Here is a 227,729-nt window from a genome sequence, read left to right as displayed (position 1 = left end):
TGACAGCAGGCCGCCGAGCAGGCCCATGGTCAGGATCACGAGCAGGCCCAGCAACTGGCCTTCCCAGACGCTGATGACGATGATCAGGCCCACGAAGGTGGCGATGATGGCCTCGTGGCTGACCCGGCGCGAGACGAACAGCGCCGCGCTGCGCGCGAAGTTCATGGCGAAGGGGTAGGACACGAGGGCCGCCAGCACCACGGCCAGCATGCCGTAGCCCAGGAACTCCCAGTGGCTGAGCAGGTTGTGCAGGTTGTTCACCTGGCCCGTGGCGGCATCGACGGTGAAGCGCGGCGGCGCGTTGAACAGCGGCGCGGCGGGGCCGGCGGCCACCGGGCTCAGCGGCAGGCCGAAGGCGATCAGCGGGATCAGCGCCTCGGCGATGTAGGTGGCCTCGGTCACGCCGTTGCGCGCGCTCAGCACCGTGGTCAGGCGGTGGTAGGCATGCTTGATGCGCGAGCCCACCAGCTCGCCCAGCACCACGGTCATGGCCACGGGGCTGAAGACGAAGGTGGCACTGGAGATGGTGGCCGTGGCCAGGGTCCAGCGCGTCTGCACGCGGTCCAGCACCTTGAGCGGGTTGGGGAAGTAGCCCGACCAGCCCTTCACGTCGGGCGCCAGGTTGAACTGGCGCACCTTGTCGCGCAGCATGCGCTGGCGGCCGGCCGGCGAGATCACGGTGAACAGGTCGGCGATCAGCGGCCCGATGGCAATGCCCAGGAAGTAGCTGATGCTGAGCTTGACCTCGTATTTGGCGGTGAGGCTTTGCAGCGCAATGATGACCACCACGAACGGAATCAGCAGCATGACCGAGGCCCAGCGCCCCGCCGAGAAGTAGGCGATGAGGAGGGCGGCGGCCAGGAAGATCCAGGGCGCCGTCTTGGTGATCATGCTGCCGAAGGGCGCCAGCATCACCGCGAACAGCACGGCCAGCGGCACGGCGACAAAGGCCGCGACGATGCCGCCCGAGACCATCTTGCGCAGCGCGATATGGGGCACGCCCAGCTTGCGCAGCATGTTGGCGTCCTGCAGCAGCGGCGTGGCCAGCGTGTCGCCGGGAATGCCCAGCAGCGCCGTGGGCACGGCATGCGTCATGTGCTTGGCCACGGCGCCGGCCAGGAAGAAGGTGAACACGCCGGCGGGCGGCACGCCCAGCAGCACCACCAGCAGGGTGAGCGGGGCCAGCGTGGTGGTCTCGTCCGTTCCGGAGACCAGGCCGATGGCGGCGAACACCACGGCGCCTATCAGGCCCATCGCGGCTGCGACGGCGATGTCATTGGTCAGCAGGGTTTCCATCTCATGCCCTCCCGGCCTTGTCGGCGAACAGTTCGTAGAGCTTGAGCTCCTTGAGTTCCTGCACCACGGCGGGCGGCAGGTCCTGCACCGTGCCCAGGCCGCCGGGCTGGCGCGCCAGTTCCTCCAGTACTTCGCGGCGCCATTCGGGGTCGTTCGAGGTGTCCAGCTCGGTCACTTCCCGCTTGGGCGGAAAGGCGCGTGCGCAGATCACGCCGGCGATCACGCAGCCGGCAAGGCCCGCGAGCATGGCGTAGGCGTGGGCCAACTGGCGCGACTCGACCACCGTGGCCAGCCAGCGGCTGGCCAGGTAGAACCCCAGCACGCTGATGCCGGTGCCGATGGCAATGGCCCAGGCCAGGTGGCGCAGGTCCACGGTGTCGCCCCAGACCTCGGCCAGCCGCCAGTCGGCGGGATCCTTGCTTGTCATGTGTGTCTCCTTGGTTTTTTGTTTGTGTGGCCGCGCTCTGGTCAGGCCCTGGCGCGCAGCGCGGCCAGCACTTCCAGCGCGCGGTCGGTGCGCACGTCGTGCTCGGCGGCCAGCTGGCGCGCCACGGTATCGACCTCGTCGCCCGTGGCGCCGGCCACCAGGGCGATGTTGCGTGCGTGCAGGGCCATGTGGCCGCGCTGAATGCCTTCGGTGGCCAGGGCGCGCAGGGCGCCCAGGTTCTGCGCCAGGCCCACGGCGGCGGCGATCTCGCCCAGCTGCTGGGCGGACTGCAGGTCCATGATCTTCAGCGCCAGGCGTGCCAGCGGATGGGTCTTGGTGGCGCCGCCGACCAGGCCGACCGGCATGGGCAGCTCGATGCTGCCGACCAGGGCGCCGCCGGTGTCCTTCTCCCAGCGCGTGAGCGAGGTGTAGCTGCCGCTACGGCTGGCATAGGCATGGGCGCCGGCCTCGACTGCGCGCCAGTCGTTGCCCGTGGCGACGATGACGGGGTCGATGCCGTTCATGATTCCCTTGTTGTGCGTGGCCGCGCGGTAGGGGTCGATGGCCGCGAAGGTATAGGCGTCCAGCACGCCTTCGATGATCTCCTCGCCGCTGCGCTCCTGCGTGGCCAGGGTCTGCGGCGTGAGCCGCACGCGGGCGCGGGCCAGCCGCAGGTCGGCCAGGTTGGACAGGATGCGCAGCCGCACGCTGCCGCCCGTGATCTGCTCGACCAGGGGCGCCACCGATTCGGCCATGGTGTTGACGGTGTTGGCGCCCATGGCGTCGCGCACGTCCACGATCAGGTGGACGACCAGCATGGGGCCGCGCGGCGTGTCGGGGAAGACGTGGACCTCGATGTCCTTGCAGCCGCCGCCCAGGCCGATCAGCACCTTGTCGCGGCTGTTGGCGCGCTCGATGATCTGCGCACGCGCCTGCAGCACGGCCAGGCGCGCGCCGTGCGGATCGGTCACGCCCAGCACCTGGACCTGGGCGCGCATCAGCGGCAGCGTGCTGGAGGTCTGAAAGCCCCCGTCCTCGCGCGCCAGCTTGGCCATGTACGAGGCGGCGGCCACCACCGAGGGCTCCTCCACCGCCATGGGCACCAGCACGTCGCGGCCGTTGACGCGGAAGTTGCCGGCCACGCCCAGCGGCAGCTCGAAGCTGCCGAACACGTTCTCGATCATGCCGTCGGCCAGCGCCAGGGGCAGGGCGCCGGGGGCGGCGAGCAGGGCGCGCTCGGCATCGGACAGGCCGCAGGCATCGGCCAGGAAATCCCGGCGCTGAGCCGGGGTGAGGGCACGGAAATTGGGCAGGCGCGAATCGGCAACCATGGAAGACATCTCCTCGAATCAAAACTCTGGTCGCCGGACTGTAGGAAAACTGTACCGCTTTCAAAAGGTACAGTTTCGGGGAACAGTACCATCGCACTGCAACATGAACGGAGGGCGCATGGCAGACACCAGAGGGCGCTCGGCCCCCATTGCCGAGAAGCTGGCCGACCTGATCGGCCAGCAGATCGCCGACGGCGTGTACCGTCCCGGCGACAAGCTGCCCTCGCTGCGCGAGCTGGCGCAGCTGCACCGCTATGCCAAGAACACCGTGGTCTCGGCCTTCGACCTGCTGGTCTCGCGCGGCATCGTCGAGCCGCGCCGGGGCTCGGGCTTTTACGTGCTGAGCACGGGGCGCGGTGCCCAGCGCACCGATGAGGACGCGGGCCAGCTGGGTCGGGCCATGGACATCGTCTGGCTGATGCGCGAGCAGCTCAAGACCCAGCCCGACTGCGTGGGCGTGGGCGACGGCTTTCCGCCCGTGGAATGGCTGGCCGACATGCGGCTGGACCGCTACCACCAGAAGGTGGTGCGCACGGGGCTGGGATCGCTGTTCCGCTACGGCAGCCGCTACGGCTATGCGCCGCTGCGCGACAGCCTGGTGCGCAAGCTGGGTGACTTCGGCCTGCAGGCCACGCCGGGCCAGCTGGTGCTGACCCATGGCGCCAATGAGGCCATGGACCTGGTCATCCGCTACTTCGTGCCGCCGGGCGCCACCGTGCTCGTGGACGAGCCCGGCTACTACCCGCTGTTCGGCAAGCTCAGGCTGGCCGGCGCCCATGTGGTCGGCGTGCCGCGCCTGGCCGACGGGCCCGACGTGGCCGCGCTCGAATCACTGCTGGCCCAGCACCGGCCGCGCCTGTTCTTCACGCAGTCGCTGGCCCACAATCCCACGGGCTCGGACATCTCGGCCGCCAAGGCCTACAAGGTGCTGCAGCTGGCCGAGCGCCACAACCTGCTCATCGTCGAGGACGATCCGCTGGCCGACTTCAAGCCCACCTCGGCCGTGCGCCTGTCCACGCTGGACCAGCTGGAGCGCACCATCTACATCGGCAGCTTCTCCAAGTCCTTCTCGGCCGCGCTGCGCGTGGGCTTCATCGCCTGCAACGACGCGCTGGCCAGCGACCTGGCCGACCTCAAGGCGCTGATCCACGTCAGCGGCTCCGAGTACTGCGAGCGCATGGTGGACGTGATGCTGCGCGAAGGCCACTACGAGCGCCACCTGGTGCGCCTGCGCCACAAGCTTGGCCAGGCCACGGCCCAGGCGCTGGGCTGGCTGGATGCCCACGACTGCGAGGTCTTTGCGCGCAGCCCGCAAAGCCTGTACCTGTGGGTGGCTTTCCCCGGTGTGCAGGACTCGCTGCGGCTGGCCGAGCAACTGGTGCCGCGCAAGCTCAGCATGGCGCCGGGCCGTGTCTTCCACGTCGATCCCTCGGCCGTCTCGCGCTGGTCGCGGTGCAACGTCAGCGCCATGCTGGATCCAAGGTTCCAGGCCGCGATGGGGCAGGTGCTGGCTCAACCCGCCTGAGCCAGCCCCCGGGCCTGCGCGCGCAGCAGCGCGATGAAGCGCTGCTGCTCCTGCGTGGGCGCGTCGTCGGTGCGGGTGAGGATGCCGAAGGGCGCCATGGGCACGTCGATGCAGACCGGCAGCGCCCTGACCAGGCCCATGCGCAGATAGTCCTTGAGCGCGGATTCGGACAGCAGCATCACGGCGTCGGTCAGTTGCACCAGTTGCTGCATGGAGTACACCGAGCTGCATTCGATGATGTCGGCCGGCGCAGGCAGTTCCAGGCGCTGCAGCAGCTGGTCGAGCGCGATGCGCGCGGGGCTGGTGGTCGGCTGCAGTATCCAGGGCCAGTCGCCGACAAGCTCTTGCCAGCCCAGCTTGCGCCGGCGTGTCAGCGGATGGCCGCTGCGCACGACGACCAGCAGCCGCTCGTTGCCCAGTTCCTCGAAGCTGTAGCTGCTGCTGTGGGCCGCAGGGCTGCGCCGCGCAATGGCCATGTCGATGCGGCGCTGGTCCAGCAGACGCAGCACCTGGTCGCTGGTGTCGCCCATGATGCGCAGGCGCAGCTGCGGGCTTTGCGCCTTCATGCGGGCCACGGCCGTCATCACCAGGTCGGGTGCTGCGCCCATGATGGTGCCGATGGACAGGTAGCCGTAGCCGCCCTGGCGGCGCGCGGCCAGGTCCTCGGCGCAGCGGTCCAGGCTGTTGAGCGAGGCCTCGGCAAAGCGCACCAGCTGCGCGCCCAGCGCCGTGGGCCGCATGCCGCGCGGCAGGCGCTCGAAGAGCTGGCAGCCGAACATGTCCTCAATCTCGCGCAGCATGCGCGTGGCCGCAGGCTGGGACATGGCCAGGCTCAGCGATGCGCGGTGCAGGTTCAGGCTCGATCCCAGCGCCACCAGCATGTGCAGGTGCTTGTAGCGCAGACGGTTGAGCAGGCTGCGGTGCAGCACGGGCGGGGCGGATTCGGGCGTGTTCGCAGGCATAAGCACAAGGTATCGGATGTGACCGAAATTCGATTTGTTGAGCATCGATCATGCGCCGTACATTGGCCCTGCGACAAGAAAAAAACAGACCCAATCCAGGAGACAAGACATGCACAGCCCATCGCCTGTTTCATGACGCGCTGATGCGACCGGCACCAAGCCGCAGCCGCCTCTCGCCTTCCGAAAAAGCACGCCTTCAGCGCCCCCATTTTTGCGGGCGTGACGGCTCTCCATCGCCTTCAGGACCGTCATGAAAAAACTCCCCGCTCCCCTGCTCGCCAGGATCTCCTGGCGCCTGCTGCCCTTTCTTCTGCTCATGTACATCATGGCCTTCCTGGACCGGGCCAACGTGGGCTTTGCCAAGGTGGCTTTCCAGGCCGACACCGGCATCAGCGATGCGGCCTTCGCCTTTGGCGCGGGCGTGTTCTTCGCAGGCTATGCGCTGCTGGAGGTGCCCAGCAACCTGATCATGCACCGCGTGGGCGCCCGCATGTGGATGTGCCGGATCATGGTCACCTGGGGCCTGGTGTCGGCGGCCATGATGTTCGCCCACGACCAGACCACGTTCTACGTGCTGCGCTTTTTGCTGGGCGTGGCCGAGGCGGGGTTCTTCCCCGGCGTCATCCTGTACCTGACCTACTGGTTCCCGGCAGCGCACCGCGCGCAGGCCATGGGCTTTTTCTACTTCGGCGCGCCGCTGGCCTTCATTTTCGGCAGCCCGCTGTCGGGCCTGCTGCTGGAGCTGGACGGCATGGGCGGCTGGCACGGCTGGCAGTGGCTGTTCGCGGTGGAGGGGCTGATGGCCGTGGCCGTGGGTATCTGGGCGTATTTCCACCTGGACAACCGCCCCGCCGACGCCACCTGGCTCAGCCGCGAGGACAAGGCGCTGCTGCAGGACATTCTCGACAGCGAAGAGCGGGCCAAGGGCAGCCACGGCCACAGCCTGCTGGCCGCGCTGTGCCAGCCGCGCGTGCTCTACCTGGCGCTGATCTACCTGCTGATCCAGGCCAGCGTCTATGGCGTGGTGTTCTACCTGCCCAGCCAGGTGGCGGGCCTGCTGGGCACCAAGGTGGGCCTGCTGGTGGGCGTGGTCTCGGCCATTCCCTGGCTGTGCGCGCTGCTGGCCGCCTGGTGGATTCCGGGCCATGCCGAGCGAACAGGCCAGCCGCGCGGCATCGCCAGCCTGACGCTGGTGATGGCTGCCGTGGGCATGGCTGCATCGGTGAGTTTCTCCAGCCCCCTGCTGGGTGTGGCCGCGCTGTGCCTGGCGGCGGCCGGTTTCATCGCCGTGCAGCCCGTGTTCTGGACCTTTCCCGCCAACACGCTGGCCGGCGCTGCGGCCGCTGGCGGCATCGCCTTCATCAACTCCCTCGGCGCCGTGGGCGGCTTCATCGCCCCCATCGTCAAGAACTGGGCCGAGGGCTTTTTCCACTCCCCGGCGGCCGGCCTGTACCTGCTGGCCGGCACCACGCTGCTGGCTGCGGCCCTGGTGCTGGGCGTGCGCGCACGCCTGGCGCCGGGCCTGGCCGCACCGTCGGCCGCCTGAACCCCTTGCACACGGAGCAGAACCATCCCATGACACAGATCCCCACCATCAAGCAGGTGCGCGCCTTCACGCTCAAGGGCGGCGGCGCCGACTACCACGACCAGTCCGACGGCCACTGGATCGACGACCACATCGCCACGCCCATGGCCAAGTACCCCGAGTACCGGCAAAGCCGCCGCAGCTTCGGCATCAACGTGCTGGGCACGCTGGTGGTGGAGATCGAGGACAGCGCCGGACGCGTGGGCTTTGCCGTGACCACGGGCGGCGAGCCTGCGGCCTACATCGTCGAAAAGCACCTGGCCCGCTTTCTCGAAGGCGCCCGGGTCACCGACATCGAGCGCATCTGGGACCAGATGTACCTGTCCACGCTGTACTACGGCCGCAAGGGCATCGTCATCAACACCATCTCGGGCGTGGACCTGGCGCTGTGGGACCTGCTCGGCAAGGTGCGCGGCGAGCCCGTGCACCAGCTGCTGGGCGGCGCCGTGCGCGATGAGCTGCAGTTCTACGCCACGGGGGCGCGGCCCGACCTGGCGCAGAAGATGGGCTTCATCGGCGGCAAGATGCCGCTGCACCACGGCCCGGCCGAAGGGGAGGAGGGCCTGCGCCGCAACCTGCAGGAGCTGGCCACCATGCGCGAGCGCGTGGGCCCGGACTTCTGGCTCATGCTGGACTGCTGGATGAGCCTGGACGTGAACTACGCCACGCGCCTGGCCCAGGGTGCGCAGGCCCATGGCCTCAAGTGGATCGAGGAGGCCCTGCCGCCCGACGACTACTGGGGCTACGCGGCCCTGCGCAAGAACGTGCCCACTGGCATGCTGGTGACCACGGGCGAGCACGAGGCCACGCGCTGGGGCTTTCGCCAGCTGCTGGAGATGGGCTGCTGCGACATCATCCAGCCCGACGTGGGCTGGTGCGGCGGCATCACCGAGCTGCTCAAGATCTCGGCCCTGGCCGATGCCCACCAGGCCCTGGTCATCCCGCATGGCTCCAGCGTCTACAGCTACCACTTCGTGGCCACGCGCCACAACAGCCCGTTTGCCGAGTTCCTGATGATGGCCCCCAAGGCCGACGAGGTCGTGCCCATGTTCCATCCGCAACTGCTGGGCGAGCCCGTGCCCGTCAACGGCCGCATGCGCCTGTCGGCGCTGGACAGGCCTGGCTTCGGCGTGGAGCTCAATCCCGAGTGCGCCTTGCACCGCCCGTACACGCACTGAAGGAGCCCGCCATGCAACTGCCTGCCAACCCCTTCAAGGCCGCGCTGCGGAGCGCCGAGCCGCTGTACGGCATCTGGGCCGGCCTTGCCACGCCCTACGCGGCCGAGATCATCGCCACCACGGGCTACGACTGGATGCTGGTCGATGGCGAGCATGCCCCCAACACCGTGCCCACGCTGCTGGGCCAGCTGCAGGCCGTGGCGCCCTACGCCACGCACCCGGTGGTGCGTGCCGTGCAGGGCGACACCGTGCTCATCAAGCAGCTGCTGGACGTGGGCGTGCAGACGCTGATGGTGCCCATGGTGGAGACGGCCGAACAGGCGCGCGAACTGGTGCGCGCCATGCGCTACCCACCCCACGGCGTGCGCGGCGTGGGCGGCGGCCTGACGCGGGCCACGCGCTGGGATGCCGTGCCCGACTACATCCGCACGGCGCATGAACAGCTGTGCCTGATCGTGCAGATCGAGTCGCCCCGGGGCGTGGCCCATGCGGCCGAGATTGCGGCCGTCGATGGCGTGGACGCCGTCTTCATCGGTCCCGCCGACCTGTCCACGGGCATGGGCCATGCGGGCGACGCCAGCCAGGGCGAGGTGCAGGACGCCATACGCCGCACCGTCCAGGCCACGCTGGCCGCCGGCAAGGCCTGCGGCATCCTCGCGCCGCGCGAGGAAGATGCGCGCCGCTATGCGGACTGGGGCTGCCGCTTCATCGCCGTGGGCATTGACATCAGCCTGCTGCGCCAGGCTGCGCTGGCCAATCTGGGGCGCTATCGCGCCACGCAAGCCACGGACCAGGCGGCCCCTGCATCCCGCACCTACTGAACCCAAGGAGAACTCCATGGCATCCCCTACCGTGCTGCGCAATTTCATCGCCGGCAGCTTCACCGACAGCGCCGAACTGCATGAGGTGACCAACCCCGCCACGGGCGCGGTGCTGGCGCGCTCGCCCCTGTCCAGCCAGGCCGATGTGGACCGCGCCATCGCCGCCGCGCGCGGCGCCCACAGGGCCTGGGCGCGCCGCCCGGCCGTGGAGCGCGCGCAGTACCTGCGCCGCGTGGCGGCCCGCATCCGCGACAACGCCGCGCGCATTGCGCGCACCATCACCGAGGAGCAGGGCAAGACCCTGGGCCTGGCCGAGGTCGAGGTGAACTTCACCGCCGACTACCTGGACTACATGGCCGAATGGGCGCGCCGCATCGAGGGCGAGGTCATCACCAGCGACCGGGCCAACGAGCAGATCTTTTTGCTGCGCAAGCCGCTGGGCGTGGTCGCGGGCATCCTGCCCTGGAACTTTCCCTTCTTCCTGATCGCCCGCAAGATGGCGCCGGCCCTGCTCACGGGCAACACCATCGTCATCAAGCCCAGCGAGGAAACGCCCATCAACTGCCATGCCTTCACCGAGCTGCTGGCCCAGTGCGAGCTGCCGGCCGGCGTGTTCAACGTGGTCTATGGCCAGGGCGGCACGGGCGCTGCGCTGGCCGGCCATGCAGGCGTGGACATGGTCAGCTTCACGGGCAGCGTGGCCACGGGCGAGCGCATCGCCGCAGCCTCCGCGCCCCACATCACCAAGCTCAACCTGGAGCTGGGCGGCAAGGCCCCGGCCATCGTGCTGGCCGATGCCGACCTGGACCTGGCCGTGCGCGCCATCCGCGACTCGCGCATCATCAACACCGGCCAGGTCTGCAACTGCGCCGAACGCGTCTACGTGCAGCGCCAGGTGGCCGACGAGTTCACGGCCCGCATCGCCCAGGCCATGGCCGCCACGCGCTATGGCGACCCGATTGCGCGGCCCGACGTGGAAATGGGCCCGCTGATCAACCAGAAGGGCCTGGACAGCGTGCAGGCCAAGGTGCGCCAGGCCATCGCCGACGGCGCGCAACTGGTCACGGGCGGGCAGGCCGCAGACCTGGGCGCGGGCTTTCACTTCCAGCCCACGGTGCTGGCCGGCTGCCATGCGGGCATGGAGATCATGCGCAAGGAAATCTTCGGCCCCGTGCTGCCCATCCAGGTGGTGGAGGACCTGGACGAGGCCATCGCCCTGGCCAACGACTGCGAATACGGCCTGACCTCGTCGCTTTACACGCGCGACCTGTCCAAGGCCATGCAGGCCATGCGCGAGATCGACTTCGGCGAGACCTACATCAACCGCGAGAACTTCGAGGCCATGCAGGGCTTCCACGCGGGCGTGCGCAAGTCCGGCGTGGGCGGGGCCGACGGCAAGCACGGCCTGTACGAGTACACGCACACGCATGTGGTGTACCTGCAGGGGTGAGCCAACGGTTCGCCTATCGCTTCACGGTGGCTGACGTTATGAACCTGGCAATGGTGCTGGAAACCCCGGGCACTAGCGGCAGCCCCTCCTTGTCATAGGTTGCAAGATTGGCAGCGCGATCGTTGGTCTCCACCTTCTTGAGCACATGGTTGGTGGCGGGCAACAGCACAAGCTTGGCGTTCGGTGCAGCCTTGGCCAGACGCTGAGCATCCTTTGGTTTGATCTGCAGGTCGCGCTCACCTTGAATGATGAGCACGGGTTTGGAATAGCCCGCTATCAGGCGAGCGGGGTCCAGCGCGAAGGTGTTGATGAGAAAGCCTTGTACGCTGGCATGGAACATGGTGTTGAGCGGCCTGTCCATCTGGCGGGTATCCACGCGCCTGCCTGCTTCCAGAGCATCGATGACCGGTAACGCCTGGTCCAGGATCGGTGCATTGGCGGGGTCTTCCTTGAGCTGTTCCCGAAGCGTCTGCCCCATTGGGCGACCAGGAGCTGCTACCAATATCAGTCCGCAGATATCGGAGCGGCCCTGGCCAGCCTCCAGGGCGACCAGTCCACCTTCACTGTGTCCCAGCACCCAGACGCATTGGGCACCGGTCTCGCTGCGGATGGCGTCCACCCAGTGATGCACATCTTCGGCATAGGCCTGGATGGTCACGGCATTGGGGTCCTCCACGGCCTTGTAGCTTTCGAACATGCCACGTTTGTCGATGCGTACGGTGGCAATGCCCTGGGTGGCCAGTTCCTGTGCGAGCAGTTGGTAGGTCGAGGCTTTGAGGCCGAACGGGCTGTTGCCGTTGCGGTCAGTGGGGCCTGAGCCGGGGACGATCAGTACGACCGGCGGCGCGCTTTGGCTCGGCGTCAGCAGAACTCCCCGCAGTGGGTCAAGTGGCCCCGTTGCCTGCAGCGGCTTTTCGCCAAGGACGGCCGTGGCCGGTGCGGCCATGGTGGTACTTGCGCAGATGGCGGCCGCCAGGCCGAGGAGTAGAGCTTTCATGGGAAAGGCCGCAGAGTTGATTTGCGTGCCATTGGAGCATGCTTGTCTGTCGGCCCTGTCAGGTCGAAGCCGTGCGCTTGCGGTTGCGCGGCGCCTTGGGCGGCGGGCTGCTGGCCTCCAGCTCCCGCGCCCGCGTGCGGATGCGGGCAAAGGCGCTGGCCATGGCCTGCAGCTCGGGCTCGGGCACGGCGTCCATGAGCTCGCGGTTGATGGCCTGCACCTGCGGGAACAGCTCGGCATGCAGGGCGCGGCCCGTGTCGCTCAGGCGCAGCAGCGCGCGGCGCGCATCGCCCAACTGGCTCTCTTTCCACAACAGCCCCTTGGCCAGCAGCGCCGTGACCGCGCGCGAGGTGCGCGTGCGGTCCAGCTGCGCCTGCTCGGCCAGCTGCGAGGGCTGCAGCTGCCCGGCCTCGGCCAGCAGGCAGACCATGCGCCACTCGCGCCGCGTGATGCCGTAGCGGCCCTCGCACAGGCGCACCACACGGCTGCCAGCGGCCGCCTGCAGCCGCGCCAAGTGGTAGAGGAACATGTCGTCGAGCACGGCGGGGTGGCGCCAGCGGTGGAGGTCGGTCATGGGCTCGCGGGCCGGTTTCGGGTTTACGCTAGGGATGATGGATTAGATGCATTGTCTGCGGCCTGCGTACATTGGCCGCAAGACAACGACAAGGAGACAAGTATGCCCAGCCCCCTCGCAGCCCTGGCGCGTGCCGCCGTGGCCCTGACCGCCGCCGTGCTGTGCGCGGCGCCCGCCCTGGCCCAGGAATGGCCCAAGGCCAGGCCCATCCGCATCGTCGTGCCCAATCCGCCGGCCGGCCCCTCCGACATCTCGCTGCGCCCCGTGGCCGCCGCCATGCAGGCGGCGCTGGGCCAGGCCGTGGTGGTGGACAACAAGCCCGGCGCCAACGGCAACATCGGCGCGGCCGAGGTCGCACGCTCCGCGCCCGATGGCTACACCTGGCTGTGGGCCATGGACCCCGTGCTCACCGTCAACCCCCATGTCTACAAGAACATGGGCTACAAGGCCGATGCGCTGGAAACCCTGGTCGTGGCTGCGCGCTTCTCGCAGACCCTGGTGTGCGGCCCGGGCACGGGCTTCAAGTCCGTCAAGGACATGGTGGCCGCCAGCAAGACGCGCGAGTTGACCTATGCCTCGGGCGGCGCGGGCTCGCCGGGCCACCTGGTCATGGAATCGCTGCTGGCCACCTCGGGCGCCAAGATGGTTCACGTACCCTACAAGGGACCGGCGCCGGCCATGCAGGACCTGCTGGGCGGCCAGGTGGACTGCGGCTTTCTGGCCGGCCCCACGGTCTTCCCCCAGGTCCAGAGCGGCAAGCTGATCGCCCTGGCCACCTCGGGCAAGACGCGCTCGGCGCTGGCGCCCGAGCTGCCCACCATTGCCGAGTCGGGCTTCCCCGAGTTCGACGGCACCTTCTGGATCCTGCTGGCCGCGCCCAAGGGCGTTCCGCCCGCCGTGCAAAAGCGCTTTGTCGATGCCATGAACGAGGCCATCCGCGCGCCCGAGCAAAAGGAGCGCGCCAAGGCCCTGGACATCGAGATGGTCGGCTCCACCGTGGCCGAGGCCCAGGCGCGCGCCAAGGGCCAGTCCGCGCAGTGGGCCGCCCTGGTCAAGCGCATCCACCTGACCAACGACTGAAGCCGCCACTAGGGCCTGTGGCCCTAAGGCACCGCCGTTTTGGCGATACTCCCTTTCCCAACGCATCCACTGTCTCCTGGCTCCCATGGCAACCCAGCGCCCCAATCTGATCTTCATCCTGGCCGATGACCTCGGCTATGCCGACCTCGGCTGCACGGGCGCGCGCGATGCGCACAGCCGCGCCACCGATGTCTCGCCCCGCCTGGACGCCATGGCCGCGCAGGGCATGCGCTTCACGCGCGGCTATTCCAACTCGGCCGTGTGCTCGCCCACGCGCTTTGCGCTGGCCACGGGCCGCTGGCAGTACCGCCTGCGCGGCGCGGCCGAGGAGCCGATCGCCAGCGTCCACGGCGACAAGGTGCTGGGCCTGCCGCCCGACCACCCCACCGTGGCCTCGCTGCTGCGCGACGCCGGCTACGCCACCGCCCTGGTCGGCAAATGGCACTTGGGCTACCCGCCGCATTTCGGCCCGCGCATGTCGGGCTACGAGGAGTTCTACGGCTTTCACGCAGGCGGCGCCGACTACTTCGCCCACTGCGACCCGCGCGGCCGCCCCGACTTCTGGATCAACGAGGAGCCGCACGAGGAAGAGGGCTACCTCACCGACCTGCTGAGCCGCCGCGCCGTGGACTTCGTCGAGCGCCAGACCGCCGACAAGCCCTTCTACCTGTCCCTGCACTACAGCGCCCCGCACTGGCCCTGGCTCACGCGCGACGACCTGGAGGAGTCGCGGCGCATCGGCGGCTTCGGCAAGCACACCGACGGCGGCACCATCGAGACCTACCAGCGCATGATCCACCACATGGACGAAGGCATTGGCTGGGTGCTGGACGCGCTCGAGAAAAAGGGCATGGCCGAGAACACGCTCATCGTCTTCACCAGCGACAACGGCGGCGAACGCTTCTCCAACAACTGGCCCTTCATCGGCCAGAAGATGGACCTGCTCGAAGGCGGCATCCGCGTGCCCCTGGTGGCGCGCTGGCCCGAGCGCATGCCGGCGGGCATCGTCAGCGATACGCCCAATCTCACCATGGACTGGTCAGCCACCTTCCTGGCCGCCGCCGGCGTGCACGGCCACGCCGACTACCCGCTGGACGGCATCAGCCTGCTGCCCCTGATGGACGATGGCGCCTGGAACCCCGAGCGCGACCTGTGCTGGCGCATGAAGCACCGCGCCCAGCGCGCCCTGGTGCGCGGCGACTGGAAATACCTGCAGATCGAAGGCGTGGAATACCTCTTCAACGTGGCCCAGGACCCGCGCGAACGCGCCAACCTGCGCGACCGCGAGCTCCAGCGCCTGGCTGAACTGCGCCAGGCCTGGCAGCAATGGGATGCTTCACTGCCGCCCATTCCGGAAGAAGCCAAGGTGTCGCTGGTGTTCAGTCGGCAGGATCTGCCTTCGGCGACGTTTTGAGGGTGTGTGTGCCCGCAGGCTGTGGGCGAGAAAACAAGGCAGGCCTTTGGGCCTGCCTTTTTTCCTGATTACTGGTACGTCCTGACCATGCCCGCCCGTGCGGCCTCCGAGTTGTCGCACATGTCCTTGGCCTGTTTGTAGAGGGCCTGGGCCTTGCTCTTGTCCTTCTCGACGACTTCGTAATGGCTGGCCTTGGCAAGCACCAGGTTGTATTGGAGATAGCCGGCGCTGGTCGATGGCAGCGACTTCACGGCCTGTGTCACCATTTGGTCCAGGCCCTCCAAGGACCCGCCCCAGCGCGGGCTCAGGTAATTGAGGGCATTGACGCGGGCCGCCAGGTTCTTGGGATCGGCCTGATCGGCCGCCTGCAGCCACTGCGCCGCAGTACGCCCTCCCACCTGGTTTTCCATCGCGGCCAATCCAATCAGCATCGTCTGCGGCAAGGCCGAGCGGGCATCCAGCGCCATGGCCTTTTGCAGATACGGCTGGGCCTTCGCGCTGAGCTGCTTGACACTGTTCCACTGGCTGCCCGTCACACTGGAAGCCGGCGCGTTGCCGCGGGCGCCAAATGCCTTGTTGCCGTAATAGAGGCCCGCATTGAGCTGGGCAAAGAACGACTTGGGCTGCTGATCCGCCCACATGCGCATCACGTTCTCTTCTTGCAGGCTCAGTTGCTGCAGTCCCAGCAGCTCCCGCATGGTCAACAAGTCCCCGCCCGAGGAAGAAAGATTCTTCTTGTGCTTGCGGGCCAGCTCCTTGTCCAGCGCCTCGAACTTGAACTCGCTGAGCAGTGCAGCTCTCTCGGACTCTTCCAGAGTGGCATTGCCATCGGGAATCAGCGGGCACTGCGCGGCGTAGGTGGCAGTGGCTGCGGAGAGAGACAGGGTGGCGAGCAGGATGCGGATCAGGGTTTGGGTGGTTTTTGCGGTCATGTGTCCCTCTTGGAAATGGAATGTGTTATTCAGAATTGCCAGAATAAATTGACAAATATATTTGATTATTTCCAGAAAACTCCTTTCAATAAAAGTTCATCATTAAATAGTAAATGTTGAAATCCATAAAAAATCTTTATAATAACGCTGCAATGAGATTATTTGGGAAATTTATTGAGCATTATTCTGATAATAAATTTTCTCAAAGCAACTGTATGACTGCGATTCATCCGGAGTTTGCATGGTCATCCTGCCATGCGTGGGCATGTTCGAAAAAAGAACATCTTTCCCCTGCTCGCTCCTGGAGTAAAGGGCTTTTTACTCAGTAGCAGATGAATCTGGATATTTTTCAAATCCTCGGAAATTTTTCTTCTAACTGACTTGTCTTTGCTGTTGATGTAAATAATGCCACTGCCTCTTATTTCATCCAACAAAGCCTGAAGTAAAATTGCTTGCCCCTTTTTTTTGTATATTCATTTCTATGTCCTAGGGGAAATGCAAATTTTTCCAGTAGGCATGCCCTATTTTTATAGGAAAACGTAATTTATTTTGTTCCATCTGCAATATCATTGATTACGAAGTTTATTTATATTCCACGGCTAAAATCTCCAAGTATCAATAATAATAATATACACAATGCTAGAGCTATATATATCATTACTCTAATAATCAATTTATTTTTCACCATTTATAATGCTTTTGTATTTATTTATGGTGGATTGATACATAATATCTGCATTATGGTCAATAATATCTTCGATGCTAGAAAATTTTGGCGAAATCCTGTTCAGTAGCTGACCCGTACTTAATCCAATTCTATCAAAAACACTCTCGTTTAAATGCTGCATTTCATGCGCCATTGTTTGAAGAAAATCATCTAATTTACTATCACACATGGAAACGCCGTCTTCGCCATAAATATCTGCGTTGTATTGAATATTCCCACTAAGATCTGTTCTGCCGGCAAGAACTTGCCCAAGCGTTCCAGATAAACCTACAACGCCAGTAACTGATTTCGGTGTTTTTAGTATTTCGGGGAATTGCCCCTTCAGCACGTTAACCGCTGTATCAACTTGCTCCTTTGTGGCGAGTCCGACTGGATCGAAATAATTCAAGGGAGAACCTTCTGAATATCCAGATAAGTTCCATCCACCCATCAAACCAATCGGGTCCTGATTGATATAACTCCCCAGCACCGGATCGTAATACCGATGCCGGTTGTAATACAGCCCCGTTTCCCTGTCATGGTGCTGCCCCGGCAGCCGGATCGCCTGGTGGATGCCCTGCGGGTTGTACTCCTGCAGCACATTGCCCCAGGGGTCCAGCTTGGCGGCCTAGGTCACCTGGCCGGTCTGGTCGGTCAGGGCCATGGGTGTGCCCAGGTGGTCGCAGCGGTAGTGATAGATGGCGATGCGCTATTGCTGTTCTCTTTTTTCTCTGCAGTTGCATCTACATATATTGCATGAATGTGCGTGGCACATTGGAACTGCTAGCCCCAGCAGGGCCAAGGTGTCTGCAGCTACGATTCTGGGTGTAGTGCAGGCATATTTTGCTACTACTTGAATAAAAATATCATTGCACGCTTATTGATATTTTGAATTATTCGCGGTTTTTAAGCATTATTAAATAATGCAAAATATAAACAAAATACACCAGAGAAAAAATACGGAATTAAATAGAATAAAAAGAAAATGAAATAACCTCTAGTATTTTTTCTTCTTAGTTCCCTTGAGCCTGCGCCAAATATATACAATCCACAAAAAATGTAAAACAAGAAACTAAATAATAAACTTACACTATTCTCGAATAAATTAATAACTAACATTAAATTCATCAGAATAGATACAAGTCCAGCGTATATATCTGAATATTTTTCAAAATGCACTAAAGATGATTTATGGTCTATTTTCATTGATTTCTATTTCTTGCAAATGGACGACCCGGAGTTCATCATGCTTTGCGCAGCAGTCGCTCCTTGCAATACATCCAGAGCAGTGTTTTGCCGGGGAGTGAACATACTGCTGACAGGCTGTTTCCATGGTGGGTCCACATCCATGCCCCATTTTATTGGTAGTTTTATTTTATTATTAACTGGAATCTTTCCAACAGCTAAATCCAAACTTAAATCCATCACATCTGCAACCCCTCTGCCTGCATCATTGCATCCAGCAGCACAAACGAGTGCACGAGGCAATGAAGATTGATCGCTCGGTATATCGTAGCTTGGGTCATCGCTCAAGGCTCTTGTAAATCCATACCAGCTTGCACCAAAACCATATACAGATTTTGAAAGCACGGCAGATCCAGCCACTTTTGTTACCAGGGTTGGTTCTGGTGCCGCCAGCAAGGCGCCGCCAACGATTGCACCGCCCGCGTTCCCTAAAATTCCTAACCCATTATTCACTGCATCAGCCCACCTCACTAATCCCAGTGGATCAATCCATTGCAATGGATCTGGCGCATACACTGATATGTTCGTTCCTCCATTCAACCCAATCGGATCCTGATTGATATAACTGCCCACCACCGGATCGTAATACCGATGCCGGTTGTAATACAGCCCCGTTTCCCTGTCATGGTGCTGCCCCGGCAGCCGGATCGCCTGGTGGATGCCTTGCGGGTTGTACTCCTGCAGCACATTGCCCCAGGGATCCAGCTTGGCGGCCCAGGCCACCTGGCCGGTCTGGTCCGTCAGGGCCATGGGCGTGCCCAGGTGGTCGCAGTGGTAGTGGTGGATGGCGATGCGGGCGTGCTGTTCTTTTTCCTGTTCCTGCAACTTGGCCTGCATGCCGCTGAGCAGGCTCGTGGTGCTGTCTGCCTGTTCGCCCAGCATGGCCTGGGCGCCGGGCGGCAGGCCGTGCTCCAGGGTGTGGCGCAGGTGGCGGGCGGCGTCTTGCTGCATGTCGCGCGGCATGGCGCTGAGCATGGTTTGCATCAGGGCCAGGGCCGGCGTGTGGTTGGGGTCGTCCTGGTCGGGCAGGCCTGCGGTGATGGCTTGCACCAGCAGGTGGGGCTCGTCTTGGGGGTCGCCGCTGGCCGTGGTGCTCAGGCGCACCAGGGGGGTGAAGCTGCCCGGTTCGTAGATGGTGTGTTCTATGTGGCGGGTGTCGTCGCCATGCTGCTGGCGTTCGGTGTGGATGAGGCGGTCGCCGTCCCAGCCGTAGTAGTGGGTGCGGGTGGATTCTGTGGAGTCCGCGCTTTCCACTTGCTGCTTGAGCCTGCGGCCCAGGGCGTCGTAGGTGTAGCGGCTGTGGTGGCGCAGTTGCTCTGCGTTGCCCTGGATCTGGCTGCTGCGCACGGCGATGAGCTGGTGCGCTCCGTCGTAGTGCAGTTGCTGCTGGCTGTGGTCCGCCTGCATTTGCGCGATGCGGTTGCCGCAGGGGTCGTAGCGCCAGACGCGGTCTTCAGTGAAGCCGATGCGGTTGTCTTCCCAGCGCTGCACGGGGCCTTGCCGCTGGCCTGCAAGGTGGCCCAGGCCCATGAGGTTGAAGTCGGTGTGCCGCCAGTGGGCGTGGACCTGGGCGGCCCAGTTGTCCTGGGTGTTCGTCTGGCCCGATGCACCGGCTGCACCGGGTGCTGGCAGGCGGTTGCCTGCGGGGTCGATCTGCCAGCGGGTGGTGGTCTGGGGGTCCTGGCTGTCGGTGGCCGCTCTCAGGCGCCCGGCGCTGTCGTAGCCGTAGCGCAGCAGTTGCGCGGCCTGGCCCGGGGCGCCGGCCTGTTCGATGGCAACGAGCTGGCCCAGGCTGTCGTAGTGGTAGCGACGGCCGAGGATCTGGCCTATGAGGGTGTGGACCTGGGCGCCGGTGTCTGTCAGGTCAGTGTGCTGCAGCGCTTGCAGGCCCGTGGTGCCCAGGGCCGTGAGGCGGCCCAGGCTGTCCCATTGGCGTTGCATCTGCAGGGGGTTGTGTGCATCTGCTGCAGGGGTGGGCGGGTGCAGGCTGCGGCGGACTTCGCGGTGCAGGCTGTCGCGCTCGAAGTCGATGAGGCTGGCTCCGTTGAGCTGCAGTCCGTGCACATGGCCTGAGCCGTAGGTGAGCCAGGCGATCTCTCCCAGGCCTTGCAGCTGGCTGTGCTGGCGTGTGCCCAGCGCGTCCAGGGTGTGGGCGATGCGGTGTTCGTATTCGATCTGCTCTGCGCCCCCGTTGCCGCCCCCGTCCTTGCCAAGCCGGTACAGCTGTTGCACTTCTGCGGTGATGCGGCCCAGGGCGTCGCGCTCCAGTGCTATGCGGCTTTGCAGTTGGGCGTTGAGGCCGTTGTCGTTGTCTGCGGTGCTGTGTTGCCAGACGCTGGCCGCCGTGAGGCGCCCGGCCGCATCCCATTCGTAGCGGTGGGTTTGTGCGGGCGCATGGGGCGTGGCGGGCAACTGCCGTTCGGCGAGGCGCCCGCCTTCGTCCCAGCGGTAGTGGCTGCTGGTTTGCTGTGCGGCGTTGCCGTCCGTGGCTTCCATGAGCTGGCCTGCTGCGTCCCAGCGGTAGCGCTGCAGCCGTTGGTCAAACCCTTCTTCCTGCACGAGCCGGTCCAGCGCGTCCCAGGCAAAGCGGCTTTGCGCTCCGTTTTCGTTGACGAGGCGCAGGAGGCGGCCTGCGCTGTCGTATTCGAAGGCCAGGGTGAGGCCGCCATGTGTTCGCTGGACCAGCCTGCCCCAGAGGTCGTAGCGCAGGTGGATGCTGGAGTCGGCGGTCTGGGTTTCGCTGGAGGTGCCGGCAGGCTGGGCCGGATCGATGCGCGTGAGGTGGCCTGCGCTGTCGTAGTGGTAGCGCTCGATCTGGCCGTTGGGCAGTTCGCTGGCCACGATGCGGCCCTGGCCGTCGCGCTGGTGGCGTTGGCGCTGGCCCAGGGCGTTGTCCACTTCGATGAGCGCCCCCCAGCGGTCGTAGTGGTAGTGCGTGCTGTGGCCCGAGCAGTCGGTGTAGCTGAGCAGTTGGCCCGCGTCGCTCCAGGCCAGCTGTTTGCTGCCGCCCTGGGCGTCTTCGATGCGCCGGGGGCTGTCGCAGGTGAGCGGCGCTTCCTGGGGGTCGGGGTAGTGGTAGCGCTCGGTGCTGCCATCGGCCTGGGTGATCTGGGTGAGACGGCCCCAGCTGTCGTATTGGTAGCCGGTGGTGGCCCCTGCGGTGTCAGTGCTTTGCAGCAGGCGGCCGGTGGCTTCGTCGTGTTCCTGCTGGGTGCTGCGCCCGTCGGGCAGTTGCACGCCAATGAGCCGGCCCTGGCCATCACGCCTGAGGTGGACGCTGCGACCCAGCGGGTCGGTGCGCGAGGCCAGGCGGCCGAAGCTGTCGTAGGCCTGCAGCCAGCGGCTGCCGTCGGCCTTGTGGTGGGCGATGAGGCGCGACAGGCCCGCTGCGCCTTCAAAGTAGTAGGTCTCGATGCGATCCAGGCTGTCGCTGACGCGGGTGGCGGCACGCGGCTGGCCGTCCGGGCCCGGGGGCTGGGACAGGTAGTCGAAGCGGTAGCTGAGCCCTTCCTGGTTGCTGTGCTCGATGACGCGGGCACCGGGCTGGGCGCTCTCGTAGCGGTAGCGGTGCCAGGGTCCGCTGGCATGGCGGTGGGCGCTGATGCGGTGGTGGTCCCATTCGAATTCGCGCACGAGCTGGCCTGCGCGGTCGTGGACGGTGATGAGGTCGCCTGCGCTGCTGTAGCCGTAGCGCACGAGGGCGATGGGGGTGGACACAGGGTGCAACGGGTCCTGTGTGAGGTCCACGCCTGTGACCCGCCAGCCGTCGTCGGCGCCCCACAAACCCAGCGCATCCCTGCCGCCATGGATGCGCTGGTGCAGCAGCCGGTAGCGCCGGCCTGTGCCGTCGCTCAGCGAGACCAGGCGGCCTGCGGGCACAGCCTCTTTGCCGGCACTGTGGCCGGCCTCGGGTGTGGTGCCGTCGCTGTAATGGTAGAGCTGGCGGCGCCCGAAGCGGTCGATCTGGGCCATGAGGCGCCAGGGACTCTGTGCGCAATCCCGGGCAGGTTCACCGGGCGCAGGGCCAAAGCCCCAGAGCGTGTCGCCATCGCCGCTGACCGCAAGGATGGCTTGCGGGTTGCGCACCAGTGCCTGTTCCACATGGCTCCAGCGCGGGTTCGCAGCCCAAGGCGCTGTGCCGCCGTCCGGCTCCGTGCTGCCGCCGCGCAGCAGCCAGATGTCTTCGCTGGCACTGTGCAGCTGGCCGCCCGGCACCAGAGGCTGGTCGAAGGTGATGACGCGGCCGCTGGCATCCAGCAGCAAGGTGGACTCTTCCTGCAGGCGGATGCTGAGCTCCTGCAGCAGGTGCCAGCCATGGCCCAGCAGGCCGCAGGCAGCGCCGTGCTCGGGGTTGACGTAGCTGCTGTACTGGCGCTGCCAGGCCACAGGCAGCGCAGCCGATGGCAGGGCGAAGTCCAGGTCTTGTGCGCCCCGCAGGACCTTGGCGCCGAGCTGGGGGTTCACAGGGGATCCGACGGTGATGCCGTCCGGGCAGACGGAGCAGGCCAGGCCCCCCTGGCTGCCGATGAGCACGGTGAGCGAGCCGGTGACGATCTTGCCCTTGACGACGCTGTCGGTGATGCGGGCTGCGGGTTTGCCACTCATGCGAGGCTGCTCCTGGAGAGATGGGGGAGAACGGGAATGCGGATACGGGGAACGCGGTACGGGCTGTCTGCCTTCAGCAGTTGAGCCGGTCCGTGGGCGAGAGAATCTGGATGTCGCCGGGCGTGATGCGGATGGTGCTTTCACCGCAGGTCAGCAGGATTTCCTGCTGGGCTTCGAGCCGGATCTTGGCGGCGTTGAGCTCAATGCTTTGCCCATCCATGGTGAGCTGGGAGGCCTTGCCGCCTCCGCCCCCACCGCTGCCGCCGCCACCGCCACCGCCACCGCCACCGGGCGCCGTGATGTTCATGGCCATGCCGCCACCGGCTCCGCCTCCCGCGCCACCACCACCGCCCACGGTCAGCGAGTACTGCGAGCCCACTTCCGTGCTTTGCTTGCTGCCGACCTTGACCTGGCGCTCCTGCCCCACGGTGAGGTTCTGGCTCATGCCGACCGTGGTCTGCATGGCCACGCCGATGTTCTCCATGTAGTTGACGCCGATGTTCATCATCTTCATCACACCCACGTTCTGCATGTAGGCCATGCCTATGGTCTGGGTCTTGAGCAGGCCCACCGTGACGTGCCAGTTCTGGCCTATCTTGTCGGTCTCGGTCTTGCCGATGGTCTTGCTGCGGTTCTTGCCGATGGAGATGGTCTCGTCGATGCCGACATCCTCATTGCGGTTGTCGCCGATGCTGATCTTCTCGTTGTGGTCCACGCGTTCCGTGCGGTTGTTGTGCACGGTGATGGTCTCGTCGCGGTCCACGGTTTCGGTGCGGTCGCGGTGAATGACGTTGGTCTCGTCACGGTCCACCGTCTTGCGCCGGTCGTTGCCGACCCATTTGTCCTCGTCGTTCTCGACCTCGGTGAGCTGGTCCTTTTGCGCGTGCAGCCACAGCTGCTCTTGCCCGGCCTTGTCCTCGAAGCGGATGGCGTTGGCGTCGCCCGGGCCGTTCTTCATGCCCGCGCCTGCGGCACCGCCCTTGCTCGATCTGGTCTTGATGCCCGATTGCGTGGCGTTGGCCGGCAGCGCCCAGGGCGGCATGTTGGCCGCGTTGTAGACGCAGCCCGTGACCAGCGGGTAGTCCGGGTCGCCATTGAGGAAGTCGACGACGACTTCATGCCCGATGCGCGGAATGGAGATGGCCCCGAACCCCGGGCCTGCCCAGTTCGTGGCCACGCGGATCCAGCAGCTGGAGTTCTCGTTCATGCCGCCCAGCCGGTCCCAGTGGAACTGCACCTTGATGCGGCCGTATTCGTCGGTCCAGATTTCTTCTCCGGCCGGGCCCACGACGACGGCGGTCTGCGGGCCCGTGGTGCGGGGCTTGGGCGTGGTACGCGCGGGCGTGTAGGCAAGACTCGTGGGCTGGGCCTGCAACTCGTAGCGCTGGAAGGAGCCGTCTTCCGCGGCGCTGCCCTTGGCGCCCGGGGCCACGGCACTGACGCGGGGATTCTCCTTCAAGTGGTAGCTCAGGCCCGTGATCAGGTACTGCTGGTTCTGGTCGCCGCGCGGGTAGTTGTAGAGGCTGAAGGTGTAGCCCGTGGCCAGCGCCCGGTGGCAGGACTGGCCCCGCACCCGGCTTTGGCCCGTGAGGCTTTCCTTCAGGCGCACGCGGATGTAGTCCTCGCCGTCGCTCAACTGGGTGTAGCCGCCCGGCCATTCGTAGATTTCGTGGCCGTCATGGGCGTGGCCCGGTGGGTCGCGCCGCAGGTGGGTGAGGTCGGCCCGGGGTTTCTTGAAGTCGTAGTCGTCGCTGTAATGGCGGCCCGGTTTGATTTCCTGCTCCAGATGCCAGGCGTGGATGTTTTCCTGATCGCCTGCGGCGGCCTTTTCCGGGGGATAAAAGGGAATGGAGGCGCCCCCGGGCAATATGCTGTGCGAGGCAATGATGTCGTCGCACAGCACCAGGGTGTGCTGGCCCGAGGCATGCTCGAAGAAGTAGTAAATGCCTTCGTGCTCCATCAATCGCGAGACAAAGTCGCAATCGCTTTCGTTGTATTGAACGCAGTAGTCCCAACTGCGATAGGCACGCGTGAGTTTCTTTTGCAGGGGATGGCCATAGACGCCCAATACCTGCTCGATGATGTCGGGCACGGTCTGGTTCTGGAAGATGCGAAAGTCGCTCTTGCGCGTGGCCAGCCACAGCCAGGGGCTCAGGCGCGCCTTGTAGGCGTAGTGGCGGTGGTCCTGGCCCTGCATGCCAAAGCGGGTGACGATGCCGTCGATGAAGCGCCTGCCGCCGCCCTGGGTTTCTATTTCTATGGTGGCGTTTTTGCCCAATAGGGCCTTGGGATCGATGCTTTCGCTTTCGCTGAGCATTTCCACATCGAGGCTGAAGAGCTGGCTGATGTTTTCCTGGCCGCGCAATTCACGGAAATGCAGCTGCTCGCCCAATGGCGTGTGTATGGTGACTCGGCGTGTCATAGTGCGCGCCGCCCTGGGGGCGGCCTCCCTGCTCTTGGTGAGCGGGGATCATAGACAAGCCGATGGCCATAGGGCAATCAAATGCAGGGCCAGATACATCCTGTAAATGTAAGCAATTGCCTTATCTGGGATGCAAGGTGGTGTTTATTTGGAAAATCATCGATATCGGAATACCCCGATACAGGCGTTTTGAGAGTTCCTGCTTACAGTGCGTTCTAGCAATACCGGGCCTCTCAGGGCAGTGCAAGCAGGATTGCAGTGTGATATGCACTATCTTGGTGCATTTTTGATGATGCGCCATGTGAGTGCCCGCTATCGCCGCATCGGTGCACATTTTTTGCACAAAGCCGGTGCATCGCTGTGTGTTGCAGCGCCGCATTGGGGAGCCGGAAAGGCGCACGCCCCGGCATCAAAAGACTGGCACGGTCCGTGCTTAACCCGGTTGTCACGAAATTTTTCAAACCGGAGGATCCCATGTCCCGTGCCAGCCTCAAGTCGCTCGCCATCGCCTGTGTCGCCATCGCTCCGCTCTGGGCCCACGCCCAGCTCACGGCCAATGTGTCCCTGACGACGAACTACAAGTTCCGCGGACAGGACCAGGACACGGGACGCAACAAGGCCGTCAAGCCTGCCCTGCAGGGCGGTTTCGACTACACCTTCGGCGACAGCGGCTGGTACATCGGCAACTGGAACTCCAGCGTGGACTGGCTCCCCCGCAATTCGCTGGAAACCGATTTCTACGGCGGCTACAAGTTCAAGGCCGGCGAGGTGGACCTGGACTTCGGCGCGCTGCAGTACCTGTACTCTGGCAATTCCAGTGGCAACACCACTGAGCTGTATGGCGCGGCCACCTATGGACCGTTCACGGCCAAGTACTCGCACACCGTGTCCAAGGACTACTTCGGCTGGGCTGGCGAGAAGGCCGGCTCGGGACTGTCGGGCCGCAACACCGGCTACCTGTGGCTGGGCTTCACGCAGGAAGTGATGCCCAAGGTGACGGTCAAGGCATCGCTGGGCTTCACCCGCTTTGCCAGCGACATCAAGGGCCTGGGCGTGCCCAACTATATGGACTACAGCGTGGGCGGTGCCTACGATTTCGGCGACGGCGTGTCGCTGGGCGCGGCCGTGACGGGTGCGAACAAGAAGTCGTACTTCGGTGACGTCAACAAGGCGCGCCTGATCGTGACGCTGACCAAGACCCTGTAACCGGACCTGAGGAGCAAAGCATCATGAAACTGGTGACCGCCATCATCAAGCCCTTCAAGCTCGACGAGGTGCGCGAGGCGCTCTCCGACATCGGCGTGCAGGGCATCACCGTGACCGAAGTCAAGGGCTTCGGCCGCCAAAAGGGCCATACCGAGCTGTATCGCGGCGCGGAATACGTGGTCGATTTCCTGCCCAAGCTGCGCCTGGAGGCCGCCGTGCCCGACGCGCTGGTGGACCAGGTGATCGATGCCATCGAGGCCGCTGCGCGCACCGGCAAGATCGGTGACGGCAAGATCTTCGTGCTGCCCATCGAGCAGGCCGTCCGCATCCGGACCGGCGAGACCGGCGACAGCGCACTGTGAGTTTCAACCCCTCGTTTCCCGAAAGACTGCCATGACCAAACGACTTCTTTCCATGGGCCTGGGGCTGGGCCTGCTGGCCGCAGGCGCCGCTGCCCTGGCACAGGAGCCCGCCGCCGCTGCAGCCGTTGCCGATGCAGCCGCTGCAGCAGCCCCCGCCGCTGCGGCCGCAGCCGAGGCGCCGGCCCCCGCACTCAGCGCCGGTGACACGGCCTGGATGCTGACCTCGACCATGCTGGTGATCCTGATGGTGATCCCGGGCCTGGCACTGTTCTACGGCGGCCTGGTGCGCACGAAGAACATGCTGTCCGTGCTCTGCCAAGTCTTCGTGATCTTCTCGCTGATCACGCTGCTGTGGGCCGTCTACGGCTACTCGCTGACCTTTGCCGGCGAAGGCAACTTCTTCGGCGGCTTCAGCAAGATCTTCCTCAAGGGCATTGCACCCGACACGCTGGCCGGCGCGCTGCCGACCATTCCCGAGTACGTGTTCGTGGCCTTCCAGTCCACGTTCGCCGCCATCACCGTGGCCCTGATCGTCGGCGCCTTCGCCGAGCGCATCAAGTTCTCGGCCGTGATCCTGTTCTCGGTGCTGTGGTTCACCTTCAGCTACATCCCCATGGCCCACATGGTCTGGGGTGGCGGCCTGCTGGGCAAGGACGGCGCGCTGGACTTCGCCGGCGGCACCGTGGTGCACATCAACGCCGGTATCGCCGGTCTGGTGGGCTCCTACATGCTGGGCAAGCGCATCGGCTTCGGCCGCGAGGCACTGCCTCCGCACAGCCTGACGCTGACCATGGTCGGTGCCTCGCTGCTGTGGGTGGGCTGGTTCGGCTTCAACGCCGGCTCGGCAGGTGCTGCCAACGGCATTGCCGGCCTGGCCTTCATCAACACCATCGTCGCCACGGGCGCCGCCACCATCTCCTGGCTGGCCGCCGAAGCCCTGCACAAGGGCAAGGCCTCGATGCTGGGCGCTGCCTCGGGCGCCGTGGGCGGCCTGGTGGTCATCACCCCGGCGGCCGGCCTGGTGGGCCCCATGGGCGCCATCGTCATGGGCCTGATCGCCGGTCCCGTCTGCCTGTGGGGTGTGTCGGGCCTCAAGAAGGTGCTCAAGGTCGATGACGTCTGCGACGTGTTCGGCGTGCACGGTGTGGGCGGCATCCTGGGTGCCATCCTGACCGGCGTGTTCTGCGCCTCCAGCCTGGGCGGCATCGAGCCCGCAGACTTCAACATGGGCCATCAAGTGTGGGTGCAGGTCAAGAGCGTGCTGCTGACCATCGTCTGGTCCGGCGTGGTGGCTGGCATCTCCTACAAGATCTGCGACCTGGTCGTCGGCCTGCGCGTCAGCGAAGAGTCCGAACGCCAGGGTCTGGACATCACCACGCACGGCGAGGTGGCGTACTACCGCTGATCGGTTTCCAGGGAGTTCATTGCGGATTGGCCTCGGTGCTTGCACCGGGGCCTTTTTTCATTGCCGCGCCGCAAACGCCCTTCAGCGGCTGAGGAAATCAGGAGGCCTGCTGCACGCCAACCGCCTTATGGTGAGCTCCGTTATAAGACGGATCTTTGGCTTATATGCCATTGACGGAATATATTCTGGAGGGAATAATGACCCAGCCCTGGGAGGTGGAGTACACCGACGAGCTTGGCGACTGGTGGGCTGATCTGACGCAGGCCGAGCAGGAGTCCATCGACGCATCGGTACGTCTGCTGGAGGCAAGAGGGCCGAATCTCGGATATCCCCATACGTCCGGCATCGGGAGTTCCAGGCATCCGCACATGCGTGAGCTTCGTGTGCAACATGAGGGACGGCCTTACCGGCTGCTTTACGCGTTCGATCCGCGCCGCTGCGCAATCTTGCTGATCGGCGGCGACAAAACGGGCGACGGCCGCTGGTATGAGGTGCACGTGCCCATTGCCGACCGGCTGTACGACACCCACCTCGAAACCCTGCAAAAGGAAGGACGAATCGATGGCCAGGAAATTCAGTGAACTGCGCGCCAGGATGTCGCCTGAGGCACAGTCCCGGGCCGCCGCGCGGGCCGAGGCCATGCTGGTGGAAATGCAGCTCCAGGAATTGCGCAAGGCCCGCAACGTGACACAGGTCGAAGTGGCCAGGGCCATGAACGTGGAGCAAGCATCCATCTCCAAGCTGGAGCGCCGCGAGGACATGTACGTGAGCACGCTGCGCGAGTACGTCCGTGCGCTGGGCGGCGAGCTGAGGCTGGTCGCCTCGTTTCCCGACGCCGACATCCAGGTCCATCCTTTCGAGCCTCTCCGATGAGGGGCGCAGGCGGCTGATCCGGCGTCTGCCTTTGCCTTTTGGGTGAGGGTGTTTTGCGCCGCCCGCAGAACTTCAAGCGCACCGTTCAAAAAATTCACGGGTCCGCACCGAGGCGCAAAAGGGCCCAGCCGCTACGATGCAGGCCATGGATTCAGCCCAAAGCCACCTCCTCCAGATCGCCCAGCGCGTGCGCGCTGCTGCGGCCGACGCCACGCCGCTGCGCATACGCGGCGGCGGCACCAAGGATTTTCACGGCCTGGCCCTGCAGGGCGAGCTGCTGGACACGCGGGCGCTGGCCGGCGTGGTCAGCTACGAGCCCAGCGAGCTGGTCGTGACCGTGCGCGCCGGCACGCCGCTGGCCGAGGTCGAGGCCCTGCTCGCGGCACAGGGCCAGTGCCTGGCCTTCGAGCCTCCGCATTTCGATGGCCAAGACGCGGGCCGCGCCACCGTGGGTGGCATGGTGGCGGCCGGCCTGTCCGGGCCTTCGCGTGCCAGCGTGGGCGCCGTGCGTGACTTCGTGCTGGGGCTGGAGATGATCAACGGCCAGGGCGAGCTGCTGCGCTACGGCGGGCAGGTCATGAAGAACGTGGCGGGCTACGACGTCTCGCGGCTGATGGCGGGCTCCTGGGGCGCGCTGGGCCTGATCACCGAGGTCAGCCTCAAGGTGCTGCCCGTGGCGCCGGCCGAGGCCACGCTGCGCTTCGCATGCAGCCAGCAGCAGGCGCTGGACTGGCTCAATGCCTGGGGCGGGCAGCCGCTGCCGCTCAATGCCAGTTGCTGGCTGCAGGAAGACGGCGCAGCCCAGGGCGTGCTGTACCTGCGCCTGCGCGGCGCGCGTGCCGCCGTGCAGGCGGCCTGCGAGCGCCTGGGTGGCGAGCGTGTGCAGCGCATGGACCCTGTGCATGCTGCTGCCGACTGGCAGGCCTGCCGCGAGCAGCAGCTGCCCTGGTTCACCGCACGTGCGCCGGGCCATGCGCTGTGGCGCCTGTCCGTGCCGCAGACGGCTCCGGCCCTGACGCTGCCGGACGGCTGCACGGGGCTGCTGATCGAATGGCACGGCGCACTGCGCTGGGTACAGGCGCCGCGTGCGCTGGGCCATGCGCTGCGCGCGCTGGCAAAAACAGCCGGCGGATCGGCCACCTTGTTCCGCTCCGATGCCGCAGACCAGCCCGGCGCCGAGCCCGATTTCGACGCCCAGGCGGCCGATGCCACGGCCGCGCTGCATGCGCGGCTCAAGCAGGCCTTCGATCCTGCGGGCATCTTCAACCGCGGCCGGCTGGCCGCCGCCTGGTAGGCCGGGCCAACGCCTGGCTCCGCCCATGCGCATGCGCCACCACCTGCACCTGCTCACGGACCGGCACCGCACGGTGGCCAGCAACCGCACGCTGGGCCTGCTGCTGGCCTTCAACGCGGGTGCGGTGAATGCGGGCGGCTTTTTGCTGGTGCACTCCTATACCTCGCACATGACGGGCTTTGTCTCGCTGCTGGCCGACAACCTCGTGCTGGGCAATACGGCGCTGGTGCTCAGTGCCTGCGGCGCGCTGCTGGCCTTTCTGTGCGGCGCGGCCGCGACGTCGCTGCTGGTCAACTGGGCGCGCCACCACCGGCTGCGCAGCAGCTATGCGCTGCCGCTGCTGCTGGAAGCCGCGCTGATGCTGCTCTTCGGCGTGCTGGGCGCGGCCATGCTGGCCTGGCCCACGCCGTTCGCCGTGCCGCTGGCCGTGCTGCTGCTGTCCTTCATCATGGGGTTGCAGAACGCCACGGTGACCAAGATGTCGTCCTCGCAGATCCGCACCACGCACATGACGGGCGTGATCACCGACTTGGGCATGGAGCTGGGCCGAGCCCTTTACTGGAATCGCCATGGCAGCCCGCCCGAGCACCGGGTCCACGCCAACCATGTGCGGCTGCGGCTGTTCGCAGGGCTGCTGTCCATGTTCCTGCTGGGCGGCATTGCGGGTGCGCTGGGTTTCCGGCACCTGGGCTTTGTCTTCGTCGTGCCGCTGGCCGTGGTGCTGTGCCTGCTGTCGCTGCCGCCGCTGTGGGCCGACCGTGCGCGGCTGCCCCTGCTGCTGGGCCGGCGGGCCGCGCCTCGCGCGTGACCGCCGCGTCCGGCTGCCGTGCCTGACCGTTCCCCGATACCCATACAACAAGAGCCCCACCATGCAGACCCAACTCGCACCCCAGTACCGCGCCACGCCCGAGGGCCAGGAGGCCGAAGCCATTCTGCGCAAGTGCGTGCACTGCGGCTTTTGCACGGCCACCTGCCCGACCTACCAATTGCTGGGCGACGAGCTGGACGGGCCGCGTGGCCGCATCTACCTGATCAAGCAGGTGCTGGAGGGCGAGACGCCCACGCGCGCCACCCAGCAGCATCTGGACCGCTGCCTGACCTGCCGCAACTGCGAAAGCACCTGCCCCAGCGGCGTGCAGTACGGCCATCTGGTGGATATAGGCCGCAAGATCGTCGAGGAACAGGTGCCGCGCCCCTTGGGCGAGCGCGCCAGGCGCTGGGCGCTCAAGGAGGGGCTGAACTCGCCGCTGTTCGCCCCGGCCCTGAAGCTGGGCCAGGCCGTGCGCGGCCTGCTGCCCGAAGTCCTGGCCGAGAAAGTGCCCCAGCCCCAGGATGCGGGCGCCTGGCCCGTGCGCGAGCATGCGCGCAAGGTGCTGCTGCTGGCCGGATGCGTGCAGCCGGCCATGATGCCGCGCATCAACTTCGCCACCGCGCGCGTGCTGGATGCGGCCGGCATACAGACCGTGATCGCCCCCAAGGCCGGTTGCTGCGGCGCCGTGAAATTCCACCTCAACGACCAGGAAGGCGGCAAGGCGCAGATGCGCGCCAATATCGACGCCTGGTGGCCGCAGGTGGACAGCGGCGCGGTGGAGGCCATTGTCATGAATGCCTCGGGCTGCGGCGTCACCGTCAAGGAATACGGCCATCTGCTCAAGGACGATGCGCAGTACGCGGACAAGGCAGCCCGCATCAGCGCCCTCACGCGCGACCTGAGTGAGCTGTTGCCCGAACTCCTGCCCGAGCTGGCCGAGCGCCTGCAGGGCAGGGTGCGCGCACCGGCCGCGCCCATGGCCTACCACCCGCCCTGCACGCTGCAGCACGGGCAAAAGCTGCGCGGCGGCGTGGAAACCCATCTGGCCAGGCTGGGCTTCGAGCTGCGCGTGGCGCGCACCGAATCGCACCTGTGCTGCGGCTCGGCGGGAACCTACTCGGTGCTGCAGCCCGAACTCTCGCACCAGTTGCGCGACCGCAAGATCGGTGCGCTGACCGAAGGCTTCGATGCCCGGCGGCCCGCCGCCATCCTCTCGGCCAACATGGGCTGCATCGTCCACCTGCAAAACGGCACGGACCTGCCCGTGCGCCACTGGATCGAGGTGCTGGACGAGGCCCTGCTGGCCTGAGACCAGCCGCGTACCGACTGCGCATCTGTGCCTCCAGCGCGACGCCGTGGGGCCTATGCCCGCGCAAGCCTTTGCAATGCTGGCATGATGCGGGGTTTCGTTTTCTCCAAGCCCACGTGCTCCGCCATGACTGAATCCGTGTCTGAACCGCAAGAACAGAGCGCCGCGCTGCCGGCGGACGCCGCTGCCGGCACCGAGCCGCAGGCTGCAGCCAGCGCCGATGGCCAGGGCCGCAAGCGCTCGCGCCGTGGCGGACGTGGCCGCAACAAGGGCAAGGCCACCGAGCCTGCCGCCGATGCCGCATCCGGCACGGCCGCCAGTGCCGAGGCCAACGCTTCCAGGCCCGTGCGCACCCAGCATCCGCTGCTGGCGCAACTGGCCCAATGGCATCCGAACCTGTTCGGCGAGCAGCCGCTGCCGCTCAAGCGCGGCATCTTCGAAGACCTGCTGGCCGCCCATCCTGAAGCCATTGACCGCGACCAGCTCAAGCTGGCCCTGTCCCAGCACACGCGCTCGAGCCGCTACCTCACCGTGGTGGCCAGCGGCCAGGCCCGGCATGACCTGCAGGGCCAGTCGGTCGAGGCCATGGCGCCCGAGCATGTGCACCATGCGCTGATCGAAGTCTTCCGCCGCCGCCAGCACCGCTCGCCCGAAGACCTGGCGCCCAAGCTGCGCAACCGCATCATCGCGGCCTACGAGGCATCGGGCCTGTCGCGCGACGACTACGCGGCGCGCGTGCAAGGCCGTGACGAGGCCACCAACACCCTGGTGGCCGAGGCACTCGCCGAGGCCGATGCGCGCACCGCCCGCGACGAGGCGCTGCTGCGCGCCTTCGAGGCCAGCGGCCAGACCTCCGAAGCCGGCTTTGCCGACATGTACGGCATGAACCCGCGCCAGGTGGCGCAGCAGCTGGAACGCGCCCGCCGCCGCCTGCAGACGCAGGCGGCCTAGGCACAAGGACCCGCACCAAAGACCGGCAGCACCGCCTGCCGGCACACTCCACCGCCGCGTGCCCGGCAAGGGCCGCGCCGGTGCACCTGCCCTGGATCACAGGCGGCATCTCTGCAGCGGACCCTTCCGCCAGCACGCAGATGCCCACCAGGGGCGGGCCCGGGGATGAACTGTTTCACGGACGCCGCTGCACCCGGCCACGGGGCGGCGGCGCCTTGCCGTGCGCGCTCGTTCCGGGAAATGAACACGGCGCGCAAGGCACTTCAAAGCAAAAAAGCAAAAGGAGACTTGCGATGTGGCTGGGTTTGTCGTTGTTCTACGTGGGCGCCGTGCTGTGCCTGAACGGCCTGTGGATGCTGGGGCGCATCGCCGACCGGGAGATCTGGGTCATCAACGTGTTCGCGGGCCTGGTCTCGCTGATCATCGGCCTGGCCTCGGCCTTCGGGCCCGAGCCTGATGCGGCCTCGGTCAAGACCGGCGCGCTGACCCTGCTGTTCGCCTTCACCTACCTGTGGGTGGCCATCAACCGCTTCACGGGCGCCGATGGCCGGGGCCTGGGCTGGTTCAGCCTGTTCGTGGCCATCACCGCCGTGCCCGTGGCCATCGACACCCTGCTGGGCGCGCGCACCGCCATCGACTGGTGGATGGCGGCCAACTGGGCGGCCTGGGCCGTGCTGTGGGCCATGTTCTTCGTGCTGCTGGCCCTGGGCCGCAACATCGGCCGCGTGACGGGCGCCCTGTGCATTGCGCAGGGCGTGCTCACGGGCTGGCTGCCGGGCTATCTGCTGCTGGCGGGGCAGCTCACGGGCTGATTGCGCAGCGTCAGTACGGGCCGGGCGTCAAGCCCCACGCCGCCGTGCATGCGCCAGTGCAGACAGCAGCGCGGCCGCGATAATGCAGGCGCCCCCCAGCAGCGTGCGCGGCGTCAGCACCTCGCCTGCAATCAACACCGAGGAGACGCTGGCAAACACCACCTCGGCCAGCATGACCACGGCGGTCACGCCGGCCGGCAGGCGCGCGGCGCCGAACTGCAGCGCCCAGTTGCCCAGCATCAGCAGCACGGCCAGGCCGGCGGCAATCAGCATCCAGCCGGCCTGCGGCGCAGGCATGGGCGGCACCAGCCCCACGCTGCTGCCCGCGAAGGCGCTGGCCAGCCCCATGGCCATGCAGCCGCTGAACATGGCCAGCATGCGCGCCTGCGCCGGCACGGCCTGCAGGCGGCGCAGCAGCACGTTGGTCAGCGCAAAGGTGAAGCCGCCGAACAGTGCCAGGCCGTCGGCCAGCGACAGACCGCGCAGCAGCCCGGGCGAGCCGCCGCTGAATGTGCCCTCGGGCACCAGCACCAGCGCCACCCCGCCAAAGGCCAGCAGCAGCCGTGTCAGCGCGGCCGGCGTGGGCCGCTCGCCCAGGATCTTCCAGGCCAGCAGCACAGACCATGCCGGCATCAGATAGAACAGCAGCACCACGCGCACCACATCGCCAATGGTCACGGCCCAGTTGAAGGCGATGTTGTTGCTGCCCGCGCAGGCACCCAGCAGGATCAGCGCCGGGTACTGCAGCGCCTGGCGCAGGCTGGCCGGGCGCAGCGCCACCAGCCCCGCCAGCACCAGGGCATACATCAGCGCCGTGGCCCACAGCGGATGCAGGCCAGCCTCGTGCATGGCGCGAAACGGCCACCAGGCCAGACCCCAGACCAGGGTGTTGAACAGCAGGGCGAGAACGGGCAGGGGGCTGTGCATAAAACCACGAAAAAGTGCCCGGTCAGGCAAAGCCCGCACCGAACACAATACGAGAAGACCATTTAGACCAGGCCTATCAATCGATAGCGCCCTATGGAACTGGCGAGGCCCAAAGCGAGAGACACCGAGCCAGGGCCGCCCCGCCGCGAGGGTGTCGTCCCCCCTGGGGGAAGGCGCGAAGCGCCTCAGGGGGTAGTCTCAATGACAATCCTTGCGGGCAATCACCAGCAGGCGCTCGACTTCCTCGGGATGGTTGCGCACGTTGCTGACGTGCCAGCGGCCGATCAGCCACATGATGCCGGCCACCACCAGGCCGAACACCGTGATGGCGCCGAAAGCCGACAGTCCGAACTTGGTGGACAGCGCATAGAAGGCGCCCAGCGCCAGGATGCAGGCCTGCTCGTTGAAGTTCTGCACGGCAATCGAGCGGCCCGCGCCCATGAGGTTGTGGCCGCGGTGCTGCAGCAGCGCATTCATGGGCACGACCAGGAAGCCGCCCAGGCCGCCCAGCAGGATCAGGAAGGGAATGGCCACCCACACGCTCTTGATGAAGATCATGGCGATCACCAGCAGGCCCATGGTGATGCCCAGCGGAATCACGCGCGTGGCGTTGTCCAGCCGCATGCGCATGGACGCGAGGATGGCGCCTGCGGCCGTGCCGATGGCCACCACGCCCACCAGGGCCGATGCCTGGGAGGTGCCGTAGCCCAGGGCCGCCGCGCCCCAGGCCAGCACGATGTAGCGCAGGTTGCCCGACACGCCCCAGAACAGCGTGGTCGTGGACAGCGAGATCTGGCCCAGCTTGTCCCCCCACAGCCGCTGGCTGCAGGTCCAGAAGTCGGGCAGCAGGGCCAGGGTGTTGGCCAGCAGGCTCTTGCTGGGGTCCTGGCGCAGCGGGCGCAGGATGGTATCGGTCAGCGGAATGCGCAGGTTGAACCAGGCGGCCAGCGCATAGACGCCGACCAGCACGGCAATCGCCGCTTCGGCGGCCGTGTCCACGCCCGTGTCCAGCAGCGGCAGGTCGAAGTCCAGCAGATGGGCCGAGATGCCCGGGCTCAGCAACTGCCCGCCCACGAGCACGCCCAGGATGATGGAGGTGATGGTCAGCCCCTCGATCCAGCCATTGGCCTTGACCAGCTGGGAGGCGGGCAGCAATTCGGTGAGGATGCCGTACTTGGCCGGCGAGTAGGCCGCTGCGCCCAGGCCCACCACGGCGTAGGCCAGCAGCGGGTGGTTGCCGAACAGCATCATCAGGCAGCCCACGATCTTGATCGCATTGCTGATGAACATCACCCGTCCCTTGGGCAGGGCGTCGGCAAAGGCGCCGACGAAGGGGGCCAGGATCACGTAGAACAGCGCGAACATGGGCACCAGTGCGGCGCGCTGCCACTCGGGGGCGCCATTGGTGCGCAGCAGTTCCACGGCGGTCACGAACAGGGCGTTGTCTGCCAGCGAGCTGAAGAACTGCGCTGACATGATGGTGTAGAAACCGCGCTTCATGGATAGGCAGATGGGGTCAGCTGCAGGGCTGCTGACCGGTTAAATAAGGACCCCGTGGCAAGTGACTGGCGGTTATATCACGCGGCCTTTGGCTGGCAGTGCCAGAATCCCAAGCTTCTGACTGAGTGAAAACCATGCCGCGTCCCATTCTTGCCACCATCCATTCCGCCGCGCTTCGCCACAACCTGGAGCGGGTGCGGCAGGCGGTCCCCGATGCCAAATTGTGGGCCGTGGTCAAAGCCAACGCCTATGGCCACGGTATCGAGAACGTGTTCGAGCCCCTGCGCGGCGCCGACGGCTTCGCCATGCTGGACCTGGCCGAGGCCGAACGCGTGCGCCAGCTGGGCTGGCGCGGCCCCATCCTGCTGCTGGAAGGCGTCTTCGAGCCGCGCGACCTGGAGCTGTGCTCGCGCCTGTCCATCTGGCATGCCGTGCACTGCGATGCCCAGATCGACTGGCTGGCCGCGCACAAGACGCAGAACGGCCACCGCGTCTTCCTCAAGATGAACTCCGGCATGAACCGCCTGGGCTTCACGCCCGAGCGATACCGCGCGGCCTGGGCCCGGCTGAACGCCTTGCCCCAGGTGGAGGAAATCTCGTTCATGACCCATTTCAGCGATGCCGACGCAGGGGCCGGACAGCCCGGCATCTCGGCACAGCTGCAGCGCTTTCATGACGCCACGCGCGACCTGCCCGGCGAGCGCAGCGTGGGCAACAGCGCAGCCACGCTGCGCCAGGGCGACGACGCGCTGGTGCGCTGCGACTGGGTGCGGCCGGGCATCGTGCTCTACGGCAGCGCCCCCGACTATCCGCAGCACACGGCGGCCCACTGGGGCCTGCAGCCCACGCAGACGCTGAGCTCGCGCATCATCGGCGTGCAGCAACTGACCGAGGGGCAGAGCGTGGGCTATGGATCGCGCTTCACGGCCGACGGCCCCCTGCGCCTGGGCACCGTGGCCTGCGGCTATGCCGACGGCTATCCACGCCACTGCGGCACGGGCACGCCCGTGCTGGTGAACGGCGTGCGCACCCGCACCCTGGGCCGCGTGAGCATGGACATGCTGGCCGTGGACCTGACGCCCGTGCCCGATGCCGGCATGGGCAGCGAAGTCACGCTGTGGGGCCGCGCCAGCAACGGCGCCGTGCTGCCCATCGACGAGGTGGCCGAGGCCGCAGGCACGCTGGGCTATGAACTCATGTGCGCCGTCGCGCCGCGCGTGAACAAGACCGTCGATTGATCAGGGCGCGGCTTCCACGCTGTCCCTGGCCCGCTCCAGCAGCGCCATCAACTGCTGTTGCGCGGCGGGCTCCCAATCCTTGAGCAGCCGGGCCGCCAGCGCCTGGCGCGACTGGCGCAGCCGGTCGAACAGGGCCTGCCCCTGGGGGCTGAGGCTCAGGCAGCGCACGCGGCGGTCGCGGGCGTCCGGTTCGCGGTCCAGCCATCCCTGCTCCTGCAGCTGCGCCAGCATGCGCGCAAGCTGGGCCTTGTCCATGTGGCTGTGATCGACCAGATCCCTTTGCGTGCGGCCCGGGTGCCGGCCCACGTACATCAGCACGCGCACCTCGTTGGGCGTCAGCCCGGGCTCCATGGACTCCATGTCCTCGCGCATGCGCGAGCGGAACAGGTGCAGCAGCTCGTGCATGGCCTCGAAGATATCGGCGGGCAGGGAGGCATTCATGGCAGGGTCTTGTGGAAATACGTTGACAAAGTCAACGGATGACAGAGAATTGGTGGACTAAATCAACATTCTAGGCCGTCGCAGGCCGTTTCGCCAATGAACTTGCCCAATCCAGCCACCTCTGCCCTGACACCGGCCCCCGTCGTCCAGCGTGTCCGCCATTCCTTCCGCGCCCGCCATGTGCAATTGCTCTCGCGCGAGCAGCCCAGCCCCGGCTTTGTCCGCCTGACCCTGGGCGGCCCCGATCTGGAGGACTTCGTGAGCGCCGGTTTTGACGACCACGTCAAGCTCATCCTGCCGCAGGCCGGGCGCGAACTGCCCGCGCTTCCCGTGCTGCTCGATGGCCGTCCGACCTTCGTGGAGGACGAGCGCCCCACCTTGCGCGACTACACGCCGCTGCGCTACGACGCCGCGCGCCAGAACCTCATCATGGATTTCGCGCTGCACGATGCCGGCCCCGCCACCGAATGGGCGCTGACCGCCCCGCTGGGCCAGTGGGTGGGCCTGGCCGGGCCGCGCGGCAGCCTGGTGATCTCGGCCAACCTGCCATGGCATTGGCTGTTCGGCGACGAGACCGCCATGCCCGCCATCGAGCGGCGCCTGGCCGAGCTGCCCGCCGGCAGCCGCGCCGTGGTGCGCGTGCAGCTGCGCAACCCGGCCGACCGCCGCCAGTGGAGCAGCACGGCCCGGCTGGACTGCGACTGGGTCGAATCGCTGGCCGACGCCGTGCAGGCGCTGGAGCTGCCCCAGGACGACGGCTATATCTGGGCGGCGGGCGAGCACAGCGCCATGGCCGAGCTGCGTCGCCTGCTGCTGGCCAAGGGCGCATCGCCCAAGCGCATGCGCGTGGCCTCCTACTGGAAGCAGGGCACGGCCGATCACCATGAAGACCTGAACGATCCCAGCTGACCTGCCTGGAGAAAAGAACGGAAGTACAGACGAAAAAAAGCCCACCGAAGTGGGCTTTTTTTCGTGGTGGTTGCGCGAGAAGGATTTGAACCTCCGACCTTTGGGTTATGAGCCCAACGAGCTACCAGACTGCTCCATCGCGCGGTAATCCGCAGTAATTTCGTTTTCACTGCATTTTCTGCAGCGAAGAAGTGAACTATAACCGATATCTTTCCGTCATGCAACTGCGATAGGCGCGAAACATGCGTGCCAGGGCGGCAGCCACCCCTCGGTATAGTGCTCACCCCATGGCCAAAGACAAAACCACGTTCATCTGCAATGCCTGCGGAGGCACCAGCCCGCGCTGGCTGGGCAAGTGCCCGGCCTGCGGGGCCTGGAACTCGCTGATCGAGGCCGTTGCCGAGCCTGCGAGCGCGGGCAAGAACCGGCTCAGCCAGCCCCAGGGCTATGCGGGCCTGGCCAATGTCCAGGCCGTGATGCCGCTGTCGGCCATCGAGGCCCAGGACGTGGCGCGCACGCCCAGCGGCATCGAGGAGCTGGACCGCGTGCTGGGCGGCGGCATTGTCGAAGGCGGCGTGGTGCTGATTGGTGGCGATCCCGGCATCGGCAAGTCCACCCTGCTGCTGCAGGCCATGGACGCGCTGCACCGCGTCGGCCTGCCCACGCTGTATGTCACGGGCGAGGAAAGCGGTGCCCAGGTCGCGCTGCGCTCGCGCCGCCTGGGGCTGGAGGCCAGCCAGGTCAACGTGCTGGCCGAGATCCAGCTGGAGAAGATCCTCGCCACCATGGAGGCCACCCAGCCGGCCGTGGTCGTCATCGACTCCATACAGACCGTGTATTCGGACCAGCTGTCCTCGGCGCCGGGCTCGGTGGCCCAGGTGCGCGAATGCGCGGCCCACCTCACGCGCGCGGCCAAGACCACGGGCATCACCGTGATCCTGGTCGGCCACGTGACCAAGGAAGGCGCACTGGCCGGCCCGCGCGTGCTGGAGCACATGGTGGACACGGTGCTGTACTTCGAGGGCGACACGCACAGCAACTTCCGCCTGGTGCGCGCCATCAAGAACCGCTTTGGCGCCGTCAACGAGATCGGCGTCTTCGCCATGACGGAGAAGGGCCTCAAGGGCGTGACCAACCCCAGCGCCATCTTCCTGTCCCAGCACAGCGAGCCCGTGCCCGGCTCCTGCGTGCTGGTCACGCTGGAGGGCACGCGCCCCATGCTGGTGGAGATACAGGCCCTGGTCGACCAGGGTGGCCCCGCGCCTCGGCGCCTGTCCGTGGGCCTGGACCGCGACCGGCTGGCCATGCTGCTGGCCGTGCTCAGCCGCCACGCGGGTGTGGCCTGCGCGGACCAGGATGTGTTCGTCAACGCCGTGGGCGGCGTGCGCATCAGCGAGCCTGCGGCCGACCTGGCCGTCATGCTGTCCATCACCTCCAGCCTGCGTGGCCGCGCCCTGCCCAAGGGATTCCTCGCCTTTGGCGAAGTGGGCCTGGCCGGCGAAGTGCGCCCCGCGCCGCGCGGCCAGGAGCGCCTGAAGGAAGCGGCCAAGCTGGGCTTCACCATGGCCGTGGTACCCAAGGCCAATGCGCCCAAGAAGGCCATCCCGGGTCTGACCGTGCATGCCGTGGAACGCGTGGACGAGGCCATGAATATCGTGAGAGGAATAGGCTGACACCCCCTGAGCGGCTTTGCCGCTTCCCCCTCTCTACTCGCTTCGCGAGGGAGGGGGACGACGCCCTTGCTGCGGGGCGGCCCTTGCTTGGCGTCCCTGGCGTACGGCCGCTCGCTGGTGCAACCGCTCCAGCCTTTGCCATCCTTCGATGGCTTGCCGAGCGCATTGCGGGGGCATACGCACTGTCCGCAGCGGCCCTGCGGCGCCTCCATAAGACAATCGGCGCCATGAATTTGCGCAATATCCTGATTCCTCTGGGCCTGCTCGTACTGCTGGTGGCTGCGCACCAGTCCTATGGCTGGATGGGTGTGGTCGCCGTGGGCGGCGGCATCATGATGTGGCTGTTGCTGCATTTCACGCGGCTGATGTCCATCATGAGGAAGGCCGCGGACCGGCCCATGGGCTATGTGGGCAGCGCCGTCATGCTCAACGTCAAGCTCAAGCCCAAGGTCTCGCTGATGCACGTGGTGGCCATGACGCGCTCCCTGGGCGAGCGCCTGTCCGAGGAGGGCCAGCAGCCCGAGATCTACCGCTGGACCGACGGTACGCAGTCGCATGTGACCTGCGAGTTCAAGAGTGGCCGTCTCATGAAGTGGACCCTGGTACGCCCCACGCCCGAGCCCGAGCCGGCGTCTGCGGCCCCCGAGGCAGCCCCTGCGCCCTAAAATACCGGGTTGGTGTTCTGTTCAATACCCCCAAGGATGTTCCTATGAGCCCCGTTGTTCCCTCGATGGCCGACCGTGACGGCAAGATCTGGATGGATGGCCAGCTGGTGGACTGGCGCGATGCCAAGATCCATGTGCTGACCCACACGCTGCACTACGGCTGCGGCGCATTCGAGGGCGTGCGGGCCTACAAGTCCGAACAGGGCACGGCCATCTTCCGACTGGAAGACCACACCAAGCGCCTGTTCAACAGCGCCAAGATCCTGCGCATGCAGATCCCGTTCACCCAGGAAGCGGTGAACCAGGCCCAGGTCGAGGTCGTGCGCGCCAACCAGCTGGAATCGTGCTACCTGCGCCCGCTGACCTGGATCGGCGACCGCAAGCTGGGCGTCTCCCCCAAGGGCAACACCATCCACCTGATGGTCGCGGCCTGGGCCTGGGGCGCCTACCTGGGCGAAGAAGGCATGCAGCGCGGCATCCGCGTGAAGATCTCCAGCTTCACGCGCCACCATGTGAACATCACCATGAGCCAGGCCAAGGCGGTGAGCAACTACACCAACTCCATCCTGGCCAACACCGAGGCGCTGGACGACGGCTATGACGAGGCCATCCTGCTGGACGCCTCGGGCTTCGTCTCCGAGGGCTCGGGCGAGAACATCTTCGTCATCAAGGACGGCGTGGTCTACACGCCCGACCTGTCGGCCGGCGCGCTCAACGGCATCACGCGCAACACCGTGATGCACATCTGCAAGGACCTGGGCCTGGAAGTGGTGCAAAAGCGCATCACGCGCGACGAGCTGTACATCGCCGATGAAGTCTTCTTCACCGGCACGGCCGCCGAAGTCACGCCCATCCGCGAGGTGGACCGCATCGAGATCGGCGCGGGCAGCCGCGGCCCCCTCACCGAAAAGATCCAGCAGGCCTTCTTTGACATCGTCAACGGCCGCAACCCCAAGTACGCCCATTGGCTGACTCGGGTCTGAACATCCCTGAGACCCACGAAAGAGATAAGCAAGCATGACAACGAATGCCACCGTCGAACTGGCGGCCAAGGACCTCAACGCCCAGGGCGGCGTGTTCTGCCCCAGCCCCAAGGCCGACATGAAGCTGTGGAACAGCCATCCCAAGGTCTACCTGGACGTGGCCCACACCGGCGAAGCCAAGTGCCCCTACTGCGGCACGCTGTACCGCCTGAAAGCCGGCGAAGTCTTCGCAGGCGGGCATTGAACAAAGCGGGCCTCGGCCCGCTTTGTGTGTCTCAGCGCGCCGACAGCGCGCGGCTCCAGATGCTGCCGGGCGCAGCACCTCCGTGCAAAGCCAGCATGTCCGTGAAATGGCGCCGCTCCCCGCCGCGCAGCTTGACGATGGGCGCCGCCACCTGCGGCGCCTTCGCCAGGCACAGCTGGGGGTAGAGCAGGTACCACTTCCAGCGCAGGGCAGAGTGATAGAAGAAGGCCGTGTCCTCGGCCTTGAACAGCGTGAGCCGGGCATCGGGCAGGCGCCGCATCACCTGCTGGGCCGCGACATGGATCAGAAGGTAATTTGGATCGGGAATGCCCTGCAGCACCTCGGCGGCGTCGGGCCGCGACTGCAGGCGCTGCAGATAGGCCTCGGGGCCGTCCTCGATCAGCGCCTGGTGAAACTCCTTTTGCCATTCCGATACAAAGCGCGAGCCGGCCGGAGCGCAGAATGACCAGCTTTCGATCACGGGGTAGCGCCTGTCCCTGGTGAAGCCCTCAAGGTAGAAGCCTGCCAGCTCGGCAGCGCCTGCGCCGGGGGAGGCGCTCATCCAGTCCAGTGGCGCGGTCAGCAGCGTGGTGGCGTCGAACCAGTAGCCGCCGTGGTGTGCCACCAGGTACAGGCGAAGCCAGTCCGATTGCTTGGTGGGATGGAGTTCGGCAAACGCCGCAGGAAGGTCGCCGAGGGCGACGTACTGGCCCAGGTTCTCAGGCGTCACGACAATGACCTGGTGATCCGGGCACTGCCGCCGCCAGCTGTCCACGCACTGCTGGACGAAGGGATCCAGGCCGGACTGGTTCCAGTACGTCCAGATCGTTTTCGGGATTTCCGCTGCAAGACCATCGGCTGCCGGGGGCGATGGGGGCAGCTGCAAGGGCGCAGGCATGGTGTAATCTGCGCCGATTTTGGAAGGCGCCGCCCAGCGATGGAGCAGCCTGAATAAGACCGCAGGAATTTTTTTCATGAGCGGATGGAAAGCGGAATGCCCGCATTTTGGGGCAGAAAGTTGCGGTCTTGATGAGATTTGACAAGTCGAAGCTGCCAGGGCTCCTCACGACCCTGGCCGCTATTTTGGTGCCCGGGCTGGCCTTGTGGCTGCGCTCGGGCTATTCCTATGGCGCCGGCCTCATGGTCCTGGGCGCCCTGTGTTTTCTGCCTCTCTGGGTCAGATACCGGCAGTCCAACGGCACCTGGCTGCTGGTCGCGCTGTTCCTGGGCATGGCGGTGATGTGGTACTTCCTGTCCGTGCTGGACGGGGGCACCGGGCAGTTCGACCGGCCCGTGAAATTCATCCTGGGCGCGGTCAGCCTGCTGTTCGCCATGTGCTATCCGCCCACGGCGCGGATCTTCCTGTGGGGCATTCCGCTGGGCAGCGCAGGCGCGGGCTTCATGGCCCTGTGGCAGGTCTGCGTGCTGGGCATGGAACGGGCCACGGGTTACACCAATGCCATCCAGTGGGGCAACATGGCCTTGCTGCTGGGCTGCTTCTCCTGCATCTATGCCGTGTCCTTCTGGCACCAGCGCTCCCTGCTTTGGCGCCTGCTGGTGCTGGCGGCTGCAGCGCTGGGGGCGCTGGCTTCGCTGCTGTCGGGCTCGCGCGGCGGGTGGCTGGCGCTGTTGCCGATGTTCTTCATGCTGATGGTGCTGGTGCGCATGTACCGCCCGCAGTACTTCGGGCGCCTGTTGCTGGGCTGCGCTGCAATTGTGGTGGCGCTGGCCACCGTGATGGCCTTCATCCCGCGCGTCAGCGAGCGCGTGGATGAGGTCTACCTGGATGTGAGCACCTACCTTCATGCCGGCAACTCCAACACCTCGCTGGGCACCCGGCTGGAGCAGTACCGGCTGGCCGTGCAGATGATCGGCGAGAAGCCTCTGCTGGGCTGGGGCATGCAGGGCTATGTGGACGAGATGCACCGGCGCGTGGACGCCGGCAGCTATGGCCAGTCCATCCGCGAATACAACTTCATCCACAACGACTTCCTGGACATCTGGGTCAAGCTCGGCGTGCCGGGCGTTCTGCTGCAGGCAGCGCTGTTCATCTCGCTGCTGTGGCTGTTCTGGCCCTCGCGGCGGCGCATGGCGCTGTGGCCTGCGGACAGCACCCCCTGGCGCGAGGCCCTGCTGCTGCGTATCCTGGGCAGCCTGATGCCAGCCATGTACCTGGCGTTCGGCATGTCACAGCAATTTTTCGTGCACAACAGCGGCATCGTCTTCTTCGTCTTCCTCGTGGTGGCCCTGTGGTCATCGCTGCATGGCCTGGAAAGGGCCAGCGGAGCCGTGCGGTGACGGAGCGCGCCACCACCGCCCGGCCCCGGGTGCTGCACTTCGTGACGGGCGGCTTCTCGGGTGCCACCCAGGTGGCGGTGGATCTGGTGTCGGCGCACCGCGCGTCGGGCCGCTTCGACGCCCGGCTGGTGCTTCGGCGCAAGCGCAATACCTCCGATGAACGCGTGCAGAAGCTGCGCGACGGCGGCATCAATGTCGACGTGGTCGCCGGCTGGTCCCATGCCGCCACCGTCTGGCAACTGCGCCGCATCTGCCTGGATTTTCGGCCAGACATCGTGGTCGCCCATGGGTTCAGCGACCACCTCTGGGGCCGCTTTGCCGCGCTGTGGGCCGGCGTGCCCTGCCTGGTGCATGTGGAACACAACTCGCGCGAGCGCTACACGCGCTGGCGGCTGGCGCAGGCCCTGTGGCTGACCGAGCGCACGGCCGCCATCGTCGGCTGCTCCGAAGGCGTGCGCCAGAGCCTGCAGGACCGCGGCTTTCCTGCCGCCAAGCTGATGGCCATCAGCAACGGCATCCGGCCCGAGCCCTATCTGCAGGAGCCGCCACCCTTGCTGCAGCGCCGCCCGGACATCGTCATGGCCGCGCGCTTTGCGCGGCAAAAGGACCATGCCACCTTGCTGCGCGCGCTGGCCGTGCTGCGCCAGCGCGGCCTCAAGCCCACGCTGACCCTGGCCGGCGGCGGCAAGGCGCGCGCCCAGCAGGCGGCGCAGCGGCTCAGCGCCGAGCTGGGTCTGCAGGACCAGGTGCAATTCATCGGCATGTGCAACGACGTGCCCGGCCTGCTGCGTGCGCACCGCGTCTGCGTGCTGTCCACGCACTACGAGGGCATGCCCCTGTCCCTGCTGGAAGGCATGGCGGCGGGCTGCGTGGTGGTGGGCAGCCGCGTGGTGGGCGTGCAGGAAGTGGTGCGGCCCGGCGACAACGGCCTGCTGGCCGGGCACGCCGACCCTGAATCGCTGGCCGACGCCCTGCAGCAGGCGCTGCAGGATGACGAGGCCGCCGTGCGCATGGCCGCCACCGCGCGGCAGGAAGCCCTGTCGCACTACAGCCTGCAGCGCATGACCGGCCAGTACGAAGACCTGTTCGCCCGCCTGCTGCAGGGGGAGCGTCCGTGACCTGGCTCAGCATCCTGGTGCCCGTCTACAACGTGCTGCCCTACCTGGAGGAATGCCTGCAGTCCGTCATGGACCAGGCCGATGCCGGCGTGCAGGTGCTGGTGCTGGACGACTGCTCCACCGATGGCTCCTGGGCCCTGATGCAGCAGCTGGACCAGCGCTGGCCCGGCCGCCTGCAGCTCATGCAGCACGAGCGCAACGCCGGCCTGAGCGCGGCGCGCAACACCATGATCGATGCGGCCACGGGCGACTACCTGTGGTTCCTGGACTCCGACGACAAGCTGCTGCCCGGCGCGATTGCCGGGCTGTCGGCCATCGTGAAACAACATGCGCCCGATGCCGTGCTCTGCGACTTCTCCGTCTGGCGCGAGGCCCCGCGCCTCAAGCACCGCCTGCGCGGCGAGGCGCACCGGCACAGCTTCCAGGGCCCCACGCTGCAGCGCTCGCAGGACCGGGGCGCCCTGCTGGCCGGCCTGCTGCGCACGGGCCAACTGCATGCCTGGTCCAAGATCTCGCGCCGCAGCCTGTGGGATGCGGGCCTGCGCTTTCCTGCAGGCCGCTACTTCGAAGACATGATGACCATGCCGCAGATGGCGCTGCGCTGCGCCAGCTTCTACTACCACCCCCAGCCCTGGGTGGCCTACCGGCAGCGTGCCAACTCCATCCTCGCGTCCATGACGCCTGCCAAGGCGGCAGACCAGTCCGCCGCCCTGTGGCCCCTGGCGCAGGCCGTGCAAGCCCTGCAGGATGATGCGCTGCGCAACGACGGGCGCCTGCACTTCGCCTGGGCGCACCAGGCTGCGCGCAACCTCATCGGCGCCCTGCGCTTTCTCGACCGGCAGCGGGACATGCCGCCCGCGCAGCGGCAGGCGCTGGCGCAGCAGTTCCTGGCGGACTTCGGCCGCATCTCCCCGCTGTCCCTGCCCGCCCTGCGCCAGGTCTATCTGCGGCGCGGCTGGTGGCTGCGCGCATGGAAGCTGCGCAGCTGGGAGCGCCGCGCGCAGCAGCTGGGAACACCGGGAGCCCCTGCATGAGCGGCCTGAAACTGAAAACCCGGGGCGAGCTGTGGCTGGCGGCCGGCATGCGCCGCTTCTATGCCACCTTCGCACGCCGCCTGGAGCAGGGCCCCGCGCCCGACTTCCGCAGCCATGACATCGGGCCTGCGGCGCCCGTGCCGGTCTCCACGCCCATTCCCCGCATCATCTGGGCCTACTGGAATGGCGACTCGGTGCCCCTCCTCATACAGCGCTGTTTCGACAACTGGGCTCGCCTGAACCCTGGCTACAGCCTGCGCATCCTCAACGACGCGCAACTGCCGCAATACGTGCCGCAACTGCCCGGCAACCTGCAGCAGCTGCCCGTGGCCAAGCGCTCGGACTGGCTGCGCCTGGAATTGCTGCACCGCTACGGCGGCATCTGGCTGGACGCCAGCACCATCCTCACCGAGCCGCTGGACTGGCTGCTGGAGCAGCAGCAGCGCAGCGGCGCCGACCTGGTCGCCTACTACCTGGAGCGCTACACCCGCGACCCGCAGGTGCCCGTGGTCGAGAACTGGCTCATGGCCGCGCCCCCGGGCAGCGCCTTCATCGCCGCACTACACAAGGAATACGTGGAGCAGGTCCTGCCGCAGACGGGCGAGGCCTATATCTCCCAGCTCCAGCAGGCCGGCGAATACGAGCAACTGCGCCAGGGCATAGACATGCCCGCCTACCTGAGCATGCACCTGGCCATGCAGCGCGTGCTGCGCGCCGGTGGCAGCTACCGCCTGCGGCTGGCCAAGGCCGAGGACGGCCCCTTCTTCCTGCACGTGCAGGGTAACTGGGGCCGCACCCCGCTCAAGATCCGCCTGATGTTCTCGCGCACCGAACAGGCGCCCGTGCCGCTGATCAAGCTGCGCGCGCCCGACCGCAAGAAGCTGGACTTCTACCTGGAGCGCGGCCTCTACGTGCCCGGCAGCATCGCCGACCGCTACCTGCGGGGCTGAATCCCGCTCATCGCCTTCCATGGCGAGCCAAAGCTGTCTGCGACGATGTGCCCGATCCGGTGCACCATCATCGTGGGATTGCGTTTGAATGGGGGAGATGCATATGCACCAGGACTACGCCATCCTGAAGCGCCAGGACAATATCGATGCGTATTTCAAAGATATAGAGAAGATATACGTCTCCAATGGCTGGGGCAGCAGCTATCCGGAAGGCCTGCTTCGGCAGATGTTCAGTGCTTCCTACTACCTGCTGGCGACCACCACCGGCGGTGCTGTCGGCTTCCTGCGCGGCTTCACCGACGGCGCCATGGTCACGCACCTCAGTGAAATCGTCGTGGACCCCGGGCTGCAGCGGCGGGGTATCGGCAGGCTCCTCATGCAGAAATTCCTGCAGGATATTGGCCACACCACCATTTATGCAGAGGCCCTCAATCCCCAGGCTGCCCTGCTTCTGGAGCGGCATGGGTTTGGCGAAAACCGGAATCTGAGGGTGTACTCGAAGACAAAAACGCTTGGCTGACCCGCCGCCGAGCACTGCACGCACCGCACGGCCAGCGATCAAACGGGTATGGCTGCCAGGGCTCGGCTGGCCGGCCCGCCCTGGCCCCGTTAAACTGCCCGCAAGCCGAAAGGCCCGGTGCGTAGAAACACCTTCCGTGGCGTTGAAGCCCCCACCGTCAATCGGGGTCCTATTCACGCGGGAATCAAGACTGTGATTTCGATATTTCTTGCCAGCCACAGCGCTGTGCTTGCCCCTTCCTATCCTCTTTTCTACGAGGAGGGCTGACCCCATGACATCCCCCAAAAACACTGCCGGCGCGGCAGTGCAGGCGCAGCCTTTGCCCAAGCGGTCGCAAGCCGCAAGGCCTTCCGACTGGCCCAGCGCGTGGCAGGCCATGCATGTCTGTCTGGTCGTCATCGAGGGGAGGCTGGTCACCCTGGCCGAGGTCTGCGGCAAAAAGCCCGACCGCAAGGCCCGCCAGTTCGACGTGGAATGCGCGGTGGAGCTGGCGCTGGCGCACATACGCCGCATGCGCGCCGACCCGCCGAACAGCCACCAGGCGTTCGAGCAGCAGTGGCACCTGGCATCCTGCGCCATCGAGCTGGCCGATGGCGCCTACCGCTTTCCCCGCTCGCGCTACGGCCGCCTGCTCAAGCGCACCCGCTGGCATTTCGACCTGCTCAGGGACCTGGTGGAACGTGTGGAGTGGCAGCACCGGCGCGGCTGAGCCGCAGGCGGCAGCTCAGGCCAGCGGCAGCCGCAGCACGAAGCAGGCGCCCGGCTGGCCGTCGGCGCGGCCTTCGCAGTGCACGCTGCCGCCGTGGCGCTGGGCGATGGAGCGCACCAGGGCCAGGCCCAGGCCCACGCCGCCCGAGCGCTCGCTGGCGCCGGGCAGGCGGAAGAACTTCTCGAAGATGCGCTCGCGGTGGGCCGGCGCCACGCCGGGGCCATGGTCGCAGATGCGGATCTCGGCCATGGCGTCCTGGCGCGCCAGCTCCAGCGTGATGGCGCCCTGGCTGTAGCGGCGCGCGTTCTCCAGCAGGTTGCGCACGGCACGGCGCAGCAGCTTGGAGATGCCGGGCACTTCCAGCGCGTCGGTGGACTGCAGGTCCAGGTCGGCATCCACGCGCGCGCATTCCTCGGCGGCCAGGCCGATCAGGTCCACGGGCTCGATCGTGCCCACGTCGCCCTCATAGGTCTCCAGCCGGCTGGCCAGCAGGATCTCGTCCACCAGCTGGTCCAGCTCGCTGATGTTGCGCTGGATCTCGGCGCGCGCGCGGGCGCTGGCCGGGTCGTCGCCCATGAATTCCAGGCCCATGCGGATGCGCGTCAGCGGCGAGCGCAGCTCATGCGAGGCATTGGCCAGCAGCGATTTGTGCGAGGTCACCAGGGTCTCGATGCGCGCGGCGGCGGCGTTGAACTGGTGGGCCAGGTCGGCCACCTCGTCGCTGCCGTGCTCGGGCACGCGCACCGACAGGTCGCCCTCGCCAAAGCGCTTGACGCCGCGCTGCAGGTTCTCCAGCCGCTTGAGCAGGCGGCGGATGATGGGGAACACGCCCACGGCCACGGCCACGCCCACCAGGCCCAGCAGCCACAGAAAGCCGAAGGGCGGGCGCAGCCAGAAGGCGGCTGCGCCGTCGTGCGGCGGGCGGTCGCCGCGCGGCGGGCGCGGCGCCATGTGCAGCATGTAGGTCTGGCCGTCCGTGCCTTCGATCTCGAAGCGCAGCCCCTCTTCGGGCGGGCCGGGCAGGCGCCGGGCGCGGCCCTGGGCGATGACCTTGCCGTCCGCATCGCGCATGGCCACGTCGCGCGAGGGCGGCGAGCTGGCGCTTTGCACGTTCTGCGCGTTCTGCTCGGCCGCGATCTGCCAGGCCCAGGCCACCGTCAGCGTGAGCACGGCCACGCCGCCGACCACGGCCAGCCAGATGCGCAGGTACAGGCGCTGGGAGAAGAGGGACAGCAGCTTCATTCGCTTGGCTAGTCTTGTTGCTTGGCGAAGACGTAGCCCACGCCGCGCACGGTCAGGATGCGCTTGGGCGCCTTGGGGTCGGCCTCGATGGCGGCGCGGATGCGGCCCATGTGCACGTCAATGGAGCGGTCGAAGGCCTCCAGCTCGCGGCCTCGCACGGCCTCCATGATCTGGTCGCGCGTGAGCACGCGGCCCGCGCGCTCGGCCAGCGTGACCAGCAGGTCGAACTGGTAGGAGGTCAGCTCGCAGGGCTGGCCCGCCACGGTGACGCTGCGCGCGTCGCGGTCGATCTCCAGGCTGCCGAAGCGCAGCGCCGTGGTCGGCTGGCCGGCGGCCGTGCCCTCGCCGCCGCCGCCGCGCCGGCGCAGGATGGCGCGGATGCGCGCCAGCAGCTCGCGCGGCTCGAAGGGCTTGGGCAGGTAGTCGTCGGCGCCGATCTCCAGGCCGATGATGCGGTCCATGGGGTCTCCCTTGGCCGTGAGCATCAGCACCGGCACCTGGGCTGCGGGGCCGGGCAGGGCGCGGATGCGCCGGCAGACCTCCAGGCCGTCCATGTCGGGCAGCATGAGGTCGAGGATGACGAGGTCGGGCAGGTCGGCGCCCGGCACGCCGTCGGCGGGCTGCAGCTGCTCCAGGCCGCTGCGGGCGTCGCCCATGTGGGTGACCTGCAGGCCGTTGTTGCCCAGGTAGTCACCCACCATCTGCGCGAGGCGGGTGTCGTCTTCGATCATCAGAAGATGGTGCGTACTCATGGAGGGCAGTGTATTCATGCTGGGGCCTGGCGTCGTATTGCGACGATGCTCGCAGCGCCCCGTCAGCCGTGCTTGTCGCTTGCGTAAAGTTCGGTAAAACAGCGCAGCCTGCGGCCAGCCGCTCAACTGCCGCGTTGCGCGGGCCGCACCGCATGCACGCGCGAGGCCAGCGCGATCAGCACCAGCACGGGCAGGCCCAGCAGGGCCGTGGCCTGGAAGAAGCTCACGTAGCCATGCGCATCGACAAAGGCGCCCGAGAAGCCGGCCAGCCACTTGGGCGCCAGCAGCATCATGGAGCTGAACAGCGCGTACTGCGTGGCCGAGTACTGCACATTGGTCAGCCCCGACAGGTAGGCGATGAAGGCCGCCGAGGCGATGCCGCCGGCCAGGTTGTCCGCGCTCACCACCCAGATCAGCGCATTCACGTCATGGCCGCGCGTGGCCAGCCAGGCGAACAGCAGGTTGGTGGCGGCCGACAGCGCGGCGCCCAGCATCAGCACGCGCATCACGCCCCAGCGCATGGCCAGCGCCCCGCCCAGGAAGGCGCCCGCCAGCGTCATGATCACGCCGTACACCTTGGTCACGGCGGCCACCTCGTCCTTGGTGAAGCCCATGTCCACGTAGAAGGGGTTGGCCATGATGCCCATGACCACGTCGCTGATGCGGTAGATGGCGATCAGGCCCAGCACCAGCAGCGCCTGCCAGCGGTAGCGGCCCAGGAAGTCGGCAAAGGGCTCGACCAGCGCGCTGTGCAGCCACTCGGCCGCGTTGCGGGCAGGCGCCAGCGGGCGCGGCACCGGTTCCGGCGAGAGCAGCACGGTCAGCATGCCCACGGCCATGGAGGCGGCCATGGCCAGGTAGGCCACCTGCCAGGCGCCGCTCTGGTAGCCCGCCGTGCCCGCCACCTCGGCGCGGGCGGCCAGCCACAGCACGCCGGCGCCGGCCCAGATCATGGCCAGCCGGTAGCCGGTCTGGTAGGTGGCGGCCAGCGCGGCCTGGCGCTCGGTGTCGGCCGATTCGATGCGGTAGGCATCCAGCGCAATGTCCTGCGTGGCCGAGCCGAAGGCCACGGCCAGCGCGCACCACACCAGCGGCGTGAGCGAGACGCGCGGATCGTTGAACGCCATGCCGCACAGCCCGGCGACGATGAGCATCTGCGCGAACAGCAGCCAGCCGCGCCGCCGCCCCAGCCAGCGCGTGAGCAGCGGCAGCGGCATGCGGTCCACCAGCGGCGACCAGACCCACTTGAAGGCATAGGCCAGGCCCACCCAGCTCAGGTAGCCGATGGTGGTGCGGTCCACGCCGGCCTCGCGCAGCCAGAACGACAGCGTGCCCAGCACCAGCAGCAGCGGCAGGCCTGCCGAAAAACCCAGGGCCAGCATGCGCAGGCTGGCCGGCTCGGCATAGACGCGCAGGGTCTGGCCCCAGCTGCGGCGGGGCGTTTCGGCGGCGGTGGAGGGGGCGGAGGGGGTGGTGGTGGACGGCTCGGTCATGTTGTGCTGCGGCAGGCTGCGGCCATTATCGGGCCCATGGTGGCGCGGACTGGCGCGCGCTACCATCGCGGGCACAGGATGCCGCCATGGCCTACACCCTCTCTTCCCTCCACAGCGATGCCGCCGCGCAAGACGGCGCGGCCGATGCCACCGATACCGCCTTCGCGCCGCACAGCTCGGTGCGCAGCTACAGCGGCGAGCACCAGGCCCATGCCCACGGCCATGCGCAGATCCTCTATGCGCTGCAGGGCCGCATGGAGCTGGAGGTGGGCGGGCGCAGCGCCTTTGTGGACGCCGTCAGCGGCATGCTCATCCCCGCCGGCGTGGACCACGGCTACCTTGCGGCGCCGCGCTCGCGCGTGTTCGTCATCGATGCGCCCAGCGGCCCGGGGCTGGACCGGATGCGGCGCTTTTCCGTGCCACCGGCCCTGCGCGGCCGGGAGTCGGAAGGCCCGGCCACCGAGCAGCTGGCCCAGGTGCTGCAGGCGCCCGGCCTGCTGGCGCGCCGGGGGCTGGACCTGCAAGGGCTGGCCGCGCAGGTGCAGGCCGCGCTGCACGAGGACTGGCCCACGGCCCGGCTGGCCGCCCTGTGCCACATGAGCGCCCAGCGCTTTCACGCGCGCTTCGTGGAGCTGGCGGGCCAGCCGCCCCAGGCCTGGCTGCGCGGCCTGCGCCTGGATGCGGCCGAGCGCGGGCTGGCGCGGGGCCTGCCCCTGGAGGCCACGGCGCTGCGCTGCGGCTATGCCTCGGCCAGCGCGCTGGCCTATGCGCTGCGGCGCGACCGGGGCGTGACGGCGCGGCAGCTGCGCGGCTAGCCCGTTCACAGTCTTCCGGACTACGAGCGTTTCTCGACAAATGCCCGGCCGCGCCAAGCGCAACATGGCGCCATGGTTCGCAATTCTTCCGCCTCTTCCTCCGCCGTCGGCATCGCCTTCGTTTCGGTGGCCGCCGTGCTCTGGGGCACGACGGGCACGGCGCAAAGCCTGGGCGCAGGCGGGCTGTCGCCGTTCTGGGTGGGCGCCGCGCAGCTGGCCGTCTCCAGCCTGTTTCTGGGGGCGCTGCTGGCGGTTTCCCATTGGAGGCTGCGCGGGCGGGCCGGGCAGGGCGTGGCGCCCGTCCAGCCGCTGCTGCCCAACCCGGTGCACCTGGGACTGCGTCCGGCCTGGTTCGTGCTGGCTTCCATGGGAATCGGCGGCTACAGCATCTTCTTCTACGAGGGCGTGACGCTCACGGGCGTGGCCGTGGGCACGGCCGTGGCCATTGGCAGCGGCCCCATCTGGGCCGGGCTGATGCAGGCGCTGGTGCTGCGCGCGCCCCTGTCGGCCCTGTGGTGGGCCGGCACGCTGGTGAGCGTGGCGGGAGGCGCGGCCATGGTGATGGCACGGGGCGGCGCCACGCTGTCCTGGAGCGGCCTGGCCCTGTGCCTGCTGGCGGGGCTGTCGTACGCGGGTTATGCGCTGATCAACAAGCGCCTGGTCACCCACATGTCGCCGCGCGTGGTGAATTTCTATGTCTTCACCGGGGCGGCCTGCATGGCGGTGCCGATTGCGCTGGTGCAAAGCGGCCTGCCGCAGTGGAGCCTGGCGGCCGTGCTGGTGGTGGTCTACCTGGGCGTGGTGGTGTCGGGCCTGGCGCACATGCTGTTTTCCATCGGGCTGCGCAGCATCTCGGGCCCCACGGGCGTGACGCTGAGCCTGATCGAGCCCGTGGCGGCCTTCGTGCTGGCGGTGTGGGTCGTGGGCGAGCGGCAGCCGCTGCAATCGTGGCTGGGGCTGCTGGCCGTGCTGGCCGGGCTGATGCTGGTGATCGGCGCCGAGATGCGGGCGCAGCGGGCCGTGATGGCCGCGCAGATGGCGTAACTCTTTGTAGGCCGGCGCCGCTCTTCACGATGCGCTGTTCTCCGCATGTTTCGGGCATGCATGGCCGCTAGACTTGGCGGCATGCAGCAGCCATCCCATCTCTCTTCCGAGCCCTGTGCCCCGTCCGCCTGGGGCTGTGCCTGCGCGCCCTGGCGCGCGCGTCGCGGTTTTCTGCTGGCCGGCAGCGCGGCGGCCATGGGCCTGGCCACGGCGCCGGTGGCGGCACAGGTGCAGGTGGGCGGTGCCTCGGGCCTGCGCAAGCTGGTGCCGGCCGAGACGCTGGAAGGCGCCGCCACCGACCAGTACCAGCAACTGCTGGCCAAGGCCCGCGCCCAGGGCGCGCTGGCTGGCGACAGCAACCCGCAGCTGCAGCGGCTGCGCGCCATTGCCCGGCGGCTGATTCCGTACACAGCCCAATGGAACCCGCGTGCCAATGCCTGGCGCTGGGAGGTGAATCTGATCGGCAGCAAGGAGATCAACGCCTTTTGCATGCCGGGCGGCAAGATCGCCTTCTACACGGGCATCATCGACCAGCTGCAGCTCACCGACGACGAGATCGCCATGATCATGGGCCACGAAATGGCCCATGCGCTGCGCGAGCACTCGCGCGAGCAGTTGGCCAAGAACCAGGCCACCAGCATCGGCATCTCGCTGGGCGCCCAATTGCTGGGCCTGGGCGACCTGGGCAATGCGGCGGCCCGCCTGGGCGGCCAGCTGCTGTCGCTGAAATTCAGCCGAGGCGACGAGAGCGAGGCCGACCTCGTGGGCCTGGAGCTGGCCGCGCGCGCCGGCTACAACCCCCAGGCCTCGGTCTCGCTGTGGCGCAAGATGGGCCAGGCCACGGGCGACCGTGGCGGCCTGGAATTCCTGTCCACCCACCCCGCAGGCCCCGAGCGCATCCGCGAGCTGGAGCGCAACATCCCGCGCGTGGAAGGCCTCTACGAGGCCGCACGGCGCGGGTAGGCAGCCGCCTTCAGGCGGCGGCTTTTTGCTTTGGTTGATAGCCCATCACGGCTTTCACTTCAAGGTACTCCTTGAAGCCGTGCTCGCCCCATTCCCGGCCCGTGCCCGACTGCTTGTAGCCGCCGAACGGCGCGCCGAAGTCCGGTCCTGCACCGTTGAGGTGGACCATGCCGGTGCGCAGGCGCGAGGCCACGCGGCGTGCGCGCTCCAGGCTGCCTGACTGCACATAGCCCGACAGGCCGTAGGGCGTGTCGTTGGCCTGGGCGATGGCCTCCTCCTCCGTGTCGTAGGGCAGGATGACCAGCACGGGGCCGAAGATTTCCTCGCGCGCAATGGTCATGTCGTTGCGCACGTCGGCGAACACCGTGGGCCGCACGAAGTAGCCGCGCGCAAGGCCCTCGGGGCGGCCCGTGCCGCCGGCCACCAGGGTGGCGCCTTCGGCGATGCCGGCCTCGATCAGGCCCTGGATCTTGCGGAACTGCGCCTCGCTGACCACGGGGCCCATGTGCATGGCGCCGGTGTCGGCCAGTGCATCGCCCACCTTCACGCCCTCGGCAGCGGCCTTGGCCGCGGCCACGGCGCGCGCATGCAGGGCGCGCGGCACGAACATGCGCGTGGGTGCGTTGCAGCTCTGGCCCGAATTGGTGAAGCAGGCGTTCACGCCCTGGGCCACGGCTTTTTCGATGTCGGCATCGTCCAGCACGATGTTGGCCGACTTGCCGCCCAGCTCCTGCGTCACGCGCTTGACGGTATCGGCCGAGGCCTTGGCCACGGCAATGCCCGCGCGCGTGGAGCCGGTGAAGGTCATCATGTCGATGCCGGGGTGCACGGACATGGCCTCGCCCACCGAGTGGCCGTCGCCGTTGACCAGGTTGAACACGCCGGCCGGTACGCCCGCTTCGTGCAGGATCTCGGCCACCAGGATGGCGTTCAGCGGCGCGATCTCCGAGGGCTTGAGCACCATGGTGCAGCCCGCCGCCAGGGCTGGTGCCACCTTGCACATGATCTGGTTGATGGGCCAGTTCCAGGGCGTGATCATGCCCACCACGCCCACGGGCTCATGCACGATGCCGGTGGTGCCGCGCACGCTCTCGAACTCGAATTCCCTGAGCACCTGCAGGGTCTGCTTCAGGTGCCCCGCGCCCACGGTGGCCTGGGCCGCGCGCGACAGCCACAGCGGCGCGCCCATCTCCAGCGAGATGGTCTGCGCCACCTCGTCGATGCGGCGCATGTAGACCGCCAGCACCTTGTCCAGCAGGGCCAGCCGCTCGTCCCGCGTGGTCTGCGAGAAGCCGTCGAACGCGCGGCGTGCGGCGGCCACGGCTGCATCGACATCGGCGGCCGAGCCCATGCTGATGCGGGCCGCCACCTCCTCGGTGGACGGATTGATCACATCCAGCGTGCGCGGCACGGCCGGGGGAACCCATTGGCCGTCGATATAGAACTGCAGGTGCTCTTGCGTGCTCATGAAGCTGTCTCCGTGTCTCGTTGTCATTGGGTGGAAGGGGTGTCGAAGGTGACGCGCTGGTTCACGCGGTAGTGGGGCCAGTAGTCGGCCACAGCATAGTGCTGCGTGCTGCGGTTGTCCCAGATGGCGATGCCGCCCGCGTCCCATTGATGATGCACCATGAACTCCGGCTTCTTCAGCCAGTCCAGCAGGAAGGCGAGCACGCCGCGCGCCTCGTGCCGGTCCACGCCCGTGATGTGGCGCGTGAAATCGGCATTGACGAAGATGCACTTGCGGCCTGAATCGGGGTTGGTGCGCACCACGGGATGCGTCACTGGCTTGAATTGGCGCAGCGCCTCGAACAGCGCCTCCTCGCCCTTGCGGCCCAGGTATTCCCGGAAGCCCGATTCCTCCCAGGTATGGACCGCCTGCAGGCCTTCCAGGTACTGCTGCATGCCGGGCGAGAGCCAGTCATAGGCCTTGCTGGTGCTGGTCCAGCAGGTGTTGCCGCCGGCCGGCGGCGTGGTCACGATCTGGATCACGGTGCCCAGCGGCGGCTGCTGCTTCCAGCTGATGTCGGTGTGCCAGTTGTCTATGGCGGGCGGGCGGTCCTTGTCGGAGATGATCATCTCCACGTCGGGCATGCCGCTCTTGCGCTCGAAGTACGAGCCCTTGGACAGCGGGCCGAACACCTGCGCCAGCGCCACATGCTGCTCGGCCGTGATGGCCTGGGGCCGGAAGAAGATGACCTCGAAGTCGTACAGGGCCTGTCGCAGTTCTGCCTGCACATCGGGGGACAGGGGCCGGGTCAGGTCCACGCCCTCGATCCAGGCCGCGAAGTTGGGCATGCGCGGCACGGGGCGGATGTGGTGGTAGCGGGCGTCGATGTCGATCAGCTGCATGGGGGCGGCATTGGCCATGGGGGTACTCCTTGGAGGAACGGATGGAAGGGGAGGAAGAGGGAGGAAGGTGGGGAGAGAGGGCTGGCGGGCTCACTGCCAGTGCAGCAGCCTCCTCTCGGCCCAGGACATGAAGCGCACCATGCCCACGCCCAGCAGGGCCAGCACCAGCAGCAGCGCCATGACGCCATTGATGTCGAAGGTGGAGCCCAGGTAGGCCAGGGTCTGGCCCAGACCTTTTTCGCTGGCGATGATCTCGGTGCCCACCACGCCCAGCAGGGCATAGATCAATCCCAGGCGCAGGCCCGAGAAGATCACCGGGACGGCGCCGGGCAGCGTGACCTCGAAGAAGGTGGTGGCGGCGCTGGCGCCCAGGGTGCGGCACAGCGTCACATGGTCCTGGCTGACGCCCCGCATGCCTGCCACCGTGGCCGACAGCACGATGAAGAAGGTCAGCGAGCAGCCCACGGCGATCTTGCTGCCCAGCCCCAGCCCGAACCACAGGATGAACAGCGGCGCCAGCGCGATGCGCGGCATCACGTTCAGCGCGTTGAAGTAGGGCTCGGCAAAGCGCTCGATGGCCGGCCAGCGCACGAAGACCAGCCCGGTGGCGAAGGCGGCCACGCTGCCCAGCACGAAGGAGCAGCCCACGGCGGCCAGCGTCCAGCCCAGGTCAGACCAGAACCGGGCCGTGCCCGCATGGTTCCAGAGATAGGCGGCCACGCCGCTGGGCTGGCCGAAGAAGGTGGGGTCCAGCCAGCGGCGCGCGGCGGCCCATTCGGCCAGTCCCAGCACGAGACAGATGAACAGCGCATGCAGCGCCAGCCATTGCAGACGGTCAGCCTTCATGGTGCACCCATCCCGATTCAAGCTGCGACCACAGGGCCGCATAGAGTTCATGGAAGCGCGGCGACTTCTGCAGGTCGCGGATGGAGCGCGGGCGCGGCAGGTCGATGGGCAGGTCGGCGATGATGCGGCCCGGTCGCGAGGACATCACCACCACGCGGTCGGAGACCGCCACGGCCTCGGCCAGGTCGTGGGTCACGAACAGCACGCTGTGGCGGTGCTGCTGGCACAGGCGCAGCAGCAGGTCCTGCAGCTGCAGCTTGGTCTGCGCGTCCAGGGCGCCGAAGGGCTCGTCCATCAGCAGCAGTTGCGCGTCCAGCGCAAAGGTGCGCGCCAGCGCCGTGCGCTGGCGCATGCCGTGGGACAAGGCCTTGGGCATGGCCTGCGCATGGTCGGCCAGGCCCACCTCCTGCAGCATGCGCAGTGCGCGCTCCGTGCTGTCGGCTGTGCCGACGCCGCGCACGCGCGCGCCGAAGGCGGCGTTCTCCAGCGCCGTGCACCAGGGCAGCAGGCTGTCGCGCGCCAGCATGTAGCCCACGCGGGAACTGCCCAGGCGCGGTGCTTCGCCCAGCACGCGCAGCGTGCCGGCACCGGTGTGGGCCACCAGGCCTGCGCAGAGGTTGAGCAGACTGGTCTTGCCGCAGCCGCTGGGCCCGACCAGCGAGACGAATTCGCCCTCGGCCACCTGCAGCGCAATGTTGTCCAGCACCTGCGTGCGGCCGTCGAAGCTCAGCTGCAAGCCGTCGGCGGCAATGGCCTGCGGGGGCGGCAGCTGCGATCCATTGGAAGTCATGGCGAGCTCCCCCTTCACTGCACCAGCAGGGGCGCGGTGTCGATCAGCTTGTCGATCTGTCCCGTGCGCTGCAGGTAGCGCGCGGCATGCTGCAGGGCCTTGGGGTCCACCGCAAACTGCATGGAAGGAATGGCGTTGCGCAGCGCCACTTCCAGGATCCGGTCGCCGCCTGGCGTGTTGATCCTGAAGCTGTCCTGCGCGACTTTGAGCAATGCATCGAAATGGGCCGGTTCGCGGGCATAGTCGGCCGCCTCGTTCATGGCGCGGCGCAAGCCCTCCACGGCCGGGGCGTTCTTGCGCAGGAAGTCGGCGCGCACCACCTGCAGCACGCCGGCGCCGTTGGTGTCCACCACCTCGGCGGGACCCTGGCCCCTGCGCGGATCGACCACGATGCGACAGGCCTGGCTGACCTCGCAAAAGCCGTCCATGGGCGAGAACAGCATCAGGCCATCGACCTGCTTTTGCGCAATCGCCGGAAAGGCGGTGTTGGGCGAGCCCACGGCGACGATGGTGACGTCGTCCGCCTTCATGCCCGCGCCCTGCAGCAGGCTCACGAGCTGGAACTCGGCCGCGCTGCCACGCGCCGTCACGCCGATGCGCCGGCCCCTGAAGTCCTGCATCACGGCGGGATAGCCCTGGCCGGCATGCGGGGTGGGCAGGGCCGACGAGGCCATGAGGAAGAACGTCGGCGCGCTCGCGCCGCTGCCGATCACCTTGAGGTCGGCGCCCTTGTTGACCGCCTGAAGCAGCACCTCGGGCGGTGTAAACGCCACTTCGAGGTCACCGGCCAGCAAGGTCTGCAGCGCCAGCGGCGCTTGCGGGATGGGGCGCAGTTCGCAGCGTATGCCGTGCTTCTCGCACAGTCCCCGCGCGTTGGCCACGCGCACCAGGAAATTGCCGATGCCGGGGTAGTCCTGGATACGCAGCGTGGGCGTCTGTGCCAGGGCTGCCTGGGTCGAGAGCAGGGCGAACACGAAGGCGGATACCAGGGCGAGCGTGGTGCGGATCATGGGGCGGGCTCCATACGTGTGGGTATGGGGCCGATTACAAGGATGGTGCTATGCGCCAATTGCCGCGAAAGGGACAATGGGCGGGTGAACACCAAGCTCGGTTCCCCCAACACCTCTTTGGCGCAGGCGCGCAGCGAGCGCTATCGCGTGGACCTGCTGGCCGAATTGCCGGCCGCATCGGCACGCGGGTTGCGGGCCATAGGCTCCAGGCGCCGCTACCGCGATGGACAGTTCGTGCAAAAGCGCGGCGATGCGGCCGACCATGCGCTGGTGCTGCTGTCAGGGCGCTTTCGTGTCGTGGCCTTCACCGTGGGCGGCACCGAGCGCATGACGCGCTGGCTGGAGGCCGGGGAGATCACCGGCATCAGCTCGGTGCTGGGCAATGCGCCCGTGCCCGTGGACCTGGTGGCCGATGGCGATGTCGAGGTGCTGGTTCTGCCGCGCCAGCCGCTGCTGGACTTCCTGGAGCGCGATGCGCCCGCATGCCTGGCTGTGGCGCGCCTGCTGAGCCTGCGCGTGAACGGGCTGCTGGACACCATCTTCATCAGTTCGGAGGACACGCTGCATGCCCGGGTCTGGGCCACCTTGCAGGTTCTGGCGGCAGAGAACGGCCTGCCCCTGCCCGGCGGCCGCACCCTGCTGCGCATATCGCAGGGTGATCTGTCGCATGTGGTGGGCGCCTCGCGCCAGCGCGTGAACGAGGAGCTGCGCAAGCTGCAGGCGGGCGGCAGCGTGCGCCTTGGCTATCGGTGGATCGAGGTGCTGGGCTGAGACAGCTGCAGGCTCAGGTCCCGCCCACGTAGGGGTTGCTCTTGCGCTCGCGGCCGAAGCTGCTTTCGGGGCCGTGGCCTGGGATGAACACGGTCTGGTCGCCCATGGGCCACAGGCGCTGGACGATGCTGTCGATCAGCTGCTGGTGGTTGCCCTGGGGAAAGTCAGTGCGGCCGATGCTGCCCGCGAACAGCACATCGCCCACGAAGGCGCGGTCGATCTGCGGCGCATGGAACACCACGTGGCCGGGCGTATGGCCGGGGCAGTGGCGCACCTGCAGCGTTTCCTGGCCGATGCTCACCGTGTCGCCATCGTGCAGCCAGCGCGTGGGCGTGAAGGGGTCCGAATGCGGGAAGCCGAACATGGCGCCCTGCTGGGGCAGCGCATCGATCCAGAACTGGTCGCCGGGATGAGGGCCGATGATGGGCAACTGCTGTGCATCGGCCAGCTCGCGCGTGCCGCCCGCGTGGTCTATGTGGGCGTGCGTGAGCCAGATGGCCTTGAGCGCCAGGCCCAGGCGCTCTATCTCCCAGCCGATCTGCTCCAGGTCGCCGCCCGGGTCGATGACGGCGGCTTCCATGGTCTGGTCGCACCAGACCAGCGAGCAGTTCTGCTGGAAGGCGGTGACGGGGATGGTGTGGTACTGGAGCATGGGCGGCGTGGTTGCTTCTGGCGAAAGCGCCCATTATTCCCGCTCCTTCCCCTGATGGCAGCGCAGGGCCGCCCCCGCTTGCACCGTCAGGTGGTCGGCTGGCCGCATTGCCCGCAGAACCGCGCGCCGGCCGGATGGCTGGCGTTGCAGTTCCTGCAGGCCTGCGGCAGCACCGCGCCGCCACACTGCGGGCAAAAGCGCGAGCTGGCGGCAATGGATGCACGGCAGCCGGGGCAGACCGCCGCCACGGCTGCGGCACGGTAAGCGCCGCCACCGTGGTGGCCTCCGCGCGAATGATTTCCGAACAGTCTTTGCAAGAGTCCCATGGTGCATTCCTTCGCACTGCGCGGATGCGCCGCTGCAGTCGTTCAAAGGTGCATTGGGACACGGCAGCGGTGCGCCGGGCCGTGGATGGCGATCATTTAATGTGGCTGTCATCTCGTGGCAATCCAGGTCCTGTGACGGACAGGAGACAGCCTCGCGGGCAGACCCCGTGGCTGCGGCAACGCCGCCGTGTTACAAGCTAGCCGTGCCGCCAAGCCAGCCTGCCCCCGATGCAGGCACGCAAGGATTTTTTCGAGGATGGGCCGGGCCGCCACCTGCGCAATGCAGGGCGGGTACCGGCATCACGCGAGGGAGAACCGGTATGTTGATTGGCGTGCCTGCCGAGACCATGGCAGGAGAAACCCGGGTGGCTGCGACCCCCGAGACCGTCAAGAAGCTGCGTGCGCAAGGCCATGTGCTGCGCGTGCAGGCGGGGGCGGGAGTGGCGGCCAGCGTGCCCGATGCCTTGTACGAGGCAGCGGGCGCGGAGATCGTCGATGTGGCAGGCGCCCTGGGCGCCGACCTGGTGCTCAAGGTCCGTATCCCTTCGGAGGACGAGTTGCCCGGCATCCGCAAGGGCGCAACGCTGGTCGGCATGCTGGACCCGTTCCAGCCCGCAGGCCTGCAGCGCCTGGCCGATGCGGGCATCACGGCCTATGCGCTGGAGGCGGCTCCGCGCACCACGCGTGCGCAGAGCATGGACGTGCTGTCCAGCCAGGCCAATATCGCTGGCTACAAGGCCGTGATGATTGCGGCCAACCAGTACCAGCGCTTCTTTCCCATGCTGATGACGGCGGCCGGCACGGTGAAGGCCGCGCGCGTCGTGGTGCTGGGCGTGGGCGTGGCGGGCCTGCAGGCCATTGCCACGGCCAAGCGCCTGGGCGCCGTGATCGAGGCCAGCGATGTGCGGCCCAGCGTGCGTGAGCAGGTCGAATCCCTGGGCGGCAAGTTCATCGACGTGCCCTACGAGACCGCCGAGGAAAAGGAGGCTGCCGAAGGCGTGGGCGGCTACGCGCGCCCCATGCCGCAAAGCTGGCTGGACCGCCAGAAGGCCGAGGTGGCCAAGCGCGTGGCCCAGGCCGACGTGGTCATCACCACGGCGCTGATCCCGGGCCGGCCCGCTCCCGTGCTGGTCACGGCCGAGATGGTGCAGGCCATGAAGCCCGGCGCCGTCATCGTGGACCTGGCGGCAGAGCGCGGCGGCAACTGCCCGCTGACCCAGGCCGGCATGACCGTGGTCACGCATGGCGTGACCATCGTGGGCCTGACCAACCTGCCCGCCATGGTGGCGGCCGATGCCTCGGCCCTGTATGCACGCAATGTGCTCGATTTTCTCAAGCTCATCATCAACAAGGATGGCGCCCTGCATGTGGACATGGAGGACGACATCGTGGCCGCGTGCCTGATGGCCCATGAAGGCCAGCTGCGGAGGAAATGACATGGAAGCCGTATCCCCCACCATCATCCATCTCATCATCTTCGTGCTGGCCATCTACGTGGGCTACCACGTGGTGTGGACCGTCACGCCCGCGCTGCACACGCCGCTGATGGCGGTGACCAATGCCATCTCGGCCATCGTCATCGTCGGCGCCATGCTGGCGGCGGCGCTCACGGAAACGGGCCTGGGCAAGACCATGGGCGTGCTGGCCGTGGCGCTGGCTGCGGTCAACGTGTTCGGCGGCTTCCTGGTCACGCGGCGCATGCTGGAGATGTTCCGCAAGAAAGAGCGCAAGAGCGCTCCGGCCAAGGACGGCAAGGACGCCAAGGCGGAGGGCCAGTCATGAGCATGAACCTCGTCACGTTGCTCTACCTGGTGGCCAGCGTCTGCTTCATCCAGGCGCTCAAGGGGTTGTCGCACCCCACCACCTCCATACGCGGCAACCTGTTCGGCATGGCCGGCATGGTGATCGCCGTGCTGACCACGGCGGCGCTCATCGTGCAGCTGGCCGGCGGCAATGCATTGGGCCTGGGCTGGGTGCTGCTGGGCCTGCTGGTCGGCGGCACGGCCGGTGCGGTCATGGCCCAGCGCGTGGAGATGACCAAGATGCCCGAGCTGGTGGCCTTCATGCACAGCATGATCGGCCTGGCGGCGGTGTTCATCGCCGTGGCCGCCGTGGCCGAGCCCTGGGCCTTTGCCATCACGGCCAAAGGCGGCGCCATCCCGGGCGGCAACCGCGTGGAGCTGGCGCTGGGCGCCTTCATCGGCGCCGTGACCTTCACGGGCTCGGTGATCGCCTTCGGCAAGCTCAGCGGCAAGTACAAGTTCCGCCTGTTCCAGGGCGCGCCCGTGCAGTTCAAGGGCCAGCATGCGCTCAACGCCGTGCTGGGGCTGGCAGCAGCCTTCTTCGTCTTCGGCTTCTGGCACAGCCAAAGCTGGATGGACATCGTGCTGGTCATCGCCCTGGGACTGCTGCTGGGCGTGCTGCTGATCATTCCGATTGGCGGCGCGGACATGCCGGTGGTCGTGTCCATGCTCAACAGCTACTCGGGCTGGGCGGCGGCGGGCATCGGCTTCTCGCTGAACAACAGCATGCTGATCATTGCGGGTTCGCTGGTGGGCAGCTCGGGCGCCATCCTGAGCTACATCATGTGCAAGGCCATGAACCGCTCGTTCTTCAGTGTGATCCTGGGCGGCTTCGGCGGCGAGGCCACCAGCGCGGCGGCAGGCTCCCAGCAGCAGCGCAACGTGAAAAGCGGCAGCGCCGACGATGCGGCCTTCGTCCTGGGCAATGCCGAGACCGTGGTCATCGTGCCCGGCTACGGCCTGGCCGTGGCGCGTGCCCAGCACGCGGTCAAGGAGCTGGCCGACAAACTCACCGAGCGCGGTGTGACGGTGAAGTACGCCATCCACCCGGTGGCCGGCCGCATGCCCGGCCACATGAACGTGCTGCTGGCCGAGGCCGAGGTGCCCTACGACCAGGTCTTCGAGATGGAGGACATCAACAGCGAGTTCGGCCAGGCCGACGTGGCCATCATCCTGGGCGCCAACGACGTGGTGAACCCCGCCGCACACGTCAAGGGCAGCCCCATCTACGGCATGCCCATCCTGGAGGCCTACAAGGCCAAGACGGTGATCGTCAACAAGCGCTCCATGGCGGCCGGCTATGCGGGCCTGGACAACGAGCTGTTCTACATGGACAAGACCATGATGGTCTTCGGCGACGCCAAGAAGGTGGTGGAGGACATGGGCAAGGCGCTGGAGTGAGGCGTGCGCCCGGGCTGAAGTCCGAGGAGGGCAGGGCCCAAGCCCTGGCCTCCTTGAAAACGATCTTGGGTCAGCCCCCGGACCGGGTCAGCAATTCGACCAGCGCATCGGCGATGGCTTGGCCTTCATGCTCCAGTGAGGCCACCACTTCACCCAATTGATCCAGGGCGACTGAAACCATGTCCAGGGCATGCAGGACGACCGGCACGCCTTCAATGACAAACACGGGATTCATCCTCGCACCCACGGTTGGAGTGCCGCGCGGCAGCAGATTCTGCCGAACCAGTGGAACCACGACGCGACGGCGGTAGCGGTCAAACAGCGAGGACTGGACCACGACGACGTAGGGAATCGAGTCGCGCAAGGCTCCCTTGTTGCGATGAACGTCGAATTGCGCCACTAGAGCGTCGAGTGCTCGTCTGCGAACGAACCCACCGCGATGTTGACCGCGTTCCAGTCGCTGGCGCAGGCGTCGGCAAGCCGTTGGCGCTCACGCTGTGCGCCCTCCTGCCTGGCAACGTATTCGGCCAGCAGGGATTCCATGGTGGCCGAGAGATTGTCGGTATAGGCCTTGGCCTGCGTCACCAGATCTGCATTGATCGTGAGATGGATTGGCCGCTTGGCGCTGGAGACAGCAATGGATTTCATCTCGGAACCCTCAGATAAAGATCATGCGCACAGTGTCTGTATGAGAGCGCGACGAGTCAAACCGCCGCGACCCAAGGCCCTGCTTGAACGTCTCACACCTTCATGTCATAGCCGATGGTCACCGGCGCATGGTCCGAGAACTTCACATCCTTGTAGATGTGCTCGGTGCGTGCCAGTGCGGCGGTGGCCGGGGTGGCCAGGTGGTAGTCCAGGCGCCATCCCACGTTGTTGGCATAGGCCTGGCCGCGGTTGCTCCACCATGTGTAGCAGGCGTCCGTGGTGTCCGGCTGGAGCAGGCGATAAACGTCCACAAGACCGCCCGTGGGATCAGTTTTGTGTAACAACTTTGTCATCCACTCGCGCTCTTCGGGCGTGAAACCGCTGTTTTTCTGGTTGCTGCGCCAGTTCTTGAGGTCGATCTGCTGGTGGGCGATGTTGATGTCCCCGCACAGGATGAACTCGCGCTCGCCCTTCATGCGCATCAGGTGATCGTGCATTTCGGCCAGGAAGCGGAACTTGGCCGTCTGGCGCAGTTCGCCCGAGCTGCCGCTGGGAAAGTAGGCGCTGATGATGGACAGCTTGCGCGCGGGCGTGTCGAAGCGCGCCTCCACGTAGCGGCCCTCGGCGTCGAATTCGTGCGAGCCGAAGCCGACCACGACATCGCTGGGCTCGTGGCGGCTGTAGACGCCCACGCCCGAGTAGCCCTTCTTCTCGGCGTAGTGGAAGTGGCCGCGCAGGCCGGCCAGCAGCTCGAAGCGTCCGGTCATGTCGGCGGCCTGGGCCTTGATTTCCTGCACGCAAATACAATCCGGCGCAGTGGCCTCGATCCAGGCTTCGACGCCCTTGGTCGAGGCCGAGCGGATGCCGTTGAGGTTGAGGCTGGTCAATTTGAACAAGGATGAATCCATGGTGGTGAGTAATCTGCAGGCCGATGACACAGGCCGTCTGGCGCAGGAATTTGTGCAATTCGCCGTTGACGCAGGGGTGCTGCGTTTCGGCGAGTTCAAGACCAAGGCCGGGCGCATGAGCCCGTACTTCTTCAATGCCGGCCTGTTCGATGACGGCGGCAAGATGGGCCGTCTCGCCGAATTCTATGCAAAAGCCATCGCGGCCAGCGGCATCGAGTTCGACATGATCTTCGGCCCCGCCTACAAGGGCATCCCGCTGGCCGCCACCGTGGCCGTGGAGCTGGCCCGCATGGGCCTGAACAAGCCCTTTGCGTACAACCGCAAGGAAGCCAAGGACCACGGCGAGGGCGGGACCCTGGTGGGCGCGCCCCTCAAGGGCCGCGTGCTGATCGTGGACGACGTGATGAGCGCCGGCACGGCAGCGCGTGAGTCCATCGCCATCATCCGCGCCGCAGGCGCCACGCCACATGCCGTGGCGATCGCGCTGGACCGCCAGGAAATGGCCACCGAGAATGGCCAGGACGTGCCCCACAGCGCCGTGCAGTACGTGCGCAATCAGCTGGGCATGCAGGTCTGCACTATTGCAAAACTGGCAGACTTATTGCTTTATCTTGAGATTCAAGGTGGCAGCGAAGGCAGCGGCCACCATGAGCGCGTGCTGGCCTACCGCCAGCGTTACGGAGTCAACGACAAGGAATAAGGGTTTGATGAACAAGGCGTTGCATGCACGGTTCCTGTGGTGCGCCCTGGCTGGTGCCGCGGCTGGCCCTGCCTGCGCCCTGGATGCCGGCGTGCCGGCCGGCATCTATGCATGCACCGACGCCAAGGGCCGGCGCCTGACGGCAGACCGCCCGATTGCCGAATGCGTGGACCGCGACCAGCGTGTGCTGGGCAGCTCCGGTGTGGAGCTGCGCCGCGTCGGCCCCACGCTGACCGACAACGAGCGCGCCGAGCTCGATGCCCAGCGCCGCCGCGAGCAGGCCGAACAGCGCCGTGTGCGCGAGGAACGCTCGCGCGAGCGCGCGCTGATTGCGCGCTATCCCAACCAAGCCGCGCACGACGCCGAACGCGCCGAGGCCCTGTCGCAGACCGACCAGGTCGCCAACCTGGCGCGCCAGCGCATACAGGAGCTGCAGGCGCAGCGCGTCAAGATCGATGGCGAGATGGAGTTCTACCGCAAGGACCCGTCCAAGGCCCCCGCCTCCCTGCGCCGCCAGCTCGATGAAAACCGCAGCAGCCAGGAGGAGCAGCAGCGCTTCATCCAGCAGCAGGAGCAGGAAAAAAGCCGCATCAACCAGCGCTTCGATGCCGAGCTCGTGTCGCTGCGTGCGCTGTGGAGCGCGGCCGCCGCCGCTGCGGCTCCCACGGGACGCTGAACGGCCCTTGCCCCCTGTCTTTCCCGTCTGGCGCGAACGGCCTGTCGCACGCCCGGTGCGCGTGAATCGGATTCGTCCTGCAAGCGCTGCCATTGCGGCGGTCTAGGCTGTCACTACATTCCCGGCCACGGATTTTCCCGGGCCCTCAGGGTCTGGCTGCTGGTGTGCGCTGCAGCCACAGGTGCCGGGCCGCCGCGAGAAGGGAGCATGCATGACGGCATGGCGATGGTTGACGGTGCTGTGGCTGTGGGCCGCCGGTGCCTGGCTGGCCTGGGGAGGCGCGCAGCTGCTGTGGGCCGGGGGCAGCGGCTACTACGTGGTGGCAGGTGTGCTGCTGTTGGCCGTGGGCCTGGGCGTGGCGCGCCGGTCGGCCATGGCGCTGTGGCTGTTTGCGCTGTGGCTGCTGGGCACCGCGCTGTGGGCGGTCTGGGAGATAGGGCTGGACTGGTGGCCGCTGGCGGGGCGCCTGGGGGTGCCCTGGTTGATGGGCCTGCTGCTGGTGCTGCCCTGGTCGGTGCGTGCGCTGCGCCATGAGCCCGACATGGGCCAGAACCGGGGCCTGGCACCAGCCCATGCGGCGCTGGCTCTGGTGGTGCTGGGCACGGCCATTCTTGCGGGCCTGTCATTCGGGCGCCAGCGCGATGCCCATGAAACCCAGGGCCAGTTTGCGGGCGCGGCCGCCGCCGCGTCGGACCTGCCGGCCGACGGCCAGGTCACGGCCGTGCAGAACATGTCCATGGTCGCCTCCGATGCCGGTGGCCTGCGCAGCCCGCCGGTGCTGCAGGGCGATGCCACCGATGCCGTGCCCGATGGCGAATGGCACGCCTACGGCCGCACCGGAGCGGGCCAGCGCTATTCGCCGCTACGCCAGATCGGCCCGCACAACGTGCGGCTGCTGCAATTGGCCTGGGAGTTCCGCACGGGCGATGTGCGCGGCAAACCCGGCGATCCCGAAGAAACCACGTTCGAGGTCACGCCGCTGAAGATCGGCGAGCGCCTGTTCCTGTGCACGCCCCACCAGTCGGTGATTGCGCTCGATGCCACCACGGGCAAGCAGCTGTGGCGGCGTGACCTGCCCATGCCCAAGGGGCTGGCGCTGCAGCATCTGACCTGCCGGGGCCTGTCCTACCAGTCGGCGCAGGCGGCCGCGCAGTTCGACGCGGCGGCAGGGCAGACGCATTCGGCGGTGGCGCCGGCTGCAAGGAAGTCCGGCGCGCAGGCCATGTCTGCACCCACCGCCGCATCCACGGCTTCGGCTTCTGCAGCCCCTGGCGATGACGGCCGCTGCACCGCCAAGCTGTTCATGGCCACGGCCGACGGCAAGGTGGTCGCACTCAATCCCGCAGATGGCCAGACCTGCAGCAATGTGGCGGGCGGCCAGGGCCAGATCGACCTCTGGCAGGGCATGCCCGAGCGCAAGCCGGGCTCGTACTACTCGACCTCGCCGGTGGTGGTGGCACGCGACCGCATCATCGTGGGCGGCACGGTGCTGGACAACCATTCCACGCGCGAGCCTTCGGGCGTGATCCGTGCGTTCGACATCCGCTCGGGCGCGCTGCTGTGGGCCTGGGACCCGGGGCGGCCAGGCAACAGCACGCCGCTGCCCCCGGGGCAGACCTATGTGCCCAGCTCGCCCAACAGCTGGTCCATCTCCAGCGTGGACGAGACGCTGGGCCTGGTCTTCGTGCCCATGGGCAATGCGCCGCCCGACCAATGGGGCGGGCGGCGCAGCGCCGAGGCCGAGCAGTATTCGTCCTCGGTGGTGGCGCTGGACATTGCCACGGGTGCCGTGCGCTGGGTGTTCCAGACCGTGCACCACGATCTCTGGGACTACGACGTGCCCTCGCAGCCCAGCCTGATCGACCTGGAGATCGGCGGCCACAGCGTGCCCGCCCTGGTGCAGCCCACCAAGCAGGGCGAGCTGTTCGTGCTGGACCGGCGCACGGGCCAGCCGCTGCTGCCCGTCACCGAGGTGGCTGCGCCGCAGGGCGCGGCACGCGGCGACCGCACGGCGCCCACGCAGCCGCATTCGCAACTGAGCTTCAACCCCCCGGCCCTGACCGAGCGCGACATGTGGGGCGCCAGCCCCTTCGAGCAACTGTGGTGCCGGCTGGCCTTTCGCCGCCTGCGCTACGAGGGGCGCTTCACGCCGCCCTCGGAGCAGGGCTCGCTGATCTATCCGGGCAATTTCGGCGTCTTCAACTGGGGCGGCGTGGCCGTGGACCCGCGCCGGCAGGTGGTGTTTGCCACGCCCACGCGGCTGGCTTTCGTCTCCACCCTGGTGCCGCGCGCGGACGATACCTCGCTGCTGGTGCAGGATGGCGGCCCGCCCAAGGACGGCCTGCCCGCGCTCAACGAAAACTTCGGCGCACCGTTTGCGGTGCGGCTCAAGCCCTTTGTCTCGCCGCTGGGCATTCCCTGCCAGGCGCCGCCCTGGGGCTTTGTGGCGGGTGCCGACCTGCGCACGGGCCAGATCGTCTGGCAGCGCCGCAACGGCACGCCGCGTGACCTGAGCCCGCTGCCGCTGGGCTTTCGCATGGGCGTGCCCGGCATTGGCGGCCCGGTGATGACCGCTGGCGGCGTGGCCTTCTACTCGGGGGCACTGGACAACTATGTGCGCGCCTATGACGTGGACAGCGGCCGCCAGCTCTGGCAGGACCGCCTGCCTGCTGGCGGCCAGGCCACGCCCATGACCTACCTGGGCACGGACCAGCGCCAGTACCTGGTGGTGGTGGCGGGTGGGCATGGTTCGACCGGCACCAAGGCCGGGGACAGCGTGCGCGCCTATGTGCTGCCCAAGGAGGTGGCGGCGCCCTGAGCGCTCAGCGCCGTGGGGGTCTGCGCCGGCTCATGCCGATCCGGCCCGGCCCAGCATGCGCAGCACGCGCGTGACCAGCAGCGCGGCCACCCAGGCCAGTCCGCCGATCAAAAACGGCAGGCGCAGCAGCGCGCCTTGCTGAGCGAACAGCATCAGCGCGTCCGCCTTCCAGAGCACGGCATAGCCCGTGTACAGGCCGTAGGCCAGCCAGGCCAGCGCCCCCAGGGCGAACAGGGCCGCCATGCGCCGGGCGCTGCGGCCATCGCGCGAATCCGCGGGCAGGGCGCGCGTGCCGTGCCAGACCCAGCCGATGGAGGCGAGCACCAGCAAGGCACTGGCTGCCACGGACAGCTGCAGCCAGGTATGGGGAGAGAGTGAGGACATCAAAAGGAAACTGCGCGCCGGCACCGTGCCGGCCGCAGCGAGTGTAGCGGCGCCGTGCTTTGCGCCGCCTGCGCGCTCAGGCCGGCTGCCAGACGGTGGCGCCGTGGCCCTGGCCGCCGCTTCCGGGCACGGCATGGATGCCCAGCACGGCCGCGTGGCGCTGCAGCAGGGCGTCGAATTGCTCGGTGCTTTCCGCCGTGGCCGGGGCGTCGTCGTATTCGCTGGCCACCTGGTCCGTGGTAAAGGAGCTTGCGCCGAACTTCTGGACGATGTTGCGCAGCTTGTCGAGATTGGGGCTGGTGGATGGGGTCATGGCAACTCCTTGGGGTCATGGACGCCTGCTGCGCCGCAGGCCTGTGGACCAGTGTAGCCCCGGGGCCTGGGCAGGCCATCCGGGGCATCCCCGCAAAGCGGCGTAGGACTTGGAACCCGCCGTCAGCCGCCCGTGGCCACGGGGCCGGCGCTCAGCACTTCGGCCAGCGGCTTGCGGGGCGAGGGCACCTCGCGCTCGCGCAGATCGTCGGGCAGGGTGGCCGCATCGCCACGCCAGCCCACGGCGATCACCACCTCGGGCTCCAGGTGCTCGGGCAGGCGCAGCACCTCGCGTGCGGCGTCGGCCGAGAAGCCGCCCATGGCGTGCGTGGCCAGGCCCATGGCGTGGGCTTGCAGCGCCAGGTAGCCCCAGGCGCAGCCCGCGTCGAAGCTGTGCTTGCCGGGCGAGGCCTGGCGGTCGGACATCAGCACGATCAGCGCGCCCGCCTCCAGGCACCAGCGGCGGTTGAACTCGTTGGGAATGGTGCTGAAGTCCTGCCAGTTCGCATCGCCGCGCAGCGCATAGGCAAAGTGCCAGGGCTGCTTGTTGCTGGCCGAAGGCGCCCAGCGCGCGGCGTCGGCCAGTTGCTCGATCTGGGCCTGGCTCAGTGCCTCCGGCTTGAAGGCGCGCGGCGACATGCGGCCCAGGAATTGCGGATGGATGGGAGTGGTGGTGTTGCGTGTCATGCGGATGGGCGGCAAGCAGAAAGGAAAGCGGCAACGATAGCGCAAGGCCTCAGGGCTGGCGCGGTGCCTGGCCATGCTGCTGGCTGATCACGCGCAGGTGGCGCTCCATGCGGATGAAGACCAGCACCATCACCACCAGCACGAGGAATGACATCAGCATGCTCCAGAAGGCCGTCTCCACGGCGCCGAAGCGCTCCTTCCAGGAGCTGCTGCCGTGGCTGTCCTCGCCGCGCAGCGCGCGCGCCGCATTGTCCAGGGACAGCGTGTAGTTCAGCAGCACCGTGGACAGGATCTGCTGGGCCGTCTGCGCCTGCAGCCGCGGCTCCAGGGCGGCATTGCCGAAGACCTGCTCCAGCGCGGCGGGCAGGCCCTGCACATAGGCCGCATAGGCGCCCTTGCCATGTTCCAGCTCGGCGGCCTGGGCACGCTCATGGATGGCGGCGGCGGTATCCACGGGCTCGACCATCCAGCCGTCTTCCTCGCCGGTGGAGGCGGCTGCGGCAGCCGCTGCATCGGCAGCCGCATCCACGGCCCCGGCATCGCCTTCGCGCTGCCCGCGTTCCTGGATGCGGCGCTGCACATCGGCCTCGGACGGCAGGGCGTCGCCTTGCAGCAGCGGGTGCAGCGGCGCCAGGCCCCGGGCCTGGTTGTCCCGCTCGGTGCGCTCGCGCCGCGCAGGATCCTTGTTCACGTAGGCGCGCACCAGGGCGTCGGCCTTCTGGAAGGCGGGGCGCAGCGCCGGATCGGCCAGGCGCTTTTCCATGGCGGGTTCGCCGCCGCCCGCGCCCAGGTCGCGGCTGGTTTCGTCCACGACGAACTGCAGGTCGGGCCTGGCGTCCTTCCAGTTCAATTCCTGGGCCACGGCCTGGGGCGCCTCGGCCTTGCCGGGCCTGAAGCTCTCCCAGGTCCACAGTGCCATGCCCACCAGCACGAGCAGGGAGAACACCAGCAGCACCACGCGCACCACCTGCACCAGCAGGTCCTCGATCCTGCGCAGCATGTTTGTAATCATCGGATTCCTCGGTTGGTTCGTAAAACAAGGGCGCGTCCGGCCCGCCTGCAGGCCTGTTCTGTTGCTATTGATTTGAAAGCGCCGGACACAGACGCGCGAATTCTAGGAAGGCTGCCGCGCACGGGCGCACCGGTTCTCAATGTTTTACATTTCGCGCCAATCTCGAAGTGTGCATGTGCTCCCGTGGCATGCACCGTCCTGCAATGAGCGTCTGCCGGATGGCCGGGTGTTCATGGCCGCAGGGCGCATGGTTCTCCCGCTTGCGGGCGCGCAGGCTTTGGGCCTACCGGCTGTAGCGGCTTCCCGAATCCGCTGTAATGCTCGCTCTGATTTCTGACTGACTAGAGAGGGCTCGCCCATGACCAAAACGTCGCTGGATAAATCGAAGATCAAGTTCCTGCTGCTCGAAGGCATCCATCCTTCCGCACTCGAAGTGCTGCGCAACGCGGGCTACACCAATGTGGAGACCGTGACGGGTGCGCTGGAAGGCGAGGAGCTCAAGCGCAAGATCGCCGACGTGCACTTCGTCGGCATCCGTTCGCGCACGCAGCTGACGGCCGACGTGTTCGCCGCCGCGCAAAAGCTCGTGGCCGTGGGCTGCTTCTGCATCGGCACCAACCAGGTGGACCTGGACGCGGCGCGCGAGCGCGGCGTGGTGGTCTTCAACGCGCCTTACTCCAACACGCGCTCGGTGGCCGAGCTGGTGCTGGCCGAAGCCATTCTGCTGCTGCGCGGCGTGCCTGCCAAGAACGCCTCCGCCCACCGCGGCGGCTGGCTCAAGAGCGCCGAGAATTCCTACGAAATCCGCGGCAAGACGCTGGGCATCGTGGGCTACGGCTCCATCGGCACCCAGCTGTCGGTGATGGCCGAGTCGGTGGGCATGCAGGTGCTCTTCCATGACGTGTCCACCAAGCTGCCGCTGGGCAATGCGCGCCAGGCCGCATCGCTGGCCGATCTGCTGGCCGGCAGCGACATCGTCACCCTGCACGTGCCCGAGCTGCCCTCCACCCAGTGGATGATCGGCGCCAAGGAAATCGCGGCCATGAAGCCCGGCGCCATCCTGATCAATGCCTCGCGCGGCACCGTGGTGGAAATCGAGCCGCTGGCCGAGGCCCTGAAGGCTGGCAAGCTGCTGGGCGCCGCCATCGACGTGTTCCCCACCGAGCCGCGCAGCAACAAGGATGAATTCGTCTCGCCCCTGCGCGGCCTGGACAACGTCATCCTGACCCCGCATGTGGGCGGCTCCACCATGGAAGCCCAGGCCAACATTGGCCTGGAAGTGGCCGAGAAGCTGGTCAAGTACAGCGACAACGGCACCACCACCTCGGCCGTGAACTTCCCCGAAGTGGCCCTGCCCGCCCACCCCGGCCAGAACCGCATCCTGCACGTGCACCACAACCAGCCCGGCGTGCTGTCGGCCATCAACCAGGTGTTTGCCGAGAACGGCATCAACATCGCCGGCCAGTACCTGCGCACCGACGAGAAGGTGGGCTATGTGGTGATCGACCTGGCGGCCCAGTCCTCGGGCCTGGCCGTGGAAAAGCTGACCCAGGTTCCGGGCACCATCCGCTGCCGCGTGCTGTTCTGATGGCCAGGTTTCAGGATGCTGCGCTTGGGCGCACTTCCTGAAACTGGCGCATTGCCGGGTCGCCCTATCTGCCCGGCTGCAGCAGCAGCCGCATCAGATCCGTGCGCGTGATCAGGCCGGTCAGCCGGCCTTCGCGCATCACGGGAATGCAGGGCACGCTGTGCCGGGCCAGGGCGTCCAGCAACTGGCCCACGGGCGTGTCTTCGTCCACGCTGAGTTCAGGCGCATGAACCAGCTGGGGCAACTCCGACAGGCGGGGCGCGGCCCGGGTCTTGCCGGGCAGGCGCTGGCCCAGCCAGTTCAACAAAGAAGGTTTTGCCGCAGATTCGGCCGGGCGCACGGGGCTCATCCACAGCCACTCGTACAGCTCGGCACGGGAGACCGTGCCGGCCAGGCCGCCATCGGCGTCCAGCACCGGCAGGCTCTTGGCCGGGTGCGCGCGAAAGCGTGCGGCCACGGCGTGCACGTCGTCGTCCAAGGAACAGCTCACGGGATCGCGCGTCATGAGCTGGGCGCAGCGCACGCCGCCCAGCCGGTGCTCGATGGCGGTTTCCTCGGCGGCGGCCAGCAGCTCGGCCAGGTCATCGGCTTCCAGGTTGTTTTCCTGGCCGAAGCGCAGCAGCAGCGCCTCCAGATCGGCATGGGACAGGCCCAGGCGCGAGGCATGGCGGTGGGCCGCATCGGCGGGCGCGGCCTTGGGCGCCGTGTCGGCATGGTGCGGATAGCGCCGGCCCGTGGCGCGGTGGAGCGCCGTGGCCGCCAGGACCAGCCCCAGTGTCAGCGCGCCCACGGGCAGGAAGGGCAGCATCCAGCCGGCGGCCAGCGAGGCCTTGGCGTTGAGCACCGTCAGCAGGGCCATGGCGCCACCTGGCGGGTGCAGCGAGCGCGTCAGCAGCATGCAGCCTATGGCGCCGCCCACGGCCAGTGCAGGGGCCAGCTGGGGCGGGCACCACTGCAGCACGAACAGGGCCCAGAGCGCCGACACCGTATTGCCCACCACGCAGCACCAGGGCTGGGCCAGCGGGCTGGTGGGCACGGCGAACAACAGGACGGCCGTGGCGCCCAGCGGCGCGAACAGGCGCAGGGGAAGATCCCAGGTGCCCGCATGCGCCAGCCAGACCAGGGCCGTGGCCAGCCCCATGCCCACGATGGAGCCCATGGCCACGCGCCACATGTCCGCAGGCGCGGGGCGTGGCACCACCGGCCCCCATGCTTTTCTGTTCCAGCCCATGGCCTTGTTGTCTTTTTGTCTTTGTCTGCGCGGCCCCGGGGGAGGGCTGCAAAAGCGCGTCATTTTAGGAAGGGACGCCGCTCTTGCTGGCAGCATGGGCTTTGCACCCTTTCGGTGCGGCGCGCCTGTCGGCTCAGTCCACCACGGACTGGTACACGCCCTCGCGCATCACCCAGCGGTAGGGAATGCGCTGGGCCATGGACTGCATCATGAGGATGGCGAACAAATCCTCCTTCGGATCGACCCAGAAGAAGGTGCCGTAGATGCCGCTCCATGAAAAATCGCCCACGCTGCCCGGCAGCGGGTTGAGGCCGGGCGCCGTGCGCACCGCAAAGCCCAGGCCGAAGCCCTGGCCCACCTCGGGCGAGGGCAGCTGGGCGCCGAAATACGCCATGTCCGGCCCCATGCGCACGCTGGCGGGCAGGTGGTTGGTGGTCATCAGCTCCACGGTCTTGCGAGAGACCAGGCGCACGCCGTCCAGCGTGCCGCCGTTGCACCAGAACAGGCACAGCCGCGCATAGTCGGCCATGGTCGAGACCATGCCGCCGCCGCCCGACTCGAACATCATGGCGCGCGTGACCGGGGGGATGGGTGGCATCTGTTTCTGCGGCCCTTCGGGCTGGGGCCTTGCGGCGCGTGCGATCTCGCTGTCGGGCGCATGGAAGCCCGTGTCGGCCATGCCCAGCGGCCCGGTGATGTGCTCGCGCACGAAGGCGGCCAGCGTCTGGCCGCTGACCACCTCGACCACGCGGCCCAGCACGTCGGTGGACATGCCGTATTCCCAGGTCTCGCCGGGCTGGGCCACCAGCGGCAGCTGCGCGAGCCTGGTGATGAACTGCGCATTGGTGAACTTGCCGCTGAACAGGCCCGCATCCAGGTACATCTTCTTGACGGGGTGCTCGGTGCCGGCGAATCCGTAGGGAATGCCGGAGGTGTGGCGCAGCAGGTCCTGTAGCGTGATGGGCCGCGCCAGCGGCGCGCGCTCCAGGCCCACGCGCAGCGCGGCCAGCTCGGGCAGGTACTGCTCCACGGGCTCGATGATGGACAGCCGCCCCTGCTCGGCCAGCATCATGATGGCCAGCGAGGTGATGGGCTTGCTCATGGAGGCGATGCGGAAGATGGCATCGGGCCGCATGGCCGTGCCGGCCTCGGGGTCCAGCAGGCCGAAGCTCTCCAGGTAGGCCAGCTTGCCGCGCCGCGCCACCAGGGCCACGGCGCCCGGGATCTCGCCGGTGTCCACGCCGCGCTGCAGCCGGGCCGACAGGCGCGTCAGGCGCGCGCTGCCCAGGCCCACGGTTTCAGGGGAGTCGGCCCAGGGCAGGCCGGGGATGTGCAGGCGGTCGGTGCTGGCGGTCATGGAGTCTCCTGTGGTGTGCGCCGATTGTTCCGGCAGATGGCCTGGTGCGCTGTTGGCTGCGGGACAGCGGCGTGCGGGTGCAGCGGGCATGCCGCCGCTAAACTGGCCCGCAGGAGACAACGACACCATGAAGCAGATCATTCTGGCCGCCGCAGCCTGCGCGGCCGCCGCCTTGGCCATGCCGGCCAGCGCCGCCTATCCCGACAAGCCCATCCGCCTGGTCGTGCCCTTCCCGCCCGGGCAGGCCACGGACATCTTTGCGCGCGCGCTGGCCGAAAAGCTCGCCCAGAAGCTGGGCCAGCCGCTGGTGGTGGAGAACAAGGCCGGGGCCGGCAGCAACATCGGCAGCGAGCAGGTGGTGCGCAGCCCGGCCGACGGCTACACGCTGCTCGTGGCCGGCAGTGCCATGGCCGTGAACCAGACGCTGTACAAGAAGGTGAATTTCGACCCGCGCACCGACCTGGTGGGCATCACGCTGATCGCCAAGGTGCCGCTGGTGTTCCTGGCGCACCCGGGTGCGGGCATCCAATCCATGAAAGATCTGGTGGACAAGGCGCGTGCCGAGCCGGGCCGCTGGAACTACGCCAGCGCCGGCATCGGCGGCACCCAGCACCTGAGCGCCGAGATGGTCAAGGCGCGCGCCAAGATACAGATAGAGCACATTCCCTACAAGGGCAGCGGCCCCGCGCAGGCGGACTTCGTGGGCGGCCAGGTGCCGCTGATGGTGGATTCGGTGACGGCCGCCCTGCCCAATATCCAGGCGGGCAAGGCGGTGCCACTGGGTGTGACCTCCAGCGCCCGCTCCAGCCAGCTGCCCGAGGTGCCGGCCATTGCCGAATCGGGCCTGCCCGAGTTCCGGGGCTTCGAGGCCGTGGGCTGGCTGGGCCTGATGGCGCCCAGGGGCACGCCGCAGGAAGTGATAGACCGGCTCAACCGCGAGGCCGTGGCCATCCTGCGCAGCCCCGAGATGCGCAAGTTCATCAGCGACCGGGGATCGGAGGCTGCGCCCACCACGCCCCGCGAGATGGATGCCTTCGTGGCCTCCGAGATCACGCAGTGGGGCCAGGCCGTGCGGCAGTCGGGCGCCTCGGTGGATTGAGGCAGGCGCCCCCCGGAGCGCGTGGGGGCGCCCGCTGCGGCCGGTCAGGCCAGCTTGGCCTTGAGCAGCTCGTTGACCTGCGCCGGGTTGGCCTTGCCCTTGGAAGCCTTCATGACCTGGCCGACCAGGGCGTTGAAGGCCTTGTCCTTGCCTGCGCGGTACTGCTCCACGTTGGCCGGGTTGGCGGCGATCACCTCGTCGATGATCTTCTCCATGGCGCCCGTGTCGTTCATCTGCTTGAGGCCCTTGGCCTCGATGATGGCATCGACATCGCTGCCTTCACCGCTCCACAGCGCCTCGAAGACCTGCTTGGCGGCGTTGTTGGAGATGGTGCCGTCGCCGATGCGCTGGATCAGCGCTGCCAGCTGGGAGCTGGAGACCTTGGCGGCCTCCATGCCGATTTCCTCGGTGTTCAGGCGGCGCGAGATCTCGCCCATGATCCAGTTGCTGGCCAGCTTGGGCGCATTGCAGGCCCGGGCCGTGTCCTCGAAGTAGGCGGCCATGGCCTGGCTTTGCGTCAGCGTGGTGGCGTCGTACTCGGGCAGGGCGTACTGCTCGACAAAGCGCGCGGCCATGGCGCGCGGCAGCTCGGGCATGTCGGCCCTGACCTGTTCCACCCACTCGGGCGCGACCACCAGCGGCGGCAGGTCCGGGTCGGGGAAGTAGCGGTAGTCGGCCGCGTCTTCCTTGGTGCGCATGGAGCGCGTCTCGCCCGTGTCGGGGTCGAACAGCACGGTGGCCTGCTGGATGCGGCGGCCGTCCTCGATTTCCTCGATCTGCCAGCGGATCTCGTAGTCGATGGCCAGCTGCATGTTCTTGAAGCTGTTGAGGTTCTTGATCTCGCGGCGCGTGCCCAGCGGCTGGCCGGGCTTGCGCACGGAGACGTTGGCGTCGCAGCGGAAGCTCCCTTCCTGCATGTTGCCGTCGCAGATACCGATCCAGGTCACGATCTGGTGCAGCGTCTTGGCGTAGGCCACGGCTTCTTCCGTGCTGCGGATGTCGGGCTCGGTCACGATCTCCAGCAGCGGCGTGCCGGCGCGGTTCAGATCGATGCCCGACTGGCCGATGAAGTCCTCGTGCAGCGACTTGCCGGCGTCTTCCTCCAGGTGGGCGCGCACCAGGCGGATGGTCTTCTTCTCGTCGCCGAGGAAGAAGGACACTTCGCCGCCCTGGACCACGGGAATCTCGAACTGCGAGATCTGGTAGCCCTTGGGCAGGTCGGGGTAGAAGTAGTTCTTGCGCGCGAAGATGCTGCGCGGCGCAATGTGCGAGCCCAGCGCCAGGCCGAGCCGGATGGCGCACTCGACGGCCTTTTTGTTCATCACCGGCAGCGTGCCGGGCAGCGCCATGTCCACGGCGCAGGCCTGGGTGTTGGGCTCGGCGCCGAAGGCGGTGCTGGCGCGGCTGAAGATCTTGGACTGGGTGGCCAGCTGGGCGTGGGTCTCGAAGCCGATGACGACTTCATAGCCCTGGATGAGTTTCGCGGTCATGGGGTCTCAGATGCCCTTCGGAGCTTGAAGGTGAAAGTCGGTGGCCTGCTGGAAGCGGTGGGCGGCGTTGAGCAGCTGGCCTTCCTTGAAGTAGTTGCCGATCAGCTGCAGGCCCACGGGCATGCCGGCCTCGCCAAAGCCTGCGGGCACGCTCATGCCGGGCAGGCCGGCCAGCGATGCGGGCAGCGTGAAGATGTCGGCCAGGTAGTTGGCCAGCGGGTCGCTCTTTCCGCCCAGCTGCCAGGCCACGGTGGGCGCGGCGGGGCCGGCGATCACGTCGCACTGCTGGAAGGCGGCCTGGAAGTCGTCGGCGATCATGCGGCGGATCTTCTGCGCCTGCAGGTAGTAGGCGTCGTAGTAGCCCTCGGACAGCACGTAGGCGCCGATCATGATGCGGCGCTTGACCTCGTCGCCAAAGCCCTGGGCGCGGGTCTTCTTGTACATGTCCACCAGGTCCGTGTAGTCCTTGGCGCGGTGGCCGAACTTCACGCCGTCGAAGCGCGACAGGTTGGACGATGCCTCGGCCGGGGCCAGGATGTAGTACACGGGAATCGACAGCTCGGTGCGGGGCAGCGAGATGGGCACCAGGCGGGCGCCCAGCTTCTCGTATTCCTTGAGCGCGCCATCCACGGCGGCGCGCACGTCGGCCGACAGGCCTTCGCCGAAGAACTCGGCGGGGATGCCGATGCGCAGGCCTTCGATGCCGTCGTTCAGGCGGGCCGTGAAGTCCTCGGCGGGCACGTCCAGGCTGGTGGAGTCGCGGTCCAGGTCGGGGCCGCACATCTCGGACAGCAGCAGGGCGCAGTCCTCGGCGCTCTTGCCCATGGGACCGGCCTGGTCCAGGCTGGAGGCGAAGGCGATCATGCCGTAGCGGCTGGCGCGGCCATAGGTGGGCTTGATGCCCGTGATGCCGCAAAACGATGCGGGCTGGCGGATGGAGCCGCCCGTGTCGGTGCCGGTGACGGCGGGCGCCAGGCCGGCGGCCACGGCCACGGCCGAGCCGCCCGAGGAGCCGCCGGGCACGCGGTCCGTGTTCCAGGGGTTGCGCACGGGCGCGGGGGCGTCGAAGCCCACGGGCGCGATGGCCGAGTTCTCGTTGGCCGAGCCCATGGCGAATTCATCGCAGTTGAGCTTGCCCAGCGTCACGGCGCCGGCCTCGGCCAGGCGCGTCACCACGGTGGCGTCGAAGGGCGAGCGGTAGCCGGCCAGCATCTTGCTGGAGGCCGTGGTCGGGAAGTCGCGCGTGACGAAGATGTCCTTGTGCGCAATGGGCACGCCAGCCAGGCGGCCGCCCTTGCCCTGGGCAATCAGGGCGTCGGCAGCGCGGGCCTGGGCCAGGGTGGCCTCTTCGTCGATGCTGACGAAGGCGCCCAGGTTCTGGTGCGCCTGGGCGCGGGCCAGGAAATGCTGGGCGGCTTCGACGGCGCCGAGCTTGCGCTCGCGCAGCAGGGCCGACAGGGCCGACACGCCGAGCGTGTGCAGATCAGTGGTTTGCTGGGTCATGTATGGGGTGCGGAAAACGGGGACGGATGCCAGTGACGAGGGCGCGCGGCGCTTACTCGATCACCTTGGGGACCAGGAACAGGCCGCGCTCGACGGCCGGTGCGCTGCGCTGATTGGCGTCGCGCTGGTCGGGCTCGCTGGCAATGTCCTCGCGAAGACGCAGGGCAATGTCCTGGATGGCGGCGACCGGATGTGACAGCGGGCTGACGCCTGAAGTATCCACAGCCTGCATCTTCTCCACGATGCCGAAAAAATCATTGAGCTGGCCTAGCATGCGCTCACTCTCGGTGGAGGAGAGCTCAAGTCGTGCCAGGTTCGCGATGCGTGCGATGTCTTGTGCGTTCAGTGCCATAGGATTTTTGAAGGGGGCAACGGGATGTAAACCCGTATTTCAAGCCCCGGCAGTAGAAGTTATTCACAGGGGATACGGTATTATCTCGGCTTTGCCGCAATACCCTCTCCGAGCCGGTCATTGTGCGAAAAGCCAACCCCATCCAGACTCCCTAACTTTCATCCCGGCGATGGCAGGCCGACGAGCATGCCGTGCCTGAGAGGACTCTCGTAATGTTCGGAGCTTTCCGTCGGTATTTCTCCACCGACCTTGCCATTGATCTTGGCACAGCCAACACCCTGATTTTCGCCCGCGACAAGGGCATTGTTCTGGACGAACCCTCCGTTGTCGCCATCCGCCACGAAGGCGGGCCGCACGGCAAGAAGGTGATCCAGGCGGTGGGCCGCGAGGCCAAGGCCATGCTGGGCAAGGTGCCCGGCAACATCGAGGCCATCCGCCCGATGAAGGACGGCGTGATTGCCGACTTCGTCATCACGGAGCAGATGATCAAGCAGTTCATCAAGATGGTGCATCCGCGCTCGGTGCTCACGCCCAGCCCGCGCATCATCATCTGCGTGCCCTGCGGCTCCACCCAGGTCGAGCGCCGCGCCATCAAGGACGCGGCCGAGGCGGCAGGCGCCACCTCCGTCTACCTGATCGAGGAACCCATGGCTGCCGGCATCGGCGCCGGCCTGCCGGTGTCCGAGGCTTCTGGCTCCATGGTGGTGGACATCGGTGGCGGCACCACCGAAGTCGGCGTCATCTCGCTGGGCGGCATGGTCTACAAGGGTTCCGTGCGCGTGGGCGGCGACAAGTTCGACGAAGCCATCATCAGCTACATCCGCCGCAACTACGGCATGCTGATCGGCGAGCCCACGGCCGAGTCCATCAAGAAGAACATCGGCTCGGCCTTCCCCGGCTCCGAAGTCAAGGAGATGGAAGTCAAGGGCCGCAACCTCTCCGAAGGCGTGCCGCGCAGCTTCACCATCTCGTCCAACGAGGTGCTGGAAGCCCTGACCGATCCGCTCAACCAGATCGTCAGCGCCGTCAAGAACGCGCTGGAGCAGACACCGCCCGAGCTGGGCGCCGACATTGCCGAGCGCGGCATGATGCTCACCGGCGGCGGCGCGCTGCTGCGTGACCTGGACCGCCTGCTGGCCGAAGAAACCGGCCTGCCCGTGCTGGTGGCCGAAGAGCCGCTGACCTGCGTGGTGCGCGGCTGCGGCATGGCGCTGGAGACCATGGACCGCCAGGGCAGCATCTTCACCAGCGACTGATGCGGCGCAGGCCGGGGTCCGTTGTCGCGGGCCCGGGGCCGCAGCCGTCTGACTGCAACGACTTTTCTCCCCCTTCCGTGGTGACCTGCATGCTTGCCCTGCCTTCCTTCGCACCGGGACCGGCCCGTGCTTTCCAGGCTGCAGCAAGTGCGGCAGGGCAGGCCCTGCCACGCGGGAGGGCCGCATGAATCCCAATACCCTGGACCACTCGGCGCCCTCGCTGTTCAAGCGGCGGCCTTCGCGGGTCTCGCAACTGGCCCTGTACAGCGCCCTGGCGCTGTTCCTGATGGTGGCCGACGCGCGTTTCAGGATCACCGATCCCGTGCGCGTGGCCGTGGCCACCGTGCTGTACCCCGTGCAATGGGTGATGCTCAAGCCGGTGCAGGCCGTGCACGACGCCAGCCGCTACCTGGGCTCGCTGGACGATGCTCAGGCCCGCGAACAGGCCGCGCGCAAGGAACTGGTGGCCATGGCCCAGCGTGCATCGCTGGCCGACGAGCTGATCCAGGAAAACGATCACCTGCGCGAGCTGCTGCAGCTGCGCGATCGCCTCACCACGCCCGGCACCGCTGCCGAGGTGGTCTACGACAGCCCCGACCTCTATACGCGCCGCGTGGTCATCGACCGTGGCCAGGTGGATGGCATAGACCAGGGCTCGCCCGTGCTCGATGAAAAGGGCGTGGTCGGCCAGGTCACGCGCGTGTATCCGCTGCGTGCCGAGGTCACACTGCTCATCGACCGCGACCAGGCCATTCCCGTCTTCAACCCGCGCACCGGCGCGCGCAGCGTGGCCTATGGCGATCCGTCGCCGCTGCGCACCGGCGGCATCGAGCTGCGCTTCATGCCCAGCAATGCCGATGTCCAGGAAGGCGACCTGCTGACCACCAGCGGCGTCGATGGCCTGTACCCGCCGGGCCTGCCCGTGGCCAAGGTGGTCTCGGTGGAGCGCCGCGCCGACTCGGCCTTCTCGCGCATCTACTGCGAGCCCGTGGGCCGCGTGCAGGGCGTGCGCCACGTGGTGGTGCTCAAGCCGCTGGACCGCGCCACCCACCCCGAGGCGGAAGGCGCCGCAGAACCCCTGCGCGCCGGCAAGGGCAAGGAAAAAGACAAGGGCAAGGAAAAAGACAAGGCCAAGGACGGCAAGGGCAAGGAAGCCTCCAAGGACGGCGGCAAGGCCGGCAAGACAGATGCGCCGGCCACGCCTGCCGCACCCGCTGCTCCCGCCGCACCCGCCTCCGCCAGGAAGGAGCCCGCATGATCATGCCGCGCGGCCAGCAGCTGCTGCTGCCGGTCAACCCCCTGTTCATCGTCGTCAGCCTGCTGGCGGCGCTGGCACTCAACATGCTGCCGCTGGGCCGCCAGGCCTGGCAGCCCGACCTGCTGATGGTGCTGCTGGCCTTCTGGGCGCTGAACCAACCCCAGCGCGTGGGCATGGGCGTGGCCTTTTTGCTGGGCCTGTGCATGGATGTGGACCGCTCCTCCCTGCTGGGCCAGCATGCGCTGGCCTATGCGCTGCTGGTGTTCGCGGCCGGCGCCATGGGCCGGCGCCTGTCCTGGTTCTCCACGCCCGTGCAGGCGCTGCACCTGCTGCCCCTGTTCGCCGTCGTGCACGGCCTGCAGGTGCTGCTGCGCATGGTGGCCGGCGGCATCGTGCCCGGCCCGCTGGTGGTGGTGGCTCCCTTGATCGAGGCCCTGCTGTGGCCCCTGGTCAGCGGCCTGCTGCTGGCGCCGCAGCGCCGTCCGCCGGACAGTGACGAGAACCGTCCCCTGTGAGGCTTGACGCGTGATGGAAATCCGCAATACAGAAGCCGAGCTGCAGCGATTCAGGCTGCGCGCATGGGTGATGAGCGTGGTGGTGCTGCTGGCCTTCGGGCTGGTGGTGGCGCGGCTGCTGGTGCTGCAGGTGCAGCGCCATGAGGAGCTGGCCGAGCGCGCCGAAAGCAATCGCACGGCCGTGGTGCCCATCGTGCCCAACCGGGGCCAGATCCTGGACCGCAACGGCGTGGTGCTGGCCACCAACTACTCGGCCTATACGCTGGAGATCATGCCCTCGCGCGCGGGCAATCTTGAAGAGACCATCGACGGCCTGGCCGAGATCGTCGAGATCACGCCGCGCGACCGCCGCAAGTTCAAGCGCCTGGTGGATGATTCCCGCAGCTTCGACTCCCTGCCCATCCGCACGCGCCTGACCGATGACGAGGTCGCGCGCTTCGCCGCGCAGCGCTACCGCTTCCCGGGCGTGGACATCAAGGCGCGGCTGTTCCGCACCTACCCCATGCAGGACACGGCCAGCCACGTCATCGGCTACATAGGCCGCATCAACCAGCGCGAGAAGGAAGCACTGGAAGACTCCGACGACGCCGCCAACTACCGGGGCACCGACGTCATCGGCAAGCTGGGCGTGGAGCAGAGCTACGAAACCGACCTGCACGGCCAGACCGGCTGGGAAGAGATGGAAACCTCGGCCGGCGGCCATGCCGTGCGCAAGCTCGGCAGCCGCCCCGCCACGCCCGGCGACAGCCTGGTGCTGTCGCTGGACATCAAGCTGCAGCGCATGGTGGAGGAGCTGTACGGCGACCGCCGTGGCGCCCTGGTGGCCATCGATCCGCGCAGCGGCGAACTGCTGGCCATGGTCAGCCGCCCGACCTTCGACCTGAATCTCTTCGTCGATGGCATCGACCAGGAAAGCTGGGCCGCGCTCAACGAATCCATCAACCGCCCGCTGCTCAACCGCGCGCTGCGGGGCACCTATCCGCCGGGCTCCACCTACAAGCCCTTCATGGCGATTGCCGCGCTGGAGTCGGGCAAGCGCCGCCCCGACACCACCATCATGGACAACGGCAGCTGGACCTTCGGCGGCCACACCTTCCGCTCGGGCCACCCCAACGGGCCGACCAACCTGCGCCGCTCCATCATCAAGTCGTCCAACGTGTACTACTACATGCTGGCCAACGACATGGGCGTGGACATGATCCACGACTACATGAAGCCGCTGGGCTTCGGCCAGATCACCGGCATCGACGTGCGCGGCGAGGCGCGCGGCGTGCTGCCCAGCACCGAGTGGAAGCGCAACACCTACAAGCGGCCCGAGCAGAAGAAGTGGTACGCGGGCGAGACCATCTCGCTGGGCATCGGCCAGGGCTACAACAACTTCACCATCCTGCAGCTGGCCAACGCCATGTCCACGCTGGCGGCCAAGGGCGTCAAGCACCGGCCCCACCTGGCCGTGGGACGTGTCGATGCCGTGACGCAGCAGTTCTCGGCCATCAACAAGGACCCCGGCACCAGCATGGGCTACAAGCCCGAGAACGTGGAAGCCGTGCGCGCCGCCGTGGCCGCCGTGACGGTGGAGGGCACCTCGCGCGGCATCTTCGGCAACGCGCCCTACACCTCCACCGGCAAGACCGGCACGGCCCAGGCCGTGGGCGTGCGCCAGAACGAGAAGTACAACGCCTCGCGCCTGTCCGAGTTCCAGCGCGACCACTCGCTGTACATCGCCTACGCGCCGGCCGACAACCCCACCATCGCCGTCGCCGTCATCGTGGAGAACGCCGGCTTTGGCGCCGCCGCCGCCGCGCCGCTGGCACGCCGCGTGTTCGACTACTGGCTGCTGGGCCGCTACCCCAGCCTGGAGGACATGGCCGCCATGCGCAAGGGCCAGGCCGGCGTGCCCATAGGCGCCCCGCGCCGCGTCTCCGAAATCACGCTGGACGCAGAAACCGTGAACCTGCCCGGCCTGCCGCGCTACGAGCCGCCCGAGGCATCGGTGCCCGTGGCATCCAACCGCGCTGCCGCACTGCCGCCGCCGTCTGCTGGCGAGCTGGAGGATTGAGAAAGCAAAAGAGCCGGCATTGCCGGCTCTTTGTTTTCTTGAGCAGCCTGCGTGCGCAGGCCCAGGCCTCAATGCCCCATGCGCCCGATGAACGCCGCGATCCGCTCGCTGGCCGGGTTGCCGAAGAACTCGGCCGGTGGGGCCTCGTGGGCAATGCAGCCCTGGTCGAAGAACATCACGCGGTCGGCGACCTCGCGGGCGAAGCCCATTTCGTGGGTGACCACGATCATGGTCATGCCGCCGCGTGCCAGCTCGCGCATCACGTCCAGCACCTCCTGCACCATCTCCGGATCCAGCGCGCTGGTGGGCTCGTCGAACAGCATCACCTGCGGCTCCATGGCCAGGGCGCGGGCAATGGCCACGCGCTGCTGTTGGCCGCCCGACAACTGCCACGGGTACTTGTGGGCATGGGCCTGCATGCCCACGCGCTCCAGCAGGGCCATGGCCTTGGCATTGGCCTGGGCGCGCGGCGTTTTGTGGATGCGGCGCGGCGCCAGGGTCACGTTGTCCAGCACCGTCATGTGGCCGAACAGGTTGAACTGCTGGAACACCATGCCCACTTCGCAGCGCTGCTTTTGCAGCGTGGCTTCGTTGTCGGTGACTTCGACGCCATCGATGGTGATGCGCCCGCCGTCGTGCGGCTCCAGCCGGTTGATGGCGCGCAGCAGCGTGGACTTGCCCGAGCCCGAGGCGCCGATGATCACCGTCACCTCGCCCGTGCAGAACTGCGTGGAAACGCCCTTGAGCACCTGGTGGCTGCCGAAGGACTTGGTGACCTTCTCGGCCACGATGTAGGGCATGCCCCGTGCCAGCTTGTCGGCGCTCATTTGTGGCGGCCCTCCACGTCGAAGCGGTACTCCACGGCAGCCGTGACCTGGGTCACCAGCGTGGTCAGCACCAGGTAGGTCACGCCCACGGTGACCAGGGTCTCCACGGGCTGGAAGGTGGCCGACTGGATGCGGTTGCCCACATTGGTCAGCTCCACCACGCCGATGGCGTACGCCAGCGACGAATCCTTGAGCAGGGCCACGAAGTTGCTCACCAGCGGCGGCAGCGAGATCTTGAAGGCCTGCGGGAACACCACGTCCATGAAGACGCAGATGCGCGGCAGGCCCAGGGCGCGTGCGGCCTCGGCCTGGCCGCGCGGCACGGCCTGCAGGCCGGCGCGCACGGCTTCGGCGTTGTAGGCGCCCACGTTCAGCGCCAGTGCAATGCAGGCGGCTGCGAAGTCGGGCAGGTTCAGGCCCGGGATCAGCACCGGCAGCGCGAAGTAGATGAACAGGATCTGCACCAGCAGCGGCGTACCGCGGATCGCCCAGACGTAGAAGCCCGCGGCCCAGCGCAGGGCGGCCGTGCGCGAGGTGCGCGCCAGCGCGGCGGCGATGCCCAGCACCAGGCCGGCGGCGCCGCTGACCAGCGTCAGATACAGCGTGGTGCGCGCGCCTTCGGCGAAGGTGTCGGCATTGGAGCCTATGGGCTCGGGCAGCAGGGACAGCAGTTGCCCCAGCAGCGAAACCACGAGCACCATCAGCAGCAGGGCCGTGACCAGGGTGGCGTTGCTGCGCTGCGAGCGGCTCCAGTGGGCGGGCCAGAGGACGGTAAGCATAGGTGGGCTAGAAACAAAAAGGCGCCCTGCAAGTGGGCGCCGGTCGGGCAGATCTGCCCGGGGCCTCAGTCAGGGCAGCGGATGTCTTCGTGGAAGTATTTCTGCGACAGCTTGGCGTAGCTGCCGTCGGCCAGGGCTTCCTTGAAGGCCTTGTTCCAGGCATCGGCCAGCGACTTGTTGTCCTTGGCCACGGCGGCGGCAATGCGCTCGACCAGCAGCAACTCGCCCTGCTTGAGCTGGGCATTGGGGTTCTTCTGCTGCAGTTCCTTGGCAATGAAGCGTTCGGTCACCCAGGCATCCACGCGCTTGGACAGCAGCGCATTGCGGGCGGCCTCGTTGGTGGGGAAGTTGACCAGGCGCTTGATGCCGGGCAGGTTCTTCTCCATGTACTGCATATAGGTGGTGCCGGTCTGCACCGACACCGTCTTGCCCGCCAGGTCCTTGGCCGAGCGGATGGCCGGGTCCAGCGACATCACGATGGCGCCAGAGCAGTAGTGGGGCTGGGTGAAGGTCACGGCCTTCTCGCGCTCGGGCGTGATGCCGTGCGAGGAAATCACCAGATCCCAGCGGTCCTGCTGCAGGCCGGTGAGCAGGGCGTCGAAGCTGATGGTCTTCCACTCGTACTTCACGCCCATCTTGGCGGCCATCATCTGGGCCAGCTCGACTTCGAAGCCGGTCAGCTGCTTGCCCTCGAAATGGGCGAAGGGCGCGTAGTAGCCCTCGGTGGCCAGGCGAAGCGTGCCTTCCTTCTGGATGGCGTCGAAGGGGCGGGCCTGAACGCCGGCGGCGGTCCACAGGGCCAGCGCGGCGGCGGCGATGACGGTAAAGCGTTTCATGGAACTCCTGGGCTGTCGCTCAAGACCTGACCCCGGCGCCGCAGCATGAAGAAAGCGCCAAGGCACGCATCAGTGCATGGGCCATGGACGGCGGGGCCGGTTTTTTGCGGCTGGTCGGCTGGTCGGGTACGGCCGCTGGCAGGGGTGCGACATGCACCAGCCGCCGCAGCTCAAGGCGAAAAGTCGGCAATTATAGAAGGTTGCCGTCGCCAACGCCGATGGCAGGTGTTGCGAACGCCGCTGGCCCGTGCTCAGGCGATGAAGGCGTCGTAGCCGGTCTTGAGGATCAGCAGGCTCACCACGCCGATGAAAATGCCGCGCACAAAGCCCGTTCCATGGCGCAGGGCCATGTGCGTGCCCAGCATGGCGCCCAGCACATTGGCCACCGCCATGGGCACGGCCAGGTGCCACCAGATATGGCCCTTGAGCGCGAACAGCGCCAGCGCAGCCAGGTTGGTGGCCATGTTCAGCAGCTTGGCCGAGGCCGACGCGTTCAGGAAGTCATAGCCCATCAGCCGCACGAACAGGAACACGAAGAAGCTGCCCGTGCCGGGGCCGAAGAAACCGTCGTAGAAACCAATCACCAGGCCGATGGCGCAGGCGATCAGCGTCTCGGCGCGGCCCGAATAGTGCGGCGTGTGGTGGCGGCCCATGTCCTTGCGCGCCAGCGTGTAGGCCAGCACGCCCAGCAGCACCAGCGGCAGCAGGCGGCGCAGGAAATCGGGGGAGATCTGCGTGACGGCCCAGGCGCCCGCAAAGGAGCCCGCCATGCCCACGCAGGCGGCCGGCATCATCGCGCGCCAGGGCAACTGCACCTTGCGGCCGTACTGCCAGGTGGACATGGCCGTGCCCCAGACCGAGGCGCTCTTGTTGGTGCCCAGCAGCGTGGCGGGCGGCGCGGTGGGGAAGGTGGCGAACAGCGCGGGCAGCAAGATGAGGCCCCCGCCGCCCACGATGGCGTCCACGAAGCCGGCCAGCATCGAGGCCAGCGAGACGATGATCCATTCCATAGGGCGGCGATTGTCGCACCGCCCAGGTGCCGCAGCAGGCTGGCCGCAGGCATAAAAAAAGCGCCGGACTTGCCGGCGCTCTGGGAAATGCATCTTGAGATGCTATTTATGAATGTTGATCTGGTTGTGTACGAGTTGTCTCCTCGGCCCCTCTTGTGCAGCACTGTGGTGCCGCGAGAGTGGGTGGACTTTAATGGTCGCACCTGGGTGGTGCATCGGGGATTTCCCGCAGTTACCGCAAAAGTGCGGGATTGCACCAGCAAAGGGCCGTGAACACCGGGCGCCGGGGCTTTGACGCCAGGGCGACCATTCGTTCCTCATCGATCCGTTTCTGCCGACAACAACCCTGATTCGCTCGGACTTGCTGCCCCTCAGGCCGCCATCGCCACCGCTGCGTCGGCTGGTGCCGCCGTCGCTGTCGTTAGCCCTGCCTGTCCCTGCCGGTCCGCAAGAATCCAGCCGGCGGCCTTCTCCGCCATCATCAGCGTCGGGCTGTTGGTATTGCCGCTGGTGATGCGCGGCATGGCGCCTGCATCGATCACGCGCAGGCCCTGTACGCCGCGCACGCGCAGGCGGCTGTCCAGCACGGCCATGGGGTCGTCGGCGCGGCCCATCTTCGTCGTGCCAACGGGGTGGAAGATGGTGGTGGCGATGTCGCCGGCCAGGCGCGCCAGATCCTCGTCGCTCTGGTACTGCACGCCGGGCTTCCATTCCTCGGGGGCGAAGCGCGCCAGCGCGCTCTGGCTGACGATGCGGCGCGTCACGCGCAGGCTGTCGGCGGCCACCTGCCGGTCCTCGGGTGTGGACAGGTAGTGCGGCGCAATGGCCGGCGCCTGGCGGAAGTCCCCGCTGTGGATGCGCACCGTGCCCCGGCTCGTGGGATTGAGGTTGCAGACGCTGGCCGTGAAGGCCGGAAAACCGTGCAGCGGCTCGCCGAAGGCGTCCAGCGACAGCGGCTGCACGTGGTACTGGATATTGGGGTGCTCCTGCTGCGGGCTGCTGCGCGTGAAGGCCCCCAGTTGGGAGGGCGCCATGCTCATCGGCCCGCTGCGGCGCAGCAGGTATTCCAGGCCGATGCCGGCCTTGCCCCACAGCGAATTGGCCATGGTGTTCAGCGTGCGCGCGCCCTTGATCTTGTAGACCGAGCGGATCTGCAGATGGTCCTGCAGGTTCTCGCCCACGCCGGGCAGGTCGTGGCGCACGGCAATGCCGTGGTTCTGCAGCAGCGCGCCCGGACCGATGCCCGACAGCTGCAGAATCTGCGGGGAGTTGACGGCGCCCGCGCACAGCAGCACCTCCCGGCTTGCCTGCACGTTGACCATTTCCGAGCCGGTCCAGACCTGGGCGCCGCTGCAGCGCAGGCCGCCGGCGGGCAGCTGTTCGAACAGCAGCTGGCTGACCTGGGCATGGGTCCACAGCTCGAAGTTGGGGCGGCCATAGCAGGTGGGCCGCAGGAAGGCCTTGGCGGTGTTCCAGCGCAGGCCGCCCTTTTGGTTGACCTCGAAGTAGCCCACCCCCTCGTTGCTGCCGCCGTTGAAGTCCTCGGTGGCCGGAATGCCGGCCTGCTGGGCGGCTTCGGCAAAGGCGTCCAGGATGTCCCAGCGCAGGCGCTGCCGCTCCACGCGCCATTCGGCGCTGCCGCCCGTGCCCGCGCCGCCGTGCAGGGCACGAAAGCCTGCATCGGCATTGCCGCCGGCATCGAGCCGCCAATGGCTTTCATGCTGGCGGAAGGCCGGCAGCACCTGGTCCCAGCGCCAGGCGCCGTCCCCGGTCAGCTCGGCCCAGCCGTCGTAGTCGCGGGCCTGGCCGCGCATGTAGATCATGCCGTTGATGCTGGAGCAGCCGCCCAGCGTCTTGCCGCGCGGATAGCGCAGGCTGCGGCCGTTGAGCCCTGCGTCGGGCTCGGTCTGGTAGAGCCAGTCGGTGCGCGGATTGCCGATGCAGTACAGGTAGCCCACGGGGATGTGGATCCAGTGGTAGTCGTCCTTGGCGCCTGCCTCGATCAGCAGCACGCGGCTGCGGCCATCGCGCGAAAGCCTGTTGGCCAGGAGGGCGCCCGCCGTGCCGGCGCCGATGACGATGTAGTCGAAGGTGGTGTTGCTCATGGAGATGGGCGGGCGTCCGCTGCGGGCCGGAGCGTCCTTGGTAGCCGGGGTTGGTGCTTCGGCCCATTGTGCGGACGGTATGCGCACTGTCGAGAGGGAAAGCGCGCTGGACTCCTTTTTTTGCAGCATCGCATGCAGCAGTCATGGCGGTCGCGCTGGTTTTTTGATAAAAATTGCACGCGTAGGGCAAAGCTGTCGTGCGCACGGCGCCGCCAGGCAATCTGCGGCCCGTGCCGCTCGGTTATCCTGCGGTCTTGGCTGCAATGCCGCCCGGCCCTGCCTGCGCGCCCCGCCTTCGCAACCCCCAAGGACTTTCCGCACTTGTCTGCCCTCAACAATCCCCCCCAATGCAGCCTGCGCCGCGACAACGACGGCCAGTGGGCGTTGCTGACCGGCTCCTGGGGCGCGGCCGAGCTGGGCCGGCGGGCGCAGTGGCGCAGGCTGCGTGCGCAGCTGGCCGATGCCAAGGGCGATGACCTGGGCTGGAACCTCGAAGGGCTGGACTGGCTGGACCACGTGGGCGCGCAGCTGCTGTGGAACCACTGGGGCCGTCGCCTGCCCGCGCGTCTTGCGGCCAGCGATGCGCAGCGCGCCATGCTCGAACGCGTGGGCCGTTTCTCCAAGGAACCTGCGCCGCCGCCCCCGCGCCCGAACCTGCTGGAGCGCATCGACAGCCTGGGCTGCCTGGTGATCAACGCCTGCGGCCATTTCGCGCAGATGACGCGGCTCATCGGCCAGTTGCTGATCGACCTGCTGCGCTTTGCGCGTGCTCCGCACCGGGGCCCCTGGCGCGACATCTCAGGCCATCTTTACTCCATGGGCGCCACGGCCCTGCCCATCACGGCCCTGGTGGGCTTTCTGATCGGCGTGGTGCTGGCCTACCTGATGGCGCTGCAGCTGCGCCAGTTCGGGGCTGAATCCTTCATCGTCAACATCCTGGGCATCTCGCTGATCCGCGAGCTGGGTCCGCTGCTGGCGGCCATTTTGGTGGCGGGCCGCACAGGCTCGGCCATCACCGCCCAGATCGGCGTCATGCGCGTGACCGAGGAATTGGATGCCATGCAGGTCATGGGCATACCGCACGGCTTTCGCCTGGTGCTGCCGCGCGCGCTGGCGCTGGCCATCGCCATGCCCCTGGTCTCGCTGTGGACCACGCTGGCCGCGCTGGCCGGCGGCATGCTCGCGGCCGACCTGACCATGGGCGTCACGGGCGCCTACTTTGCCGAGGCCCTGCCTGCCGCCGTGAAGATCGGCAACCTCTGGATCGCCATGGGCAAATCCGTGGTCTTCGGCGCCCTCATCGCCCTCATCGGCTGCCACTGGGGCCTGCGCGTGGAGCCCAATACGCAGAGCCTGGGCAAGGGCACGACGGCCTCGGTGGTGACGGCCATCACCATGGTGATCGTGGTGGATGCGATCTTCGCCATCTTGTTCAAGGACGTAGGCATCTGATGGCCATGGACACCGAAACCTCCCCCACGCCCGCAGCCGACGAGCCCATCGTGCGCATCGCCGGGCTGTGGAGCGTGTTCGGCGAAGGCGAGAACGCCTTTGCCGTGCACCAGGACCTGGACCTGGATGTGCAGCGCGGCGAGATGCTGTCCATCGTCGGCGGCTCGGGCACGGGCAAGACCGTGCTGCTGCGCCAGATGCTGGGGCTGCTGGAGCCCACCAAGGGCCGTGTCGAAGTGCTGGGCCGTCCGGCCAGCGAAATGGGCCGCGAGGGCGCCGCCAGCCGCGTGGGCATGCTGTTCCAGCATGGGGCGCTGTACTCGGCCTTCAGCGTGCTGGACAACGTGGCCTTCGCGCTGCGCGAGCAGGGCACGCTGCCCGACGATCTGGTGCGCGACGCGGCCCTGGTCAAGCTGCAGATGGTGGGCCTCAAGCCCGAGCATGCCTCGCGCATGCCGGCCGATCTCTCGGGCGGCATGATCAAGCGCGTGGCGCTGGCGCGGGCGCTGATCATGGACCCGCCCCTGCTGCTGCTGGACGAGCCCACGGCCGGCCTGGATCCCACCAGCTCCGACGAATTCTGCGAACTGCTGCGCGAGCTGCGTGCCGAGCTGGGCCTGACCGTCATCATGGTCACGCACGACCTGGACACGCTGTTCGCCCTGTCCTCGCGCGTGGCCGTGCTGGCCGAGAAGAAGGTGCTGGTCAGCGGCCCGCCGCGCGAAGTGGCCGAGTTCAAGCATCCGTTCATCGAGCATTTCTTCCAGGGGGAGCGCGGCAGGCGCGCGATGAGCACGGTATGAGAAGCCCCCCTGAGTCACTTCGCGCCTTCCCCCCTCTCGCTTTGCGGGGGGGGACGACACCCTCGCGGCGGGGCGGCCCTTGCTCGGTGTCCCTTGCCTTGGGGTGCGCCGGTTTTGAAGGCCGCGCTCTGAGTGCTGGCCCTTGGGGCTGTGGCCCCATGCCTTGTTTTGCTGGGCTCAACGTTATGGACCATTGATATGGAAAACAAATCACATGCCATGGCGGCCGGCATTTTCGTGCTGGTCGTGGCGGCCCTGCTGGCGGGGCTGGCGATCTGGCTGACGCGCGATACGCGGCAGTACAACGAGTACGAGCTGTCCACCAAGGACGGCATCAGCGGGCTGCAGGCCCAGGCTGCCGTGCGCTACAAGGGCGTGGCGGTGGGCAAGGTCACGCGGATCGGGTTCGATCCGCAGACCAATGGCAATGTGCTGATCCGCATCGCCATCGGTGTGAACACGCCCATCACGCCCACCACGTTCGCCGTGCTGGGCTACCAGGGCGTCACGGGCCTGGCCCATGTGCAGCTCGATGATGCGGACCAGCCGCAGCCCCAGCTGCCGCCCGGCCCCAGCGGCCTGCCGCGCCTGCCGCTGCGCTCGTCGCCGCTGAGCATGCTGGCCGACCAGGGGCAGGTGCTGCTGGAGCGCGCCGATGAGATCTCGCGCCGCCTCAGCGACATGCTGGACACCGACAACCAAAAGCGCGTGAGCCAGGCGCTGGAGAACATTGCAGCCGCTGCCGCAGGCGTGCAGCAGCTCACGCAGAACCTGGACCGCACGCTGTCCACCCAGGTGCCGCAGCTCGCCGCCGACGCCCACAACACCCTGCAGTCGCTGGAGAAGGCCAGCAACGGCGCCTCTGCCGTGGCCTCCGAACTGCAGCAGACCGTGCGCCGCGTGAACGCGCAGGACGGGCCGCTGGAGCAGATCGCCCAGAGCACGCGCGCACTGACCCGCATGGCCGACTCCCTGGGCCGCAGCACGGTGCCGCACGCCAACCGCGCGGCCGATGATGTCTCGCGCGCCGCGCGCCAGATGGGCACGGCGGCCAGCCGCTTCAGCGACAACCCGCAGGCCGTGATCTACGGGCCGGGCCAGGCCCGCCCTGGGCCGGGCGAGCCCGGCTTCGTCGCCCCGTCCGCAGCCACCCAGCCCTGATCCAAGGAACCCGCATGCCCCTATCTCGCAAGACCGCCGTGGCCAGCGCTGGACTGGCCGCCGCCCTGATCCTGCTGGCCGGCTGCTCGGCCCTGCCGCAGCCCCCCGCCCAGCCCGCGCGCTATGACTTCGGCCTGGCGCCGCTGTCCGCGCCCGCACAGGCCGCCACATCCGCCGCCCCGCAGGCACGCACGCCGCTGGCGCTGGCCGATGTGGAGGCTCCCGCCCTGTCCGACGGCAGCACCGCCATGTTCTACCGCCTGGCCTATGCCAACGGCCAGGAACTGCGCCCCTACCAGCTGGCGCGCTGGAGCCAGCCTCCTGCACTGCTGCTGCAGCAGCGCCTGCGCAGCCAGCTGGGCGTGCAGCGCTCCGTGCTTGCCAGCAGCGAAAGCGTGGCCCAGCCGCGCCTGCAGGGCGCCGTGCCCACGCTGCTGCGCGTGGACATCGAAGAGTTCAGCCAGGTCTTTGACGCGCCCGGCTCCAGTGCCGGCGTCGTGCGCCTGCGCGTCACCCTGGTCGAGCAAAGCGGTGCCGTGGACCGCCTGCTGGGTCAGAAGCTCTTCGAGGTGCGCAGTCCTGCAGCTTCGGGCGATGCCGCAGGCGGCGCCCAGGCCCTGGCCAAGGCCACTGATGCCGCCATTGCGCAGATTGATGAGTGGCTGGGGCAGCAGGGGCACTGAGCGGCGGCTGGATTTCCAGCCCATCCATTCTCTTGAGAACGGCTGGTGGGTGCATTGCATCCGCTGGCCGTTTTTTGTTCTTGGGCAATTGGCTCTGCAAGCAAGTGGGGCTTTTTCCGCCCCTGCCGGGTGGTTGCTTTTCGAGGCCGGGTTTCGGCCCGGCAGCCGACTGCCCTTTCTTGTTTCGCCAAGAAAGGTCAGATCAAAGAAGGCGACCCGGTACGACTCACACTCATAGGTGACACATCAGTACAAGGACATGGGTAACAGATCCAAGCTTGGCAGCTGGAGCCAACAGCAGCCAAGGAGCGATCACCATGCCCTGGAAGGAGTGCGCACCCATGGACGAGAAACTGCTCTTCATAGCCGACCACCTGCGCGGTGGTGTGCCGCTGAGCGAGCTGTGCAGGCGCTACGGCATCAGCCGCAAGACGGCCTACAAGTGGGTTGAGCGTTACCGCCAACTGGGCATGGATGGATTGCAAGAACGCAGTCGCAGGCCCCACGGGAACAATCAGGCGATCAGCTATGCACAGCGCCGGGCCATCATTGAGCTGCGCACGCAGCAAAGGTCACAGATGGGGCCCAAGAAGCTGCACGCCTTGCTCCTGCAGCGTTGGGGCCCACAGGAGACACCCAGCAAAACCACCATCTACAACGTGCTGAAGGCTGTGAGGGGCTTGTTTGCAGCAGGCGTGTACGCAGACGCTCGGTGCCTACGGCCCAGCCCTTGCGAACGAGCAAGCAGCCCAATGGGGTGTGGAGTGCAGACTACAAAGGCCAGTTCAAGACAGCCGATGGTCACTGGTGCTATCCATTGACCATCATGGACCACGCCAGCCGCTATTTGCTGGCCGTGCATGTCTACGACAGCCCCAACTACGAGGATGCCAAACGCAGCTTTGAACAAGTGTTTCGGCAATACGGACTGCCCGAGCGCATACGCAGTGACAACGGTCCGCCGTTCGCGACTACTGGCGTGGCGGGCCTGTCACGCCTGGCGATATGGTGGATAAGGCTGGGCATCAGGCCGGAGCGCATCGAGAGGGGCAAGCCACAGCAAAACGGTCGCCACGAGCGGATGCACCGCACGCTCAAGCATGCCCTAGGCAAAGAGCCTGCGGCGGACAAAGCGGCATTGCAGATGCAGCTCGATGCCTTTGTGGAGCACTACAACCAGCAGCGCCCGCATGAGGCCTTGCAGCAAAGCATGCCGGCCCAGCATTACAGCGACTCGACCAGGCCATACCCCTCAAAGCTACCCGAGCTGCAGTACCCGAAGCATTGGGAACGAGTTCGAGTCAGCCACAACGGCCTGATCTACTGGCGAGCGCTGCGGGTCTACATAGGCTACCTGCTGGCGGGGCAGTGGATCGGGATGCAGGAGGTGGCCGCTGGCCAGTGGGATGTGTATCTGGGGCCGGTGCGACTGGGCTGCTTCAACGAAGAGGATGTGCGAGGACCCCAGAAGGACTATGTGAGCTTGAAGTGTTACCCATGTCTGTGAGCTGAGTTGTTACCCATGTCCTTGACACGTACAACCCGGATGTCCGCGACCCCTTCGCTTCGCTGCGGGGCAACCTGCGTCGTGGCGGCTGCGGGGTTCGCCGTGAAACTCACTTCGCGCTGCGCGCTACGTTCAAACAATCACGGCGAGTCAGATGACGAAGCAGTCCTGTCCTTCGGCAGGACTGCAACCCCGCAACCGCCACGACGCAGGCGCGGACATACGAGGAAAAGGCCGGGTATTCAGGGCAGGGGCGGGCCGCGCCTGACCCAGCGCTTCCCGCGCGTCCGTCAGGGGCTGTAGTCCCGATCCCACCGTCTCGGCTGCCCCTGGGACGACCGTCAACACTAGGTCCAGACTACGACGCGCAGCCCCCAGGTTTTTTACAGTGGAACCGTCGCTGATGCAGATCGCGGCTTTGAAAAAACAAGGCCTGATTGCACGGCGCTACTTCAACATCACTGAAAGGACCAAGCCATGAATGAAGACCGCATCAAGGGCAACTGGAAGCAATTCACCGGCAAGATCCGTGAGCAATGGGGCAAGCTCACCGATGACGATCTGGATGTGATCGCCGGCAAGCGCGAGCAATTCCTGGGCAAGCTGCAGGAGCGCCAGGGCCTGGCCCGCGACGCTGCCGAAAAGCAGCTGACCGACTGGCAAAAGCGCAACCCCGACTTCCGCTTCGAAGACTGACGAGGGTGGACTGCGGATGGGCTGGACGCCCTGGCCGGCGCCGCCATCCGCTCCTCGACAGCCAGCGTGCCTGAGGGCACGCACCAATGGCCCGCCGCCGCAGGCACCAAGGGCCGGTTCAGTACAAATACAAGGAGTTCCATCATGCAAACACCGCAACGCTTTCGCCAAATGCTTTCCGCTGTCGCCCTGGGCCTGATGGCCTCCGGCGCCATGGCCATGACCAATGCGGAGCACACGGCCGCCAAGAACCAGATCGAGGCCGATTACAAGGCTGCCAAGGAACAGTGCAAGCCGCTCAAGGACAACGCCAAGGACGTCTGCGAGAAGCAGGCCAAGGGCCAGGAAAACGTGGCCAAGGCCGAACTGGAATCGCGCCGCAATCCTTCGCCCAAGAACAGCGAAAAGGCACTCAAGGCCAAGGCTGATGCGGACTACGACATCGCCAAGGAAAAGTGTGACGACCTCAAGGGCGACGCCAAGGACGTCTGCGTGAAGGATGCCAAGGCCGCCCACGTGCATGCCGTGGAAGCCGCCAAGGTGAACAAGGCCCAGGCCGAGCCCGCGTCCAACTCCGCAGCCAAGGCTGCCAACGTGGCAGAAACCCGCAAGGACGCTGCCGAGGAAACCCGCGAAGCCGACTACAAGGCTGCCAAGGCCCGTTGCGACACCATGAGCGGCGCTGCCAAGGACACCTGCGTGGCTGATGCCAAGCGGAAGTTTGGACAGTAAGCTGGTAGGCACCCCCTGAGGCGCTGCGCGCCTTCCCCCGTGGCACGGCGCCTCTCTACTTGCTTCGCAAGGGATGGGGACGGCACCTTCGCCGCGAGGCGGCTCTTGCTCGGTGCCCCTGGCCTTTTGGCCGCGCCAGTTTTATCCGCCTTGACCAAGCCCCGTTCGCGGGGCTTTGCTGTTTTCGGGTTGGCTGATGTGGGTCAAACGGGTTGGGCGGTGCTGTTCCTAAGCTGCAGGCTTTCACGATGAAGGCAGGAGAAGCATATGGCCGTGCTGGAATGGAGCGGAGCGCTGGCATTGGAGTTGCCGGCCATGGACGAGGTGCATCAGGAGTTCGTCCTGCTGCTGGCCGAGGTGGAGGCGGCCGATGATGCGCAGCTGTGCGCGCGCTGGGATGAGTTGATCGCGCATACGCAGGTGCATTTCGACCAGGAAGACCGCTGGATGCAGTCCACGCGGTTCACCAGCACCAACTGCCACAGCCTGCAGCACAAGGTGGTGCTGCAGGTGATGCGCGAGGGGGCGGCCAAGGCGGCGGCCGGTGATCTGGCTGTGATCCGCAGCATGGCGGGCGAGCTGGCGGCCTGGTTCGTGCACCATGCGCAGACCATGGATGCGGCGCTGGCCTTGCATCTGCGCAGTGCGGGCTTCGATCCCGCCACGGGCTCCCTGGCGCACCCTGAGGCCTTGCCCGAGCAGCCCATCACGGGCTGCGGCGGTGCCTGCGACGGCAGCGCCGACCGCGCGCGGGCCGTGCCGGCCTGATCTGACCTGATCCGGCAGAAAGGCCACCAGTCAGCCAGCCCGTTCAGGGCACGATCGCGGGCGATGCCAGGATGGGGAAGATCTTCACCAGCCCGCCCGCCATCACCTCCACGGCCAGGGCCGCGAGGATCAGGCCCATGAGCCGCGTCATCACGTTGATGCCGGTCTTGCCCAGCACGCGGGCGATCGGGTCGGCCAGCGAAAAACAGACCATCACCACCAGCGCCACCACCACGCCATAGCCCACCAGGGCCAGGTGCTGCCAGATGGTGCGTGCCTGGTCGGCGTAGATCACCACGGTGGACATGGAGGCCGGCCCCGTCAGCAGCGGAATCGTCAGCGGCACCACGGCAATGCTGTTGCCCATGGCAGCCTTTTCCGCGCCAGCGACCAGCGTGGGCGCGTTGGGCCGTTCCTCGGCCGGGCGGGCGTTGAGCATGTTCATGGCGCTGATCAGCAGCAGCAGGCCACCGCCCACCTGAAAGCTCTGCAGCGAGATGTTGAAGAAGTCCAGCACCTGCAGCCCGATGATGGCGCAGGCCGCGATCACGCAGAACGAGGCCAGCGCCGCCGTGCGAATGGTCTGCTGGCGCTGTTGGGCGCTGAATCCCTCGGTGTAGTGGATGAAGAAGGGGACGATGGCCAGGGGGTTGATGATGGCCACCAGCGTGATCAGCGGTTTGAGGTCCATCGCATTCCCTGTAGGTTGCCGCCGCCCACCTGTGCCCGGCGCTTGCCGGTACGCACGACTTTTCGTTCCATCGAATGTCTCCTGTGAAAGAATTGCCGCACGGGCCGGCCCGCCGCCATTACAGCATTGCGGGGCGCGTCCGCCCACCGGGAAATCACAACAGGTTCTCAGACAGAAAGGAACGCGGACATGGGCAGTTTTGTGCAGTTGACTTCATTGGATGGCACGGCGTCGCCGGCCTGGGTGGCCCGGCCCGACGTGCCCGCGCGCGGTGCCGTCGTGGTGCTGCAGGAGATCTTCGGCGTCAACGCCCATATCCGCGCCGTGGCCGACCGCCTGGCAGCCCGCGGCTATGTGGCCGTGGCGCCGTCACTGTTCACGCGTGTGGAGCCGGGTGTGGACCTGGGCTACGGCGACGCCGACCGTGCCAAGGGCATGGCGCTGAAATCCGCCGCCGAGGCGCTGCCCCAGCCCGGCGTGCTGCCCGAGATCGAGGCCGCCATCGCCCATGCCGCTACGCTGGTGCCCGGCGGCAAGGTGGGCATCGTGGGCTTTTGCTGGGGCGGCCTGTGGGCCTGGCGCGCTGCCTGCAACCTGCCCAGCCTGTCGGCTGCGGCCTGCTACTACGGCGGCGGCATGACCACGCCGCTGGAGATGGGCCGCGAGCCGCTGTGCCCCGTCATCGCCCACTTCGGCCGGCGCGATACGCACATTCCCGTGGACGCCGTGCAGGCCTTCGCCCAGGCGCAAAAGCATGTGCAGGTGCACCTGTACGACGCAGACCACGGCTTCAACTGCGACCAGCGCAGCGCCTACGACGAGGCCAGCGCCCTGCAGGCGCGCGACCGCACGCTGGCCTTCTTCGACCAGCACCTGGCCTGATCTGCCGTGCCGGGCGTGGCCCGGCATGGAAAATCCAGGCATCGGGATTTCCGGGAGTGCTGCTTGAAACCCGGTGCCTGATGCAATAGGCTTTCCAGAAGTCTCAACAGGAAAGGATGTTCATGCGACCGTCCGTGGTGCTCGACATGAATCGCAGCGCAGTGCGTGAAATGGCCAGCCGTTTCCGCACTGCGAACCCGCGCGTCTTCGGCTCCGTGCTGCATGGCACCGATAGGGACGGCAGCGACCTCGACCTGCTGGTCGATGCATTGCCGGGCGCGACGCTGTTCGACCTGGGCGGCCTGCAGGACGAGCTGGAATCGCTGCTCGGCCTTCGCGTTGATCTGCTGACGCCCGGAGACCTGCCTTTGAAGTTCCGGGCCCAGGTGCTTGCGGAGGCGCAGCCGATATGAACGGGCATCGCCTTCCCGATTATCTCGGCGACAAGCTGTGCTGATCGGTGCTGCGCGAGTGTCCGCAACTGGCCTGATCAACCCCCGGGGTCCGGATCACATGCCGGCCCCGGCGTCGCCTTGCGTGCCTGCACGGTCTGCAGCGTGCCCCGCAGCGCGCGCTGCTGCGCGGTCAGGAAGCTCATCAGCCCGCCCAGGTCGCTCAGTTGTTGGTCGGGGCCGGCCATGCAGCACAGGTCGATCACCAGGCCCATCTGGTGCATGCAGTCCTTGATGCGATAGACCTCGTATTCGGAAATGGGGTAGTACAGGCTGGTCTCTTCCCTCGGCACTTGCGGGGAAGAGAAGAAAGGCGGGGAGGCGTGTGCTCCGCTGGGTGCATCGAGGTCAGGCATGGCGGCTCCTTTGGCATTGGACTGGCACCCCCTTGCGGAGGTCCCGCACAGCCCCGCCAAAACGGAACTGTGCCCAGCGCAGCACACTGGGAAGATGGAAAAGCCGCTGTCTCGTTGTAAAGACAAACGGCTGCTGCTCCTTTGCTTTCGGGCCGCCAAGCCCGCATCCCCCGAGGGGATCGCGAAATGGTACTCCAAATGCGCGCCCTGCCGCGCTCTGAAGCCAGGTTCAGCCCTGCGGCTGCTGCGCGTGCAGCCCCATGTGGTACAGCCCCCAGGGCGCCTGCGCAAAGCGTTCCTTCAGGGGCTTGCCGGCCAGCTCCGCAATGCGGTCGGCGTCATACATGGCCCATTGCGGGCCCAGGCCGCCCAGGCCCAGGCGCCGGCCGTCCATGTGCGTGGCCAGCAGCATGCGCCATTGCAGGGCCTGGGCCAGCGGCAGCCGGGCGCGGTAGCCGTCGATGGCCTGCAGGGTGATCCACTGGCCCTTGGCCGCTGCGGCGGCGCTGTCCACGCCGGCCGCCTGCAGCACGGTGGCCAGCAGCGGGCCGCGCAGCCGGTGGGGCTGGCCGTCGTATTCGATATGGGGCGTGATCTCCACCGTGGGCAGGCGCTCCAGCGCATGGGCCCCTGTGGTCCAGGCCGAGTCGAAGGCCAGGCCATGGTTTTTCAGCAGCAGGTCGGCCACCGGGTCCAGCGGCCCCCGGTTGCCGCGCACGCCGGGGCCGCTGATGGTGAGCACGGCGGCTTCGGTGCTTTTCCCGGGGGCGGCGGGGGCGGCCAGGGCGCTTTCGCACAGGGCCAGGCCGGTGGCTGCGCTGGCGGCCAGCAGGCTGCGGCGTGAAAGCGGGCTCCGGCTTGCGGATGCGGTCATGGGGAACTCCTGGGGGTGCGTGGCGATGTGCCAGCGCCGATTTTCCGTGAAGTGCCCATCCTGCGCGACAACGCCGCGCCCGCTGCGGTCAGCAGGCCCAGCAGCGCAATCCCCCCGGCGCCCAGCGCTGGAATGGGTGCCGCAGATGGTGCGGGGGCCGCCGTGACGGTCACGGTGTTGCTGTCCGAGCCGGAGGTATTGCCATCACCGGGCACATAGCGCGCCTGCACCGTGGCCGTGCCCGGTGGCAGCCGGGGCACGCTGCAGCTGGCCTGCCCGCCGGTCACCGGAACGCTGGCGCACAGCACCTGGGTTCCGTTCAAGAAATCCACCGTGCCGCTGGCGCCGGCAGGCAGCGTGACCTGGGCGCTGAAAGTCACGCTCTGGCCATGGCCTGGCGCAGCGGGGGAGGCCGACAGGTGGGCGCTGGTGGCGGCCGGGCCGATCACCACGGTCACGGCTGCGGGTTCGGTGGTGGCGCCGTTGGCATCGGTGGCGGTCAGCGTGAAGCTGTAGCTGCCTGCCGCCTGCGTGGCTGGAGCCGAGAGCGTGCCGGCGGCCTGGCTGAAGCCTGCGGGCAAACCGCTCACGCTGTAGCTGAACGGCCCCACGCCGCCGCCGGGCACGGGCGCCAGCGGCTGGCTGTAGGCCGTGCCGTAGGTGCCGGAGGGCAGGCTTGCCGTGACGCTGAAGGCGGTGAAGCTGGCCTGCACGCTCCTGGCTGCATCGATGGTGACGCTGCAGGTGGACGTGCTGCCGCTGCAGGCATCACCCCAGGCGGCAAAGGCGTGGCCAGCGTCGGGCGTGGCGGCCAGGGTCACCAGGGTGGGCGCGCCTTCGAAGTAGCCATAGCCGGCCTGGCACAGGCCGCCTGGGCGGCCGCAGTCCTGTACGGCTCCCGTGGCCGCAGGCGGGGAGGGCTGCGCCGATACGCCGCCCGCGCCGCTGGCCAGAACGGTCAATGCCGCCTGGAAGACGTTCGCCTCCACGGCGCCGATGTCGCACCGCGCACCCTGGGGGCGGACCACGCCGCGCTGGTCCGTGCCGGGTGCGGCCGTGCAGGCCACCCCGTCCAGTGCCGGGCTGCCGGTGCCGTTCAACATGGTCTGGGTGGGGCCGCCGTGGCTGGCCAGGGGGCCGAGCTGCGGGTTGCCCGTGGTGAAGGCCAGGGCGCTGATGTCGGCATTGTTCAGGGCCTGCGCCAGGCCCAGCAGGTTGTCGCTGCCGCTGGCATCGCTGGTGCCGCCATTGCGCAGGTCCAGCACCACATCCCTGCCCGCGGGCTGTTTGGTGGCCGGTTCGAACACGCTGCCCTGGGCAATGCTGGCCTGCATCTCCAGCGAGGCACCGCTGCGGGTGCAGCTGATGTTGCCACCCGCACTGCAGGCGGCCTGAGAATCACCCAGGCTGTAGATGGCGCCGCCTTGCGCGGCCGGGTTGTCGTCGCCATTGGCCTGCACGGTATTGCCGGCCAGGGTGGAGAAACGGATGGTGAGCACGCCGTTGTAGTTGAAAACGGCGCCACCCAGGCCGGCGCCGCCGCCGCTGCTGTTGCCCAGCCCGCCGTGTGCACCGTTGCCAGCCAGGGTGACCTGGTTCAGCGTCAAGGTGCCTGCGTTGTTGAAAATGGCCCCTCCCATGCCGCCTGCGCCACCGCCAGCGTCGAAGGCGCCGCCCCCACCGTTGCCGGCGCCGAAGCCGCCACCGCTGCCACGACGGCCACCACCACCGCCAAATCCGCCACCGCCGGAGCCGCCGCCGCCACCACCGAAGCCGCCGTTCTTGCCGCTGGCGCTGCCACTGCCACCGCCCAGGCCGCCATCGTCCGGACCGCCAGCGTTCGGCCCTCCCCCCGGGGAAAAAGTCGCATCCTCGCCCACGCCGGCACCTGCAAAGGAGTTCAAGGAAAGCCGGCCTCCTTGCCCCCCTTGTGCGTGATTGCGCGTGAGCGTGCTGCGTTCGATGGTGAGCTGGCCCCGATTGAAGATGGCACCGCCCGCACCCAGCGCGCCGCCGCCAAAGCGGCTGGAGCCGCCTGTGGCCTGCCCCCGGCCAGGGTCAGGCCGCGCAGGACCAGTCCACCCTGCGCATCGATGTCGAACAGCCGGAAGCCTGCGGTCCCGAGGCGCTGCACGCTCACGCCCTGGGGCGTCAAGCCATTGGCGGTGGCATCGATGGTGATGCGCTTGCCGCTGATGAAGAAGGCGCTGGGGCCGAACTGCGAGACGTAGCCGGGCCAGCTGGCCAGCGGCAGGCAGGTGGCGCCGGCGGCCTGCCCGGTGTCCAGGCAGTTGGTAAAGCGGGTCAGCGAGATGGTCTGCCCATCCAGGGCCGCGCCGAAGACGATGGTGTCGCCATCGGCGGCATGGTTGATGGCGTCTCGCAGGGTGTTGCAGTTGCGGTCGCCTGCGGCAGGCGAGCATTGCGCACGAGACAGCGGCTCGGTGTCTGCAATCTCGCCGGCGGTCGTGACGGTGAGTGTGGCGGCCTGGGCCGCGGCGCCGGCAAGGGCCAGTGCCAACCCGCCCGCCAGGCCCGGCAATGTCCGGCCCCGGGGGCTCGGCGTGGGTATGGGTGGTACGTCGGCTGCAGCAGACGGATGGATGATGGACATGGCGGACCCCCTCGGTAGGCACAGCATCTCGGTGATGTGCTGAAGAGGGCAAATCTATGGGGTGTCCGGCTTTCTGTATGTCCCCCGTTCGGGCTACATGGCCGATGAGAGGGGGCAGGGCGCCATGCCGCCCATGTCGCCTATCCGGGCGACATGACAGCGGTCTTGTTCCATGTGAACATGCGGCCCTCGCCACGCACTCCACCCACATGGACACGCACACAGACCCTTACTCTGCCGCCGCGACGGGTGGCGCCACAGTCATCCGCGTGGCCGTGGTGGAGGACGACGCCGCCTGCCGCCATGCCCTGGTGGGCGTGATCAATGCCGCGAAGGACATGGTCCTGTGCTGGGCGGCAGCCAGCCGCGCGGAGGCCCTGCACCAGCTCGGCCGGGCCGATGGGGCCGGTGCCATGGACGTGATGCTGGTGGACCTGGGCCTGCCCGACGGCAGCGGCCTGGAGGTGATTGCTGCCGTGCGCACCCGCCACCCCGGGGCGGCGGTGATGGTCAGCACCATCTTTGGCGACGAGCAGCATGTGCTGGCCGCCATCGAGGCCGGCGCCATGGGCTATCTGCTCAAGGACCTGGCCGCCGACGCGGTGCTGGAGGAAGTGCGCAGCCTGCACGCGGGCGGCAGCCCCATCAATCCCATGGTGGCGCGCAAGCTGCTGCTGCGCCAGCAGCGGGCCGGGGCGGTGGCCGGGCTGCAGCCGCCTGCCGAGCCGCAGGCCGCCGCGCAGGCGCTGTCTGCGCGCGAGCTGGAGGTGCTGCGCCTGGTGGCGCGCGGCCATACGCTGGACGAGGTGGCGCGCCAGCTGGGCGTGTCGCGCCACACGGTGCGCACCTTCGTGCGGCGCATCTACGGCAAGCTGCAGGTGTCCAGCCGCACGCAGATGATGCATGTGGCCTTGCAGCGCGGCTGGCTGGCCGAGGGGCGGCAATGAGCGCCGCCAGGGTGGGCAGATGACGCAGCCGCTGCTGCGGGGGAGGGTCCTGCTGGTTTCGGCGGGACTGGTGGCGCTGGCGATGCTGCTGGCGGGGGCGTTCGGGCTGCGTGGTCCCGCCGCAGGCGAAGCGGTGCAACTGCGTCAGGCGCAGCTGTGGCGGTCGGACAGCCCGCATTGGGCGCCGCCTGCAGCGCTTGCGTCGGCCGACGACGCGGTGCTGGATGCATCGACGCCGTGGAGCGATGTGGGCCTGCCCTATGGGGGCGACAGGGCCGTGTCGGGCAGCGGCGACCTGGCAGCGGCGCCGCCCGAGGTGCGCTGGTTCCGCGCCGTGGTGCCGCCTGAAGCCCTGGTGCCTACGCCCCAGGGCGCGCGCCTGTATATCCCGCGTTGGCAGACGGTGGGCACGGTGGCGGTGTATGTGGACGGGGCGCTGGCCTGGCAGACGCGCGGCAGCCGGGTGTGGAACAGTTTCAACCGGCCGGTGTGGCTGGACCTGGGCGGGCTGGCGCAGCCGGGCAGGCCGCTGCAGGTGCATGTGCGCATGGCCAGCCAGCAGGGCGTGGGCGGGGCGCTGTCCAGCCTGTGGGCGGGGCCGGCCGAGTCGCTGCGCCTGTCCTGGCGGCTGCGCAGCCTGCTCCAGGCCGATCTGGTGGTCTATACGGCGGGCTCCTACCTGGTGCTGGGCCTGTTCGCGCTGGCGCTGTGGACGCTGCAGCGGCGGCGCGGGGATGTGGTGTTCCTGCTGTTCTTCCTGATGTCGCTGTGCCAGTTGCTGGGCTCGCTGCAGTTCATGGTGGACGGCGAGGGGCTGGCCCTGTCGGACGGCTGGTTCTCCTGGCTGACGCTGGCCGGCCTCATGGGCGCCACGGTGGCGGCCTTCCATTTCCTGTGCCTGATGCAGCGCAGGCGCCGGCCCTGGCTGGCCCGGGTGCTGCAGGGCTATGTGGGCACGGTGCTGCTGGTGGCGGTGCCGCTGTGGGGGCCGGCGCACGAGACCATCCTGCCGCTGCTGCGGCTGCTGATGGTGCCGCCGGAGATCCTGGTGCTGTGCATGGCCGTGGCGGGCGCCTGGCGCATGCGCGATGGCGGCAGCACCATGCTGGCGGTGTGGATGCTGCTGTCGTTTCCCATCGGCTTCCATGACCTGGCGCTGCAGAGCTACCTGATCAGCATAGAGAGCATCTACCTCACGCCCTATGTGTACCTGGGGCTGTTCACGCTGTTCCTGCTGGTGGCCTACCGGCGCTACAACGGCGCGCTGGCCGTGGCAGAGAACGCCAACCTGCATCTGGCGGAACGGCTCAAGGCCCAGGAGGCCGAGCTGGCCCAGGCCCATGAGCGCCTGCTGGCCGTGGAGCGCGAACAGACGCTGATGCAGGAGCGCCAGCGCCTGATGCGCGAGATGCACGACGGCGTGGGCTCCTCGCTGATGAGCGCGCTGCGCGTGGTGGAGTTCAACCAGGCCGGCACGGTGGACCTGGTGCAGCTGCTGCAGGAGTGCATCGATGACCTGAAGCTGTCCATCGATTCGCTGGAGCCGCTGGACTGCGACCTGCTGGCGCTGCTGGCCGGGCTGCGCTACCGGCTGGGGCCGCGCCTGGAGGGGGCGGGGCTGCGGCTGCACTGGGAGGTCAGCGACCTGCCCGCGCTGCCCTGGCTGGACGCGCAGGCCGCCCTGCATGTGCTGCGCATCCTGCAGGAGGTGCTGACCAACATCATCAAGCACAGCGGCGCGCGCGAGATCACGGTGCGCACGGCCCAGGCCCAGCTGCAAGGCCGGGCCGGCGTGCAGGTGCTGGTGGAGGACGACGGCCACCCCTTCGACCGCGCCCAGGCACCCACCGAGGGCCGCAAGGGACTGGTGAACATGCGCACGCGCGCGCTGGCGCTGCAGGCGCGGCTGGACTGGGCGCCGCTGGCCGGCGGCAATCGCTTCACGCTGTGGATGCCGCTGGAGCGGGCGGGGCCCTAGTCCTGCGCCGTGCGCGCCATGTAGCGCTTGCGCCAGAAGAACACGGTCAGGCCCACGGCAATCGTCGTCATCGAGCCCATGGCCCACCAGAAGCCGTCCTGCTTGTGCACCAGGGGGATGAATTCGAAATTCATGCCGAAGATGCCGGCAATCAGGTTCAGCGGCAGGAAGACGGCCGTCAGCGCGGTGAGCGTGCGCATGATGTCGTTGGTGCGGTTGCTCTGCACCGAAAAATGCATCTGCACCACGGTCTCGGTGCTTTGCTCCAGCCGCCGCACGTGGTGGACCACGCGCTCTATGTGTTCCAGCACGTCGCGGCTGCGCACCTTGAGCAGGTCCAGCTCGCGCAGCGCCGCCGCATCTTCAGGCGGCGCCCATGTCTCCAGCGCGTCCGTCCAGTCCTGCACGGCGGCGCGCTGGTCTTCGCAGACCTCGTCCAGCTCGTGCAGGGCCAGGCGTGCGTCCAGCAGGGCGCTCCAGTTGGCAAAGCGCGTGCGCGGGCGCAGCAGCTCGGTCTGCCAATGGTCTAGCTGGCGCGACAGTTCGCGGCGCAGGTCCAGGAAGCCGTCCACGATGAGGTTGACCACGCGCAGCATGAGGTCGGGCGGGCTGGCAGGCAGCCGCGTGCCGGAGGTGGGATTCAGCCGTCCCTCGCGGGGGTCATTGGGCACGGCGGCCAGCAGCCGCGCGGCATAGGCGTCGCGCACGGTGCAGTCGTCGGGGTGCACGGACAGCAGCACCTGATCGAACATGGCAAAGCCCACGGGACTGGTGTCGATGTTGCGCAGCACGGGCGGGCCTGTGCGGCGCACGGGAGGTGAGGGGGGCAGCGCCTGCGCCGCAGGCGAAGAGGCCGTGCCGGCCTGCGGGGCGGCACGTGCCTGCCCGCTGGCCAGGCGGCGAAAGACCAGCAGGTCGTACTGCGAGGTGTAGTCGTAGCGCGAGGGCAGCTGGGCGTTGAGCAGGTCCGAGACATGCAGGTCCACCAGCTGCTGGCCCGACAGCAGCTGCAGCGTGCGCTGCACCTCGGCCAGCCGCTCCTGCAAGGTGGCGCGGGTGCAGGAGATCCAGACGAATCCCTGCGCGGGCGCCTGGTCGGGCAGGGCGGCCAGTTCGGTGGCGCCGCCCGGCTGCAGGTGGAAGATGCGCATGTTCCTGGCGGCGGGAGCGGCTCCCGCGGGCGGCGTCACCGGCTGCATGCGCTCAGCCGCGCAGCTTGCGCGCGGCGTCGATGGCGAAGTAGGTCAGGATGCCGTCGGCACCCGCGCGCTTGAAGGCCAGCAGCGATTCCATCATCACCTGGTCATGGTCCAGCCAGCCGTTGGCGGCGGCGGCCTTGAGCATGGCGTACTCGCCGCTGACCTGGTAGGCGAAGGTGGGCACGCCGAACTCGTCCTTGACGCGGCGCACCACGTCCAGGTACGGCATGCCGGGCTTGACCATGACCATGTCGGCGCCTTCGGCCAGGTCCTGGGCGACTTCGCGCAGGGCCTCGTCGGTGTTGGCGGGGTCCATCTGGTAGACGTTCTTGTCGGCCTTGCCCAGCGCGCCGCGCGTGCCCACGGCATCGCGAAACGGTCCGTAGAAGGCGCTGGCGTACTTGGCGCTGTAGGCCATGATGCGGGTGTGGATGTGGCCGTGGGCCTCCAGCGCCTCGCGGATGGCGCCGATGCGGCCGTCCATCATGTCGCTGGGCGCCACCATGTCCACGCCGGCCTCGGCATGGTTCAGGGCCTGGCCCACCAGGACCTGCACGGTCTCGTCGTTGATGATGTAGCCGGACTCATCCAGGATGCCGTCCTGGCCGTGGCTGGTGTAGGGGTCCAGGGCCACGTCGGTCATCACGCCCAGTTGCGGGAATTCCTTCTTGAGCGCACGCACCACGCGCGGGATCAGGCCGTCGGGGTTGAGTGCCTCCTTGCCGTCGGGCGTCTTCAGCGAGGTCTCGATGGCGGGGAACAGCGCCAGGAACGGGATCTCCAGCTGCACGCACTGCTCGGCCACGGGCAGCAGCAGGTCCAGGCTCAGGCGGTCCACGCCGGGCATGGAGGGCACGGCCTCGCGCTGGTTCGTGCCTTCGTGCACGAACACGGGGTAGATGAAGTCATGGGCCGTGAGCACGTTCTCGCGCACCAGATTGCGCGTGAAGGCGTCGCGGCGCAGGCGGCGGGGGCGGTTGTGCGGGAAGGGGGTGGGGCTGGACAGATGCATGCCGAAAATTGTGCCCCATTCCCGCCGCAGGCCCCGCAACCCTTGCGACGACGCCGGCACGCGGGACTCGGCTTTTGCGCCTGCGCAGCCTGGCGCACCCCTGTACGCACGTACACTGCCCGCATGCTGTGGGTCAAAGCCTTTCATATCGTTTTCGTGGCAAGCTGGTTCGCGGGCCTGTTCTATCTGCCTCGCATCTTCGTCAACGTGGCCATGGTCACGCCCGGCTCGGTGGCCGAGCGCGAGCGCCTGCTGCTGATGGCACGCAAGCTGCTGCGCTTCACCACGCTGCTGGCCGTGCCCGCACTGGGCCTGGGCCTGTGGCTGTACCTGGGCTACGGCATCGGCAAGGGGCCGGGCAACGGCTGGATGCATGCCAAGCTGGCCGGCGTGCTGCTGGTCATCGGCTACCACCACGCCTGCGCGCGCCTGCTGCGCAAGCTGATCGACAACCGGGACCAGCACAGCCACCGCTGGTTCCGCTTCTTCAACGAGGTGCCGGTGCTGCTGCTGGTGGCCATCGTCATCCTGGTGGTCGTCAAACCTTTCTGAGAAACCGATCCAACGAAGAGGGAGGCAGGGCGTGGTGCAAAAGACTTCGGCCTGGCCGCTGGCACTGGTCTATGCGGTGCTCATCGTTTTCGCCAGCCTGTTTCCTTTCGATGGCTGGCGTGCCCAGGGCATTGACCCGCTGGTCTTCCTGACGGCAAAGATCCCGCCGCCGTACTGGACCTGGTTCGACATCAACATCAATATCGTCGGCTACGCGCCGCTGGGCTTTTTCCTGGCGCTGGCCCTGGTGCGCAGCGGCAGCCCGCGCGCGGCCGTGCCGCTGGCAGCGCTGGCAGGCACGCTGCTGTCGCTGGGCATGGAGTTCCTGCAGATCTACCTGCCGCGGCGCGTTCCCTCCAACCTGGACCTGGTGCTCAATGCGGGCGGCACCCTGCTGGGGGCGCTGGTGGCGCTGCTGCTGGAGCGGCTGGGCGCGCTGGCGCGCTGGAGCGCCTTTCGCACCCACTGGCTGGGCGAGGACGGCGGCGGCGCCATGGTTCTGCTGGCGCTGTGGCCCTGGGCGCTGCTCTTTCCCGCCGCCGTGCCCTTTGGCCTGGGCCAGGTGCTGGAGCGGCTGGAGCAGGGGCTGCTGGATCTGCTCGAAGGCACGCCCTTCCTCATGTGGCTGCCGCTGCGCGAGTCGGCCCTGACGCCGCTGTCGCCCGTGACCGAGATGCTGTGCGTGATGCTGGGCCTGTGGGTGCCCTGTCTGCTGGCCTACTGCGTGATGCGCCACATGGGCCGGCGCGCCATGCTGGCGGGCTCTGCGGTGGTGATCGGCATCGGTGTCTCGGCACTGTCGGCTGCGCTGAGCTGGGGGCCGGCCCATGCCTGGGAGTGGGTGGACCTGCCGGTGCGCATGGGCGTGTGGGGTGGCCTGGGCCTGGCCATGGTGGCCATGCCGCTGCCGCGCCGGGCCTGTGCGGCCCTCTTGCTGCTGGTGCTGGTGCTGCAATTGAGCATCCTGAACCAGGCGCCCACCAGCGCCTATTTCTCGGAAACGCTGCAGGCCTGGGAGCAGGGCCGCTTCATCCGCTTCTACGGGCTGGGCCAGTGGCTGGGCTGGCTGTGGCCCTATGCGACCCTGGTCTATGTGCTGCTCAGGCTGGCGCGCCGCGATGCGGCACCGCCCCCGGCGCCTGCAGTGCCGCAGGCCTAGAATCCGCTCCATGAGCGAACACCCACGTCCCGGGGCCGACAGCGGCCAGCAAGGCGCAGGCAACTACTATGCGCGCCACATCTTCTTTTGCCTCAACGAGAGGCCCAACGGCGAGGACTGCTGTGCGCTGCACGGCGCCAAGGCGGGCTTTGACCACTGCAAGAAGCAGGTCAAGCAGCTGGGCCTGGCCGGCAAGTGCCAGGTGCGCGTGAACAAGGCCGGCTGCCTGGACCGCTGCGCGGGCGGTCCCGTGGCCGTGGTCTACCCCGAAGGCACCTGGTACACCTTCGTGGACGAGTCCGACATCGACGAGATCGTCGAGTCCCACCTCAAGAACGGCCAGCCCGTGGAGCGCCTGCTGCTGCCGCCCGACGTGGGCCGCTGAGCACCGGCTGGAACTTTGGGCCTTTCCGGGCATCAGTGCTTTGTCAGCTTGGATTGGCTGCTACTACTAGGATAGCGATTGTGAATGCGCAGACCGAACGTTTGACCTTGACCGGCCTTGCCGGGGCCGTGGAGGCCCTGCGCGATGCGCCGGCCGCCGATGCACCGCCGCGCGGCGTGGCCATCATCGCCCACCCCCATCCGCTGTTCGGCGGCACCATGGACAACAAGGTGGTGCAGACCCTGGCGCGTGCCTTCGTGCAGTGCGGCTACACGGCCGTGCGATTCAACTTCCGCGGCGTGGGCGCCAGTGCCGGCGAGCACGACGCAGGCGTCGGCGAGGCCCAGGACATGCTGTCCGTGGTCCGCCAGGTCGCCCCCGAAGGACCGATCGCGCTGGCCGGCTTCTCCTTCGGAGCCTTCGTCACCAGCCATGTGCTGGCGGAGCTCTGGAACGAGGGCCGGGTGGAAAAGGCGGTGCTGGTGGGAACGGCGGCCAGCCGTTTCACCGTGGCGCCTGTCCCGCCCGAAGCCCATGACCGGACCCTGGTGGTGCACGGCGAAGCCGATGACACGGTGCCGCTGTCTGCCGTCATGGACTGGGCGCGCCCGCAGATACTGCCTGTTACCGTCGTGCCCGGGGGCGGTCATTTCTTTCACGGACAATTGCCGCTGCTCAAAAGCCTCGTGGTCCGCCATTTGCGCTCACTCCCCTAGCGGCCCGCGCCGCTGCTCAACAGGCCTGCCCCATCGGGCGGGCATGTTTTCGCCTTTCCTGCATTCCCTGCCCTTTAGCGAGAGTTTTCCTCATGAAGCCACTTTCCTCCACGCTGCGAGTCCTGGCACTGGCGGCCGCCATGGCGCCGGCCCTGGCGCTGGCGCAGATCACCCCGCCCCAGCCGCCCGAAATCGCGGCGCGCAACTATCTGCTGGTCGATGTCACCGCCAACCAGGTGCTGGGCGCCAAGGACATCGATGCGCCCATCGAGCAGGCCTCGCTGACCAAGCTGATGACCGGCTACCTGGTCTTCGACGCGCTGCGCGCCAAGAAGATCACGCTGGAGCAGCGCCTGCCCGTGAGCGAGCGCGCCTGGAAGATGCCCGGCTCGCGCATGTTCATCGACCCCAAGATGCAGGTGCCGGTCGATGACCTGGTGAAGGGCATGATCGTGCAGTCCGGCAACGACGCCACCATGGCCCTGGCCGAAGGCGTGGGCGGCTCGGCCGAGAACTTCGTGCGGCTCATGAACGAGCAGGCCAAGGCGCTGGGCATGAAGAACACCAGCTACAAGAACCCCGAAGGCCTGACCGAGCCCGGTCACCTGACCACGGCACGCGACCTGTCCATCCTCGCCCAGCGCCTGATGCAGGACTTCCCCGAGTACATGCACTACTACTCGACCAAGAAGTACTTCTATCCGGGCACGCCGGCCTCCAACGGCACCAACCGCAACTCGCTGCTGTTCCGCGACCCGACCGTCGATGGCCTCAAGACCGGCCACACGGCCGCCGCCGGCTACTGCCTGGTGGCCACCGCCAAGCGCGATCTGCCCAACGTGGGCAGCCGCCGCCTGATCTCCATCGTGCTGGGCGCGGCCAGCGAGAACGCGCGTGCCAATGAAAGCCAGAAGCTGCTGAACTGGGGCTATGCGGCCTTCGATTCGGTCAAGCTGTTCGATGCCGAGCAGGCCGTGGCCACGCCCGAAGTCTGGAAGGGCAAGGCGAACACCGTCAAGATCGGCCGCACCACGCCCATCGTGGTCACCGTGCCGGCCGGCAGCGGCGGCAAGCTGAGCACCGAAGTCGTGCGCCAGGACCCGCTGATCGCCCCGTTCACCAAGGGCCAGGCCATGGGCACGCTCAAGGTCAAGATGGGTGCCGACACCGTGGCCGAAGTGCCGCTGGTGGCGCTGGAAGGCGTGGAGCAGGCGGGCTTCTTCGGCCGTGCCTGGGATGCGATCCGCCTCTGGATCAAGTAAGCCCCGCGCCTGTCGCGCAGGCCCTCGCGTACTGGCTTGGAGAGGGTGCAGTTGTGCGATCTCCCGCAAGCTGGTACAGTCGAGGGCTTTTCGGAATTTCCGAAGGGATTCACGTTTTCGCTTTTCGCAAGCAATTCACGTTTAGGGACGTTTATTAATGCCAACCATTAACCAACTCGTGCGTCAGGGCCGCACGGTCGAAGTTGTCAAATCCAAGAGCCCTGCTATGGAAAACTGCCCTCAGCGCCGCGGCGTGTGCACCCGTGTGTACACCACGACGCCTAAGAAGCCTAACTCCGCTCTGCGTAAGGTTGCCAAGGTGCGCCTGACCAACGGCTTCGAGGTCATCTCCTACATCGGTGGTGAAGGCCACAACCTGCAAGAGCACAGCGTTGTTCTGGTGCGCGGCGGCCGTGTGAAGGACTTGCCCGGTGTGCGTTACCACATCGTGCGTGGCTCCCTTGACCTGCAAGGCGTCAAGGACCGCAAGCAATCCCGTTCCAAGTACGGCGCGAAGAAGCCCAAGGCCAAGTAAGCCCTGCGTTTTTTCGAGGAAGGTGCTGTATCCCGCGTGGCGCGAGATTCAGCGTAGTGACCCCAAACGCAAGTGTTTTGCGCGGGTCGAGTAAGTGGGAGTCCTGTTGACTCTCGCGGTGTCTGAAAAGATGCCAACTGAAGCAAGATAGAGGTAAAAAATGCCACGTCGTCGCGAAGTCCCCAAACGTGAAATCCTGCCGGATCCCAAGTTCGGCAATGTCGAGCTGTCCAAGTTCATGAACGTGATCATGGAAGGCGGCAAGAAGGCGGTCGCAGAACGCATCATCTACGGTGCCCTGGACCTGATTCAAAAGAAGCACCCTGACAAAGACCCGCTGGAAGCCTTCGTTGTTGCCATCAACAACGTCAAGCCCATGGTCGAAGTGAAGTCCCGCCGTGTTGGCGGTGCCAACTACCAAGTGCCCGTCGAAGTGCGCCCCGTGCGTCGCCTGGCTCTGTCCATGCGTTGGCTGAAGGAAGCCGCCCGCAAGCGCGGCGAGAAGTCCATGGCCCAGCGCCTGGCCAACGAGCTGCTCGAGGCCACCGAAGGCCGTGGCGGCGCCATGAAGCGCCGTGACGAAGTTCACCGCATGGCCGAAGCCAACAAGGCATTCAGCCACTTCCGCTTCTAAGAGCACTTCGCTCCCGATCAGACAGGCCGCATGCATTTTTGCCTGCGGCCTTGTCTCGATTAGGAGCATCCCCAGATAAGACTGCTGTCCGTCTGCACCATGAGGCTGGAACGGGCAGAGACTCCCTCCATACGATCAAGGATCCATCATGGCTCGCAAGACCCCCATCGAGCGCTACCGCAACATCGGTATCTCCGCCCACATCGACGCAGGCAAAACCACCACCACTGAACGTATCCTGTTCTATACCGGTGTGACCCACAAGCTGGGCGAAGTGCACGACGGCGCTGCTACGACCGACTGGATGGAGCAAGAGCAAGAGCGCGGCATCACCATCACTTCCGCTGCAGTGACCTGCTTCTGGAAGGGCATGGACCTGTCCTACCCCGAACACCGTTTCAACATCATCGACACCCCCGGCCACGTGGACTTCACCATTGAGGTGGAGCGTTCCATGCGCGTGCTGGACGGCGCCTGCATGGTGTACTGCGCCGTGGGCGGCGTGCAGCCCCAGTCGGAAACCGTGTGGCGCCAAGCCAACAAGTACAAGGTGCCCCGTCTGGCCTTCGTGAACAAGATGGACCGTACCGGCGCCAACTTCTTCAAGGTCGTTGACCAGATGAAGCTGCGCCTGAAGGCCAACCCCGTGCCCGTCGTGATCCCGATCGGCGCCGAAGACAACTTCAAGGGCGTGGTCGACCTCGTCAAGATGAAGGCCATCATCTGGGACGAAGCCTCGCAAGGCATGAAGTTCGAATACCACGAGATCCCCGCCGAGCTGGTGGAGACCGCCAACAAGTGGCGTGAGAACCTCGTGGAAGCCGCCGCTGAAGCCAGCGAAGAGCTGATGAACAAGTACCTGGAAGAAGGTACTCTGTCCGAAGAAGACGTGAAGGCCGGCCTGCGCGCTCGTACGCTGGCTACCGAAATCCAGCCCATGCTGTGCGGTACCGCTTTCAAGAACAAGGGTGTGCAGCGCATGCTGGACGCCGTGATCGACTACCTGCCGGCGCCTGTGGACATCCCTGACGTCACCGGTACCGATCCCGAAAACGAAGAAACCAAGCTCAGCCGCAAGGCCGACGACGGTGAAAAGTTTGCGGCACTGGCCTTCAAGCTGATGACCGACCCGTTCGTCGGTCAGCTGACCTTCGTGCGTGTGTACTCGGGCGTCCTGACCAAGGGCGACACCGTGTTCAACTCGGTCAAGGGCAAGAAGGAACGCATCGGCCGTATCGTGCAGATGATGGCCAACGAGCGCGTGGAAGTCGAAGAAATCCGCGCCGGCGACATCGCTGCCTGCGTGGGCCTGAAGGACGTGACGACCGGCGAAACGCTGTGCTCCGTGGACGCCCCCATCGTGCTGGAACGCATGGTCTTCCCCGAGCCCGTGATTGCACAGGCCGTGGAGCCCAAGTCCAAGGCCGACCAGGAAAAGATGGGCATCGCCCTGTCGCGCCTGGCTGCCGAAGATCCGTCGTTCCGCGTGCGTACCGACGAAGAATCGGGCCAGACCATCATCGCCGGCATGGGCGAGCTGCACCTGGAAATCATCGTTGACCGCATGAAGCGCGAATTCAACGTGGAAGCCAACGTGGGCAAGCCCCAGGTTGCCTACCGCGAAACCATTCGCCAGAAGGTTGTGGACGTGGACGGCAAGTTCGTTCGCCAGTCCGGTGGTAAGGGCCAGTACGGCCACGTGGTGTTCACGGTCGAACCCCAGGAACCCGGTAAGGGCTTCGAGTTCGTCGACGCCATCAAGGGCGGTGTGGTTCCTCGCGAATACATCCCCGCAGTCGAGAAGGGCGTGATCGAAGCGCTGACTTCCGGCGTGCTGGCTGGCTACCCCGTCGTGGACGTGAAGGTCACGCTGACCTTCGGTTCGTACCACGATGTGGACTCGAACGAAATGGCGTTCAAGATGGCCGCCATCTTCGGTTTCAAGGAAGCTGCCCGCAAGGCCAGCCCCGTCATCCTGGAACCCATGATGGCTGTGGAAGTCGAGACGCCCGAAGACTACGCCGGTACCGTGATGGGCGATCTGTCCTCGCGTCGCGGCATGGTGCAGGGCATGGACGACATGGCCGGCGGCGGCAAGTCCATCAAGGCTGAAGTGCCTCTGTCGGAAATGTTCGGCTACGCCACGTCGCTGCGCTCGCAGACGCAAGGCCGCGCTACGTACACGATGGAGTTCAAGCACTACTCTGAAGCTCCCCGTAACGTGGCTGAAGCCATCGTTGCTGCTCGCTCGAAGTAAGCTTTTTTGTATAATTGAAGGCTTTTGAATCGCAGCACCCAGGCGTTTTGGCGCCGGGGTGCTGCGGTTTTTGCCGGTCTGCGATCCCATGCCGCCCTGTCACCTGTGCGGGGCGACCAAGCAATGGGGTGCAGACCTTAAACATCACACAGGTTTTGCTCTTTCGGAGAAATCATGGCAAAAGAAAAATTCCAGCGGAACAAGCCGCACGTCAACGTTGGCACCATCGGTCACGTGGACCACGGCAAGACAACCCTGACGGCTGCTATCGCTACCGTTCTGTCCAAGAAGTTCGGCGGCGAAGCCAAGGCTTACGACCAGATCGACGCAGCACCTGAAGAAAAGGCTCGCGGCATCACGATCAACACCGCCCACGTCGAGTACGAAACGGCCGGTCGCCACTACGCTCACGTTGACTGCCCCGGCCACGCCGACTACGTCAAGAACATGATCACCGGCGCTGCTCAAATGGACGGCGCCATCCTGGTGTGCTCGGCCGCTGACGGCCCCATGCCCCAGACCCGCGAGCACATCCTGCTGGCCCGTCAGGTGGGCGTGCCCTACATCATCGTGTTCCTGAACAAGTGCGACATGGTGGACGACGAAGAGCTGCTGGAACTGGTCGAAATGGAAGTGCGCGAGCTGCTTGCCAAGTACGACTTCCCCGGCGACGACACCCCCATCATCCGTGGCTCGGCCAAGCTGGCCCTGGAAGGCGACCAGTCCGACAAGGGCGAACCTGCCATCCTGCGCCTGGCTGAAGCACTGGACTCCTACATCCCCACGCCCGAGCGCGCTGTGGACGGTGCCTTCGCAATGCCCGTGGAAGACGTGTTCTCGATCTCTGGCCGTGGCACCGTGGTGACTGGCCGTATCGAGCGCGGCATCATCAAGGTCGGCGAAGAAATCGAAATCGTCGGTATCCGCGACACCCAGAAGACCATCGTCACCGGCGTGGAAATGTTCCGCAAGCTGCTGGACCAAGGTCAAGCTGGCGACAACGTGGGTCTGCTGCTGCGCGGCACCAAGCGTGAAGACGTGGAACGCGGCCAAGTGCTGTGCAAGCCCGGCTCCATCAAGCCCCACACCCACTTCACGGCTGAGGTGTACGTGCTGTCCAAGGACGAAGGTGGTCGCCACACTCCGTTCTTCAACAACTACCGTCCCCAGTTCTATTTCCGTACGACCGACGTGACCGGCTCCATCGAGCTGCCCGCCGACAAGGAAATGGTGATGCCTGGCGATAACGTGTCGATCACCGTCAAGCTGATCGCCCCCATCGCCATGGAAGAAGGTCTGCGCTTCGCTATCCGCGAAGGTGGCCGTACCGTGGGCGCTGGCGTGGTTGCAAAGATCATTGCGTAATTCTTGGAAAACTAGGAATACACAATGTCCAAGCAAAAAATCCGCATCCGCCTGAAGGCGTTTGACTACAAGCTGATCGACCAGTCGGCTGCTGAAATCGTTGACACTGCCAAGCGCACCGGCGCGATCGTCAAGGGCCCCGTGCCCCTGCCGACACGCATGAAGCGTTTCGACATCCTGCGCTCGCCGCACGTCAACAAGACCAGCCGCGACCAGTTCGAAATCCGCACTCACCAGCGCCTGATGGACATCGTTGACCCGACTGACAAGACGGTTGACGCTCTGATGAAGCTGGACCTGCCCGCAGGCGTGGACGTCGAGATCAAGCTGCAATAAGAACTTCACGGCCCCTTGCGGGGCTGTTGAAGGGCTTTGATTTAACGCGAACTTGCTTGAAAAGGCAGTTCGCGTTAAAATTTGGGGCTTCGCCTTTCTTGAGCGAAGTTTTATCAACCTTCTTTCGTGCGCAAGGCCTTGGACATCTGGGGCGGGAGCGCAACGCTGGGCCAATTGCAGTTTCAGCGGCGAAAGTTTTGGAGCAAACAAATGAGTCTGAGCAACTCCCTCGGGTTGCTGGGTCGCAAGGTGGGCATGATGCGTCTGTTCACCGATGACGGGGACGCAGTGCCCGTCACGGTGGTGGATGTGTCCAACAACCGTGTGACTCAGGTCAAAACCCAAGAGAACGATGGCTACGTGGCCCTGCAGGTCACTTTCGGTTCGCGCAAGGCATCTCGCGTGACCAAGCCAGAAGCCGGCCACCTTGCCAAGGCAGGTGTCGAAGCCGGTGAAGTGATGGGTGAATTCCGCGTGACCGAAGAAACCGCTGGCAAGTACGCCGCAGGCTCCGTCCTGCCCGTCGCCGAGCTGTTCTCGGTGGGCCAGAAGGTGGACGTGCAAGGCACTTCCATCGGTAAGGGCTTCGCCGGCACCATCAAGCGTCACAACTTCCGCTCGCAGCGCGCCTCGCACGGCAACAGCCGTTCGCACAATGTTCCCGGTTCCATCTCGATGGCCCAGGATCCAGGTCGCGTGTTCCCGGGCAAGAAGATGACCGGTCACATGGGCGATGAAACCATCACCACCCAAAATCTCGACGTGGTTCGCATTGACGAAGCACGCCAACTGCTCTTGATCAAGGGCGCTGTTCCGGGCTCCAAGGGTGGCTTCGTGACGGTGCGCCCCGCCATCAAGGCCAAAGCTTCCAAGGGAGCGAACTAATGCAGCTCGAACTCCTGAATGAACAAGGCCAGGCCGCATCCAAGTTCGATGCGCCCGAGACTGTTTTCGGTCGTGAATTCAACGAAGACCTCGTCCACCAGATCGTGATCGCCTACCGTGCCAACGCACGTCAGGGCACTCGCGCTCAGAAGGACCGCGAGCAGGTTCGTCACACGACTGCCAAGCCGTTCAAGCAAAAGGGCACCGGCCGTGCTCGTGCCGGTATGTCTTCCTCGCCTCTGTGGCGTGGCGGCGGCCGCATCTTCCCGAATCTGCCTGAAGAAAACTTCACGCAGAAGATCAACAAGAAGATGTACCGCGCCGGTATGGTTGCCATCCTGTCGCAGCTGGCCCGCGAAGGCCGTCTGGCCGTGGTGGACTCGCTCAAGCTCGAAAGCCCCAAGACCAAGGTGCTGGCCGACAAGTTCAAGGCCATGAACCTGGAATCGGTCATGGTGATCGCTGAAGAAGTCGACGAGAACCTGTACCTGGCTTCCCGCAATCTGAAGAACGTGTTCGTGGTCGAGCCGCGCTACGCCGACCCCGTGTCGCTGGTGCACTACAAGAAAGTGCTCGTCACCAAGGGTGCGATCGACAAACTCAAGGAGATGTTCGAATGAGCACGCTCAAGTTTGACGAAGGTCGTCTGATGCAGGTGTTGGTTGCTCCCATCGTGTCCGAAAAGGCCACCATGGTTGCCGAGAAGTCCAACGCCGTGACGTTCAAGGTGCTGCAGAGCGCCACCAAGCATGAAATCAAGGCCGCCGTGGAACTGATGTTCAAGGTGGAAGTTGCTGGTGTCTCCGTGGTGAACATCAAGGGCAAGACCAAGCGCTTTGGCAAGACCACTGGCCGCCGCGACCACGTTCGCAAGGCCTACGTGATGCTCAAGCCCGGTCAAGAGCTGAACCTGTCCGGGGAGGCTGCGTAATCATGGCTGTTATCAAGCTCAAACCGACGACCCCCGGCCAACGCGGCACGGTCAAGGTCACGCGTGACCATCTGCACAAGGGTGCAGGTTTCGCCCCCCTGCTGGAGCCTCAGCACCAGAAGTCGGGCCGTAACAACAACGGTCACATCACCACCCGTCACAAGGGCGGTGGCCACAAGCACCACTATCGCGTGGTGGACTTCAAGCGCACCAAGGACGGCATCCCCGCCAAGGTCGAGCGCATTGAGTACGACCCCAACCGTACGGCCCACATCGCTCTGGTGTGCTATGCCGACGGCGAGCGTCGCTACATCATTGCTCCGCGCAACCTGGAAGTCGGCGCAACGATCGTCAGCGGTTCGGAAGCCCCGATCCGCGTGGGCAACACCCTGCCGATCCGCAACATCCCCGTGGGTTCGACCATCCACTGCATCGAACTGAAGATCGGCGCTGGCGCGCAGATCGCCCGTTCGGCAGGTACGTCGGCTACGCTGCTGGCCCGTGAAGGCATCTACGCCCAAGTGCGTATGCGTTCCGGCGAAGTGCGCAAGGTGCACATCGAATGCCGCGCAACCATCGGTGAAGTCGCCAACGAAGAACACAGCCTGCGCCGTCTGGGCAAGGCCGGTGTGAAGCGTTGGATGGGTATTCGCCCGACCGTTCGCGGCGTGGTGATGAACCCTGTCGATCACCCGCACGGTGGCGGTGAAGGCAAGACCGGTGAAGGTCGTCACGCTGTTGACCCATGGGGCAACCTGACGAAGGGCTACCGTACCCGTAACAACAAGCGCACGCAGTCGATGATTGTGTCGCGTCGCAAGAAGTAAAGGGTAGCAAATGACTCGTTCTCTTAAAAAGGGTCCGTTTGTTGACCATCACTTGCTGGCAAAGGCCGAAAAGGCCGTCGCCACCAAGGACAAGAAGCCCGTCAAGACCTGGTCGCGTCGCTCCATGGTTCTGCCCGAGTTCATCGGTCTGACCATCGCCGTGCACAACGGCAAGCAGCACGTGCCCGTGTATGTGACTGACCAGATGGTCGGCCACAAGCTCGGCGAATTCGCGCTGACCCGTACCTTCAAGGGTCACCCGGCGGACAAAAAAGCCAAGAAGTAAGGAATAGAACATGTCTGAAACACGTGCTGTTCTCCGTGGCGTCCGCCTGTCTGTGGACAAGGGTCGCCTGGTCGCGGACCTGATCCGCGGCAAGAAAGTGGACCAAGCCCTGAACATCCTGACGTTCACGCAGAAAAAAGCTGCCGTGATCATCAAGAAGGTGCTCGAGTCCGCCATCGCCAACGCCGAGCACAACGACGGCGCCGACATCGACGAACTGAAGGTCAAGACCATCTTCGTCGAACAAGGCACCACGCTCAAGCGCTTCACCGCGCGTGCAAAGGGCCGCGGCAATCGCATCAGCAAGCCCACGTGCCACGTGTACGTGACGGTTGGCAACTGAAAGGCCTGGGAAGAATATGGGACAGAAAATCCATCCTACCGGCTTCCGCCTGGCTGTTAGCCGCAACTGGGCCAGCCGTTGGTACGCAAGCAACCGTGACTTCGCCGGCATGCTGGCCGAAGACATCAAGGTGCGCGAGTTCCTGAAGGCCAAGCTGAAGAATGCCGCCGTGTCGCGCATCCTGATCGAGCGTCCTGCAAAGAACGCCCGCATCACGATCTTCTCGGCACGTCCTGGTGTCGTGATCGGCAAGAAGGGCGAGGACATCGAGAACCTGAAGAAGGAACTCGCAACCCGTCTGGGCGTGCCCGTGGCTGTGAACATCGAAGAAGTGCGCAAGCCTGAAATCGATGCCAAGCTGATCGCCGATTCGATCTGCCAGCAGCTCGAAAAGCGCATCATGTTCCGCCGCGCCATGAAGCGTGCAATGCAAAACGCCATGCGTCTGGGTGCCCAAGGCATCAAGATCATGTCTTCGGGCCGTCTGAACGGTATCGAAATTGCACGTTGCGAGTGGTATCGCGAAGGCCGTGTGCCACTTCACACACTGCGCGCCGACATCGACTATGGCTTCTCCGAAGCCAAGACGACCTACGGTGTGATCGGTGTGAAGGTCTGGGTCTACAAGGGTGACACGCTGGGTCGTAACGACCTGCCGGCAGCCGAGACCCCCCGCCCCGAAGAAGAACGTCGTCCTCGCGGCCCCCGCCGTGATGGTCGCGGCGATGGTCGTCGTGACGGTGCTGGCCGTGGTGCCCGCCGCCCCGCAGGCGCTAACGCAGCACCTGCTGACGGCAGCGATAAGCCCGCCGGCGCTGGCGCTGATTCCGTTAAGCGCGTTCGCAAGACTGACGCGCCCGCTACAGCAGCGGACGGTAAAGGAGAATAAAGATGCTGCAACCTGCTCGCCGCAAATACCGCAAGGAGCAAAAGGGTCGCAACACCGGTATCGCAACGCGTGGTAACTCCGTTGCTTTCGGTGACTTCGGCCTGAAGTCCACTGACCGTGGTCGCTTGACGGCGCGTCAGATCGAAGCGGCTCGCCGCGCGATCTCGCGTCACGTCAAGCGTGGCGGTCGTATCTGGATCCGCGTGTTCCCGGACAAGCCAATCTCTACCAAGCCCGCAGAAGTGCGTATGGGTAACGGTAAGGGCAACCCCGAGTACTACGTGGCCGAAATCCAGCCCGGCAAGGTGCTCTACGAAATCGTGGGCGTCCCTGAAGAGCTGGCTCGTGAAGCGTTCCGCCTGGCCGCTGCAAAGCTGCCGCTGCGTACGACCTTCGTGTCCCGTCAAATTGGTGCCTAAGGAGAACAACATGACGAAAGCTGCTGAACTCCGCCAAAAAGACGTTGCCGGCCTGGAAGCCGAAGTGAAGTCCCTGCAAAAGGCTCACTTTGGCCTGCGTATGCAAAAGGCTACGCAACAGCTGGGTAACACGAACACGCTGCGTACCACGCGCCGTGACATCGCCCGCGCCAAGACCATCCTTGCTGAAAAGCAAGCTGCCAAGTAATCAGGAAGCCGACATGACGGAAGCTAAAAAATCCCTCAAGCGCACCTTGATTGGCAAGGTGGTCAGCGACAAGCGTGCCAAGACCGTGACGGTCATGGTTGAACGCCGCGTCAAGCACCCGATCTATGACAAGATCATGATCAAGTCCAGCAAGTACCACGCTCACGACGAGCAAGGTGAATACAAGCTGGGCGACGTGGTTGAAATCACGGAAAGCCGCCCGCTGTCCAAGACCAAGAACTGGGTTGCTACCCGCTTGGTGCAAAAGGCTGCTCTGGTGTAAGCCTACACAGGCCCACCGGCTGCAAGGCCACAGGAAACGACCCACAATGTGGGTCGTTTTTTCGTTTGGGGACCGCCATTTCGGCAGCCCCCGGTTTTGCACTACAAAGGAGATAGAGATGATCAAAGTCGGAGATGCCCTGCCCGCTGCCACCCTGATGGAATACGTGGAAGTCGAAGGCAATGGCTGCAGCATCGGCCCCAACCCCGTGAAGCTGCCCGAAGCCGCTGCCGGCAAGACCATCGCGGTCTTCGCCGTGCCCGGCGCATTCACTCCCACCTGCTCGGCCAAGCATGTGCCCGGCTTCGTGGAGCAGGCCGAAGCCTTCAAGGCTGCCGGCGTGGACGAGATCTGGTGCCTGTCGGTCAACGACGCCTTCGTGATGGGCGCGTGGGCCCGTGACCAGAAGACCGACGGCAAGGTGCGCATGCTGGCCGACGGCGATGCCGCCTTCGCCAAGGCCACCGGCCTGACGCTGGACCTGAACGGCAAGGGCCTGGGCCTGCGCAGCAACCGCTACTCCATGCTGGTCAAGGACGGCAAGGTCGCCACGCTGAACGTGGAAGGCCCTGGCAAGTTCGAAGTCAGCGACGCTGCCACCCTGCTGGGCCAGGCCAAGGCCTGATCCTGATCGTGCTGCAGGCCTGCCGGGCCTGGGCACCGCGCTTTTGCGAAAAAAGGCATTGCACCCAGGTGCAATGCCTTTTTGTGTTTCAGGGGGCTGCCTCAGCCGGGCCTAGAAGATATCGGCCTTGAGGTAATGCGCCCCTGCGATGGGGTTGTGATAGTAGGGCGGGATTTCCTCGAAGCCCAGATCTGTGTAGAGGGCGCGTGCCGACTCCATGTCGTCCAGCGTGTCCAGCAGCACATGGTCATAGCCGGCCTGGCGCGCCACATCGAGCATGGCTTCGGCGAGCTGGCGGCCCAGGCCGAAACCGCGAAAGGCCTTGCGCACGAACAGGCGCTTCATCTCGGCGGCGTTGGCGTAATCGCAGTTGTCCAGCGGGCGCAAGGCGCAGCAGCCGGCCACGGCGCCATCGACCTTGGCCAGCAGGATGTGGCCGCGCGGCGATGCGTAGTCGCCAGGCAGATCGGCGATCTCGGCCTCGAAATCTTGAAATTGCAGATCGACATCCAGGCTTGCGGCGTACTCCTGGAAGATCTGGCGGACTTCGTCCATGTCTTCCAGGGGATTCGGCGCCAGCAAGGCGACAGCAGGCTTGTCCACGGGCACTTGGCTAAAACGACGGAAAACGCAGTGTAGCGGCAAGCTGGCAACGTCTGGCCACGCCGTCAGAAAGCACCCCCCAGCTGCTGCACCCACCATGCGGCGGCGCCCGCCACCAACGCCAGGACCAATGCCAACAGGCGGCTGGCTGCCGTGTCGCGTGAAGAGGGCAGGCGTTCGGGCAAGTGCTTGTCTCCCGTCACCATGGCGCGCACCAGACCCCGTCCGCGCCAGGCATAGAACAGGATGGCCAACAGGTGCAGGGCCACCAGCGCGTACAGCAGATACTGCCCCCAGTGCGCGTGGTAGGCGGTGGCCTGTGCCACGGTGTCGCCCGATACAAAGCGGCCCAGCGGCCCGGAGAAAGCAATCTCGTCGTCGCTGAGCAACCCGCTGCCCACCTGGGCGATCAGCACGGCCAGCATGGCAAACACGGACAGGGCGCCCAGCGGGCTGTGGCCTGCGCTGTCGCTTTCCGTTCCTTGTCCCCGCACATGGCGCAGCACGGTGGCGGGCGCGTGGATGAAGCTGGCAAAGCGCGACCAGCGGCCGCCCACCAGGCCCCAAAGCAGGCGGAACAGCAGCAGGGCCAGCATGGCATGGCCCAGCAGCAGATGCCAGTTCATGGCATTGCCGCCCAGCTTGGCCGTCACGACCAGGCCGACCACCGTTGCGGCCAGCAGCCAGTGAAACAGCCGGGTGGGCAGGTCCCAGATGCGGACCTTGTGCTTGGCGGCGCCTTGTGCGGTCGATTCTTGTGCCATGGCATGAAAGCTGGGATGGGGATAGGGCATTGTGCCGCCCCGCATTCCTGCGAGGACCAGGAATGCACCCTGGCCGTGGTCAATCAAAGCGGCGCCGGCAAGACGCCGCTGCCATACTGGCCCGGCAGATTTCCCCACACTCCCAAAGGAAAACCACGATGAAGAAAGTTTCTGCATGGGCGCTGGCCGCCCTGGTGGCCGCCACGGCGCTGCCCGCGTCCGCACAGTTCGCCAAGTCCGAAGACGCCATCAAGTACCGCCAGGGCGCGCTCGCCGTGCTGGGTCAGCACTTCGGGCGCCTGGGCGCCATGGCGAACGGAAAGATCCCCTTCGATGCCAAGGCGGCCCAGGAAAACGCCGAGGTGGTGGCCTTCATGGCCAAGCTGCCTTGGGCCGCGTTCGGCGCGGGCACGGAAGGTGGAAAGGCCAAGCCTGAAATCTGGAAGGAGCAGGCCAAGTTCCAGGACCTGTCGGAGAAGATGCAGGCCGAGACGGTCAAGCTCGCGGCTGCGGCCAAGTCCGGCAACCTGGACCAGCTCAAGGCCGCCTTCGGCCCGGCTGCCGCCAGCTGCAAGGCGTGCCACGACAGCTTCCGCAGCCGTTGAGCGGCGGGCGGAGGATGCCCCAATGAAAAACCGGCCTGGTGCCGGTTTTTTTGTGCCCTGGTCTGCGCTGTATCAGGCCTCGGCCAGCAGCTTCTCGATCAGCCGATGCAACTCCGCGAAGTCAGGTGCGCCCACATAGCGCTTCACGATGTCGCCACGCTTGTTGACGATGTAGGTGGTGGGAGTCAGTTGCACATCGCCCCAGGCCCGGGCCACGGCGCCGGTGTTGTCCAGCGCGACCTTGAAAGGCAGCTTGCGCGAATCGGCGAAGTTCACCACATAGCTGGGCGGGTCGTAGCTCATGGCCACGGCCAGGGTCTCGAACCCCTGGCTCTGGAATTTCTGGTGGGTGGCAACGATTTCGGGCATTTCGGCCACGCAGGTGGTGCAGCTGGTGGCCCAGAAGTTCACCAAGGTCACCTTGCCCCTGAGGTCGGCCGTGGTCTGCTTGCTGCCGTCCAGCAGCACGAACGTGGACTGCGGCGCGGCCGTCTGGCCGGCACCCGAATACACCCATGCGCCCATGCCGGCGGCTGCGGCGATCACCACGCCTGCGATCCAATGTTTGCTTGCCATAGCGACGATTGTGCCCAAAGTTGCGCCCGAAGGCCTGCACGCATGCCGTGCACCGCCTTTCGATGCGCGGCAAGGGCAAAAGTTCGGGGCTCGGACAGGTCGGGCCATGCCGATAATGCCGGCATGACATTGATGGAAAGCTTTTCGAAAGCAAAGGGCCGCGCTCTGGCCCTGCGGCTCGGCGCCGCGCTGCTGGTGTTGGCGCCCCTGGCCGCCTGCAGTCCCAGGCTGGATTGGCGGCAGGTCGCGGTCGAAGGCACGCCGCTGCGCGTGCTCTTGCCCTGCGATCCGCAATCCGCAACACGGCCGGTGGAGCTGGGCCAGGGCATGGGCACAGTCCAGATGTCCATGATGGGATGCGACGCCGATGCGTCGACCTACGCGGTGTCCCACTTCCTGGTCAGCGAGCCGTCCAGAGCCGCCGAGATGCTGTCGTACTGGCAGGCAGCCGTGCTCGGCCAGATGAACCCGGGTGCTCCGGGGCAGGCACCGGCGGGCGCCAAGCAACTGCGCTCCAAGGAAGATGGCCCTTTCCTGCCTGCAGGCGCACTGAATCTGCCGCAGTCGCTGCGCACCACGTTTGAAGGCGTGGGGCCCCAGGGCTGGAAGCTCACCGCCCATGGCGTGTGGTTTGCACGAATGGAGCCGGCAGGCGCGCGCCTCTACCATGCCGTGATCTACAGCGACAAGCCGCGCACAGACGAGGCCAACAACTTCTTCGCCAGCCTGCAACTGCAATAGCAACGGCAACAGGTTTCGGAGCCACGGATGCGGGAGGCAGCTGTGGCATGGAACGCAGTGCAGGCGCGCCGGTTGCCCTGCATGCGCCTGCGCACGCCATAATCGACTCCGAACCCTGTGACTTCATGACCACGCGCATCCTTTTGTTCACCCACGCACCTTTGGCCCATGCACTGCGCGAATGCGCCTTGCACGTGTTCGCCGACAGTGCCGAGGACGTCCTTGCCCTGGATGTGCCCGCTCAGGAGCCGCCCGAGGCCACCCTGATGCGTGCCGAGCAGTTGCTTGAGGACCATGGCGGCCTGGTGGCGCTGCCCACGCTGGTGCTGACCGACCTCTTTGGCGCGACGCCCTGCAACGTGGCGCAGCGCCTGGTGGCGCAACTGCCTGCCGGGCGACTGGTGGCCGGAGTGAACTTGCCCATGCTGCTGCGCTCCATAGGCTATCGCCACGAGGCGCTGGAAGCCGTGGCCGAGCGTGCCTTGGCGGGAGGCAGCCATGGGGTGATGCAGGTGGGCGTGAACACGCCTCAGAACCAGAGTCCGCGACCATCCAATGATCAAGACCCCTATAACCATCAGCAATAAACTGGGCCTGCATGCCCGCGCCTCCGCCAAGCTCACCAAGCTTGCAGGCAGCTTTCCCTGCGAAGTCTGGATGAGCAAGGGCGAGCGGCGCATCAACGCCAAGAGCATCATGGGCGTGATGATGCTGGCTGCCGGCATGGGCTCCGAGGTGCTGCTGGAAACCGAAGGACCGCAGGAGCAGGAAGCCATGGATGCGCTGACGGCCCTGATCAACGACAAATTTGGCGAAGGCCAGTGATGGGCCTCCGCTGCGCTGGCAGACGGTGAGCGCAAAAGAGCAACACGCGCCGGGCCCGGACGCTGCCGCATTGCGACGGCCCGGGGCCTGCGCAGCAGCAGGCAAAGGACAGGCGCAATGACGTTTGCAATCCACGGACTGGCCGTTTCACGGGGCATTGCGATAGGACGCGCGGTGGTGGTGGCCTCCAGCCGCATGGAGGTGGTGCACTACTTCATCCGGCCCGACCAGGTGGACGCGGAAATCGACCGCGCCCGCAGCGCACGCAACGCCGTCATCGACGAGCTGCGCCGTCTGCAGGATGAAATGCCCCAGGACGCGCCGGGCGAGCTCGACGCCCTGCTCGACGTCCACCTGCTGCTGTTGCAGGACGAGGCCCTGGCAGCCGCCATCAAGCACTGGATTTCCGATCGTCTCTACAACGCCGAATGGGCATTGACCACGCAGCTCGAGGTCGTCTCGCGCCAGTTCGACGAGATGGAGGACGAGTATCTGCGCGAGCGCAAGGCCGACCTGGAGCAGGTGGTCGAGCGCATCCTGCGCTACATGAAGGGCATGGCCAGCCCCGTGCCCGCGCCTGCCGCGCTGCCGCGAGCCGATGCAACGGGGGAGGGTGCGCCGCAGCAGCCGCTGCTGCTCGACGAAGTCACCGATGTGCCCCTGGTCCTGGTGGCGCAGGACCTGTCGCCGGTGGACATGCTGCAGTTCAAGAGCCGGCTGTTTGCCGGCTTCATCACGGCCGTGGGCGGGCGGACCTCGCACACGGCCATCGTGGCGCGCAGCATGGACATCCCGGCCGTGGTCGGCGCGCGCGCGGCCAGCCAGCTGATCCGCCAGGACGACTGGATCATCATCGATGGCAACGCAGGCGTCGTCATCGTCGATCCTTCTCCCATCATCCTGGCCGAGTATGGCTTTCGCCAGCGCCAGAACGAGCTGGAGCGCGAGCGCCTCTCACGCCTGCGCCACACGCCCGCGCTGACGCTGGACGGAGAGCGCATCGAGTTGCTGGCCAATATCGAGCAACCCGGCGACGGGCCTGCGGCCGTGCATGCAGGCGCCGTGGGCGTGGGGCTGTTCCGCACGGAATTCCTGTTCATGGGGCGTGGCGGCAACCTGCCCGGTGAGGAAGAGCAGTACCGCGCCTACCGCGAGGCCGTGGACGGCATGCAGGGCATGCCCGTGACCATTCGCACGCTGGACGTGGGCGCCGACAAGCCGCTGGACAAGGCACAGCCCAAGGACTACTACCTGAACCCCGCGCTGGGTCTGCGCGCCATCCGCTGGAGCCTGGCTGACCCGGCCATGTTCCGCACCCAGTTGCGCGCCATCCTGCGTGCGGCGGCGCATGGGCAGATCCATCTGCTGTTCCCCATGCTGGCCCACCAAAGCGAGATCGAGCAGACCCTGGCCCAGGTGCGGCTGGCGCAAAGCGAACTCGACGCGCGAGGCGTGGCCCATGGCCCGGTCAAGCTGGGCGCCATGATCGAGGTGCCTGCGGCCGCGCTGATCGTGCGCACCTTTTTGCGTTACTTCGACTTCCTGTCGATCGGCACCAACGACCTCATCCAGTACACGCTGGCCATCGACCGCGCCGACGAGACCGTGGCCCATCTCTATGACCCCTTGCATCCCGCCGTGCTCAAGCTGGTGGCGGATGTGATCGCCGAAGGAAGGGCGCAGGGCAAGAGCGTCTGTGTCTGCGGGGAGACTGCCGGGGATGTGGGCATGACGCGCCTGTTGCTCGGCCTGGGTCTGCGCAGCTTTTCCATGCATCCGGCGCAAATCCTGGTCGTCAAGCAGGAAATCTTGCGTGCCGACACACGCAAGCTGACTGCCTGGGCGCAGGAAGTCCTGCGCTCGGACAATCCCGCAGCGCTGGTGGGACCATGAATTCATGCAGGCGGGGATGCGCAGAAAAAGATTTGCAACTTTAGTTGCGATTGATTCTCATTCGATGCTATGATCAGCCCCAATGCAGCAAGAAACTCTCTGGTGGGGAATTTGAGCTGCAAGCCTTTTTCAGTTTCATCGTGGGGCGACTCGCCAGGCCTGTTCAGCCTGCAGCAAGTCGGTTTGCCAGCCAGCGGTCTGCCGGTTAGCCAGGCTTTTTTTCTACGATGTCAGAAGAGGCAACATCGCCTCCAATTCAAGCAGAGCATGCGTCAGCGGCTCTGCTTTTTTGTTGCCTGCGCGTCTTGATGTGCCGTCATGCGGCCATGAAAAAGCCCTCGGCAGCAGGGCTGGCGAGGGCTGGCGAGGGCTGGGCATTGAGGGCCGCCTGGGTGCGGCGAACTCAAACGCCTGCGGCGTGTGCCTGCTGATCCGCGTGGTAGCTGGAGCGCACCATGGCGCCCACGGCGGCGTGCGTGAAGCCCATCTTGTAGGCTTCTTGCTCGAACATCTTGAAGGTGTCGGGGTGCACGTATCGGCGCACCGGCAGATGGCTGTTGCTGGGCGCCAGGTACTGGCCGATGGTCAGCATGTCGATGTCATGGGCGCGCATGTCGCGCATCACCTGCAGGATTTCCTCGTCGGTCTCGCCCAGGCCCACCATGATGCCGCTCTTGGTCGGAACCTTGGGGTGCAAGGCCTTGAACTTCTTGAGCAGGTTCAGCGAGAACTGGTAGTCCGAGCCGGGACGCGCTTCCTTGTACAGGCGCGGTGCGGTCTCCAGGTTGTGGTTCATCACATCGGGAGGTGCGGCCTTGAGGATTTCCAGCGCACGGTCGTCGCGGCCACGGAAATCGGGCACCAGGATCTCGATCTGGGTCAGCGGCGAGAGCTCGCGGATGTTCTTGATGCACTCCACGAAATGGCCCGAGCCGCCGTCGCGCAGGTCATCGCGGTCCACGCTGGTGATCACCACGTACTTCAGGCGCAACTCGGCAATCGTCTTGGCAAGATTGAGCGGCTCGTTGGTGTCCAGCGGGTCGGGGCGGCCGTGGCCCACGTCGCAGAACGGGCAGCGGCGCGTGCACTTGTCGCCCATGATCATGAAGGTGGCCGTGCCCTTGCCGAAACATTCGCCGATGTTGGGGCAGGAGGCTTCCTCGCAGACCGTGTGCAGCTTGTTGGCGCGCAGGATGTCCTTGATCTCGTAGAAGCGCGTGGTGGGGCTGCCCGCCTTGACGCGGATCCACTCGGGCTTCTTGAGGGCCTCGCCATGCTCGACCTTGATCGGGATGCGCGAAAGCTTCGCTGCCGCCTTCTGCTTGGCCAGCGGGTTGTACTCGGCTTGGGACTGCGCTTCGCGCACGACGGTGTTGGTGGTCATGGTTCTGGATTCAGGGGGCTAGGCGGCGCTGCAACTGTCGTCCCAGCACGCGCGCGGCTTCGTCCCAGGTTGTCTGAACGCCGATTGTAGAAAGGTCCACCGTTTGCAGTCCTGCATAGCCGCAAGGGTTGATCCGTTCGTAGGGTTCCAGGTCCATGGCGGCATTCAGGGCAACGCCGTGATAGGTGCAATGCCGGCTGACCTTGATGCCCAGGGCTGCAATCTTGCCCAGCCCCGAAAAATCGGGCTGGGGCGCGGGCGAGCCGGGTGCGCGCAGTTGCGGGCGCTGGGCCAGCATGGCGTGGCTGCGAGGATCGTCGAGGCGCACGTAGATGCCGGGGGCGCCTTCCACGCGGTGGCCGGTGATGCCGAAATGCTCCAGCGTGCGGATGACCGCATCTTCGATGCGGAACACGTATTCCTTGACGAAGTAGCCCAGGCGCTGCAGATCCAGCAACGGATAGGCGACCACCTGGCCCGGGCCGTGGTAGGTGACCTGCCCGCCGCGGTTGGTTGCGACCACGGGAATGTTGCCAGGGCTCAGCAAGTGGTCACTTTTCCCGGCAAGGCCTTGCGTGAAATGCGGGGCGTGCTCGCAGATCCAGAGCTCGTCGCGCGTGCCGGCATCGCGGCCGCTCGTGAATGCCTGCATGGCCTGCACCGTGGCTTCGTAGTCGGTGCGGCCCAGCAGGCGCAAGTCCAGCGTCTGCGCAAGCTCGTCGGCTGGGGCGCTCAAAGCACCACTTTCACAAGCGGGTGCGAGGTGAACGCCCGGTACAGGTCGTCGAGCTGCTCGCGGCTGGTCGCCGTCACCGTGACGGTGACACCCAGGTATTTGCCGCTGCTGCTGGGGCGCAACTCGATGGTGCTGGGGTCAAAGGCGGGGTCGAAGCGCTCGGCGATCTGGGTGATTTCATGCACCAGATGCTCGGCCTTGATGCCCATGACTTTGATGGGAAACTGCGACGGGTACTCGATCAACGAGTCCTTGCGCGGGTCCGCGCCCGGCGCGGCTGCTGGTGCGGAGGAGGGGGTGGGGGCGTCGGTCATAGGTGAATCAAGGTTAATCGCTTGGCGTTGGAGGCGATTGTGCGCTATCGTTCGCGGCCATGTCGCAGCCTGGGGCTGCCGCGCCGCCGGTCACGAAAACTCCACACACAACAAACAAGCTGCCTGCGGTGCGAGGCTGGCGTTGTTGGCCTGCTGCCACACAGCCAGGCTGCCGCCGCCGTTTTGGGCATGCCCGTAACAACCCCTATCGTTCGGCAGGGGTTTTTACTTATAATCAGAGGCTTTGTGAAAAAGTCTTGTCTGGTCTGCGGCCTTCGAGAACTCAATGAAAAACTACGCCGCTGACACAGACGCTGACAGAGAACTTGAGGGCGAGGATTCCGACTTCAAGCCCCTGACCTCCGAGGAGGCTCAGGAGTGGCGCACGCGAAACCCGCAGATGTCTGTGTGGCGCTTCGTGGCGGTCCAGGCGGTGGTTGGCGTGCTGGTGGCACTGGTCGCGTGGCTGGTGACGGGGCGCGCCGAGGTGGGATGGTCGGCTGCCTATGGTGCCTTGTCGGTGGTGCTGCCGGCTGCGCTGTTTGCGCGCGCCGTCGTGCGCAAGAGGCCTGGCGGCGCTGCAGCCGCCATGGTGGGAATTTTTGGCTGGGAACTGGTGAAGCTGGTGCTGTGCATTGCCATGCTGGCGGCTGCACCCAAGCTGGTCCCGGGGCTGAGTTGGCTGGCGCTGCTGGCGGGCTTGGTGATCGTCATGAAAACGTATTGGGTCGCGCTGATAGTGCGGGCCAATGTCCGAAAAACCGATTGATATTTGAAGAGAAGTTGACCGATGGCCGCAGACGCGCACGCACCTACTGCAAGTGAATACATCGTTCACCACCTGCAGCACCTCCAGAACATCAAGCAAAAGTCGATCATCGACTTTTCGGTCATCAACCTGGACTCGATCGTCGTCAGCGCCACGCTGGGCGTGCTGAGCCTGTTCGTGCTGTGGCTTGCCGCGCGCAAGGCCACATCGGGCGTTCCGGGCCGCTTCCAGGCGGCTGTAGAGCTGCTGGTCGAGATGGTGGACAACCAGGCCAAGGCCAATATCCACAACGCGCAAAGCCGCAAGTTCATCGCTCCCCTGGCACTGACCGTGTTCGTCTGGATCTTCATGATGAACGCCATGGACATGCTGCCCGTGGACCTGCTGCCGGTCCTGTGGCAAGGCGTCCAGGGTGACTCGCACGCCTACCTGCGTGTCGTTCCCACGGCTGACCTCTCGACAACGCTGGGCCTGTCCTCGGCCGTGCTGATCCTGTGCTTCTTCTACAGCATCAAGATCAAGGGCATGGGCGGCTGGGCCCACGAACTGGTGACCGCTCCGTTCGGCACCAGCAAGAATCCCGTGTTTGCACTGATCCTGGGTGTTATCAACCTGGCCATGCAGATCATTGAATATGTCGCCAAGACGGTTTCGCATGGCATGCGACTGTTCGGCAACATGTACGCTGGTGAGTTGGTGTTCTGTCTGATCGCTCTGATGGGCGGTGCGGCTGCCATGTCGCTTTCCGGTGTGTTGCTCCCCTTGGGGCACATCATTGCAGGCTCTATCTGGGCGATCTTCCACATTCTGATCATCACCCTGCAGGCCTTCATTTTCATGATGCTGACGCTGATCTATCTCGGCCAGGCACATGAAGCCCACTGACCATTTCCTTTCCCTCTCAACCTTTCTCTTTCTTTAATCTCAGGAGTCATCATGGAAAACATTCTCGGTCTCGTCGCTCTGGCTTGTGGTCTGATCGTTGGTCTGGGCGCTATCGGCGCTTCGATCGGTATCGCCCTGATGGGTGGCAAGTTCCTGGAATCGTCGGCACGTCAGCCTGAGCTGATCAACGAACTGCAAACCAAGATGTTCATCTTGGCCGGTCTGATCGACGCTGCCTTCCTGATCGGTGTTGCTATCGCTCTGCTGTTCGCTTTCGCCAACCCCTTCGTCCTGGCCTAAGCTCCGATCAACGCCCTAGATAGAAAGGTGTTGCCGTGAGTATCAACGCGACCCTGTTCGTCCAGGCCATCGTTTTCCTGATCCTGGTGCTGTTCACGATGAAGTTCGTGTGGCCCCCGATCGCGAAGGCGCTGGATGAACGAGCTCTGAAAATCGCCGATGGCCTCGCTGCTGCCGACAAGGCCAAGACTGACCTGGCCGCCGCCAACAAGCGCGTCGAGCAGGAACTGGCCCAGACGCGCAACGAAACGGCATCGCGGCTTGCGGACGCCGAACGCCGTGCCCAGGCCATCATCGAAGAAGCCAAGGCCCGTGCCTCCGAAGAAGGCAACAAGATTGTTGCTGCTGCCCGCGCCGAGGCCGAGCAGCAGACAGTCCAGGCCCGTGAAGCCCTGCGCGAGCAAGTGGCTGCGCTGGCCGTCAAGGGCGCCGAGCAGATCCTGCGCAAGGAAGTGGATGCCGGCGTCCATGCCGACCTGCTGAACCGCCTGAAGACCGAGCTGTAAGGAAGAGCAAACATGGCAGAACTCGCCACCATTGCCCGTCCTTACGCAGATGCCCTGTTCAAGGCCAGCACCCAGCAGGGTGCTGACCTGTCCGGCACTGTTGCCTGGGCGGAGGAATTGGCGGCGATTGCCGCCAATCCGCAATTGCGCCAGCTGGCCGACGACCCCAAGGTGACCGACGAACAACTGTTCGACGTCATCAGCGGCGTGGCCGGCTCGGCATTGCCTGATGCCGCTCGCAACTTTCTGCGCGTCATCATTGAAAACGGCCGACTGCAAGCCCTGCCAGAAGTGGCGGCCCAGTTTCGCAGCCTCGTGAACCGCGCCGGTGGCTCGTCCGACGCCGTGGTTCAAAGCGCTTTTCCCATAGATGCTGCCGCTCTGGCTGCCCTCGGGACTTCGCTGGAGAAGCGTTTCGGCCGAAAGCTGAACCTGTCGGTGCAGCAAGATCAGTCCCTGATCGGTGGCATCCGCGTCGTGGTGGGTGATGAAGTTCTTGACACGTCCGTCAAGGCCCGCCTGGAACAAATGAAAGCGGCCCTCATTGCGTAACAACGCGACTGAGGTCTCGGCTAACCAAAGCTAAAGAAGGAAAGAGTCATGCAACTCAATCCCGCAGAAATTTCTGAACTGATCAAGAGCCGCATCGAGGGTCTGGCTGGCAGCAGCGACATCCGTAACGAAGGCACCGTGGTTTCGGTGACCGACGGTATCGTGCGCGTGCACGGCCTGTCGGACGTGATGCAAGGCGAAATGCTGGAATTCCCCGCAGGCAAGGATGGCCAGCCCTCCTTCGGCCTGGCGCTGAACCTCGAGCGCGACTCCGTCGGCGCCGTGATTCTGGGCGAGTACGAGCACATCTCCGAAGGCGACACCGTCAAGTGCACGGGCCGTATTCTGGAAGTGCCCGTCGGCCCCGAACTCATCGGCCGCGTGGTCAACGCCCTGGGTCAGCCGATTGACGGCAAGGGCCCGATCAACGCCAAGATGACGGACGTGATCGAGAAGGTCGCTCCCGGCGTGATCGCACGCCAGTCCGTGGACCAGCCCCTGCAGACCGGCATCAAGTCCATCGACTCGATGGTGCCCGTCGGCCGTGGCCAGCGCGAACTGATCATCGGTGACCGCCAGACCGGCAAGACCGCTGTGGCCATCGACGCCATCATCAACCAGAAGGGTCAGGGCGTTACCTGCATCTACGTTGCGATCGGCCAGAAGGCTTCCTCGATCAAGAACGTGGTGCGTGCCCTGGAGCAGGCCGGCGCGATGGAATACACCATCGTCGTGGCTGCCACCGCTTCCGAATCCGCTGCCATGCAGTACGTGTCGGCCTACTCCGGCTGCACGATGGGCGAGTACTTCCGCGACCGCGGCGAAGACGCCCTGATCGTCTATGACGACCTGTCCAAGCAAGCCGTGGCCTACCGCCAGGTTTCGCTGCTGCTGCGCCGTCCCCCGGGCCGCGAAGCCTTCCCCGGCGACGTGTTCTATCTCCACAGCCGCCTGCTCGAACGTGCAGCCCGCGTGAATGCCGACTACGTCGAAGCCTTCACCAAGGGTGAAGTCAAGGGCAAGACGGGTTCGCTGACGGCACTGCCCATCATCGAAACCCAGGCCGGTGACGTGTCGGCCTTCGTGCCCACGAACGTGATCTCGATCACGGACGGCCAGATCTTCCTGGAAACCAGCCTGTTCAACGCCGGTATCCGCCCCGCCATCAACGCCGGTATCTCGGTGTCGCGCGTCGGTGGTGCTGCACAGACCAAGCTGGTCAAGGGCCAGTCCGGCGGTATCCGTACCGACCTGGCGCAATACCGTGAGCTGGCTGCCTTCGCGCAGTTCGCCTCCGACCTGGACGAAGCCACCCGCAAGCAGCTGGACCGCGGTGCCCGCGTGACCGAACTGCTCAAGCAGGCCCAGTACAGCCCCCTGTCCACCGCCTTGATGGGCGCTTCGCTGTTCGCAGTGAACAAGGGCTACATGGACGACATCCAGGTCAAGCAAGTGCTGGCTTTCGAGTCTGGTCTGCACCAGTTCCTGAAGACCAGCCACGGCGCCCTGATCGACAAGCTGAACGCTTCCAAGGCCATGGACAAGGATTCCGAAGCCGAATTGAACGCCGCCATCGCTGCGTTCAAGAAGTCGTTCGCTTAAACCGGACGAGGAGCCATCATGGCAGCAGGTAAGGAAATTCGCGGCAAGATCAAATCGGTGGAAAACACCAAGAAGATCACCAAAGCCATGGAAATGGTGGCCGCATCCAAGATGCGCAAGGCGCAGGAACGGATGCTGGCTGCACGCCCGTACAGCGAAAAGATCCGCAACATTGCAGTCCATCTTGGCCAAGCCAACCCCGAGTACGTGCACCCGTTCATGCAAGTGAACGGTGATGCAAAGACAGCCGGCGTCATCGTGGTGACGACGGACAAGGGGTTGTGCGGCGGCATGAACACCAACGTGTTGCGTGCTGTCACGGCCAAGCTGCGGGAGCTGCAGGATCAAGGCGTGTCGGCAGAAGCAGTGGCCATTGGCAACAAGGGTCTGGGCTTTCTGAACCGTGTCGGCGCCAAGGTGGTTTCGCACGCGACGGGTCTGGGCGATACGCCCCATCTGGAAAAGCTGATCGGCCCTGTGAAGGTGCTGCTCGATGCATATGCAGCGGGCAAGCTGAGCGCGGTGTACCTGAGCTACACCAAGTTCATCAACACCATGAAGCAGGAATCGGTGGTGGAGCAGTTGCTGCCCCTGTCGTCCGAGAGCATGCAGGCCGAGAAGACGTCTGGCCATAGCTGGGACTACATCTACGAACCCGACGCGCAGTCCGTGATCGACGAGCTGCTCGTGCGCTACGCAGAGTCCCTGGTCTACCAAGCTGTCGCGGAAAACATGGCGTCCGAGCAATCGGCGCGCATGGTGGCCATGAAGGCCGCTACCGACAACGCAGGCAGCGTCATTGGCGAGTTGAAGCTGGTCTACAACAAGACGCGCCAGGCAGCGATCACGACCGAGCTGTCGGAAATCGTGGCTGGCGCCGCTGCTGTGTAAAGCAGCTCAACAGACAAACTAATTGGAGCAAAAAATGGCTCAAGTGCAAGGCAAGATTGTTCAATGTATTGGCGCTGTGGTGGACGTCGAGTTCCCCCGCAACGCAATGCCCAAGGTGTTCGATGCCCTGAAGCTCGACGGCTCGGCCCTGACGCTGGAAGTGCAGCAACTGCTGGGTGACGGCGTTGTGCGTACCATCGCCCTGGGTTCGTCGGACGGTCTGCGTCGCGGCCTGATGGTGTCCAACACCGGCAACCCCATCACCGTGCCCGTGGGCAAGGCGACGCTGGGTCGCATCATGGACGTGCTGGGCAACCCCATCGACGAACGCGGTCCCGTGGATCAGGCGCTGACGGCTCCCATCCACCGCAAGGCACCGGCTTATGACGAGCTGTCGCCTTCGCAGGAACTGCTGGAAACCGGCATCAAGGTGATCGACCTGATCTCGCCCTTCGCCAAGGGCGGCAAGGTGGGTCTGTTCGGTGGCGCCGGTGTGGGCAAGACCGTGAACATGATGGAACTCATCAACAACATCGCCAAGGGCCACGGTGGTCTGTCGGTGTTCGCCGGTGTGGGTGAACGTACCCGCGAAGGCAATGACTTCTATCACGAAATGTCGGACGCCGGCGTGGTCAACCAGGAGTCGCTGAACGACTCCAAGGTGGCCATGGTCTACGGCCAGATGAACGAACCCCCAGGCAACCGTCTGCGCGTGGCGCTGACCGGCCTGACCATGGCCGAAGCCTTCCGTGACGAAGGCAAGGACGTGCTGTTCTTCGTGGACAACATCTACCGCTACACGCTGGCCGGTACCGAAGTGTCCGCTCTGCTGGGTCGCATGCCTTCCGCCGTGGGCTACCAGCCTACGCTGGCTGAGGAAATGGGTCGCCTGCAAGAGCGCATCACCTCGACCAAGGTCGGTTCGATCACTTCCATCCAGGCCGTTTACGTGCCTGCCGATGACTTGACCGACCCCTCGCCTGCCACGACGTTCGCCCACTTGGACTCGACCGTGGTGCTGTCGCGTGACATCGCTTCGCTGGGTATCTACCCCGCCGTCGATCCGCTGGACTCCACCAGCCGCCAGCTGGACCCCCAAGTCGTGGGTGAAGAGCACTACAAGGTGGCCCGCGAAGTGCAGGGCACGCTGCAGCGCTACAAGGAACTGCGCGACATCATCGCCATTCTGGGCATGGACGAGCTGGCTCCCGAAGACAAGCTGACCGTGGCCCGCGCCCGCAAGATCCAGCGTTTCCTGTCGCAGCCTTTCCACGTGGCCGAAGTGTTCACTGGCGCTCCCGGCAAGTACGTGTCGCTGGCTGAAACCATCCGTGGTTTCAAGATGATCTGCGCTGGCGAGTGCGATCACCTGCCCGAGCAGGCCTTCTACATGGTTGGCACCATCGACGAAGCCTTCGAGAAGGCCAAGAAACTGGCGGCTTGAGCCTGCGGCACCCCCTGAGCGACTGCGTCGCTTCCTCCTCTCTACCCGCCTCGCGGGGGAGGGGGACGACACCCTCGCTGCGGGGTGGCCCTTGCTCGGTGTCCCCGATCTGGGCCCTGCCGGTTCCAAGTTCCAGTCCCACCTTTTCTGAGGAGCAAAGATGAACACCATCCACGTTGATGTGGTCAGTGCCGAAGAGTCCATCTTCTCCGGTGAAGCGCGCTTTGTCGCCCTGCCCGGTGAATCCGGCGAACTGGGCATTTTTCCCCGCCACACTCCGCTGATCACGCGCATCAAGCCCGGCTCGGTGCGTATTGAGATGGCGGACGGCAGCGAAGAGTTCGTCTTCGTGGCCGGCGGCATCCTGGAAGTGCAGCCCAACTGTGTGACCGTGCTGTCCGACACCGCCATCCGCGGTGCCGACCTAGACGCCGAGAAGGCCGAGAAGGCCAAGCTCGAAGCCGAGGAAGCACTGAAGAACGCCAAGAGCGAAGTCGATCTGGCGCGTGCCCAGTCCGAGCTGGCCGTCATGGCCGCTCAGATCGCGGCCCTGCGCAAGTTCCGCCAAAAGCGCTGAGCCCCATTTGGGCCCCAGCTGCAAGAAAGCCGCCCTCGGGCGGCTTTTTCTTTGGTGCGAAAGGCTGGAAGGCCGGTCACCGGCCCCATGGCTCAGTCGCCGCAGCGGGCCTGGTACACGTAGGTCACGGCATTGTCCTTGGGGTCCACCGTGCGTGACTTGTGCGTCACGGCCTTGGCGGGCACGGGGCACAGGGCACGGATCTGTTGCTCGCAGCGCTTGGGGTCGTCTTCGCGCAGCTTGCAGCTGAGCACATAGTCATATTCCTGCGAGTCGTCGAGGATGGGGCTTGCGCAGGCGCTCAGGGTCAGCACGGCGGCCAGCAGGCCCAGGCGGGCCAGGGTGTTCTTCATGGTGTGGATGCTCCTTGATGAAATGGCGTGACGCTATCACAGCCTCCGTGCCCGCGATAGCTTGATGAAGGGGGTGGCTCGGCCCGGCCTGCGCAGCCTGCCTGCCTTTCAGTGGTGCTGTATCACGACAGCATCGGGAAGATTGTCGCTGCCATCGTGCACAGGCTGGAGCGGGTCACGCGGAAAGTTGGTTTCAAGCAGCAGGCTCACGCGCTCCAGGGCTGCTGTCATGCCCATGGCGTAATGGCCGCCCTGAAAGGCGGCACCCATGTCGCTGATCAGCGTTTGCCATTGTTCCGCCGGCAGGGTGCGCGCCAGGGCGCGGTCGGCGACGATTTCGATGGCGTGGTCGGCCAGCAGCAGATAGATCAGGGCACCGTTGTTGTGTTCGGTATCCCAGACGCGCAGCTTGCCGAACAGCGTGATGGCGCGCTCGCGCGGCGTGGCGTCGCGCCACAGGTAGCTGGGCGGCAGTCCGGGTTCGACGCAGATGCGAATCTGGCCTGTATGGCGCTGCTCGCTCATGGTGATCAGGCGCTCCAGCTCCGCCAGGCTTTCAGGCGGGAGTGCACGGCGCAACTGTCCTTCGGCCCAATGGTGGCGCAGCAGCCGGAGCAGACGCTGAACAAAGCCTGTGATTGCAGCCGCCATCTCACCAACTCCCCGAGGCGCCGCCGCCCCCGAAACTGCCGCCTCTGCCAGAGCTGAAGCCCCCGCCACCGCTGCGGCCGCCGCCTCCGCCAAAGCCGCCACCACCGCCCCATCCACCGCCGCCACCCCTGCCTGAGCGGCCGCTTCCCAGCAGGGTGAACAGCAGCGCGACGACGCCCGCTCCTGCGGCGACGAGCAGGCTGGCCGTCACCACATAGGCGGCAATGCCGGCGCCTGCCCCCGCCAGCACGGAGGCCAGTGGCCGGCCCAGCACCGAGCGCAGGATGGGGCCGACCACGGCCACGCCGAAGAAGAAGAACAGCATCAGGTCTTCCATGTCGAAGCCCCTGTCCGGGCTTTTGGAAGACTGGGGGCTGGAGGAGGGCGCCGGCAGTTGCTCGCCCGCAATGCGCGCTGCCACCTGGTCCAGCGCAGCGGTGATGCCGCCCGCATAGTCCCCCTGGCGAAAGCGTGGTGCCATCTGCTGGTCGATGATGCGCGCGGCTGCCAGGTCGGGGATCGCGCCTTCCAGCGCGCGGGCCACTTCCATGCGCATGCGCCTGTCGTTCTTGGCAATCACCACCAACAGGCCGTCGCCCACGTCGCGGCGGCCGATCTTCCAGTCACTGGCCACGCGCCAGGCATAGGCGGCAATGTCCTCGGGCGCGGTGGTGGCCACCATCAGCACGACGACCTGCGAGCCCGACTTCTGTTCGATGCCACGCAGCCTGTCTTCAATGGCGCGTGCCTCATCGGCCGACAGCGTGCCCGTCTGGTCGATGAGCCGCGCGGAGAGGGCCGGCACGGGCTGCGGCGCCTGCGCCAGCGTGCTCCCGGGCAGCAGCAGCATGGTCAGGGCAAGGGCGCAAAGCATGCGCCACAGTGGCACCAGGGACATGGTCACGGCTTACTTGTTGCCGAAGTCCACCGTGGGCGGACGGGAGATTTCGGCCTCGTTCTGCACGCTGAAGCTGGGCTTGGGTTCGTAGCTGAAGACCTTGGCCGTCAGATTGGTCGGAAAGCTGCGCGCCAGCACGTTGTAGGACTGCACGGCCTGGATGTACTGGTTGCGCGCCACGGTGATGCGGTTCTCCGTGCCCTCCAGCGTCACGCGCAGGTCGCGGAAGCCCTGGTTGGCCTGCAGCTGGGGATAGCGCTCGGCCACCACCATCAGCCGCGACAGGGCACTGGACAGCTCGCCCTGCGCCTGCTGGAACTTGTTGAAGGCCTCGGGGTTGTTGACCAGCTCGGGCGTGGCCTGGATGGAGGTGGCCTTCGCGCGTGCCTCTACCACCTTGGTCAGTGTTTCCTGCTCGAAATTGGCCTCGCCCTTGACCGAGGCCACGATGTTGGGCACCAGGTCGGCACGGCGCTGGTACTGGTTGAGCACTTCGCTCCAGGCCGACTTGGTCTGTTCGTCAAGACGCTGGAAGTCGTTGTAGCCGCAGCCGGTCAATGCCAGGACGGTGGCAAGCGTGGCGAGTAGACGTTTCATAAGATGGCAACCTGAAAGCGACAATGGAAAACAGTATCGCGCACGATGCATGCGCAATGCTGGCGATTGTGCTGCGCGCCCGGCCTGCTGCCCTGTAGGGCAAAGGCCATTGCGCAGCAGTGTGACAAGGACTGCTAACAGGGCTTTTATGCACGAATTCACGGCGGCGCGCTGGTTGCCCGGGGGCCACGCCCAGACCATCTGGCCGGCACTGTTCGCGCGCCGCTGGCCGGTGGGCCAGGCGGCGCCCGCCTGGCGCTGGGAGCGATGGGATACCCCGGATGGCGACTTCATCGATGTCGCCTTCGGCGGTGCTCCCACCCTGCCTGCCGATGCGCCATGGCTGGTGCTTTTCCATGGCCTTGAAGGCTCGGCGAACAGCCACTATGCCCAGGCCATGGCCTGGGTGGCCGCGCAGCGTGGCTGGCACATGGCCGTGCCGCACTTTCGCGGCTGCAGCGGCGAGGTCAACCGGGGGCCGCGCGCCTATCACTCGGGCGATGTGCAGGAGGTGGACTGGATACTGCGCCGCCTGCGCGCACGGTCTTCCCGCCCGCTCCATGTCGTGGGTGTTTCCCTGGGTGGCAATGCACTTGCGCGCTGGGCCGGTCTGCAGGCAGACAAGGCGGCCGAGGTGGTCCAGGCCCTGGCGGCGGTGAGTGCGCCGCTGGACCTGGCGGCTGGCGGCATGGCGCTGGGGCAAGGGCTGAACCGCTGGATGTACACACGCATGTTTCTGCGCACGCTGGTGCCCAAGGCGCGGGTCAAATGGGCGCAATTTCCCGGCCTCTTCGACCGCGATGCCGCGGTGCGCGCGCGCGATCTGAAGGAGTTCGATGACGCGTTCACGGCACCGGTGCATGGCTTTCTCGATGCGCACGACTACTGGCGCCGGGCGGCAGCCAAGCCTGTGCTGGCCAGCATTGCCGTGCCTGCGCTGCTGCTCAATGCGCTGGACGATCCCTTTGTCCCTGCATGCAGCCTGCCAGGGCCAGGCGAGATCGGCCCACGGGTTACGCTGTGGCAACCGCCGCATGGCGGTCATGTGGGTTTTGCACAGGGACATTGGCCAGGGCATGTACTGGGCATGCCGCAGGCCGTCACGCAGTGGCTGGCAGACAGCGAACAAGGATGAATGCAATGGACGATATCGTGAAGCAGGCCATGGCCAAATGGCCCCATGTGCCCGCCTGCAGCGGCTGGCTGGGGCTGGACGAGCGCGGGCGCTGGTATCTGCGCGATGAAGAGGCCCAGGCCTGCGGCGCTTTCGACAGCGGCACCCCGGGAGCCAAGGGCGCGGAGGTGCGCAACGAAAAGCTGGCGGACTTCATCGCCCGCAACTATCTTGCCGAGCCTGATGGTCGGTGGTTTTTCCAGAATGGTCCCCAGCGCGTGTATGTGGAACTGGAAAGCACACCCTGGATATGGCGGCTGCGCTGGGATGGCGAGCGCCTGCAGATGCACAGCCACACAGGGACAGAGCTGCAGGCCGCAGACATCAAGGAGGTTTTGATGGATGAGACAGGGCGCCTGTATCTGGCCATGCCCTCCGGCCTGGGCCTGGTCCATACGCAGGACATGGTCGATGCCGCTGCCGCGCTGGACGCCGGCATGCTGCCTGCCTGTGAAGAGGTGCCGGCACAGACGTTGCCGCAACGCTACGGTTTTGTGCGCAGTCCGGCCCGGGCATGAAAAAACCGGCCGAAGCCGGTTGGTGCCAGGCATCCTGGGCCTTGCTCAGTTGGCGGGTGCCGCTGCACCTTCTGCTGCAGCGCCTTCTGCGGCCGGGGCCTTGGGCTCTTCAAACTTGCCACCTGCGGCATTGGCCATGTAGACCACGCCACGGGCAATTTCGGTGTCGTTGAAATCGCCGCCGCCTTGAGGCGCCATCGCTCCCTTGCCCTTGAGGGCCGAGTGCACCAGACCTTCCAGACCTTGTGCCAGGCGCGGGCCCCAGGCCGCGGCATCCGCGAACTTGGGAGCACCTGCGGCACCTGTGGCATGGCAGGCCGCGCATTGGCCCTTGAAGACTTCTTCACCCGAGCGCAGGGGGCGATTGGCATCCCGGATTTCCACGAGGCCGATTTTCTGCAGCCGCTGGGCCTTGGCCATTTCGGTCTGGGAAGCGCCGGCGCCGGCCTTGTCGGCCGAGCTCACGTATTGCACGAGGCCGATGATCACGAACACCGGAACCACGAACGAGAAAAACACCGCCATCAGCAGCTGCTTGGGGTTCTTGATCGGGCCCGTATGGGCTTCTTCGGTGTGGGTTGCGCTCATGAAGTCCTCTTGTGTTGTGGGGGCGTGAGTCAACAACAAATTATATCGACGGGCCTCTTGCAGACACTGCGCGCAGACCCGGGTTGACCTGGGGCGCACATATGCCATGAGATGGATCAAGCAAATGGCAAATGCTTTCCGCGCGCCATGAAAAAGAGGTGTTCACCTTGCGGAGAACACCTCTGTGCGGTTGGCGCGGCAGATGCCTGCCTTGGGTCTTACTGCGCGGGCGCGGGGGCCGGCGTGGCTGCCGCTGCTGTCGCTGTCCTGTCGGTCCAGCCGCCGCCAAGCGCCTTGTACAGCTCGATCTGGTTGAGCAACTGCGCCAGACGCACGCTCACGGTGGACTGCTCCAGCGCGAACAGGGTGCGCTGTGCATCCAGCAGGTCCAGGTAGCTGGCCACGCCGTTGCTGTAGCGCAGGTCGGACAGCTTCAGGCGTGCCTGCTCGGCTTCGAGCTGGGCGCGCTGGGCCATGATCTGGTCACGCAGCGTGCCCTGGCTGTCCAGTGCGTCGGAGACCTCGCGGAAGGCGCTCTGGATGGACTTCTCGTACTGGGCGATGGCCACTTCGCGCTCGACCTTGGCCGCAGCCAGATTGGCCGAATTGCGGCCCGCATCGAAGATGGGCAGGAGGGCGGATGGCGCGAGGGTGAAGCCCCAGCTGCCGCTCTTGAACAGGCCCGACAGCTCGTTGCTGGCCGTGCCGAACTGCCCCGTCAGCGTGATGCGCGGGAAGAAGGCGGCACGCGCGGCACCGATGTTGGCGTTGGTGCTGATCAACTGCTGCTCGGCCTGGCGAATGTCGGGCCGCTGCGTCAGCAGGTCCGACGGCAGGCCGGCCGGCACGGCGGGCAGGTCGGCCGTGTCGCGCAGTCCCTGGCTGGAACCCAGGCTGGCGAGCACGTCCGCTGGCAGGGACTGGCCCAGCAGCAGCACCAGGGCGTTCTCGTCCAGGGCGCGCTGGCGCTGCTGCTGCGCCAGCGTGGCGCGCGCAGCCTCGGTCAGCGAGACGGCCTGGCGGTAGTCCAGCTCGGACGCCACGCCCGTGTCGAAACGCAGCTTGGTCAGCTTGATCGACTCTTCACGGGTCTGCAGCGTGTCGCGCGAGATCTTCAGCAGTTGCTCGTCGGCCAGCAGCGTGTACCAGCCGCTGGCCACGGCGGCCACCAGGCTGGTCTGCGCGGCGCGGCGTGCCTCCTCGGTCGCCAGGTACTGGGCCAGGGCGGCTTCCTTCAGGCTGCCGATGCGGCCGAAGAAGTCCAGTTCCCAGGAAGTGACGGCCAGGCCGACCTGGTAGCTGTTGACGTACTTGGTGCCCGAGCCCGTGGTGTTCGGGGCGCGGCTGGCGTTGACGCCGGCACCCACCGTCGGGAACTGGTCGGCGCGCGTGATCCGGTACTGGGCCTGGGCACGCTCGATGTTGAGCGCGGCCACGCGCAGGTCACGGTTGTTGTCCAGCGCGGTGCGAACCAGCTGCTGCAGGCGTGCGTCCTGGAAGAAATCCTGCCAGGGCAGCTGCGCTGCAGCCGTGCCGCCTTCCGCCGCAGCGGTGGCGTTCGCGCGGGTGTACTGCGCCGCGACCGGAGCGGCAGGGCGCTCGTAGGTGGGGATGAGCGAGCATCCCGCCAGGAGCAGGGCGGTGGCGATGGCCACCGGGGTACTGCGATTAATCATGGCTCAAGGCCTCCTTGCCGGCCGGTGTGGACGGCGGGTTGTGCGATTTGATCTTGCCCTTGAACAGCTTGCGCACCACGACGAAGAAGGTGGGCACGAACAGCACGGCCAGCACGGTGCCGGTGATCATGCCGCCGAGCACGCCGGTGCCGATGGCACGCTGGCTGGCCGAGCTCGCGCCCGTGGCGATCACCAGAGGCACCACGCCCAGGCCGAAGGCCAGCGAGGTCATGATGATGGGGCGGAACCGCAGGTGGGCGGCTTCCAGCGCAGCCTCGATCAGTCCCTTGCCTTCGGCCTGCAGGTCCTTGGCGAACTCCACGATCAAGATCGCGTTCTTCGCCGACAGGCCGATCACCGTCACCAGTCCGATCTGGAAGTACACGTCGTTGGAGTAGTTGCGCAGCAAGGTGGCAAGCACCACGCCCAGCAGACCCAGCGGCACGACCAGAATCACCGACAGCGGAATCGACCAGCTCTCATACAGGGCGGCCAGGCACAGGAACACGGCCAGGATGGCGAAGGCGTACAGGAAGATGGCTTGCGAACCTGCCAGCTTTTCCTCACGCGACTGGCCGGTCCACTCGAAGCCGAAGCCTTCGGGCAGTTTGGCAGCCAGCTTTTCCATCTCGTCCATGGCATCGCCCGAGCTGAAGCCCGGTGCGGCCGAGCCTTCGATGCGCACGGCAGGGTAGCCGTTGTAGCGCACCGTCTGCTGGGCGCCCTTGACCCACTTGGTGGTCGCGAACGTGGACAGCGGCACCGGATCGCCCTTGGCATTGCGCGCGTTCAGGCGCAGCAGGTCGTCGGGCTGCATGCGGGCCGGAGCATCGGCCTGCACGATCACGCGCTGCAGACGACCCTGGTTGGGGAAGTCATTGACGTAGGACGAGCCCAGCGCCGTGGACAGCGCGGCATTGATCGAGGTGAAGTCCACGCCCAGGGCGTTGGCCTTGTCGCGGTCTATCTCGATGCGCAGCTGGGGCGCGTCCTCCAGACCATCGGGACGCACGCCGGCCAGCACCTTGCTCTGCCCGGCCATGCCCAGCATCATGTTGCGGGCGTTGATCAGCGCATCGTGCCCGTGGCCGGCACGGTCCTGCAGGCGGAACGAGAAGCCCACGGCGTTGCCCAGTTCGGGAATAGGCGGCGGGTTCACGGCGAACACGAAGGCATCGCGGATGCCCGACGTCATGCCCATGATGCGGCCCGTCATGGCGTCCACCGTGGAGTTCGCTCCCTTGCGCTCGGACCAGTCCTTGAGCGGCACGAAGGCGAGGGCGGCATTCTGGCCCTGGCCGGAGAAGCTGAAGCCCAGCACGCTGACCATGTTGGCCACTTCGGGCTGCGGCAGCACGGCTTCTTCCACCTGCTTCATCACCTCCAGCGTGCGCTCCTTGGCGGCGCCAGGGGGCAGTTGCACGTTGACGATGAAGTAGCCCTGGTCCTCGGTCGGCAGGAACGAGGTCGGCAGGCCACGGAACACCACCACGGCGCCCGCGATCACGGCCAGGTACACACCGATCATCAGCACCGAGCGCTTGAGCAGCCGGGCCACCCAGCCCTCATAGGACTTGGCCGAGCGTGCGAACGTGCGGTTGAACCAGCCGAAGAAGCCTTTCTTCTCGTGGTGGTGACCGGCTTCCACGGGCTTGAGCAGCGTTGCGCACAGGGCCGGCGTCAGCGTCAGCGCCATGAAGGCCGAGAAGCTGATGGAGGCCACCATCACGATGGAGAACTGCCGGTAGATATTGCCGGTGGACCCCGCGAAGAAGGCCAGCGGTATGAACACCGCGATCAGCACCAGCGTAATGCCCACGATGGCGCCCGAGATCTGGCCCATGGCCTTGATCGCGGCTTCGCGCGGCGGCAGGCCTTCCTCGCTCATGATGCGCTCGACGTTCTCCACCACCACGATGGCGTCATCCACCACGATGCCGATGACCAGCACCATGCCGAACATGGCCAGCACGTTGATCGAGAAGCCCACGGCCTGCATGACCGCGAAGGTGCCCAGCAGTGCAATGGGCACCACGATGGTCGGGATCAGCGTGTAGCGCCAGTTCTGCAGGAACAGGTACATCACCAGGAACACCAGCACGATGGCTTCCAGCAGCGTGTGGGCGACCTTCTCGATGGAGATGCTCACGAACTTGGAGCTGTCGTAGGGAATGGAGTACTTCACGCCCTTGGGGAAGAACTTCTGCAGCTCTTCCATGCGCGCATGCACGGCCTTGGCGGTCGCCAGCGCATTGCCGCTGGGCGTCAGCTGGACGCCGATACCCACGGCATCCTTGCCGTTCAGGCGGGCGGAGGTCGCGTAGGCCTGGCCGCCGATCTCGATGGTGGCCACGTCCTTGAGGCGCACGGTGGAGCCATCGGGATTGGCGCGCAGCACGATGTTCTCGAACTGGCCGATCGAAGACAGCTGGCCCATCACCGTCACCGTGGCGGCGATCTTCTGGCCCGTGATGTTGGGCAGGTCACCGATGGCGCCGCTGGCCACCTGGGCGTTCTGGCTGCGGATGGCGGCCGTCACGTCCTCGGCCGAGAGCTTGTAGCCCTGCAGCTTGGCGGGATCGAACCAGATGCGCATGGCCTTTTCGGTACCGAACAGCTGTGCCTGGCCCACGCCGGCCACCCGCTGGATTTCGGGAACGATGTTGCGCGAGGCGTAGTCACCCAGGGCCACCGTGTCATAGGCCTTGGCGTCCTCGGACGACAGCATGATGAACAGCAGGAAGTTGGACGACGCCTTGTCCACGCGCACGCCCTGCTGCGTCACGGACGCAGGCAGGCGCGGCGTGGCGCGTGACAGGCGGTTTTGCACGTCCACCTGCGCCAGGTCCACGTTGGTGCCAGCCTCGAAGCTGATGGTGATGCTGCCCGTGCCATCGGCCTGGGCCACCGACTCCATGTAGACCAGACCGGGCGAGCCGTTCATCTCGCGCTCGATCACGGACAGCACGCTGTCTTCGAGCACCTTCGCGGACGCGCCTGGATAGGCGGTGTTGATGACGATGGCCGGAGGAGCCACCTTGGGGTATTGAGCGATCGGAAGCTTGGTCAGCGCGATACCACCGAGGACGATGATGAATAGCGCGACGACCCATGCAAAGATCGGTCTGTCGATAAAGAACTTGGCCATTGCTGAGCCCCTTGATTACTTCTTGTCTGCCTGGTCCGCAGGCTTGGCATCGGCTGCGGCTTGCGGGGCTGGCGCTGCCGCGCCGGCCGGCTTCTGGGCACCTGCGGCCTCGGGCTGCCAGGGCACGGGCTTGACCGGCGTGCCGGGCGGCAGCATCTGCAGCTTCTGGAAGCCGTCGACCATGACCTTCTCGCCCGCCTGCAGGCCTTCGCTGACCAGCCACTGGTTGTTCTGGGCCGTGGTCACCTTCACCTGCCGCTTGGTGATCTTGCCGTCGTCGCTGACCACGCTCACGGTGTCGCCGGTTTCGGTGCGCGTCACCGCCTGCTGGGGCACGGCAATGGCGTTGGACGCCTGGGCCTGCTCCATGCGCACGCGCACATACATGCCGGGCAGCAGCAATCCCTTGGGATTGGGCACCTCGGCACGCAGCGTGACCTGGCCCGTGGAGCTGTCCACGGTCAGGTCGGTGAACAGCAGCTTGCCCTTGAGTTCATAGGCCGTGCCGTCGTCCAGGCGCACCTCGACGCTGGCAGCCTCGGCACCATCGGCCTTCTTGAGCTTGCCCTGCTCCATCGCGCGGCGCAGCCGGAAGGCCTCGCTGGACGACTGGGTGAAGTTCACATAGACAGGATTGATCTGCTGGACCACGGCCAGCGGAGTCGCCTCGCCCTGGCCGACCAGCGCACCTTCGGTCACCAGCGACTGGCCGATGCGGCCGGAGATGGGGGCCGTGACGTTGGTGTAGCCCAGATTGATCTCGGCCGTGCGCACCGACGCCTTGCCGGCCGCCACATCGGCCTGGGCCTGCTTGTAGGCTGCCTCGGCGTTGACGAAATCCTGCTTGCTGATGGCGTTGGCGGCAACCAGCGGGCGGTAGCGTTCCAGCTGCGCCAGTGCCTGCGCCTGGTTGGCTTCGGCGCGGGCCTGCGTGGCCTTGGCGCTTTGCAGCGTGGCCTGGTAGGGTGCGGGATCGATGCGGTACAGCACCTGGCCGGCCTTCACATCGCTGCCTTCCCGGAACAGTCGTTCCTGCACGATGCCGGCGCTGCGGGCGCGGATCTGGGCCACGCGGCGCGCATCCACGCGGCCAGGGAGTTCGGTCACAAGGCCCACGTCGGCGGGGGTGGCGACCACCACGCCCACCGGCACGGCGGGCATCTGCTGCTGCGCGGCAGCTTGTTCTTCGGGCTTTTTCCCGCAGGCCGCCATGGCCATTGCGGCAGTGACGGCCAGGGCCACGGTGGTGAGGCGCAGACTGCTGTAAGGGGACGGAGCGGCTGACACATTGCTGCGTGTGCTGGGCATGATGGGTCCTTGTGCTGAATCAAATAACGATGTTGACGTTCCGGTCAGCGCTATCCGGAACGCCCGTGTCCACGGGCAAGTCGCGGATTATACATACATACATGAATGTATAATGACCGCTGTTGCTGCAAGGCGGCGCGAAGCATGGCGTAGCGTGGCATGGCCGGGCTCAACGATGGAAGGAAATACATCTTGGCACGACGAACGAAAGAAGATGCGTTTGCAACGCGCAACAGTCTGCTGGACGCTGCGGAGCAAGTGTTCTACGAACAGGGTGTCGCCCGGGCCTCGCTCAACGAGATTGCCCAGCGAGCCGGCGCCACGCGCGGTGCGGTCTACTGGCATTTCAAGGACAAGCTGGATCTCTTCTACGCCATGCTGGACCGCGTCACGCTCCCGCTGGAGCAGGCGGCCCAGGGCGACTGCGAGGACGATTCGGAGTGCGATGCACTGGAATATGTGCGGCGCCTGATGGCTGTGGTCTTCGGGCGCATCGCCGATGACGACAGCACGCGGCGCGTCTTCGAGATCCTGCTGCTCAAGGTGGAATACGTGGGCGAGCTCATGCCTGTGCAGGAGCGCAACCGTGCCGCACTGGACTCTTTTTCCGCGCAACTGGAGCTGGCGCTGCGCGCGGCTGCCGAAAGCCATGCGGTGACCATGTCCATGCCGGCTCCCCAGGCCTCGATCGCGCTGTGCGCCATGTTCGATGGCCTGTTGCAGAGCTGGCTGCTGGGAAGGGCCTTCGATCTCAAGCAGGTGGGCGCGCAGGCGGTGGACGTCTGCCTGCGGGGGTTGGGCTTCACGGTGCCGCAGGCGCAATAGCGCCGGGTCCTGGGGGCTTGGACGTGCCGGGGCAAAGTCATGCGACAATGCTCGGCTTGTGCAGGGCAGCGATGCCCTGAGCGGCTGTAGCTCAGTGGATAGAGTATTGGCCTCCGAAGCCAAGGGTCGTGGGTTCGATCCCCGCCAGCCGCACCACAATTTTTCTTGGATCGCCCAGGTGGCCTGAGAAAAAAATGCACTGAAATTTTTCTGACGAAAAAAACGGTGCTAGAATTCAAATCTCTTCGGAGGGGTGCCCGAGTGGCTAAAGGGGGCAGACTGTAAATCTGTTGGCTTACGCCTACACTGGTTCGAATCCAGTCCCCTCCACCAGTAATGGTGAAGAAGAGAAGTCATCTGAAAAGATGGCGACGTGCAGTCAATCTGTGCGGGAGTAGTTCAATGGTAGAACCCTAGCCTTCCAAGCTAATGACGCGGGTTCGATTCCCGTCTCCCGCTCCAGTTGGCGCGCAAAGTTTTTTGAGATTGCTTCGGCAGCCTCAAGGCCCATGTGGCTCAGTGGTAGAGCACTCCCTTGGTAAGGGAGAGGTCGGCAGTTCGATCCTGCCCATGGGCACCATTATCTCTGGTGCGCTCGCTAGATGGGGTTGCGCCAAATCCTGTTGTAGTGATTTAGATTTTTTTCGGAGTCGGAAAAATGGCTAAAGCAAAATTCGAGCGTACCAAGCCGCACGTCAACGTTGGCACCATCGGTCACGTGGACCACGGCAAGACGACCCTGACGGCTGCTATCGCTACCGTTCTGTCCAAGAAGTTCGGCGGCGAAGCCAAGGCTTACGACCAGATCGACGCAGCACCTGAAGAAAAGGCTCGCGGCATCACGATCAACACCGCCCACGTCGAGTACGAAACGGCCGGTCGCCACTACGCTCACGTTGACTGCCCCGGCCACGCCGACTACGTCAAGAACATGATCACCGGCGCTGCTCAAATGGACGGCGCCATCCTGGTGTGCTCGGCCGCTGACGGCCCCATGCCCCAGACCCGCGAGCACATCCTGCTGGCCCGTCAGGTGGGCGTGCCCTACATCATCGTGTTCCTGAACAAGTGCGACATGGTGGACGACGAAGAGTTGCTGGAACTGGTCGAAATGGAAGTGCGCGAGCTGCTTGCCAAGTACGACTTCCCCGGCGACGACACCCCCATCATCCGTGGCTCGGCCAAGCTGGCCCTGGAAGGCGACCAGTCCGACAAGGGCGAACCTGCCATCCTGCGCCTGGCTGAAGCACTGGACTCCTACATCCCCACGCCCGAGCGCGCTGTGGACGGTGCCTTCGCAATGCCCGTGGAAGACGTGTTCTCGATCTCTGGCCGTGGCACCGTGGTGACTGGCCGTATCGAGCGCGGCATCATCAAGGTCGGCGAAGAAATCGAAATCGTCGGTATCCGCGACACCCAGAAGACCATCGTCACCGGCGTGGAAATGTTCCGCAAGCTGCTGGACCAAGGTCAAGCTGGCGACAACGTGGGTCTGCTGCTGCGCGGCACCAAGCGTGAAGACGTGGAACGCGGCCAAGTGCTGTGCAAGCCCGGCTCCATCAAGCCCCACACCCACTTCACGGCTGAGGTGTACGTGCTGTCCAAGGACGAAGGTGGTCGCCACACTCCGTTCTTCAACAACTACCGTCCCCAGTTCTATTTCCGTACGACCGACGTGACCGGCTCCATCGAGCTGCCCGCCGACAAGGAAATGGTGATGCCTGGCGATAACGTGTCGATCACCGTCAAGCTGATCGCCCCCATCGCCATGGAAGAAGGTCTGCGCTTCGCTATCCGCGAAGGTGGCCGTACTGTGGGCGCTGGCGTGGTTGCCAAGATCATTGCCTAATTGATTCGTAGGGGTATAGCTCAATTGGCAGAGCGTCGGTCTCCAAAACCGAAGGTTGTAGGTTCGATTCCTACTGCCCCTGCCACCTGATGGTGGAATCGCAACGAGCCCGCCCCAAAGCGGGCTTCGGTGTCTTGGCGTTGCGCAAAAGATGCGCATTAGAAATGGATTATGGCCACTACTCAGGTTGAAACGGTCAGCTCCGGAGCTGACAAAGCCAAGCTTGCCGCAGTCGCGGCTTTAGTCGTTGCTGCGATCGCAGGTTTCTATCTGCTGAGCAAGCAAGGCCCCATCGTCCAGTGGCTGGTGCTGCTGGTTGGCCTGGCTGCAGCTGCTGGCACGTTCCTTGTTTCCGAGCCCGGAAAGCGTTTCGTGAGCTTTGCCCAGGATGCCTGGCGCGAAGTCAAGAAGGTCGTCTGGCCGACGCGCAAGGAAACCATGCAGATGACCTTGTACGTCTTCGGCTTTGTCGTCATCATGGCCTTGTTCCTGTGGTTCACGGACAAGACGCTTGAGTGGGTCTTGTACGACCTGATTTTGGGCTGGAGGAAGTAATGGATGCTGTCGAAACGGGTGTGAACGACGGAGGGGCAGCGCCTGCCAATCCGGATCTGCGCTGGTACATCGTCCATGCCTACTCCGGCATGGAAAAGGCGGTTGAGCGCAACATCATCGAGCGCATCGCGCGCTCTGACATGCAGTCCAAGTTCGGTCGCATTCTTGTCCCCACTGAAGAAGTGGTGGAAATGAAGAATGGCCAGCGCCGCACTACCGAGCGCCGTCTGTTCCCTGGCTACGTGTTCGTCGAGATGGTCATGGACGACGATACCTGGCACTTGGTCAAGCACACCAGCAAGGTGACGGGTTTCGTGGGCGGTGCCAAGAACCGTCCTGCGCCCATTTCCGAAGAGGAAGTGCGCAAGATCGTCAGCCAGATGCAGGAAGGCACGGAAAAGCCGCGCCACAAGGTCGAGTTCATGCCCGGCGAGCTGGTGCGTGTCAAGGAAGGTCCGTTCACGGACTTCAACGGCTCTGTCGAAGAGGTCAACTACGAGAAGAGCCGTCTGCGCGTCTCCGTGATGATCTTCGGTCGCTCCACGCCGGTCGAGCTTGAATTTGCCCAGGTTGAAAAAACCTGAGTTACCGCTTACAATCTCTGGCTCTGCATTTTTAGGCTTGGTGCAGGGCGTTCTCACAAGAGTCTTTTAACCCCCGGGGAGCTGTCGGCTGCAACTGTTGTTGGTTGGGTCGGCGGCGCTATACCCGCAAGGAGCATTCAATGGCGAAGAAAATCGTCGGCTTCATCAAGCTGCAAGTGCCAGCTGGTAAGGCCAATCCCTCTCCCCCGATCGGTCCTGCGCTGGGTCAGCGCGGCCTCAACATCATGGAATTCTGCAAGGCGTTCAACGCCCAGACCCAAGGTGTCGAGCCCGGACTGCCCCTGCCCGTGGTCATCACGGCCTTCGCGGACAAGAGCTTCACCTTCATCATCAAGACGCCTCCGGCGACTGTGCTGATCAAGAAGGCCATCAAGCTGGACAAGGGTTCTTCCAACCCCCTGAAGAACAAGGTCGGCAAGATCACCCGCGCTCAGCTGGAAGAGATCGCCAACACCAAGCTGAAGGACATGAACGCTGCTGACGTGGACGCCGCCGTGCGTACGCTGGCTGGTTCGGCTCGCTCGATGGGCGTGATTGTGGAGGGCGTGTAAATGGCCAAGTTGACCAAGAAGCAAAAGGCTCTCCAGGGCAAGGTGGAGTCCACCAAGCTGTACGCTTTCGCTGACGCAGTCGCGCTGGTGAAGGATGCTGCCACCGCCAAGTTCGATGAATCCATCGACGTGGCCGTGCAACTGGGCGTGGACGCCAAGAAGTCTGACCAAGTGGTTCGCGGCGCTGTCGTGCTGCCCCATGGCACCGGCAAGATTGCCCGCGTGGCTGTGTTCGCCCAAGGCGCCAAGGCTGAAGAAGCCAAGGCTGCCGGCGCCGACGTGGTCGGCATGGACGACCTGGCTGCCCGCGTGAAGGCTGGCGACATGCCCTTCGACGTGGTCATCGCTGCCCCCGACGCCATGCGCGTCGTCGGTACGCTGGGCCAGATCCTGGGCCCGCGCGGCCTGATGCCCAACCCCAAGGTTGGCACGGTGACTCCCGATGTGGCCACGGCTGTGAAGAACGCCAAGGCTGGTCAGGTGCAATACCGCGTCGACAAGGCCGGCATCATCCACGCCACCATCGGCCGCCGCTCGTTCGACAACGAGAAGCTGCAAGGCAACCTGGCTGCGCTGATCGACGCCCTGAACAAGTCCAAGCCCGCTTCGAGCAAGGGCCTGTACCTGCGCAAGGTCGCTGTTTCGTCGACCATGGGTGTGGGCGTTCGCGTCGACACGCAAACCATCTCGGCCTGATAGCCAAGAAATCTTGAGACACCTTTCGGGGTGCCTCAGTGGTGGGCCGGTGCAGCGATGCGCCGGGTCATCCAAGACCGTTGGTGTGCCTTGCGGCACTTAAACCCCCGGGGCCAACGCAGATGGCGATCCCGCTGCAGATGGATGCATTTCCAAAACAGTTGGTCGCTGCAACAAGAGCGCGCATGAGGGGCTTGCCCCGAGTGCGCATTTGAAGGAGTAGACCTTGAGTCTTAATCGCAGTGAGAAAGAAGCGGTCATCAATGAAGTGACCAGCCTCGCCGCAAAAGCTCAAACGCTTGTGATCGCGGAATACCGCGGCATCACGGTCGCCGACATGACCAAACTGCGTTCTGATGCTCGCAGCAAGGGTGTGAGCCTGAGCGTGTTGAAGAACACGCTGGCCCGCCGTGCTGTGGCTGGCAGCCAGTTTGACGTTGTCGCCGACCAGATGACCGGCCCTCTGATCTATGGCTTCTCTGAAGACGCAGTGGCCGCCGCCAAGGTGGTGGCCGACTTCGCGAAAACCAACGACAAGCTGGTGATCCGCGGTGGTGCGTTTGCAGGCAAGGCCCTGGACGTGAACGGTGTGAAGCAACTGGCGAACATCCCCTCGAAGGAAGTTCTGCTGGCACAACTGTGTGGCTTGCTGATGTCGCCTATCTCGCGTACGGCCGTTGTGCTGGGCGCCCTGGCGGCAAAGAAGAGCGAAGGCTCTGCCGAAGAACCGGCAGCCGAAGCAGTCGCAGCCTGAGCGCGCGGCAGTTAACCAATATTGTTAGGAAATCAAAATGGCATTCGATAAAGACGCATTTCTGACCGCGCTCGACGGCATGACGGTCCTGGAACTCAATGACCTGGTGAAGGCCATTGAAGAGAAGTTTGGCGTGAGCGCTGCCGCTATGGCTGCTCCCGCTGCTGGCGGCGCTGCTGGCGGCGCTGCTGCTGCAGAAGAAAAGACCGAGTTCAACGTTGTGCTGACCGAAGCCGGCGCGAACAAGGTTTCCGTCATCAAGGCCGTGCGTGAAATCACCGGCCTGGGTCTGAAGGAAGCCAAGGACCTGGTCGACGGCGCTCCCAAGAACGTCAAGGAAGGCGTTGCCAAGGCTGACGCTGAAGCCGCTGTGAAGAAGCTGGTGGAAGCCGGTGCCAAGGCTGAACTGAAGTAATTCAGTCCCCTCAAGGGCTGGAGGCTCCGAAAAAGGGCCTCCAGCCTTTGGCGCTTGTGGAGCGCTGATCCATAGAGCACACTAAAAAGCAGTCAGCACAGTCTGTTTTTTAGTGTCTTCTGACAACCCGACAGCAGAAGATGCCTTGGTTCGGGCGATGTGCAACGCATCGCCGTCAGCCATGGTTGGTAGTGGCCAACCGCCAAGCCCGCAGGGAGCTTTCCATGTGGGGCAGTCGTCGCAGACCCAGGACTCATGTCTTTGCCCGGAGATCTCATGGCCTATTCTTACACCGAACGCAAGCGAATCCGCAAAAGCTTCGGGAGCCGCGACAGCGTGCTCGAAGTGCCTTACCTGCTGCAGATGCAAAAAGATGCATATACCGCATTCTTGCAGTCAGATGTAGCCCCCAAAAAACGCACCATCGAAGGCCTGCAAGCGGCCTTCAACTCCGCCTTCCCCATCGTCTCCCACAACGGTTTTGTGGAGATGAAGTTCGTCGAGTACAACCTCGCCAAGCCTGCTTTCGATGTGCGCGAGTGCCAGACCCGTGGTCTGACGTTCGCCTCCGCCGTGCGCGCCAAGGTCCAGTTGATCATCTATGACCGTGAGTCTTCGACCTCGCAGTCCAAGGTGGTCAAGGAAGTCAAGGAGCAAGAGGTCTACATGGGCGAAGTGCCCCTGATGACCGAAAAGGGCTCGTTCATCATCAACGGCACCGAGCGTGTCATCGTCTCGCAGCTGCACCGCTCGCCTGGCGTGTTCTTCGAGCACGACAAGGGCAAGACCCACAGCTCGGGCAAGCTGCTGTTCTCGGCACGCATCATTCCTTACCGCGGCTCGTGGCTGGACTTCGAGTTCGACCCCAAGGACCTGCTGTTCTTCCGCGTCGACCGTCGCCGCAAGATGCCCGTGTCCATTCTGCTGAAGGCCATCGGCCTGACGCCGGAATCGATCCTGGCCAACTTCTTCGTCAACGACAACTTCCGCCTCATGGATTCGGGCGCGCAGATGGAGTTCGTCTCCGAGCGCCTGCGCGGCGAAGTCGCGCGCTTCGACATCACCGACAAGTCGGGCAAGGTCGTGGTCGCCAAGGACAAGCGCGTCACCGCTCGCCACACGCGCGAGCTGGAGCAGTCGGGCACCAAGTTCATCAGCGTCCCCGAAGATTTCCTGATCGGCCGCGTGGTCGCCAAGAACATCGTCGATCCGGACACGGGCGAGATCATCGCCAAGGCCAATGAAGAGCTGACCGAGTCCCTGCTCAAGAAGCTGCGCAGCGCCGGCATCCAGGATCTGCAGTGCATCTACACGAATGAGCTGGACCAGGGCGCCTACATCTCGCAGACCCTGCGCACCGACGAAACCGTCGATGAGTTCGCTGCACGCGTGGCCATCTATCGCATGATGCGCCCCGGCGAGCCGCCGACCGAAGACGCCGTGCAGGCCCTGTTCCAGCGCTTGTTCTACAACCCCGACACCTACGACCTTTCGCGCGTGGGCCGGATGAAGTTCAACGCCAAGGTCGGCCGCGATGGCGCCACCGGCCCCATGGTGCTGTCCAACGAGGACATCCTGGCCGTGGTCAAGATCCTGGTGGATCTGCGCAACGGCAAGGGCGAAGTCGACGATATCGACCACCTGGGCAACCGCCGTGTGCGTTGCGTGGGCGAACTGGCCGAAAACCAGTACCGCACCGGCCTGGCACGTATCGAGAAGGCTGTGAAGGAGCGTCTGGGCCAGGCCGAGCAAGAGCCGCTGATGCCCCATGACCTGATCAACAGCAAGCCGATTTCGGCCGCCCTGAAGGAATTCTTCGGTGCGTCGCAGCTGTCGCAGTTCATGGACCAGACCAATCCTCTGGCCGAAATCACGCACAAGCGTCGCGTCTCGGCCCTGGGCCCGGGCGGTCTGACCCGCGAGCGTGCAGGCTTCGAAGTGCGCGACGTGCACGTGACCCACTACGGCCGCGTCTGCCCTATCGAAACGCCTGAAGGCCCGAACATCGGCCTGATCAACTCGCTGGCCCTGTACGCCCGCCTGAACGAGTACGGCTTCATCGAGACGCCGTACCGCCGGGTGGCCGACGGCAAGGTCACGATGGAGATCGACTACCTGTCGGCCATCGAGGAAGGCAAGTACATCATCGCCCAGGCCAATGCCGACCTGGATGCCGAAGGCCGCCTGATCGGCGACCTGGTGTCTGCGCGCGAAAAGGGTGATTCGACCCTGGTGTCGGCCGAGCGCGTTCAGTACATGGACGTGTCGCCCGCACAGATCGTGTCGGTGGCTGCCTCGCTGATTCCGTTCCTGGAACACGATGACGCGAACCGCGCATTGATGGGCGCCAACATGTCGCGTCAGGCCGTGCCTGTGCTGCGTCCCGAAAAGCCCATGGTGGGCACGGGCATCGAGCGCGTGGCGGCAGTGGACTCCGGCACCGTGGTGACGGCAACCCGCGGCGGTATCGTGGACTATGTCGATGCAACGCGCATCGTGGTCCGCGTGAACGATGCGGAAGCCGTGGCCGGCGAAGTCGGCGTGGACATCTACAACCTCATCAAGTACCAGCGTTCCAACCAGAACACCAACATCCACCAGCGTCCCATCGTCAAGCGTGGCGACAAGCTGGCCAAGGGTGACGTGGTGGCCGACGGCGCATCGACCGACCTGGGCGAAATCGCCATCGGTCAGAACATGCTGATCGCCTTCATGCCCTGGAACGGCTACAACTTCGAGGATTCGATCCTGATCAACGAGCGCGTGGTGGCCGAAGACCGCTACACCTCGATCCACATCGAAGAACTCGTGGTGATGGCCCGCGACACCAAGCTCGGTGCCGAGGAAATCACGCGCGACATCCCGAACCTGTCCGAGCAGCAGCTCAACCGCCTGGACGAGTCCGGCATCATCTACGTGGGTGCGGAAGTGCAGCCCGGCGATGTGCTGGTCGGCAAGGTCACGCCCAAGGGCGAGACCACGCTGACGCCTGAAGAGAAGCTGCTGCGCGCCATCTTCGGCGAGAAGGCTTCCGACGTGAAGGACACCTCGCTGCGCGTGGACCAGGGCTCGCAAGGCACCGTGATCGACGTGCAGGTCTTCACCCGTGAAGGCATCCAGCGTGACAAGCGCGCCCAGCAGATCATCGACGATGAACTCAAGCGCTACCGCCTGGACCTGAACGACCAGCTGCGCATCGTCGAGGCCGACGCCTTCGACCGTATCGAAAAGCTGCTCAATGGCCGCGTGGCCAACGGCGGTCCGCAGAAGCTGGCCAAGGGCGCCAAGATCGACAAGGCCTACCTGGACGGCGTGGAGAAGTTCCACTGGTTCGACATCCGTCCTGCAGAGGACGAAGTCGCCACCCAGCTCGAGTCCATCAAGAACTCGCTGGAGCAGACGCGCCACAGCTTCGACCTGGCTTTTGAAGAAAAGCGCAAGAAGCTCACCCAGGGCGACGAGCTGCCCGCTGGCGTGCTCAAGATGGTCAAGGTCTACCTGGCCGTCAAGCGCCGCCTGCAACCCGGCGACAAGATGGCCGGCCGCCACGGCAACAAGGGTGTGGTCTCCAAGATCGTTCCGGTCGAGGACATGCCCTACATGGCCGACGGCTCCACTGCCGACATCGTGCTGAACCCGCTGGGCGTGCCTTCGCGTATGAACATCGGCCAGGTGCTGGAAGTGCATCTGGGCTGGGCCGGCAAGGGCCTGGGCCAGCGCATCGGCGACATGCTGCAGCAGGAAGCCCGCGCCGCCGAGATCCGCACCTTCATGGAAGAGATCTACAACTCGCGCGGCCGCAAGGAAGACCTGACGCAGCTCGACGACAAGGAGATCGTGTCCATGGCGCAGGCGTTGACCACGGGCGTGCCGTTTGCCACGCCGGTGTTCGATGGTGCGTCCGAGCAGGAAATCCAGGACATGCTGCATCTGGCATATCCGGAGGAACTGGCCCAGCGCAAGGGACTGACCGAGTCGCGCACGCAGGCCTACCTGTATGACGGCCGCACCGGCGACCGCTTCGAGCGTCCGACCACCATCGGCTACATGCACTACCTGAAGCTGCACCACTTGGTCGACGACAAGATGCACGCCCGCTCCACGGGTCCGTACTCTCTGGTGACGCAGCAGCCGCTGGGCGGCAAGGCCCAGTTCGGTGGCCAGCGTTTCGGGGAAATGGAAGTGTGGGCGCTGGAAGCTTACGGCGCCGCCTATGTGCTGCAGGAAATGCTGACCGTGAAGTCCGACGACGTGGTGGGCCGTACCAAGGTGTACGAATCCATCGTCAAGGGCGAGCACGCCATCGAGGCAGGCATGCCCGAGTCGTTCAACGTGCTGGTCAAGGAAATCCGCTCCCTGGGCCTCGACATCGAGCTTGAGCGTTCTTAAATATTGAAAAGGGAAAGAGTCTTATGAAATCTCTACTCGACCTGTTCAAGCAATTCACGCCTGATGAGCATTTCGATGCCATCAAGATCGGTCTGGCTTCTCCCGAGAAGATCCGTTCCTGGTCCTTCGGCGAGGTGAAGAAGCCCGAGACCATCAACTACCGCACGTTCAAGCCCGAGCGCGATGGTCTGTTCTGCGCCAAGATCTTTGGCCCCATCAAGGACTACGAGTGCCTGTGCGGCAAGTACAAGCGCCTCAAGCACCGCGGTGTGATCTGCGAGAAGTGCGGCGTCGAAGTGACCCAGACCAAGGTGCGCCGCGAGCGCATGGGCCACATCGACCTGGCTGCGCCCTGTGCCCACATCTGGTTCCTGAAGTCGCTGCCGTCGCGTCTGGGCCTGGTGCTCGACATGACGCTGCGCGACATCGAGCGCGTGCTGTACTTCGAAGCCTACGTGGTGACCGACCCCGGCATGACCCCGCTGAAGAAGTTCAGCATCATGACCGAGGACGATTACGAGGCCAAGCGCACCGAATACGGTGACGAGTTCGAAGCCAAGATGGGCGCCGAAGGCATCAAGGATCTGCTCGAAGGCATCGACATCGACGTCGAGACCGAGCGCCTGCGCGGCGATCTGACCGGCTCCGAAGTCAAGGTCAAGAAGAACGCCAAGCGCCTGAAGCTGCTGGAAGCGTTCAAGAAGTCCGGCATCAAGCCGGGCTGGATGGTCATGGAAGTGCTGCCCGTGCTGCCCCCGGACCTGCGTCCGCTGGTGCCGCTGGACGGCGGCCGCTTCGCAACGTCCGACCTGAACGACCTGTATCGCCGCGTCATCAACCGCAACTCGCGTCTGCGCCGCCTGCTGGAGCTGAAGGCTCCGGAAATCATCGCGCGCAACGAAAAGCGCATGCTGCAGGAAGCGGTGGACTCGCTGCTGGACAACGGCCGCCGTGGCAAGGCCATGACGGGCGCCAACAAGCGTGCCCTGAAGTCGCTGGCCGACATGATCAAGGGCAAGAGCGGTCGTTTCCGCCAGAACTTGCTGGGCAAGCGCGTGGACTATTCGGGCCGTTCCGTGATCACGGTGGGTCCGTACCTCAAGCTGCACCAGTGCGGTCTGCCCAAGCTGATGGCGCTGGAACTGTTCAAGCCCTTCATCTTCGCGCAGCTCGAGCAGCGCGGCATCGCCACCACCATCAAGGCGGCGAAGAAGGAAGTCGAATCCGGCACGCCCGTGGTGTGGGACATCCTCGAAGAGGTCATCAAGGAGCACCCGGTCATGCTGAACCGAGCTCCCACGCTGCACCGACTGGGCATCCAGGCCTTCGAACCCATCCTGATCGAAGGCAAGGCCATCCAGCTGCACCCGCTCGTCTGCGCGGCCTTCAACGCCGACTTCGACGGTGACCAGATGGCTGTCCACGTTCCGCTGTCGGTGGAAGCACAGATGGAAGCCCGCACGCTGATGCTGGCCTCCAACAACGTGCTGTTCCCCGCATCGGGCGAGCCCTCCATCGTTCCTTCGCAGGACGTGGTGCTGGGTCTGTACCACGCAACGCGCGAGCGCATCAACGGCAAGGGCGAAGGCATGATCTTCGCCGACATCGGTGAAGTGCAGCGCGCGCTGGACTCCGACCAGGTCGAACTGGCCGCCAAGATCAGCGTGCGTCTGACCGAGTGGACCAAGAACAAGGACTCCGGCGAGTTCGAGCCTTCGACCAGCCTGGTGGAAACCACCGTGGGCCGCGCCCTGATGTCCGAGATCCTTCCCAAGGGCCTGCCGTTCAGCCACATGAACAAGGCGCTCAAGAAGAAGGAAATCTCCAAGCTCATCAACGCCTCGTTCCGCAAGTGCGGTCTCAAGGCCACGGTGGTGTTTGCCGACAAGCTGCTGCAAAACGGCTTCCGCCTGTCCACGCACGCCGGTATCTCGATCGCCATCGGCGACATGCTGGTGCCGCCGCAAAAGGCCGAGATCATCGGCCGTGCCGAAGCCGAGGTGAAGGAGATCGAACAGCAGTACGTCTCCGGTCTCGTGACCGCTGGCGAGCGCTACAACAAGGTGGTGGACATCTGGGGCAAGGCCGGCGACGAAGTCTCCAAGGTCATGATGGCCCAGCTTGCCAAGGAAAAGGTCATCGACCGCCACGGCAACGAAGTCGAGCAGGAATCGTTCAACGCCATTTACATGATGGCCGACTCGGGCGCCCGCGGCTCGGCCGCGCAGATCCGCCAGCTGGCCGGCATGCGTGGCCTGATGGCCAAGCCTGACGGCTCCATCATCGAGACGCCCATTACGGCGAACTTCCGTGAAGGCCTGAACGTTCTGCAGTACTTCATCTCCACTCACGGCGCCCGAAAGGGTCTGGCCGACACGGCGTTGAAGACGGCCAACTCCGGCTACCTGACGCGTCGTCTGGTGGACGTGACGCAGGATCTGGTGGTCAACGAGGACGATTGCGGCACGACCAATGGCGCACTGATGCGCGCCATCGTCGAAGGCGGTGAAGTGATCGAGTCGCTGCGCGACCGCGTGCTGGGCCGTACCACGGCCGAGGACGTCGTGCATCCCGAGACGCTGGCCGTCCTGCTGCCCGCAGGCACGCTGCTCAACGAAGACGGGATCGATGAACTCGAGTTGCAAGGCGTGGACGAGATCAAGGTCCGCACCGCGCTGAACTGCGAAACCCGCTACGGCCTGTGCGCCAAGTGCTACGGCCGCGACCTGGGCCGCGGCGGCCAGATCAACCTCGGCGAAGCCGTGGGTGTGATCGCCGCCCAGTCCATCGGCGAGCCCGGCACGCAGCTGACCATGCGTACCTTCCACATCGGTGGTGCCGCTTCGCGCGCTGCCATCGCATCGAGCGTGGAAGCCAAGTCCAACGGCGCCATCAGCTTCAACAGCACGATGCGTTACGTCAGCAACACCAAGGGTGAGCTGGTCGTGATTTCGCGTTCGGGCGAAATCGTCATCAGCGACAATGGCCGCGAGCGTGAGCGCCACAAGGTGCCTTACGGTGCCGTGCTGACCGTCAGGCCCGACCAGCAGGTCAAGGCCGGTCTGATCCTGGCCAACTGGGATCCGCTGACCCGACCCATCATTACCGAGTACGCCGGCCAGGTGCGCTTCGAGAATGTGGAAGAGGGCCTGACCGTGGCCAAGCAGGTCGACGAAGTGACCGGCCTGTCCACGCTGGTGGTGATCGATCCCAAGCGCCGTGGCTCTGCCAAGGTCGTGCGTCCTCAGGTCAAGCTGATCGATGCCAACAACCAGGAAGTCAAGATCCCCGGCACCGACCACTCGGTGACGATCGGCTTCCAGGTCGGCGCTCTGATCCAGGTGCGTGACGGCCAGGACGTGGGCCCCGGCGAAGTGCTGGCCCGTATCCCTGTCGAAGGCCAGAAGACCCGCGACATTACCGGCGGTCTGCCCCGCGTGGCCGAGCTGTTCGAAGCCCGTACGCCCAAGGACAAGGGCACGCTGGCCGAGATGACCGGCACCATCTCCTTCGGCAAGGAAACCAAGGGCAAGGTGCGCATGCAGATCACCGATCTGGATGGCAAGGTCTGGGAAGAGCTCGTGCCCAAGGAAAAGAACATCCTGGTGCACGAAGGCCAGGTGGTCAACAAGGGCGAGTCCATCGTCGACGGTCCCGCCGATCCGCAGGACATCCTGCGCCTGCTGGGCATCGAGGAGCTGTCGCGCTACATCGTTGATGAAGTGCAGGACGTCTACCGTCTGCAGGGTGTGAAGATCAATGACAAGCACATCGAGGTGATCGTTCGCCAGATGCTGCGCCGCGTCGTGGTCGAGAACACCGGCGATTCGACCTACATCGCTGGCGAGCAGGTCGAGCGTTCGGAAATCCTCAATACCAACGAGGCCCTGCAGCGCGAAGGCAAGATCCCCGCCACGTACTCCAACGTGCTGCTGGGTATTACCAAGGCTTCGCTGTCGACCGACTCCTTCATCTCCGCCGCGTCGTTCCAGGAAACGACCCGCGTGCTCACCGAGGCTGCCATCATGGGCAAGCGCGACGAGCTGCGTGGCCTGAAGGAAAACGTCATCGTGGGTCGCCTGATCCCCGCTGGTACGGGTCTGGCCTACCACCAGGCACGCAAGGCCAAGGACGCCATGGACGACGCAGAGCGCCGCGCCATCGCCGACGCCGAAGCGGCCGAACTGGCCGGTGTGATGGCTGACGACGACGCTGGCGTGGCTGCCGTCGCCGGTGACGCTTCCGCTGACTGATAGGCGGTGTCACCCCCTGAGCGGCTGTGCCGCTTCCCCCTCTCTCGCTACGCGGGAGGGGGACGACGCCCTCGCTGCGGGGCGGCCCTTGCTCGGCGTCCCTCTTGTTGGGACACGCTGTCTCCTAGAGCAGTGCATGGCGCAAGTGCTTGATGATGTGACGCTCCCGGCCTGCCCTGCGCAGGCGGGAGCGTTTTTCTTTGGGAATAACCAGGGCTCGGCCGGACCAGCTTCCGGCCGGGCCATTGCAGACGATGTGGTCCTTGTCTCTTGAATGGATGCTGCTGGCCCTGCTCGTGTTCTGGGCCGTTGGCGCATACAACCGGCTGGCCCGGCTGCGCAGCGGCTGCGTGCAGCAGTTCGGAGCGCTCGATGCGCACCTGGGCCAGTGGCATGCCATGCTGCAGGCCTTCGAGGCCCAGCCCAAGGCCGAAGGCCAAAGCCCCGCCCTTGTGCATGCCCAGGCCGCACTGCACCAGACCGCCGCACAGCTGCAGGCGGCCCTGGTCGATGCCCGTGGCCGGCCGCTGCGCGAGACCGCGCTGGCCTCGCTGGAGCACGCCTGTTCGGCGCTGGACGTGGCCTGGCAGGCCATGACCAAGGTCGCCGTTGACACCGGCGCCGCTGGCACTGGCGCTGCGCCATCAGATGCCCCATCGCCGGACCCCGATCCGCTGCAACCCTGGCAGCAGCGCTGGACCGAGCACCAGGTGCGCAACCGCCTGGGACTGCAGCAATTCAACGCCGCGGCCGAGCGCTACAACGCCGCCATTGCGCAATATCCGGCCAGGCTGCTGGCCTGGCTGCTGGGCTTTCGCCCGGTGCGCAGCCTGCTGGTCGAGCCTGTCGCCAGCAAGGCACAGGAAAGTGGAACATGAACCAACGCACGCATTCTTCCCCGCGCCGCGCTGCGGCGCCCTCGCAGGCACCTGCCGCACCTCCTCTTTGGCAGCAGCTCGACGCCGTCGCCCAATGCCTGCAGTCCGTGCTTGAAGGCCAGTCCAGCCGCAGCGTGCTGGCGCGCGTGGCGCAGCCGCTGCGCCCCGGCGTCCAGGCGCTGCTGTTCCAGGTGCTGCGCCAGTTGGGCCGTGCCCAGGCGCTGCAAAAGCAGCTGGCCTCGCGCAACCCGCCGCCGCGCGTCAGCGCATTGCTGAACACGGCCCTGGCCCTGGCCTGGGATGAGTCCCGGGCACCGTACCCACCATTCACCCTGGTCAACCAGACGGTGGAGGCTGCCAAGCAGGGGCCGACGCGCGCCCAGTCCGGCTTCATCAATGCCTGCCTGCGCCGCTTCCTGCGCGAGCGCGATGCCCTGGTCGCCGCCACCGACGACCAGCCGCAGGCCGTCTGGAACCACCCGGCCTGGTGGATCGCCCGCCTGCGCAAGGACCATCCCGATCATTGGCAAGCCATCCTGCAGGCCAACAATGAACAGCCGCCGATGACGCTGCGCGTCAACCGCCAACAAACGGACCGCCAGTCCTACCAGGCAGCGCTGCAGGCCATGGACGTGCCTTCCCTGGCCGTGGCCGACAGCGGCCTGCAACTGCAGCAGGCCCTGCCGGTGCAATCCCTGCCGGGCTTCGACGAAGGCCTGGCCTCGGTGCAGGATGCGGCCGCGCAACTGGCCGCGCCGCTGCTGCTGCAGGGGCTGGAGCAGCCCGCCGGCCGCGCGCTGCGTGTGCTCGATGCCTGCGCCGCCCCGGGCGGCAAGACGGCCCACCTGCTGGAGTACGCAGCCCCGCAGACCCTGGAGGTCACGGCGCTGGAGATAGATGCCGAGCGCGCCGCGCGCATCGCGGACACGCTGGGGCGGCTGCGCCTGCAGGCCCGCGTGGTGGTGGCCGATGCATCCCGGCCCGACCAGTGGTTCGATGCGCAATGCGGCGGCCAGCGGTTCGACGCCATCTTGCTGGACGCACCCTGCACGGCCTCGGGCATCGTGCGGCGCCAGCCCGACGTGCGCTGGCTGCGCCGCGAAAGCGATGTGCGCCAGCTGGCCGAGATCCAAGCGCGCCTGCTCGACACCCTGTGGCCCCTGCTGCAGCCCGGCGGGCGCCTGCTCTACTGCACCTGCTCGGTCTTCAGGGAAGAGGGCGAGGCACAGGTTCAAGCGTTTGTTACACGCAACAGTGAGGCGCGAACCCTGGCTGCACCGGGGCATTTAATCCCGGGCAAAGCCGACAAAGCCGGCATGCTGGCTGACAATGCTTTGGGTGACCACGACGGTTTCTTCTACGCCTTGCTGCAAAAGACGCGCTGACCCCCCCCATCGGGCCTGGTCGCCAGCCTGGCTGCGCCTGCTGGTGCGGCTGGCCGGGGCGCTTTTGCTGGCCGGCGTGCTGGCGGGCCTGGGCCTGCAGGCCAGGGCCGATGCCCTGACGGCCGAGATCGGCCCCATGCAGCTCGATCGCTCCGACGACGGCCTGTTGCTGTCGGCCAACCTCCATTTCGAGCTGCCCTACCAGATCGACGATGCGCTGCGCCAGGGCATCCCCATGTACTTCGTGGCCGATGCCCAGATCCAGCGCGAGCGCTGGTACTGGTCCGATCAGCAACTGGCCACCGCCAGCCGCCACTACCGCCTCAGCCACCAGCCGCTGACGCGCCGCTGGCGCCTGCATATCTCCAGCACCCCGTTCTCCAGCAGCGGCCTGGGGCTGGCGCTGGGCCAGACCTTCGAAAGCCTGGACGATGCGCTGGCCTCCATGCAGCGCATCTCGCGCTGGAAGATCATGGACACGGCGCCCACGCAATCGGGCGTATCGGTGCAACTGCGCTTTCGCATCGACCTGTCCCAGCTGCCCAGGCCGCTGCAGATCGGCGCGTTGGGCCGCTCGGGCTGGAACCTGCAGCTGTCGCGCACCCAGATGCTGGAAGACGCGCCATGAGCAGGTCCTCAGCCGACGACGAACGCGTGGCCCTGCCGGCCTCGGCCGGCCTGTCGCGCGGCACGCGCTGGGCAGTGGGCGTGGGCGCCGGCCTCATGGGTCTGGTCGGCGTGCTGCTGCTGTTCCTGCTCACCCTGGCCACCAACAACCGCCTGGACTACGAGCGCAACTACAACTGGCTGTTCGCCGCCAACGTGGTCGTGGCCGGCCTGCTGCTGGCTATCCTGGCCTGGGGCGGCATCCGCCTGGCCATCCGGCTGCAGCGCGGGCGCTTCGGCAGCCGCCTGCTGCTCAAGCTGGCCGGCATCTTCACGCTGGTGGGCCTGGTGCCGGGCCTGCTGATCTACATCGTCTCCTACCAGTTCGTCTCGCGTTCCATCGAAAGCTGGTTCGATGTGCAGGTCGAGGGCGCTCTGTCGGCCGGCGTCAGCCTGGCCAGTGCCACGCTGGAGACTGTGGCCAATGACATGGCCAACAACACGCGCACCGCAGGCGCCCAGCTGTCCCAGGTCTCCGATGCCGGCGCCGCGCTGATCCTGGAGCGCGTGCGCGACCAGTTGGGTGCCACCGATGTCGTGCTGTGGAGTGCATCGGAGCTTGCCGTCATGGGCCCGACGCAGACCACCCGCGGCGGCGACCTTGCGGGCCTGCGCGCCATCGCCAGCGTGGGCCAGTCGCGCTTCAACCTGCAGCCTGAACGCCCCAGCGCGCAAATGCTGCGCTCGCTGCGCGAGCAGCGCGCCGTGGCCAGCATCGAAGGCCTGGACGACGACGGCATGGCCCAGCCCGGCGCCACCGCGCCCGGGGCCCAGGTCCGCACCCTGGCCCTGGTGCCCAACCCCAGCGTGGGCCTGCTGACCGAGCCGCGCTACCTGCAGGCCACCATTGCACTGCCGCAGGCCCTGGTGACCAATGCCCTGGCCGTGCAGGCAGCCAACCGCGAATACCAGGAGCGCGCGCTGGCACGCGGTGGCCTGCAGCGCATGTACATAGGCACGCTCACGCTCAGCCTGTTCCTGGCCGTCTTCGGCGCCGTGGTGCTTGCCATCGTGCTGGGCAACCAGCTGGCCAGGCCGCTGCTGCTGCTGGCCCAGGGCATGCGCGACGTGGCGCGCGGCGACCTGCGGCCCAAGCCGGCGCTGCAGACGCGCGACGAGATCGGCGGGCTCACGCGCTCCTTTGCGCTCATGACCCAGCAACTGGCCGACGCCCGCGCCGAAGCCAACCGCAGCATGGGCCAGCTCGATGCCGCACGCGGCAACCTGCAGACCATCCTCGACAACCTCACCTCGGGCGTCATCGTGCTGGACGCGCGGGGCGCCATCGTGCTGAGCAATCCCGGCGCCACGCGCATATTGCGCGCGCCCATGGCCGTCCATGAAGGCCGGCTGCTGTCCCAGGTGCCGGGACTGGAGCAGTTCGGCGAAGTCGTGCAGGAGCAGTTCGCGCTCTTCCTGGGCGAGCAGGGGCGCGACCGCTGGCAACTGGTGCATGAGCTGCATGCCTCCACCGACGGCGGCGTCATCCAGCACACCACCACCCTGGTCATGCGTGGTGCGGAACTGCCCGATGCGCAGCGCCTGCTGGTCTTCGACGACATCTCGGAAATCGTCTCGGCCCAGCGTGCCCAGGCCTGGGGCGAGGTGGCGCGCCGCGTGGCCCACGAGATCAAGAACCCGCTCACGCCCATCCAGCTGTCGGCCGAGCGCATGGCCATGCGGCTGACCGACAAGCTGCAGCCGGCTGACCAGGCGCTGCTGGCCAAGTCCGTCAAGACCATCGTCGATCAGGTCGGCGCCATGAAGCGCCTGGTCGATGAATTCCGCGACTACGCGCGCCTTCCCGCCGCCAACCTGCAGTCGCTGGACCTCAACGCGCTGGTCACCGATGTGCTCCAGCTGTATGGGGAAGAGAACGCCGAAGTGCGCGTGGACTGCGTGCTGGACCCGCAATGCCCGCCGATTTCCGGCGATGGCCAGCAGCTGCGCCAGGTCATTCACAATCTTTTGCAGAATGCCCAGGACGCCACGGCCCAGCGCGCGCAGGAAAGCGGCCAGCCCCCCGGCCCCGTGACCATAGAGACGCGCTGGAACGAGTCCGCGCGCCGCGTGCGCCTGAGCATCAGTGACAGCGGCACGGGCTTCGCCGCCAACATCCTTCAACGGGCCTTCGAGCCCTACGTCACGACCAAGGTGCGAGGCACCGGCCTGGGCCTGGCCGTGGTCAAGAAAATCGCAGACGAGCATGGCGCCCGCATCGACCTGGGCAACAGGGAAGACGACGGGGTGATTCAAGGTGCGCAAGTGTCGCTATCATTTGCGCCTGAGCGTACGGGATAGGCCTGACGCCCCCCGCGCCTCAGCACATAGGCTTAAGACACATGGCAAACATACTGGTGGTCGACGACGAACTGGGGATCCGGGATTTGTTGTCGGAAATCCTCAACGACGAAGGTCATAGTGTGGACGTGGCCGAGAACGCCGGTCAGGCACGCTCGGCGCGCGCCTCCAACACCTACGACCTCGTGCTTCTCGACATCTGGATGCCCGACACCGATGGCGTATCGCTGCTCAAGGAATGGGCCTCGGCAGGTCTGCTGACCATGCCCGTGATCATGATGAGCGGTCACGCTACCATCGAGACGGCCGTGGAGGCCACGCGCATCGGTGCGCTGTCCTTCCTCGAAAAACCCATCACCATGCAAAAGCTGCTCAAGGCCGTGGAGCAGGGCCTGGCGCGCAACGCCGCCAGCCAGGCACCGGCTGCAGCGCCCGTGGCGGTGGTCGAGCCGGACACTGCGGCCGTGGTCACGCCTGCGGCCAGCCGCGTGCCGGTGGACAACAACGTGCCGCATGCACACCAGGGGTTCGACCTGGACCGCCCGCTGCGCGAGGCGCGCGACGGCTTCGAGAAGGCCTACTTCGAATTCCACCTGGCACGCGAAGGCGGCTCCATGACACGCGTGGCCGAGAAGACCGGCCTGGAGCGCACCCACCTGTACCGCAAGCTGCGCCAGCTGGGCGTGGACCTGGGCCGCAACAAGCGCGGATAGACTTTTTGAAGGAATTTTGGCTTTTTCGTTTTTGGGTCAAAAAATCCTGCATATAATCTAGTTCTCGGCCCGGTAGCTCAGTCGGTAGAGCAGAGGATTGAAAATCCTTGTGTCGGCGGTTCGATTCCGTCCCAGGCCACCAAATTCAGTAAAAAATTACGGACTGCTTCGCAAGAAGCGGTCCGTTTTTCTTTGTGCCTCAGGCAGTGCGTGATCCTGCCTGTGCGCCGGCTGCGGCCGCCTTCAGTCGTTCGCGCCCGCAATCGTCACCAACAGCACGCAGCCCTGGTCGCCGCGCGCGTGCACATCGTGCAGCTCGCCGGCAGGCACCAGCACCACCGAGCCGGCCACCAGCCGCAGGCTTGCCAGGCGCGTGGCAATGCCGGCCTCGCCCGCCAGGCAGTGGATGGTGGCTTCGCAGGGGACCTGATGGCTGGGCAGGGCATGGCCCGGTGGCAGCACCAGGCGCAGCAGTTGCAGCTTCGGCGTTCGGATCAGGCTGGTGCTGATGGGCATGCCGTCGCGGGCGTGCAGGGCGATGACCTCTAGTGGCTTTGCGTGTTCGAGTGCCATGCTTGGCTCCTGCTTGATGTGGATCAGAAGGTGGTTGCGCCGCCGCCTCGCCTGTGCACTTGAAGATGTACGCTGGATGCATCTTATGCAGGCGCAGCGGGCCGGAAGGAGTGCACATCATGGCGCAATGGATGGAGCTGGAGGAACCCCTGAGAACCCGGGAGCCGGCGCCGCAATGGAAGGCATTCCTCGAATTGGGATTTCGGCCGCTGTACCTGCTGGGCTGCCTCTGGGCCGCGCTGTCGGTGGCGCTGTGGGTCCATGCGCCGCAGAGGATCACCGGTCGCATGCCCGGCGTGTTCTGGCATGCGCACGAGATGCTGTGGGCCTTCGTGGCCACCATCGCCGTAGGCTTTCTGTTCACGGCGGGCAGCAACTGGACGGGACGCAATCCGCTGCAGGGCCGGGCGCTGGGCGCGCTGTGCCTGCTGTGGCTGATCGCCCGTGCGGGCTTTCTGCTGCCCGGGCCGCAGGCCTTTGCCGTGGCTGCGCTGTGCGATACCGCCTTCTTTGCCTGGGCCGCGCTGGCGCTGGGCCGCGCCATCCATGCCGTGCGCAGCCGGCGCAACTACGGGCTGCCCCTGCTGCTGGCCGGCCTGGGCACGGCCGACGCGCTGTACCTGTGGTCCATCTGGCAGGGCGACTACGGCGCGCTCATGCAGCGCTTCAACGCAGGCCTGCTGTGCATGGCCGTGATTGCGCTGCTGATCGCGCGGCGCGTGATCCCCTTCTTTGCCATGCGCGCCGTTGCCGGCCTGCAGATTCCCATGCACACGGCCAGCGGCCCGTGGCAACTGGGTGCGGGCGTGGTGGCCATCGCCTGCCTGCTGGCGGGCTGGATGCCTGGCATGGCGGCCGGCTTGGCCGCGGCGGGCCTGATCGCCCTGTGGCAGGTGCTGGCCTGGAAGCCCCATGCCGTGCGCCGCGTGCCGCTGCTGTGGATTCTCTACCTGGGCCACGCGACGCTGGGTGCGGGCCTGCTGGTGGCCGGCGCGCATGCGGCCGGATGGGTGCTGCGCCCCGCCTGGCCCGTGCATGTGATCGGTGCGGGCGGCTTTGCCCTGCTCATCATCGGCATGTGCACACGGACGTCGATGGGCCACCTGGGCCTGCCGCTGCGCACCGACCGCAGCATGGTCGCCGCCTATGCCCTGGTCATTGCCGCTGCCGTGCTGCGCCTGGCGGCCCTGCTGCCCACGGCGCTGTCGCTGGCGGCGCTGCATGCCTCGGCCTTCGCCTGGGTGCTGGCTTTTGCGCTGTACCTGTGGCGCTTCGCCCCGCTGCTGGTGCGACCGCGTGCCGACAGGCAGGCATGAATGAATGGATCGAATGGATTGAGGGGCCTGAACGGAGACCACCCATGCGCCTGACCCTGATGACCGACTACGCGCTGCGCCTGCTCATGCATGTGGCGCGCCACCCCGGGCGGCTGTGCACGATTGCTGAGATCGCCCAGGCCCATGCCATCTCCGAAGCCCACCTCATGAAGGTCACGCACCAGCTGGCGCTGCGCGGCTGGATCGTGACCGTGCGCGGCAAGGGCGGCGGCATGCGCCTGGCCCATGCGCCGGCCGACATCGGCCTGGGCGACGTGGTGCGCGGCATGGAGCCGGACCTTGCCATCGTCGAATGCTTCACGGGCACCAGCCCGCCGGCCTGCACGCTTGCGCAGGACTGCCGGCTGGCCGGCGTGCTGGGCGGGGCGCTGGACAGCTTCATGGCCCATCTGGACGGCTTCACGCTGGCCGATCTGCTGCCGGCTCCCGCATCCCTGCCGCTGCCCCTGCCGCACAGGAGCCGCGCATGAGCTACGGACTGCTGCTGACCCTGCACCTGCTTGCGGCCATTGCCTTTACAGGCACGGTGTTCTTCGAAGTCGTGCTGCTGGCCGGGGCGCGCCGCCACCTGCCCGCTGCCGTGGCGCGCGCCACCGAGCAGGCGCTGGGCGACCGCGCGGTCGCCGTCATGCCCTGGGTGCTGATGGTGCTGTACGGCGCGGGGCTGGGGCTGGCCTGGCAGCACCGCGCGGCATTGGCCGCCGCCTTTGCCGCTCCGCTGGCCAGCGGCTTCGGCCTGCTGCTGGCGCTCAAGATCGTGCTGGCGCTCAGCGTGTTCGGGCATTTCCTGGCGGCCATGTGGTGGCGCCGGCGCGGTGTGCTGGGCGGGCGCCGCTCGCACCGCTTGCACCTGAGCGTGTTCTGCCACGTGCTGGCCATCGTGCTGCTGGCCAAGGCCATGTTCTACCTGCACTGGTAATCAGCCTGCAGGCAGGCCCTGCCCGCGTTAAGCTCGCTGCTCGCATGGCTTGGAGCACGGGGGCGCAGAGGTGGCATCGCATTGGCAGCCGGGCTTGATCGCCCTGCACGGGAATCAGACGGAGGTGCTGGCCGATACGGTGCTGGCATGGCTGGCTGCGCACCCGCTGGATGTGCTGGAGCCCGAGGTGGTGCTGGTGCAGAGCAACGGCATGGCCGAGTGGTTCAAGATGCGCATGGCCGAGCAGCTGGGCGTGTGCGCCGCCGCGCGCGTGGAACTGCCCGCGCGCTTTGTGTGGCGCAGCTACCGCCAGGTGCTGGGCCGCCAGGCGGTGCCGCGCGAATCGCCGCTGGACAAGACGCCCATGACCTGGCGGCTCATGCGCCTGCTGCCGCAGTGCCTGCATGACCCGGCCTTCGCCCCCATTGCAGGCTTTCTGCGCCCCGGCGAGCCCGAGCGGCTGCTGCAATTGGCCCAGCGCCTGGCCGACCTTTTCGACCAATACCAGATCTACCGCTCCGACTGGCTGGACGCCTGGGAGGCCGGGCATGACGTGCTGCCCATGCCCTTGCGCCCTGGTGTGGCGGACGCCCCGGTGCCCGAAGGCCAGCAGTGGCAGCCGCGCCTGTGGCGCGCCGTGCTGGCCGAGCTGGACGAGGACCAGCGCGGCGCCACGCGCGCGCGCCTGCAGGGCAGGGTGCTGGCCGCGCTGCAGTCCGGCGAGGCGCCGGCCGCGCCGCTGGCGCGCCGCGTGGTGGTGTTCGGCATCAGCCAGTTGCCGCTGAGCCTGCTGGAATTCCTGGCCGCCATTGCCCGCCACAGCCAGGTGCTGCTGGCCGTGCCCAATCCCTGCCGCTTCCATTGGGCCGACGCCATCGACGGGCGCGAGCTGCTGCGCATGGCGCGGCGCCGCCAGCCGCTGCGCGGCGGGCGCGATCTGGCGCAGCTGCCACTGGAGGCCATGCATGCACACGCCCATCCGCTGCTGGCCGCCTGGGGCCGGCAAAGCCGCGACTATGTGCGCCAGCTCGACGCCTTCGACACCACGGGTGCCGCCGCGCAGCTGCAGATGCCGCGCGTGGACCTGTTCGACGAAACCGATGCCGAGGACCTGCGCACCGCGCCGCTGCTGGCCCAGGTACAGCAGCGCATCCGCGACCTGGTGCCGCTGGCCGAGCACCCGCCGCTGGAGGTGGCGCGGGCCGATCGTTCCATCGTCTTTCACAGCGCCCACAGCGTGGTGCGCGAGCTGGAGGTGCTGCACGACCAGCTGCTGCAGATGCTGGCCCGGCCACCGGATCCTGCCCAGCCAGGGCAAGCGCCGCTGGCCCCGCGTGACGTGGTGGTCATGCTTCCGTCCATAGAGACGGCTGCGCCCTCGATACGTGCGGTCTTCGGCCAGTACGGACGCCACGACCCGCGCCACATTCCCTTCGACATCGCCGACCTGGGTGCGCGCGCCAGCAGCCCGCTGGCCGTGGCCCTGCAATGGCTGCTGCGCCTGCCCCAGCAGCGCTGCCGGCTCAGCGAGCTGTGCGACCTGCTGGACGTGCCCGCGATTGCCGCGCGCATGGGGCTGGCGGCCGACGACCTGCCCCAGCTCACGCGCTGGATGGCCGGGGCCGGCATCCGCTGGGGACTCAATGCGCCGCAGCGCGGCGCCCTGGGCCTTCAGGCCTGTGGCGAGCACAACAGCGCCTGGTTCGGCCTGCAGCGCATGCTGCTGGGCTATGCCGGCGGCGTGGCGCAGGACGGCCAGGCCTTTGGCGGCATCGAGCCCTATGACGAAGTGGGCGGCCTGTCGGCCGAGCTGGCCGGCGTGCTGGCCGCGCTGCTGGAGCGCATGCTGGCCTGGTGGCGCGAGGCCGGGCGGCCCGCCACACCCGAGGTCTGGGCGCAGCGCTTTCGCGCACTGCTGCAGGACTTCTTCAAGGCGCAGGACGATGAGGACGAGGCCATGCTGGCCGCGCTGGACGCCGCCCTCACGGACTGGCAGCGCGCCTGCGAGCAGGCCGGCTATGCGGACGCCGTGGAACTGGGCGTGGCCCAGGAGGCCTGGATGCAGGCGCTGGAGCAGCCCTCGCTGTCGCAGCGCTTTCGCGCCGGTGGCGTGACCTTTTGCACGCTGATGCCCATGCGGGCCATTCCCTTCGAGGTGGTCTGCCTGCTGGGCATGAACGATGGCGACTATCCGCGCCGCGCCACGCGCAGCGACTTCGACCTGATGGCGCTGCCCGGCCAGCAGCGCCCCGGCGACCGCGCGCGCCGCGACGATGACCGCCAGCTCATGCTCGAAGCCCTGCTGTCCGCACGCCGCGCGCTCTACATCAGCTGGACCGGCCACCATGTGCGCGACAACAGCGAGCAGCCGCCCTCGGTCCTGGTCTCCCAGCTGCGCGACTACCTGGAGACAGGCTGGCGCGGCGAAGGCGGCCAGCCGCTGCTGGCGCAGCGCACGCAGCAGCATCCGCTGCAGCCCTTCAGTCGCCGCTATTTCGAAGAAGGCTCGCCCTGGACCACCTATGCGCGCGAATGGCGGGCCGCGCATGCGCAGTCGGACGGCACGGACGCGTTGCCTCCGCTGCCCGCGCAGCCGCGCCCGCCCTTTGTCCCCGACGCCTCGGCGCCGCTGACGCTGGCCCGGCTCACCGATTTCCTGCGCCACCCGGCGCGCGCCTACCTGCGCCAGCGCCTGCAGGTGCGCTTCGAGCAGGAGGACAACCCCGTGGTGGACGAGGAACTGTTCCAGCTCGACGGCCTGACCGAATACCTGCTGGTGCAGCAGTTGCAGCAGCAGGTGGCGGCCGGCCTGGACGAGCCCGGGCAGGCGCCCCAGGCCATGGAAGACAGCGTGCGTGCGGCCGTGGCGCGCCTCACGCGCTCGGGGCGGCTGCCGCTGGCGGGGCTGGGCGAGCGCGGCGCGCGGGCGCTGCAGTCCTCGGTCACGCCTTCGCTGCGGGCCTGGCGCCAGCAACTGGATCGGTATGCCCATCCCGCGCCGCGCAGGCGGCTGCTGATCGAGGACGATGGCCTGGTGTTCGACGACTGGATCGACGGGCTGCGCCAGTCCTGCGAAACCGAAGAGTCCCCCGATGCGGACGACGCACAGTGCTGGCTGCTGCTGGACCCGCGCAACCTGCTCAATGCCAAGGGCAGGCCCCATGCCGACAAGCTCATGCCGGTCTACCTGCGCAGCCTGGCGCTGGCCGCCAGTGGCTCGCAGGCCGAGTTGCGCGTGGTGGCGCGCGACGGCCTGGTGCAGGTGCTGCCCATGGACCCTTCCGAAGCGCTGGCACGGCTGCGTGAATTGATGGCCCTGTGGCGCGAAGGCCAGAACGGCCCGCTGCCCCTGCCGCTGCGCAGCGGCCTGGCCATGGCCGAAGGCTTTCCCGCTGCGGCACAGCAGGCCTATGAGGGCGGTCATCTGGTCGGCGGCGAAGGCGAGGACCCGTCCTGGGCCCGCTGCTACCCGGACTTCGAACGCCTGAGCGCCGATGGCCGTTTCGAGGCCCTGGCCCATGCCGCCCACGCGCCGCTGCTCGACTGGGTGGCCGCGCAGGTGCAGGTCCTGCCGTACCAGGGGGAGGCGCAATGAGCGCGAGCGAAATGATCGGCGCCGTGACCGGCGATGTGGACGGCGACGTGACCGGCCATGTGCTCGACGCACAGCGCTTCCCGCTGTGGGGCAGCCGCCTGATCGAGGCCAGCGCCGGCACCGGCAAGACCTGGACCATTGCTGCGCTCTACCTGCGCCTGGTGCTGGGGCATGGCGAGGGCAGCACGGCCTTCGAGCGCCCGCTGATGCCGCCCGACATCCTCGTCATGACCTTCACGCGCGCGGCCACGCGCGAGCTGTCCGACCGCATACGCAAGCGCCTGATCGAGGCCGTGCAGTGCTTTCGCGGCGAGGCCGAGCCCGCGCCCCACGACGCCTTCCTGCACGCGCTGCGCGAGGCCTACCCTGAAGGCGCGGCCCGTGAACGCGCGGCCTGGCGCCTGGCCATGGCGGCCGAATGCATGGACGACGCGGCCATCCACACCATCGACGCCTGGTGCCAGCGCATGCTGCGCGAGCATGCCTTCGACAGCGGCAACCTCTTCGACGAAACGCTGGAACCCGACGAAAGCCAGCGCCAGACCGAGGCCGCGCAGGACTACTGGCGCCAGCAGTGCTACCCGCTGTCCGACGAGTTGCTGGACGAGGTCCTGAAGATCTGGCCCCACGTCGGCGCCCTGGTCGATGACATGCGCGCCCTGCTGCGCGAGCCCCCCGTGCCCGGCGCGGGCGAGGGCAGCCTGGCTGACTGCCTGCAGCGCGCCATGGAGCAGCGCCGCAGCCGCCTGCTGGCCCTGGCGGCCGGCTGGGACGACAAGGCACAGCGCCTGCAGCTGTGGCTGGATGGGCAGCTCGATGGCCATGGCGCGCTGTGGGACAAGCGCAAGCTGCAGCCCGCGCGCTATACCGGCTGGCTGGCCGCGCTGGCCGACTGGTCGCGCGCGCCGCTGGACGGCCCGCTGGCGCTGACCGAGGCCGCGCGCCACCGCCTCAGCCCCGAGGGCTTGGCCGAGGCCTTCAAGGGATCGGCCGGCGATGTGCTCATGCCGCTGGAGCTGGCCGAGCTGCAGGCGCTGCTGCTGCAGCTGGAGCAACTGCCGCCCGTCAGCGTGGCCGTGCGCCTGCATGCGGCCGCGCGCGTGGCGCAGCGGCTGGCCCACCTCAAGCGCCAGGCCGGCAGCTTCGGCTTTGCCGACATGCTGCAGCGCCTGGACACGGCCCTGGCCGGCGACAACGGCGCCGTGCTGCGCGAGCGCATCCTGGCCCAGTACCCGGTGGCGCTGATCGATGAATTCCAGGACACCTCGCCGCTGCAGTACCGCCTGTTCGACCAGATCTACCGCACGGCGGCCAACGACCCGCACAGCGCCCTGCTGCTGATTGGCGACCCCAAGCAGTCCATCTACGGCTTTCGCGGCGCCGACATCCACAGCTACCTGCAGGCGCGCCGCGCCACCGAGGGCCGCCACTACGTGCTGGGCACCAACTACCGCTCCACCCAGGCACTGGTGGGCGCCGTCAACCATTGGTTCGCGCAGGCCGAGCAGGGGCCGGGCGAGGGCGCCTTCATGTTTCGGCGCGGCAGCCACAACCCGCTGCCGTTCGAGCCCGTGGCTGCCCAGGGGCGCAGTGAACAGCTGCACACGCGCGACGGCGCCATGCCCGCCCTCACCGTGGCCTGGAGTGCGGGCCGTGACGAGGACACCGGCATCCCCCTGCCTTTGTCGGCCGACGAGGTGCGGCGGCGCTTTGCGGCCCATTGCGCCGAGCAGATCGTGCAGTGGCTAGCCGACCCGCAGGCCGGCTTTGTGCAGCCCGATGGCCGCCTTGTGCGCCTGCGGCCTGCCGACATCGCCGTGCTGGTGCGCACGGGCCGAGAGGCGGCCGCCGTGCGCCGAGAACTGCAGGCGCGCGCCGTGGCCTCGGTCTACCTGTCGGACCAGGATTCGGTGTTTGCCAGCGACGAGGCCCATGACCTGCTGTACTGGCTGCGCGCCGTCGCCGCGCCGCTGGATGCCCAGGCCGTGCGCGCGGGCCTGGCCACGCGGCTCATCGGCCTGTCGCTGGACGAGCTGGCCTGGCTGGCCGCCGACGAGGAAGCCTTTGACGTGCGCAGCGAGCAGCTGCGTGAACTGCACAGCATCTGGCTGCGCCTGGGCGTGCTGGCCATGCTGCGCCAGACCCTGTACCGGCTGGACCTGCCCGTGCGCTGGCTGCAGGACCCGGCCATGGGCGGCGAGCGGCGCCTGACCAACTACCTGCACCTGGCCGAGCTGCTGCAGACCGCCAGCGCCCAGCTGGAGGGCGAGCAGGCCCTGATCCGCTGGCTGGCCACCCAGATCGAGACGCCGGGCAGCGGCAGCGAAGAGCAGGTGGTGCGCCTGGAAAGCGATGCCGACCTGGTCAAGCTCGTCACCGTGCACAAGAGCAAGGGCCTGGAATACCCGCTGGTCTGCCTGCCGTTTGCGGGGAGCTTCCGCCCCATGGAACGGGCCAGAACGCCCTTCCTGACCCTGTCCGCGCAGGACGAGTCGCAAGACGACGCGGCTCCAGCCCGCCGATTGCTGCTGGACTTCAGCGACGAGGAGCTGGCCCAGGCCGACCGCGAGCGGCTGCGCGAGGACCTGCGCCTGTTCTACGTGGCGCTCACCCGCCCGCGCCATGCGCTGTGGCTGGGCCTGGCCCCGCTCAAGCGCGGCAACGGCAAGGCCTGCGTGAATGAGCAGGGCGCAGCCGGCTACCTGCTGGGCGGCACCGAGCCGCGCTCGGCCCAGGGCTGGCGCGACGGCCTGCAGCAGCTGTGCGGCGAAGACCCGCACATGGCCTGGCGCGACCTGGATGCCGGGCCACTGCAGCGCACGCGCTGGCAGCCCCCGGCTGGCGCCACCCCGCTGCACGATGCCCCGGCCTACGACGCGCGCTTCGACACCCGCTGGGGCATCGGCAGCTTCTCGGCCCTGGTGCGTGCCATGGCCGCGCCCAGCCTGCCTGTGCTGCCCGTGGCCGTGCAGCGACCGGCCGAGGATGAGCAGGCGCTGGAGCCGCCGCCATCGCCGGAACTGGCGGACATTGCCGGCCTGGCGGGCCTGCAGCCCCTGCAGGATGGGCCGGCCGGTGGGCCTGCGGTCTGGCACCGCTTTCTGCGCGGCCCCGTGGTCGGCAACTTCGTGCACGACCAGCTGGAATGGCTGGGCGGCGAAGACTTTGCCCTGCCCGTGGACGGTCAGGGTGCGCTCGCTGATCGCCTGGTGCGCCGCTGCGAGCGCGCGGGCCGTGGCGAGCAGGCGCGCGACCTGCTGGCCTGGCTCACGGCCGTGGTCCACCAGCCGCTGGCGCCGCTCGATGTCACGCTGGCCACGCTGGGCCCGCAACTGTCCGAGATGGAGTTCTGGCTGCCCGCGCGCCAGCTGCCGGCCGAGCGCATCGACCAGCTGTGCCGGCGCTTCATCCTGCCGGGGCAGGAGCGGCCCGCGCTGCCCCAGCGCTCGCTGCACGGCATGCTCATGGGCTTTGCCGACCTGGTGTTCTGCCACGAGGGCCGCTACTGGGTGCTCGACTACAAGAGCAACCACCTGGGCCCGGACGGCGCCGCCTACGGCCAGGAGGCCCTGGCCCGCGCCATGCTCCACCACCGCTACGACGTGCAGGCCGCGCTCTATCTGCTGGCCCTGCACCGGCTGCTGCGCAGCCGGCTGGGCACGGCCTACGAGCCGCAGCGCCAGCTGGGCGGCGCGCTGTACTACTTTTTGCGCGGCATCGATGGCCCGGCCGGTGGCATGCATGCCATGGCGCCCGAGCTGCCCCTGCTCGATGCGCTCGATGAACTGCTCGGCCCCGGCCGCGCCGATATGCAGGAGCCGCCATGAGCACGCGCCCCCGTTCGCGGACCGTCGATACGGCCACGCTGGACCTGTTCGACGAACGGCCGGGCGGCGAACCGCCGGGCGGCGACTCGCCGGGCGACGCATCGCTGGGCGGCAAACCGCCGGGCGCTGTGCCGCCAGACACCAATGAGGTGCTGGCCCTGCTGCGCCGCTGGGCCGATGCCGGCCTGCTGCGGCGCCTGGATGCGGCGCTGGCCTCCTTCGTCGCCGGGCAGGATGCGCAGGCCGGGCCCGCCTTGCTGGTGGCCGCCGCACTGCTGGCGCAGATGGAGGGGCGCGGCCACAGCTGCCTGCCCCTGGCGCCGTTGGCCGGCCACCCCAACGACGTGCTGGCCTGGCCCGCCGAGGCGCTGCCCGCGCAGCAGGCTCTGTGGCAGATGCTGCCCACGCGCCTGTCCGGCTGGGTGGCGGCGCTGGGTGCCAGCCCCGTGGTGCGCGTGGTCGGTGACGCGGGCCAGGATGGCGTCGAGGACCTTGGCCAGCCCCTGGTGCTGGCCGGTGCCGACGGTCCCGCGCCGCTGCTGTACCTGCGCCGCTACTGGGACTACGAGCGCGCCGTGGCCACCCATGTCATCCAGCGCACGGCGGCGCAGGCCTTGGCCGGCCAGCCGCTGGACGAAGCTCAGGCCCGGCGATGGCTGGACCGCCTGTTCCCGCCTGCGGCGGAAGGCAGCCCCGTGGACTGGCAGAAGCTGGCCTGCGCGCTGGCGCTGCGCGGTCGGCTGTCGGTGATCACGGGCGGCCCCGGCACCGGCAAGACCTATACCGCCGCGCGGCTGCTGGCCCTGCTGTTTGCCACGGCGCCCGACGCCGGCCAGCTGCGCGTGGCCCTGGCCGCCCCCACGGGCAAGGCGGCTGCGCGCCTGAAGCAATCGATTGACGGGGCCTTGCTGCAATTGCAGGGCAGCATGGGCGGCGAGATCGACCTGGCGGGCCTGGTGCAGCGCATGGGCGCGGCGCGCACCCTGCACTCCATGCTGGGCGCGCGGCCCGATACACGGCACTGGGGATTCCATGCGGGCCGGCAGCTGGACGTGGACGTGCTCATCGTCGATGAGGCCTCCATGGTCCACCTGGAGATGATGGCGGCGCTGCTGGAGGCACTGCCGGCCGGCGCCCGCCTGGTGCTGCTGGGCGACAAGGACCAGCTGGCATCGGTGGAGGCGGGCGCCGTGCTGGGCGACCTGTGCCGCGATGCCCAGGCCGGACGCTACCTGCGGGACACGCTGGACTATGCGCTGCGCGTGGCCGGCCAGGCGGTGCCGCCGCAGTTCGCGGCGCCGGCAGGCGACCGGCCGCCGGCTCTTGCGCAGCACACCGTCATGCTGCGCGAAAGCCGGCGCTTCGGTGGTCCCATCGGCCAGTTGGCGCGCGCCGTGAATGCCGGCCACGCCGCGCAGGCCCAGGCCTTGCTCGATGCCGGCACGCAAGGCGGTACGCACTCCGAACTCTGGGAGCGCCAGGGCGGCGGCGTGCAGGCCGTGACCGAACTGGCCGTGCGCGGGCGTGGCGGCCTGGCCAGTTATGCGCTGTATGCCAGGGCGCTGCAAAACAGGCCGGCTGCAGACGGCGACTACGAGGCCGCGCACCGGGCCTGGGTGGTCGATGTGCTGCAGGCCTTCGAGCGCTTCCGTCTGCTGTGCGCCGTGCGCGAGGGGGACTGGGGCGTGTCCGGCCTCAACCGGGCGGTGGAGCAGGCCCTGGAAGCGCAGGGCGCGATCCGCCGCAGCGGCGAATGGTATGCGGGCCGGCCCGTCATGGTCACGCGCAACGATGCGCAGCTGGGCGTGTTCAACGGTGACATCGGCATTGCGCTGCCGGGTGGGTCGCAGGGCGGGTCACAGGGGGGGCCGCAGGGTGGGCCCGGGCAGCCGCTGCGCGTGTACTTCCTGCAGGGTGACGAGCTGCGCTCGGTCGGTGTCAGCCGCCTGGCCCATGTGGAGACGGCCTTCGCCATGACGGTGCACAAGAGCCAGGGCTCGGAGTTCGAGCACACGGCCCTGGTGCTGCCCTCGCGCGGCGGCAGCGTGCTGGGGCGCGAGCTGGTCTACACCGGCATCACGCGCGCCCGCCAGGCCTTCTCGCTGTTCTCCGAGGTGCCGGGCCTGCTGGCCTCGGCCGTTGGCAGCCCCACGCAGCGCGCCAGCGGGCTGCTGCGCTGGCTGCAGGACTGAGGCGGGCAGGGCGGCGGCTCAGGCCGGAGTCTTGTCGCTGGCGTAGCGGGACATCATCAGCGCCGTATTGGTCTTGCGGTCGGCATTGACCTGCTGCACCGTGGGCCGCTCGGCCATGCGCGCCAGGTACTCGCGCACGGGCAGGTCGGCCAGCACGTCGCGCCCGCCAACGAGCTTGCTGGCCGCGCTGACCAGGGGCAGGTGGACGATGGCGCAGCAGTCGGCCAGCGTGAAGCTGTCGCCCGCCACAAAGGGTGAGAAACGCGCGAGTTTGGCGAAGGCCGCCACGTTCTTGTCGAGCTGGGCCAGCGTGCGCTCCCGGGTGGAGTCGCTGACCTGGCCGCCGAAGAAGGCCTGCGGGTAGAGGATGCGCGCCACCAGCTCCAGGTGCAGGTCCAGGTACACGCACAGCTCGCGCACCTTGGCGGCCTCGAAGGCGTCGGCCGGCAGCAGGGAAGGGGCGGGCGACAGCGTCTCCACGTACTCGACCATGGCGGCCGACTCGCACAGGCCACGGCCGTCGTCGATGCGCAGGTACGGCACCTTGCCCAGCGGCGACAGTGCCATGTCGGTCTCGCCCAGCCAGTCCAGTTCCTCGTTGAAGGGCAGCTGCTTTTCCAGCAGGGCCAGCTTGACCTTGTTGTAGTAGTTGCTGGCCGCGAATCCGCACAGGGTGAGCATGGGTGTCTCCTTGGGTTGTTTGTGGTGAAGGCGAGGGTGCGCGCCTGTGATGGTAGGGGCGGGCAGGGCATGGCGCGGTCCCGGAGATGACGACTGGGGCAGACCCCTAGAATGGCGCCATGCCGCTTCGCCTGCCCTCCACCTTGGCTGCCTGCGCCCGCTGGGTGCTGGGGCTGTGGCTGTGCGTGGCGCTGGCATCGGCGTTTGCGCCGCTGGCGCGCGCCTCGGGCTGGGAGCGCCTGTGCTCGGCCGCTGGCGAATCGGTCTGGGTGCCATCGCCGGCCGGTCAGGACGATGCCCTTGCCGGCAGCCACGGCATCGACTGCCCGCTGTGCCTGCCCCCGCTGGCGCCGCCGCCCGCCCGGTGCAGTGCGGCCCCGGCACCGCTGATGGCAGATGCGCAGCCACGGGCGCACCCGGCCTCCGTCCACAGCGTGGCCATGCCGGCCTTGCCGCAGGCCCGCGCCCCGCCCCGGTGACTCCCCATTTCAATCCCTGCCTCTTTCGCTTGGCTTTTGTTTTTGCAATGCACACAGACCGTGCTGCAACGTATTGAATTTTCTGGAGAAACCGTGATGACACTGCGTCAATGGACCACCCCTTTCCTGATTGCCGCCTCCCTGTCCATGGGCCTGGCCCATGCCCATGCCGATGCCGCCCACGTCAAGGCCGACGCCGCCTGGGCGCGTGCCAGCGTGCCGGGCCAGCAGGCCACGGGCGCCTTCATGCGCCTGACGGCGGAGGAGCCGCTGCGCCTGGTGGGCGTGGAGTCGCCCGCCGCCGGCGTGGCCGAGGTGCATGAAATGAAGATGGAAGGCGATGTGATGCGCATGCGCGCCATCGACGGCCTGGACCTGCCCAAGGGCGTGGCCGTGGACCTGAAGCCCGGCGGCTACCACGTCATGCTGCAGCAGCTCAAGAGCCCGCTGCTCAAGGACAGCCAGGTGCCCATCACCCTGGTGTTCAAGGATGCCAAGGGCGAAACCTCGCGCCTGAGCCTGCAGGTCCCCGTGCGCGCCATGGCGCCCGGCGCGGCGGCTGCCCCGGCAGCGGGCCACGGCGGCGGCCACGCAGGCCATTCGCACTGAGCCAGCGCCATTGCACCGGGTTTGTGCGCAGCCGCATGCGCATGACTTGCCGTGGACTTGGCGTGTGCCTGGGTTAAGCTGGGAGCATGGCCGGCATCCTTCGCCGGCATGCTCTTCCAACCCAGTCCTAGCGAGTGCTGCCATGAGTGACGCGTCCTCCTTCGGTTTCGGCAAGTTCATCCCCGGTTTCGACTTCCTGCAGGGCCTGGCCCAGAGCGCGGGATCGGCCACCGCCCGGCCCCTGGGGCGCCTGCCCGAATGGGTGGCGCCCACGGTGAGCATCGAGGAGGTGGACAAGCGCATCACCGAACTCAAGGCCGTGCAGTTCTGGCTGGACCAAAATGGCAAGGCGCTGGCAGCCACCATCCAGGCCCTGGAAGTGCAGCGCATGACGCTGTCCACCCTGCAGGGCATGAACGTCAGCATGGGCGAGCTGGCGCAGGCCTTCCAGTTCCCCGCCGCTGCAGCCGCCACCGCTGCTGCAGCCACTGCGGGCAAGGGCGCCGCCAGCGCGGGGCAGTCCGACCACTCGGACTGGCCCATGTCCTCCGCCGGCAAGGCCGGCAAGCAGGAAAAGCCGCAGGCCGCGCCCGCGCAGCCCCCTGCCGAGCCGCCTGCAGCTGCTGCGGCCGCTGCATCCGCGGATGCCGGCAGCAAGGCCTCCGGCCCCGAGGCTTCTGCGCCCAAGGACGAGCCGGCCCAGGCCGCCGCCATGGGCCAGGCCATGCAATGGTGGGGCGCACTGACCCAGCAATTCCAGCAGATCGCCGCCAAGGCCATGGCCGAGCCCATGGCCCCCGAGGCCGTGGCTGCCGCACAGCGCGCCACCGGCATGGCCGGCGACATCGCCAAGGCCGCCATGGACCGCATGACGGCCCAGGCTGGCGCCTTCGCCGCGCAGGCAGGCAAGGCGGCTGCACCGGCGGCCAAGGCCCCGGCCGGAGCCGCCAAGGCGCCTGCGAAAGCGCCAGCCAAAGCCCCACCGAAAGCGCCAGCCAAGGCAGCGGCCAGGAAGACGGCGGCAAAGACCACCGCAAAGACAACAGCCAAGGCACCGGCCGCAGGCAAGGCGCCGGCCAAGAGCCGGCCACCGCGCTGAGCGGCACGGCGGCTCCCATGGATGGTCTAGAGCCCTCCGCAAGCCGGGCGCTGGCAGGGCTAGAAAGAAGGTTGGAATGTCGTTGTTTCCTGTAGGCCATGCCAGCCATTCCGACTGGCGCGCCGCGGCCGATGCGGTGCTGCTGCAACTGCGCTCGCAGATGGCCGATCCGGGCCACGCGCAGCGGCCCCGACTGGGCCTGGTGTACCTGTCCCACGCGCATGCCGCCCATGCAAGGCCGCTGCTGCAGCATCTGGCCAGGGCCTTGCCCCATGTGGCGGACTGGGCTGGCTGCTCGGCCGGTGGCGTGCTGGCCATGTCCCATGAATACCTGTCCGGCTCCGCGCTCGCGGTGATGCTGCTCGATGTGCCGGCGGCGCACTACCGCCTGTATTCGGGCCTGGCGCCCTTGCATGCGCCGGGCGGCGAGGCCGGGTTCACGGCCCATTCGGCCCTTGTCCATGCCGGAGGCGGCCAGCCCGAGCTGGCCGAGTTGCTGTACGAGCTGTCTGAGCGCACCGAGTCCGGCCTGCTGTTCGGCGGCGTGGGCGATGACGGGGACGATGGCGTGGAGGGCGTGCAGATCGCCTGCCGCACCGAGGACCTGCATGCGCAGCATGCGGATGCGCGCGGCATTTTTAGCGGAGGCTTCTCGGGCGTGGCCTTCGGTGCGGGCGTGCCCTGCATCACGGGCATGGCCCAGGGCTGCGTGCCGCTGGGCGAGGGCCTGGAGATCACCGAGGCGCGCGGCGCCCTGGTCACCGGGCTCAATGGCGATCCGGCCTTGCAGCGCCTGCTGCAACTGCTGGGCGTGGAGCTGGAAGGCAGCGACTGGCAGCCCGCGCTGACCACGGTGCGCAGCACGCTGGCGGCCATTGCGCCGCCGGGCCGGGGCATGGCCCACGGCGTGCTCACCGAAGAGGCCCAGGTGCTGACCCTGGTCGGTCTGGACCCGCTGCGCCAGGGCGTGGCCCTGTCATCGGCCGTGGAGGCCGGGCATTCGGTGATCTTCTGCCGCCGCCAGGCCCAGGTCGCGCGCCAGGAACTGCTGCAACTGGGCGCTGCGCTGCGCGATGCGGCGGAGCCCGAGGAGGCGGCGCCCGAAGGCGAGGCACAGCCCCGCATCCGTGGCGCCATCTACATCAGTTGCCGGGGCCGCGGCGGCGGCCTGTTCGGCGGCCCCGATGCCGAACTGCGCACCCTGCGCCACGCACTGGGCGATGTGCCATTGATCGGCTTCGTCGCCGAAGCCGAGATCATGGACGCCCGCCTGCACCGCTTCGCCGGGGTGTTGACGGTGTTCACTGCTTAGGCGTCGTACACGCCGTACACGCCGTACACACGGTACACACCGTCTGCATCTCAGACCGCGCGCGGGCGCACCGTGCCTGCGCTGCGATCCGGGTCCATGACTGCAGCTCCCAGAAAATCGAAATCCACGGCCGGCTGCCTGCCGCTGACCAGGTCGGCCAGCGCCATGCCGGAGCCGCAGGCATGGGTCCAGCCCAGCGTGCCGTGGCCGGTGTTCAGGAACAGGTTGGCGATGGGTGAGCGTCCGATCAGCGGCACATTGCTGGGCGTGGCGGGGCGCAGGCCGCTCCAAAATTGCGCGCGTTCGGTATCGCCAGCGCCGGGGAACAGCTGCTGCACGCGCCGCACGATGGCCTCGCAGCGCACGGGGTCCAGGTTGCGGTCGTAGCCGTTGAACTCGGCCGTGCCCGCAATGCGCAGGCGGTCGCCTTGCGCGCCCGTGTAGCGCGAGAACACCAGCTTGAACTCGTCGTCCGTGAGGCTGACCTGATAGGCCTTGGCGGGGTCCAGCACCGGCAGGGTCACGGAGTAGCCCTTGGCCGGATAGATGGGCAGGCGCAACCCCAGCGGCTGGGCCAGCAGCGGGCTGAACGAGCCCATGGCCAGCACATAGGCGTCGCCCTGGATGCGTTCGTAGCGGCCATCGGCATTGGTCACCTCCACATGGTCGATATGGCGGCTGGCGCCCGCGCCCGTGGTGCGCAGCGCCGTCACGTGGTGGCCGTGGCGGAACTGCACGCCCGTGGTGGTGGCAATGCGTGCCAGCTCGCGCGTGAAGAGATTGGCGTCGCCCGATTCATCCTCGGCCGTATAGGTGGCGCCCGCTATCTGCCCGCGCACATGGGCCAGGGCCGGCTCCAGGCGCACGGCTTCGTCGGCGTCGATCAGGCGGCGGTCGCAGCCCAGGGCCTGCATCTGCTCGGTGGGCTTGAGAGCGCCCTCGAACTCGCGGGCGTTCGTGTAGAAGTGCAGGATGCCCTGCATGCGCTGTTCGTACTGGATGCCGGTGTCCGACCGCAGCTGCTGCAGGGCCTCGCGGCTGTAGGTGCCCAGGCGAACGATCTGCTGGATGTTGTGGCGCGTGCGCGCGGGCGTGCAGTTGCGCAGGAAGGACAGGCCCCAGAGCCACTGGCGCATGTCGGCGCGCAGGCGGAACAGCAGGGGGGCGTCCTGCCGGCCCAGCCAGCCCAGCAACTTCAGCGGTGCGCCGGGGTTGGCCCAGGGCTCGGCGTGGCTGACCGAGATCTGCCCGCCGTTGGCAAAGCTGGTTTCGGCGCCGGGCGCAGCCTGGCGGTCGATGACCGTGACCTCGTGGCCCAGGGATTGCAGATAGTAGGCCGAGGCGGTGCCGATCAGGCCGGCTCCGAGAACGATGACGCGCATGACAATGCCCTTTCAAAGGCATGTGCCGGTCACGCGGAAGCTGGTAGCTATGGATTCAATAGCAAGCAGCCGGCGTCCGTCGTGACGCAGCTGCCGCTCCCCCTGTCCTTGGTACCTGAGAGATTCACCGCCGTCCATGGGAACGGGGCTTGCTCCTTCGGTGCGCCGCATATTGCGTGCGGCGGCTCTCCAGACGGCATGTTGTGTTTGCAGTACGGAACCTGAGCGTGTATGGGAGTTTGCGCCTTCGGTGAGGCTCGGCACCGTGGTGCCCGCCTGCTCTCCTGCAGGGGCGATTCTATGTGGCTTGCGCAGCCGGTTCCAGTCGTACTCGGGATACCACCAGTTACTACCTGTATGTGGTGTGGCCGATTCAGGGTATTCCCTAGATCGCTCAAGCGCCTCCCTCGTAGCGCTGGCACGAGTCTCCGACTGCATGTAAAAAAACTATTGAAATAGAAAAAAACATGATTTAGCCTATCGATGTGTGCAGTGGTTTGTCAGTGCATGTTCTGGTCGATTGGACCTGCATGGGTTAACCATGAGTTGTGTATATGTCTGATAGGCGACTTACCGTTGCACAGGTGCAGGTCCATGGAAACTGGTCCGGCACTGAAAAAATACAAGCACGGTGAATATGGTTTGTGGAGGGAGGAATGATTTGCGTCGCAAACCCGACTGAAGGTGTGTCCGGCTCAATGGGCAGCGGAGCAGCTCGCAAACGTTGATGGAAATCCGCCTTTTCTGATTGACGCGCAGGATCTGCGCGAAAAATTTTGCTTCCAACCTCACCGGCTGCAAGGTGAGTTGTGAGCTCGTGATTCAAATAGAACTATTCGAGGTACGGCGATGCAAATGCGCTGGGTACAACTGATGGCCATTGCCATTGGGAAAATCATTTTCCTGTCATATCTCCTTGAGAAAACGGGGAATATCATGCATGCTCTCAATCGCCTGCCTGGTTCGGCATTTTTTCGCAAGTGGCGTGCAGCGAAGTGCCTTTTCTCTTTGCTGCTGCTTTCATGCGCGGGTATCTCATCCACGGCACTGGCGGCGACCGTCGTTTTCACGGTCACCGACAACAGCGACGCTCCCAATGCCAATGCAACGACACCAACCACCTGTGTCAGCACGCTGGGAGGCACCTTTGCTGGCGCATGTACGCTGCGAGCTGCCATTCAGGCAGCCAACTACACGCTGCAAACGCTGGATCCGAGTGCCGATGTTTCCATCGTCTTTGCGCCGACACTGTCTACGTCGGTACGAACCATACAGAGTGGGACATCCAAGGATGCGGCCGGAAACCTCCATCCGTATGTCGACAATCAGACGGTTTACGTGCGCTGTGCCAATACATTCGTCAGCGGAGCCCAGTCCGGCGCCGTGACGGGAGCCACCAATGCCTGTGGTCAAACCCAGATGATCAGCGGCGGCGATACGGGCACCACCACTGGTGCCGGTGGCGCCTGGTACTGGCTCAAAGGCACCGTGCCAGCCGGCACGGGCTCATTGACCATCGATTTCGGGGGAGTCATACAAGTCCAGAACTGGGCGGACTCCGCCTGGGAAACCTTTTATCTTGGTGGGAAGAATATCACTCTCACCAATTCGCCCAACATGACCTGTGGCGAAGCGGTATTCGTCGTTGGCTCCTCAGCAAACAATGTCATCATTGATCGCGTCGGTCTGGTGAATGTGGCGCCAACCCCTGCGGGAGAGGGGACGCCGTTCAACTGCGAGCTGTACGCGGAGATTCATCAAGGCGCACAAAACGTATTCTTTGCCAATAGCACAATCAACTCCGCGATATGGAATGGAAATTACGGCAATAACAAGGGCTCGGCCATTTCCGTTGCCGCAAGCAACGGTGCAGGCACGGTTTCCAACATCGTTGTCGATAATTTCACGGTAACGAATCTGCCCAACCCTATCGGGGGAATGCAGCTCGAGCAGTTTTTCCAGGTCATGTCGAACATGACCGTCAACGGATTGACGATCAAAAATTCGAATATCGCACTGAGCCCGACTGGTGGAAATGCGCCCAGGGCCGTGGTGTCGGTTGATGGAACGATCAGCCTGGCCAATGGAATTGGTCTGGCCGTGACGGGTAATACCTTCTCGCTGCCTATCGCCGCCTATACCGGGTCATCACCAACGCATGTGTCGGCACCAACGGTGAATACGGCAGCCTCAGGCACGACGCAGGTAGTGACGGTGACCGATAACAACTTCACTGGCGGCGGGGACGGGGTGAATATCGGTGGTACGGGTACGGCACCAGGATTGATTGGCAACAACAAGATGACAAGCCAGTCGAGAAGTGCCATTCGTATCACTACGCGTGATTTCTTCAAGATTTCTCAGAACACGCTGTTTTCCGTGCCTGTGGCTGCAAACTCAGGCATCAGTTTGCTGACGACGGGCAATGGACAAACCGGATGGACCCCCACCCTTGGCGTTGGCGCCAGTGACACCGCCGCCTGCACCTGGACATTCAATATCACGGCAAATGCCAATGCGAGCGAGCCGGCACCGTATACGGTGGAAGCCTTTTGGTCGCCGACCGGCGCGGGCGTCAACGATGCGCAGGTCTATCTGGGCTCCGAAACCATGGCCGGAGCCTCGGGAACGCTGACCGTTCCTTCGTATCTCAGCGGCCAGGTGCGAGTCACAGTGACGGACAGCAATTCCGGTGGAGCCCAGACCTCGCAGCTTTCAACGGCGGCAAGCGTCACCGGTTTTCCCTGTGCCCTGAAATCCGGCGTTCTGGCGACGACCAACAATCAACCTGTCGGCAGCAGCGACTTGCTGGAGGTCTACATTGTTGACGGCCAAGGCAATGCCTGGACAGGGGGCAGTGACACCGTCACCTTCGCAGCGCCGCCTGCAGGTGTCACGTTCAATGGCAGCTCCGCCGCAGTCAGCTGCACGACCAACTCCAGCGGAAAGTGCGCGTCTCCCATCAATGCCAGCAGCAGTGTCGCCGGAGCATTCACGACACCCGTGACCTTGTCGTCGTCAGTCGCTGGTGCCACGTTCTCCAATCTTCCATTGGGTGGAAGTCCGGTATCTGGCGCAGTGACCTATCAGCCTTCGCCGGTTGCTTACAGCTTCACCGGGCTGCCGGCCAGCACGAGCGGGTCTGAAATCGCCGCGAGTCCGCCATCGATTGCGGCCAACGGCGTCTCCACCAGCACCTTGGCCGTGCAGTTGAAGGATGCTTTAGGCAACCTTGTCACCACCTGTACCGATACGGTGGCCTTCACCCTCAATGCGGGGACGCAAGGCGTTCCTGCCGTCAGCGTCACGGGCTGCAGTGCCGGCATGTACACGGGGACGGTGACATCGCCGGTGCTGGTCGGCAGCGGAACCTTCGGGTTCACCATCAACGGGTCTGCGGCTGTTGCCACCGCAACGGTCTCCTATGTGGCCGCAACGCCGAGCACGAGTGCATCGACGATAGTCGCCACACCGACATCGATCGTGGCCAACGGCAGCTCCACCAGCGTGCTGCGCGTGCAATTGGTCGATGCCAGCAGCAATCCGATCAACACCTGCACGAACACGGTGGCATTCACCCTGAACGGCGGAACGCAGGGAACGCCGAGTGTGGGCGCGGCCTCGTGTACCGCCGGCATCTATACGGGCACCGTCACATCGCCCACGGCGGTCGGCAGCGGGATCTTCGGATTCACCATCAACGGCTCTGCCGCAGTTGCTACGGCTTCAGTGAGCTACACGGCGGGTCCGCCAAGTACCAGTGCCTCGACCATCGTTGCGAGTCCGACCTCGATCATTGCCAATGGCACTGCAACCAGCACATTGACGGCGCAGCTCAAGGATGCGTCAGGCAATTCGATTGCGACCTGTGCCAATACGGTGGCCTTCACGCTGAACAGCGGAACACAGGGCTCGCCTGCGGTCGGCGCGGGTTCGTGCAGCGCAGGGGTTTACACGGCAACCGTCACGGCACCTACCGCAGTCGGCAGTGGCACCTTTGGTTTCACCATCAATGGCTCGGCCGCCACGGCTACGGCTGTGGTGAACTACACGGCCGGCCCGCCCAGCAATGGCGCGAATGGAAACCTGATCAGTGCCAGTCCGCTCAGCGTTGTCGCAGACAACACTGCCACGAGCTCGATCAGCGTGACCCTGCGCGATGCCAATGGCAATCCCGCCACGGATACGGTGGCGCACACGATTGTCTTCACCAAAACGGGCGTGGGCACGACCACGCCGGCCGCACCCACGTGCACGATCGCGGCCAACGCCAATCCGGCCACCTGCTCCGTGACGGTGAAATCGGCCACGGTCGGCACCGCAAGTTTCACGGCAACGGACAACGGAACGGCCGTGAGCAATGGCAGTCCGGTATCGGTCAACTTCATTGCCGGGCCGCCCAGCAATACAGCCAGCGGCAATCTGCTCAGTGCCACGCCGCTCTCGGTGATGGCCGACGGTACGAGCACCGGCACGGTAACCGTCGCACTGCAGGACGCCAATGGCAATGCAACGGTCGATACAGTCGCCCACACCATCGGCTTTGTCCATACCGGCGCCGGCACGCCGTCGGCAACTTCCTGCACGATTGCGGCCAATGCGAATCCAGCGCGCTGCTCCATCACGGTGACATCCACCGTGGCGGGTGCGGCGAGCTTCACAGCCACGGACAACAACGGCACCACCACCCAGAGCGTGGCAAACGGCAGTCCGGCCGTGATCAACTTCACGGCCAATGCCGCCGACCCCGCCAGGTCGGGGGTGCGTACCGTCAGCAGTCCGGCCACGGCCAATGGCTCGGCGACAGATGTGCTTGAAGCGTTTGTGGGAGATGTCAACGGCAATCCGGTGGCCGGAAGCGTTGTCACGTTCTCTCCCACCGCAAACATCACCTTCAGCGGTACCTGCACCACCAATGCGGCCGGTACCTGCCAGGTCACCGCCAAGACAACCGTCGCGGGTTCCTACACTTCCGGCGCAAGCATTGCGAGCGGCGCATTGAGCGGCAGCGGCGTCAGCTCCGGTGGCAATACGTACGGTGCGACGGCTGCCTATGTCTTTACGGCAGGTGCCGTCGATCCCGCCAATTCGACCATGTCGGTCGATGTGAACAACCAGGCAGCCGGCGGCGGCCAGGACGTCGTTTCCGTGGTTACCAAGGATGCGTTCGGCAATCCGGTCACCGGCGTTGCCGTGAACTTCAGCGTGACGCCTGCCGGAGCGGCACCTGCCACCGCCAGCTGCACGACTGCTGGTGCGGCGGCGACCTGCTCGGTGTCGTTCACCAGCGTGACCGCATCGACTTACTCGGCTGCCGCCACGGTGGGTGCAGCTGCCATCGGCAACAGCCCGCAATCGATGGCCTTTGTCGCCGGCAATGCCTCGGCAAGCAACTCGGGCCTGCGTGTCGTGAGCGACAACGCGGCGGCAAATGGCACGGCAACCGATGTGGTGGAAGCGTATGTGCGCGATGCCGGTGGCAATCCCAAGGGCGGCGAGGTCGTCACCTTTGCCGGTACTGCCGGCGTGAAGCTGAACGGTGGCGCGGCAGGCGCGTCAGCCACTTGCACCACTGGAACAAGTGGCGCAACTCTGGGCATCTGCTCGATCACTGCCACCAGCACAGCGAGTGGTACCTACAGCATCGCCACCAGCATTCCTGCAGGAACCCTGGGTGGCACGTTCACCGTGGGGGCAAACGCGTATTCGCCAAGCGCCGCACAAATTCATTTTGTGAGCGTGGTGAACCTCAGTGTCACCAAGGCCAACCCGGGCAGCTTGGCCGTAGGTTCGCCCTTCAACTACACCTTTACGGTAGCGAATGCGGCGAGCGCCCTCGGTCCTGCCAGCAGCGTGACCATCAAGGATCTGGTGCCTGCAGGTATCCGCATCACGGGTGCGCCGACAGGTGCGAACGTGGCCAGTGTGGACTGCTCGCCCAAGCCCAACACCTTCCCGTTTACGGGCAATGGCAGCACTGTCCTGACGTGCACGGTGAACTTCACGACCTCGGTCGCAGCCGGTGGCAACACCAGCTTCAACCTGCCGGCTGTGCCGACGGCTGTGGGCTCGAGCACGAACACGGCTTCCTATGATCCGTCCGGTGGTACCAGCCCGGTCAATCCGACGGCAGGTTGCACGACGGACTGCTCGTCGACGCCCGCCACCCCAGTCAACCCTGGTTCGCCCACGCTGACGGTCAGCAAGGCCAACCCCGGCAGCCTGGCTGTGGGGACTGCGTTCAACTACGCCTTCACGGTAGCGAATGCGGCTGGAGCGTTCGGTCCCGCCACCAGCGTGACCATCAAGGACCTGGTGCCTGCTGGCATCAGCATCACGGGCGTGCCGACCGGCGCAAACGTGGCCAGTGCAACCTGCACACCCAACGCCTTCCCGTTTGCGGGCAATGGCAGCGCCGTCCTGACGTGTACGGTGAACTTCACGACCTCGGTCGCAGCCGGTGGCAGCACCAGCTTCAACCTGCCGGCTGTTCCGACGGCTGTGGGTTCGAGCACCAACACGGCCTCCTACGATCCGTCGGGCGGCATCAGCCCGGTCAATCCGACGGCAGGGTGCACAACAGACTGCGCGTCGACACCCACCACTCCTGTCACGCCTGGTTCGCCTGCACTGACGGTCAGCAAGGCCAACCCGGGCAGCCTGGCCCTGGGTACGCCCTTCAACTACGCCTTCACGGTGAATAACGCCGCCGGTGCCTTCGGCCCCGCAACCAGCGTGACTATCAAGGACTTGGTGCCTGCGGGGATCAGCATCACGGGTGTGCCGACCGGTGCGAACGTGGCCAGTGCGACCTGCGCGCCCAACACCTTCCCGTTTGCGGGCAATGGCAGCGCCGTCCTGACGTGTACGGTGAACTTCACGACCTCGGTCGCAGCCGGTGCCAGCACCAGCTTCAACCTGCCGGCTGTGCCGACGGCTGTGGGTTCGAGCACCAACACGGCCTCCTACGATCCGTCGGGCGGCATCAGCCCCGTCAATCCGACGGCAGGGTGTACGACAGACTGCGCTTCCACACCGGTAACTCCGGTCACGCCAGGCGCGCCTGCGTTGACGGTCACCAAGGCCAATCCCGGCAGCCTGGCTGTGGGCACGCCGTTCAACTACGCGTTCTCCGTGTCCAATGCGGCCAGTGCCTTTGGTCCCGCCACCAGCGTGACCATCAAGGATCTGGTGCCCGCAGGCATCAGCATCACGGGCGTGCCGACCGGCGCGAACGTGGCCAGCGCGACCTGCACGCCCAACACCTTCCCGTTTGCGGGTAACGGCAGCTCCGTGCTGACGTGTACGGTGAGCTTCACCACGCCGGTGGCGGCTGGCAGCAACAGCAGCTTCAACCTGCCAGCTGTGCCGACGGCTGTGGGTTCGAGCACCAACACGGCCTCCTACGATCCGTCGGGCGGCATCAGCCCGGTCAATCCGACGGCAGGTTGCACGACGGATTGCGCATCGACACCGACCACACCGGTCACGCCTGGTACGCCTGCGTTGACAGTCACCAAGGCCAACCCCGGTAGCCTGGCTGTGGGCACGCCGTTCAACTACGCCTTCACGGTAGCGAATGCGGCTGGTGCCTTCGGTCCTGGCACCAGCGTGACCATCAAGGACTTGGTGCCTGCGGGGATCAGCATCACGGGCGTGCCGACCGGCGCAAATGTGGCCAGCGCGACCTGCACGCCCAATACCTTCCCCTTCGTGGGCAATGGCACGGCGATCCTGTCTTGCACGGTGAGCTTCACCACCCCGGTGGCAGCTGGCAGCAACAGCAGCTTCAACCTGCCGGCTGTGCCGACGGCTGTGGGTTCGAGCACGAACACGGCCTCCTACGATCCGTCGGGTGGCATCAGCCCTGTCAATCCGACGGCAGGGTGCACAACAGACTGCGCTTCCACACCGGTGACTCCAGTCACGCCTGGTACGCCTGCGCTGACGGTCAGCAAAGCCAATCCGGGTAGCCTGGCCGTAGGTTCGCCCTTCAACTACACCTTCACGGTAGCGAATGCGGCCGGTGCCTTCGGTCCTGCCAACAGCGTGACCATCAAGGATCTGGTGCCTGCAGGTATCCGCATCACGGGTGCGCCGACAGGTGCGAACGTGGCCAGTGTGGACTGCTCGCCCAAGCCCAACACCTTCCCGTTTACGGGCAATGGCAGCACTGTCCTGACGTGCACGGTGAACTTCACGACCTCGGTCGCAGCCGGTGGCAACACCAGCTTCAACCTGCCAGCTGTGCCGACGGCTGTGGGTTCGAGCACCAACACGGCCTCCTACGATCCGTCGGGTGGCATCAGCCCCGTCAATCCGACGGCCGGTTGCACGACGGATTGCGCATCGACGCCTTCCACGCCGGTAACCCCTGGTACGCCTGCGCTGACGGTTACCAAGGCCAACCCCGGTAGCTTGGCTGTGGGCACGCCTTTCAACTACGCCTTCACGGTAGCGAATGCGGCTGGAGCGTTTGGTCCCGCCACCAGCGTGACCATCAAGGACCTGGTGCCGGCAGGCATCAGCATCACGGGCGTGCCGACTGGCGCGAACGTGTCCAGTGCGACCTGCACGCCCAACACCTTCCCGTTTGCGGGTAACGGCAGCTCCGTGCTGACGTGTACGGTGAGCTTCACCACGCCGGTGGCGGCTGGCAGCAACAGCAGCTTCAATCTGCCGGCTGTGCCGACGGCTGTGGGTTCGAGCACGAACACGGCTTCCTACGATCCGTCGGGCGGCATCAGCCCGGTCAATCCGACGGCAGGGTGTACGACAGACTGCGCTTCCACGCCTTCCACGCCGGTGACCCCTGGTACTCCTGCGCTGACGGTCACCAAGGCCAATCCCGGCAGCCTGGCTGTGGGGACTGCGTTCAACTACGCCTTCACGGTAGCGAATGCGGCCAGTGCCTTTGGTCCCGCCACCAGCGTGACCATCAAGGACCTGGTGCCGGCAGGCATCAGCATCACGGGCGTGCCGAGCGGCGCAAACGTGGCCAGCGCGACCTGCACGCCTAATACCTTCCCCTTCGTGGGCAATGGCACGGCGATCCTGTCTTGCACGGTGAGCTTCACCACGCCGGTGGCGGCTGGCGGCAACAGCAGCTTCAATCTGCCGGCTGTTCCGACGGCTGTGGGTTCGAGCACCAACACGGCCTCCTACGATCCGTCGGGCGGCATCAGCCCCGTCAATCCGACGGCGGGTTGCACGACGAACTGCGCATCGACGCCTTCCACGCCGGTGACGCCTGGTACGCCAGCGTTGACGGTCACCAAGGCCAACCCGGGCAGCCTGGCTGTGGGAACTGCGTTCAACTACGCGTTCTCCGTGTCCAACGCTGCCAGTGCCTTCGGTCCTGCCAACAGCGTGACCATCAGGGACCTGGTGCCGGCAGGCATCAGCATCACGGGCGTGCCGACCGGCGCAAACGTGGCCAGCGCGACCTGCACGCCCAACACCTTCCCGTTTGCGGGTAATGGCAGCTCCGTGCTGACGTGCACGGTGAACTTCACTGCGGCAGTGGCAGCGGGTGGCAACACCAGCTTCAACCTGCCAGCTGTTCCGACGGCGGTGGGTTCGAGCACGAACACGGCCTCCTACGATCCGTCCGGTGGCATCAGCCCGGTCAATCCGACAGCCGGTTGCACGACAGACTGCGCTTCCACACCGGTGACTCCGGTCACGCCAGGCACGCCTGCGCTGACGGTTACCAAGGCCAACCCGGGTAGCCTGGCTGTGGGCACGCCCTTCAACTACGCGTTCTCCGTGTCCAACGCTGCCGGTGCTTTCGGTCCCGCCACCAGCGTGACCATCAAGGACCTGGTGCCGGCAGGCATCAGCATCACGGGCGTGCCGACCGGCGCAAACGTGGCCAGCGCGACCTGCACGCCCAACACCTTCCCGTTTGCGGGCAATGGCAGCTCCGTGCTGACGTGTACGGTGAACTTCACTGCGGCAGTGGCGGCCGGTGGCAACACCAGCTTCAACCTGCCGGCTGTGCCGACGGCTGTGGGCTCGAGCACGAACACGGCTTCCTACGATCCGTCCGGTGGCATCAGCCCCGTCAATCCGACAGCCGGTTGCACGACAGACTGCGCTTCCACGCCGGTGACTCCGGTCACGCCTGGCACGCCTGCGCTGACGGTCACCAAGGCCAACCCGGGTAGCCTGGCTGTGGGCACGCCCTTCAACTACGCGTTCTCCGTGTCCAACGCTGCCAGTGCCTTCGGTCCCGCCACCAGCGTGACCATCAAGGATCTGGTGCCTGCGGGCATCAGCATCACGGGCGTGCCGACCGGCGCAAACGTAGCCAGTGCGACCTGCACGCCCAATACCTTCCCGTTTGCGGGCAATGGCAGCTCCGTGCTGACGTGCACGGTGAACTTCACTGCGGCAGTGGCGGCCGGTGGCAACACCAGCTTCAACCTGCCGGCTGTGCCGACGGCTGTGGGCTCGAGCACGAACACGGCTTCCTACGATCCATCGGGCGGCATCAGCCCCGTCAATCCGACGGCCGGCTGCACGACGAACTGCGCATCGACGCCTTCCACGCCGGTGACCCCTGGTACGCCAGCGCTGACGGTCACCAAGGCCAACCCGGGTAGCCTGGCTGTGGGCACGCCCTTCAACTACGCGTTCTCAGTGTCCAACGCTGCCAGTGCCTTCGGTCCCGCCACCAGCGTGACCATCAAGGATCTGGTGCCTGCGGGCATCAGCATCACGGGCGTGCCGACCGGCGCAAACGTAGCCAGTGCGACCTGCACGCCCAATACCTTCCCCTTCGTGGGCAATGGCACGGCGATCCTGTCTTGCACGGTGAGCTTCACTACGCCGGTGGCAGCCGGTGGCAACACCAGCTTCAATCTGCCAGCTGTGCCGACGGCGGTGGGTTCGAGCACGAACACGGCTTCCTACGATCCGTCGGGCGGCATCAGCCCCGTCAATCCGACGGCGGGGTGTACGACGGATTGCGCATCGACGCCTTCCACGCCGGTGACCCCTGGCACGCCTGCGCTGACGGTCACCAAGGCCAACCCGGGTAGCTTGGCTGTGGGCACGCCCTTCAACTACGCGTTCTCCGTGTCCAACGCTGCCAGTGCCTTCGGCCCCGCCACCAGCGTGACCATCAAGGACCTGGTGCCTGCGGGCATCAGCATCACAGGAGTGCCGACCGGCGCAAACGTGGCCAGTGCGACCTGCACGCCCAACACCTTCCCGTTTGCGGGTAACGGTAGTTCCGTCCTGACGTGTACGGTGAACTTCACTGCGGCAGTGGCAGCGGGTGGCAACACCAGCTTCAACCTGCCGGCTGTTCCGACGGCTGTGGGCTCGAGCACGAACACGGCCTCCTACGATCCGTCGGGCGGCATCAACCCCGTCAATCCGACGGCGGGTTGCACGACGGATTGCGCATCGACGCCTTCCACGCCGGTCACGCCTGGTACGCCAGCGCTGACGGTCACCAAGGCCAACCCCGGCAGCCTGGCTGTGGGGACTGCGTTCAACTACGCGTTCTCCGTGTCCAACGCTGCCAGTGCCTTCGGTCCCGCCACCAGCGTGACCATCAAGGACCTGGTGCCTGCGGGTATCAGCATCACGGGTGCGCCGACCGGCGCAAACGTGGCCAGCGCGACCTGCACGCCCAACACCTTCCCCTTCGTGGGCAATGGCACGGCGATCCTGTCTTGCACGGTGAGCTTCACTACGCCGGTGGCAGCGGGTGGCAACAGCAGCTTCAACCTGCCAGCTGTGCCGACGGCTGTGGGTTCGAGCACCAACACGGCCTCCTACGATCCAGCGGGCGGTATCAGCCCGGTCAATCCGACGGCAGGGTGCACTGTGAACTGTGCATCGACACCCGCAACGCCGGTCACTCCCAGCACGCAGGTGCCGGTGGCTCCGACGCTGACGGTTTCGCCGACCACGGTGGGAGGCTATCCGCAGATTTCCGGCACCGGCACGCCGGGCTACACGATCACGGTGAAGGATGGCTCGACGACACTGTGTACGGCAATCGTCGCGGCCGATCAGACGTGGAGCTGCACGCCAGGCGGCGGCTTGCCGACGCCGGGTCTGCACACGATCAGCGCGACCCAGACCAATCCTGGCAATGGCAACACCGGACCTGCCACAACGACTTCGCTCAACGTGCTCGGAACGACCTTCACGGGTCCGACAGCCACCGGGGCAGGCAACGCCACGGCGACCTTGAGCGGTGGTGGCGCGGGCTGCGGGTTCGATGTGTCGCAGTCGTCCTTCGTCGCGGCTGCGGCGGGTGCGCCGGGCCAGTTGAGCTTCCCGTACGGCAATGTGCACTTCGTGGCCCGGGGCTGTACGGCCAGCAGCTCGATCACGGTCAGCGTCACCTGGCCGGGTCCGGTGACCGGCATGGCGTACTGGAAGTTCGGTCCAGCGTCCGCAGGGGCGGCGGACTCCTGGTATCAGCCTCCGGGTGCGGTGGTGTCGGGCAATACGACCTCGGTGGTGGTCACCGATGGCGGCCAGGGTGATGACGATCGCGCAGCCAATGGCGTGATCGTGGATCCCAGCGGTCCGGCGCGTGTGGGTGCGGCACCGGATGCCACGCCGATCCCTGCGCTCGAACCGCGCATGCTCGCCATGGCCATGCTGCTGATGCTGGCCGCAGGCCTGTGGAATCTGCGCCGCAGACGCGGTTGACACACGGTTGAAGAGGAGCTGAACCATCGCCTGCCGAACCTGTTTCGGCAGGCGATTTCCATTGGGCGCAGGCGCTGCATCCCGGCGGCCCAAGCCTGCCCGTAACCCCAGGCCGCCTTGCGGGCCTATCGCGCGTGCAACACACCGTAAATGAGAACAATTTAGAATTTCTCGCTGATTGGCGCCTTTCGTCGACAAGTCCCGGCCAACGCCGCCCGGGGCCGATGCACAGGTGCTGCGCACTTTCATCTCTGCCCGCCTGCCTTCCATGCACCGTTCTGTCCTGATGTTCCGTTGCGCACCGCAATGGATTTCCGACCGACGTCGCCTGCTCGCCTGCTCCCCATGACTTTCAAGAAAATCTGGTTCCAGTTGCACTGGTTCGTCGGCATTACGGCCGGTACGGTGCTCATCGTCATCGGGCTGTCGGGCGCGGTGTTCTCGTTCCACGAGGAGATCCTGGGATGGATGAATCCCGGCACTGCCTCCGTGCCCGCGCGCGATGCCGCGCCGCTGGCGCCGCCGCAGATTGCGCAGGCGCTGCGCGAGGCCGGCGAGCAGCGCGTGGTCCAGCGCATCACCGTCTTTGCCGAGCCCGGCCGCTCGGCCCAGGTGGCCTTCAAGCCGCCGGCAGGCCAGCGCCGGGGCCAGACGGTCTTTGTCGATCCCTACACGGGCGCGCAGCTGCCTGAGCAGCACGGCACGGAGTTTTTCGAATGGGTGGAGCGCCTGCACCGCTGGCTGCTGCTGTCGCGCGATGACGGCAAGCCCATCACGGGCACGCTGGCCGGCCTGTTGCTGATGCTGTCGCTGTCGGGCCTGTACCTGCGCTGGCCGCGCCGGCCGCTGTCTTGGCGCACCTGGCTGACCTTCGATCCGGCGCTCAAGGGCCGCTCCTTCCTCTGGGGCCTGCACTCGGTGGCGGGCACCTGGGCCCTGGTGGCCTATGTGCTGTTCACCTGCACCGGCATGTACTGGGCCTTTGGCGTGGTGCGCAGCACGGTGGATGGCTGGGCCGGCGTGCCGCCGCGCGTGGCCGCTCCCGCGGCGCCGTCCTCGAAACCCGGCGGCGGCCGGCCTGAGCCGGCTGGCGCGCAGCAGCCCATCGACATCGCGCCCGGCTGGGCCGCCTTCGAGCGCATCGCCCATGGCTGGCAGTTCGCCCAGCTGCGCCTGCCCGAGCGCGCGGGCCAGCCCCTGCAGATCAGCTGGCTGGATGCCGAAGCCGCCCATGAGCGCGCGCGCAACCAGATGGCGCTGCTGCCCGACGGCGCCGTGCAGCGCGACGAGCGCTATGCCGACCTGCCCACGGGCCGCCGCGCCGTGGGCGCCATCTACCCGCTGCACATGGGCACCTATTTCGGCATGCCGGGGCGCATCTTCATGACGCTGGCCTCGCTGATCATGCCCCTGTTCGCCATCACGGGCTGGATGCTCTACCTGGACCGCCGGCGCAAGGCGCGCGCCCTGGCCAAGGAGCGCCAGGCGCTGATGGCGGACCCGCCACCGTCCGCCCCTGCGGGCCAGGACACCGTGCTGGTCGCCTTCGCCAGCCAGGCCGGCCGCGCCGAGCGCCTGGCCGTGGCCACCGTGGCCGCGCTGCGTGGCGCAGGCATGGCGGCCAGCCTGCAATCCGTGGCGGCGCTGGATGCCGAGCAACTGCGCCACCACCGGCGCGTGCTCTTCGTGGCCAGCACCTTTGGCGAAGGCGACCCGCCCGATGCCGCGCGCCGCTTTGCGCGCCTGCTGGGCGCGGCCTCGGGCTCGGCCCTGCCGCACCTGCAATACGGCCTGCTGGCGCTGGGCGACCGGCAGTACGCGGCCTTCTGCGGCTTTGGCCATGCGCTGGACCACCAGCTGCGTCACCTGGGCGCACAGCCCGTGTTTCCGCTGATCGAGATGGATGGCGAGGAACCTCAGGCCTGGAATGCCTGGCAGCAGGCGCTGGCTGGGCATTTCGGGGCCATGCCGCCTGCATCGGATGCGCTGCCTGCGTCCGCTGCAGGCCCGCTGGCCGATGCCACGGCCTTTACCGCATGGCCGCTGCAGGCGCGCAGCCTGTGCAATGCGGGCAGCCAGGGCGCCGGTCTCTACATGCTGGAACTGTCGCCGCCCGAAGGCGTGGCCCCGCTGTGGCGGGCCGGTGCGCTGGCCGAGGTGCTGCCACGCCATGGCGCAGCCACCGTGCAGGCCTGGCTGGCCGCCCAGGAATGCGACGGCTCGGCCCCCGTGCAATGGCGCCAGCAGACCTGCACGCTGGGCGAGGCGCTGGCCGCCAGCGTGCTGCCGGCCCCGGGCGATATCGCCCCCGGCACCGCGCCCCAGTCCGTGGCCGATGCGCTGCGGCCCCTGCTGCCGCGCAGTTACTCGGTCGCCTCGCTGCCGCAGGACGGCCATGTGCGGCTGCTGGTGCGCCAGGCCCGCCATGACGGCGGCCTGGGCGTGGCGTCGGGCTGGCTGACGGCGCATGCGGCCCAGGGCACCTCCGTGGCCATGAGACTGGTGGAAAACCGCGCCTTCGAGCCGCGTGAAGAGGCAGATGCCGAGCCCGATGCTCCGGCCATCTTCATCGGCAACGGCTCCGGCTATGCCGGCCTGCGCGGCCACCTGCTGGCGCGCATGCACGCAGGCCGCCACCGCAACTGGCTGCTGTTCGGTGAACGCCAGCGGGCCCATGACGGGTACTGCGAGGCCGAGGTCTCCGGCTGGCTGGCCGCGGGCAAGCTGCAGCGCGCCGACTTCATCTACTCCCGCGACCAGGCCCGGCGCCGCTACGTGCAGGACGCCCTGCGCGAAGCCGCCGAACCCCTGCGCGACTGGATCGCCGACGGTGCCGTGCTCTACGTCTGCGGCAGCGCCGACGGCATGGCCGCAGGCGTCGATGCCGCGCTGGCCGACATCCTGGGCGCTACCGCCGTCGAAGACCTGATCGTCGAAGGCCGTTACAGAAGAGATGTGTACTGAACGTGGTGCGCATGCTGGACGTAGCGGATAAAACCGGCGTGGCCCCAAAGCAGGGGACAGCAAGCAAGGGCCGCCCCGCAGCGAGGCTGTCGTCCCCCTCCCGCGTAGCGAGAGAGGGCGCCGTGCATACGGGGGAAGGCGCGTAAGCGCCTCAGGGGGTGATGTACCTCTCCTTGCCGAGATTGAGCATCAACCGGTTCGCCCAGCCGAACAGCGCGGCCGAATGCAGCATGTCCAGGATTTCCTGGTCGGTGAGGCCGGCATCGCGCAGCGGCTGCAACTGGGCTGCGCCAAAGCTGCCCGGCGCGCGCGTCAGCGCCAGCGAGGACTGGATGATGGCGCGTTCGCGCGCATTGGTGCCGGCCGTGTCGGGGTCATCGAACATCTGGGCCATGACATCGTTGCGCTTGGCCAGCTGCTCGAAGCGCTGGGCGTGGACCGATGCGCAGTACACGCAGCCGTTGGAGCGGGAGACGGCCGTGGCCGCCACCTCGCGCTCGGCGCGCGACAGGCCGCCGGGCGCGTACATGATGGCGTTGAAGGCCTGCGAGCGCTCCGACAGCACGCGCGGCTGGCGGGCCAGCAGCAGGTAGAAGTCCGACGTGCGCGCCTTGGGGTGGCTCAGGTCCAGCACGGCCTGCTGCTCGGCCGTGGCTGTGGCGGGGTCGAGCACGGGCAGCCAGGACGTCCAGTCCAGCGTCTCGCTGGTGTAGCCGTTGCGGCGCAGCGGCTCGCCCGGTGGCGGCAGGTTGGCGGGGTGCACGAAGGGTGCGGCGGCGGCTTCGGCAGCCGGTGCGCTGGCCTGGCCGCCCAGCGCGTCCATGGCCTGCACGCCCGCGAACAGGCGCAATTGGTAGGCGATGAAGCCCACCAGCTGGGCCACCAGCACGGTGTCGTCGATGGACAGGCCGGACTCGGGCATGGCCAGCAGGGCCGCGCGGTCGCTTTCGGCGGGGTGCAGGGCCAGGGTGCGCACGAAGTGCAGGGCCGCATCCAGGCGCGCATTGCCGGTCTGGGCGCCGGGCTGGACCAGCACGGTGCGCAGCGCGGGCGTCAGGGCATCGCCCAGGGACTCGGCACGCTGGCGGTACTCATCGGCCAGGGCCTGCACGCCGCTGACGCGGCATTGCTCGCTGGCCAGCACCAGGCGCTCGGCGCGCGACAGGCTGTCGGCCAGGCCGTCGCCCAGCAGCAGGTCCTCGCAGGCCTGGGTGGCAATGGCCACCTTGTCGCGCTGGCGGCGCGTGGCGAAAACGGGGGACTGGTCGGTCAGGCCGGCCAGGCGGTCGATGGTGTCGTTGGCGGTGGTCATGGGTATCTCAGGTCTTGTCTGCCAGGGCCCGCACGCGGGCTTCGGGGTCGGCGGGCGTCCATTCGCTGCCGTCGAGCTCGGGCTCGGAATAGGACTGCAACTGGGCGTAGTGGTGTTCCAGGTCCTCGCGGTAGAACAGCGAGGCCAGGCCCTGGGCCAGCTTGCGCGCGCCGTCGCTGATGGCGGGGATATCACCCGACACCGTGCCGTGCGACAGCGCGGCCGGATAGCAAAAGCAGTGCACATGGTCCAGGCCTGGCAGGGCGCCGGGCGTCTTTTCCTGGAACTCGAACAGCGGGCCCAGGTCGGGCGAGTCCGACAGTTCCTGGTCCTCGGCACCCGCCTCGGGCATGAAGCGGTCGCTCCAGATGCGCACATGGGGCGCCAGGTCGGCGAACTCGGGGCGCTGGCGCCAGTCAATGGCAAAGCCGGTGGAGACGATCAGGAAGTCCAGCACGAACACGCCGCGCGGCGTGTCCACGCGCAGCCGGTCTCCGTCCTGCTCCACCTTCTGCACGGCGCAGCCCAAGTTGAAGTGGGCGTTGGCATGGCGCGAGACGCGCAGCGTGCTGCCGTGCGGAGGTGGCACCTGCTGCACGTTGATGTAGTGGCGTATGCGCCATTTCCAGGCGTCGGGCAGCAGGAACTGGCCGTGCGTGAGGCCTGGCGTGCCCGAGCCCTTGGATTTGTTGATGCGCGGCAGGTCGCTGCGGCGCACCAGCAGGTCCACGCTGGCGGCGCCGTTCTCCAGCGCGGTGGCTGCGCTGTCCATGGCCGAGGAGCCCGCGCCCACCACGCCCACGTGCAGGCCGGCCAGGCGGCTGTAGTCGAGCACGTCGGAGGAGTGCGCCCAGCGGCTGCGGTCCACGCCCTGCATGAAGGCGGGGATCTGCGGGCCGCCCAGGCCGTCGCGGCCCGTGGCCAGCACCACGCGGCGCGCCAGCCAGGTGCGCGAGGCGCCATCGGCCGTCACATCGACCTCGACCGTGCCGTCGGCCTGCGGGCGGATGGCGGTGACCTGGTGGCCGTTGCGCACGTCGCAGCGCATCACGCGGCGGTACCAGCGCAGGTAGTCCATCCACTGCAGGCGCGGGATCTTGTCCAGCGCGGCCCAGGCTTCGCGGCCCCATTGGGCGATGAACCAGGCGCGGAAGGTCAGCGAGGGCAGGCCCAGCGCAGGGCCGGTCAGCTCCTTGGGCGAGCGCAGGGTTTCCATGCGCGCCGTCGTGGCCCAGGGGCCTTCGAAGTCCAGCGGGGCCTTGTCCAGCAAAACGGCCGCGATGCCCAGCTGGGACAGCGCGGCCGACAGGGCCAGGCCGGCCTGACCGGCGCCGATGACCAGGACATCGTGCACGGGCTGGCCGTTGCGGGTGGAGGGAGGAATCCAGGCCTTGGCAGGCCAGCCCAGGGCGACGAGGTCGTCGCGCAGGCGTTCTTCAAGGGCAGCCAGGCCCGCAGGGGCCGGGGCTGCCGGTTCGGTCAGGGACATAGACTCACCAGGAACTCACGAGGAAAGGCGCGCCAGCGGGGCAGGGTCTGCGGGCGCGCGCGGCATCAATCGATGCTGATTTTCGCGTCTTTGACCACCTGTGCCCACTTCAGGCGGTCGTTGTGCACGGTTTTCTTGAACTGCTCGGGCGTTTCGATGCGGATCGCATTGCCCTGGGACTCGAAGCGCGCACGCACCTCGGGCAGCTCCAGCACCTCGCGCACGGCCTGGCTGAGCTTGGCCACGATGGCCGGGTCCGTGCCCTTGGGCGCGAAGATGCCGAACCAGATCGAGCTGTCGAAGCCCTTGGTGCCCGTCAGGCCGCTGGAGGCTATGGTGGGCACTTCCTTGATGACTTCCACGGGCTTGGCCGTGGTCACGCCCAGCAGGCGGACCTTGCCGCTCTTGTAGTGGGGCAGCACGGTCTGGACCTGGTTCATGATGCAGCAGGTCTCGCCGCGCAGCACCGAGGTGATGGCCTCGGGGCCGCCCTTGTAGGGCACGTGGACCATGTTCAGGCCCAGGCGCGCATTGAACTCGGCAAAGGCCATGTGCGTGCCCGCGCCGTTGCCTGTGGAGGCGTAGTTGTACTTGCCGGGGTTGGCCTTGATCTCGTCCACGAACTCCTTGAGGTTCTTGACGTTGATCACGTTGGGATTGATGGTCAGCACGTTGGACACATCGATCAGCGGCGCCACCGGCACGAAGTCGGTTTCCACATCGAAGGGCAGCTTCTTGTACAGCGCGGCATTGCTGCCGTGCGTGGCGGCCGTGCCGAAGGCCAGCGTGTAGCCGTCCGGCTTGGCGCGCGCCACGATCTCGCTGGCGATGTTGCCGGCCGCTCCCGACTTGTAGTCAATGATGAGCGGCTGGCCCAGGCGCTGGGACAGCGGCTCCTGCACGCCGCGCGCGATCACGTCCACGCCCGAGCCTGCCGGGAAGCCCAGGATCATGGTCACGGGCTGGTGCGGCCACGAAGCCGCCGAATCGGCTGCCACCGCTGCGGTGGAGCCGAAGACGGCCAGGGCCGCGGCGGCGGCGGGAATCCAGGAGCGGAAAAACGAGGGGCGCATGGTGTGCAGGGAAATCCGGTGAATCAATTCCCATATTTTCCTGAGAACTTAATGAGCCACTTTTATATGCATATGTTGGTATGAAGCCAGTGTGGGCATGCCCGGGGCTGCCAGCAAAAAGCCCGCCGATGGGGCGGGCTTCATGCCGGGCGCAAGCGCCCATCAATGGCGGTAGGGGTTGTTGGGGCGGCGGTCATGGCGGTCCGGCACGCCGTCGCGGTCACGGTCCCAGCGGCCGGGTGCGTAGCCCCAGCGGCCACCCTGCTGCGACCACACGGGCTGGCGGTACACATAGCCGGGACGCGCCTTGACCCAGTGGCCGGCCACCCAGGCATGGCGGTGGCCCTGCGGGCGCCAGTAGCCGGGTGCCCAGACGTAGCCGCGGCGCGGTGCAGGAACCGCCTCGTAGCGCATGGGAGGCGGCGCGCCGAACTGGACCGAGATGGCGGCGCCCGGCGCCGCATAGGTCACGTTGGCCTGGGCCTGCGCGGTGCCGGCCCATCCGGCCAGGGCCAGGGTGGCGGCGATCAGCGGTGTGCGAAGGGAAATCATGGCGGCTCCTTGTCCTTGGTTCATCGGGCTGGAGTCCTGGTGAAAGGAATCCATGACTGCATGGTGCAGGTCCATCGTCAATCCCGGGTTGCCGCGCCGCGAAGTCTTGCAATCTTGTGTATCGCCTTGGTGAAGCCTTGTTGCCAGGCGCTGCAGCGCGGGCTGTCGTCCTGCAGCCGCCGTCAGACCGTGCCTCTTCGGAGCGCCGTGAACGCCGTGAATTCCCAGCTGCGCATGGCCAGCACCAGGGTGTAGCCCTCGCGCTGGCCCGGCGGCAGGCGCTGGTCCTGCAGGTGCTGCTGGGAAAAGTCATGGGCCAGCCGCTGTATGCGTTCCACGAAGCTGGGCGCCAGATGCCGGCCGATGGAGCCGTGCACCATCAGCATGCCTTCGCCCGGCTGGTCGAAGCCGCCGCCGAAGTAGTCGAGCACGGCGTTCTCGCGGAAGTACTCCATCACCGGCCCGCGTGCGCGCCAGCGGAAGGTCTTGGCCAGGCGCAGCCGGTAGCGGTTGCCGGGGCGCAGCTCGATGATGCCGATGCGGTCCAGCTGGGCCAGGTAGCGGATGCCTTCGGCCTCGGTCATGCGGTAGGTGGCCACGATCTGCTCCAGCGTCCACTGGCTGAGCACGCAGATGGCCATCAGCAGCAGCTTGCGGTCGGCGACCACGGCGTTCTCCTGCTCGGGCGTCATCTCCTGCAGCAGCGGCTGGCTGTCGGCCACGCGGCGCGCCAGGTCGGCGAAGTCCAGGCTCAGCGCGCGGCAGATGGCATCGATGCGCGACAGCGGCATGTCGCCCTTGGCCAGCATGCGCTTGACGCTGGACTCGGCCATGCCCAGGGCGCGCGCCAGGTCGGCATAGGTCATCTGGGCGGCCTTGAGTTCCTTCTTGAGGGCGATGACGAGGTCGGCGGTGGTGCTCATGGGTAGCGATTATCGATACCCGAGGTGCTGGTTTGCGCGGCGGGTGCAGAAAAACGATGCTGGAAGGGCCGATGGCTCGCCACACTCCGCCTCACTTTTCACGAGGAGCAACACATGCCATCCGTATCGATTTCACCGGCCGCCGCCCTGCGCGCGCTGTACTGGGGCGCTGCCCTGCTGCTGCTGGCCGCCTGGCTTGGCCCCGCCGTGCCGCAGCCGCAGGACTTTCACGCGTTTGCCGACCAGCGCGCCTGGGGGGCGCTGCCCCATGCGCTGGATGTGCTCAGCAACCTGGGCTTTGCCTGGGCCGCCGTGGCGGGCGCGCGCCTGCTGCTGGACCGGCGCAGCCAAGCGCTGGCGCCGGCCCTGCGCTGGCTGGCCGCGCTGTTCTTCACGGGGCTGGCGTGTTCGGCCATAGGTTCGTCCGTCTACCACTGGGCACCCCACGATGCCACCCTGGCTGGCGACCGGCTGGGCATGTCCATGGCCTTTGCCGGCATGCTGGGGCTGGCACTGCAATCGCGCATTGCCGACCGCGTGGCCGTGCGCGCCGCAGTGGCCATGCTGGTCGCCGCCGTGGCCTCGGTGCTGGTCTGGCTGCATGGCGGCAACCTGCTGCCCTGGGCGCTGGTGCAGGGCGGCGGCATGCTGGCGGTGCTGGGCCTGGCCTGCGTGGCGCCGCGCCATGGCGCGCTGGCGCTGCGCCTGGGCGTGGTGATTGCCTGGTATGGCGCGGCCAAGCTGCTGGAGTGGGGCGATGCGGCCGTGTTCGAGGCCACGGCCGGGCTGGTGTCCGGCCACAGCCTCAAGCATGTGGTGGCGGCGGCCGCCGCCCTGCCCGTGATCGCCGCGCTGCGTGCGGCCGGCACGGCGCGCATGGCCAGTACGGGCACAATGTGCGCCGATGCGTGCGGCCACGGCGGCGCCACCAACCGTTGAGGGAAGACAAGATGTTCCAGCAAGAGACCGGCAGCCCGTCTGCCCCCACCGCAACGGCCGGCGCCGTGCCATCGGCCGCGCACGAGCACCCCAACCAGTTTGCCCTGCTGGGCCAGCGGCGCTTTGCGCCGTTCTTCTGGACGCAGTTCTCGGGGGCGGCCAACGACAACCTGTTCAAGTTCGCGCTCACCGTGATGGTGACCTACCAGCTCAGCGTCTCCTGGCTGCCTTCGGCCATGGCGGGGCTGGTGATCGGGGCGCTGTTCATCCTGCCGTTCCTGCTGTTCTCGGCCACCTCGGGCCAGCTGACGGACAAGTGGGACAAGACCCGCATGTTCCGCCTGGTCAAGAACCTGGAGATCGCCATCATGGCGCTGGCTGCCTGGGGCTTCATCCAGGCCAATGTGCCCTTGCTGCTGGGCTGCGTCTTCCTGATGGGCCTGCACTCCACGCTGTTCGGCCCCGTGAAGTTCGCCTACCTGCCCCAGGTGCTCAGCGAGCGCGAGCTGACGGGGGGCAACGGCATGGTGGAGATGGGCACCTTCGTGGCCATCTTGCTGGGCAACGTGGCAGGCGGCCTGCTGGTGGCCGTGCCCGAGGTGGGCCATATGCAGGTGGCCGTGGCCTGCCTGGCGCTGGCGGTGATCGGGCGGATCTTTGCGCAGTTCATCCCCAATGCGCCGGCCACCGATCCGCACCTGGTCATCAACTGGAACCCCTTCACCGAAACCTGGCGCAACCTGCAACTGGCCCGCGAGCAGCCCGCCGTGTTCCGCTCGCTGCTGGGCATCAGCTGGATGTGGTTCTTCGGCGCCGTGTTCCTCGCCCAGTTCCCCAGCTTTGCCAAGGAGGTGCTGCATGGCGACGAGCATGTGGCCTCGCTGCTGCTGGTGGTGTTCTCGGTGGGTATCGGCACGGGCTCGCTGCTGTGCGAGGTGTTCAGCCGCCGCCATGTGGAGATCGGCCTGGTGCCGCTGGGCGCCATCGGCATGAGCGTGTTCGCCGTGGACCTGTTCTTTGCCTCGCGCGCGCTGCCGGCTTCCGAGCTGATGGGCGTGGGTGCCTTTTTTGCCCAGCCCGCGCACTGGCGTGTGATGGCCGACCTGGGCATGCTGGCCCTGTCGGCCGGCATCTACAGCGTGCCCATGTACGCGCTGATCCAGATGCGCAGCCAGCCCACGCACCGCGCGCGGATCATCGCGGCCAACAACATCCTCAACGCGCTGTTCATGATCGCCTCCAGCGTGCTGGCCGGCGCGCTGCTGGCGGCGGGCTTCAGCATTCCCCAGGTGTTCCTGATCACGGGCATTGCCAATGCCGTGGTGGCGGCCTACATCTTCTTGCTGGTGCCCGAGTACCTGCTGCGCTTCGTGGCCTGGGTGGCCTCGCGCTTCGTGTACCGCTTCAAGGTGCAGGGCGACGAGCACATTCCGGCCACCGGCGCTGCCATCCTGGCCTGCAACCATGTGAGCTTTGTCGATGCCGTGCTGCTCATGGCCGCCAGCCCCCGGCCCATCTACTTCCTGATGGACCACCGCATCTTCCGCGTGCCCGTGCTGGGCTGGCTGTTCCGCCTGGCCAAGGCCATCCCCGTCGCGCCCCAGAAGGAAGACCCCGCCACCTACGAGGCTGCGTTCGAGCGCGCCGCCCAGGTGCTGCGCGAGGGTGATCTGCTGGCCATCTTCCCCGAGGGCGGCATCACGCGCGACGGGCAGCTGCAGGAGTTCCGGGGCGGCATCATGAAGATCATCGAGCGCGCCCAGGCCGATGGCCTGCAGGTGCCCGTGGTCCCCATGGCGCTGACCAATCTCTGGGGTTCGTACTTCAGCCGTATCGAGCAGGGCGGCGCCATGGTGCGGCCCTTCCGCCGTGGCCTGTTCAACCGCGTGGGCCTGAACGTGGGCCAGCCCATGGCCCAGGCCGAGGTGCAGCCCGCGCTGCTGCGCGAGCGCGTGCAGCGGCTGCTGGCGGCTTAAGAGGGGTTCTGTTCCTCTACCGTGAAGCTCAGGCCGGCATTGGCCTTGAGCCTGGCGATGAGCGCGTTGCCCATGGCGGGCGCCGTGGTCCAGATGCCGCCGGGCGTGTCCGGGGCGTCCTGCAGCAGGCAGACGGCGGCCTCGGTGATCATCTTGGACGTGGAGCCGTAGCCCGGATCGCGGTCGCCCTTGACGCCCACGCGCAGGCTGTGGCCGGCCGTGTCGGTGCCGATGAACAGCACGTCGTAGAAGCCCGATTCACGCTCTTCGCGCGATGGCCCCTCGCCAGGCTGGGGGCCGTCGTCCGCGCCCAGCGACTTGTCTGCCGCCACGGCGTTGGCCAGGGCCTCGCCCTTTTCGCCCGCGCCTGTGACCATCATCTCGTCGTAGACAAAGTCGGCGCCATAGGCATGGCCCAGCAGAAAGTTGGAGCGGTGCACGTTGCGCGTGTTGATGGCCGCCATCACGAAGGGTGCCACCCACAGGCCCAGCACCTCGTCCACCATGGGCTTGCTGCCGGACGGTTGGCGCGGGCCCTCGAAGCCCGGCGTGAGCGAGAACGGATTGCGCAGCAGCTCCAGCACGCCCGGCTGGGCGGCGGCCGCCGCCATGGTGGCCTTGAGGCTGGCCGCCGTGCCGCCCGAGAACGGGCCCTTCATCTTGCGCACCCGGCCCCGCACGCGCTGGGCGGGCTGGCCGAAGCGGGCCTGCATCTCTCGCTGCAGCATGAACACGCCCAGGTCGAAGGGAATGGAATCGAAGCCGCAGGAGAACACGATGCGCGCGCCGCTGGCCCGGGCTGCGGCCTCGTGTGCATCGATCATCTTGCGCATCCACGCTGGCTCGCCGCACAGGTCCACATAGTCCACGCCGGCGCTGGCGCAGGCGGCCACGAGTTCGTTTCCGTAGAGCTGATAGGGGCCGACCGTGGTCAGCACCAGGCGGGTCTGCTCCATCAGCGCCTGCAGGCTTGCGGGATTGCCGGTGTCGGTCACCACCAGCGGGGTATCGGCGGGCGCGCCCAGCTCGTCGCGCACGGCCGCGAGCTTGTCGGCATTGCGCCCGCCCATGGCCCAGCGCAGGCCGCTGCCTGCGGGGTAGCGCCTGAGCAGGTACTCCACCACCAGCCGGCCCGTGAAGCCGGTGGCGCCGTGGACGACGAGGTCAAAGGGTTTGGTCATGGGAGATCTCCATCAATCAGCGTGGCGAACGTGCGATTGCCCGCTGCACTGCAGCCGGGGTGGGCGCATTGTCTGTGGCGCGCCGCAGGGTTCCTGTCGCCCAGGTGCCGCGCCCGATGGTCTGTGTGCTGGTGTCACATGCGGGAACTTTTTGGGGCGTAAACAACAGTCAAAAACTTGAAAAGTACCGTTTGGAGATACTCGATGGCCTGTGTCTGGCCACTGTTACGGTTGAATGCAGACACGCAAGTTACGTCTGGGCACCATGCGTCCCGTGTTCAACCAATGCCCTTGAGGGGCACCTCGGCAAATGTCCTCTTCTCCCATCGTCGTTCAGCGTGATACCCGGGCCTGGCAACTGCAGGTGTGGGTGTCGTTCGGCATTGCGGTCTCGCTGTGCGCCATCGGCCTGGCATGGCTGCCCGGCGAGCAGCTGGAGCAGGCCTTCATGGTGATGGGCTATGTGTTCTGCCTCTCGGCCGCCTTCGTGCTGGCCAAGTTCGTGCGGGACAACGAGGGCGGCCGCAGCGGCGCAGGCGACACGCCCATGTGGAAGCTGGTGGTCTGGGGCGGCTTTGCCGTGTCCATGGCGCTGACTGGCTGGGGGCTGGTGAGCATGGACATCAACGTGACCTACAAGGCCTTCCTTGGCGTGAGCTGGCTCTATCTCATCACCACCGCCTTCACGCTGGCCAAGATGCTGCGTGACCGCCACGAGGCCGACCTGGCGCAGGCCCGCATGCATGGCCGCCGCGAGGCCGCGCAACCGGCCGACGCCGAGTGATGTCCACCCCTTCCCCGCATTTCCAGGAGTCCAAGCAATGATGGTCAACCAATCCGTTTTCGCGCGCCTGCCGCGTGCCCTGCTGACCGCTGGCGCGCTGTGCGCAGCCCTGGCCATGGCGCCTGCCCATGCGCAAAGCGAGGCCTCCGTGGCGCTGTCCATGCTGCCCGTGGCCTCCGTGGTGGGTACGGCTTCGGTGGCTTCGACGGCCGCTGGCGCCGTGGTGGCCTTGCCGGCCGCGCTGTCGGTGGGCGGCGCGGTGCTGACCGTGAAGGCGGTGCAGGCCTCGGCCACGGGCACGGTCTATCTGCTCGAGCGTGCCTCCGACGGCGCCCAGGCCAGCGTGGAAGTGGTGGGGCGGGGCGCCTCCGCCTCGGCCTATGCCGTGGGCACGGTGCTGACCTGCAGCGTGATCGGCGCAGGCGTTGTCATCTCGGCGGCCGGCAAGGTGCTGGCCTTCATTCCCAACGAGATGGGCAAGGCCCTGCTGCACAACGAACGCCTGTGATGTCTGCCATGAAACCGCCTCTTTCCCCTTCCCCTGTGGCCCGTGCCGCCTGCCTTGTGCTGCTGCTGGCCGCCGCGCTGGGCACGGCCCATGCAGGGCGCAGCTGCGAGGACAAGCCCCTCACCCCCCAATCCCTGCAAAAGGGGCTGGACCTGGCCCAGCGCACATCCCAGGCGCTGGATGCCGAATATGCGAAGAACGGCACCCGTGTCGTGCTGCTGGCGCGCGTGGGCCAGGACCTGAGCAAGTACGACCTGCACTACTCGCACTACGGCTGGGCCTACAGGACCCCCGAAGGCCCCTGGCGCGTGGCGCACAAGCTCAACGAATGCGGCACGGCCGGCGGCCATGTCTACCGCCAGGGCCTGGGCGAATTCTTCCTAGACGACCTGTGGCGCTACGAGGCCGGCGTTCAGGTGCCCACGCCCGCCGTGCAGCAGGCGCTGTGGACCTTTCTGACCCAGCCCCAGACCGTGCTGCGCCTGCAGCACGAGCCCTACAGCATGGTCAGCTATGCCTGGGGCCAGCGCTACCAGCAGTCCAACCAGTGGGCCACCGAAACCCTGGCCGCCGCCATGGAGCCGGCCACGGTGCAGCGGCGCGAGCAGGCCCAGGCCTGGCTGCAGTTCAAGGGCTACGAGCCCGGCGTGCTGGTCATCCGTGCGCTGTCGCGGCTGGGCGGGCGCGTGACGGCTGCCAACATCGCCTTCGACGACCATCCCAACGACAAGCGCTATGCCAGCCGCATAGAGACCGTGACCGTGGAATCGGTGACGCAGTGGCTGCAGCGCAGCCAGCTGGCGGGTCCGGTGCGCGTGCTGCCCTGAGCCGGACCGGCTTTTCCTTCGCCTGCGGTCTTCCTCGGCCGCAGGCCACTGAAACAGGAGTTTCCCCATGAGCAAGGCACTGCGTCTGCCCGAGAAATGGTTCCGCCGAGGCCTGTGGCTGGTGGCGGTGGTGTTCGCGTCCTTCCTCATCGGCCTGGGCGGCCTGGTGGTGGGGGATCTGCCCCAGGTCGAGTCGCCGCGCACGGTGGAGGACTTCATCGCACCCGCTGCGGCCGAGCCCGTCAAGGCCGAGATCAAGGCCGCCGATGCCGATCACGACAAGGCGGAGACGGCGCTGCAGAACGCGCGCCTCAAGTACCAGGCCACGCAGGCGCGCTACCGCTCGGCGCGCGAGACCTTCGACAACTGGGTGGCCACGCGCCGCGCCACGGCCCGGCCCGAGCAGGACAGCGAGCTGCTGTCGCGCACCCAGGCGCTGGATGCCATCAAGCAGGAAGAGAACACCGCACGCGCCTCCGTGGAGCGGCTGCAGGACGCCAGCCTGCAGGCACGCCAGCGCCTGGACGCGGCCAACCGCCAATGGGACGGTCTGCGCGACGGTGCCATGGAGGCCTGGCGCAAGGAGATGCGCGCCATCGAGCTGCGCGTCTTCCTCTACCGCCTGGCGCTGACCCTGCCCCTGCTGCTGGTGGCCGGCTGGCTGTTCGCCAAACAGCGCAAGAGCACCTGGTGGCCCTTTGTCTGGGGCTTCATCTTCTTTGCGCTGTTCGCCTTCTTCGTCGAACTCGTGCCCTACCTGCCCGACTACGGCGGCTACGTGCGCTATGTGGTCGGCATCGTGGTGACGGTACTGCTGGGGCGCGCGGCCATTCTGGGCCTGAACCGCTACCTGGAGCGGCAAAAGCAGCAGGAGTCACTGCCCGAGACGCAGCGGCGCCAGGAACTGGGCTACGACGTGGCCCTGGCCCGCCTGGCCAAGGGCGTATGCCCGGGCTGCGAGCGCCCCGTGGACCTGAAGGACGGCGCCATCGATTTCTGCCCCCACTGCGGCATAGGCCTGTTCGACCGTTGCGGCAGCTGCAATACCCGCAAGAGCGCCTTTGTGCACTATTGCCACAGCTGCGGCACCCAGGCCGATGGCAACCGCAGGAAGCCGGGAGCCGTGCTGCCTTCCACGTCTGCTGCGCCTGCCGTGGCTCCCCTGCCTCCCGTGCAGGAGGCCGGGCCGGCACCGGGTTGAGTCTGGCTGAGCCCGCCTGACCCCCGCCTGAAGCGGCCCTGGCGGCGGCTGTGGCGGTGTCGGCCGGGGCCGGCAAGACCCTTGAAGCTGCGCGGGGTTGTGGTACACCATGGCTTGCGCGCTCGGCCGGGGCGCAGATGTCTTCAGCGAGGATGCCATGTCACGCCAGCTGCCGTATCCCCCACAACACACGCCAGCGCAGCCCGCCCACCCACCGGCCGGCGCGTCCGCCCATCTTCTTCCCCTGGCGGCCTGGGCCGTGGGGGCTGCCCTGCTGGCCGGCCATGTGCTGGCCGGCCCTTCTTCATGGAAAGCCTGGGCGGCCTACGCCGCGCTGTCGGCCCTGGCCGGCATGGCCTGGGTCTGGCGCTGCCATGCTGCGGGCCTGCCGCTGACCCGGACGCTGCGCGGCCACGGCTGGATACAGGCCACGATGGCCTTGCTGCTGGCGGCCTGGCAGCCCTCGCTGGCCTGGGCCTCTGCCCTGCTGTGGCTGGCCGCCATCGCCTGGCTGCCCTGGGATGGCGAGCGCGAGCAGGCGCTGCACCTGCCCGCAGGCCAGATCGTGCTGCTGTGCGCCATGCTGGCCATGCTCTGCGCCGTGGTGGTGGCCAGGCCCATGCCGCAGATGGCACCGGGCTCGGTCGCCGTGCGCATTCTGTGGCTGGCCAGCGTGCTGCTGCCGCTGGCCGTGCATGCGCTGGCCCTGTGGCAGGCACTGAGCCGCATGCAGCGCCAGTACACCGAGGAACTGGCGCAGCTGTCCAGCTACTGCGGCCAGCTGGCCGACGATGTGCAGCAGCTGCAGACCCGCGTGGGCTCGCTGCAATTGCCCACGGGGCGCGACACGCTGACCGGCGTGGCCAACTACTCGCGATTGATGGATGCCGTCGATGGCCTGCGCGAGCGCCATGCGCGCAAGCCCGAACCGTTTTGCGTGGTGCTGCTGGAGCTGGACCCCTGGGTGGAGCGTGCGGGCGTGCACCCGCCGCACAAGGGACCATCGCTGCAGGACCGGGTGCTGCTCATGCTCAGCGGCCTGCTGGTCACCCACCTGCGCACGGTGGACGGCATAGGCCGCTACCGCGATGACACCTTCATGCTGGTGATGCCGGATACCGCCTCCGTCCAGGCCGTCTGGGCGCTGCAGCGCGTGCGCGAGGGCGTGCGCCAGCAGCACTGGAGCGAGAAGCCCATCCCCGACCCCGACAAGGACCCGCTGACCCTGACCCTGGCCGTGGCGGAGTTCCAGGCGGGCGAAACCTCGGAGCGGCTGGTGCAGCGTGCCGAAGCGGCCCTCGCGCATGGCCGCGCCTGCGGGCGCAACCAGATCGTGGTGGCCGAGGACGTGCGGCCGCCTCGTACCTCCTAGGCGAGAAGGATGCAATCCCCGGGATTTCCCGGATGCGGTCACAATGGGCGCCCATGAGGGCCGCCGGCCCGCCGCGCTTCTTCGCATGCCCGTGCTTTCCTCCATTTCTCGGAATTTCCCGGATCGTCTCCTGTGGGGGCCGAAGCCGGCGTCGCCGTTGGTGGACGAGGCGCTGCACCTGGAGCGCTGGAAGCGCCGCACCTGGCAACTGCACATCTCCGTGCTGGTCAGCCATATCTATGCGCTGCTGCTGTTTCTGGGCCATGCCTGGGCCGGCTATGCGCCCTGGGCCGTGGTGCTGGGCTATGGCCTGTGGGTGGCGGCGGGCATGGGCTTCATCACCTGGGCCTATGCCAGCGACTGGTGCCACAGGCTGCGCGATCCCGGCATGTTCCTCACGCACCAGCTGGTGTCCATCATCGGCGTGCTGGGCATGGTCATGGCCGCCCCTGCGCTGGCGTTCCAGTCCATGGTGATGCTGATCGCCTTCAGCGCCGACGGTTTCCTGGCGCGCAGCCGTACCAGCTTCTGGCTGACCTGGATAGGCACGCTCATCGCCGTGGCGGCCATCATTCTCTGGCGGGGGCCGCTGATGCGCATGACCACGGACACGGCTGCAGGCCAGTTGCTGGCCTTCGGCGTGGTGCTCGGTGCCGTGGTGCGCTGCAGCGTGCAGGCCACTTTCTTTCGCAGCATGCAGTACCGGCTGGGCATCGCCAATGACAAGCTGGCCACGGCGCTGGCGCAGATCGAGGCCCTGCTGCGCCATGACGACCTGACCGGCGTCAGCAACCGCCGGGGCGTGATCGAGCGGCTGCACGAGGTGCGCACCGCCGCCCACGACCGTGGCACGGTGCTGTGCGTGGCGCTGCTGGACATAGACCACTTCAAGCGCATCAACGACAGCTTTGGCCATGAGGGCGGCGACCGCGTGCTGCGCGCCTTCGGAACGCTGCTGAAGTCGCAGCTGCGCAGTGCCGATGGCGTGGGCCGCTATGGCGGTGAGGAGTTCCTGCTGGTGCTGCCCGACACCGACCTGGCCCAGGCCGGCGAACTGCTGGAGCGCCTGCGCCTGCGCATTGCCGAAGCCCCGTGGACGCAGACCCTGGGCGAGGGCGCCCGCGTCACCTGCACGCTGGGCGCCGCGCAGTACCGCGCGGGCGAGTCGGTGGAGGCGACCATTGCACGTGCCGATGCGGCGCTTTACCGTGGCAAGGCCCAGGGCCGCAACTGCACGGTGCTGGAGCCGCAGCAGGCCCCGCAGGCCTTGAGCGGCGCCCCGGCCCCCCGGACTGATGCCGGAATGCCTGACCGCTTGTGAGTGCAGCTCACGACGGGTGACAGAAAACATCGTTATTCATGCGCACCGATCGTCCATAGCATCGGCATCCATGCTCGGAATGGACAAGGGTGCAAATATGAACCAATGGTTCGCTGAAATCGCCGGCAACGGGCCCGAGGGCGCTGGCATCGTGGTGTCTGCGCAAGGCTGGGATAGGCATCTGCAGTCCGGCCCCCGCCAGTTGCAGGCCGGCCCGCTCCGCGCCGAACTGGCCGACGGCGGCCTGCGCAATGTCCGCTATGGCGGCGTCGACATCCTGCGCTCCATGGCCTTTGTGGCGCGCGACGGACAAGGTGACCGCTGTGTGCATGGCGCGGGCGAACTGAGCCTGCGCGAGCGGGCCGGCCGCTTCGAGGCCTTCTACGAAACGGTGGTGGACTGCGAGGAGCTGAGCCTGGCCTGGCGCGTGCGCATCGTGGGTTCGGCGCGCGGACTGAGCTTCACGTGCTGGGCGCGTGCCCAGGGGGATGTCGACGGCGGCCTGCAGCGGGGCATGCGCGCCGGGCGGGCAGGCCTGGAACTGGTGTATCCGCTCAAGGTCCTGGCTGGCCGGCCCGTGCATGTCCAGCATGTCGATGGCAGTGCCGAAACCACCGTGCTGCCCGAGCCCGATGCGCTGCAGCGCCTGTCGCAGCTGTCTGGCATCGCCCATGAGCCCGCACCGGGCCTGCAGGTGGACTGCCGCCTGGAAGGCGCCGAGTTCGAGATGCTGGGCCAGCGCTGTGGCGGCAAGGCCTTTTTCCGGCTGCAGCCGCGCGCGTTGTCTCCTTCGCCCTCCTACCCGTTGACCCGGGGCCGGACCCTGGTGCAGATGGCCGACCTCTTGTTTGTCTCGCCCGGCGCCCTGCAGTAGCACCGCAAGCAGCGCCTGGCCTGGCCGGGCCTGGCCTGGCCTGGCCGGGTCAGCCTGTGCCTTGCAGGCGGGCGGCATGCACCGTGGCCTCCAGCAGCTTTCTCTCCCGCTCCAGGTGGGCAATGAACTGGGCTTGCTCCATGGCCATGGGCTTGAAGCCGGCCTCGGCGAGCTTGCGCACCAGATCCGGCTCGGCCAGCACGGCTGCGGTCTCGCGGGCCAGGCGCTCGGCAATGCGGGCGTCGGTGCGGGCCGGCAGCAGCAGGCCCTGCCAGGCCTCGACATCAAAGGACTGCCAGACCGGCGTTTCCTGCAGGCTGGGTGTCTGCGGCAAGGTGGCAGCGCGCAGGCGCGAGGTCACGCCCAGGCCGCGCAGCTTGCCTTCGCGCACGAAGGACTGGACCAGGGCCACGGGCAGCACGGCCAGGTCGATCTGCCCGCCCGCCAGCTCGGTCAGCGCCTGCGGGCCGGATTTGTAGGGCACATGCGTCCATGACAGGCCGGCCTGTTGCTGGAGCATTTCTGCGGTCAGGTGCAGGCTGGTGCCCACGCCATCGGTGCCCACGGTCAGCCGGCCCGGCTGCTGGCGCGACAGCTGCACGAGTTCGGCCGCCGTGGTGGCTGGCAGGTCGGGGCGGCCTGCCAGCACGAAGGCCGAAGAGGCTACGGGCGCCACGGGCAGCAGTTCCCTGAGGCCGTCATACCGGAAGCGCTCTGGCGACACCAGAGGTGCAATGAGCACGCAGCTGGCCACGCCGAACAGCGCGGTATGACCGTCCGGCCTGGCCTTGATCACCCGCTGGGTGGCGATGGTGCCCGAGGCGCCCACGGTGTTTTCTATGACCACGGGCTGGCGCAGCCGCTCCGCCAGGCGCGGCATGACCAGGCGCGCGGCCACGTCCACGCTGCCGCCCGGCGAAAAGGGCACGACCACGGTCAGCGGCTGGCTGGGCCAGGCGTCGGCCCCAGCCGTGGACGCACGGGCTGCCGGTGACAGCCAGGGCGCGCCCAGCATCCAGGCCGCCATTTGCCTGCGGTTGAGGCTCATGACAGCCTCCCGGCGGCGCCCAGCCAGGGCAGCTGGTCCGCGTGGTAGCGCCAGGTCTGGAACACGCTGTTGAGCCGTCCGGGGCCGGTGCGGCGCGCTGCGGCATCGGGGTACTCGGCGAACCAGGGCAGGATGTATTCCCAGACCACCTCCCGCGCAGGCGTGACCTCGAAGAGCCGGCCCGTGGCCGATTCGGTGATGTGGGTGTTGCCGTTCCACAGGCGCTGGGCATTGCCCATGAAGGCGGTGTAGAAGGCGTTGACCATCTCGTCCTGGTAGCTCCAGACCACGCGGTGGTCGGCAGGATCGATCTCCACCACGCGCGAGAAGGCCACATGGGCGCCTTCGCGGAAGTTGCCGTTGTCGAAGGCCAGGATGTGGCCGTTGTCCAGCGCCACGGGCGCATGCTGGTGCGAGACCACCGAGGGTGGAATGTGCAGCGTCACCGCGCCGCTGGCCTTGTCCACGGCAATGATGCCGGAGGTGGTGCGCAGGCTCATGAGCACGCTGCCGTCGGCCCTCACGCCCAGCCCGTTGACCAGCGGCCAGTGGTAGCGGCCGAAGCCCGGGTGGATGGGGAAGTCCTCGGGCGCCAGATGCTCCCAGGCCTTCCATTCCCAGACCAGGCGGCCGCTGCGGTCCACTTCGCGGATCACGTCGCCGTACATCACCTCGCCGGGCCCATGCGCGGTGCCGCCGGGCACGCGCTCGGCAAAGCCCGCAGGCACGGGCGCGCAGGCGGCATAGAGCAGATGGCCGTTGGGCAGCCATTGCGCGTCATGGTGGTGGTCCGGGTCCTCGTGGCGCCAGACGATCTCGCCCTGCGGCGTGACCTCGTAGAAATCGCCGCCATGCCACATGGACCATGGCGCATAGCGATCGGGCGAGCGGGGGTGGTTGCCGTTGTAGCCCAGGTTGCCGTTGGGCAGGATCACGGCGTGCCGGCCCGCGCGCACGGGCAGCTTCCATTCATGGGCCACGCGGCCTTCGATGTCCACCAGGTAGACATGGCCGTCGGCCGTCTGCGGCGCGATCAGGGTGTAGCCGCCGGCCGAGAGGGCGGGGTCGTGGGCGATGAGTCCGACGCCGCGGCGGCGCTGGGTGACTTGGTCTACGGTGCTTGCCATGGGCTGCTTTCAAAGGAGGCCGGGAATGAGCGCCACTCTAGGCAGTCGCAAGCGTCAGGAATAGCTGTTTGTTTTGGATGAGGTGTCAGATAAAAATTTACACTCCGCGCCATGCCCGCAATCTCCCAGGCCTTTCGCTGTTTTGACGAGGTGGCGCGCCGTGGCTCGGTGCGCAAGGCCGCCGTCACGCTGCACCTGACGGCGGCCGCCGTGAACCAGCAAATCCTCAATCTGGAGGCCCAGGTCGGCGTGCCGCTGTTCGACCGCCTGCCGCGCGGCATGCAGCTGACAACGGCCGGGGAGCTGATGCTGGCGGCCGTGCGGCGCAGCCAGCGTGACTTCGACAACGCGCTGGCCCAGGTGGAGGACCTGCGCGCCCTGCGCCGGGGCCATGTGCGCGTGGGCGTGTCCCATGCCACGGCCGAGTACCTGCTGCCCCTGGTGATCGCCAGCCTGCACGGGCGCTATCCGGGCATTACCTTCAGCGTGCGTTCGGGCACGGGCGAGGAATTGCTGCGCGGCGTGGCGCAGGGAGAGATCGATGTGGCCTATTGCCTGCGCCGCCCGCCGCCGCCCGGCGTGCAGGAGGTGCGCGCCTGGCCCCAGCCGCTGGGCGCGGTGATGGCCCCCGGTCATCCCCTGGCCACCGAGCCGCGCCTGCTGCGCCTGCGCGATTGTGTGGACTATCCGCTGATCCTGATGGCGCCGGGCATGGAGTTGCGCAGCATGCTGGAGCAGATGGACAGCGCGGCCCTGCACCAGCAGCGGCCGCTGGTGGAGACCAGCTCCGTGCCCATGGTGCGGCGCCTGGTGGCCGGCAGCACGGCCCTGGGATTCCTGGTGCCCGACAACGTGGCCGAGGATGTGGCGGCCGGCCGCCTGCTCTGGCGGCCCCTGCACGACGCAGGTGCGCAGTTGCCCGGCTGCCTGTACCAGCGCATCGGCTACACCAAGGCAGCCGCCATGCGGCTGTTTCTGGACGAGCTGGAGCGCGTGGCCGACGAGATGCGCGCCGGCTTCGAGACCGGCGTGTCCTGGTCGCTCAAGGACCTGGCGACCTGAGCGACCCTGGCCACCTGAGTGACCTGAACGATCGGCTGCGGGGCGTCAGACGCCCCGGGCGCGCTCGGCCTTGAAGCGTGCGCGCATTTCAGTGAAGTTGCCCGCCTCCAGCGCATTGCGCACTTCCTGCATCAGGTTCAGGTAGTAGTGCAGGTTGTGGATGGTGGTGAGCATGGGGCCCAGCATCTCGCCGCAGCGGTCCAGGTGGTGCAGGTAGGCGCGCGAGAAGCCGTCGCGTCCGCCTTGCTCCCAGCTCACGCCGCTGGTGCCTGCGCAGGCATGGCAGGTGCAGCTGGGGTCCAGCGGCTGGTGGTCGGTCTTGTGGCGTGCGTTGCGGATCTTCAGGTCGCCATAGCGCGTGAAGATGGTGCCGTTGCGCGCATTGCGCGTGGGCATGACGCAGTCGAACATGTCCACGCCGTCGGCCACGCCCTGCACCAGGTCCTCGGGCGTGCCCACGCCCATCAGGTAGCGCGGCTTGTGGGCCGGCAGGCGGTGGGGCGTGTGGGCCATGATGGCCAGCATCTCGTCCTTGGGCTCGCCCACCGAGACGCCGCCCACGGCGTAGCCGGGGAAGTCCATCTCGACCAGGGCCTGCAGCGATTCCTCGCGCAGGTTCTCGTACATGCCGCCCTGCACGATGCC

Annotated in this window: 202 protein-coding genes, 7 tRNA genes, 3 pseudogenes and 1 riboswitch (2 of these 213 cut by a window edge); of the genes and pseudogenes, 137 read left to right on the top strand and 75 right to left on the bottom strand. The window is 66.7% G+C overall.

The genetic code is table 11. From position 1 onward, the window contains the following. The 3 genes in view from BO996_RS01590 to BO996_RS01580 are tightly spaced (at most 41 nt apart) and all read right to left on the bottom strand, a layout consistent with a single transcriptional unit that may run on beyond the window. Positions 1–1,296 carry the 5' portion of a tripartite tricarboxylate transporter permease gene (locus tag BO996_RS01590; RefSeq protein ID WP_017405458.1) on the bottom strand. It extends 87 nt beyond the left edge of the window, so the window shows 1,296 of its 1,383 coding nt (coding positions 1–1,296); it begins with the start codon at positions 1,294–1,296; its stop codon lies off the left edge, out of view. Between the two features lies 1 nt (position 1,297). Continuing rightward, on the bottom strand, positions 1,298–1,723 hold the full coding sequence (locus BO996_RS01585) for a hypothetical protein (protein WP_016448616.1): 426 nt from the start codon (positions 1,721–1,723) through the stop codon (positions 1,298–1,300). A gap of 41 nt (positions 1,724–1,764) precedes the next feature. Further along, positions 1,765–3,054: a hydroxymethylglutaryl-CoA reductase, degradative gene (locus BO996_RS01580; protein WP_071957001.1), complete on the bottom strand. Its 1,290-nt coding sequence runs from the start codon at positions 3,052–3,054 to the stop codon at positions 1,765–1,767. Between the two features lie 118 nt (positions 3,055–3,172). Between BO996_RS01580 and BO996_RS01575 the strand changes: the two genes are divergently transcribed. Beyond that, positions 3,173–4,579 carry an aminotransferase-like domain-containing protein gene (locus tag BO996_RS01575; protein WP_071953837.1) on the top strand — a complete coding sequence of 469 codons (1,407 nt, stop codon included), beginning with the start codon at positions 3,173–3,175 and terminating at the stop codon, positions 4,577–4,579. Here BO996_RS01575 and BO996_RS01570 read toward each other — a convergent pair. After that, complete coding sequence (locus BO996_RS01570) at positions 4,567–5,541, bottom strand: LysR family transcriptional regulator (protein ID WP_232240450.1); 975 nt, start codon at positions 5,539–5,541, stop codon at positions 4,567–4,569. The two genes, BO996_RS01575 and BO996_RS01570, sit on opposite strands and share 13 nt — an antisense overlap. Before the next feature lie 250 nt (positions 5,542–5,791). Between BO996_RS01570 and BO996_RS01565 the strand changes: the two genes are divergently transcribed. From BO996_RS01565 to aldA, 4 genes are read left to right on the top strand one after another with little or no spacing between them, the layout of a single operon-like run. Next, on the top strand, positions 5,792–7,087 hold the full coding sequence (locus BO996_RS01565; protein WP_071953834.1) for an MFS transporter: 1,296 nt from the start codon (positions 5,792–5,794) through the stop codon (positions 7,085–7,087). 29 nt (positions 7,088–7,116) lie between these two features. After that, positions 7,117–8,304 (top strand): L-rhamnonate dehydratase, encoded by a 1,188-nt coding sequence (gene rhmD / locus BO996_RS01560; protein WP_016452099.1) that lies wholly within the window; start codon positions 7,117–7,119, stop codon positions 8,302–8,304. A gap of 11 nt (positions 8,305–8,315) precedes the next feature. Then, positions 8,316–9,125: an HpcH/HpaI aldolase family protein gene (locus BO996_RS01555; protein WP_071953832.1), complete on the top strand. Its 810-nt coding sequence runs from the start codon at positions 8,316–8,318 to the stop codon at positions 9,123–9,125. A 16-nt stretch (positions 9,126–9,141) separates the two neighbouring features. Then, the gene (aldA, locus tag BO996_RS01550; RefSeq protein ID WP_071953831.1) at positions 9,142–10,575 is read left to right on the top strand and encodes an aldehyde dehydrogenase; all 1,434 of its coding nucleotides are present in this window, start codon (positions 9,142–9,144) and stop codon (positions 10,573–10,575) included. Between the two features lie 13 nt (positions 10,576–10,588). On the opposite strand, the gene BO996_RS01545 is transcribed toward aldA, so the two are convergent. Together BO996_RS01545 and BO996_RS01540 are read right to left on the bottom strand one after the other, a co-directional pair. Beyond that, positions 10,589–11,572 carry an alpha/beta hydrolase gene (locus BO996_RS01545; RefSeq protein ID WP_034397791.1) on the bottom strand — a complete coding sequence of 328 codons (984 nt, stop codon included), beginning with the start codon at positions 11,570–11,572 and terminating at the stop codon, positions 10,589–10,591. Between the two features lie 58 nt (positions 11,573–11,630). Continuing rightward, positions 11,631–12,146: a MarR family winged helix-turn-helix transcriptional regulator gene (locus BO996_RS01540; protein WP_071953830.1), complete on the bottom strand. Its 516-nt coding sequence runs from the start codon at positions 12,144–12,146 to the stop codon at positions 11,631–11,633. Positions 12,147–12,248: 102 nt separating this feature from the next. Between BO996_RS01540 and BO996_RS01535 the strand changes: the two genes are divergently transcribed. Further along, entirely contained in the window at positions 12,249–13,226 is a 978-nt protein-coding gene (locus tag BO996_RS01535) for a tripartite tricarboxylate transporter substrate binding protein (RefSeq protein ID WP_013800171.1), read from the top strand. An 85-nt stretch (positions 13,227–13,311) separates the two neighbouring features. Next, positions 13,312–14,640: a sulfatase family protein gene (locus tag BO996_RS01530; protein WP_071953829.1), complete on the top strand. Its 1,329-nt coding sequence runs from the start codon at positions 13,312–13,314 to the stop codon at positions 14,638–14,640. A 68-nt stretch (positions 14,641–14,708) separates the two neighbouring features. Here the strand turns inward: BO996_RS01530 and BO996_RS01525 are convergent, their stop codons facing one another. From BO996_RS01525 to tssI, 4 genes and pseudogenes are all read right to left on the bottom strand, one after another. Continuing rightward, positions 14,709–15,572, bottom strand: coding sequence for a DUF4034 domain-containing protein (locus BO996_RS01525; RefSeq protein WP_043823169.1), 864 nt, complete (start codon positions 15,570–15,572; stop codon positions 14,709–14,711). Positions 15,573–16,660: 1,088 nt separating this feature from the next. Continuing rightward, positions 16,661–16,987: pseudogene (locus BO996_RS30010) on the bottom strand (RHS repeat-associated core domain-containing protein); the annotation flags it as partial. Positions 16,988–17,490: 503 nt separating this feature from the next. Then, the gene (locus BO996_RS01510; protein WP_071953827.1) at positions 17,491–22,128 is read right to left on the bottom strand and encodes an RHS repeat-associated core domain-containing protein; all 4,638 of its coding nucleotides are present in this window, start codon (positions 22,126–22,128) and stop codon (positions 17,491–17,493) included. A 73-nt stretch (positions 22,129–22,201) separates the two neighbouring features. Beyond that, positions 22,202–24,550, bottom strand: coding sequence for a type VI secretion system Vgr family protein (gene tssI / locus BO996_RS01505; RefSeq protein ID WP_071953826.1), 2,349 nt, complete (start codon positions 24,548–24,550; stop codon positions 22,202–22,204). Between the two features lie 474 nt (positions 24,551–25,024). On the opposite strand from tssI, the gene BO996_RS01500 reads away from it, so the two are divergent. The 10 genes from BO996_RS01500 to BO996_RS01455 all read left to right on the top strand — a co-directional run bounded on the left by BO996_RS01500 (position 25,025) and on the right by BO996_RS01455 (position 33,573). After that, on the top strand, positions 25,025–25,756 hold the full coding sequence (locus tag BO996_RS01500; RefSeq protein ID WP_013800176.1) for a TorF family putative porin: 732 nt from the start codon (positions 25,025–25,027) through the stop codon (positions 25,754–25,756). A gap of 23 nt (positions 25,757–25,779) precedes the next feature. Next, positions 25,780–26,118 carry a P-II family nitrogen regulator gene (locus tag BO996_RS01495; protein WP_012202241.1) on the top strand — a complete coding sequence of 113 codons (339 nt, stop codon included), beginning with the start codon at positions 25,780–25,782 and terminating at the stop codon, positions 26,116–26,118. Between the two features lie 31 nt (positions 26,119–26,149). Beyond that, positions 26,150–27,523, top strand: coding sequence for an ammonium transporter (amt, locus tag BO996_RS01490; RefSeq protein ID WP_179217977.1), 1,374 nt, complete (start codon positions 26,150–26,152; stop codon positions 27,521–27,523). A 197-nt stretch (positions 27,524–27,720) separates the two neighbouring features. Beyond that, positions 27,721–28,104: a type II toxin-antitoxin system RelE/ParE family toxin gene (locus tag BO996_RS01485; RefSeq protein ID WP_071953825.1), complete on the top strand. Its 384-nt coding sequence runs from the start codon at positions 27,721–27,723 to the stop codon at positions 28,102–28,104. Further along, positions 28,085–28,396: a helix-turn-helix domain-containing protein gene (locus BO996_RS01480; protein WP_013800179.1), complete on the top strand. Its 312-nt coding sequence runs from the start codon at positions 28,085–28,087 to the stop codon at positions 28,394–28,396. The genes BO996_RS01485 and BO996_RS01480 overlap by 20 nt, the downstream gene beginning before the upstream one ends. Positions 28,397–28,532: 136 nt before the next feature. Then, a complete protein-coding gene (gene glcE, locus BO996_RS01475; RefSeq protein ID WP_071953823.1) occupies positions 28,533–29,690 on the top strand; it encodes a glycolate oxidase subunit GlcE in 1,158 nt (385 codons plus the stop codon). A 25-nt stretch (positions 29,691–29,715) separates the two neighbouring features. Further along, positions 29,716–30,498, top strand: coding sequence for a YoaK family protein (locus BO996_RS01470; protein WP_012202244.1), 783 nt, complete (start codon positions 29,716–29,718; stop codon positions 30,496–30,498). Positions 30,499–30,559: 61 nt separating this feature from the next. Further along, positions 30,560–31,810 (top strand): glycolate oxidase subunit GlcF, encoded by a 1,251-nt coding sequence (glcF, locus tag BO996_RS01465; RefSeq protein WP_013800181.1) that lies wholly within the window; start codon positions 30,560–30,562, stop codon positions 31,808–31,810. Between the two features lie 84 nt (positions 31,811–31,894). Then, complete coding sequence (locus BO996_RS01460; RefSeq protein ID WP_034397802.1) at positions 31,895–32,761, top strand: ProQ/FinO family protein; 867 nt, start codon at positions 31,895–31,897, stop codon at positions 32,759–32,761. A 293-nt stretch (positions 32,762–33,054) separates the two neighbouring features. Further along, the gene (locus tag BO996_RS01455; protein WP_013800183.1) at positions 33,055–33,573 is read left to right on the top strand and encodes an AmiS/UreI family transporter; all 519 of its coding nucleotides are present in this window, start codon (positions 33,055–33,057) and stop codon (positions 33,571–33,573) included. Between the two features lie 27 nt (positions 33,574–33,600). On the opposite strand, the gene BO996_RS01450 is transcribed toward BO996_RS01455, so the two are convergent. Together BO996_RS01450 and lplT are read right to left on the bottom strand one after the other, a co-directional pair. Further along, the gene (locus BO996_RS01450) at positions 33,601–34,500 is read right to left on the bottom strand and encodes a DMT family transporter (protein ID WP_034397804.1); all 900 of its coding nucleotides are present in this window, start codon (positions 34,498–34,500) and stop codon (positions 33,601–33,603) included. Between the two features lie 198 nt (positions 34,501–34,698). After that, positions 34,699–36,000 (bottom strand): lysophospholipid transporter LplT, encoded by a 1,302-nt coding sequence (gene lplT / locus BO996_RS01445; RefSeq protein WP_013800185.1) that lies wholly within the window; start codon positions 35,998–36,000, stop codon positions 34,699–34,701. 134 nt (positions 36,001–36,134) lie between these two features. On the opposite strand from lplT, the gene alr reads away from it, so the two are divergent. Further along, positions 36,135–37,238, top strand: coding sequence for an alanine racemase (gene alr, locus BO996_RS01440; RefSeq protein ID WP_071953821.1), 1,104 nt, complete (start codon positions 36,135–36,137; stop codon positions 37,236–37,238). On the opposite strand, the gene BO996_RS01435 is transcribed toward alr, so the two are convergent. Continuing rightward, positions 37,239–37,679 (bottom strand): MarR family winged helix-turn-helix transcriptional regulator, encoded by a 441-nt coding sequence (locus tag BO996_RS01435; RefSeq protein ID WP_012202251.1) that lies wholly within the window; start codon positions 37,677–37,679, stop codon positions 37,239–37,241. A gap of 96 nt (positions 37,680–37,775) precedes the next feature. On the opposite strand from BO996_RS01435, the gene BO996_RS01430 reads away from it, so the two are divergent. Next, positions 37,776–38,588 (top strand): siderophore-interacting protein, encoded by an 813-nt coding sequence (locus BO996_RS01430; RefSeq protein ID WP_043821913.1) that lies wholly within the window; start codon positions 37,776–37,778, stop codon positions 38,586–38,588. Between the two features lie 67 nt (positions 38,589–38,655). Here the strand turns inward: BO996_RS01430 and BO996_RS01425 are convergent. Beyond that, a tRNA-Met gene (locus BO996_RS01425) sits at positions 38,656–38,732 on the bottom strand. A gap of 143 nt (positions 38,733–38,875) precedes the next feature. Here BO996_RS01425 and radA point away from each other — a divergent pair. The 4 genes from radA to BO996_RS01405 all read left to right on the top strand — a co-directional run bounded on the left by radA (position 38,876) and on the right by BO996_RS01405 (position 42,153). Continuing rightward, positions 38,876–40,261 carry a DNA repair protein RadA gene (radA, locus tag BO996_RS01420; RefSeq protein ID WP_071953819.1) on the top strand — a complete coding sequence of 462 codons (1,386 nt, stop codon included), beginning with the start codon at positions 38,876–38,878 and terminating at the stop codon, positions 40,259–40,261. A 227-nt stretch (positions 40,262–40,488) separates the two neighbouring features. Next, positions 40,489–40,926, top strand: coding sequence for a hypothetical protein (locus BO996_RS01415; protein WP_012202254.1), 438 nt, complete (start codon positions 40,489–40,491; stop codon positions 40,924–40,926). Positions 40,927–40,970: 44 nt separating this feature from the next. Further along, a complete protein-coding gene (locus tag BO996_RS01410; protein WP_034397818.1) occupies positions 40,971–41,909 on the top strand; it encodes a branched-chain amino acid transaminase in 939 nt (312 codons plus the stop codon). A gap of 34 nt (positions 41,910–41,943) precedes the next feature. Beyond that, positions 41,944–42,153 (top strand): zinc-finger domain-containing protein, encoded by a 210-nt coding sequence (locus tag BO996_RS01405; protein WP_012202256.1) that lies wholly within the window; start codon positions 41,944–41,946, stop codon positions 42,151–42,153. Positions 42,154–42,184: 31 nt separating this feature from the next. Here the strand turns inward: BO996_RS01405 and BO996_RS01400 are convergent, their stop codons facing one another. Continuing rightward, positions 42,185–43,051, bottom strand: coding sequence for a capsular polysaccharide synthesis protein (locus tag BO996_RS01400; RefSeq protein WP_071953817.1), 867 nt, complete (start codon positions 43,049–43,051; stop codon positions 42,185–42,187). 188 nt (positions 43,052–43,239) lie between these two features. Here BO996_RS01400 and BO996_RS01395 point away from each other — a divergent pair, with 188 nt between their 5' ends. The 6 genes from BO996_RS01395 to BO996_RS01370 all read left to right on the top strand — a co-directional run bounded on the left by BO996_RS01395 (position 43,240) and on the right by BO996_RS01370 (position 48,782). Beyond that, a complete protein-coding gene (locus BO996_RS01395; RefSeq protein WP_232240449.1) occupies positions 43,240–44,451 on the top strand; it encodes an O-antigen ligase family protein in 1,212 nt (403 codons plus the stop codon). Beyond that, positions 44,448–45,569: a glycosyltransferase gene (locus BO996_RS01390; protein ID WP_071953814.1), complete on the top strand. Its 1,122-nt coding sequence runs from the start codon at positions 44,448–44,450 to the stop codon at positions 45,567–45,569. Before BO996_RS01395 ends, BO996_RS01390 begins: the two co-directional genes overlap by 4 nt. After that, a complete protein-coding gene (locus BO996_RS01385; protein WP_071953812.1) occupies positions 45,566–46,603 on the top strand; it encodes a glycosyltransferase family 2 protein in 1,038 nt (345 codons plus the stop codon). Before BO996_RS01390 ends, BO996_RS01385 begins: the two co-directional genes overlap by 4 nt. Beyond that, complete coding sequence (locus BO996_RS01380) at positions 46,600–47,553, top strand: glycosyltransferase family 32 protein (RefSeq protein WP_071953810.1); 954 nt, start codon at positions 46,600–46,602, stop codon at positions 47,551–47,553. The genes BO996_RS01385 and BO996_RS01380 overlap by 4 nt, the downstream gene beginning before the upstream one ends. Positions 47,554–47,656: 103 nt before the next feature. Next, on the top strand, positions 47,657–48,073 hold the full coding sequence (locus BO996_RS01375; protein WP_071956999.1) for a GNAT family N-acetyltransferase: 417 nt from the start codon (positions 47,657–47,659) through the stop codon (positions 48,071–48,073). A gap of 271 nt (positions 48,074–48,344) precedes the next feature. After that, the gene (locus tag BO996_RS01370) at positions 48,345–48,782 is read left to right on the top strand and encodes a hypothetical protein (protein WP_071953809.1); all 438 of its coding nucleotides are present in this window, start codon (positions 48,345–48,347) and stop codon (positions 48,780–48,782) included. 15 nt (positions 48,783–48,797) lie between these two features. Here BO996_RS01370 and BO996_RS01365 read toward each other — a convergent pair whose 3' ends face one another. The 3 genes from BO996_RS01365 to BO996_RS01355 form a co-directional block, all read right to left on the bottom strand. After that, the gene (locus BO996_RS01365; protein WP_013800196.1) at positions 48,798–50,024 is read right to left on the bottom strand and encodes an ATP-binding protein; all 1,227 of its coding nucleotides are present in this window, start codon (positions 50,022–50,024) and stop codon (positions 48,798–48,800) included. Between the two features lie 8 nt (positions 50,025–50,032). Next, the gene (locus BO996_RS01360) at positions 50,033–50,794 is read right to left on the bottom strand and encodes a response regulator transcription factor (RefSeq protein ID WP_071953807.1); all 762 of its coding nucleotides are present in this window, start codon (positions 50,792–50,794) and stop codon (positions 50,033–50,035) included. A 104-nt stretch (positions 50,795–50,898) separates the two neighbouring features. Next, the gene (locus tag BO996_RS01355; RefSeq protein ID WP_232240448.1) at positions 50,899–52,269 is read right to left on the bottom strand and encodes an AmpG family muropeptide MFS transporter; all 1,371 of its coding nucleotides are present in this window, start codon (positions 52,267–52,269) and stop codon (positions 50,899–50,901) included. Between the two features lie 86 nt (positions 52,270–52,355). On the opposite strand from BO996_RS01355, the gene BO996_RS01350 reads away from it, so the two are divergent. From BO996_RS01350 to BO996_RS01340, 3 genes are all read left to right on the top strand, one after another. Continuing rightward, a complete protein-coding gene (locus BO996_RS01350; RefSeq protein WP_012202269.1) occupies positions 52,356–53,084 on the top strand; it encodes a helix-turn-helix domain-containing protein in 729 nt (242 codons plus the stop codon). A 72-nt stretch (positions 53,085–53,156) separates the two neighbouring features. Continuing rightward, positions 53,157–54,128, top strand: a complete 972-nt coding sequence (locus tag BO996_RS01345) for a DMT family transporter (RefSeq protein ID WP_071953805.1) — start codon at positions 53,157–53,159, stop codon at positions 54,126–54,128. A gap of 60 nt (positions 54,129–54,188) precedes the next feature. Next, positions 54,189–55,091, top strand: a complete 903-nt coding sequence (locus BO996_RS01340) for a M48 family metallopeptidase (protein ID WP_016448572.1) — start codon at positions 54,189–54,191, stop codon at positions 55,089–55,091. A gap of 10 nt (positions 55,092–55,101) precedes the next feature. On the opposite strand, the gene BO996_RS01335 is transcribed toward BO996_RS01340, so the two are convergent. From BO996_RS01335 to BO996_RS01315, 5 genes are all read right to left on the bottom strand, one after another. Next, complete coding sequence (locus tag BO996_RS01335) at positions 55,102–56,559, bottom strand: aldehyde dehydrogenase family protein (RefSeq protein WP_071953804.1); 1,458 nt, start codon at positions 56,557–56,559, stop codon at positions 55,102–55,104. A gap of 23 nt (positions 56,560–56,582) precedes the next feature. Then, positions 56,583–57,458, bottom strand: a complete 876-nt coding sequence (locus BO996_RS01330) for a TauD/TfdA dioxygenase family protein (RefSeq protein WP_065347690.1) — start codon at positions 57,456–57,458, stop codon at positions 56,583–56,585. A gap of 72 nt (positions 57,459–57,530) precedes the next feature. Continuing rightward, positions 57,531–58,286, bottom strand: a complete 756-nt coding sequence (locus BO996_RS01325; protein WP_071953803.1) for an ABC transporter permease — start codon at positions 58,284–58,286, stop codon at positions 57,531–57,533. Then, positions 58,276–59,076 carry an ABC transporter ATP-binding protein gene (locus BO996_RS01320; protein WP_071953802.1) on the bottom strand — a complete coding sequence of 267 codons (801 nt, stop codon included), beginning with the start codon at positions 59,074–59,076 and terminating at the stop codon, positions 58,276–58,278. The genes BO996_RS01325 and BO996_RS01320 overlap by 11 nt, the downstream gene beginning before the upstream one ends. A gap of 14 nt (positions 59,077–59,090) precedes the next feature. After that, the gene (locus BO996_RS01315) at positions 59,091–60,086 is read right to left on the bottom strand and encodes an ABC transporter substrate-binding protein (RefSeq protein WP_071953801.1); all 996 of its coding nucleotides are present in this window, start codon (positions 60,084–60,086) and stop codon (positions 59,091–59,093) included. Between the two features lie 84 nt (positions 60,087–60,170). Between BO996_RS01315 and BO996_RS01310 the strand changes: the two genes are divergently transcribed. Then, positions 60,171–60,857 (top strand): Crp/Fnr family transcriptional regulator, encoded by a 687-nt coding sequence (locus BO996_RS01310; protein ID WP_065347692.1) that lies wholly within the window; start codon positions 60,171–60,173, stop codon positions 60,855–60,857. A gap of 13 nt (positions 60,858–60,870) precedes the next feature. Here the strand turns inward: BO996_RS01310 and BO996_RS01305 are convergent, their stop codons facing one another. Together BO996_RS01305 and BO996_RS01300 are read right to left on the bottom strand one after the other, a co-directional pair. Then, the gene (locus BO996_RS01305; protein WP_012202273.1) at positions 60,871–61,509 is read right to left on the bottom strand and encodes an MBL fold metallo-hydrolase; all 639 of its coding nucleotides are present in this window, start codon (positions 61,507–61,509) and stop codon (positions 60,871–60,873) included. Positions 61,510–61,595: 86 nt separating this feature from the next. Beyond that, a complete protein-coding gene (locus BO996_RS01300) occupies positions 61,596–61,835 on the bottom strand; it encodes a zinc ribbon domain-containing protein (protein WP_013800208.1) in 240 nt (79 codons plus the stop codon). A gap of 320 nt (positions 61,836–62,155) precedes the next feature. Between BO996_RS01300 and BO996_RS01290 the strand changes: the two genes are divergently transcribed. Genes BO996_RS01290 through BO996_RS01280 form a run of 3 tightly spaced genes read left to right on the top strand, consistent with a single transcriptional unit; the run spans position 62,156 to position 65,038 of the window. Then, a complete protein-coding gene (locus tag BO996_RS01290) occupies positions 62,156–63,271 on the top strand; it encodes a Re/Si-specific NAD(P)(+) transhydrogenase subunit alpha (protein ID WP_063327715.1) in 1,116 nt (371 codons plus the stop codon). Between the two features lies 1 nt (position 63,272). Next, the gene (locus BO996_RS01285) at positions 63,273–63,617 is read left to right on the top strand and encodes an NAD(P) transhydrogenase subunit alpha (protein ID WP_012202276.1); all 345 of its coding nucleotides are present in this window, start codon (positions 63,273–63,275) and stop codon (positions 63,615–63,617) included. Further along, the gene (locus tag BO996_RS01280; protein ID WP_012202277.1) at positions 63,614–65,038 is read left to right on the top strand and encodes an NAD(P)(+) transhydrogenase (Re/Si-specific) subunit beta; all 1,425 of its coding nucleotides are present in this window, start codon (positions 63,614–63,616) and stop codon (positions 65,036–65,038) included. Before BO996_RS01285 ends, BO996_RS01280 begins: the two co-directional genes overlap by 4 nt. Before the next feature lie 70 nt (positions 65,039–65,108). Here the strand turns inward: BO996_RS01280 and BO996_RS01275 are convergent, their stop codons facing one another. The 3 genes from BO996_RS01275 to BO996_RS01265 all read right to left on the bottom strand — a co-directional run bounded on the left by BO996_RS01275 (position 65,109) and on the right by BO996_RS01265 (position 66,582). Further along, the gene (locus BO996_RS01275; RefSeq protein WP_071953800.1) at positions 65,109–65,438 is read right to left on the bottom strand and encodes a CcdB family protein; all 330 of its coding nucleotides are present in this window, start codon (positions 65,436–65,438) and stop codon (positions 65,109–65,111) included. Further along, the gene (locus tag BO996_RS01270; RefSeq protein WP_043791083.1) at positions 65,438–65,686 is read right to left on the bottom strand and encodes a type II toxin-antitoxin system CcdA family antitoxin; all 249 of its coding nucleotides are present in this window, start codon (positions 65,684–65,686) and stop codon (positions 65,438–65,440) included. Before BO996_RS01270 ends, BO996_RS01275 begins: the two co-directional genes overlap by 1 nt. Positions 65,687–65,778: 92 nt before the next feature. After that, entirely contained in the window at positions 65,779–66,582 is an 804-nt protein-coding gene (locus tag BO996_RS01265) for an exodeoxyribonuclease III (protein ID WP_013800210.1), read from the bottom strand. Between the two features lie 10 nt (positions 66,583–66,592). Here BO996_RS01265 and pyrE point away from each other — a divergent pair, with 10 nt between their 5' ends. From pyrE to BO996_RS01250, 3 genes are all read left to right on the top strand, one after another. Beyond that, entirely contained in the window at positions 66,593–67,294 is a 702-nt protein-coding gene (gene pyrE / locus BO996_RS01260; protein WP_013800211.1) for an orotate phosphoribosyltransferase, read from the top strand. Between the two features lie 7 nt (positions 67,295–67,301). Then, a complete protein-coding gene (locus BO996_RS01255; protein WP_043821876.1) occupies positions 67,302–67,970 on the top strand; it encodes a hypothetical protein in 669 nt (222 codons plus the stop codon). Positions 67,971–68,181: 211 nt separating this feature from the next. Beyond that, positions 68,182–70,788, top strand: a complete 2,607-nt coding sequence (locus BO996_RS01250) for a membrane-bound PQQ-dependent dehydrogenase, glucose/quinate/shikimate family (RefSeq protein WP_071953799.1) — start codon at positions 68,182–68,184, stop codon at positions 70,786–70,788. Positions 70,789–70,818: 30 nt separating this feature from the next. On the opposite strand, the gene BO996_RS01245 is transcribed toward BO996_RS01250, so the two are convergent. The 4 genes from BO996_RS01245 to BO996_RS01230 form a co-directional block, all read right to left on the bottom strand. Beyond that, complete coding sequence (locus BO996_RS01245; protein WP_065347694.1) at positions 70,819–71,172, bottom strand: hypothetical protein; 354 nt, start codon at positions 71,170–71,172, stop codon at positions 70,819–70,821. Positions 71,173–71,248: 76 nt separating this feature from the next. After that, positions 71,249–71,485, bottom strand: coding sequence for a hypothetical protein (locus BO996_RS01240; protein ID WP_013800215.1), 237 nt, complete (start codon positions 71,483–71,485; stop codon positions 71,249–71,251). 122 nt (positions 71,486–71,607) lie between these two features. Next, positions 71,608–72,171 carry a nitroreductase family protein gene (locus BO996_RS01235; RefSeq protein ID WP_071956997.1) on the bottom strand — a complete coding sequence of 188 codons (564 nt, stop codon included), beginning with the start codon at positions 72,169–72,171 and terminating at the stop codon, positions 71,608–71,610. Positions 72,172–72,220: 49 nt separating this feature from the next. Further along, entirely contained in the window at positions 72,221–73,183 is a 963-nt protein-coding gene (locus BO996_RS01230) for a hypothetical protein (protein ID WP_012202285.1), read from the bottom strand. 358 nt (positions 73,184–73,541) lie between these two features. Between BO996_RS01230 and serA the strand changes: the two genes are divergently transcribed. Continuing rightward, the gene (serA, locus tag BO996_RS01225; RefSeq protein WP_012202286.1) at positions 73,542–74,771 is read left to right on the top strand and encodes a phosphoglycerate dehydrogenase; all 1,230 of its coding nucleotides are present in this window, start codon (positions 73,542–73,544) and stop codon (positions 74,769–74,771) included. A 64-nt stretch (positions 74,772–74,835) separates the two neighbouring features. On the opposite strand, the gene BO996_RS01220 is transcribed toward serA, so the two are convergent. Beyond that, positions 74,836–75,972 (bottom strand): HPP family protein, encoded by a 1,137-nt coding sequence (locus tag BO996_RS01220; protein WP_232240447.1) that lies wholly within the window; start codon positions 75,970–75,972, stop codon positions 74,836–74,838. Between the two features lie 163 nt (positions 75,973–76,135). After that, on the bottom strand, positions 76,136–77,359 hold the full coding sequence (locus BO996_RS01215) for a serine hydrolase domain-containing protein (RefSeq protein WP_071953797.1): 1,224 nt from the start codon (positions 77,357–77,359) through the stop codon (positions 76,136–76,138). Between the two features lie 127 nt (positions 77,360–77,486). Here BO996_RS01215 and BO996_RS01210 point away from each other — a divergent pair, with 127 nt between their 5' ends. Beyond that, entirely contained in the window at positions 77,487–78,458 is a 972-nt protein-coding gene (locus BO996_RS01210; protein WP_013800220.1) for a tripartite tricarboxylate transporter substrate binding protein, read from the top strand. A gap of 44 nt (positions 78,459–78,502) precedes the next feature. Here the strand turns inward: BO996_RS01210 and gatB are convergent, their stop codons facing one another. The 3 genes from gatB to gatC are packed head-to-tail and all read right to left on the bottom strand — an operon-like array spanning position 78,503 to position 81,803. Then, complete coding sequence (gatB, locus tag BO996_RS01205; RefSeq protein ID WP_071953796.1) at positions 78,503–79,948, bottom strand: Asp-tRNA(Asn)/Glu-tRNA(Gln) amidotransferase subunit GatB; 1,446 nt, start codon at positions 79,946–79,948, stop codon at positions 78,503–78,505. A 6-nt stretch (positions 79,949–79,954) separates the two neighbouring features. After that, on the bottom strand, positions 79,955–81,451 hold the full coding sequence (gene gatA, locus BO996_RS01200; protein WP_043821862.1) for an Asp-tRNA(Asn)/Glu-tRNA(Gln) amidotransferase subunit GatA: 1,497 nt from the start codon (positions 81,449–81,451) through the stop codon (positions 79,955–79,957). 52 nt (positions 81,452–81,503) lie between these two features. Next, the gene (gatC, locus tag BO996_RS01195) at positions 81,504–81,803 is read right to left on the bottom strand and encodes an Asp-tRNA(Asn)/Glu-tRNA(Gln) amidotransferase subunit GatC (protein ID WP_012202292.1); all 300 of its coding nucleotides are present in this window, start codon (positions 81,801–81,803) and stop codon (positions 81,504–81,506) included. Between the two features lie 212 nt (positions 81,804–82,015). On the opposite strand from gatC, the gene BO996_RS01190 reads away from it, so the two are divergent. From BO996_RS01190 to mrdA, 4 genes are all read left to right on the top strand, one after another. Continuing rightward, positions 82,016–83,059, top strand: coding sequence for a rod shape-determining protein (locus tag BO996_RS01190; protein ID WP_012202293.1), 1,044 nt, complete (start codon positions 82,016–82,018; stop codon positions 83,057–83,059). A 184-nt stretch (positions 83,060–83,243) separates the two neighbouring features. Then, positions 83,244–84,317, top strand: a complete 1,074-nt coding sequence (mreC, locus tag BO996_RS01185) for a rod shape-determining protein MreC (RefSeq protein ID WP_043821860.1) — start codon at positions 83,244–83,246, stop codon at positions 84,315–84,317. Next, a complete protein-coding gene (gene mreD, locus BO996_RS01180) occupies positions 84,314–84,832 on the top strand; it encodes a rod shape-determining protein MreD (protein WP_013800223.1) in 519 nt (172 codons plus the stop codon). Before mreC ends, mreD begins: the two co-directional genes overlap by 4 nt. Positions 84,833–84,845: 13 nt before the next feature. Further along, positions 84,846–86,891 (top strand): penicillin-binding protein 2, encoded by a 2,046-nt coding sequence (mrdA, locus tag BO996_RS01175; protein ID WP_043821858.1) that lies wholly within the window; start codon positions 84,846–84,848, stop codon positions 86,889–86,891. A gap of 68 nt (positions 86,892–86,959) precedes the next feature. Here mrdA and BO996_RS01170 read toward each other — a convergent pair whose 3' ends face one another. The 5 genes from BO996_RS01170 to BO996_RS01150 form a co-directional block, all read right to left on the bottom strand. Continuing rightward, positions 86,960–87,718 (bottom strand): amino acid ABC transporter ATP-binding protein, encoded by a 759-nt coding sequence (locus BO996_RS01170; RefSeq protein WP_012202297.1) that lies wholly within the window; start codon positions 87,716–87,718, stop codon positions 86,960–86,962. Then, entirely contained in the window at positions 87,715–88,497 is a 783-nt protein-coding gene (locus BO996_RS01165; protein ID WP_012202298.1) for an amino acid ABC transporter permease, read from the bottom strand. The genes BO996_RS01170 and BO996_RS01165 overlap by 4 nt, the downstream gene beginning before the upstream one ends. Before the next feature lie 65 nt (positions 88,498–88,562). Then, positions 88,563–89,333 (bottom strand): ABC transporter substrate-binding protein, encoded by a 771-nt coding sequence (locus BO996_RS01160; protein ID WP_013800225.1) that lies wholly within the window; start codon positions 89,331–89,333, stop codon positions 88,563–88,565. 251 nt (positions 89,334–89,584) lie between these two features. After that, positions 89,585–90,343, bottom strand: coding sequence for a sulfite exporter TauE/SafE family protein (locus BO996_RS01155; RefSeq protein WP_063327704.1), 759 nt, complete (start codon positions 90,341–90,343; stop codon positions 89,585–89,587). 371 nt (positions 90,344–90,714) lie between these two features. Next, entirely contained in the window at positions 90,715–92,448 is a 1,734-nt protein-coding gene (locus BO996_RS01150) for a GMC family oxidoreductase (RefSeq protein WP_071953794.1), read from the bottom strand. A gap of 321 nt (positions 92,449–92,769) precedes the next feature. On the opposite strand from BO996_RS01150, the gene BO996_RS01145 reads away from it, so the two are divergent. The 8 genes and pseudogenes from BO996_RS01145 (at position 92,770) to BO996_RS01105 (ending at position 100,250) form a co-directional block, all read left to right on the top strand. Then, a complete protein-coding gene (locus BO996_RS01145; protein WP_034397875.1) occupies positions 92,770–93,900 on the top strand; it encodes an MlaE family ABC transporter permease in 1,131 nt (376 codons plus the stop codon). Beyond that, positions 93,900–94,703 (top strand): ABC transporter ATP-binding protein, encoded by an 804-nt coding sequence (locus BO996_RS01140; protein ID WP_063327701.1) that lies wholly within the window; start codon positions 93,900–93,902, stop codon positions 94,701–94,703. The genes BO996_RS01145 and BO996_RS01140 overlap by 1 nt, the downstream gene beginning before the upstream one ends. 198 nt (positions 94,704–94,901) lie before the next feature. After that, entirely contained in the window at positions 94,902–95,864 is a 963-nt protein-coding gene (locus BO996_RS01130) for an MlaD family protein (protein WP_013800229.1), read from the top strand. Positions 95,865–95,878: 14 nt separating this feature from the next. Then, on the top strand, positions 95,879–96,547 hold the full coding sequence (locus BO996_RS01125) for an ABC-type transport auxiliary lipoprotein family protein (RefSeq protein WP_071953791.1): 669 nt from the start codon (positions 95,879–95,881) through the stop codon (positions 96,545–96,547). Positions 96,548–96,864: 317 nt separating this feature from the next. After that, a pseudogene (locus BO996_RS29555) lies at positions 96,865–98,054 on the top strand (IS481 family transposase). A 477-nt stretch (positions 98,055–98,531) separates the two neighbouring features. Then, positions 98,532–98,750: a CsbD family protein gene (locus BO996_RS01115; RefSeq protein WP_012202308.1), complete on the top strand. Its 219-nt coding sequence runs from the start codon at positions 98,532–98,534 to the stop codon at positions 98,748–98,750. A 144-nt stretch (positions 98,751–98,894) separates the two neighbouring features. After that, positions 98,895–99,482 (top strand): hypothetical protein, encoded by a 588-nt coding sequence (locus BO996_RS01110; RefSeq protein WP_071953790.1) that lies wholly within the window; start codon positions 98,895–98,897, stop codon positions 99,480–99,482. A gap of 267 nt (positions 99,483–99,749) precedes the next feature. Next, complete coding sequence (locus BO996_RS01105) at positions 99,750–100,250, top strand: hemerythrin domain-containing protein (protein WP_034365659.1); 501 nt, start codon at positions 99,750–99,752, stop codon at positions 100,248–100,250. Between the two features lie 43 nt (positions 100,251–100,293). Here the strand turns inward: BO996_RS01105 and BO996_RS01100 are convergent, their stop codons facing one another. Then, positions 100,294–100,941 carry a MarC family protein gene (locus BO996_RS01100; RefSeq protein WP_012202311.1) on the bottom strand — a complete coding sequence of 216 codons (648 nt, stop codon included), beginning with the start codon at positions 100,939–100,941 and terminating at the stop codon, positions 100,294–100,296. Positions 100,942–101,130: 189 nt separating this feature from the next. Here BO996_RS01100 and BO996_RS01095 point away from each other — a divergent pair, with 189 nt between their 5' ends. Then, positions 101,131–101,823, top strand: a complete 693-nt coding sequence (locus BO996_RS01095) for a dienelactone hydrolase family protein (protein WP_063327697.1) — start codon at positions 101,131–101,133, stop codon at positions 101,821–101,823. A 122-nt stretch (positions 101,824–101,945) separates the two neighbouring features. Next, positions 101,946–102,236, top strand: coding sequence for a nucleotidyltransferase family protein (locus tag BO996_RS01090; protein ID WP_013800234.1), 291 nt, complete (start codon positions 101,946–101,948; stop codon positions 102,234–102,236). Between the two features lie 77 nt (positions 102,237–102,313). Here the strand turns inward: BO996_RS01090 and BO996_RS01085 are convergent, their stop codons facing one another. The 4 genes from BO996_RS01085 to BO996_RS29545 form a co-directional block, all read right to left on the bottom strand. After that, on the bottom strand, positions 102,314–102,631 hold the full coding sequence (locus BO996_RS01085; RefSeq protein WP_012202313.1) for a hypothetical protein: 318 nt from the start codon (positions 102,629–102,631) through the stop codon (positions 102,314–102,316). A gap of 229 nt (positions 102,632–102,860) precedes the next feature. Continuing rightward, positions 102,861–103,505 (bottom strand): molybdopterin-dependent oxidoreductase, encoded by a 645-nt coding sequence (locus tag BO996_RS01080; protein WP_071953789.1) that lies wholly within the window; start codon positions 103,503–103,505, stop codon positions 102,861–102,863. After that, the gene (locus BO996_RS29915) at positions 103,502–105,409 is read right to left on the bottom strand and encodes an Ig-like domain-containing protein (RefSeq protein WP_269667643.1); all 1,908 of its coding nucleotides are present in this window, start codon (positions 105,407–105,409) and stop codon (positions 103,502–103,504) included. The genes BO996_RS01080 and BO996_RS29915 overlap by 4 nt, the downstream gene beginning before the upstream one ends. Further along, positions 105,406–106,119: a hypothetical protein gene (locus BO996_RS29545; protein WP_232240444.1), complete on the bottom strand. Its 714-nt coding sequence runs from the start codon at positions 106,117–106,119 to the stop codon at positions 105,406–105,408. The genes BO996_RS29915 and BO996_RS29545 overlap by 4 nt, the downstream gene beginning before the upstream one ends. A 209-nt stretch (positions 106,120–106,328) precedes the next feature. On the opposite strand from BO996_RS29545, the gene BO996_RS01070 reads away from it, so the two are divergent. After that, the gene (locus tag BO996_RS01070) at positions 106,329–107,066 is read left to right on the top strand and encodes a response regulator transcription factor (RefSeq protein WP_013800239.1); all 738 of its coding nucleotides are present in this window, start codon (positions 106,329–106,331) and stop codon (positions 107,064–107,066) included. 19 nt (positions 107,067–107,085) lie between these two features. Next, a complete protein-coding gene (locus BO996_RS01065) occupies positions 107,086–109,044 on the top strand; it encodes a sensor histidine kinase (protein ID WP_071953788.1) in 1,959 nt (652 codons plus the stop codon). Here BO996_RS01065 and BO996_RS01060 read toward each other — a convergent pair. Together BO996_RS01060 and hemB are read right to left on the bottom strand one after the other, a co-directional pair. Further along, positions 109,041–110,243, bottom strand: coding sequence for a magnesium transporter CorA family protein (locus tag BO996_RS01060; protein WP_013800241.1), 1,203 nt, complete (start codon positions 110,241–110,243; stop codon positions 109,041–109,043). The two genes, BO996_RS01065 and BO996_RS01060, sit on opposite strands and share 4 nt — an antisense overlap. A gap of 4 nt (positions 110,244–110,247) precedes the next feature. Next, a complete protein-coding gene (gene hemB, locus BO996_RS01055) occupies positions 110,248–111,255 on the bottom strand; it encodes a porphobilinogen synthase (protein ID WP_013800242.1) in 1,008 nt (335 codons plus the stop codon). A 123-nt stretch (positions 111,256–111,378) separates the two neighbouring features. Here hemB and BO996_RS01050 point away from each other — a divergent pair, with 123 nt between their 5' ends. From BO996_RS01050 to BO996_RS00950, 21 genes are all read left to right on the top strand, one after another. Then, entirely contained in the window at positions 111,379–111,807 is a 429-nt protein-coding gene (locus BO996_RS01050; protein ID WP_013800243.1) for a CopD family protein, read from the top strand. 31 nt (positions 111,808–111,838) lie between these two features. Then, positions 111,839–112,966 (top strand): VanZ family protein, encoded by a 1,128-nt coding sequence (locus BO996_RS01045; RefSeq protein WP_071953787.1) that lies wholly within the window; start codon positions 111,839–111,841, stop codon positions 112,964–112,966. Between the two features lie 10 nt (positions 112,967–112,976). Next, positions 112,977–113,351: a (2Fe-2S) ferredoxin domain-containing protein gene (locus BO996_RS01040; protein WP_071953786.1), complete on the top strand. Its 375-nt coding sequence runs from the start codon at positions 112,977–112,979 to the stop codon at positions 113,349–113,351. Between the two features lie 80 nt (positions 113,352–113,431). After that, positions 113,432–114,067 (top strand): alpha/beta hydrolase, encoded by a 636-nt coding sequence (locus BO996_RS01035; RefSeq protein ID WP_071953785.1) that lies wholly within the window; start codon positions 113,432–113,434, stop codon positions 114,065–114,067. A 92-nt stretch (positions 114,068–114,159) separates the two neighbouring features. After that, positions 114,160–115,329: a D-alanyl-D-alanine carboxypeptidase family protein gene (locus BO996_RS01030; protein WP_013800247.1), complete on the top strand. Its 1,170-nt coding sequence runs from the start codon at positions 114,160–114,162 to the stop codon at positions 115,327–115,329. A 157-nt stretch (positions 115,330–115,486) separates the two neighbouring features. Continuing rightward, on the top strand, positions 115,487–115,864 hold the full coding sequence (rpsL, locus tag BO996_RS01025; RefSeq protein WP_012202325.1) for a 30S ribosomal protein S12: 378 nt from the start codon (positions 115,487–115,489) through the stop codon (positions 115,862–115,864). Between the two features lie 160 nt (positions 115,865–116,024). Then, positions 116,025–116,498, top strand: a complete 474-nt coding sequence (rpsG, locus tag BO996_RS01020) for a 30S ribosomal protein S7 (RefSeq protein ID WP_012202326.1) — start codon at positions 116,025–116,027, stop codon at positions 116,496–116,498. A gap of 148 nt (positions 116,499–116,646) precedes the next feature. After that, the gene (fusA, locus tag BO996_RS01015) at positions 116,647–118,755 is read left to right on the top strand and encodes an elongation factor G (RefSeq protein WP_013800248.1); all 2,109 of its coding nucleotides are present in this window, start codon (positions 116,647–116,649) and stop codon (positions 118,753–118,755) included. Between the two features lie 174 nt (positions 118,756–118,929). Further along, the gene (gene tuf, locus BO996_RS01010; RefSeq protein WP_013800249.1) at positions 118,930–120,120 is read left to right on the top strand and encodes an elongation factor Tu; all 1,191 of its coding nucleotides are present in this window, start codon (positions 118,930–118,932) and stop codon (positions 120,118–120,120) included. 24 nt (positions 120,121–120,144) lie between these two features. Next, on the top strand, positions 120,145–120,456 hold the full coding sequence (gene rpsJ, locus BO996_RS01005) for a 30S ribosomal protein S10 (RefSeq protein WP_003059431.1): 312 nt from the start codon (positions 120,145–120,147) through the stop codon (positions 120,454–120,456). A 210-nt stretch (positions 120,457–120,666) separates the two neighbouring features. Continuing rightward, complete coding sequence (gene rplC / locus BO996_RS01000; protein WP_012202329.1) at positions 120,667–121,341, top strand: 50S ribosomal protein L3; 675 nt, start codon at positions 120,667–120,669, stop codon at positions 121,339–121,341. Beyond that, positions 121,341–121,961, top strand: coding sequence for a 50S ribosomal protein L4 (gene rplD, locus BO996_RS00995; protein WP_012202330.1), 621 nt, complete (start codon positions 121,341–121,343; stop codon positions 121,959–121,961). Before rplC ends, rplD begins: the two co-directional genes overlap by 1 nt. After that, positions 121,958–122,272, top strand: a complete 315-nt coding sequence (rplW, locus tag BO996_RS00990) for a 50S ribosomal protein L23 (protein WP_012202331.1) — start codon at positions 121,958–121,960, stop codon at positions 122,270–122,272. The genes rplD and rplW overlap by 4 nt, the downstream gene beginning before the upstream one ends. A gap of 2 nt (positions 122,273–122,274) precedes the next feature. Next, positions 122,275–123,099, top strand: coding sequence for a 50S ribosomal protein L2 (gene rplB / locus BO996_RS00985; protein ID WP_012202332.1), 825 nt, complete (start codon positions 122,275–122,277; stop codon positions 123,097–123,099). Positions 123,100–123,109: 10 nt separating this feature from the next. After that, on the top strand, positions 123,110–123,385 hold the full coding sequence (gene rpsS / locus BO996_RS00980) for a 30S ribosomal protein S19 (RefSeq protein ID WP_012202333.1): 276 nt from the start codon (positions 123,110–123,112) through the stop codon (positions 123,383–123,385). A gap of 10 nt (positions 123,386–123,395) precedes the next feature. Then, on the top strand, positions 123,396–123,728 hold the full coding sequence (gene rplV / locus BO996_RS00975) for a 50S ribosomal protein L22 (protein WP_012202334.1): 333 nt from the start codon (positions 123,396–123,398) through the stop codon (positions 123,726–123,728). Between the two features lie 16 nt (positions 123,729–123,744). Then, positions 123,745–124,617, top strand: a complete 873-nt coding sequence (gene rpsC, locus BO996_RS00970) for a 30S ribosomal protein S3 (RefSeq protein WP_012202335.1) — start codon at positions 123,745–123,747, stop codon at positions 124,615–124,617. 2 nt (positions 124,618–124,619) lie between these two features. Beyond that, entirely contained in the window at positions 124,620–125,036 is a 417-nt protein-coding gene (gene rplP, locus BO996_RS00965) for a 50S ribosomal protein L16 (RefSeq protein ID WP_012202336.1), read from the top strand. 10 nt (positions 125,037–125,046) lie between these two features. Further along, positions 125,047–125,244 carry a 50S ribosomal protein L29 gene (gene rpmC, locus BO996_RS00960; RefSeq protein ID WP_012202337.1) on the top strand — a complete coding sequence of 66 codons (198 nt, stop codon included), beginning with the start codon at positions 125,047–125,049 and terminating at the stop codon, positions 125,242–125,244. Positions 125,245–125,257: 13 nt separating this feature from the next. Then, positions 125,258–125,527, top strand: coding sequence for a 30S ribosomal protein S17 (gene rpsQ / locus BO996_RS00955; protein ID WP_012202338.1), 270 nt, complete (start codon positions 125,258–125,260; stop codon positions 125,525–125,527). Positions 125,528–125,645: 118 nt separating this feature from the next. Then, a complete protein-coding gene (locus BO996_RS00950) occupies positions 125,646–126,152 on the top strand; it encodes a peroxiredoxin (protein WP_013800250.1) in 507 nt (168 codons plus the stop codon). Positions 126,153–126,263: 111 nt separating this feature from the next. Here BO996_RS00950 and BO996_RS00945 read toward each other — a convergent pair whose 3' ends face one another. Beyond that, positions 126,264–126,755 carry a GNAT family N-acetyltransferase gene (locus BO996_RS00945; protein ID WP_013800251.1) on the bottom strand — a complete coding sequence of 164 codons (492 nt, stop codon included), beginning with the start codon at positions 126,753–126,755 and terminating at the stop codon, positions 126,264–126,266. A gap of 65 nt (positions 126,756–126,820) precedes the next feature. Continuing rightward, on the bottom strand, positions 126,821–127,519 hold the full coding sequence (locus tag BO996_RS00940; RefSeq protein ID WP_071956996.1) for a cytochrome b/b6 domain-containing protein: 699 nt from the start codon (positions 127,517–127,519) through the stop codon (positions 126,821–126,823). 158 nt (positions 127,520–127,677) lie between these two features. On the opposite strand from BO996_RS00940, the gene BO996_RS00935 reads away from it, so the two are divergent. Further along, entirely contained in the window at positions 127,678–128,124 is a 447-nt protein-coding gene (locus tag BO996_RS00935; protein WP_065346892.1) for a c-type cytochrome, read from the top strand. Between the two features lie 72 nt (positions 128,125–128,196). On the opposite strand, the gene BO996_RS00930 is transcribed toward BO996_RS00935, so the two are convergent. After that, entirely contained in the window at positions 128,197–128,700 is a 504-nt protein-coding gene (locus BO996_RS00930) for a TlpA disulfide reductase family protein (protein WP_071953784.1), read from the bottom strand. Positions 128,701–128,823: 123 nt separating this feature from the next. On the opposite strand from BO996_RS00930, the gene BO996_RS00925 reads away from it, so the two are divergent. From BO996_RS00925 to ptsP, 4 genes are all read left to right on the top strand, one after another. Continuing rightward, positions 128,824–129,441, top strand: a complete 618-nt coding sequence (locus BO996_RS00925; RefSeq protein WP_012202344.1) for a hypothetical protein — start codon at positions 128,824–128,826, stop codon at positions 129,439–129,441. A 125-nt stretch (positions 129,442–129,566) separates the two neighbouring features. Further along, complete coding sequence (locus BO996_RS00920; protein WP_170962107.1) at positions 129,567–130,028, top strand: PTS sugar transporter subunit IIA; 462 nt, start codon at positions 129,567–129,569, stop codon at positions 130,026–130,028. Further along, a complete protein-coding gene (locus BO996_RS00915; RefSeq protein ID WP_012202346.1) occupies positions 129,997–130,266 on the top strand; it encodes an HPr family phosphocarrier protein in 270 nt (89 codons plus the stop codon). Before BO996_RS00920 ends, BO996_RS00915 begins: the two co-directional genes overlap by 32 nt. Positions 130,267–130,383: 117 nt before the next feature. Next, positions 130,384–132,159: a phosphoenolpyruvate--protein phosphotransferase gene (gene ptsP / locus BO996_RS00910; RefSeq protein ID WP_071953783.1), complete on the top strand. Its 1,776-nt coding sequence runs from the start codon at positions 130,384–130,386 to the stop codon at positions 132,157–132,159. Between the two features lie 403 nt (positions 132,160–132,562). Here ptsP and lipA read toward each other — a convergent pair whose 3' ends face one another. The 3 genes from lipA to BO996_RS00895 form a co-directional block, all read right to left on the bottom strand. Beyond that, positions 132,563–133,543, bottom strand: coding sequence for a lipoyl synthase (gene lipA, locus BO996_RS00905; RefSeq protein WP_071953782.1), 981 nt, complete (start codon positions 133,541–133,543; stop codon positions 132,563–132,565). A 10-nt stretch (positions 133,544–133,553) separates the two neighbouring features. Then, complete coding sequence (gene lipB, locus BO996_RS00900; RefSeq protein WP_232240534.1) at positions 133,554–134,195, bottom strand: lipoyl(octanoyl) transferase LipB; 642 nt, start codon at positions 134,193–134,195, stop codon at positions 133,554–133,556. Between the two features lie 80 nt (positions 134,196–134,275). Continuing rightward, the gene (locus BO996_RS00895; protein ID WP_034397898.1) at positions 134,276–134,593 is read right to left on the bottom strand and encodes a YbeD family protein; all 318 of its coding nucleotides are present in this window, start codon (positions 134,591–134,593) and stop codon (positions 134,276–134,278) included. 286 nt (positions 134,594–134,879) lie between these two features. Here BO996_RS00895 and BO996_RS00890 point away from each other — a divergent pair, with 286 nt between their 5' ends. The 9 genes from BO996_RS00890 (at position 134,880) to BO996_RS00850 (ending at position 142,119) form a co-directional block, all read left to right on the top strand. Further along, positions 134,880–135,362 (top strand): ATP synthase subunit I, encoded by a 483-nt coding sequence (locus tag BO996_RS00890; RefSeq protein ID WP_071953779.1) that lies wholly within the window; start codon positions 134,880–134,882, stop codon positions 135,360–135,362. 21 nt (positions 135,363–135,383) lie between these two features. Then, complete coding sequence (gene atpB, locus BO996_RS00885) at positions 135,384–136,247, top strand: F0F1 ATP synthase subunit A (RefSeq protein WP_012202352.1); 864 nt, start codon at positions 135,384–135,386, stop codon at positions 136,245–136,247. Between the two features lie 51 nt (positions 136,248–136,298). After that, positions 136,299–136,547 (top strand): F0F1 ATP synthase subunit C, encoded by a 249-nt coding sequence (gene atpE, locus BO996_RS00880; protein WP_011803767.1) that lies wholly within the window; start codon positions 136,299–136,301, stop codon positions 136,545–136,547. A 35-nt stretch (positions 136,548–136,582) separates the two neighbouring features. Then, positions 136,583–137,053 carry a F0F1 ATP synthase subunit B gene (locus BO996_RS00875; protein ID WP_012202353.1) on the top strand — a complete coding sequence of 157 codons (471 nt, stop codon included), beginning with the start codon at positions 136,583–136,585 and terminating at the stop codon, positions 137,051–137,053. 12 nt (positions 137,054–137,065) lie between these two features. Then, the gene (locus BO996_RS00870; protein WP_012202354.1) at positions 137,066–137,605 is read left to right on the top strand and encodes a F0F1 ATP synthase subunit delta; all 540 of its coding nucleotides are present in this window, start codon (positions 137,066–137,068) and stop codon (positions 137,603–137,605) included. A gap of 48 nt (positions 137,606–137,653) precedes the next feature. Beyond that, the gene (gene atpA / locus BO996_RS00865) at positions 137,654–139,207 is read left to right on the top strand and encodes a F0F1 ATP synthase subunit alpha (protein ID WP_012202355.1); all 1,554 of its coding nucleotides are present in this window, start codon (positions 137,654–137,656) and stop codon (positions 139,205–139,207) included. An 18-nt stretch (positions 139,208–139,225) separates the two neighbouring features. Beyond that, complete coding sequence (gene atpG, locus BO996_RS00860) at positions 139,226–140,098, top strand: F0F1 ATP synthase subunit gamma (RefSeq protein ID WP_043824939.1); 873 nt, start codon at positions 139,226–139,228, stop codon at positions 140,096–140,098. A 34-nt stretch (positions 140,099–140,132) separates the two neighbouring features. Then, the gene (gene atpD / locus BO996_RS00855) at positions 140,133–141,542 is read left to right on the top strand and encodes a F0F1 ATP synthase subunit beta (protein WP_012202357.1); all 1,410 of its coding nucleotides are present in this window, start codon (positions 140,133–140,135) and stop codon (positions 141,540–141,542) included. Positions 141,543–141,702: 160 nt separating this feature from the next. Then, positions 141,703–142,119 (top strand): F0F1 ATP synthase subunit epsilon, encoded by a 417-nt coding sequence (locus BO996_RS00850; protein ID WP_012202358.1) that lies wholly within the window; start codon positions 141,703–141,705, stop codon positions 142,117–142,119. Positions 142,120–142,211: 92 nt separating this feature from the next. Here BO996_RS00850 and BO996_RS00845 read toward each other — a convergent pair whose 3' ends face one another. The 4 genes from BO996_RS00845 to BO996_RS00830 form a co-directional block, all read right to left on the bottom strand. Beyond that, on the bottom strand, positions 142,212–142,472 hold the full coding sequence (locus BO996_RS00845; protein ID WP_012202359.1) for a hypothetical protein: 261 nt from the start codon (positions 142,470–142,472) through the stop codon (positions 142,212–142,214). Positions 142,473–142,580: 108 nt separating this feature from the next. Next, positions 142,581–143,123 carry a TPM domain-containing protein gene (locus tag BO996_RS00840; protein WP_012202360.1) on the bottom strand — a complete coding sequence of 181 codons (543 nt, stop codon included), beginning with the start codon at positions 143,121–143,123 and terminating at the stop codon, positions 142,581–142,583. Position 143,124: 1 nt separating this feature from the next. Continuing rightward, positions 143,125–143,997, bottom strand: coding sequence for a TPM domain-containing protein (locus tag BO996_RS00835; protein ID WP_063328054.1), 873 nt, complete (start codon positions 143,995–143,997; stop codon positions 143,125–143,127). Positions 143,998–144,030: 33 nt separating this feature from the next. Further along, positions 144,031–144,618, bottom strand: a complete 588-nt coding sequence (locus tag BO996_RS00830; protein ID WP_012202362.1) for a LemA family protein — start codon at positions 144,616–144,618, stop codon at positions 144,031–144,033. A gap of 148 nt (positions 144,619–144,766) precedes the next feature. Between BO996_RS00830 and BO996_RS00825 the strand changes: the two genes are divergently transcribed. Next, complete coding sequence (locus tag BO996_RS00825; protein WP_071953777.1) at positions 144,767–145,753, top strand: YheT family hydrolase; 987 nt, start codon at positions 144,767–144,769, stop codon at positions 145,751–145,753. A gap of 5 nt (positions 145,754–145,758) precedes the next feature. Next, on the top strand, positions 145,759–146,310 hold the full coding sequence (locus BO996_RS00820; protein ID WP_071953776.1) for a DUF2946 family protein: 552 nt from the start codon (positions 145,759–145,761) through the stop codon (positions 146,308–146,310). A 57-nt stretch (positions 146,311–146,367) separates the two neighbouring features. On the opposite strand, the pseudogene BO996_RS00815 reads toward BO996_RS00820, so the two are convergent. From BO996_RS00815 to BO996_RS00800, 4 genes and pseudogenes are all read right to left on the bottom strand, one after another. Beyond that, positions 146,368–146,898 (bottom strand): annotated as a pseudogene (locus tag BO996_RS00815) (c-type cytochrome); the annotation flags it as partial. Positions 146,899–147,116: 218 nt separating this feature from the next. After that, a complete protein-coding gene (locus BO996_RS00810; protein WP_043825883.1) occupies positions 147,117–148,574 on the bottom strand; it encodes an efflux transporter outer membrane subunit in 1,458 nt (485 codons plus the stop codon). Then, positions 148,567–151,722 carry an efflux RND transporter permease subunit gene (locus BO996_RS00805; RefSeq protein ID WP_043825884.1) on the bottom strand — a complete coding sequence of 1,052 codons (3,156 nt, stop codon included), beginning with the start codon at positions 151,720–151,722 and terminating at the stop codon, positions 148,567–148,569. Before BO996_RS00805 ends, BO996_RS00810 begins: the two co-directional genes overlap by 8 nt. Before the next feature lie 15 nt (positions 151,723–151,737). After that, positions 151,738–153,030, bottom strand: a complete 1,293-nt coding sequence (locus tag BO996_RS00800) for an efflux RND transporter periplasmic adaptor subunit (RefSeq protein WP_043825886.1) — start codon at positions 153,028–153,030, stop codon at positions 151,738–151,740. Between the two features lie 192 nt (positions 153,031–153,222). On the opposite strand from BO996_RS00800, the gene BO996_RS00795 reads away from it, so the two are divergent. The 21 genes from BO996_RS00795 (at position 153,223) to BO996_RS00695 (ending at position 174,007) form a co-directional block, all read left to right on the top strand. Continuing rightward, positions 153,223–153,855, top strand: a complete 633-nt coding sequence (locus BO996_RS00795; RefSeq protein WP_169807227.1) for a TetR family transcriptional regulator — start codon at positions 153,223–153,225, stop codon at positions 153,853–153,855. 80 nt (positions 153,856–153,935) lie between these two features. After that, a tRNA-Arg gene (locus tag BO996_RS00790) sits at positions 153,936–154,011 on the top strand. 91 nt (positions 154,012–154,102) lie between these two features. Then, positions 154,103–154,188: transfer RNA gene (locus BO996_RS00785), tRNA-Tyr, on the top strand. A 55-nt stretch (positions 154,189–154,243) separates the two neighbouring features. After that, positions 154,244–154,317: transfer RNA gene (locus tag BO996_RS00780), tRNA-Gly, on the top strand. Positions 154,318–154,360: 43 nt separating this feature from the next. Next, a tRNA-Thr gene (locus BO996_RS00775) sits at positions 154,361–154,435 on the top strand. Positions 154,436–154,513: 78 nt separating this feature from the next. Beyond that, on the top strand, positions 154,514–155,704 hold the full coding sequence (gene tuf / locus BO996_RS00770) for an elongation factor Tu (protein ID WP_013800270.1): 1,191 nt from the start codon (positions 154,514–154,516) through the stop codon (positions 155,702–155,704). Between the two features lie 9 nt (positions 155,705–155,713). Beyond that, a tRNA-Trp gene (locus tag BO996_RS00765) sits at positions 155,714–155,789 on the top strand. An 86-nt stretch (positions 155,790–155,875) separates the two neighbouring features. Further along, a complete protein-coding gene (gene secE, locus BO996_RS00760) occupies positions 155,876–156,259 on the top strand; it encodes a preprotein translocase subunit SecE (protein WP_012202436.1) in 384 nt (127 codons plus the stop codon). After that, on the top strand, positions 156,259–156,843 hold the full coding sequence (gene nusG / locus BO996_RS00755; RefSeq protein WP_012202437.1) for a transcription termination/antitermination protein NusG: 585 nt from the start codon (positions 156,259–156,261) through the stop codon (positions 156,841–156,843). Before secE ends, nusG begins: the two co-directional genes overlap by 1 nt. 140 nt (positions 156,844–156,983) lie before the next feature. Then, complete coding sequence (gene rplK, locus BO996_RS00750) at positions 156,984–157,415, top strand: 50S ribosomal protein L11 (RefSeq protein ID WP_012202438.1); 432 nt, start codon at positions 156,984–156,986, stop codon at positions 157,413–157,415. Further along, entirely contained in the window at positions 157,416–158,111 is a 696-nt protein-coding gene (rplA, locus tag BO996_RS00745; protein ID WP_013800271.1) for a 50S ribosomal protein L1, read from the top strand. 226 nt (positions 158,112–158,337) lie between these two features. Beyond that, positions 158,338–158,865 (top strand): 50S ribosomal protein L10, encoded by a 528-nt coding sequence (gene rplJ / locus BO996_RS00740; RefSeq protein ID WP_012202440.1) that lies wholly within the window; start codon positions 158,338–158,340, stop codon positions 158,863–158,865. A gap of 37 nt (positions 158,866–158,902) precedes the next feature. Continuing rightward, positions 158,903–159,280, top strand: a complete 378-nt coding sequence (gene rplL / locus BO996_RS00735; RefSeq protein ID WP_012202441.1) for a 50S ribosomal protein L7/L12 — start codon at positions 158,903–158,905, stop codon at positions 159,278–159,280. A gap of 276 nt (positions 159,281–159,556) precedes the next feature. Next, positions 159,557–163,669, top strand: a complete 4,113-nt coding sequence (gene rpoB, locus BO996_RS00730) for a DNA-directed RNA polymerase subunit beta (protein WP_071953774.1) — start codon at positions 159,557–159,559, stop codon at positions 163,667–163,669. A gap of 23 nt (positions 163,670–163,692) precedes the next feature. After that, entirely contained in the window at positions 163,693–167,922 is a 4,230-nt protein-coding gene (rpoC, locus tag BO996_RS00725; RefSeq protein WP_013800273.1) for a DNA-directed RNA polymerase subunit beta', read from the top strand. Positions 167,923–168,176: 254 nt separating this feature from the next. After that, on the top strand, positions 168,177–168,800 hold the full coding sequence (locus BO996_RS00720; protein ID WP_071953771.1) for a LemA protein: 624 nt from the start codon (positions 168,177–168,179) through the stop codon (positions 168,798–168,800). Then, entirely contained in the window at positions 168,797–170,185 is a 1,389-nt protein-coding gene (gene rsmB, locus BO996_RS00715) for a 16S rRNA (cytosine(967)-C(5))-methyltransferase RsmB (protein ID WP_012202445.1), read from the top strand. The genes BO996_RS00720 and rsmB overlap by 4 nt, the downstream gene beginning before the upstream one ends. Beyond that, positions 170,130–170,813: a DUF4390 domain-containing protein gene (locus BO996_RS00710; protein WP_232240443.1), complete on the top strand. Its 684-nt coding sequence runs from the start codon at positions 170,130–170,132 to the stop codon at positions 170,811–170,813. Before rsmB ends, BO996_RS00710 begins: the two co-directional genes overlap by 56 nt. Then, positions 170,810–173,152: a sensor histidine kinase gene (locus BO996_RS00705; protein WP_071953770.1), complete on the top strand. Its 2,343-nt coding sequence runs from the start codon at positions 170,810–170,812 to the stop codon at positions 173,150–173,152. Before BO996_RS00710 ends, BO996_RS00705 begins: the two co-directional genes overlap by 4 nt. Before the next feature lie 41 nt (positions 173,153–173,193). Beyond that, positions 173,194–173,865, top strand: coding sequence for a response regulator (locus tag BO996_RS00700; RefSeq protein ID WP_012202448.1), 672 nt, complete (start codon positions 173,194–173,196; stop codon positions 173,863–173,865). 66 nt (positions 173,866–173,931) lie between these two features. Beyond that, positions 173,932–174,007 (top strand) — tRNA-Phe (locus tag BO996_RS00695). A gap of 101 nt (positions 174,008–174,108) precedes the next feature. Here BO996_RS00695 and BO996_RS00690 read toward each other — a convergent pair. Beyond that, positions 174,109–174,438 carry a cupin domain-containing protein gene (locus BO996_RS00690; protein WP_071953769.1) on the bottom strand — a complete coding sequence of 110 codons (330 nt, stop codon included), beginning with the start codon at positions 174,436–174,438 and terminating at the stop codon, positions 174,109–174,111. Positions 174,439–174,557: 119 nt separating this feature from the next. Between BO996_RS00690 and BO996_RS00685 the strand changes: the two genes are divergently transcribed. The 6 genes from BO996_RS00685 to recD all read left to right on the top strand — a co-directional run bounded on the left by BO996_RS00685 (position 174,558) and on the right by recD (position 186,308). Further along, entirely contained in the window at positions 174,558–175,754 is a 1,197-nt protein-coding gene (locus BO996_RS00685) for an NnrS family protein (RefSeq protein WP_071953767.1), read from the top strand. A 44-nt stretch (positions 175,755–175,798) separates the two neighbouring features. Further along, positions 175,799–176,245 carry an RrF2 family transcriptional regulator gene (locus tag BO996_RS00680; protein ID WP_071953766.1) on the top strand — a complete coding sequence of 149 codons (447 nt, stop codon included), beginning with the start codon at positions 175,799–175,801 and terminating at the stop codon, positions 176,243–176,245. Further along, positions 176,242–176,694: a CopD family copper resistance protein gene (locus BO996_RS00675; protein WP_071953765.1), complete on the top strand. Its 453-nt coding sequence runs from the start codon at positions 176,242–176,244 to the stop codon at positions 176,692–176,694. Before BO996_RS00680 ends, BO996_RS00675 begins: the two co-directional genes overlap by 4 nt. Positions 176,695–176,764: 70 nt before the next feature. After that, positions 176,765–180,289 (top strand): exodeoxyribonuclease V subunit gamma, encoded by a 3,525-nt coding sequence (gene recC / locus BO996_RS00670; RefSeq protein WP_071956995.1) that lies wholly within the window; start codon positions 176,765–176,767, stop codon positions 180,287–180,289. After that, positions 180,286–184,116: an exodeoxyribonuclease V subunit beta gene (gene recB, locus BO996_RS00665; RefSeq protein ID WP_071953764.1), complete on the top strand. Its 3,831-nt coding sequence runs from the start codon at positions 180,286–180,288 to the stop codon at positions 184,114–184,116. The genes recC and recB overlap by 4 nt, the downstream gene beginning before the upstream one ends. Continuing rightward, positions 184,113–186,308: an exodeoxyribonuclease V subunit alpha gene (gene recD / locus BO996_RS00660; protein ID WP_071953763.1), complete on the top strand. Its 2,196-nt coding sequence runs from the start codon at positions 184,113–184,115 to the stop codon at positions 186,306–186,308. Before recB ends, recD begins: the two co-directional genes overlap by 4 nt. A gap of 18 nt (positions 186,309–186,326) precedes the next feature. Here recD and BO996_RS00655 read toward each other — a convergent pair whose 3' ends face one another. Next, on the bottom strand, positions 186,327–186,989 hold the full coding sequence (locus BO996_RS00655) for a glutathione S-transferase family protein (protein WP_071953762.1): 663 nt from the start codon (positions 186,987–186,989) through the stop codon (positions 186,327–186,329). 119 nt (positions 186,990–187,108) lie between these two features. Between BO996_RS00655 and BO996_RS00650 the strand changes: the two genes are divergently transcribed. The 4 genes from BO996_RS00650 (at position 187,109) to BO996_RS00635 (ending at position 190,488) form a co-directional block, all read left to right on the top strand. Continuing rightward, the gene (locus BO996_RS00650; protein WP_071953761.1) at positions 187,109–187,468 is read left to right on the top strand and encodes a hypothetical protein; all 360 of its coding nucleotides are present in this window, start codon (positions 187,109–187,111) and stop codon (positions 187,466–187,468) included. 96 nt (positions 187,469–187,564) lie between these two features. After that, on the top strand, positions 187,565–188,077 hold the full coding sequence (locus BO996_RS00645; RefSeq protein ID WP_013800288.1) for a copper chaperone PCu(A)C: 513 nt from the start codon (positions 187,565–187,567) through the stop codon (positions 188,075–188,077). A gap of 142 nt (positions 188,078–188,219) precedes the next feature. Next, the gene (locus tag BO996_RS00640) at positions 188,220–189,176 is read left to right on the top strand and encodes a PhaM family polyhydroxyalkanoate granule multifunctional regulatory protein (RefSeq protein WP_071953760.1); all 957 of its coding nucleotides are present in this window, start codon (positions 188,220–188,222) and stop codon (positions 189,174–189,176) included. A gap of 76 nt (positions 189,177–189,252) precedes the next feature. Next, entirely contained in the window at positions 189,253–190,488 is a 1,236-nt protein-coding gene (locus BO996_RS00635; RefSeq protein WP_034397936.1) for an FIST signal transduction protein, read from the top strand. A 50-nt stretch (positions 190,489–190,538) separates the two neighbouring features. Here BO996_RS00635 and BO996_RS00630 read toward each other — a convergent pair whose 3' ends face one another. Then, positions 190,539–191,870, bottom strand: a complete 1,332-nt coding sequence (locus BO996_RS00630; RefSeq protein WP_071953759.1) for a D-amino acid dehydrogenase — start codon at positions 191,868–191,870, stop codon at positions 190,539–190,541. A gap of 92 nt (positions 191,871–191,962) precedes the next feature. Beyond that, positions 191,963–192,073: riboswitch (glycine riboswitch) on the bottom strand. 646 nt (positions 192,074–192,719) lie between these two features. Here BO996_RS00630 and BO996_RS00625 point away from each other — a divergent pair. Together BO996_RS00625 and BO996_RS00620 are read left to right on the top strand one after the other, a co-directional pair. After that, entirely contained in the window at positions 192,720–204,551 is an 11,832-nt protein-coding gene (locus BO996_RS00625; protein ID WP_232240442.1) for an invasin domain 3-containing protein, read from the top strand. 345 nt (positions 204,552–204,896) lie between these two features. Continuing rightward, complete coding sequence (locus tag BO996_RS00620; protein WP_071953758.1) at positions 204,897–207,515, top strand: PepSY domain-containing protein; 2,619 nt, start codon at positions 204,897–204,899, stop codon at positions 207,513–207,515. A gap of 151 nt (positions 207,516–207,666) precedes the next feature. Here BO996_RS00620 and BO996_RS28700 read toward each other — a convergent pair whose 3' ends face one another. The 5 genes from BO996_RS28700 to BO996_RS00595 all read right to left on the bottom strand — a co-directional run bounded on the left by BO996_RS28700 (position 207,667) and on the right by BO996_RS00595 (position 212,864). Continuing rightward, positions 207,667–208,827: a CMD domain-containing protein gene (locus BO996_RS28700; RefSeq protein WP_083571107.1), complete on the bottom strand. Its 1,161-nt coding sequence runs from the start codon at positions 208,825–208,827 to the stop codon at positions 207,667–207,669. Positions 208,828–208,834: 7 nt separating this feature from the next. Continuing rightward, positions 208,835–210,316, bottom strand: coding sequence for a SidA/IucD/PvdA family monooxygenase (locus tag BO996_RS00610; protein ID WP_071953757.1), 1,482 nt, complete (start codon positions 210,314–210,316; stop codon positions 208,835–208,837). Positions 210,317–210,381: 65 nt separating this feature from the next. Then, positions 210,382–211,389, bottom strand: a complete 1,008-nt coding sequence (locus tag BO996_RS00605) for a Bug family tripartite tricarboxylate transporter substrate binding protein (protein WP_034368821.1) — start codon at positions 211,387–211,389, stop codon at positions 210,382–210,384. Between the two features lie 162 nt (positions 211,390–211,551). Then, positions 211,552–211,941 (bottom strand): YXWGXW repeat-containing protein, encoded by a 390-nt coding sequence (locus BO996_RS00600; RefSeq protein ID WP_013800295.1) that lies wholly within the window; start codon positions 211,939–211,941, stop codon positions 211,552–211,554. A gap of 182 nt (positions 211,942–212,123) precedes the next feature. Then, positions 212,124–212,864, bottom strand: coding sequence for a helix-turn-helix domain-containing protein (locus BO996_RS00595; protein WP_012202467.1), 741 nt, complete (start codon positions 212,862–212,864; stop codon positions 212,124–212,126). A 114-nt stretch (positions 212,865–212,978) separates the two neighbouring features. Between BO996_RS00595 and BO996_RS00590 the strand changes: the two genes are divergently transcribed. Then, positions 212,979–213,803: a hypothetical protein gene (locus BO996_RS00590; RefSeq protein ID WP_071953756.1), complete on the top strand. Its 825-nt coding sequence runs from the start codon at positions 212,979–212,981 to the stop codon at positions 213,801–213,803. 11 nt (positions 213,804–213,814) lie between these two features. Next, positions 213,815–215,779: an MFS transporter gene (locus BO996_RS00585; protein ID WP_071953755.1), complete on the top strand. Its 1,965-nt coding sequence runs from the start codon at positions 213,815–213,817 to the stop codon at positions 215,777–215,779. Here the strand turns inward: BO996_RS00585 and BO996_RS00580 are convergent. After that, a complete protein-coding gene (locus BO996_RS00580; protein ID WP_071953754.1) occupies positions 215,776–216,960 on the bottom strand; it encodes a saccharopine dehydrogenase family protein in 1,185 nt (394 codons plus the stop codon). The genes BO996_RS00585 and BO996_RS00580 overlap by 4 nt on opposite strands. Positions 216,961–217,270: 310 nt before the next feature. Between BO996_RS00580 and BO996_RS00575 the strand changes: the two genes are divergently transcribed. The 7 genes from BO996_RS00575 (at position 217,271) to BO996_RS00545 (ending at position 223,847) form a co-directional block, all read left to right on the top strand. Then, positions 217,271–217,744, top strand: coding sequence for a YiaA/YiaB family inner membrane protein (locus BO996_RS00575; protein WP_012202471.1), 474 nt, complete (start codon positions 217,271–217,273; stop codon positions 217,742–217,744). 37 nt (positions 217,745–217,781) lie between these two features. Then, on the top strand, positions 217,782–218,252 hold the full coding sequence (locus BO996_RS00570) for a hypothetical protein (RefSeq protein ID WP_012202472.1): 471 nt from the start codon (positions 217,782–217,784) through the stop codon (positions 218,250–218,252). Positions 218,253–218,260: 8 nt separating this feature from the next. Then, positions 218,261–219,079, top strand: coding sequence for a DUF2145 domain-containing protein (locus BO996_RS00565; protein ID WP_013800300.1), 819 nt, complete (start codon positions 218,261–218,263; stop codon positions 219,077–219,079). A gap of 67 nt (positions 219,080–219,146) precedes the next feature. Continuing rightward, a complete protein-coding gene (locus BO996_RS00560) occupies positions 219,147–220,280 on the top strand; it encodes a zinc ribbon domain-containing protein (protein ID WP_013800301.1) in 1,134 nt (377 codons plus the stop codon). A gap of 157 nt (positions 220,281–220,437) precedes the next feature. Further along, the gene (locus tag BO996_RS00555; RefSeq protein WP_065347391.1) at positions 220,438–221,652 is read left to right on the top strand and encodes a GGDEF domain-containing protein; all 1,215 of its coding nucleotides are present in this window, start codon (positions 220,438–220,440) and stop codon (positions 221,650–221,652) included. A gap of 160 nt (positions 221,653–221,812) precedes the next feature. Beyond that, positions 221,813–222,973 carry a GGDEF domain-containing protein gene (locus tag BO996_RS00550; protein WP_232240441.1) on the top strand — a complete coding sequence of 387 codons (1,161 nt, stop codon included), beginning with the start codon at positions 221,813–221,815 and terminating at the stop codon, positions 222,971–222,973. Positions 222,974–223,070: 97 nt separating this feature from the next. Then, positions 223,071–223,847 (top strand): hypothetical protein, encoded by a 777-nt coding sequence (locus tag BO996_RS00545; protein ID WP_232240440.1) that lies wholly within the window; start codon positions 223,071–223,073, stop codon positions 223,845–223,847. Between the two features lie 49 nt (positions 223,848–223,896). On the opposite strand, the gene BO996_RS00540 is transcribed toward BO996_RS00545, so the two are convergent. Together BO996_RS00540 and BO996_RS00535 are read right to left on the bottom strand one after the other, a co-directional pair. Next, a complete protein-coding gene (locus tag BO996_RS00540; protein WP_071953751.1) occupies positions 223,897–224,895 on the bottom strand; it encodes a Bug family tripartite tricarboxylate transporter substrate binding protein in 999 nt (332 codons plus the stop codon). Next, positions 224,892–226,022, bottom strand: a complete 1,131-nt coding sequence (locus BO996_RS00535) for an aryl-sulfate sulfotransferase (RefSeq protein WP_071953750.1) — start codon at positions 226,020–226,022, stop codon at positions 224,892–224,894. The genes BO996_RS00540 and BO996_RS00535 overlap by 4 nt, the downstream gene beginning before the upstream one ends. Before the next feature lie 111 nt (positions 226,023–226,133). Between BO996_RS00535 and BO996_RS00530 the strand changes: the two genes are divergently transcribed. Continuing rightward, positions 226,134–227,084 carry a LysR family transcriptional regulator gene (locus tag BO996_RS00530; protein ID WP_012202480.1) on the top strand — a complete coding sequence of 317 codons (951 nt, stop codon included), beginning with the start codon at positions 226,134–226,136 and terminating at the stop codon, positions 227,082–227,084. Positions 227,085–227,129: 45 nt separating this feature from the next. Here BO996_RS00530 and tgt read toward each other — a convergent pair whose 3' ends face one another. After that, positions 227,130–227,729 carry the 3' portion of a tRNA guanosine(34) transglycosylase Tgt gene (gene tgt, locus BO996_RS00525; RefSeq protein WP_012202481.1) on the bottom strand. 573 nt of this gene lie beyond the right edge of the window, so only the last 600 of its 1,173 coding nucleotides appear in the window; its start codon lies off the right edge, out of view; its stop codon occupies positions 227,130–227,132.

It is taken from the genome of Delftia sp. HK171, assembly GCF_001886655.1.
Classification (GTDB): Bacteria; Pseudomonadota; Gammaproteobacteria; order Burkholderiales; family Burkholderiaceae_C; genus Comamonas; species Comamonas acidovorans.
The sequence above is the reverse complement of the archived record's forward strand: the minus strand, read 5'-3'. Positions and strand labels throughout refer to the sequence as shown.

Coding starts and splice junctions, on each gene's coding strand:
- BO996_RS01585 (WP_016448616.1), bottom strand. CDS start 1,723: ATGACAAGCAAGGATCCCGCCGACTGGCGGCTGGCCGAGGTCTGGGGC.
- BO996_RS01580 (WP_071957001.1), bottom strand. CDS start 3,054: ATGGTTGCCGATTCGCGCCTGCCCAATTTCCGTGCCCTCACCCCGGCT.
- BO996_RS01575 (WP_071953837.1), top strand. CDS start 3,173: ATGGCAGACACCAGAGGGCGCTCGGCCCCCATTGCCGAGAAGCTGGCC.
- BO996_RS01570 (WP_232240450.1), bottom strand. CDS start 5,541: ATGCCTGCGAACACGCCCGAATCCGCCCCGCCCGTGCTGCACCGCAGC.
- BO996_RS01565 (WP_071953834.1), top strand. CDS start 5,792: ATGAAAAAACTCCCCGCTCCCCTGCTCGCCAGGATCTCCTGGCGCCTG.
- rhmD (WP_016452099.1), top strand. CDS start 7,117: ATGACACAGATCCCCACCATCAAGCAGGTGCGCGCCTTCACGCTCAAG.
- BO996_RS01555 (WP_071953832.1), top strand. CDS start 8,316: ATGCAACTGCCTGCCAACCCCTTCAAGGCCGCGCTGCGGAGCGCCGAG.
- aldA (WP_071953831.1), top strand. CDS start 9,142: ATGGCATCCCCTACCGTGCTGCGCAATTTCATCGCCGGCAGCTTCACC.
- BO996_RS01545 (WP_034397791.1), bottom strand. CDS start 11,572: ATGAAAGCTCTACTCCTCGGCCTGGCGGCCGCCATCTGCGCAAGTACC.
- BO996_RS01540 (WP_071953830.1), bottom strand. CDS start 12,146: ATGACCGACCTCCACCGCTGGCGCCACCCCGCCGTGCTCGACGACATG.
- BO996_RS01535 (WP_013800171.1), top strand. CDS start 12,249: ATGCCCAGCCCCCTCGCAGCCCTGGCGCGTGCCGCCGTGGCCCTGACC.
- BO996_RS01530 (WP_071953829.1), top strand. CDS start 13,312: ATGGCAACCCAGCGCCCCAATCTGATCTTCATCCTGGCCGATGACCTC.
- BO996_RS01525 (WP_043823169.1), bottom strand. CDS start 15,572: ATGACCGCAAAAACCACCCAAACCCTGATCCGCATCCTGCTCGCCACC.
- BO996_RS01510 (WP_071953827.1), bottom strand. CDS start 22,128: ATGAGTGGCAAACCCGCAGCCCGCATCACCGACAGCGTCGTCAAGGGC.
- tssI (WP_071953826.1), bottom strand. CDS start 24,550: ATGACACGCCGAGTCACCATACACACGCCATTGGGCGAGCAGCTGCAT.
- BO996_RS01500 (WP_013800176.1), top strand. CDS start 25,025: ATGTCCCGTGCCAGCCTCAAGTCGCTCGCCATCGCCTGTGTCGCCATC.
- BO996_RS01495 (WP_012202241.1), top strand. CDS start 25,780: ATGAAACTGGTGACCGCCATCATCAAGCCCTTCAAGCTCGACGAGGTG.
- amt (WP_179217977.1), top strand. CDS start 26,150: ATGACCAAACGACTTCTTTCCATGGGCCTGGGGCTGGGCCTGCTGGCC.
- BO996_RS01485 (WP_071953825.1), top strand. CDS start 27,721: ATGACCCAGCCCTGGGAGGTGGAGTACACCGACGAGCTTGGCGACTGG.
- BO996_RS01480 (WP_013800179.1), top strand. CDS start 28,085: ATGGCCAGGAAATTCAGTGAACTGCGCGCCAGGATGTCGCCTGAGGCA.
- glcE (WP_071953823.1), top strand. CDS start 28,533: ATGCAGGCCATGGATTCAGCCCAAAGCCACCTCCTCCAGATCGCCCAG.
- BO996_RS01470 (WP_012202244.1), top strand. CDS start 29,716: ATGCGCATGCGCCACCACCTGCACCTGCTCACGGACCGGCACCGCACG.
- glcF (WP_013800181.1), top strand. CDS start 30,560: ATGCAGACCCAACTCGCACCCCAGTACCGCGCCACGCCCGAGGGCCAG.
- BO996_RS01460 (WP_034397802.1), top strand. CDS start 31,895: ATGATGCGGGGTTTCGTTTTCTCCAAGCCCACGTGCTCCGCCATGACT.
- BO996_RS01455 (WP_013800183.1), top strand. CDS start 33,055: ATGTGGCTGGGTTTGTCGTTGTTCTACGTGGGCGCCGTGCTGTGCCTG.
- BO996_RS01450 (WP_034397804.1), bottom strand. CDS start 34,500: ATGCACAGCCCCCTGCCCGTTCTCGCCCTGCTGTTCAACACCCTGGTC.
- lplT (WP_013800185.1), bottom strand. CDS start 36,000: ATGAAGCGCGGTTTCTACACCATCATGTCAGCGCAGTTCTTCAGCTCG.
- alr (WP_071953821.1), top strand. CDS start 36,135: ATGCCGCGTCCCATTCTTGCCACCATCCATTCCGCCGCGCTTCGCCAC.
- BO996_RS01435 (WP_012202251.1), bottom strand. CDS start 37,679: ATGAATGCCTCCCTGCCCGCCGATATCTTCGAGGCCATGCACGAGCTG.
- BO996_RS01430 (WP_043821913.1), top strand. CDS start 37,776: ATGAACTTGCCCAATCCAGCCACCTCTGCCCTGACACCGGCCCCCGTC.
- radA (WP_071953819.1), top strand. CDS start 38,876: ATGGCCAAAGACAAAACCACGTTCATCTGCAATGCCTGCGGAGGCACC.
- BO996_RS01415 (WP_012202254.1), top strand. CDS start 40,489: ATGAATTTGCGCAATATCCTGATTCCTCTGGGCCTGCTCGTACTGCTG.
- BO996_RS01410 (WP_034397818.1), top strand. CDS start 40,971: ATGAGCCCCGTTGTTCCCTCGATGGCCGACCGTGACGGCAAGATCTGG.
- BO996_RS01405 (WP_012202256.1), top strand. CDS start 41,944: ATGACAACGAATGCCACCGTCGAACTGGCGGCCAAGGACCTCAACGCC.
- BO996_RS01400 (WP_071953817.1), bottom strand. CDS start 43,051: ATGCCTGCGCCCTTGCAGCTGCCCCCATCGCCCCCGGCAGCCGATGGT.
- BO996_RS01380 (WP_071953810.1), top strand. CDS start 46,600: ATGAGCGGCCTGAAACTGAAAACCCGGGGCGAGCTGTGGCTGGCGGCC.
- BO996_RS01375 (WP_071956999.1), top strand. CDS start 47,657: ATGCACCAGGACTACGCCATCCTGAAGCGCCAGGACAATATCGATGCG.
- BO996_RS01370 (WP_071953809.1), top strand. CDS start 48,345: ATGACATCCCCCAAAAACACTGCCGGCGCGGCAGTGCAGGCGCAGCCT.
- BO996_RS01365 (WP_013800196.1), bottom strand. CDS start 50,024: ATGAAGCTGCTGTCCCTCTTCTCCCAGCGCCTGTACCTGCGCATCTGG.
- BO996_RS01360 (WP_071953807.1), bottom strand. CDS start 50,794: ATGAATACACTGCCCTCCATGAGTACGCACCATCTTCTGATGATCGAA.
- BO996_RS01355 (WP_232240448.1), bottom strand. CDS start 52,269: ATGACCGAGCCGTCCACCACCACCCCCTCCGCCCCCTCCACCGCCGCC.
- BO996_RS01350 (WP_012202269.1), top strand. CDS start 52,356: ATGGCCTACACCCTCTCTTCCCTCCACAGCGATGCCGCCGCGCAAGAC.
- BO996_RS01345 (WP_071953805.1), top strand. CDS start 53,157: ATGGTTCGCAATTCTTCCGCCTCTTCCTCCGCCGTCGGCATCGCCTTC.
- BO996_RS01340 (WP_016448572.1), top strand. CDS start 54,189: ATGGCCGCTAGACTTGGCGGCATGCAGCAGCCATCCCATCTCTCTTCC.
- BO996_RS01335 (WP_071953804.1), bottom strand. CDS start 56,559: ATGAGCACGCAAGAGCACCTGCAGTTCTATATCGACGGCCAATGGGTT.
- BO996_RS01330 (WP_065347690.1), bottom strand. CDS start 57,458: ATGGCCAATGCCGCCCCCATGCAGCTGATCGACATCGACGCCCGCTAC.
- BO996_RS01325 (WP_071953803.1), bottom strand. CDS start 58,286: ATGAAGGCTGACCGTCTGCAATGGCTGGCGCTGCATGCGCTGTTCATC.
- BO996_RS01320 (WP_071953802.1), bottom strand. CDS start 59,076: ATGACTTCCAATGGATCGCAGCTGCCGCCCCCGCAGGCCATTGCCGCC.
- BO996_RS01315 (WP_071953801.1), bottom strand. CDS start 60,086: ATGATCCGCACCACGCTCGCCCTGGTATCCGCCTTCGTGTTCGCCCTG.
- BO996_RS01305 (WP_012202273.1), bottom strand. CDS start 61,509: ATGCTCCAGTACCACACCATCCCCGTCACCGCCTTCCAGCAGAACTGC.
- BO996_RS01300 (WP_013800208.1), bottom strand. CDS start 61,835: ATGGGACTCTTGCAAAGACTGTTCGGAAATCATTCGCGCGGAGGCCAC.
- BO996_RS01290 (WP_063327715.1), top strand. CDS start 62,156: ATGTTGATTGGCGTGCCTGCCGAGACCATGGCAGGAGAAACCCGGGTG.
- BO996_RS01285 (WP_012202276.1), top strand. CDS start 63,273: ATGGAAGCCGTATCCCCCACCATCATCCATCTCATCATCTTCGTGCTG.
- BO996_RS01280 (WP_012202277.1), top strand. CDS start 63,614: ATGAGCATGAACCTCGTCACGTTGCTCTACCTGGTGGCCAGCGTCTGC.
- BO996_RS01270 (WP_043791083.1), bottom strand. CDS start 65,686: ATGAAATCCATTGCTGTCTCCAGCGCCAAGCGGCCAATCCATCTCACG.
- pyrE (WP_013800211.1), top strand. CDS start 66,593: ATGGTGGTGAGTAATCTGCAGGCCGATGACACAGGCCGTCTGGCGCAG.
- BO996_RS01255 (WP_043821876.1), top strand. CDS start 67,302: ATGAACAAGGCGTTGCATGCACGGTTCCTGTGGTGCGCCCTGGCTGGT.
- BO996_RS01250 (WP_071953799.1), top strand. CDS start 68,182: ATGACGGCATGGCGATGGTTGACGGTGCTGTGGCTGTGGGCCGCCGGT.
- BO996_RS01245 (WP_065347694.1), bottom strand. CDS start 71,172: ATGTCCTCACTCTCTCCCCATACCTGGCTGCAGCTGTCCGTGGCAGCC.
- BO996_RS01240 (WP_013800215.1), bottom strand. CDS start 71,485: ATGACCCCATCCACCAGCCCCAATCTCGACAAGCTGCGCAACATCGTC.
- BO996_RS01235 (WP_071956997.1), bottom strand. CDS start 72,171: ATGACACGCAACACCACCACTCCCATCCATCCGCAATTCCTGGGCCGC.
- BO996_RS01230 (WP_012202285.1), bottom strand. CDS start 73,183: ATGATTACAAACATGCTGCGCAGGATCGAGGACCTGCTGGTGCAGGTG.
- serA (WP_012202286.1), top strand. CDS start 73,542: ATGACCAAAACGTCGCTGGATAAATCGAAGATCAAGTTCCTGCTGCTC.
- BO996_RS01215 (WP_071953797.1), bottom strand. CDS start 77,359: ATGACCGCCAGCACCGACCGCCTGCACATCCCCGGCCTGCCCTGGGCC.
- BO996_RS01210 (WP_013800220.1), top strand. CDS start 77,487: ATGAAGCAGATCATTCTGGCCGCCGCAGCCTGCGCGGCCGCCGCCTTG.
- gatB (WP_071953796.1), bottom strand. CDS start 79,948: ATGACCGCGAAACTCATCCAGGGCTATGAAGTCGTCATCGGCTTCGAG.
- gatA (WP_043821862.1), bottom strand. CDS start 81,451: ATGACCCAGCAAACCACTGATCTGCACACGCTCGGCGTGTCGGCCCTG.
- gatC (WP_012202292.1), bottom strand. CDS start 81,803: ATGGCACTGAACGCACAAGACATCGCACGCATCGCGAACCTGGCACGA.
- BO996_RS01190 (WP_012202293.1), top strand. CDS start 82,016: ATGTTCGGAGCTTTCCGTCGGTATTTCTCCACCGACCTTGCCATTGAT.
- mreC (WP_043821860.1), top strand. CDS start 83,244: ATGAATCCCAATACCCTGGACCACTCGGCGCCCTCGCTGTTCAAGCGG.
- mreD (WP_013800223.1), top strand. CDS start 84,314: ATGATCATGCCGCGCGGCCAGCAGCTGCTGCTGCCGGTCAACCCCCTG.
- mrdA (WP_043821858.1), top strand. CDS start 84,846: ATGGAAATCCGCAATACAGAAGCCGAGCTGCAGCGATTCAGGCTGCGC.
- BO996_RS01170 (WP_012202297.1), bottom strand. CDS start 87,718: ATGAGCGCCGACAAGCTGGCACGGGGCATGCCCTACATCGTGGCCGAG.
- BO996_RS01165 (WP_012202298.1), bottom strand. CDS start 88,497: ATGCTTACCGTCCTCTGGCCCGCCCACTGGAGCCGCTCGCAGCGCAGC.
- BO996_RS01160 (WP_013800225.1), bottom strand. CDS start 89,333: ATGAAACGCTTTACCGTCATCGCCGCCGCCGCGCTGGCCCTGTGGACC.
- BO996_RS01155 (WP_063327704.1), bottom strand. CDS start 90,343: ATGGAATGGATCATCGTCTCGCTGGCCTCGATGCTGGCCGGCTTCGTG.
- BO996_RS01150 (WP_071953794.1), bottom strand. CDS start 92,448: ATGAGCAACACCACCTTCGACTACATCGTCATCGGCGCCGGCACGGCG.
- BO996_RS01140 (WP_063327701.1), top strand. CDS start 93,900: ATGGCCATGGACACCGAAACCTCCCCCACGCCCGCAGCCGACGAGCCC.
- BO996_RS01130 (WP_013800229.1), top strand. CDS start 94,902: ATGGAAAACAAATCACATGCCATGGCGGCCGGCATTTTCGTGCTGGTC.
- BO996_RS01125 (WP_071953791.1), top strand. CDS start 95,879: ATGCCCCTATCTCGCAAGACCGCCGTGGCCAGCGCTGGACTGGCCGCC.
- BO996_RS01115 (WP_012202308.1), top strand. CDS start 98,532: ATGAATGAAGACCGCATCAAGGGCAACTGGAAGCAATTCACCGGCAAG.
- BO996_RS01110 (WP_071953790.1), top strand. CDS start 98,895: ATGCAAACACCGCAACGCTTTCGCCAAATGCTTTCCGCTGTCGCCCTG.
- BO996_RS01105 (WP_034365659.1), top strand. CDS start 99,750: ATGGCCGTGCTGGAATGGAGCGGAGCGCTGGCATTGGAGTTGCCGGCC.
- BO996_RS01100 (WP_012202311.1), bottom strand. CDS start 100,941: ATGGACCTCAAACCGCTGATCACGCTGGTGGCCATCATCAACCCCCTG.
- BO996_RS01095 (WP_063327697.1), top strand. CDS start 101,131: ATGGGCAGTTTTGTGCAGTTGACTTCATTGGATGGCACGGCGTCGCCG.
- BO996_RS01090 (WP_013800234.1), top strand. CDS start 101,946: ATGCGACCGTCCGTGGTGCTCGACATGAATCGCAGCGCAGTGCGTGAA.
- BO996_RS01085 (WP_012202313.1), bottom strand. CDS start 102,631: ATGCCTGACCTCGATGCACCCAGCGGAGCACACGCCTCCCCGCCTTTC.
- BO996_RS01080 (WP_071953789.1), bottom strand. CDS start 103,505: ATGACCGCATCCGCAAGCCGGAGCCCGCTTTCACGCCGCAGCCTGCTG.
- BO996_RS29545 (WP_232240444.1), bottom strand. CDS start 106,119: ATGTCCATCATCCATCCGTCTGCTGCAGCCGACGTACCACCCATACCC.
- BO996_RS01070 (WP_013800239.1), top strand. CDS start 106,329: ATGGACACGCACACAGACCCTTACTCTGCCGCCGCGACGGGTGGCGCC.
- BO996_RS01065 (WP_071953788.1), top strand. CDS start 107,086: ATGACGCAGCCGCTGCTGCGGGGGAGGGTCCTGCTGGTTTCGGCGGGA.
- BO996_RS01060 (WP_013800241.1), bottom strand. CDS start 110,243: ATGCAGCCGGTGACGCCGCCCGCGGGAGCCGCTCCCGCCGCCAGGAAC.
- hemB (WP_013800242.1), bottom strand. CDS start 111,255: ATGCATCTGTCCAGCCCCACCCCCTTCCCGCACAACCGCCCCCGCCGC.
- BO996_RS01050 (WP_013800243.1), top strand. CDS start 111,379: ATGCTGTGGGTCAAAGCCTTTCATATCGTTTTCGTGGCAAGCTGGTTC.
- BO996_RS01040 (WP_071953786.1), top strand. CDS start 112,977: ATGAGCGAACACCCACGTCCCGGGGCCGACAGCGGCCAGCAAGGCGCA.
- BO996_RS01030 (WP_013800247.1), top strand. CDS start 114,160: ATGAAGCCACTTTCCTCCACGCTGCGAGTCCTGGCACTGGCGGCCGCC.
- rpsL (WP_012202325.1), top strand. CDS start 115,487: ATGCCAACCATTAACCAACTCGTGCGTCAGGGCCGCACGGTCGAAGTT.
- rpsG (WP_012202326.1), top strand. CDS start 116,025: ATGCCACGTCGTCGCGAAGTCCCCAAACGTGAAATCCTGCCGGATCCC.
- fusA (WP_013800248.1), top strand. CDS start 116,647: ATGGCTCGCAAGACCCCCATCGAGCGCTACCGCAACATCGGTATCTCC.
- tuf (WP_013800249.1), top strand. CDS start 118,930: ATGGCAAAAGAAAAATTCCAGCGGAACAAGCCGCACGTCAACGTTGGC.
- rpsJ (WP_003059431.1), top strand. CDS start 120,145: ATGTCCAAGCAAAAAATCCGCATCCGCCTGAAGGCGTTTGACTACAAG.
- rplC (WP_012202329.1), top strand. CDS start 120,667: ATGAGTCTGAGCAACTCCCTCGGGTTGCTGGGTCGCAAGGTGGGCATG.
- rplD (WP_012202330.1), top strand. CDS start 121,341: ATGCAGCTCGAACTCCTGAATGAACAAGGCCAGGCCGCATCCAAGTTC.
- rplW (WP_012202331.1), top strand. CDS start 121,958: ATGAGCACGCTCAAGTTTGACGAAGGTCGTCTGATGCAGGTGTTGGTT.
- rplB (WP_012202332.1), top strand. CDS start 122,275: ATGGCTGTTATCAAGCTCAAACCGACGACCCCCGGCCAACGCGGCACG.
- rpsS (WP_012202333.1), top strand. CDS start 123,110: ATGACTCGTTCTCTTAAAAAGGGTCCGTTTGTTGACCATCACTTGCTG.
- rplV (WP_012202334.1), top strand. CDS start 123,396: ATGTCTGAAACACGTGCTGTTCTCCGTGGCGTCCGCCTGTCTGTGGAC.
- rpsC (WP_012202335.1), top strand. CDS start 123,745: ATGGGACAGAAAATCCATCCTACCGGCTTCCGCCTGGCTGTTAGCCGC.
- rplP (WP_012202336.1), top strand. CDS start 124,620: ATGCTGCAACCTGCTCGCCGCAAATACCGCAAGGAGCAAAAGGGTCGC.
- rpmC (WP_012202337.1), top strand. CDS start 125,047: ATGACGAAAGCTGCTGAACTCCGCCAAAAAGACGTTGCCGGCCTGGAA.
- rpsQ (WP_012202338.1), top strand. CDS start 125,258: ATGACGGAAGCTAAAAAATCCCTCAAGCGCACCTTGATTGGCAAGGTG.
- BO996_RS00950 (WP_013800250.1), top strand. CDS start 125,646: ATGATCAAAGTCGGAGATGCCCTGCCCGCTGCCACCCTGATGGAATAC.
- BO996_RS00940 (WP_071956996.1), bottom strand. CDS start 127,519: ATGGCACAAGAATCGACCGCACAAGGCGCCGCCAAGCACAAGGTCCGC.
- BO996_RS00935 (WP_065346892.1), top strand. CDS start 127,678: ATGAAGAAAGTTTCTGCATGGGCGCTGGCCGCCCTGGTGGCCGCCACG.
- BO996_RS00930 (WP_071953784.1), bottom strand. CDS start 128,700: ATGGCAAGCAAACATTGGATCGCAGGCGTGGTGATCGCCGCAGCCGCC.
- BO996_RS00925 (WP_012202344.1), top strand. CDS start 128,824: ATGACATTGATGGAAAGCTTTTCGAAAGCAAAGGGCCGCGCTCTGGCC.
- BO996_RS00920 (WP_170962107.1), top strand. CDS start 129,567: ATGACCACGCGCATCCTTTTGTTCACCCACGCACCTTTGGCCCATGCA.
- BO996_RS00915 (WP_012202346.1), top strand. CDS start 129,997: ATGATCAAGACCCCTATAACCATCAGCAATAAACTGGGCCTGCATGCC.
- ptsP (WP_071953783.1), top strand. CDS start 130,384: ATGACGTTTGCAATCCACGGACTGGCCGTTTCACGGGGCATTGCGATA.
- lipA (WP_071953782.1), bottom strand. CDS start 133,543: ATGACCACCAACACCGTCGTGCGCGAAGCGCAGTCCCAAGCCGAGTAC.
- lipB (WP_232240534.1), bottom strand. CDS start 134,195: ATGCAGGCATTCACGAGCGGCCGCGATGCCGGCACGCGCGACGAGCTC.
- BO996_RS00895 (WP_034397898.1), bottom strand. CDS start 134,593: ATGACCGACGCCCCCACCCCCTCCTCCGCACCAGCAGCCGCGCCGGGC.
- BO996_RS00890 (WP_071953779.1), top strand. CDS start 134,880: ATGAAAAACTACGCCGCTGACACAGACGCTGACAGAGAACTTGAGGGC.
- atpB (WP_012202352.1), top strand. CDS start 135,384: ATGGCCGCAGACGCGCACGCACCTACTGCAAGTGAATACATCGTTCAC.
- atpE (WP_011803767.1), top strand. CDS start 136,299: ATGGAAAACATTCTCGGTCTCGTCGCTCTGGCTTGTGGTCTGATCGTT.
- BO996_RS00870 (WP_012202354.1), top strand. CDS start 137,066: ATGGCAGAACTCGCCACCATTGCCCGTCCTTACGCAGATGCCCTGTTC.
- atpA (WP_012202355.1), top strand. CDS start 137,654: ATGCAACTCAATCCCGCAGAAATTTCTGAACTGATCAAGAGCCGCATC.
- atpG (WP_043824939.1), top strand. CDS start 139,226: ATGGCAGCAGGTAAGGAAATTCGCGGCAAGATCAAATCGGTGGAAAAC.
- atpD (WP_012202357.1), top strand. CDS start 140,133: ATGGCTCAAGTGCAAGGCAAGATTGTTCAATGTATTGGCGCTGTGGTG.
- BO996_RS00850 (WP_012202358.1), top strand. CDS start 141,703: ATGAACACCATCCACGTTGATGTGGTCAGTGCCGAAGAGTCCATCTTC.
- BO996_RS00845 (WP_012202359.1), bottom strand. CDS start 142,472: ATGAAGAACACCCTGGCCCGCCTGGGCCTGCTGGCCGCCGTGCTGACC.
- BO996_RS00840 (WP_012202360.1), bottom strand. CDS start 143,123: ATGGCGGCTGCAATCACAGGCTTTGTTCAGCGTCTGCTCCGGCTGCTG.
- BO996_RS00835 (WP_063328054.1), bottom strand. CDS start 143,997: ATGCTTTGCGCCCTTGCCCTGACCATGCTGCTGCTGCCCGGGAGCACG.
- BO996_RS00830 (WP_012202362.1), bottom strand. CDS start 144,618: ATGAAACGTCTACTCGCCACGCTTGCCACCGTCCTGGCATTGACCGGC.
- BO996_RS00825 (WP_071953777.1), top strand. CDS start 144,767: ATGCACGAATTCACGGCGGCGCGCTGGTTGCCCGGGGGCCACGCCCAG.
- BO996_RS00820 (WP_071953776.1), top strand. CDS start 145,759: ATGGACGATATCGTGAAGCAGGCCATGGCCAAATGGCCCCATGTGCCC.
- BO996_RS00810 (WP_043825883.1), bottom strand. CDS start 148,574: ATGATTAATCGCAGTACCCCGGTGGCCATCGCCACCGCCCTGCTCCTG.
- BO996_RS00805 (WP_043825884.1), bottom strand. CDS start 151,722: ATGGCCAAGTTCTTTATCGACAGACCGATCTTTGCATGGGTCGTCGCG.
- BO996_RS00800 (WP_043825886.1), bottom strand. CDS start 153,030: ATGCCCAGCACACGCAGCAATGTGTCAGCCGCTCCGTCCCCTTACAGC.
- tuf (WP_013800270.1), top strand. CDS start 154,514: ATGGCTAAAGCAAAATTCGAGCGTACCAAGCCGCACGTCAACGTTGGC.
- secE (WP_012202436.1), top strand. CDS start 155,876: ATGGCCACTACTCAGGTTGAAACGGTCAGCTCCGGAGCTGACAAAGCC.
- nusG (WP_012202437.1), top strand. CDS start 156,259: ATGGATGCTGTCGAAACGGGTGTGAACGACGGAGGGGCAGCGCCTGCC.
- rplK (WP_012202438.1), top strand. CDS start 156,984: ATGGCGAAGAAAATCGTCGGCTTCATCAAGCTGCAAGTGCCAGCTGGT.
- rplA (WP_013800271.1), top strand. CDS start 157,416: ATGGCCAAGTTGACCAAGAAGCAAAAGGCTCTCCAGGGCAAGGTGGAG.
- rplL (WP_012202441.1), top strand. CDS start 158,903: ATGGCATTCGATAAAGACGCATTTCTGACCGCGCTCGACGGCATGACG.
- rpoB (WP_071953774.1), top strand. CDS start 159,557: ATGGCCTATTCTTACACCGAACGCAAGCGAATCCGCAAAAGCTTCGGG.
- rpoC (WP_013800273.1), top strand. CDS start 163,693: ATGAAATCTCTACTCGACCTGTTCAAGCAATTCACGCCTGATGAGCAT.
- BO996_RS00720 (WP_071953771.1), top strand. CDS start 168,177: ATGTGGTCCTTGTCTCTTGAATGGATGCTGCTGGCCCTGCTCGTGTTC.
- rsmB (WP_012202445.1), top strand. CDS start 168,797: ATGAACCAACGCACGCATTCTTCCCCGCGCCGCGCTGCGGCGCCCTCG.
- BO996_RS00710 (WP_232240443.1), top strand. CDS start 170,130: ATGCTTTGGGTGACCACGACGGTTTCTTCTACGCCTTGCTGCAAAAGA.
- BO996_RS00705 (WP_071953770.1), top strand. CDS start 170,810: ATGAGCAGGTCCTCAGCCGACGACGAACGCGTGGCCCTGCCGGCCTCG.
- BO996_RS00700 (WP_012202448.1), top strand. CDS start 173,194: ATGGCAAACATACTGGTGGTCGACGACGAACTGGGGATCCGGGATTTG.
- BO996_RS00690 (WP_071953769.1), bottom strand. CDS start 174,438: ATGGCACTCGAACACGCAAAGCCACTAGAGGTCATCGCCCTGCACGCC.
- BO996_RS00685 (WP_071953767.1), top strand. CDS start 174,558: ATGGCGCAATGGATGGAGCTGGAGGAACCCCTGAGAACCCGGGAGCCG.
- BO996_RS00680 (WP_071953766.1), top strand. CDS start 175,799: ATGCGCCTGACCCTGATGACCGACTACGCGCTGCGCCTGCTCATGCAT.
- BO996_RS00675 (WP_071953765.1), top strand. CDS start 176,242: ATGAGCTACGGACTGCTGCTGACCCTGCACCTGCTTGCGGCCATTGCC.
- recB (WP_071953764.1), top strand. CDS start 180,286: ATGAGCGCGAGCGAAATGATCGGCGCCGTGACCGGCGATGTGGACGGC.
- recD (WP_071953763.1), top strand. CDS start 184,113: ATGAGCACGCGCCCCCGTTCGCGGACCGTCGATACGGCCACGCTGGAC.
- BO996_RS00655 (WP_071953762.1), bottom strand. CDS start 186,989: ATGCTCACCCTGTGCGGATTCGCGGCCAGCAACTACTACAACAAGGTC.
- BO996_RS00650 (WP_071953761.1), top strand. CDS start 187,109: ATGCCGCTTCGCCTGCCCTCCACCTTGGCTGCCTGCGCCCGCTGGGTG.
- BO996_RS00645 (WP_013800288.1), top strand. CDS start 187,565: ATGACACTGCGTCAATGGACCACCCCTTTCCTGATTGCCGCCTCCCTG.
- BO996_RS00640 (WP_071953760.1), top strand. CDS start 188,220: ATGAGTGACGCGTCCTCCTTCGGTTTCGGCAAGTTCATCCCCGGTTTC.
- BO996_RS00635 (WP_034397936.1), top strand. CDS start 189,253: ATGTCGTTGTTTCCTGTAGGCCATGCCAGCCATTCCGACTGGCGCGCC.
- BO996_RS00630 (WP_071953759.1), bottom strand. CDS start 191,870: ATGCGCGTCATCGTTCTCGGAGCCGGCCTGATCGGCACCGCCTCGGCC.
- BO996_RS00625 (WP_232240442.1), top strand. CDS start 192,720: ATGCAAATGCGCTGGGTACAACTGATGGCCATTGCCATTGGGAAAATC.
- BO996_RS00620 (WP_071953758.1), top strand. CDS start 204,897: ATGACTTTCAAGAAAATCTGGTTCCAGTTGCACTGGTTCGTCGGCATT.
- BO996_RS28700 (WP_083571107.1), bottom strand. CDS start 208,827: ATGACCACCGCCAACGACACCATCGACCGCCTGGCCGGCCTGACCGAC.
- BO996_RS00610 (WP_071953757.1), bottom strand. CDS start 210,316: ATGTCCCTGACCGAACCGGCAGCCCCGGCCCCTGCGGGCCTGGCTGCC.
- BO996_RS00605 (WP_034368821.1), bottom strand. CDS start 211,389: ATGCGCCCCTCGTTTTTCCGCTCCTGGATTCCCGCCGCCGCCGCGGCC.
- BO996_RS00600 (WP_013800295.1), bottom strand. CDS start 211,941: ATGATTTCCCTTCGCACACCGCTGATCGCCGCCACCCTGGCCCTGGCC.
- BO996_RS00595 (WP_012202467.1), bottom strand. CDS start 212,864: ATGAGCACCACCGCCGACCTCGTCATCGCCCTCAAGAAGGAACTCAAG.
- BO996_RS00590 (WP_071953756.1), top strand. CDS start 212,979: ATGCCATCCGTATCGATTTCACCGGCCGCCGCCCTGCGCGCGCTGTAC.
- BO996_RS00585 (WP_071953755.1), top strand. CDS start 213,815: ATGTTCCAGCAAGAGACCGGCAGCCCGTCTGCCCCCACCGCAACGGCC.
- BO996_RS00580 (WP_071953754.1), bottom strand. CDS start 216,960: ATGACCAAACCCTTTGACCTCGTCGTCCACGGCGCCACCGGCTTCACG.
- BO996_RS00575 (WP_012202471.1), top strand. CDS start 217,271: ATGTCCTCTTCTCCCATCGTCGTTCAGCGTGATACCCGGGCCTGGCAA.
- BO996_RS00570 (WP_012202472.1), top strand. CDS start 217,782: ATGATGGTCAACCAATCCGTTTTCGCGCGCCTGCCGCGTGCCCTGCTG.
- BO996_RS00565 (WP_013800300.1), top strand. CDS start 218,261: ATGAAACCGCCTCTTTCCCCTTCCCCTGTGGCCCGTGCCGCCTGCCTT.
- BO996_RS00560 (WP_013800301.1), top strand. CDS start 219,147: ATGAGCAAGGCACTGCGTCTGCCCGAGAAATGGTTCCGCCGAGGCCTG.
- BO996_RS00555 (WP_065347391.1), top strand. CDS start 220,438: ATGTCACGCCAGCTGCCGTATCCCCCACAACACACGCCAGCGCAGCCC.
- BO996_RS00545 (WP_232240440.1), top strand. CDS start 223,071: ATGAACCAATGGTTCGCTGAAATCGCCGGCAACGGGCCCGAGGGCGCT.
- BO996_RS00540 (WP_071953751.1), bottom strand. CDS start 224,895: ATGAGCCTCAACCGCAGGCAAATGGCGGCCTGGATGCTGGGCGCGCCC.
- BO996_RS00535 (WP_071953750.1), bottom strand. CDS start 226,022: ATGGCAAGCACCGTAGACCAAGTCACCCAGCGCCGCCGCGGCGTCGGA.
- BO996_RS00530 (WP_012202480.1), top strand. CDS start 226,134: ATGCCCGCAATCTCCCAGGCCTTTCGCTGTTTTGACGAGGTGGCGCGC.